Genomic DNA, 226,501 nt, shown 5'->3' on the forward strand with positions numbered 1-226,501 from the left:
GCTGTTTGAGCTGGAACAGCCCGCTAGGACCAAGGCGGCCGCGACGAACAGCACTAGGAGCGCGACTGTGGATCTGTTGGATTGAGATTGCATGATTGCCTTTCAACGTTAACGGTTGTCTTCAGTTCGGCGGAAGGTCGCCTCCGCGGCTCACAGCTTTGGACTTGTCGTCCCAGGTGAAGACGGCGAGAGCGATTTCAGCGAGTTCGGCGTTCCCGCCTTCGCCTTGCCACATGAAATCCACGCTGAGCGACTGGTCTGAGATGCGTTGAATGGGGTGGTTCGTGTTTGAGCTGAGCGCATAGGGCTTCTCCGTAGCGAGTTGGATAAAGTCCCCACGATGGAAAAGTAGGATCGGGCTCGGGGAGAAGCGCGTGCAGCAGGGGGTTTCTCGAAGCACGATCCAAGAGAGGTCTGCGCATGGATCGTAGCCACTCACATCACTGAATTCGCCAGTCAAATCCCAGTAGTCCGGGACCCCCTCGACCGGCGCTGGAACCTCGGGACCCCATTGGGCGAGTGCTTCTATACCCGTGAGCGTGGAGCAAACACGCTCGCTCGATGGGGTCGACGCCGCTGGTTTCCCGAGGCCAGGGTTCGCTGCAACGAGGCCCGCGATGGCTGACTCTGGGTATCCCCAATCCCGTTGACCCGCATAGTCGAAAATGACCACCCACGCATCACCGAGGAAAATGTGTGTGACCTTAGTGACGCTCGCCCTCTCATTTTCAGCTGGAAGCTCGTCGTGAAAGATGCGTGCTTCGCCGTCGATGTCGAAGGGAATCCCACTGGCGCGCAGCTCCTCCACGAGTGGCGCCCTGTCGGCCTCAGTCACTTCAGCAACATACTGCGTCACCGTCCCCTGCGAGTGGACAGGCCACCTGCAACCGGCGCGAGCCTGAGCTAAAGCCATTGTGTCCTTCGCGATGGGGCCAGCGAGCTGGTCGAAGGTGGCGAAATCAGCCTCTCCGGCTGGCTCGGCGAACATCTCAGGTCCGAAGTCCAGATACTCCTGCTGCGCAACCGCATTCATCGATGCGCAATCGGGAAGGACAACGGGCTGCGCTTCAGGTGCTTTCGCTTCCGTCGATGTCGGTGTCGGCGCCGATGTTGAAGGCGGTGTGTCAGGCGTCGTTTCATTCGCAGTGGTGCATCCGGACAGAGCGAGCATTCCGAACGGTACGAGCGCCAGGGCAGTCCAGCGGAGCATCCTTTTTCTTGATCCCACGAATCCTCGTTCCAGTCACCACGCGGTTATGAAGGCGATCGCCTCTGATGTCACGCTATGGGGGAATGGCCGCTGAACCCCGTCGTTACGGGGTTTTTGTACAACTTCGAACAGCTCGCATGTATCGTGGATCCAACTACATGCAGGTGTATGCCGCAGGGGCTATACGAGCGAGGGGGAGGGCAATGGGCAGCTCAGGGTCGACTCCCCAAGAGCATCTTGAATCTCTCGATCGGATAGTCCATGACCTGCGCACTCTTCGCGAAGAAGCGGGCCCCGTATCCTACGCCGAGCTCGTTCGACGCATCACCGATCTTCGGCTGAACCGAGGTGTATCCCAGGCTGCTGCCATCCCTGCGCGCTCCACCGTCTACTACGCATTCAAGACCGGGCGGAACCGGATGGATGCTTCGCTCCTCCGTGACATCGTGCTTGCTCTCGGGGAGACCGAGGAATCAGCCGCCCGGTGGGTTGAGCGGTGCAGCAATGCGCAAAAGAGTCGGTCGGTCGCCTCCGCTCCAACTCCAACCCCAGCCTCAGTGATCATAGAGGCTATCGCACCGCTTCGGCCTTCTGCGCTGAAGCTCACACTTCTTCTGTTCTGCCTTGTTGTGCTGAACCATGCTTGTCACTGGTCGCTCGCCGCATCGCTCGACCTCCCCATCTACCTGGACATGGTCGGAACGGCGGTAGCTGCTATCGCCTTCGGCCCCTGGTATGGAGTCGCCGTCGCCATTGGCACTGGCCTGACGGGGCCGATCTTCGAGGACGGCATCCTTGCCTTCACTCTGGTCAACATTGCTGGAGCGCTCGTTTGGGGCTATGGCGTCCATCGTTTCAATCTCGGTCGGAGCATCCTGACTTTCTTCTTCCTCAATCTCCTCGTCGCCACAACGTGCAGCCTCGTCGCCACCCCGATTCTCGTAGTTCTTCGAGGAGGTGCCTACGGCACAGTTGGTCGCATCGCTGACGCTCTCCAAGAAGCTGGTGCGCCGTTCATGGTGGCTACCTTTACCTCGAACATCTCAACGTCAATGCTCGACAAGCTACTGACAGGTTTCATAGCCCTCGCGATCTTCGCCGCGCTCCACGGCAAGATGAAGCTCTCGGCCAAGCACATGCCGCTGGTTGAGGTTCTCGGCGAGCTCCGAGAGCCTTCACCTGGTTCACAGGCGAAGGCCCTCACACCAGCGCTGGCCTAATCTGCGTGCATGTGACGTGGAGCCGCGCTCAGACGGCGTATCCCTCGACGGGCCCCTCCGTGTTTGGCTTCCATCCGAGCGCCGGCGCGACGTGTTCGGCGAAGGCCTGCAGCACGTGCAGGTTGTATTCGGGGCCGAGCTGGTTCGGAATGGTTAGCATGAGCGTGTCCGCTGACATCACGGCCTCGTCGGCCTTGAGCTGCTCGATCAACCGGTCGGGTTCGTCCGCGTAAGTCTTCCCGAAGGTGGAGCGGAAGCCGTCGATGACGCCGACCTGGTCCATGTTCTCGCGAGAGCGGAGGCCAAAGTAGGCCTCGTCTTCGGCGGTCACGATCGGGAAGACGCTGCGGCTCACCGAGACGCGCGGTGCGCCCGTGTGGCCGGCCTCCCGGTACGCCTCGCGGTAGCGGTCGATCTGTTCGCGCTGCAAGACGTGGAAGGGTTGGCCGGTGGCCTCGGTGAGCAGTGTGGAGCTCATGAGGTTCACGCCCTGGCGGCCGACCTGCTCGGCGGACTCGCGCGATCCGGCGCCCCACCAAATGCGGTCCCGAAGCCCCGGCGAGCGCGGCTCGATAGCGAGCCTGCCGGGGGGAGCCATCTGCGGATCGCTGTCGACCACCGGCTCACCGTCGATCGCGCGCAAGAACGTGTCGAACTTGTCGCGCGCGAGGTCGGCGCCGCGGGGGTCGCCCGATCCGCCGTACCCGAATGCCTCGTACCCGCGCAGGGCGGTCTCGGGTGATCCCCGGCTGATACCGATCGCGATGCGCTGGTCCGCGAGTAAGTCGAGTGCCGCGAGTTCCTCAGCCAAATACAGCGGGTTTTCGTAGCGCATGTCGATGACCCCGGTGCCGACCTCGAGGCGCTTCGTGCGCGCGGCCATCGCGGTGAGTAGGGGGATCGGCGAAGCCGCCTGGCGCGCGAAGTGGTGCACGCGCACGTACGCGCCGTTCACACCGACCTCGTCGGCGCCCTCGGCGAGTTCGACCGTCTGGCGCAGCATGTCGCCGGCGGTGCGCACGCGCGAGCCGGGAACCGGGCCGTAGTGCCCAAATGACAGGAATCCGAATGCTCTCATGTCAGATGCAACGACGCCGGGGCGTTTATATTCCCGCGCATGTAGTTCGGGATCGCGGCACCCTGGTCTCACGAGACTCATACTTCGGCATGATCCGCCCAGCCGCTGAGGCTCGTAGCTTCGAAGCATGCAGATCTATCCGAGTGACATGGGAATGGTCGCGCTCGTCGCGAACCTCGGCAAACACTACGGCGACGGCGAGCAGCGCGTGCGTGCGCTCGACGACGTCTCGATCGGAATTCGCCAGGGTCAGTTCACGGCGATCATGGGGCCATCCGGTTCAGGCAAATCCACGCTGATGCACGTGATGGCCGGCCTCGACACGGCGTCCACCGGCCGTGTCTGGCTCGGCGACGACGAGATTACGGGGCTCGGAGACGCCGCACTCACACAACTGCGCAGGCGCAGGATCGGCTTCGTGTTTCAGTCGTTCAACCTTGTACCCACGCTCGACGTGCGCGGCAACATCATGCTGCCGTTCCAGCTCGACGGGGTGCAGCCCGGCGCAGCCGAGCTCGCCCGCATCGATGCACTCCTCGACGCGCTCGGCTTGCTGGAGCGAGCCCGCCACCGCCCCCACGAACTCTCGGGAGGCCAGCAGCAGCGGGTTGCGATCGCCCGCGCGCTCGCGACGAACCCCGACGTGATCTTCGCTGATGAACCCACCGGCGCGCTCGACTCGCGCACCGGGCGCGAGGTGCTGGGCCTGCTGCGGTCGGCCGTCGATCGCTCGGGCCAGAGCATCGCGATGGTCACGCACGACCCGATCGCTGCGAGTCACGCCGACCGCATTCTCTTTCTCGCTGACGGCCGCATCGTCGCGGACCGCGGCGCGATGACCCCGGAACAAATCTCGGAGACCATGCTGGGTCTCGAACACGCGACCTCGCCGGTCAACGACGGCCCCGCTCCGGCACCGGGTGCACCGGGAGCCCTCGCATGACGCGCTCGAAACGTGCGCAACGCGGCGGCGCCGGTTCCGTGAGCCAAGTGCGAGAGCACACCGCGACCATCGTCGTGTCAGCGCTTGCAACGCTGTTCGCAGTAACGCTGATTCTCGGCACGGGGATTCTTTCGGCAGCAATCGACCCGCAGCTCATCGAAGAGTCGGGCACGTTCCGCATCATGCTGCTCATGGTGAGCGTCATCTTCATCTTGATTGCACTGTACGTCGGCGCAATTGTCACCGCGAACACCTTCGCTACGGTGATCGCGGGGCGCACGCGCACGATCGCGCTGTTCCGGCTCGTCGGCGCAACGTCGCGCTACGTGCGCACCCGCGTCGCGCTCGAGGGGCTCGTGATGGGCGTATTCGGGGCGGTGCTCGGCTTCGTCATCGCCGAGGCCTTCGCGGCTGTGGTGACGACCTTCGGGCCGCAGTGGGGGTGGCTCCCGGCGGATCGGGTGTACCCGATCTTCGATCCGCTCGCGCTCGTCGCGGTCGTGGTGGTGGCGCTCACGACCTGGGCGGCAGCGTGGGCCGGTTCGCGTCGCGTTGCTGGCGTCTCTCCGATCGCGGCAACGGGAGCAGCCGTTGAGCTGCGTTCAGACGCGGCCCACGGGCGCACTGGGCGATCCGTCTGGGCACTCATTCTCATGGTGCTGGGCGCCGGACTGCTGGTGCTGGGCCTGCTGCTCGGGTTTGTGACGCCGCTCGGCCTCTTCGTCGCGTTCATCGGCGGACTCGTGTCGTTCACTGGCATCTCTCTAGGTGCGCACCTCATTATGCCGCCGGTACTGCGGCTCACGGGTCGGTTGCTCGGCCGCGGGCCGACCGCCGCGCTCGCCGCAGCGAACGCCGTACGCTACCCAGAGCGGAGCGCACGGTCGACCATCGGGCTCGTGATCGGTGTGACGCTCGTCACACTGTTCGCGGTCGCACTTGACAGTTACCGCTCGATGTCGCTGATCGCGTTTGAACTGGACCCGAAAATGGGCGCTGCGCTCGACGACACGCTCCAGATCACGACGGGTATCTTCACGGGTCTCGTGGGATTCTCGGCGGTCATCGCAGCCGTCGGCCTCGTCAACACGCTCTCACTGAGCGTGCTGCAGCGCACGCGCGAGCTCGGGCTACTGCGGGCGCTCGGCTTCACCGGTGCCCAGGTGCGGCGCATGGTCATTGCGGAGAGCGCGCAGATGACCCTCGCCGCGCTCGGTCTCGGTCTCGTGCTCGGTATTTTCTACGGCTGGGTGGCGGCTCAGACGCTCTTGGGATCGCAGGTCGGGCTCACTCCGCCGTCGATCCCGTGGCCGATTCTGCTCGGGGTCGCGGGCTTCGGCGGGGTGCTCGCGGTGACGGCCGCGGCCGCGCCGGCGCGCCGCGCGATCCGAATTTCACCCATGGCCGCGCTGGCAGCGGACTGACCAAATGAATGTCGGCGGTGAGGGATAGTGTTGACCCCATGAGCGTTGTGATTGACCCTGCATTCGATCCCGTCCCCTCCCTCGCCGCTGAGGCTTCAGTGCGCGTTATCGCCGGCGGTGCTGCCGACGATGCCGCGGCCGCCGCGCGATTCGTGCGCGGCGATGGCGACCTGCCCGCCGGTCTCGGCGACCTCAGTCGAGACGCGCTGGCCGCCGCCGGTTTCACCGGGAGCAAGAACCAGACGCTGGTGCTTCCGGGCGCTCAGCTGCGCGTGCTCGTGGGCACCGGTGACGGCATCAAGACCGCCGCCCACCTGCGCGACGCGGTCGCTGCGTTCACCCGCGCTGCCCGCGAGGCGAGCGAGCTTGCCGTCGATCTCAGCGATGTGTTGGCCGGGGCAGACGAGCTCGCGGCGGCCGATGCCGCCCTCGCCGTGACCGAGGGCGCGCTGCTCGCTCGGTACCGGTTTGACGCGCTGAAGGGTGACCCGCACACCGTCGCGCTCGAGGCGCTCACGATTCTCGTGCCCGAGGCCGACGTTGAGGCCGCCACCGCCGGAGTTGAGCGGGGCAAGATCCTGGCCCGTTCGGCGTCTGTCGCCCGCGACCTCGCGAACACGCCGCCGCGGCACCTCAGTGCTGAAAAGTTCGCCGAGGTGATCGAGCGGCTCGCGCCTGATTTCGGTCTCGACGTCGAGGTGTTCGATCGCGCACAGCTCATCGAGCTCGGCGCGGGCGGCCTGCTCGGTGTAAACGCCGGCAGTGTTGAAGAGCCTCGCATGATTAAGGTCTCGTACCGACCCGCTGACCCCGAGGGTCACCTCGCGCTGATCGGCAAGGGCATCATGTACGACTCGGGCGGCATCAGCCTGAAGCCCTCGAACGCCATGCACGCCGCGATGAAGTTCGACATGATGGGCGCCGGTTCGGTGTTCTCCTCCATGATCGCGCTCCGCGACCTCGGCGCGAAGACCGCGGTTACCGGCTGGCTGATGTGCACCGACAACATGCCGTCGGGCAGCGCGACCAAGCTCGGCGACGTGCTCACCATTCGCGGCGGCAAGACCGTCGAGGTGAAGAACACCGACGCCGAGGGGCGACTCGTGCTCGCCGACGGGCTCGTGCTCGCAACCGAAGATCGCACGATCGACGAGCGCCGCCCCGACGCCATCGTTGATATTGCCACGCTGACCGGGGCGGCTATGGCCGCCCTTGGAACCCGCACCGCCGCGATGCTCGCGAACAACGATGAGGTAGCGGCCCAGCTGCAGGCCGCGGCCGACGCGACCGACGAGAACATCTGGCGCTTCCCGCTCGACCACCGGTACCGCGAGCAGCTCAAGTCGAACGTTGCTGACCTGTCGAACATTGGCGGCCAGTACGCCGGCGTGATTCTCGCCGCACTCTTCCTGAACGAGTTCGTCGACGATACGCCGTGGGGTCACCTCGACATCGCCGGCACGATGCAGGCGGAGAGCGATGACCTGTGGCGCTCCGTCGGTTCGACCGGCTTCGGCGCGCGCCTGCTCGCCGAGTACGCGACGAACTTCGTCGCCTCGCCCGCTCAGACGACGGGGGAGTGAACGCCGTGGCCCGCTCGCTGTTGCAGGATCGCGATACGTACATCAGTGCGTTCGGCGATTTCGTCTCGGCATCGCCGAGCTCGTACCACGCTGCCGGCGCGCTGGCCGAGACGCTTGCCGCTGCCGGGTTTACCGCGCACGACGAGACCGCAGCGTGGAGCCCGCTGACCGCGGGCGGTCGCGGATTCGTGCGACGCGACGGCGCGGTTATTGCGTGGCGCGCTGGCGCGGATGTTGACGCGGTGAGCCCGGTGCGCGTGCTCGGCGCCCATACCGACTCGCCCGGTTTCGTGGTGAAGCCGCGCCCCGACTTCGAATCGGACGGCTGGGCGCAGGTCGGCGTCGAGATTTACGGCGGGCCGCTGCTGACCTCGTGGCTCGACCGCGATCTCGGCTTCGCGGGCCGCATCGTCACCCGCGACGGCGTCGAACACCTCGTGCGCACCGGCGCCGTTGCCCGCATTCCGCAGCTCGCGATTCATCTCGACCGCGATGCGAACAAGGCAATGACACTCGATCGACAGCGCCACACGCAGCCGATCATCGGTATCGCCGGTGAAGACCTGTCGGTGCTGTCGCTGCTCGTGCGCGAGCTCGGCGGAGGAGCCCGCAGCGGATCGGGCCGCGGCCGCGCCGCCGCCCGATCCGCTGCTCGCGCCGCCCTCACCGCCGAAGACGTCGTCGGCGTCGACGTGCGGCTCTACGACACGCAGGCCCCGCAGCGCATCGGCGCTCAGGCCGAGCTGTTTGCATCGCCGCGCCTCGATAATCTGACCTCGACGTACGCGGGCCTCGTCGCGTTGCTCGAAACCGAGCCCGACCCGGGCACGATCTCGATGGTCGCGGCGTTCGACCACGAGGAGCTCGGGTCGAATACTCGCTCGGGTGCTGCCGGCCCCTTCCTCGCCGACGTGCTCGACCGGCTGCGCGCCGGGCTCGACGCAACGGGCGAAGATTCGGCTCGCGCACTGGCCGCGTCGTGGTGCTTGTCGGCCGACGCGGGGCACTCGGTGCACCCGAACTACCCCGAAAAGCACGACCCGCGGGTGCGCCCGTTGGCCGGGCGGGGACCGATGCTGAAGATCAACGCGAACCAGCGCTACGCGAGCGATGCGCACGGCGCTGCGCTCTGGAGCCGCCTGGGCGCGGCTGCCGAGGTGGCGACCCAGGAGTTCGTGTCGAACAACACGGTGCCCTGTGGATCAACGATCGGTCCGATCACAGCCACTCGCATCGGCATTCGCACCGTCGACGTGGGTGTTCCGCTGCTGTCCATGCACTCCGCGCGCGAGCTCGGGCACATCGACGACCTGTTCGGTCTTGCGAAGCTCACGGGGGCCTTCTTCGCCGGCGCCTAGGGAGCATCGCGGCCCGGCTAGCTCGACACTTCGTATTTCGGATAGCGCTTTGCCAGCCGGTGCAGCATTCTTGTCACACAAACGTTATTAGCGTCGTGATAAGGGGACATTGTGCACCGAGAGGAGTTCAAAGCCGCTATGCGCCAGTGGCAGACCGGTGTCTGCCTGGTGACGAGCGGCGTCGGGGCCGATGAGGCCCCGGTCGGGCTCGTCTGCAATTCCTTCACGGCGCTCTCGCTTGACCCGCCGCTGATCAGCTGGGCCGTCGATCACGGCTCCTCCGCGATCGACGCCTGGCGTCGCGCTGAGTCGTTCGCGCTGCACGTCCTGCCGCATCGTGAACGCCCCCTCGACGACCCGCTCGTCGCCCAATTCGCGCGCCGCGGTGGCGACAAGTTCGATGGTCTGCAGTTCGTCTCGAACGCGCACGGCGATCCGGTGTTCCCGGAATTGACGACGCGTTTCGACTGCGTACTGTACGAGCGCATCAGTATCGGCGATCATGATCTCATGGTGGGCCGACCGACCTCTGTCATTCACCCACCACAGAATTGAGCATCATGACACGCGACATCCTCAACGGCGAAGATTTCACACTCGGTCTCTTCTCACCCAACTGCTCCGGCGGGCTCGCCGTCACCAAGATCCCGGAGCGCTGGAGCGCGAGCTGGGAAGACAATCTCGCGCTCGCCCGCGCCGCCGAGGCCGCAGGCATCGACTTCCTGCTGCCGATCGCACGCTTTATCGGCTACCAGGGCGAAACGAATTTTCACGGATCAGTGCTCGACCCCATCGTGTGGGCAGCCGGTCTACTCGCGAGCACGTCGCGCATCAACGTCTTCTCAACCGTGCACACCGCCTTCAACAATCCGATGGTGGTGGCGAAGCAATTGGCGACGCTCGATCAGATCGGTGGCGGCGGGCGGGCGGGGCTCAACGTTGTCGCCGGTTGGAACCTCCCGGAGTATGAGGCGCTCGGTGCTCCGATGCCAGAAGCCCACGATGACCGCTACGGCTTCGCGGCCGAGTGGCTCGACATTATCGACCGCGCGTGGAGCGAGCCGGGCAAGTTTCAGTACGACGGCAAATTCTATCAGTTGCGCGACAGCGAATCAGAGCCGAAGCCGCTCGGTGGTCGCGTGCCCATCTTGAATGCCGGGTCTTCGCCGCAGGGCCGTGACTTCGCCGCGCACTACTCCGACTTCGCGTTCACGATCATTCCGGACGCGCAGACCGGCGCGGGCATCGCGGCGAGCATGAAGGAGGACGCGCGAAGCCGTTACGGCCGCGATGTTGGCGTGCTCACCCTCGGGCACGTCGTGTGCCGCGAGAGCCGTGCCGAGGCAGAAGATTACCTCGCGTACTACGCCGATGAGAACGCCGACTGGGGCGCGGTTGACTACCTCATGACGCTGCAGGGCATGCACGCGCAATCGTTCACCCCCGAGATGCTGCAGACCATGCGCTCGCGCTTCGCTTCAGGGCACGGCTCGCTCCCGATCATCGGCACGCCAGAGGACGTCGCAGAGCAAATCCGTGAAATCAGCGACGCCGGAATCGACGGCATGACGCTCGCCTTCGTCGACTACACCGCCGAGGTCACCCAGTTCGGGCACGACGTCATGCCGATCCTCGAACGCATGGGAGTGCGCAAGCCGCGCGGGTAGGCATGGCTGAATCGTTCCTCTCCGATCACCCGGTGATTCACGCTGCCGACGCCGGGCGGCTGAGGGACGCCGTCGATGGGCTCACGGGCTACGATCACGCGGTTGTCGACGCCACGGGTCTGGTCGGACGACCCCGCGGCACCGTCAACGGACTCAGGATCGGCGAGCTCTCGCTCGTGTTTGTCGCCTACGCCGCTCAGGTGCGCGTGTTCGCGCCGCCGACGCGCGATCAAGTGGTGCTGGTCGTCCCGCTCGGCCCGATGCGCGTCGAAACCGCCGGTCGCGTCACGCTGCTTGACCAGCCGTTCGTGCTGTCGGGCGTAGCCGAGACGACGATGCTGCCGGACCCGTTCGCGGGTGCGCTGGTCGGCGCCATCCACGTCTCCGAGGTGACGGCGCTGCTGCGAGAGGGATTCGGTGCGGAGCGCGAGTTCGCTGTCGACCTCGCGCAGGCCCGGCCGATCCCGGTGAACGCGGGCGCCGCGCTGCGCCGGGTGTGGTCGGCGTTTGCGCGTGATCCGGGTGACGATGCTTCGCTGCTGCTCGACCGGTTGGCGATCGGGCTCGCGCCCTTCGTGAGTTACGGCTCGGGGGAGTCACTTGTTGGCGGGCCGCCCGCGTATCTCACCGAGGCGGTGAGGCTGCTGCGGCGGCGCCTGGCAGAACCCGACTCCCTCGTGGGCCTCGCGGACACCGTCGGGATCGGCACGCGGCAGTTGCAGCTCGCGTTTCAGGCCCACCTCGGCCGCACGGCGCAGGAGTATCTGCGCGATGCCAGGCTTGATCGTGCGTGGTCCCTGCTGCGCGCGGCGGGCGGTACGGCGGGCGGTACGGCGGGCGGGCAGGTGACCGTGGCGCAGGTTGCTGCCGAGGTCGGCATTCCGCACTCGGGTCGCTTCTCGCGCTATTTCGCCGAACGCTTCGGCCTCCGCCCGTCGGACCTGCTGAGCTGAGTGGGCTCTTACCTGCGCCGAGCCCCTCCCGTTTCGCCGAACCCCTTGCGATAGAGCGCATTTCGCATAGGGACTCGGCGAGGTCAGGAGGGCTCGGCGAGGTGGGAGGGGCTCGGCGCCCCGGCTCCGCGCTAGGCGGGCTGGGCTGCCAGCGAGGTCAGGGCCTTGTCGAGAGCCTTTCCGTCTTCGTCCACGAGGGCCGCCTTGGTGAGGCGCGCGAGCGTGGGAGCCGCATCTGCGCGGCCGCGCAGTGTCGGCACGGTGGCAATGAGTTTCGCGAAGCTCTCCGAACCGTGCGAGTGCGTCTCACCGTAGCCCTTGAGTACGCGGGCGCACGTGGCGATCTCGCACGCGAGCGCGTAATCCTCAGCGGCGACGTCGATGATGAGATCCAGCCACGCATCGATCGCGATCTGTTCACGTCCGTACCGCAGCGACCGGGGGCGCATGGGGCGCATCGCGGCCATGATCCAGAGCATGCTGTAGCCGGTGACCGACGTCGTGTTGATGATCATGCCGTCGCGCGTAACCGCACCGACGACGCGGGCAAACAGCTTCGAGCGTGAGAGCGCGCGACCGAGCGCGGTCGGCAGCGTGTCGGTGATCTCGTCGACCTGCGGGTGCAAGAACTCGCGCACCTGGGTGAGCTGACCGCTGTCTGCTTTCGCCTCAACGCGTACGCCGTCCATGCGACGCGTGCGCAACTTCTGCAGCGCGACGTGGATGGTGTCCTGGTAGGTCATCCAGAGGGCCGCGTGGCGGGCGACCTCGACCGAGAGCTCCGCCTCGGGATGCCCCTCCTCGAACGGGAGGACGCGCGCGGCACGATCCAAAAACAGGTCTGTGTAGTCGGGGCCCTGGTAGAGCGCCGTGCGCACGCAGCCGTGCACCACCATCGAGCGCGCCGCCTCCGGGAACCGCGGGATGCGATCCATGCGGTCTGCGATCTTCGGGCCGACGAGGCTCCGTGGGTTCGACGTCGCGAGTTCGCGGTGCCGCTTGGCCTCTGCCTCGGCGGCTTCCTCTTCAGGATCGCGCGGCCTGCGTCGGCCGATCGTGACGCGCACGGGGCCGAGCCCGGAAGGCTGCGGGTCAGCGGCGGCCAGCTCTGCCGCCTGGGCGGCCTCAGCCGCTTCAACCGCCGCGCGCTGCGCTGTCTCGAACCCCAGGCCAAACGCCTTCAACGAGCGTTCAACGGCCTTGCCCGACCGGATGAGCGCCGCCTCGAACTGCTCGCGCCCGATCGGCAACGCATTCGACCCCGCCAGCGCGCCGAACAGTGACGACGAGATAACGCTTCCCGCCTGCGCGGCGAGCGCGTTGAAGTCGGCGGCGATGAGCTGCTTCGAACCGGCACGGGCTGAGCTCACGAGGCTCTCGTCATCAACGCGCCCATCGCCGAGCGCGATCTTCTCGGTGATCGAGTACACGCGGTTCGTTGACGCGATGAGCGTCGTGCGGTCGGGTGTGCTGAAGCCGCGCTGCACCGCTCGCCCGGCCTCCATCAGCTCGGAGGCGATCACCACGTCAACCTGGCCCGGTGTCGGGAAGAGGCTGAGGATCGGTTCGCTGCGGGGGCTGCCGGGTGTCGAGGTGTCGTCTCGCGGAAAGAGCTCGACGTAGTACACGGTCGCGCCGGTGCGCTGGGCGACGCCGGCGACTGAGGTGCTCTGGGTGACGTACCCGGAATCCTCACCGAGTGACACGATCCAATCGGCGAGCACGCCGCCGCCCTCGCCGCCCATCGCCAGAATTGCGATGGTGATGGGCCTGCGTCCGGTGTGCCAGGTGCTCATGCGGCCACCTCGTACTGGCTCGCGCGGCGCTCGACCGGAGACGACAGCATGGAGATCCAACCCGAGCGGATACGGCCGAGCGTGCGGTCGCGCCAGGTCGGGTTAATGACGACGTCGGTGCGATAGAACGACGGACAGAGCGAGGCTGCGTGCGCGTTTGCTCCGCAGACGCCGCAGCCGACGCAGCTGTCGATCACCGTTGCGACCGGGTCGGTGCGCATCGGATCGGGGTTCTCTTTCAAGGTGAGCGAGGGGCACCCCGAAATGCGAATGCACGCGTGATCGCCCGTGCAGGTGTCGGCATCGACCCCGAAGCGCTGCCGCACAACGCGCTTCCCCGCTTTGATGTCCTGTTGCCGTTTCGGCTTCTCTCGCCGCTGCAGGTTGAGCTGACACTCGCTCTGAGCGATGACGACCTTCGGCCCCTCGGTCTGAGTGGTGAATGCCTCGACGAAGATACGCTTCAACTTCGCGACGTCGTAGGTGTGCGTCATGGTCTTGGCCCACTTCACGCCGACACCGCGCACCGCGCGTTCGATGGGGTTGCGCGAAGACCGGCCCGAGGTTTCGGCCTGACCGTACGACGACAGCACGTCTTGGCCGCCGGTCGCGGCCGCGTACGAGTTGTCGACGACGACGAGTACCTGGTCGTTCTTGTTGAACACCGCGTTGCCGACGCCGCTCGTGAGACCGTTGTGCCAGAAGCCGCCGTCACCCATCACACCAATGGTGGTGCGATCGGCGTCGCGAGGATTCAGGGCGGCAGCACCCGCGGAACCGAGCCCGTACCCCATCGTCGTGCCGCCGAGATTGAAGGGTTCGTTGATGCCGAATAGGTGGCAGCCAATGTCCATACTGACGTGGTGCTCCTGCCCGACCTCCTTCTCGGCCAGCTTCATCGCCGAGAAGATGGGGCGTTCGGGGCAGCCGGTGCAGAGTCCTGGCGGGCGCGCCTGCACCTGCTTCGCGTCGACGCGGGGCGCAAACGGACTGGCCTCGTTCTCGGGTGGCAGCAGCAGCGACGGTTGCGCCTCGATGAGCTGTGGAGCGTAGCTGGCGAGAAACTGCGACAGCCCCGTCGTGACAACCTGGGTCGTGTACTCGCCACCCATCGGGAGAAGGTCTTTGCCGTGCAGTTTCGTATCGACGCCGGCCTTGCGCAGAATCGAATGCAGGTTCTGCTCGATGTAGTCGGGCTGGCCCTCCTCGAGTAGCAGCACCGCACGCTTGTCGGCGCAGAACTCGAGAATCTCGGTCTCGATGACGGGGTATGTCACGTTCATCACGTACATTGGCACCTTCGTGTTTCCGAAGGCGTCCGAGCAGCCGAGCAGCTCAAGTCCGCGATTCAGCGTGTTGTACAGGCCACCCTGCACGATGATGCCAATGTCGTCGGTCTCTCCCGGGAAGAACTCGTTCAAGCCGTTGGCGCGAATGTACTCGACGGCGGCGGGCCAGCGAGCGCTGATCTTCTCGTGCTCGTGCAGAAAACTCGCGGGCGGCAGCACTATGCGGCTGAGGTCGCGCTGCGGATTCTCGACGGCGTCGGTCACTGTCATCGGCGGGCGCACATTGTCTTCGGCGACAAACGAACCCTGCAGGTGGCACGACCGCAGGCGCAGATCGAGCATGACGGGCGTATTGCTCGCCTCCGAGAGCGCGAACCCGTGCTTGACGGAGTCGACGATGGCGCCGATGTTGGGGCGCGGATCGAGCAACCACATCTGAGATTTCATGGCGAAGGCGTGCGAGCGCTCCTGCATGATGCTGGACCCCTCGCCATAGTCCTCGCCCAAAATGACGAGAGCGCCGCCCTGCACGCCGCCGCTCGCGAGGTTCGCGAGCGCGTCGGAGGCGACGTTGAGACCCACCGTCGACTTAAACGTAACGGCACCGCGCAGCGGGTAGTGCACCGAGGCCGCGAGCATCGCGGCGGCGGTCGCCTCCGAAGCGGAGTTCTCGAAGTACACGTCGAGTTCCTCGAGAATGTCGTGTGCGTCCCCGAGCACGTCCATCAGGTGCGAGATGGGTGCGCCCTGATACCCGCCAACGTATGCGACCCCGGATTCGAGCAGCGCCTTGGTGACCGCGAGGATCCCCTCGACGTGCAGCGGAGTGCCGGCGCCTGAGCGCAGCAGCTTGACCTCATTAACAAATGACCGTTCAGCCATGTTCGTGCCTTTCCATGTCGCCATCGACCGGGCCGGGACCCATCCACAAATATATCAAACAATCGCCGAGCGTCACGTAAATGAAACAAACTTCGTGTGAAACTGCCTGTGAGTTCGCCCCAATGGTCGAGCGTACGCGCTCACAGCGCCCGCGGCGAGGGGCGGAGCCCGCGGTTAACTCCCAGTGATGCGCGCGCGGAACGGCCAGTGCGCCTCGCGCCCGGCCGTGATGCCGGAGGGGCGGAAAATCAGCACGATCACCATGATCGCGCCGAGCACGATGAGTCGGCTCCCGGAGGGGAGCGAGACGAGCACATCGCCGAACTGCAGCCCCTTCTCGAGCAGGCCGAGCACGAAGCTGAGCGCCGAGATCGCGAGCGCGCCGACAACCGCCCCCCACAGCGAGAGCATGCCGCCGACGACGAGCATCGCGATCGTCGTGAATGTGAAGTCGAGTGAGAACTGCGACGACTGCGCGACACCGTTCAGCTGCACCCAGACCGCGCCGCCAACACCCGCGAGCGCTCCCGAAACGGTGAACGCGATCAGGCGGTGCAGCGTGATGCGAATGCCAGAGGCTGGAGCAGCCTGCACACTGTCGCGCGACGCGCGGAGCATACGAGCGCTCGCACTCTGGCTGTAGAGCCACGCCAGCACAATCACCGCGAGTGCAATGACGAGTACCGCCTGCAGGTCGAAGCTGCGCGGCAGACCCGTCATCGATTGTCCAGCCTTGGGTCCGATCTTCGTCCAGTAGGTCAGTATTTGGACGACGAGCATGAGCAGCGCGAACGTGGCGATACCCGCCTCAAGCCCGTTCAGTCGCATGAGTGCGAGGCCGCTCAGTAGCGCGACGAGCGCCGAGACAACCGCGGCGATCAGCAGCGCCACGAACGGGTTCGCCTGCACCTGGGCGAGAAACGGGAACAGGTCAGGCATGATCGCCGATTTGATGTTCGGCGGGATCGTCAACAGCGAGAGCGTCCACGCGCCCACCGCGACGAACGCGATGTGCCCGAACGAGAGCACGCCGCTGTTGCCGATAAACGTCCACATCGCCACCACGATGATGAGGTTCGCGAGGGCGTAACCGAGGTCGATTGACGCCGCCTGCGAAATGCCGCTCGCGCCGAGCGAGACGAGCCACACGGTGAGCAGCGGCGCCGCGAGGGTCCACAGCTTCGCGATCGGCTCTGGCACGGCAATGCGACGCCCGAACAACGACGAGCGAGCGGTTGCGCGGTCGGTCTTGCCGGTCGCCGGTGAAGAACTGGTGGAGGTCATGTGCGCTCCTTGAACTGGCGGCGGGCAAACAGGCCGTTCGGTGCGACGACGAGCACGACGGCGACGAGCAGATAGACGAACGCGATGCGGAAGTCGTTGATCCAGTCGGGCAGCCACGTCGTGAACATCGATACGGCGAACCCGACGAAGAAGCCGCCGGCGACACTGCCGCCGAGTCGGCCGAGACCGCCGATTGTGGAACCAATCAGTGCGAAGAGCGTGACCTGCACGCCGAAGGTGGGGCCGACCGCGCCGGTTTGCGCGGTGAGCACGAATGCGATTGCGGCCGCGAGGACTCCGCTGATCGCGAAGGTCAACGCGATCACGCTGCCGGCTCGAATGCCCAGAATGCGCGCCGCCTTGAAGTCCTCTGACGCGGCGCGCACCTGCAAGCCCATGCGCGTGCGGGTGAGGAAGGCGTGGGTCGCAAGTAGTAGCACCGCCCCGAGCACGATCGACACGATTGAAATGAGATTCACCCGGAGTCCGCCGAGCGTGACTGACGCAGCGAGCCCCGGGGCCACCGCCGCAGACAGTACGTTCGTGCCGAACACCCCGTCGTAGACGCGCTGCAGCAGGATGCTGAGACCGAAGCTCGCGATGAGCAGCGTCGCCGGGGGCTGCGTGCGGATCCACCGAAACACCGCGAAATCCATGCACAGCGACAGTGCGACAGCGACCACGATCGACGCGATGATCGCGAGCGGCCACGAGATCGGCCAGAGCAGGATGAGCGCGTAGCCCGCGGCGGTGATGAGTTCACCGTTCGCGAAGTTCGCGAGGCGCATGACGCCGAAGACGAGGCCGATACCGAGCGCGGCGAGCGCATACACGGCCCCGGCCGACGTGGCGTCGATGAGTGCTTGAAGAAAATTCACGAGCCGAGATACGCTTTCATGAGAAGGGCGGAATCCTGCGCATCCGATGGGCTGAGCGTCATGGTGATGCGCCCCTCGCTGAGGACGTGCGTGCGATCGGCGGCCGCTACGGCTTGCTGGGCGCGCTGCTCGACGAGCAGCACGGCCGTGCCGCGCTCGCGGATGCGTGCGATCGAATCGAATACGGTGTCGACCGCGGTCGGCGACAGCCCGAGGGACGGTTCGTCGAGGGCGAGCAGCCGGGGCGATGCGAGCAACGCGCGCCCAATGGCGAGCTGCTGCTGCTGGCCGCCGGAGAGCAGCCCGGCCGGCCGATCCGCGAATTCGAGCAGGATCGGAAACAGCTCGTGGACCCAGGCGAGATCGTCGGTGGGTTGCGATCCGCGCGGCCTGGCCGTGGCGCCCAACCGCAGGTTCTCGCGCACCGTCAGCCGCGAGAACACATTGTGCCCCTCGGGAACGAGCGAAATGCCGGATCGCGCAATGCGCTCGGTCGAGACGCCGGCGATTGACGCGCCGTCGAACGTGAGAGACCGGGCGTTCGAGCGCACGGCATCGACGAGCGCCTGCATCATTGACGACTTGCCAGCACCGTTCGGGCCGATGACGCCGACGAGTTCTCCCGCCCCGACGGTGAGGCTGACGCCCTTCACCGCGGCAATACCGCGGTAGGAGACCGTGAGGTCTTCCACCTCGAGCAGTGGGCGCTGCGTCGCGGTCATGCGGCTGTCCCTTCTGCGAGTTGTTTCGCTGCGCTGCCGAGGTAACTCGACGCGAGTCGCTCGTCGGTTCGCACCGCATCGGGCGCGCCGTCCATGACGTTCTTGCCGGCTCCGAGCACGAAGATGTGGTCACAGCTGGCAAAAATGAGCGGCATGTTGTGGTCGATGAGCAGCACGCCGACCCCGCGGGCGGCGACCGCTCGCATGGTGTCGCGCAGGTGCTCAGCCTCGCCGTCGTTCAAACCGGCGGCGGGCTCGTCGAGGAGTACGTACCGGGGGCGCAGTGCGAGCGCGCGAGCGACGCCGAGACGCCGCTCGACGCCGTGCGGCAAGCGGTCGGCGTCGTGCGAGATCCAGTCCGTGAGATTCAGCTCTTCGAGCAGCTCTCTCGCCAGTGCGCGCGCCGCGCGTCGGCCGGCACCGCACGCAAGCGCCGGTACTTCGACGTTTTCAAGCACCGTGCTGCGCTGAAACAGATGTCCGTGCTGAAACGTGCGGGCGACGCCGAAGCGAGCGCGGCGCTCGGGGCGCACGCGCGTGATGTCCGATCCGTCAGCGATGACGGACCCGGAATCAGGGAGGTCGTATCCCGTCAGAATATTGACGAGCGTCGACTTGCCCGCGCCGTTCGCGCCAATGAGACCCGTCACGCGGCCGGTCGGAATGTCGATGGTGACGTCTGAGAGCGCTTGCACTCCCGCATACGCGCGGGAGAGGGAGACCCCCTGCAGGACGCCGCCTGCAGGGGGAGTCGCGGCCATGGTCATGCCCGGCCGCGCCTACTCGGCGACTTTTTCGGGCGCGCGGGTCTCGAGCCAGGCGAGAGCCCCGTCGCGCACCTCGAGCACGCGCTGCGGCCGGTTGACGTTCACGTGCAGTTTCGACGTGAACGTCGTGGGGCCGACGAGTAGCGGCACGTCGGCGAAGTTTGTGAACTCCTTGGCAAGCTTGTCGCCATCCCAGCTCCCGGCCTTGTCGTAGGCGATCTGCACTGCCTCGATGGCGGCGTCACCGGTCGTCATGCTGCCGTTTTCCGGGCGCTGACCGTATACCTTCTCGTACTTCTCGGAGGCCTTGTTGACAGCGTCATCGCTGTCGTCGCCCCAGACCGACGGGTAGGTCACGATGTAGTAATCCTTGAGATTCGGGATCGCGTCGAGCCAGAACGTGCCGTCCATGCCGAAGCCCGAGACGACCGGGGTAGCAATGCCGCCGTCGCGCAGTTCTTTCGCGGCCTTGCCGCCGCCCTCGCCGTAACTGCAGTTGAAGATGACGTCGGGTGCGGTGCCGCCGCTGATTTTCGAGACGGTCTCCTTGATGCTGTCACCCTGCTTGAAGGTGTACGTCGCGAGCTCCGTGCCACCGAGTTCGGTGAAGCGCTTCGCCGCGGTCTCGCACTGGTTCTGGGTGTACTTGATCGAGTCGTCCTTCAAGAAGACCGCGTTCTTCCAGCCCTTATCGGAGGCGAACTCCGCCATGACGCTGGCCTCACCCGGAACCGCGTTGCCGAGCGAGAATCCGATGTTCAGCCCGCCGTCCGGCCCGTAGATCGTGTCGCCCACGCACGGCGCAATGTTGAGCACGTTGTTCTGCTCGGCGACCTGAGCTGCGGGAACCGCGGTGTCGTAGTCGCAGGTCACCATGAGTACCTTGGCGCCGTCATCGATCAGACCCTGCGCTGCCGGAGCGTACTTTTCAAAGTCGGAGCCCGTGTCGACGACGCTGAGCTCGACCGGGGTGCCGTCGATGCCACCCGCATCGTTGAGCTCGTCGACGGCGATCTTCATCGCGTTGAGGGCGGGCGTATCGAACGGCGACATGAACCCGGTTTCGGCCATGACCGCACCGATCAGGATCTTGTCGTCTGCGCCGCCCGAAGTGGATGTGGAATCGGAGGAGCCGGCGTCTGGCGCCGATGACACGCACCCCGAAAGGGCGAGTGCGGCCGCGGCGAGCGCGGCGATGGTGAGCAGTGGTGATTTCCGCATGGACTGCAGCCTCTCTGTGGCGACGCTTCGGCTCGACGATGAGTACGATGCGTCCGGTGAAGTGGTCTGTCGTGCCAGTGACGATCGTGAGAGCGAAGGAGCCAGCTTCGGGTTTCCGAGAGCGGCAGATCATTCCGTGTGTCGACAGTGACAAGACAGTTTCTATCTCGTATGCATGACGTTCGTCAAGAGAATGTTGCAAGTTGGTGCGCGTTCGTCACCAAGTTGTCGCTTTCGAGCGCGATTCAGCGCCTCTGGCCCCGCCAGTTTGCGGGAACGGAGCCTCGGTCGGATCGGGGGCGTTAGTGCCCGAGCGCCTGCTCGACGAACGCAAACGCGGCGCGGTCGAGCTGGGTGACGATGTCCTCGATGAGTCGGGTCGCCGGATCGCCTGGCCAATCGCTGCGCAGCAGTTCGCGAGGGAGCCCGGGGTCGCGCATCGGAAGCACGCGCCAGTCGTCAAGTGCGCGCAGGTAGTGCACGAACCCCTCGCGGGCGGGAATCTCGGTGCCGTACGAGCGCACGAGGCCCTGAAAGTCGGCTTGATGACGGGCGATAAAGTCGCGGTAGCCGGCCTCGATCGCGTCGAGGTCCCAACACTCGCGGGCCATTCGCGTCAGGTCTTGACCGCCGGCGTGGCGACCGACGATGAGGTTCGTGTTGTTCGTGAGTTCGAGACCATCAATGAGCTCGAGCGCGTCGGCCGCCATGCGGGCAGGGGCGATCCACACTCCCTGACCTACGTTGCCGAACCCGAGAGCCGCGAGTCGTGACCGGAGTAGGTGTCGCTTCGCTCGCTGTTCCTCCGGGATTGAGAATGTTGCGACACACCAGCCGTCGGCGAGCTGCGCGGGCTGCCGCGCGTGCCAGATCACCTGGTCGCCCGAGGCGAGCAGCGACTTGGCGAGTGGCGTCAAATGATAGCCGCTAGCGCCGTCTCGCTTCTCGGGCTCGAGCCAGCCGCGCTTCTTGAGGCGAGATACCCCTGTGCGCGTGCTCGACTCGTCGACGCCGAGTTCCTCGAGGAGCGAAACGATTCCCTTGATGGGCATCCAATCACCCGTGCGCCTTGCGAACGCGCCAAGGAGTGTGACCAGCAGCGTGCGGGAGGTGTTCGGGATCATGGGGCCCTGTTCTTCGAGCGGATTCGTCATCAATGGGACGTTTCTGTTGCGATCATCATCGATTCGTGACAGTTTAAGGCCGTGCACACCGGAGTGCGCTGACCTCAGGAGGAGCCATGACTCACAGCCCCACGTTCTCCCACGTCGGTATCACGGTACCGAATCTCACCGAAGCCGTCGATTGGTACCGCGACGTGTTCGGGTATTACTTGCTCGCCGGTCCGCTCGAGGTGCGTGAAGACGAGAGCGCGCTGGGCCGCGCGGCGGCCGGCATCTACGGAACCGGGTTCACGCGATTCCAGTTCGCGCACATGGCGTCGGCCGACGGTAGCGGCCTCGAGATTTTTCAGTTCGACGCACCGGCCTACGAGCGCCCGGCCGAAGTCTTCGAGTTCTGGCGCAGCGGCGTGAATCACTTTGCGGTGACGGCCGCCGACGTCGCGGGGTTCGCCGGCGAGATCGCTGCCGCGGGCGGGCGGCAGCGATCCGAGGTCGTGTCGATCGACGAGGGGCGCGGCTTCAGCATCGTGTACTGCGAGGATCCGTGGGGCAACGTGTTCGAGGTGTGCTCGCATCCGTATCCGTACATGTGGAGTGCGTAGCCGCGCCCTCGCACATCGGCGTCTTGCGCAGGCGTCGCCTACTCCGCGTCGCCGATGTAGGCGACGCCCTGAATCTCAATGAGCGCCTCGGGCTGCCACAGGCTCGTCACGCCGATACCCGCCATTGCGGGGTATTCGCTGCCGGCCATCTCGCGCCACTTCGCACCGATTTCGCGGCCGTGCCGCTGGTAGTCGGCTACGTCGGTCAAATAGATGGTGACGTCGATGAGGTCGGATGGCTTCCCGCCCGCGTGTTTGAGGGTGATGAGCACGTTCGAGAAGGCTCGTTCGAACTGTTCAACAATGCCGCCGGGAACAATGCGCATGTCGGCGTCGAGCGCGGTCTGGCCGCCCAGGTACACGAACGGCCCGGCCTTGACTCCGTGGGCGAACCCAATGGGCTTGCAGAGCTGCGGGGGAGTGATGATCTGCTTCGGCAACGGTGCCTCCTATGTCGTGATCGTGAATGAAAATCTAAATTCATCTCGTACTTGTGACGTTCGTGACTATTCTGACATACTGAAGTCGATTTCGCCCGAGGAAGTTCGGTCTCCCCGATGCTTCCTCACACGAACCACAGGAGCAACGATGCACTTGGGAACACTCAACCTCGGCGACGGCCGCACGCGAGCCGCTGCTCGCGCCGACGATCAGTGGCTGCTGCTCGATGCCGCCGACGTCGGTGAACTCGTGAGGCAACCGGGCTGGCGCGAGGCGGTCGAAACGGCGCTCGCAGATTTCAGCGCAGGGGCGCCCGTCGAGGCCAGTGTGGCCGAGGCCGACACAGTGCTGCTGGCACCGGTGCTGCGCCCCGCGAAAATCGTGTGCTGCGGACTGAACTACCACGACCACATCCTCGAGACCGGTCGCGATGTGCCGCAGTACCCAACGCTCTTCGCCAAATTCGCGGACACCCTCACCGAGCCGGACGCCGAGATCACCATCGCCGGCTCGGACAGGGTGGACTGGGAGGCCGAGCTCGCAGTGGTGATCGGGGCACCGGTGAGTCGTGCGTCCGCCGCGGAGGCGGCGGACGCGATCCTCGGCTACACCGTCGCCAACGACGTCTCGTGTCGTGACTGGCAGTCGCGCACACTGCAGTGGTTCCAGGGAAAGGCGTGGGATCGCACCACGCCGATCGGCCCCGTCATCGTGACCGCCGACGCCATCTCACCGCGTGCGGGCCTCGCAATCAGCGCAGACATCGATGGCGAGGTCGTGCAATCGAGCAACACCCGCGAGCTCGTCTTCGACGCCGCCGACCTCGTCGCCTACGTCTCGGAATTCACCGAGCTCGGACCGGGTGACATCATCCTCACCGGCACCCCAGGTGGCGTGGGCCTCGGCCGCACCCCGCAGCGCTGGTTGCAAGACGGCGAGGTATTGACCACGACCATCGAGGGCATCGGCTCGCTGCGCAATCGCATGCGACTGAGCCCCGCAGCGAAGCAGTAAGCGGAGACCATCGTGAACCCTGACGCAGCCGGCGGCCTCGATCGAACGCATCGCGAAGACGCATCACGCTTCTTGGCGGCGATCGCCCTCGAAGAGACCGAGGCCGAGATCTTTGATCGCGCCTTCCTTGTCACCCCGCAGCACGTGCCGTGGCCGAGAGCATACGGCGGTGATTCGGTCGCTCAGGCCGCCGCAGCAGCGCTCGCGACCATCGGTGATGACCGTGAACTGCATTCGCTCCACAGCTCGTTCTTGCGCCCGGTCGAGGTTGGGTTGCCCGTCCGCTACGAGGTTGAGCTGCTGCGGGACGGTCGCGGGTACTCGACTCGGCACGTGCGCGGCTACCAACACGGCAAGCCGGTCTTCATGACGACGGCGTCATTTCAGGTACCGGAAGACGGGCCCGAATATCAGCCTGCCGCGCCAGCCGCGCCGCTTCCCGAATCGCTCCCGAGCAGTGCCGAGGCTCTTGCAGGGCAGCGAGGGTCTGACGCGGTCGACTACTGGTCGAGCGGCCGCAGCTTCGACATGCGTCACACCGCGGGGCCGCTGTACACGGGCAGCGTGGATGCAGAAGTCGCGGGCTCACGTGCCACGGGCGACGCAGAGACCGACGGCGTCTGGGTGCGATCCTTCGCTGCTTTGCCCGATGACCGCCGCACGCACCAGCTCGCGCTCGCCTACGTGTGCGACTACACGATTCTCGAACCGTCGCTGCGCGCGCTCGGCGCCCACTGGTCTTCGCCGGGTCTCGTCACCGCAAGCCTTGATCACAGCATGTGGTTTCACCGGCCGGCGCGCGTCGACGACTGGCTGCTGTACGCGCAGGAGAGCGCGGGCGTGCAGAGCGGACGAGCACTCAATCTCGGGCGGTTTTACACGGCGACGGGTGAACTCGTCGCGACGGTGATGCAAGAAGGCATGATCCGCGGCGTATAGGCGCCGCGGCCACACACTCGGCGCAGCAGCGCCACTCAGAACATCCCATCAGAAAGGACACGCGCATGGGAAAGCAGATTGCAGTTATCGGGGGAGGCCCCGCGGGGCTGTACTTCTCCCTGCTCGCCAAGAAACTCGACCCGACCCACGACGTCACCGTGTGGGAGCGTAACGCGAGCGACGACACGTTCGGGTTTGGCGTCGTGTTCAGCGACGAGACACTCGGCGGCATCGAGAACGCCGATGGTGAGTTCTTCGCCGCAATGCAGCGGGACTTCGCGCAGTGGAGCGATATCGACGTGCACTTCAAGGGTGAGCGCATCACGATCGGTGGTCAGGGTTTCGCCGCGGGCAGCCGTAAGAAGCTGCTGATGCTGCTGCAGGAGCGGGCGACGGAGCTCGGCGTCACGATTCACTTCCAAACCGAGGCGCCCGACGTCGAAACTCTCGCCCGCGACTACGACCTCGTGATCGCAGCCGACGGCATCAACTCCCGCATTCGCCCGCACTACGCCGAGACGTTCAAGCCGACGCTCGACCCGCGGCACTCCAAGTTCATTTGGCTGGGGCTCGATCGCGCGATCGAGGCGTTCACCTTCCACGTGAAGCACACGCCGTGGGGCATCATCCAGGTGCACGCGTACCCCTACTCCGCGACCGAGAGCACCTTCCTCGTCGAGATGCACGAGGACGTCTGGCGCGCGGCCGGGTTCGACGCGAGCGAGAGCAAGAGCTTCCCGCCGGGCGTCAGCGACGACGCCTCGGTCGCGCACCTGGGTGAAATCTTCGCAGACGAGCTCGCGGGCGCCACCCTGCTCACGAACAACTCCAAGTGGATCACCTTCAACACCGTGCGCAACGAGCGCTGGCGGCACGAGAACGTCGTACTGCTCGGCGATGCTGCCCACACCGCGCACTTCTCCATCGGCTCTGGCACGAAGCTCGCCCTCGAAGACGCACTCGCGCTCGCCGCAAACCTGCACGAGCAGCCCGACGATCTCGATGCGGCGCTCGAGGCCTATGAGGCCGAGCGGAGGCCAGTGGTGCTCTCGTTGCAGCGCGCCGCCCAGGCCTCGCTCGAATGGTTTGAGAACATCGGACAGTACGCCGAGCAGGAGCCTCTGCAATTCGCGTTCAATCTCATGACGCGCTCGCGTCGCATCACGTTCGACAATCTCGGCGTGCGCGACCCGGAATTCGCGGCGGCGGTGCAGCGGGACTTCGCGGAGCGGGAGGCGGTTGCTAGTGGCGGCGGTGCTGGCGGCGCTGGTGCTGGTGGCGCTGGTGCGCATGCTCCTGATGCTCCCGCGATGTTCCAGGCGACGCGCATCGGCGAGCTCGAACTCAAGAACCGCATCATCGTCTCGGCAATGGACCAGTATTCGGCAATCGATGGACTCGTGGGCGATTATCACCTCGTGCACCTCGGAGCACGCGCCATCGGTGGCGCCGGGCTCGTGATGACCGAGATGATTGCGCCCTCGGCGGACGGCCGTATCTCGCCGGCCGACGCCGGCATCTACACGGACGAGCAGCGCGACGCTTGGGGGCGCATCGTCAACTTCGTGCACGAGAACTCCACCGCCAAGATCGGCGCCCAAATCGGTCACTCCGGCCGCAAAGGATCGACGAAGCGCATGTGGGAGGGCATCGACGAACCCGTCGAGACCGGCGGGTGGGAGGTCGTTGGGCCCTCCGCCATTCCCTACGGTCCTGGCAGTGCGACGCCGCGCGCCGCGACCCGCGCGGACCTCGATGCCATCACCGCAGACTACGTCGCGGCGACAACGCGCGCGGCCGAGGCTGGGTTCGATCTGCTCGAGGTGCACGCGGCGCACGGCTATCTGCTCTCGTCGTTCATATCGCCCATCGCTAATCAGCGCACCGACGAATACGGCGGCTCGCTTGAAAACCGGCTGCGCTACCCGCTCGAGGTGTTCGACGCAGTGCGCGCCGCCTGGCCAGCCGAGCGCCCGCTCATCGTGCGCATCTCGGCTCACGACTGGATCGATGGAGGGGTCACCGACGAAGACGCCGTCGAGATTTCGGCCGCGTTCATCGCCCACGGCGCCGCCGCGATCGACGTCTCTTCCGGCCAGGTCGCGAAGCAGGAGCAGCCGAAATACGGTCGCAGCTATCAGACGCCGTTCGCCGACAAGATTCGCAACAGGATCGCCGCGAAGTCCGGCGTTCCCGTCATCGCCGTCGGTGCGATCTCGTCGTACGACGACGTCAACTCGCTGCTGCTCGCGGGTCGCTGTGACCTCGTCGCGATCGGCCGCGGTCATCTCTACGATCCGCACTGGACACTGCACGCCGCAGCCGACCAGGATTACCGTGGGGACGCTGCTGGCTGGATCAATCAGTATCGTGCGGGGCGACGCAAGCCGCCGACGTCGCGAACGGACGCGATCCGGCCCCGGCTCGAATTGCTCATGGGGGACCAGGGATCAGAACCCGCGCACACGCGCTGGATCGACGGCAACACGATCCCGGTCGGCTGACCCTTCCCGGCCTCCCGCCCCACCCACTCACCATCACGCACCGCACACTCTCAACGAGGAGATACAGAACATGAGTACAGCACTCGATCTCGCCGCCGGTCTCGCTTCCGGATCGGTACGCATCGTCGACCTCACGAACCCGCTCTCGGCGGAGACGCCGACGCTGCGCCTGCCCGATCCGTTCGCGAACCTCATCGACTTCAGCCTGGAAGAGGTGAGTCGGTACAACGAGCCTGGCCCGTTCTGGATGCACCACAACATTCACACCGGCGAGCACATCGGCACGCACATCGACGCGCCCGTGCACTGGATCAGCGGCAAGGACGGTCGCGACGTCGCGAGCATCCCACCCGAGCGGCTCGTCGGCCCCGCGGTGGTGCTCGACTTCACTGCGCAGGTTGCCGAGAACCCCGATTACCTGGTGACCGTCGACGATATTCGTGCCTGGGAGGGTGAGCACGGCCCGCTGCCTGAGAACGGGTGGGTGCTGTTTCGCACCGGCTGGGACAGGTTCGCCGACGACCAGGAGGCGTTCTTGAACGCCGACGAGACGGGGTCGCACACGCCGGGCATGACCGGGGAAGCCGCGCAGTGGCTGGCAGAGCAGACCAAGATCTCGGGCGTCGGTGTCGAGACCGTCGGCATCGACGCGGGGCGCGGCGCCGAGCTTGATCCGCCGTTCGCGGCTCACTATCACTTGCTCGGCAACGACAAGTATGGGATCACCTCGCTGCAGAACCTCGCCGAGCTGCCCGTGACCGGGGCCGTGATCGTCGTGGCTCCGCTGCCGATCGTGGGCGGCGGCGGTAGCCCGTCGCGCGTGTTCGCACTGATCGACGGTTAAGGCTGTCGCCATGACCACGACCCGCAAGCTCATCAATCCGCCCGAGATCCACCCGGCGCCGGGGTTTAGTCATGTGACCGTAGCCCCGCCCGGCAGCGTGGTGTACATCGCGGGGCAGATCGCGCTGTCGCCAGACTTCCAGGTCATCGGGGCGGGGGATCTCGGTGCACAGACACGCGCCGCGATGCGGAACGTAGAGATCGCCCTGAAGGCCGCCGGTGCGAGCTGGAACGACGTGGTGCGCCGCACCATCTACACGCTGCACCCCACCGAATACGAGGTGATCACGGCCGCGATAGAAGAGGTGCAGGGGAGCACGGAGCACCCCTCACAAACGATCGTCGGTATTTCGGGGCTCGCAATTGACGGCTTGCTCATCGAGATCGAGGTGACGGCCGTTTGTCCGTCATGAGGGAACGACCTCAGCTGCTTTCCGTGACCCGACCCACTCGGTGACGAGGGTGGCGAGCGCGGCGAGCGCGCCTACGGGTTGCAGCAGAATGCCGATCATCAGAATGAGCCCTGCCCCGATATTGGGGTCACCACCCCATCCGGTCTTCAGTGCCAGGACCCCGACGATCAGGGCGATGCCAACGCACAGGAACATTACTGACAGTCCGACAAGCGCGCCTTTCCGGACTGCGAGCATGACGACGCCCAAGACCCCCGCGATCATACCGACGGCGGTGAAGATCACAACCGAGGCGGGAACTCCCTCGTCCCACGTCGCGAGGAGAGCGACAAAGCTGGCCGTAAATCCCGCGGCGGACGCTCCGAGAAGAGTGCGTCCGGCGGTGTGATTCTTCTTGTCAAGCATCTACTTGCCATCCCAGTTAGCAGTCTTCAGATTAACGGCCGTCCAGTATATGGACGCCTGCGCAAAGCACGCGGATCGCACGGGTGTTGACGTATACAACTTAGAGGTCGCGCAAATAGTCCCCAGACAATTGGAGGAGAAATAGATTTTTGATGCTTGATGGTTACTGCCCGGGTGACGGGCATCACGAGCCGGGGACTAAGTACGAGCGATCCTCATCGCTTCCTGCACTAAACGTCCGAGTTCTTCTGCGCCTTGAAATTGAACGCCTTCTCGATATCCCTCGTCCAAGGGAGGAAAAGCACCGCTTCGTTCCCTCGGGTCTGGGGCAGGAATGACTCGCCACGAGGAACGCTCGAGGCCGTCGAGGACTGCCTGCCCGAGAATCTCAGCGTCTTCGATGCTGGGAACAACCGCAGGAATACCGTCCAGTGTCCACGTTCCTTGCACCGGGCGGGAGTACACCTCGATGAAGACTCTGCCGTCTGGGCGAAGCATTACTGAGACGTTATGAGGGTTTACCGGGAAATCTCTAGTGACAATTACTGGCTCACTCATTCGGGGCTGCACAACGGCTAGGTTCTCGCTAATTTCATCGCGTCTTGCAGGAGTGCCCCTAGTTCTTCAACACCCACGAATGGCACCTCAACTTGGCGTTCTTCCATGATTGGCGAGAAGCCTCCGTCGCTGTCCCATTTCTCCGGGGTGATGTTAATCGTGGCCGGGGGAGCAACGGAATATCGGGAGAAAACCCCCACCGACTTCGACCCCTTCGCGTAACTCGCCCAGTTCCGCACACCAGCCCAAGTCAATAGTTTTTTCAACATTGGATTGTTGCGGGGATCCGGTGCCGAAATAACCTCGAATGTCGACCGTTCCAGCGCGTCGAGCACGGCCTGGCCTAGGGCCTTGGCATCTTCAGCACTTTGCAACACGATAGGGAGACCGTCGAGGGTCTCGGGTCCATCATGGGGCTGAGAATAGACCTCAATGAACACGCGTCCATCCGGCCTAAGAAGGACGGACACACTATGAGGAGTTAACGGGAGATTTCTAGTGTCCACGTGACGCCCATCCGGCGCATTACGCTCGCGCTACCTTCATCGCGTCCTGTACCAAACGTCCCAGCTCCTCCGCGCTGGAAAAGGAGACGTTTTCCCGATATTCGTCGTCAATCGGGGAAATCCCGCCTTTTCGGTTCCAGGCTTCTGGCGTGATGCTCACTGTTGTTGGAGGGGCGGTCGAGTATCCGGCGAATAGCCCTACGGACTTCGACCCTTTCGTGTACGACTTCCAATCTCGTGCTCCTGCCCACGCCAGAATTTCTTCAACCATGGGATTGTTACCGTGGTCCGGCGCGGGCATGGTCCGGAAGGTGGAGCGTTCGAGGCACTGCAGGATCGCTTCACCGAGTGCGGTTGCATCCTCTATCCCGGGGAGAACCGCCGGCAAGCCATCGATGGTTGCGGGTCCGTTTATGGGACGTGAGTACACCTCGATGAACACGCGCCCATCGGGCCTCAACATCACAGCCACACTGTGGGGAGTTATCGGCAGACTTCCGGGACCCACGTGACATTCTTCTGATGCATTATGCGCGCGCTACTTTCATCGCGTCCTGTACCAAACGTCCCAGCGCCTCCTCGCCAGCGAAGGGGACACTGACCTGATGTTCTTCAACGATCGGAGAAAAGGCGCCGTTGCGTTCCCGTTCTTTCGGGGTGATATCAACCGCTATGGGAGGTACGTCGGAGTATCGGGCATAGACGGATACTGATTTCGAACCCTTTGTGTAGGCCTTCCAATTTCGCACTCCCGCCCACCTGAATAGCTCTTCTATCGGGGGACGATTCCGTAGCTCTTCAGCGGAATACTGGTCAAAAGTGGACCGTTCTAACGCTTCGAGGATTGCCCCACCCAAGGAGGCGGCATCATCGATCCTCGGTAGTACGGTGGGGAAGCCGTCACTGATCCAGGCCCCGGCGTGCGGTTGGGAATACGTCTCGACGAAAACCCGCCCATCAGGCCGGAGCATTACAGAGATGCTGTGGGGGTCTACGGGGAGACTTCCAGCGTCCATTGACACCTCCTGTCGTGCTATGCGCGTGCGACCTTCATTGCTTCTTGCACCAAGCGCCCCAGCTCTTCCGCTCCTTCAAATACGACGCCTTCCTGGTGCTCCTCATCAATTGGGGAGTAAGCACCGCTATTTTCACGTTCGTAAGGCGAAATATCGACGGCTGTAGGAGGCGCCACGGAGTACCGCGAATAGACCGATACTGCTCTTGACCCCTTGGTGTAAGCCTTCCAGTTCCGCGCCCCGGCCCAGTCCAGGACCTCCTGCACCATTGGATTATCGCGCGGGTCTGGGGCAGGAATGATTCGCCACGAGGAACGCTCGAGGCCGTCGAGGACTGCCTGCCCGAGAATCTCAGCGTCTTCGATGCTGGGAACAACCGCAGGAATACCGTCCAGTGTCCACGTTCCTTGCACTGGGAGGGAATACACCTCGATGAAGACTCTGCCGTCTGGGCGGAGCATTACTGAGACGTTATGAGGGTTTACCGGGAAATTTCTAGTGTCCATGTGACGCCTTTCTGTCGCGCGTATTCAGCCATCTCGGCCAGCACCGCCTGCTGCTCGGGCGTCGCGCCACGAGGGATGATGAGCAGGAGCTCCCGTTCACTGATGTCCCCACTCAAGATATTTGTGCCGGAGAACTGCTTGCCATTGAAGCCGGCCATTTTGTCAATATAGCCGGTGATTAGGCGGCGGAGTTTGTTCGGGTCCTGGTAGGTCTTCGCCGCAAGATCTGTGCTCTTGATGCTCGTGGCGACGCCAGTGAGCTGGTCAAACTTATCGATCGTGGGGAAGGATGGAGGGAGGTTGCCGCCATACCGTGCCTCCAACTCGAACCCGCGCGTGGCAGGACCCAGCGGCCACTTCGAGTCTGCAAGTTTGTTGGCCAGCTCTTTCATCGCTTTCAGCCCCGACGCGACCGGCGCGGTCTCGGCAACCTTCGGTGTCAGCTTCAATATCCCTTTGAGGCTGTCGCTCACGCCATCGATGACGTGCACCGCGACCAGCTTGCCACCCGAGGAACTTGCCGCAGCGGACAGTGTTGCAAGGATGCCCTTGACCCGCTGCCACGCGCGGGCAGCAGCCGCTGATTCTGCTGCCTGCATTCCGCCCGCACCAATTCCGCCAGTCGCAATTCCTACGATTAAGGCACCTGCCTCAATGGCGATCGTCTCCTGAACGAATAACGAGAGTTCCTTTGTAACCTCTCCTCGGACCTTTTCGATCTGGTCGGCGTGTGACTCCACCGCGTCTCCGATGGCCCGGCATTGCTCTGCGAGAGCGCTGGCCGCTTCTCCAAGCGACCGGCACACGACTCTCGCATGCTCAAGCTCCGGCGACTGTTGCCCGTCCAGCGCGGACATCCCGTTCCCCACGGAATCCCATAAGCCATCGAGTTTCCCCGCAGCCGTCTTCCATGCCTCGGCTACCTGACGCAGCTTGTCGGGATGCCCATCGGGCCAGACCCCACCAAACGGATCAGCGGCCCACTCCCACCCGGCGGGTAGCTCGAAGATGCCCCCACCCTGGAGGGATACCATCGCGATACTTTGTGCTGTTCCTGGCTGGTATGTCCGTGTATCGACAACATCGTCACCGTCAATGTTGGAATGTGCGTCAGCACGCGCATGGTTGTAACCCGATTGCTGCAGCAGGGACGCGACCGTCATACCCGCGCCAGCAAGTTCGCTCATCGTCTGAGCCGTGGCCCGCGCCCCCTGGTCATACGAACTAGCGAACTCGATGCTCGCTGAGTCGTTTCCCGAACAACCCCCAATTTCCGCGAGCGAGCCCTGCAGCGCTGCGAGTAAAGACCCGGCTGCGTGCGTGAAATCATCACCGAACACGCGCGACGCCGACTGGTAGGCGTCAGGGTCAACCGAGATCGTCAAGCCCCACCCCACATTGACACGTTCGCCGCAGCTGCCGCCGCATAGTTCTCGTCCGCGCTGCGCAATACCTGCCGAATCTCTGCAAGTGCAGCTGACATCTGCTCCGCACGTGCACGCCACTCGCTGTGTCGATCTGCGTGTGCCGACGCCGTCTCGCCTTCCCAGGTGCCGTGCAAACGATGAGAAGCGTTGTCGGCATCTTCAATGGCGTCGACAAGTTGCGTTGTCACTTGTTCCAAAGCGACTGCGAGGAGTTCGAGTTCGCCGGGCTTGACGGTATACACGTTAGTTACCGCCCATGAGTCGGTGTAGTCCCGCGATTACTTGAGGGCGCGAAGTTTCGGGCGCTGGGAGGATGGAAAGTTCAGCCTCGAGCTGGCGGATCATTTCCATGTGACCGTCTTCGACCGCGCGCACATCGGTGGCCGTTTCCTGAATCCCTTCGACCAGACGATGCAACTCAGCGGCCCCCGCGGTGGCCGCTGACTGCCAACGCTCAAACGCGGAGCGGAACGCGGATGCAGACACCCCAGACCATCCATTTGCGAGTAGATCCTCCACGCGCCGCCCCGCATCGGCAATGCCAGCGTCGACGTTCTGCGCGACCAAGCCCAGACGGCCACCCTCAACCGCCAGCGCAACGGAATCGGCGCGGATGGTCATGACGGGAGCATACCGTATTGCAAGTTTGTTGCATTACTGGACTTGGCTAACTTGGGTTCCGACGCTGTCAAAGCCGCAGTTGCCCCTGCAAATGTCATAGTCCGTTGGCTTATCTACGAAGAATCACGCACCGCGCTTGGAACGCTCGGGAATTCGTTTTACAATGACCAGTTGACACAATGGGTTCCGTGAGGTGCGTAACCAGTTCGTAGCCGGTCTGCGATTTGAACGCAGCGCTCATACTCCTCGATGCTGGGCTGAATACCTCGATCCGGGCAACGTAGAGATGACCTACTGGTACGCCAGCTTGCCGAGCAATTTGCGTCGGACGAGAAGCAGCACGCGCTGCGTCGTTTGAGGAACTTCGGAATTCAGAGGGAAGATTGAGGTGCCCACGGAGGGACTATTTGCGCGACCTCTTAAACGCGCTGTCCGCATTGCGGCGCTGGCCTATCATGCTGGCCAAAGAGATGTTCTTCTTGCGGATGGAGTCGATTGCTAGATCGTGTCGTGCGCTCGGGCCAGCGAATGACACAGCACTCCAGGCTAGCTTTGTCTTGTACTTGAAACTGTCAGGGAACCAAGTGCAATAGTCGTGAAGAGACTTTGGTTTGCACTTCGCTGCGGTCCACCTGGTGCTCAGCCGCTGATTCCAAGACTTGATCGGAGCCGTTATGACCGTCGTTCGTCAAGATCTCGGAGTCAATTTCCCGGGGGTTGGAGAGACTCCGCTGCGCTCAGGGAAGAGCCCGGCCCAGCTCTATCTCGCGCCGGCGCTGCTAATCGCGGCCATGCTCGTGGGAATCCTGCTCTCCTTCCAGTCCCACGACCTGAGCTATCGGCTGCAGATCGTGGGCCTCAGCTTGGCTCTCGGATGTTTGGGGGCGGCGCTTCTGGCATGGGAGCTTTCGGTCTCCGTCGGAGTGGTGCGACTCGTGAACCAGTCACCGTCGCTCCGTTTCACCTACGCCCCGAGCCTTGATCTGCTCTATCCGCTTGCTGCCGCGATCATGGTGCTTCCCGCGATCCTCGCGCTAATTGCTCGGCTCCGCGGTGAAGCCGTGGCGGATATCGGGTTTGGCCGAAGAACCGTCGAAGTCCTCGGGATACTCGGCGTCGTGCTCTTAGCGCAACAGCTGTGGGCTCTGCGTGCTCCACGTGGCCTCGAGCTCACATCCGAAGGTGTGCGAGGTGTTCGCGGAGCGGGGCGTATCGTGCTCAGCTGGGACGATCTCGGTGCGGCTTCCGCGATGAGTACACGGACCGGCGCGAAACTCGGTCTGCGCGTCACAAGCGGTGAGACTTATATCCTCCCGCGGCGGCTGATCGGTTCCGACCCGGATGCCGTCGCAGCGATTATCAACTACTACCTCCGGCATCCGGCGGACCGCCACCACCTCGCCCAACCCGAGTTTGCGATTCGACTCGTGGCACAGGGCTCGTAGCTCGGCGATGCCCTACGTGCGCTAGCGGGTCTTTCCCGAGATGATGCGCTGCGCGACGAGGTGACCGGAGCCGGCACCGAGTCCTGGGCCGGGGTGGGTGGCCGCGCCGATGTGCCAGACCCCGCCTACGGTGGTGCGGTGGCCCGCGGCTCCGGGGAACGGGCGCCAGCGCAGATTCTGGTCGAGTTCGGCCGAACCCGCGTAGGGGTCGCCGTGAATGGCGTTCGGGTTCGCGGCTTCGAGGTCGGTCGGCGCGATGATGTCGGTGGCGAGCACCGTCTCGCGCGTGCCGGGGGCGAAGGTTTCGAGCCGGTCGAGTACGCGGTCGACGTAGTGTTTGCGCAGGTCGTCGTTCGCCCAGCCGCCGCTCGTGTCGATCGTGCCGGCAGCATCGCCGATGGGCGCGTACGGCACCTCTTGGAGCTGCAGCCAGAGCGTCGCCTTGCCCTCGGGGGCGCGGCTCGGATCAATGATGCTCTGCTGGCCGACCACCACCGTCGGCAGCGCCGGGAGTAGGCCCGCCTCCGCCTGTGCGCACGCGACTCCCGTGCTGCCCGAGCCGTCACTGAGGTGCACGAGCGGCACCTCCCTGAGCGCCTCGTCATCCCACTGCACCGGGCGATCAAGCGCAAAGTGCAGCTGCATCGCAGCGCGGCCGGGGCGGTAGCGTGCGGCGCTGGCGCGCTGAGCCGACACGGCGCTCGACGACTTCAGCAACGTCCCGTAGAGCGCGCCGGGCGACACGCTCGCGAGCACGGTGTCTGCGGGAATGACGCCCGACGAGGTGCGCACGCCTGTGGTCTTGCCACCGGCGACGAGAATCTCCTCGACCTCCTCGCCGGTACGAATCTCGACACCCGAGTCGCGCAGCAGTCGCTCAAACGCCGTCAGAAACTCGCCAACGCCGCCGGTGACAACCGGCAGCCCGAACTGGTGCATGGCCGCGGCAAACACCGGGATCATCATGCCGCCCGTCGCGTGGTCGGGGCCGAGCCCCGAGTGGAGGCCCCACGGGGTCCACAGCGCGTCGACCTCCCACCCGTCAAAGCCTCGACGCAGGTAGCTGCGCGCGCTCGTCAGCGAGTCGCGCACGAGCGACTCGAGCCCGGCGCCTTTGAGCGATCGCAGCGCCTGCCAGCCGAGCTTGCCCAAGACCTTCGTCGAGCCGAGCTCGGCGCCGAGCGCGCCGAAGATGAACGGTGCGCGCGGGCCGAACTCGTCGAGCATGCCGAGGTACGCGTCGCGATCCGACTGCAGCGCGAATCCCTCGGCCGTGCGCTTCGGGTCTCGGTGCGCGATCACCGTGCGCCGCTCGCCCGCGACATCGGCCGTGCTCGCGGTCACAGCGCCGTCGCTGTTGCTGTAGCTCAGGCCGCGCGCCGCCAACTCGGGTCCGAGTTCGCCGTAGGCCGCGCTCGACACAAACAGCGGGTGCCATGAGGAGTACGTGTCGTGGAGGAAGCCGGGGAGGGTGCGCTCGGCATCGGCGGCGATGAAGCCGCCGATGCGATCCGCCCGCTCGACGAGCACCGTCGAAACACCCGAGCGAGCGAGTTCGGCGGCCGCGACCATGCCATTGATGCCGCTTCCAATCACAACTGTGGTCATGCGTCCTCCGAGGTGTGGGTTGTGGTGCCATGGTAGCTGCCGCCGTGGAATACGAGCGGCTTAGCTTGCGCATGCGCGTAGCGACGAATCTGACCGACGTAGATCACGTGGTCCCCGGCCTCGTGCCGCGCCACGGTCTCGCACTCGAACGTCGCGAGAGTGCCCTCGAGTACGGGAATGCCGGCGATGCCCTCGCGCACCGCGACACCGTCGAATTTGTCGGTCGATCCGGTCGCGAACTTGCCCGAGAGACCGTGCTGGTTGCTCGCGAGCACGTTGATCGCGAAGTGCGTCGCCGTCTCGAATGCCGGGAGGCTGCGCAGATGACGGCCCGGGCACCACAGCACCAGCGGCGGATCCATCGAGAGCGACGTAAACGAGTTGGCGGTGACGCCGATGCGCTCGCCGTCGGGGGTGACCGTGGTGACGACCGTGACACCGGTCGCAAACTGGCCGAAGGCGGCGCGCAGATCGCGGGGGTCAAAGTCAGCGGTGTCGACATCGATACTCATCTGGGATCCCTCCGCGAGTGCAGTTGTGGTGGCCTGAGAGATGATGGTGCGAGACATGTTCTACTCCGTTTCCGAGGCGTCGCCGACTTACGCCGCGACGCTTTCAGATCGTGCTGAGACGGCGGCGAGGTAGCGCTCGGCGCCTTCGGGGGTGAGGAAGTAGTCGCCAAAGTCGACGGGATCGGTGAATCCGTTGGCGAAGCGGTGCGCGATCTCGGGGTGCTCGGCACCGGCCGCGAGCAGCTGCAGCACGTGCGGCGGGGGCGGCATGAGGAGCGCGTTGGTCCAGTCGGCGACCGGCTTGATGCGGGCCCAGAAGCGCTCGAACGCATTCTGCTGGAAGGCGCGATCGTAGGGCAGCTGCTCGTGGTCGAGGATCGTGTCGAGGTAGCTCTGCGCGCACTTCGAGGCGTTGTTCGAGCCCTGGCCCGTAATCGGGTCGTTCAGCACGACGACGTCAGCCATGCCGAGCACTGTGCGGCCCGAGGGCAGCGTCATGACCGGGTGGCGCACGGTCGGCGCGAAGCGGCCCTGCAGTACGCCCAGGTCGTCGGTCAGTGACACGTTGGTTGCGCGTTCCGCCTCCCAGGGCAGGTACTCGCGCAGGAAGTCGAGCGAAGCATCGAGGTGCTGCTCGGGTGTGAGCCCCTGCCAGCGATCGAGCGGGCCGCCGGGAACACCCTCGAACACGAAAATGTGGCAGTCGCCGCTGATCGTTGCGGCCGGGAAGACGAAGAACTCGCCGACACCGGGAATCAGGTTGAAGCTGACCCGAGAGAACTCGGGCGTCGGCTCGAAGCCGTGTACGTAGGTGAGCGCGAGCGCGCGCTGCGGCTCAGCGAACGTGCTGCGCTCGGCGTCGCGCTCGAAGCCGCGCGCGATCTCGCCCTTACCGGCGGCGACGATCACGAGCTCGGAGTCGAGCGTGTACCGCTCGAGCGCCGCGACATCGGCCTCCTCGTAGACGACCTCGCCGCCGTTCTGCACGAACAGCTCGATGAGGGCCGGAAACTTGATGCGCTGATCGATCGCGTAGGCGGGAGCGTCGAGGCGACCGGCCCAGCTAAAGAGCTTCTCGCCGGGCTGCTCGGGGTGGGGAACCGTGAAGCCGATGCCCTCGACCGCTGGCGCGTCCGGCCACAGGTCGACGCCGACTGAGCGCTCATACTCCAGCGCCTTGGAGAACATGCACTGGCTCGAAGCGACTCGGCCAGCCCGGATCTGCTCGGGGGTGCGGTCTGAGATGAGGCGCACGTGGAAGCCGTGCATGAGCAGCCCGAGGCCGAGCTGAATGCCCGACTGGCCCGCGCCGACGATGGTGATGTGACGTTGCGACATGGAGTGCCTTTCGTGAAGAACTTCGTGTGGAGGGGCGGCTGCACTGCCGCCCGCGAGAGTGCGATGGGTTAGGGAGCGAGCAGCGGGATGGCGGGATCGCGCTGCTCGGGGCCGAGCGCCGAATACCCGCCGTCGACGGCGTAGTCTGCGCCGGTGACGAAGCTCGCCGCGTCTGAGGCGAGGAAGGCGACGACGCGGCCGACCTCTTCTGGGCGGCCGAGGCGGCCGAGCATGTGGAAGTTCGCAGCCACGCGATCCGCGTGTGCCAGGTCGCCCTCCGACACGGCCTCGATCACATTCGACCAGGTCCAGCCGGGGCTGACCGAGTTCACGCGGATGCCGTCTGGGGCGTAGTCGAGCGCCTGCAGACGGGTGAGCTGCACGATCGCTGCCTTGCTCACCGGGTACACCCAGCGCCCGGTCTGCGCGGTTGACGACGAGATCGAGGTGAAGTTCACGACAGCGCCCCAACCGCTCGCCGCGAGGTGGGGCCTCGCTGTCGCCGTGACGCGTGCGCCGCTGACGAGGTTCACGTTGAGCCCCGTCAACCAGTCGGCACGAGACGTTTCTGCCCCGTCGTCGAGGTAGGTCGCGGCGAGGTTGACGACGATGTCGAGCTGGCCATGGCGGTCTACGATGCCGCCGATGAGGGCGGATACCGCCTCGTCGTCGGTGATGTCGCAGCGCTGCGCGTCGACCCCGTCTGGCAGTTGTGACAGGCCCTCGGCGTCGATATCGGCGACCACGACAGTGGCACCCTCTTCGCGCAAGACATCGACCACGCCGCGACCGATCTTTGTGGCGCCGCCGGTGACGAGGGCTACCCTGCCGCTCAGAGCTGGCGTGAGTGCTGGCATGTTTCGTGCTCCTGTTCTACGTTGAACGGTGAACCGTGGCTCCCGGCCGAATCGGTCGGTATGCTTACCTCAATCCAAACGGGGGCTGCAGCGCTGCACTATCCGAATCGCGCAGGTCTTATCCGTTTTACGTAGACGCCGAGGCGGGCGGGAGGCGACGATGGCATCACGCGTGCGAGGAGTGCTTCCCCGACCGTCAGAGCTGCTCATGTCGCGCCCGACGACGCGCGCTGCGTCTGTCGACGAGGCGCACGAAACGGTCGCCGGCATCTTCTGCGAACACAACCTTGCTCCCATCGAGCGGCGCGAAGTCAACATGACGCTGCGCTCGGTGCACGACGGTGGCGTCGGGATCCAGACGCTCGACTACGGCGAGGCCGTGCGCATCGGAGTCGGTGGCGGATTGCAGGGGTTCTATCTCGTGCAGATTCCGCTGCGCGGCCGCGCGACGATGGAGGTCGGCCACGCGCTCGTTGAATCGTCGCCGGACGTCGCGACCGTGCCGCCTATCGACCGCTCCTTCGCGATGCGCTGGGACGCTGGCGTGCCAACGCTCATTTGCTACGTGTCCCTCGAACGGCTGCGAGCGGTTGCCCGGGCGGTCTACGGCGTCGACGTCGAGCGTCTGCAGCTCGGTCTGCATCTCAGGCTCGATACTCCCGCCGGTGCCGATTTTCTGAGCGCGCTACTGAGTCACCACGAGGTGCTCGACCGCGCGACTGCCGACGGTGAATACGCTCGTAAACTCAGCGCCGATCTGCTGCTCGCGCGGCTGCTCGGCGCGGTCGACAACTCGGTGAGCCGGGCCCTCGATGCTTGGACCAGCGCCGAACAGGTGCGCGTCACGCCAGGCGACGCGCTCGTGCGTCGATTCGAGGAGGCAATCGAATCGGGTGCCGCCCTCGGCGAGAGCGTGCTGGAGATCGCTGAGGGGCTCGGTGTGCCGCTACGCACCCTGCAGAGCCACGTGCGGGCGGTGAACGGCAGCACGCCAACCGCGATGCTGCGGGGAGCACAATTGCGCCGCGCGCGCGAACTTCTTGAAAACGCAGACCCCCTGCGTGAGACCGTGACCTCGATTGCGCAGCAGGCGGGATTCACGCACCTCGGCAGGTTTTCTACCGAGTACCGGCGGCACTTCGCTGAGTCGCCCACCGACACGCTGCGGCGCTCGTGACAGCGACCCTGCAGTCGGTCACGAAGGCGCTCGAGGTGCTCCATCTGCTGCGCGCGCACGGCCCGCTGCGCCTGACCGAGATCGCTACAGGCGTCGGAGTCGGAGCTTCGACAGCGCACCGACTCGTTACCACGCTCGTTGAACAGCGGTTTGTGCGTCAGCAGGCGGGGGGCAAGCGCTACGAACTGGGATCCGCGATGCTGTTCACCTCTGAAGTTTCGGCCCTTGAGCACTGCGTCGCCGTGAGTCGCACGACGATGGAGCAGCTGCAACGAACAACGGGGGAGACGGTGCACCTGACCGTGCTGCGCGATCGCCGGTGCCTCTTCGCCGCGTCCGTCGAATCGCAGCGACCCGTCCGGGTGACGAGCCGGGTGGGCGAGGGTCCGCCGGCCCACACGGCGGCCGGCGGCAAGGTGCTGCTCGCGGCGCTCGATGCCGAGCGGCTGACCGACGTGTTTCTGACCGCCGGGCTCGAAGCCACGACGCCGGACGCGATCACAGACCCCGATGCGCTGCGCGCCGAGCTCGCCGACGTCGCAGAGCGTGGCTATGCGCGCAACCTCGGTGAATCCGAGGCTGATATGTACGCGCTCGCGGTGCCGGTGCACCGGCCGAACGGCGAGGTGATCTGCGGGCTCACGGTCGCGGCCCCGCTGTCGAGAATTCGGGCAGGCAGCGCGGGATCGTCGCTGAGCGGTCTCGAGCGAGAGCTCTTGGCGCAGCTTCGCGTTGCAGCGACTCATATCGAGAGCTCGCTCGCGTACTAAGCCGGAGGCACCAGCTCCGCGTTGTTCCGCCATGCGGAAAAGTTGCGCGGAGTCGCCTCTTCGGGGGTACGTTCGTGTCACTCCACCGAGGTCGCCGGGGGCGCTGCTTTCGAGCCGCGGGTCGGAGTCCACACACTCGAGATTGGACGCACCATGACTGACACCACCGACCCGCTCGGCCGCCCCTTCAAGCGCATCAGCATTCAGAAACGCGACGAACTGCCGCTCGCACCCGGGCAGACCTCGCGTGCTCGCCGATACTCGGGCGTCTCGGTCGAGAACACCGATGTGTCGGGCCTCTGGTTTGGCCGCGTGCACACCGGCGTGGGTGAGCACTCTGACCCGCACCACCACGGTGAGGCCGAGACCGGGGGGTTCGTGTTTCAGGGCCGGGGCTACATTCGATTCGGTGAGCGCTACAGCGAGATCATGTACTTCGAAGAGGGCGATTTCGTCTACGTTCCGCCGTTCGTGCCGCACATCGAGGGGAACGCGAGCCGCACGCAGGAGCTGATTTGGTTGACGACGCGTAACCCCGACAACATCGTCGTGAACCTCACCGATCAAGACGTCTCAGACCTCGAACTCGAATACACCGATTAATCGGCGCATGAACGGCCGTTTTCGCTGCCACCGACTCGCCACATTCGCTAGGATCGTGCTATGAGTGAGATGGAGCAGGCGGATACCGGCAGCGTCGCCCTGTCGAAGAACAAGCTGATGCCCGACGTGCAGCGCATCGGCACGCGCAATATCGAAATCACTTACCTCGGCAAGAACGCCGACGGCCTTCCCACATGGATCATGTGGAATGCGGCCGAGCCGCACCTCATCGGCATGCTTCGCCAGGGCAAGATGGGGTACCACTTTGAGCAGCGCACCAGCTCGGGCGTCATGCTGCACGAGAACATCTCGCTGAGCCGCGTCCAGCGCGCCCTCGGCGGCTATTGAGCGGTAGGGCGAGCTGCGCCCGCCCTACCGCTGCACGCCGGGCCCCTCGTAAGACGTCGAGCCCCTCCCGAAAACACGCATTCTCGGGAGGGGCTCGGCGTTTGCGTAGGGGCTCGGCGCTCTAGTGCTCGCAGGTGCAAGTGCCGTCCGCGCAGCACGAGTCGCCCTTGGGTTTCGAGCGCGGGGCGTCGAGTGACGGGTTGCGGTCAAAGAACCCGAACGGCTTCAGTGTGAACGACACCTTGTCGACCGGCATGATCGGCCAGTCCTCGGCGCGCGTGATGTGATGAATGCCAAACACGTACCAGAGCACCACATCGGTATCGACGAGATTCTCGTCGTCTGCGATCCAGGCGGTCATGCCGTTGTCGAGGTCGTTCGCGGACTGCGTCGGGTAATCGCCCGCCGGCCACATTTCGGTGTCGTGGTGCTGAGTGACCCACAGCGTGTTGCCGATCACCGGATTGCGGCGCAGGATCGGCGAGGCCTCGTCGAACATCGCCGGGAACGACCCGGTAGGCACGAGCTTGTACGCCGTCGGGGCGCCCCACGCGTTGAGCCGATTCGGGTTCTGCACTTTCCAGGCGCGCTGTCGTTCCCAGCTAAAGAGACGCCCAGCGTCCTTCTCCGAGGAGATCACGGTGCCGCGGGTATTCAGATCGAGGCCGTAGGGGTTCGCGTCGCTGATGGGCGCCGGCAGCGAATCTGACTCGACTACCGTGTTTCGCTCGCCGTCGACATCGAGGTCGAGGCGCGCGACCAAGAAGTGCTGGTGGTGCGGGGCGTAGGTACGCCGGTCGATGACCGTTCCGGTGGGGTGGGTCGCCGTTTCGTCTTCCATCGGGGTCGACACCATGATCCCGGTCGCGCGAATTTCGCACTCAATATTGCCGTCCGGATAGAACCGCCAGTAGACGAGGTACTCGTAGTTCGCGACGGTCGCGTGCACTGAGACTACGAAGCGGCGCATGCGGCGCACCTCGGTGCCGGCGTCGGGGTCAACGTGCTTCCAGAGCACCGCGTCGTCTTCCTCGTGCAGGCAGATCACGTTCTTTGTGACGACGGGCTCGCCCGCGGTGTTCGGGAGGACGCCGTCGAGGTAGGTGATCTCACCCAGGCAGTCGCAGCCCAGCTCCAGCGACGTGCACATGTAGCCGAACCCCCACTCACCAATATCGAAGGCGGTGCGGCGGTAATGATCGAAGCTTGAATCGCGATACGGCACGATCATCTCGGCGAGTGACATGCGGTACGCGACGTCGCGGTACTCGTCGCCGTCCTTGAACTTCACCTGGTAGATGACGGGGCCCTCGCGGTAGTTAAACCCGAGCCGAAATTCCCAGTCCTGCCACCGCAGTCGCGATCCTTCGATGTCGAATGACACCCCATCGGGCTGCACGATGTCGAGCGGCTTGAGGTCTTGGCGCTCGGGCTCGCCGCGCAGCTCGGGAACGTACTCGGCATCGACCTCGGGGAACCCGCGATCGTGCCCGTCGTCGATCTGCAGTACCTCCATTGAGTTCACGTCGACGATGATTTTGAGGCCGCTCACCGGGTGGGCGTAGGGGTTGCCGTTGGGTGTCGCCCGGCTCCAGATGTCGACCCAGCCGAGGCGGCGATCGCGCCACTGCGGGGGCATGACCTCGTTGCCGTAGGTCCACAGATCGAAGAGGACCAGCTCGGGGTCAATGCCGCGGGCGTCGAGCACGGAGCGCACCGCGGGGTTCTGTCGCAGTGCGACATCGCAGTCGTGGTACTCGTCGACCGTGAAGTTCGGGGTGACGCCGGGCCGGTGGGTCCAGTCTTCGATCGCGCCTTCCGTGAGATTCACGACAGCTTCGTAGACGGCGTTCGACTGCTTGTTCCATAACACGGCGAAGGATCGGCGAACGATCTCGTCGCCATCGTTCCAGGCCTGCACCTCGGTCTTGAGGGGCTCCTGCAAAATGATTGACGCATAGCGCCAGCCGCCGTCGATCTGCTTGTCTCGCGCCAGCAGCGCGGCAGTCGCCGAAATTTCTGCAGCTGAAAGGGAATCAAGCGGGTGGGAAACCATGATCACTCCAGTCTCTGGGCGACGTCGCTGTCAGCCCGCTCTTACTGTGCCACGCCGGGGGAGCGTTGGGAAGTTCTCAGATGCGACACGCCAGAGAAACCCCGATCGTGAACTCGATTTGCGCAGCGATAGAAACTCCCCGTAAGATTTCATCTCGGTAGCAAGCGCGAAATCGCTTCGGCCCCATCGTTTAGCGGCCTAGGACACCGCCCTTTCACGGCGGCAGCACGGGTTCGAATCCCGTTGGGGTCACTCTTACCGAAACACAATTGAATAGCAACATCTATGGCCCTGTAGCGCAGTTGGTTAGCGCGCCGCCCTGTCACGGCGGAGGTCGCGGGTTCAAGTCCCGTCAGGGTCGCTAGATGAAGAACCCTTCTTCGGAAGGGTTTCTTCGTCTCTGGTGACTACGTCAAGTTGTTGCCTGGCTCTGTAGCTCAGTTGGTAGAGCGTTCGACTGAAAATCGAGAGGTCACGGGATCGACGCCCGTCGGAGCCACGTAGCGGAGATTACACCGCTACTGAACCCTCGCAAGGCTTCTACTTGCGGGGGTTCTTTTTTCGTTTAAGGGGCCGGTGTGGCGTTCGTCAAACCCTTGCAGCGGGTCACCGAGCTACAGTTTCCCCATGAACGAATACGTCACGACGGCTACCTTCCTGTTTTCGCTCGCGCTTGTGAACGCGGGTCTGGCTGAGCAGAAGAATCGTGGACGGTGGAACTGGTTTCTATTGAGCCTGTTGCTCGGGCCGATCGCTACCGCAATCATTGTCATCGGGGATCCGCTGGCTCCAAAAACTGGAACGTTCAGTGAAAGCGTCACGCGCTATCGCTCCGCGAAGCGCGCCGCAGCAGAGCGGACACCGTAAGGCGTTCCTGAGCGCCTATCCCTGACCGTGCCACCGCGATCTCGCCCTGGCCTCAGGCGCCAGCAACCCGCACATTCTTCGCGAGAGACTTGAATCGCTCGCCGTCGACTTGCACAACTGTGATGGTGACCGCGCCTGTTTTGCTCGTCTTCATGTCGGCGACGGTGCCTGACTTGCCCGCGTGCGTTCCAGCGACCACTTCGCATCGGGCGCCGCTTGCGACCGTGTGAGATTCCGTCATGCGTGTATTTTCTCACGGGGCACCCGCCCCGTACCCGACAATGCAGCGGCCGGAAAAACGCCGTGCGACAGACCGGGGAGACAGTGAAGTTGGCGAAATGCGACTCGTCACGCTTTACTCATATGCATTCGGCAGCATCGGCGTGGGCACACCCGCGTTCCAGCTGTAATTTTTAGAGAGTGGGGCTGGCATGGGGTCAATTCGGTACGACGGATTGGTGACGCACTTTGAGGATCGGTTGCTGGCGCACCTGCAGATCGTTCTCGTGCAGAAAATAATGCGGGGTGAATCGTTCCTGATGTCTTGGAAAGATAGCAATCTCGCCGGCGACGGTCGGACGGCGATCTGGATCTCGCCGCAGATTCCGATCACGTTCAAGTTTGTGGGAAGCCGAGTGCCGGAGATCAGTACGGAGTGGCTATTAACGCTCGGCAAGTCCGCCGAATCGACCACGGGTCTCATTGTCACGAAAGAGGATGGGTCTCTTGCAGAGGCCGACGCGACGGGTACCAAATACCCGGGAAATCTTCGCCCAGCAAAGTAGTTGTAGCGGTAAAAGCCCGCGCCGTCAACCACTGCCGCCGCGCTGGGTATCTGACACTCTGAACGAATGGGGTATTTGGTACACGGTGGAAATGAATATCAATTTGAGGATCGGTTGCTCGCGCACCTGAAAACTGTCATCGGCCAAAAGCTGGTGAAGCAGGAGTCCTTCTTTTTAAGCTGGACGAAGTCGGCAGACGAGGGGAGCGGGCGACTATCGCTGTGGCTCTCTCCGTACGTGCACATCGCCTTTAGGTTCTCGGGAAGCCGAGCGGCTGAGCTGAATGTGAAGTGGCTCAAGGTCTTGTCGGCGCTGTCTCACACGCCGCGCGGGCTTGTCGCGATCACCGAGGAAGACGCTGAAAAGTATGCCAGGAAGAACCCTGACATCGCGTAGTGCGGAACGAATGAAAATGTAAGGGCATCGCCCCTCCCGATTCAATCTGGGGAGGGGCGATGTGTCGGTTTCCGCGAGTGTATTGGGGTACACGGTCCCGCGAATTGCGACGTGAACGAGTTTTCCAAGCCCGAGCAAGTTTGCGAAGGCCCTTGCGCTTTGACCGAAACAGCCGAACACGCTTTAACATCCGATCGTGCCGCGCCAGCTCGCCACGCACCCCTACGAGGGGGAACCCTACGATGGGGGCATGACGGCACTAATTTGGTTTCGAGATGACCTGCGATTGGCCGACCACGCCGCGCTCAGCGCTGGCGCGCTCGACACCGACGGCATAGTGGCGCTCTACGTGCTCGACGAGGAATCGCCCGAAACCCGACCGCTCGGCGGAGCCGCGAAGTGGTGGCTGCACGAGTCCCTGATGAAACTCCGCGCCGCCCTCGCTGAGAGAGGGGTGCCTCTGGTGCTTCGCCGAGGCAAAGCAGAAGAGATTGTTCCGCGGGTCGCCCACGAGACACACGCAGATCACGTGTACTGGAATCGACGCTACGGGGCCGAGCGTGAGATCGATGCTCGCATCAAACTGCAGCTGCGCGAGAACGATATCGACGCGCACTCGTTTCACGGCGGCCTCCTGTTCGAACCGTGGAAAATCGAGACCCAGACCGGCGGGCACTATCGGGTCTACTCGCCATTCTGGCGGGCGTGCCTCGCTATGCCGGCTCCCGCGCACCCGATCCCGGATCCCGAACTGCTTCGCGGCGTGCCATCGCCCCCGGCATCGGACGATCTTGCCTCGTGGCGACTCCAGCCGACGCGGCCAGACTGGGCCGGCGGTCTCGCCGAGCACTGGCAGCCGGGCGAGCAGGCGGCGCTGCAGCAACTCGAGCAGTTCTTGCGGGGGCCCACGAATGAATACGCGAATCGCCGTGACTTCCCATCAGAGGATGTGTGCTCGGGGCTCTCTCCGTACCTGCGATGGGGCGAAATCAGCCCGCGCACGGTGTGGCACCGCGCGCTCGACTCGGGTGCCGATGTCGGCACGTTTCTCTCTGAACTCGGCTGGCGTGAGTTCGCCTGGCACACCGCGTTCCATAATCCGCCGCTGCACCTGCAGGGTCTCAACCCGCAGTTCGAGCACTTCCCCTGGAAAGATCCAGACGCTGAACAGATGATCGCGTGGCAGCAGGGCAAAACCGGCTATGGACTCGTCGACGCCGGTATGCGCGAACTCTGGCACACGGGTTTCATGCACAACCGGGTGCGGATGGTGACGGCGTCGTTTCTCACGAAGAACCTATTGACCGACTGGCGGATCGGCGAAGCGTGGTTCTGGGATACCCTCGTCGACGCTGACACGGCGAGCAACCCGTTCAATTGGCAGTGGGTCGCGGGGTGCGGTGCCGATGCTGCACCGTATTTTCGGATCTTCAATCCGGCGACGCAGCAGAAAAAGTTCGACCCAGACGGCTGGTACGTAAACCGGTGGGCGAACGACAGTGTGTTGTTTCCGGAAATCGTCGATTTACGAGCGACTCGGACCCGTGCGCTCGCGGCCTACGACCGGGTGCGACACGGAACTGATTGACGCGTCCCCTCACCTCACGATGCGCACGCAAAATGCACAGAAAAAAATCTGCATTCGTGCGTCACGATTCCGATACTTTTACGTTCTCTCTTCGGAACGCGCGCACAACTCAAGTAATTGGGCGCGCTGCGCTTCCTCTCCGTCGGCCGCTATGTACCCCCACCCCCCCCATAGCGGCCGGCGGAACCCCTTACTGCATCTTGGCCCGCGCTGCGGGCCATTTTTCGTTGCGGCGCATAGGATCGAAGCACACCGCCTGATGAAGTGGAGCGAGCATGTCAGCGAAAGTTCCGGCTATGCGGCCCACTGATGTGCCCCTCGCGGAAGTACTCGATCGGGCTTCAGGGCCACGTCGGGCTGAGGTCGACGAGCTGCTCGAACTTCACGCCGCGGTGAGTGGCGAGTCACCGGTCGTGTGGGCAAACCGGATTGTCGGGTTCGGCGAACACCACTATCAGTACGAGAGTGGCCACTCGGGTGTCTCGCCGCTGCTCGCGTTCGCGCCCGGCGCGTCGAAACACACCATTTACTTGGTGAATGACTTTTCTGATCGGTGGCCTGACCTGGTTGAGCGGCTCGGTCCGCATCGCGCGAGCAAGGCGTGCCTGTATCTCCCGCGCCTCACCCACATCGACCGGGCGGCGCTGCGCAGTCTGCTTGAACTCAGCCGCGACGATTCCCTCGGGCGCGAAGCGACTCGGGACTGACGCGTATTTGCTGACACGGAGCGACACAACCGTTCGTGTCAACCCGGTCGCATGGCCGCGAAGCTGGGTGACCACTGTACGAGGCGGAGCCTATGCAGCAGATCGTATGGTCGACCCGCTACGTTGAAGACAGCGATCGGCGAACCGCCTGTGGCTTATCAAGAGCCATCGCTTGCGTGGCTCGGAACGGAACCGGTGCCGATCATGACGACAGCGCATACCCGTACCCTCGAAGGTCTTGGGCCCATCCAACCGACTCGACATCGCGCCAGCGATTTCCCGCCGATTGCGAAGGCGTACACACGCGTGTCTCAGGTCGTTCGTGAGTCAGGGTTGCTGCGCCGGGCACCGTGGTTTTACGCCTCGGTCGGTCTGGGCATCGCGGTCGCCCTCGGCGGTGCAATCACCGGCTTTATACTGCTCGGTGACAGCTGGTTCCAGCTCCTGATTGCCGGTGCGCTCGCCATCATCTTCACGCAGATCGCCTTCCTCTCGCACGAGGCCGCGCACCGTCAGATCCTCTCGACCGGCCCTGCAAACGACCGCCTGGCTCGCTGGCTCGCTGGCTCGATCGGCATGAGCTACTCATGGTGGGATTCAAAGCACACGCGACACCACGCGAACCCGAACCGGGTGGGCAAAGACCCCGACATCGAGGTCGACACGATCTCGTTCGTCGAAGAGGACGCGGCGCAGGCGCGCGGGTTCGTTCGCGCGATCACCAAGCGTCAGGGCTGGTTCTTCTTCCCGCTACTGACGCTCGAGGGTCTGAACCTACACCTGCACAGCCTCAAGTACCTGTTCAGCAAGGAGCCGATCACCGGCCGCTGGACAGAACTCGCAATCATCTTCGGGCGCTTCGTCGTGATTCTCGTGCCCGTCTTCTTGATGCTGCCGCTCGGTATGGCGTTCGCCTTCATGGGCGTGCAGTTCGCCGTATTTGGTGTGTACATGGGAGCCTCGTTCGCCCCAAACCACAAGGGCATGCCGGTCATTGCGCACGACGCGAAGCTCGACTTCTTCTCGAAGCAGGTTCGCACCTCACGCAACATTCGCGGCGGCTGGTGGGCGACCTCGCTGATGGGCGGCCTGAACTACCAGGTTGAGCACCACCTGTTCCCGAGCATGGCACGCCCGCACCTCTCGAAGGCCCGCAACATCGTGCGCGAGCACTGCCGCACCCTCGGCGTGCCCTACACCGAGACGTCACTTATTCACTCGTACGCCATTGTGATCGAGTATCTCAACCGTGTGGGTCTCGCAGCGCGAGACCCCTTCGACTGCCCGATCACGGCGCAGTACCGCAAGGCTTAGCGCGGACAGACGCGGTCTCAGGCGGGCAAAGCCGAGCAGCTACTTGCTTGCCTGCTCCGCGTCGTAATCGGTGTCGCGCCGCTTACGACGCGGTGATGTTGTCGACTTCACAAACAGGCGCACGAGAGACTGCTTCTTCTCGAAGTAGGCGTACCGACTCAGCTGGCCGGCCTCGTACTGCGCCTCGAGCTCTTGCAGCGTCTCCTCAGCGGTAGACGCGTCAAAGCGCGAGTACCCATTGGCGAGCGTGTGCTCTTCACGAATTCCCACGGTGCCCCCTCTATTCACAAGGATGCTACGCGACGGCGCCGACATTGCTACCGAGCGCGCGCCGAGCGGTCGGGTCACACCGGTTCCGGCGGTTCATCCGCGTACGCCGCGTGGAGCAGATTCGGGAGCGCGGAGTCCTGGTTGAGGGGCGTGCCACCGATGTGCGAAACAGGAATGCCCGGGGACCATGAGTTCATCACGACCGCTGCGAGGTGGTCTCCCAGGTCCGAGAGTCGGATCTCCCTCGTCTCTTGAGGGACAGCGAGGATTTCGAGGCGGCGCTTCAAGATCTGCATCGTGATACCGGGAAGAACATCGGCCCGCGGCCAAATCACCGATGTGCCATCCCAGAAGGCAAGGTTCCAGATCGTCGCTTCGCTCAGTCGCCCGAGTCGGTCAGTGAACGCTGCGTCGTCGAACCCCTGCGCATTGGCGCGTCTCAGCAGGAGAGTCTTGGAGACCTCGCCGACGTGCTTGATGTGAGGCAGATGCCGCTCGTGTTCGACCACGTCAAGAGTGAGCGGGCCGGTTGGAGCCTCAGCCGGGCCGTTAACCCTCACGAGGACGTCAAGTGCGGTCGCGTCGCCCGCCGCCGCGAACTCACCGGGTCGCGAAGAGACGAAGCAGGTCAGAGACACATCCGGGGGAGTGGTTACTAGGGCGATGTGCAGGTACTCTCGCACCGCCTCATCGCTCAAATGCCTGCCGAAGAGCTCATCGCTCGCGGCGCGGAGCCTGGCCAGGTGCAGGTCCAGGCCGCGCGCACCGCGGTCTCTGATCTGTAGCGCGGTGAAGTGGGCGAATCCCGCGAATGCGAGAGGGGCGAGCTCCGAGGCGTCGGCGGTTCTACCATTGAACTGTGTGATCGAAACGGTCATGGAAGCGACCCTAGGAGTTGACACCAGTGGCAGAGGCAAGTCGAGAGCGCATCGAGCGACCGTTGCGGGTGGGCGATCTCGCCGCCCTGACCTCGACCACGCCGCGGATGCTGCGGCACTATGAGAACGAGGGGCTGATCGAGGCAGAACGCTCGTCGACCGGTCAGCGTCTCTTCGGTTCTTCGGCCATCGAGCAGGTCCGGTCGATTCGTCGTCTCCTGGGAGCGGGTCTGCCCGTCGACGCCATCCGGGAGTTGCTCGACTGCATCAATGGTGCTGATCGGATCGAGCCCTGCGCCGTTCCAGTGCTCGTTGAGCACCTGCACGCCTACGACGGACGTATTGCCGAGCTCACGACCACGAGGGAAGCGCTGCAAGGGCTGATCGACTCTTCGAGCCGGTGACGGCAGGCCCTGATCCCCGCGGCGCTTCGCTTCGCCGCGCTGCACCCCGCGTACCACGAATGCGCACCGCGGCGCATCGGGGTACCGCGGGTCACCCGGTGCGGCTAGCGTGTGACCAACACGGGAAGGAGCTACTCATGAACGAATCTCACAACCACCCGCACCCCGCGAACGAGCACGAGGCCTCGAACGGCGCAGGCACCGTCAGCACTCCGCGCGACGGCGCGACCCTCGATCACCCGGTACTTGACGGGTCGACTGAAGACTACGGCCAGGAGGGGCAGGAAAAAAACCCTCGCTTTGGTCAAGAGAACCCCGAACTGATCCGGCGCCCCGAAACCGGCGAGGAGACGCCGACCCCCGACGAAGAATCCTAACTTCTTCGGGAGCGGCAATCCGGGCTCAGCGGTCCAGCCGCTTGCTCGGGTGCACGCCGTATTCGGCCCGATACGCGGACGAAAATCTTGATACGTTCGTGAATCCCCAGCGTCGCGCGATGGCCGCGACCGTTTCGCCGGGTGCCGCATCAACCAGCTGGTGATGCGCACCGGCGAGACGGGCGCGGCGGAGGTAGTCGCTCGGCGTGAAATCGAGCGAGCGCCGAAACGCGTACTGCAGGCCGCGAGTGGAGATGTGCGCGGCAGCGGCGACGTCGTCGATCGTGATGGGTTCGTGTGCGTGAGCGTCAATGTAGGCAAGCGCACGCCGCACAGTGCTGGGTGCCGCCGTCCGCTGTGGCGATCCTCCCCAGGTGTCGGCGAAGGTCGTCGAAAATGTCGACAGGATCGTCCAGAGCGCGTGCCGTTGGAGCCCCGCGCCGACTACGGTTTCGGGATCAAGCGTTGCGCTGCCCGACAGCACCGATGAGGCGAGGTAATTGAACGTGCGTTCCCACTGCGCGGCCTCGGCGTCGCCGACCGCCTCCGGGCGACGCAGCTGGACGGTGAGCGAGTCATCACCCGAGATGTCTCGTGCGAGCCGCTGCGCGTGAGTGCGGTCGAAGACCATGGCGCGGACGATGGCAGTGTCATCCCAGTGCGCTGTTACGGGCTGCCCGTGCGATGCCCACGGTCTGCCGAGTGGCAGCGTTCGCCGCTCCGACTCTGATCCGCCACGCGGCGACTGGACGCTGCACGTGAAGAGCTGATCCTCGGGCGCGATTGAGGCTTCGACCGTTGCTGTCAGCTGGTAGCGAATCAGCGAGAAGCCCGATGCGGCCGCCGAAAACCACTCCAATTTGCAGCGCTCGTCATCGACGTTCAACAGTCGTGACGATGGTGCATATTCCTGCCAGGTGCCAGCGACTGTTTCGGAATCCGTCGTGCGAAAGCGCCGAATCTGCATTGCTGACACGGGCCTCGTCTTTCGGTTTTTGGCGCGCGGAACTGCGCTCATTCCGAGCGTAGGCAACCCGCTCGACGATGCACTAGGCCTGGCCTTTGCGCAAAGAATATGCAAGTAGCTCGTTGACGCGGCGGCGCCGACGTCTCTCGACGCCTGAGCGCGCGCGAAGATTTATTGCGCTTGATGTAACTTTTGCCGTGGCTCGACCCCGTATTGCCGCTCATCGCCCGGCGCAGCTGCCACTATTACAACATGGGGTATTTGGTGCACGGGGGTAACGAGTACGAGTTCGAGGATCGCCTGCTGGCGCACCTCAAAACAGTGATCGGCCAGAAGCTGAAGAAGCAGGAGAGCTTCTTCTTGAGCTGGACGAAATCGCCGGGGGAGGGCAGCGGACGCATCTCAGTGTGGTTGTCGCCGTACACGACGATTGCGTTTCGGTTTGCGGGGAGTCGTCCACCTGAGCTGAGCGTCGCGTGGGTGAAGGTGCTCGCCGCGATGTCGCATACACCCCGCGGTCTTGTGGTGCTTTCCGAAGAGGATGCGGCCGCGTACGCGAAGAAGAATCCCGACCTGCTGTAGCGGCGTTTTCCCCTGTGCGCGTGGGGTCTTGCCAGTGACTCAGGGGTCGGGTTGTGCCATGATGCAGCTATGGGGTTCTTGTTCCACGGACGTACTCAGTACGAATTCGACGATCGCACGCTCGCGCACTTGAAGATCGCAATCGCTCAGAAACTGCGAAATCAGGAGTCCTTCTTCTTGAACTGGAGCATTCCCACCGAGGAGGGCAGCGGTCGGATGTCGATCTGGCTATCGCCGTCGTCGGAACTCGCGTTTCATTTTCAGGCCGCAAGAGCTCCCGAACTGAACGTGGTGTGGGTGAAGGTGCTCGCCTCGCTCGCGTATTCTCCGCGGGGGCTCGTGGTAATGAGCGAGGCCGAGGCGGAGCAGTACGCAGCGAAGAACCCGGATCTGCTGTAGTTCTTGAGGCTTTCGCTCGAGCGGTTAGTGAGCGTTTGCTGCGCTGAGGATCGCCTCGAGTAGCCCCGGGAACCGCGCGTCGAGATCGTCGGCACGCAGCGAAAGCCGACGGCCGCGACCATTCGCCTCGTTGCGGATTACCCCGGACTCGCGCAGCACCTTCATCAGGTGCGACTTCGTCGATTTCGGCATGCTCGGATCGGTTGGTTCGCACGACGCCATGTCGAGCGGGCCGTGCACCAGCTGTCGAGCAATCGTGAGGCGCTCGGGATCGCTGAGCGCGAAGAGCACGTCGTGGAGCGAGATCTCGCCGCGCTCCGGGTGCGGCAGCTGTGTCGCGGTTGGCATGGTTCGAGAATAGTTGAACCAATCTGAGAATGCCAGTAGGCTCGCTCCGTTCGAAGTTTGTCGAACCGAATGGAGGAATCGTGGTCGCAGGAGCTGCAGGAGCGGTCGAAGCCGTGCGCGGCCGACGATTCGGGTTCGCACTCGCCATCGTGAGCATCACGGCGATGATGGCGGGCGCCAGCGCGCCGTCGCCGTTCTATCCGGTGCTCGCGGAGACTATCGGTTTCACGCCGCTCGTAACCACCTCCATCTTCGCGGTCTACGCCCTCGCGCTTCTGCTTACGCTATTGATCGCTGGATCCCTGTCAGACCATGTCGGGCGCCGGCCGGTTGCCAGCATCGGTCTGGTGCTACTTGCCGTGAGCATCTTCATGTTCTGGCACGCGGAATCGGTCGGTCTACTGGTTGGCGCTCGAGTCGTGCAGGGCGTAGCGAGTGGGCTGCTGCTGTCAGCGGTGTCCGCCGCCATCGCTGACCTCGAGCCAGCATCGCGACCGGGCTCCGCGGCGGTCTGGAACGCGGTCGCGCCCATGCTCGGGCTCGGCATCGGAGCTCTCGTGGCGGGGCTTGCCCTTGACGGTTCGGCCGACGCCATGACACTGATCTTTGCGCCGCTCGCGGTGCTCTACGTGGTGTTGGCGATCCTCTTTTGGTTCATTCCCGAAACCGCGCCGAGAACACCGGGTGCCCTACGCTCCCTACGTTTGCAGCTCACGGTACCGCGTGAAATGCGCGCCGACTTCCTGCGTGGTGCGCCCGCGATCTTCGCGGGTTGGGCGACCGGTGGGCTGTTCCTGTCACTCGGGGCGAGCATTGTGCACGTCGAGCTCGGCGGAGTAGAGCACGTCTGGCAGGGGCTCGCCGTCGGCGTGCTCGCAGGCTCTGGCGCGATCGCCGCCTTCTTGCTGCGACGGCGGTCTGCGCGCACGATCGCGATTTACGGCACGGCCGCGCTCGCGGTCGGTACGGCGGGCTCCCTGGTGGCGCTCGGAATCGGATCGCTGCCCGCGTACCTGGTCGCCGTCGCGGTAACCGGATCGGGATTCGGCACCGCGTTCTTCGGCGTTGTCAGCTCGTTGTCTCCGCACATTCCCGCGACGCAGCGAGCCGACGTGTTCGCGGTGATCTTCCTCGTCTCGTATGTGGCGTTCGGAGTTCCCACCGTGATTGCCGGTCTGCTGGTGCAGTTCTTCGGGCTGACTCCCGTGAGTTTCGGGTACGGCGCGGTGGTCGTGGTGCTCGCGGGCGTCGCCTGCGTGACGCGGCTACGGCGCGGATAGGTCAGCTCGGGCCATCGGGGTAGCGCATCTCGCTTCAGGCGGGGTAGTCTCTTGCGCATGGATATCGAGGTCGACAGAAAGTAGCGCCCACGTGCGTGGCGCCTCTGTGCGCGTGCATCACGTGAACGTTCTGTCAATCGCCTGGGCTTGATCCATTCTGGGTCGCCGGGCCGACCCGAAACGAGCTTTTTGATGTCCCAATTTTCTGCTTCTGCAGCCGCGTCCGCGATCGTGCTGCGAGATCTTACTTACGACTGGCCCGACGGCTCAGTCGCGCTCAGTGACGTCTCGGGAACTTTTCCCGTGGGTCGCACCGGCCTCGTCGGCCGCAACGGCGCAGGCAAGTCGACATTGCTGCGGCTGATCGCGGGCGAGCTCACGCCGACCGCCGGAACCATCTCGACCTCCGGCGATGTCGCGTATCTGCCCCAATCGCTCACTCTGCGGCGTGAAACTACAATCGCTGAGCTGCTTGGTATCGCAGGGACGCTCAGCGCCCTTCGCGCAATCGAGGCGGGCGATGTCGACGTGCGGAACTTCGATGCGGTGGGCGACGACTGGGATATCGAGTCACGCGCCGACGAAGCGCTGCACCAGATCGGGTTTACGGCGCGGGAGCTCGATCGCAGTGTGGCAGAGGTCTCTGGGGGAGAGGCGATGCTCATCGCTATCACCGGATTGCGGTTGCGACGGGCGCAGATTACCTTGCTCGACGAGCCCACAAACAATCTCGATCGTCGCACGAGAGCCCGACTGGGAGCCTATATTGATGACTGGCCAGGAACGCTCGTTGTTGTGAGTCACGACCTCGAACTGCTCGAGCGAATGGAGCACACCTCCGAGCTCTATGGCGGAGATCTCACGACGTTTGGTGGCCCGTACAGTGCCTGGCAACTGCATATCGAGCAGGAACAGGCCGCGGCCGTGCAGGCTGCGCGAGCTGCGCAGCAGGCGTTGAAGGTTGAGAAGCGGCAGCGCGTCGAGGCTGAGACGAAGCTCGCGCGGCGGGCGCGCACTGGCCGCAAGACCCAGCTCGAAGGCGGCATACCCAAGATTTTGGCGGGTCGGCGAGCAAATAGTGCGCAGGTCGCTGCCGGATCGATGCGGGCATCACTTGACGGTCACGTGCAGGCCGCGCAGGCGTCCGTTGACGCGGCCGATTCCCGCGTGCGCGAGGATGACCACATCTCGCTCGATCTGCCGGACCCGGAGGTCCCCCGGGGGAGACGGCTCATCGAGTTCAACGGCGCAGATCGCGCGATCGTCGTGCAGGGTCCCGAGCGTGTCGCTCTCGTTGGACCGAACGGTGCGGGCAAGTCGACCCTGCTTGAGCGGCTCGTATCGGGCGGTGGTGAAGGAGGCCCTGACACCGGCGTGGCTCATGAGGTTGGCTCTCGTGCGCTCAGTGCGAGCCCGTCGGGGCGCCTGCTCACGGACCGCGTGGGATATCTGCCGCAGCGCTTGGACGGACTCGACGACGAAGCGAGTGCGCTCGAGAATGTTCGCGCCGTGGCGCCGAGCGTGCCGCCGGGGACGATTCGCAACGGACTCGCGCGCCTGCTGCTGCGGGGCGGGAGCGTCGATCGTCCTGTCAGAACGCTCTCGGGAGGTGAGCGGTTTCGCGTGTCTCTCGCCCGGTTGCTCCTCGCCGACCCTCCTGCACAGCTGCTCGTGCTTGACGAACCGACGAACAACCTCGATCTGACGAGCGTTGCGCAGTTGGCGGAAGCGCTGGACGCGTATCGGGGGGCGCTGCTCATCGTGAGCCACGATCAGGCCTTCTTGCAGCGCATTCGCGTGGACACCGTGATCGAAATCGGCGCGGACGGGCAGCTGCGCGAGCTCGGGGCGCTGCCGACGACGACGGTAGGCTGACGTGCGGGTCAAGGGAATCAGTGAAAGGTGACGCACATGGCGTTAATTGTGGTCGGTTTGGTGCTCGGAATCCTCGCGGCGCTGCTCCACGTGTATATCTTCTGGATGGAGTCGATCACGTGGACGAGCGCGAAGACTCGCGCGACGTTTGGCGTCGGCGAGCAGGAGGCCGCAGCGACGAAGGAGATGGCCTTTAACCAGGGCTTCTACAATCTCTTCCTCGGCCTGGTAGCGCTCATTGGAGCGGTCATCGCGTTTGTCGGAAGCGGCCCAGTCGGGTATGCGCTCGTGTTCGCGGGTGTCGGCTCGATGCTCGCTGCCGCGATCGTGCTGTTCGCGTCATCACCCGATAAGCGCGGCGCGGCGATCAAGCAGGGCACGATCCCGGCGCTCTCGCTGATCGCGCTGCTCGTGGGGCTGGCGATCGCCTAGCGCTGTCGGCTCGCAGAGCGGAGCTCCGTGAGCCGAGCCAGCAGGAGTACTATCAGCGCATGACTGAAGACTGGCGACCCACCCTCGTTGCTCGCCTCCGTGAGCTGCTTCTGCAGGCGGACGAGGGTGTGACCGAGGAAGTGAAGTGGCGCAAGGCGTCGAACCCCGACGGAGTGCCGACATTCTCGGCAGACGGACTCATCTGCACCGTTGAGACCTACACAGGCAAGGTGAAGGTGACCTTCGCGCGGGGCGCGTCGCTGAGTGATCCTGCCGGTCTCTTCAACGCGAGCCTTGACGCGGGTAAGCGTCGCGCGATCGACATCAGCGCTGATGATGACCTCGATGAAACAGCGTTTGTGTCGCTCGTGCAGACCGCGGTCGCCCTGAACCGCTCGTAACAGGCGGCGGCCGCGCCGCCACCCAGACGGGACGCGGTATTATTCCGTTGCGGCGGTGGGGTCGCGCCCGATATTCGGGCAACCAAGGAGTGACTGCGAAGAATGTACGGCGACAACGAGCGCGACGCGCATGTGCTCGCGCTACTGCGTGCCGTGCGAGGCTTCGGTGATGCACACGACCGCATGTCCGGCGGCATGAAGCACGGCATGGGCATGAACGCGAGTGACCTCGCGGCGCTGCGGCTCCTGATCATCCGTGCTGAGGAGGGGAGCCCCGTCAGCCCGAGGGACTTGTCGGCACATTTGCGCATCTCGACAGCTTCGACGACGAAGTTGCTCGATCGATTGACCGACTCGGGCCATGTTCGGCGTGCTCCGCACCCGAGCGACCGTCGCGCACGCGTGATCGAACTCACGGACGCCGCACGCCAAGACTTCTTCCGGCTCTTCGGCCCCCAGCTCGCCGCGATGCGCCAAGCGATGGCTCCGTTCTCGGAGGCAGAACTCGAGATCGCCGAGCGCGTGTTCCGCGCAATGGGCGCGGCGATCGATCCGGAGACCTCCCCGCGCCCGGCACCGGCCGCTACCTGAGTGCCGCTTCGACGGCCTCCTCGACCGTGCGATGCGTGAACTGGAAACCCGATGAGACGAGCGCATCGGGCGTGACATCGGCATCCGCGAGAAGCAGTGAGTCGGCCGCGTCGTGCCCGAGGGCGAGTCGCAGCGCCCAGGCCGGGGCGGGTACGAGAAACGGTCGGCGCAGCGTGCGCGCGAGCGCCCGACCCGTGTCGTTCGCCGTCGCCGGAGTTGGCCCCGTGAGGTTGACGGGTCCGGCGACATTACTGTCAATCAGGTGCCGGATCGCGTTGACCTCATCGGTCAGCGTGATCCAGGGCCAGACCTGCGTACCGTGCCCCAGGGGCCCGCTGACTCCGAGCTTCGTCAGTAGAATCAGCGGCTTGAGTACACCTCCGCGATCGATGAGCGGCGCAGTTCGGAGCAGTACGACTCGCGCGTCGGGGCCCGCGCTCCGAGCGACGCGCTCCCACTCGGCGCACAGTCGTGCGAGAAACGTCTCGCCAGCGGAGCTTGATTCTGACAGCCGTTCACCCGGCCTGTTGCCATAGAACCCGACCGCCGACGCGTTGAGTAGCGCGGGCGCCTCAGCGCCGAGCTCGCGAAGCGCCGCGGCAATCGTGCGCGTGGGTTCGAGGCGCGACGTGCGCAACGCCTCGCGATAGCCGCGAGTCCACGGAAGCTTGCCGATGCTGGCCCCGTTGAGGCATACGACGGCCCGGGCGCCGGCGAGCACGGCCGGGTCGAGTGGTGCCTCGCCGGGCCGCCACTCAACCTCATGCGCTGTCCGCGGCGCGCGACGGACGAGTTGGGTGACCTCGACCCCGTCGCTCGCGAGGGAGCGCGAAAGGGCGCGACCTATCAGGCCTGAACCGCCGGCCAGCACCACACGTCCCGCATCTTTCGCCATGCTCCGCTCCGATCTTCGTCTCCGACAAGTGTCTCGCGAAACCGGCCCGCTACTTGCCGATTTCGGTTCCTGCCTCGGGTGCGACGTGCGCCGGGTGCTCCTCCACCGTGTGGTCGTCGCGCCGCTGCTCAACCGCTCCTGCGTGTACGGGGGCGTGATCGCCCGCGTGCCGCTCGTCACGCCACAGCTTCGAGGGCCACCAGATTGCGCGGCCAATGTCGGTTGCGAGCGCCGGCACGAGCAGCGACCGAACGATGAACGTGTCGAGCAGGACTCCGAACGCGACGATGAAGGCGATCTGCACCAAGAACAGAATCGGAATCACCGAGAGTGCCGCAAACGTCGCCGCGAGCACGAGTCCGGCTGAGGTGATAACGCCGCCCGTGATTGTCAGGCCGCGAAGGATCCCCTCGCGGGTGCCGTGTTTGCGCGACTCCTCTCGCACTCGCGTCATGAGGAAGATGTTGTAGTCGATTCCCAGCGCCACCAAGAATACGAATCCGTAAAGCGGCACGGCGGGGTCTGCCCCCGGGAAATCGAAGACGTTATTGAACACCAGCGCGGCTACTCCGAGCGCGGTGCCGAACGACAGCACGGTGGTCAAGATGAGCAGGATCGGCGCGAGAATCGAGCGCAATAGCAGCATCAGAATGACGAGGATCACCACAAGCACGAGCGGAATGATGAGATTGCGATCGTGAATCGAGGCCTGATTGGTGTCGACCGCGGTTGCGGTGACGCCGCCGATGAGCGCGCCCGTGCTGTCAAGCTCCGTACGCAGGCTCGTGATGGTTTCTGCTGCGGCGTCAGAATCGGCTGCATCCGAGAGGGTCGCCTGCAGCAGCACCTTGCCGTCATTCACAGTTGGTTCTGGTGCGGGGGTCCCGGGAGGGCCGAAGGCCTGAATGCCGTCATCAGTCACTGGGGCAGTGCCGCTCGGCGAATCGCTCGCGGTAACCGAAACGCTGTCGACACCGTCATGCGCCAGCAGGGTGTCAGCGGTCGGCTGCAGGCGATCCTCGTCGACGAGTACGTAGGCCGGGCTGCCCGATCCGCCTGGGAAGTGCTCACCGAGCACGGCCTGACCGTCGCGCGCTTCAGACTGGCCGAGTACCAGATCCGACTGCGGAATGCCCGTCGCTTGCAATTGCGTCGCGCCCGCGGCGCCAAGCGCCAACACGAGCACGGTCACGATCCAAATTGGTCGTGGGTGGCGCCGGATCACCCCGGCGAGGCGCCGCCACAGGCCGCTGGTGGGCATCCCGTTTTCGGCCGCGACCACTTCGGGTTCAAACTTCGGGCGGCGCGGCCAATACGCGGCGCGGCCAAACGCGAACAGCAGCGCTGGCAGCAGGGTGAGCGCGGCGAGCATCGCAAAGACAATGCCGATCGCGGCGACCGGGCCGAGCGTGCTGTTCGACTTGAGGTCACTCAGCAGGAGGCAGAGCAGGCCAACGATCACGGTGCCGCCCGATGCGATGATCGGCTCGAATGAGCCCTTGATGGCGGCGATGACCGCAGTGCCGCGATCCTGCGCGATGCGCAGTTCCTCTCGGAAGCGCGCGACGAGCAGCAACGAGTAGTCGGTCGCGGCGCCGATCACGAGAATGAACAGAATGCCCTGGGTCTGGCCGCTGAGCAGCAGCACGCCTGCGTCAGCGAGGTGCCAGATCACGAACAGTGCCACGCACAGCGCGAAGAGGCTGGTGCTCAAGACAACGAGCGGCAGCAGCAGTGAGCGGTACACAATGATGAGGATTACGAACACCGCGAGCAGTGCGACGAGCAACAGGATGCCGTCAATCCCGGCGAAGCCGGCTGCCAGGTCTGCGGTGAATCCGGCCGGGCCAGTGACGTGCACGTCGACGCCGTCTGGAGCATCAGCGCGCAGGGTGTCGCCGAGTTCGGCGACCACGTCTTTGATCTCGGCGTCGGCGTCGATGGGCACGAACACCTGCACGGCCTGCCCGTCTTCCGACGGGATGGCCGGGGAGACTTCATCGGTCACGCCGGAGAGTTCCGTCGCGTCCGATGTCGCAGTGTCGATCGCGTTCAGCTGATCTTTCGTGAGCTTCGAATCATCGGTCGACGAAAAAACGACGATGGCTGGAATCGCGTCGTCGCCGAGAAAGTCGCCCTGCACTTCGCGTACCGCGGTCGCATCCGCGGAGGAGGGAAGGTAGCTCGTCTGGTCGTTCGACGATACCTGGTCTACCTTTCCGAAGAGTGGTCCGCCCGCACCCGCGCCGGCGAACCAGATCACGATGAGCACGGCCGGCAGCAGGATGCGCAGCCAGCGACGCGGGCTCCGGGTGTCGGGTTGAGACATTTTTCTACTATCTCCTCAAGAAAGTATCTAGCTTAGCTAGGGAAATAGTAGCGGGTTTTGGATCATGATGCGAAGATCCCCGTCTGCCACGTGTGTCGCCTCGTGTCGAGGGCCCCGCGCAGGCGAAGCGGCGACCGTAGACTCGCGACATGTCTGAGTTTCGCCCCAGAATCACCCCGTCCGAGGCCGCGGCCGCTGCAGCTGAGGCGACCGCCCACGGTGCTCCGCGCGATACCGTCGACGTGTTGCCTGCTGACGCCGGGGTCGTGCTCGCGCACGACTTTGCGACGCGGTTGCCAGAGCTTTCGATTCCGTGGCGCGCGGCTCGGCCCGATGAGCCTCGACTTGTCGTCTGGAACTCCGAGCTCGCGGCGTCGCTGGGGATCGAGAACAGTTTGCTCGGCGAAGCGCGCGTGCGCTTCGTGCTGGGGAACGCCCTGCCTGTCGGTAGCGAACCCGTCGCCCAGGCGTACGCCGGGCACCAGTTCGGCGGCTACTCACCGCGGCTCGGCGACGGTCGCGCGCTGTTGCTGGGGGAGCTGCGATCCGCCTCGGGTGAACTGCTCGATGTGCATCTAAAGGGGTCGGGGCGCACGCCATTTGCGCGCGCCGACGGATTCGCGGCGCTCGGCCCGATGCTGCGGGAGTATCTGATGGGGGAAGCGATGCACGCGCTCGGCGTGCCGACGACGCGTGCGCTCGGGGTGGTCGCCACGGGGCGGCGCGTGCCTCGCGATGGTGAGTTGCTCGACGGTGCGGTGCTCGCTCGCGTAGCGAGCAGCCACCTGAGGGTCGGTAGCTTTCAGTTCGCGCGAGCGCAGAACGACGACGCGCTGCTCGCTCGCGTAGCCGATTATGCGATTGAGCGGCACGCGCCGTCGCTTGGTGGTGCTGAAGCCGGCTCAGGCGATCCGCTCCGATACGTCGGTTTGCTCGATACGGTGATCGAGGCTCAGGCCAAGCTCGTGGCGCAGTGGGTGCTGGTGGGGTTCGTGCACGGCGTCATGAATACCGACAACATGACTATCTCGGGCGAGACGATCGATTATGGACCGTGTGCGTTCATTGACGCGTTCGATCCCGCCGCAGCCTTCAGCTCGATCGACCATCAGCGACGATACGCGTACGGCAACCAGCCTTCGATCGCACTCTGGAACCTGACCCGGTTTGCCGAGTCACTGCTGCCCCTGCTCGCGTCGGATATTGACGCGGCGAAAGAGGTTGCTGTGACGTCTCTCGACCGCTTCGGAGAGCTCTACAACGCCGCGTGGATGGCGGGCGTTCGCGAGAAACTGGGCCTCGCGGGTGCCTCGTCGCGCGCGGCGCTCGATGAGGGTGCGCTCGCCGAAGTGACCGCCGAGATGCTCGCGGACTTGCAGCAGCACCGCGTCGACTACACGAGCTTCTTTCGTGCGCTCGCCGACGCTGCGCGGGGCGATGGCGCGGCGCTGGGCGGCGCGTTCCCGCCGGGAACGCAACGGGAATGGCTCGCACGGTGGCGGGCCGCCGGCCCCGATGCGGATGCTATGGATCGCACGAACCCCGCGTATATTCCCCGAAACCACCTCGTGGAGGAGGCGTTGACCGCCGCGACCGAGAGCGATCTGGTGCCGTTCGAAACGCTGCTTGAAGTGCTGTCGCGGCCGTTCGATGTGCGCGCCGGGTATGAGCGATTCGAGCGTCCCGCGCCGGACGGTGGCCCCGCGCACGTGACATTCTGTGGAACGTAGGGCTTGTTGACCTGGGGTGGGAGCTCGTCCAGATCAACTGTTTCCGTTGCGATTCGTGGGTTTCGCAACGTAATCCGTTGTGTTATAGTAATTGTGCTGGCGTTATCGGCGTAGCTGCCGCGGTCTCCTGCTGTGGCACTCTGTCACGGCGCCGCAGCGTCAGCGCGAGTTGGAGTGATACCCGTGACCGCCCCAGGCCACACCGCGGAGCTTTCCGTGTCTCCTCATTCATCCGCACGCAATGCTGCTCAGCCGCGCGCGCATCAGATCTTCGCCGGTCGCACCGTGCTTCGTCGCGTCGTGTTCGTTGGCGGGTACGAAACGCTCAGCGTGGTGTTCACGGTCTTCGTGCTCGGCGCGCTGCTCGGTCACGGCGGAGCAGAATCAACGCTGACAGCGATCCTGGTATCGACGACCGCGACCGTGTGGAACTACCTCTGGAACACCGGCTTTGAGGCCATCGAGCGGCGCGTGGGCGCCACTCGCCGCGGTGTCGTGTCACGCGCTGTGCACGCGCTCGGCTACGAGGGCGGGGTGCTGGTGTTCACCATTCCGCTCGTCGCCCTGATGCTCGGCATCGGTCTCGTCGAGGCGCTCATGATCGAGGGCGGATTGCTCGTGTTTTTCCTCGTATTTACTGTCGCTTACACGTGGTTGTTTGATCGCGTCTTCGGCCTTCCGCAGACCGCGACCCCCACGCACTAACCCCGCCGAGCCCCTGGCGCGCACTCAGTGTCGCCGCCGAACCCCTGGTAACGCGCCGAGCCCCTCCCGCAATGACGTACTTGCGGGAGGGGCTCGGCGTTGTGGAAGGGGTTCGGCGACCTTGGAGGGGCTAGGCCGTCTGACCCGAGTGCTTGCCCTCGCCGATTTCTTCGACCAGCTTTGCGTTGAAGGCGGGCAGATCGTCGGGGGTGCGGCTCGTGACGAGGCCCTCGTCGACCACGACCTCTTCATCGACCCACGTCGCGCCGGCGTTCTGCAGGTCGGTGCGCAGGCTCGCGTATGAGGTGACCTTGCGGCCCTGCAGCACGTCGGCGTCGGCAAGAATCCAGCCGCCGTGACAGATGGCCCCGACGGGCTTGTGCTGCGCGAAGAAGTCCCTGGTGAACGCGACGGCGTCGGCGTCAAGCCGAATCTGATCGCCGTTCACAACTCCGCCCGGAAGCACGAGCGCATCGAAATCGTCTGCCTTCGCCTCAGCTGAAGTGAGCGAAACCTGCTGTTCGTGTCCGTTCTTGCCCGTGATGGTGCCGGATTTCGTCGACACGACCGTCACCTCGGCGCCGTGTTCGGTGACAGCCGAGAGCGGTTCAGTCAGCTCCGAGTCCTCGAAGCCGTTGGTAGCGAGAATCGCGACGCGCTTGCCGGTGAGATGTGACATCAGTAAACCTCCTGGGTTCGGGAGTTTCGGTTTCGTCTTCGTCGGCGTGCGGCGCCCGTGCGCCCCGCCGACCATTCCAGGCTCGCTGAAGGCCGCGCAGAACGGCACCCCGTTGCACCGCTCACACCCGAACGCTACGCGCGCGAGCCCGCTGCGCTCGGATCGCGCTGCCCGCGGATCGGCCCGCGCTCGGATCGCGCTGCCCGCGAACAGTCTGGTTGCGGAGCAAGCCCCCGGCGTAGTGTGGGCCACATGACACGCATCATTATTTTCGGTGGACACGGCAAGATCGCACTGCTCGCGGAGCCGCTGCTGGTGGCAGCTGGAAACGAGGTGACGGCGGTGATTCGTAATCCGGATCATGCCGACGAGGTCCGCGCGACGGGAGCGACGCCCCTCGTCGCCGACATCGAACAACTCGACGTTGATGCTCTCGCAGAGCTCATCGCCGATCACGACGCGGTGGTCTGGTCAGCGGGCGCGGGTGGGGGAGACGCGAGTCGCACGCTTGCCGTCGACCGCGACGCCGCGATTCGCACGATGGAGGCTGCCGAGCGGGCGGGCGCGAAGCGCTACGTCATGGTGTCGTACTTCGGCGCCTCGCTCGACCACGGTATTGATCCGGAGAATTCGTTCTTCACCTACGCCGAGGCGAAGGCTCACGCAGACGAGCGTCTTCGCGCGTCCGAACTCGACTGGACCGTGCTCGGCCCGAGCGGGTTGACATTGGAGGACCCCACCGGCGCGATCGACGCTGAAGCCACCACCTCGGAGACTGTGTCGCGCGCCGATGTGGCGGCCACGATTGCGGCGGTGCTCGCCGATGACTCCACTATTGGGCGCACGATTCGCTTTAACACCGGTTCGACGCCCATCGCCGAGGCCGTGCGTGGCTGACACTGTTGCGATCGTCACCGGCGGGGCCCGCGGGCTCGGCCGGGCAATTGCGCTGGAGCTCGCAGAGCACGGTGCGCGCGTAGCGGTGTTCGACCTTGATATTGCGGGTGCCTCGCAGACGGCCGAGCTGATTCGCGCTGCCGGAGGCGACGCACTCGCGTGCGAGGTCGACGTTGCCGACGAACCAGCGGTGCAGGCAGGTGTGGCGCGGGTCGTCGAACGGCTCGGGCCGCCGCTCGTGCTGGTGAACAACGCGGGCGTCTTGCGCGACGATCTGCTGTTCAAGATGTCGGTCGCGAACTGGGACACGATCATGAACGTGCACCTGCGCGGCGCCTTCTTGATGAGCCGTGAGGTGCAGTCCCACATGGTGCAGGGCGGGTGGGGCAGGATCATCAACCTGTCGAGCACCTCCGCGCTCGGCAATGTCGGTCAGGCGAACTACGCGACGGCTAAGGCCGGTTTGCAGGGCTTCACAAAGACGCTTGCCCTCGAGCTCGGTAGATTCGGGATTACCGTGAACGCGGTCGCCCCCGGGTTTACCGTCACCGACATGACGCGCGGCGTGGCGGAGCGTGTCGGCATTGAGTTCGACGAGCTGGTCGAGCGCGAGGCAGCCGCCACGGCGGTGCGCCGCGTGGGTGCGCCGGAGGACATTGCGCACGCGGTCGCGTTTTTCGCCGCACCCGAGAGCGGGTTCGTATCGGGGCAGGTGCTCTACGTCGCGGGCGGCCCCAAGAGCTGATGCAGCTTCACGCAGCGCCGATCCGGCGTCGCTTTATTTGAATTACTCAAAATAAGCAGCTAGTGTTGCGGGTATGGAGACGAACAACGAGCTGGCGCTGCGCGACGCCGGGCTGCGGGCGACCGCCGGCCGCGTTGCAGTGCTGGACGCGCTCGGCTCCATGCCGCACTCGGACGCCGATCGCGTGTTCCGAGTGGTCTTGAGCGCGCTGCCGACGACCTCGATTCAGTCGGTGCACAACATCCTCGCGGACCTGACGGCGGCGGGACTGACCCGCCGCATCGAACCAGCAGGCTCCGCGGCGCTCTACGAACGTCGTGTGAGCGACAATCACCACCACGTCGTCTGCTCCCAGTGCGGGGCAGTCGCCGATGTTGACTGTGTCGTCGGTCACGCGCCGTGCCTTGCCCCGTCTTCGACGGCGGGCTTCACCGTTCAGACAGCTGAAGTGACGTTCTGGGGCATCTGTCCCGACTGCGCCGCATCGGCCGCATAGACGAATACACACCGTCACCCCGGGGTTCGGGGCGATGATTTGTCGTGCGCACAACTCCTGAGGAGCATCATGCACACACCCGACACCACGACCCAAACCGGCACACCGGTAGCGAGCGACGAGCACTCCCTCGCCGCCGGCCGCGACGGCGCCATTGCTCTGCACGACCGGTACCTCGTCGAGAAGCTCGCCCAGTTCAACCGCGAGCGGATCCCCGAGCGCATCGTGCACGCGAAGGGCGGCGGCGCCTTCGGCGAGTTCGTCGTCACCGGCGACGTTTCGGCGTACACCCGGGCGGCGATGTTCCAGCCGGGCACCGTCACCCCGTCACTGCAGCGCTTCTCGTCGGTCGCCGGCGAGCAGGGATCACCCGACACCTGGCGCGACGTGCGCGGATTCTCGGTGAAGTTCTACACCGCCGAGGGCAACTACGACATCGTGGGCAACAACACCCCGGTGTTCTTCATTCGCGACGGCATCAAGTTCCCTGACTTCATCCACTCGCAGAAGCGGCTTCCGGGTTCGGGTCTGCGCGACGCAGACATGCAGTGGGACTTCTGGACCCTTTCGCCCGAGTCGGCGCACCAGGTGACCTATCTCATGGGCGACCGTGGCCTACCGCTGTCGTGGCGCCACATGCCCGGTTTCGGCTCTCACACCTACCAGTGGATCAACGCCGCGGGTGAGCGATTCTGGGTGAAGTACCACTTCGAGGCGCTGCAGGGGAACGCCGAAATGTCGAGCGAAGATGCCGAGGCCATCGCCGGCGCTGACGCCGACTACTACCGGCGTGATCTGTACGAGGCCATCGAGCGCGGTGAGTTCCCCGCTTGGAAGGTGTCGGTGCAGGTGATGCCGTACGAGCAGGCGAAGACCTATCGCTTTAACCCGTTCGACCTGACGAAGGTCTGGCCGCACGCGGACTTCCCGCTGATCGAGGTCGGCGTGCACACGCTCAACCGCAATCCCGAGAACTTCTTCGCGCAGATCGAGCAGGCGGCGTTCTCGCCAGCGAACACGGTGCCGGGCATCGACATCAGCCCTGATCGCATGCTGCAGGCGCGCGTGTTCTCGTACCCCGACGCACAGCGGTACCGCGTCGGCACGAACTACGCCCAGATCCCGGTGAATGCACCGGTCGCGCCGGTCGCGAACTACTCGCAGGACGGTTCGCAACGTCACGGATTCAACTCGCCGCAGACGCCGGTGTACGCACCGAACTCACACGGTGGCCCAGCGGCAAACCCGGCGGCAGCCGGCGTCGGCTCCTGGGAATCCGACGGCGAACTCGTGCGCACCGCGGCAACGCTGCACGCCGAGGACGACGACTTCGGTCAGGCCGGAACCCTCTACCGCGACGTGTTTGACGCGGCGGCGAAGGAGCGCTTCCTCGCCACGATCACGGGCGCGGTCGGTGGCGTCACCAGCCCCGAGATCCGTGAGCGCGCCATCGGATACTGGTCGCAGGTGGATGCCGAGCTCGGGGCGGCACTGCGTCGCAACCTCGAAGCCGGCGTGACCGAGGTCGCGGCTACCGCCGACGCCTGATCCGCAACTGCGCCAGCCGGGCGGGCCGTACGAGAAGCCCGCCCGGCTGGCGTGCCCTCAGCTTGATTGCGCCTATCCTCGATAGCAGGAGACGAGGCGCACTACCCGCGTCAGAAGCTCAGCTCCGCGCGGTGATCCCGCGCCCCGCAGGCAGAGAGAAAGCTGAATTCATGAGCGACCTTGCAGTGTTCGACCGGTACGAGTCAGAGGTACGCGGCTACATCCGCTCCTTCCCGGTCGTGTTCGAGCGCGCGCACGGCTCGGTGCTCGTCACCGAAGATGGGCGCGAGTTCCTCGATTTCTTCAGCGGCGCTGGCGTCGTGAACTACGGTCACAACAACCCGGTCTTCACAGCCGCGCTGATCGAGTACCTTCAGAGCGGAGGCATCATTCACGGCCTCGACATGGCCACCTCGGCGAAGCGCGACTTCATCGAAGCGTTTCAGCGCCTCGTGCTCGCCCCGCGCGGGCTGAACTACAAGATTCAGTTCACCGGTCCCACCGGTGCAAACGCGGTTGAGTCGGCATTGAAACTCGCGCGCCAGGCAACCGGCCGACAGAACGTCGTCGCGTTCACCAACGGTTTCCACGGGCTCAGCCTCGGCGCGCTCGCCGCAACGGGCAACGAAAAGTATCGCGCAGCGGGTGGCGTCTCGCTCGGTGATGTGACCCGCCTGCCCTACGACGGCTACCTCGGCGACGGCGTCGACACCCTCGACCTGTTCGAGCGCATGCTCGATGATCCGGGTTCGGGGCTCGACCTGCCCGCCGCGGTGATCGTCGAGACGATCCAGGGCGAGGGCGGCATCAACGTGGCGAGCCCCGAGTGGCTGCGCCGCCTGCGCACGCTCACCGAAAACCGCGGCATCCTGCTGATCGTCGACGATATTCAGTCGGGCGTCGGGCGTAGCGGTGAGTTCTTTAGCTTCGAGCAGTCGGGCATCGTGCCCGATCTCGTCACGGTCTCGAAGTCGATCTCAGCGTCGGGTCTGCCGATGGCGATCTTGCTGATGGACCCCGCAATTGACGTCTGGAAGCCGGGTGCTCACACCGGCACGTTCCGCGGCAACAACCTCGCGTTCGTCAGCGCTCGCGTCGCGATCGAGACCTACTGGAGCGACACCGCGTTCACCGAGGTCATCGTCGAGCGCGAGGCGCAGCTGCGCGCGGCGCTCGAATCGATCGCCGCCGAGTTCCCTGTGGCCGAATTCACGGTGCGCGGCCGCGGCCTGATGTACGGGCTCGCATCGACGGCGCACCCTGAGCTCGCGGGCACGGTCTCACAGCGCGCGTTCGAGCGCGGGGTCGTCATCGAAACCTCCGGCGCGCGCGACGAAGTGCTGAAGTTCCTGCCAGCGCTGACAATCTCTGCCGAGGAGTTGGATCGTGGCCTCGCCGTCATTCGTGAGTCGCTGACCGCGGCTCTGGCTGGCTGAGCGCGCTCAGCCAGCCGCCACGGCCCGCCCCGCCGCCCGCCCCGAGAACAGGCAGCCACCGAGAAACGTACCCTCGAGTGCGTTGTAGCCGTGTACGCCGCCGCCTCCGAACCCGGCCGCCTCGCCCGCAGCAAACAGCCCGGGCACCGGCTCACCGCTCACGCCGATCGCGCGAGATTCGAGATCGGTCTGGATGCCGCCGAGGCTCTTGCGCGTGAGCACGTGCAGCTGCACCGCGACGAGCGGACCAGCCGCCTTATCGAGCAGCCGGTGCGGGGCGGTCGTGCGAGTAAGCCGGTCGCCGAGGTAGCGGCGGGAGTTACGCACACTGTGAAGCTGCGCGTCTTTTGAAAACGGATTACGCAGCTCTGCGTCGCGCTCGCGAATAACCCGATCCACGTCGCCCGCGTCGAGCAGCGGTCGCTCGGTGAGTTCGTTCATTCGCGCGACGAGGTCGGGGACGGTGGTGGCGGAGACGAAGTCGTCGCCGCGATCGATGAAGGCCTGCACCGGCCCCGGGGCACCCGATCCGAGTCGCGTCTTGAGGAGCAATTTGCGGTCTCTGTTCGTGAGATCGGGATTCTGCTCCGAGCCAGAGAGCGCAAACTCCTTCGCCGCCATGCGGTGCGTCACGATGAACCAGGAGTGGTCATGCTCGGTGAGCGCGGGATCGCTCCGCAGCATGCGCAGCGTGCCGAGCGTGTCGTGACCCGGCAGGCCGGGCGGCGGCAGTCGCCGTCCGAGCGCGTCGAGCCAGATCGGCGACGGGCCGGGCAAGATGCGGATCGCGTGACCCGGCCACACCGGCGCCCAGTTGCGCACGCCCTCGGTGTAGTGCCACATCCGGTCGCGGTTCACGAGTCGCGCACCCGCGCCCTCAGCGATGCCGAGCATCCGGCCGTCGACATACGCCGGCACGCCGGTGACCATGTTGCGCGGCGGCGTACCGAGGCGGTCCGGCCAGAACTGCCGCACGAGGTCGTGGTTGCCGCCGATACCGCCGCTCGCGACGATCACGGCGGGCGCCCGCAGCTCAAAGTCGGCGATCACGTCGCGGTGTGATGCTGCGCCGCGGGCGGTGGTGTCGGGCGCGAGCACCGTGCCGCGAATGCCGACGACGGCACCGTTCTCAACCACAAGCTCGTCGCAGCGATGGCGGTGCTTGATCTCAGTGCGACCTGCCTCGACGGCCTCCAGCGCTGCCGTGACGAATGGCCCGACGACGCCGGTTCCGGTGCCCCACGGCACGTGAAAGCGCGGCACCGAGTTGCCGTGGCCGCCCGCGGTGAGATCCCCGCGCTCCGCCCACCCGACCACGGGGGTGAGTTCGATACCGGCCTCTTTGATCCACGACCGCTTTTCGCCGGCCGCGAACTCTACGTAGGCGCGCCCCCACTGCGCTGCCCAGGAGTCTTCGTCGCCCAAACGATCCCACTGTGCGCTGCCGCACCAGTCTTGCCACGCGAGGTCAAACGAGTCGTGTACGCCGAAGCGGCGCTGTTCGGGGGAGTCGACGAGAAACAGCCCGCCGAACGACCACCACGCCTGCCCGCCGAGGTCTTGCGGGCCCTCCTGGTCGACGATGATCGTGCGCAGGCCCGCCCGGAAACACTCGCGGGCAGCGACGAGTCCTGCGAGGCCAGCACCGACAATAATCACGTCAGCGACGTTGCTGCGATTCATGCTCCCATTGTGCCGGTTTTTCCTTCGAGCGCACCTAACCCAGGGCACGGTTCGGTCACAAGGGCTTGCGAATTCACCGGGGCACCCGGCTAGGGTTATTGATGCGCCGAACCCGGTGCGTGCACCGGGAGGGGCCGACTTGATCGAGTTCGAGCGAGTATCGAAGGTGTATCCCGGCGGCGCCACGGCGGTGCACGAGTTCTCGTGCGTCATTCCCTCGCACCGCTCAGTCGTACTGGTGGGTTCGTCGGGCTCGGGAAAAACGACGCTCATGCGCATGGTGAATCGCATGGTCGATCCAACCGAGGGCCGCGTGCTGATCGACGGTGAAGACGTGCGCTCTCGCAATCCGGTCGAGCTGCGGCGATCCATCGGATACGTCCTGCAGCAGGGCGGTCTGCTGCCGCACCGCACGGTCGCCGACAACATCGCGACCGTTCCCGTGCTCACGGGCACCTCGCGGCGGGAGGCGCGCAACGCAGCGAGTGAGCTGCTCGAACGGGTGGGGCTCGATCCGGCGATGGGCGCGCGCTATCCGGCACAGCTTTCTGGTGGTCAGCAGCAGCGCGTGGGCGTCGCCCGGGCGCTCGCCTCCGACCCGAACATTCTGCTCATGGACGAGCCGTTCGGGGCCGTCGACCCGATCGTGCGTCGCGAGCTGCAGCAAGAGCTGCTGCGGCTCCAGGCCGAGCTCGGCAAGACCATCCTGTTCGTCACGCACGATATTGACGAGGCGTTTTTGCTCGGCGACGAGGTCATCGTGCTTGAAACGGGCGGCCGGATCGCGCAGCGTGGCACCCCGGCTGAGATTCTGGGCAGCCCGGCGAACGACTTCGTGCGCGACTTCGTCGGTGCTGATCGGGGCGAGCGGCGATTGCACGTCGTCGAGACCGACGGCGAGCGTATTGCCGTCGACGCCGCAGGTCGTCTCGTGGGGGTTCTCGAGTCGTGAACTGGCCGATCGCGAACTGGGACTTCGTCCTCGAACTCGCCGTTTCACACCTGCTGCTGAGCGTGCCGGCCATCGTGATCAGTGTGATTATCGCGGTACCGATCGGGCGTCTCGCGTTTAGAAGGCCGCGCATTGGTGGTCCACTGCTGTCGATAGCGACGCTGGCGTATGCGATCCCGGCGTTGCCGCTGCTCATCATCTTGCCAGCGCTCATTGGGACCTCGCTCCGGTCGTGGCAGACGATGGTCGCCGCGCTCAGCGTCTACGGCGTCGCGCTGCTCGTGCGCACGGCGTGCGACGCATTCGCGTCGGTCGACGGTCAACTGCGCGACGCGGCGGTTGCGATCGGATTCGCACCGCGCAGCCTGTTCTGGCGCGTCGACCTGCCACTCGCGGTGCCAGTGCTGATCTCGGGTGTGCGCGTTGTCTCCGTGTCGACGATCAGCCTCGTGACGCTGGGCGCCCTCATTGGCGTGCCGAGCCTCGGTACGCTGCTCACCGATGGCTTTCAGCGGGGTATTTTCGCCGAGATCTGGACGGGTGTGATCGCAACCGTGCTGTTGGCACTGCTGCTCGACGTCATCGTGCTGGCCATCGGCCGCGCGCTGACGCCGTGGTCGAGGCGCGCCGCGGCGGTCGGACGCTCGGCTGATCCGGCGCCCGCGGCGACTCCTGCCGGGGCCGAGGCCCGGCCCGATGCGGGGGTCTCCGCATGAATCTCTTCGCAGATGCCATTGCCTGGTTGACCGACCCCGCGCACTGGAGCGGGCCGGGCAGCATCCCGATCCGTCTGCTGCAGCACATATTGCTCGCGGCGGCCGCGCTGCTCATCGCCGGTGTTATTGCGCTCCCGATTGGCTCGATTATTGGTCACACGCGGCGGGGCGCCGGTGCAGTGGGCGCCCTCGCGGGCGCGGCCAGGGCACTGCCGACGCTTGGCGTGCTGACGCTGTTCGGGCTCGCCCTCGGCATCGGCGTCGCGGCCCCGCTGCTCGCGCTCATAGTGCTGGCGATCCCGTCGTTGCTCGCCGGTGCGTACGCGGGCGTCAGCGCTATCCCGCCATCGATTCCCTCGGCGGCGAAGGCCGTGGGATTTAGCCCAGCGCAGGTGCTGCTGCGGGTGGAACTCCCGCTCTCGCTGCCCGTGATGATCGGCGGTGTTCGTGCCGCGACGCTGCAGGTTGTCTCGACAGCGACGCTCGCGGCGTACACGTCAGACATCGGGCTCGGGCGCTACCTCTTCAGCGGACTGAAATCACGCGATTACGGGCAGATGCTCGCGGGCGCGCTCCTCGTGATCGCGCTCACGCTCGTGCTCGAGATCGTGCTGGCAGCGTGCCAGCGACTCGCGACTCGCCGCATCGCTGGTGTCACGCCGAAGTCTGTGTCACTGGCACCATCACCGTCACCGAACTGAAACCCCATCGAGAGGAAATACGATCATGCATCGTCGAACCGCACTGCGCTCCGCCCGCCTGGGCGCTGCGCTCACGGCCGGAGCCCTGGCGCTCACGGCCGCGCTTACCGGCTGCTCAAGCTCCGATCCGCTCTCGAGCGGGGGCGACAGCGACGCGTCGGCCAAGGGTGACACCATTGTCGTGGGCTCCCAGGACTACTACTCGAACGAGATCATCGCCGAGATCTACGCTCAGGCGCTCGAGGCCGACGGTTTCGACGTTGACCGCCAGTTCCGTATCGGGCAGCGCGAGGTCTATCTGCCCGAGATTGAGAGCGGCAAGATCGATCTGTTCCCCGAGTACTCCGGCAACCTGCTGCAGTACTTTGTCTCCGACGCACCCGAGCGCCTCTCGGACGACGTCTACGACGCGCTGAGTGCGGCAATGCCGAAGGGCCTGCGAGTGCTCGAACAGTCTCCGGCCACCGACCAAGACACCTACGTGGTGACTCGGGCGTTCGCCGAGAAGTGGGATCTGAAGACGGTCGATGATCTCAAGAACGTCACTGATCCGCTGACCTTCGGCTCGAACTCCGAGGCCGAGTCGCGGCCCTACGGCCCCGCCGGGCTCGAAAAGACCTACGGCATCAAGGACGTGAAGTTCACCCCCATCGAAGACAGCGGTGGGCCGCTCACGGTGAAGGCGCTGCAGGACGGCTCGATCCAGTTCGCCAACATCTACTCCGCTGACCCGTCCCTGGCCGCGAACGACCTGGTCACGCTCGAAGACACGAAGGGCATCTTCCTCGCGTCGAACGTCGTGCCGATCGCGAGCGACAAGGTCGACGACAAGGCCGAGGGCGTCATCAACGACGTCAGCGCTGCAATGACGCCCGAAGATCTCGTCGAACTCAACGGTCAGAGCGTGAACGACGAGCGCTCCGCCGAAGACATTGCGAAAGAGTGGCTCGACGGGCAGTCGTTCTAAGGGACGCGGTTGCCGGGCCCGGCTACCGGGCTCTCGGCTGCCGGGCTCTCGGTTGCCGGGCCTGACTGTTGATTCAGCCGGTCAGCCGTAGGATCGCCTCATGGAGAATCCTGCGGTTGACCTGGCAATCATCGGTTCGGGATCGGGCAATTCGCTCGTCACCCCTTATTGGGACGACCGCCGCGTCGTCATCGCCGAACAGGGCGTCTTCGGCGGCACCTGCCTGAACGTCGGGTGCATCCCGACGAAGATGTTCGTGCGGCCGGCGGCGATCGCTCGCGGTCCAGAGGAGGCTGCGCGACTGAATGTCGCACAGCACACAGATGCGGTCGATTGGCCAGCGATGCGGGATCGCATCTTCGGGCGCGTCGACGCGATCTCGGCGGCAGGCGAGCGCTACCGCCGCGACGAGCTCGACAATGTTGAGCTCATCTCGCAGCGCGTGCGCCTCACCGGCACGCACGGGTTCGTCGCTGACGACGGCACCCGAGTGGAAGCCAAGCAGCTCGTCATCGCAGCTGGATCGCGGGCCGTGATCCCCGAAATTGAGGGCATCGACCTGCCGCAGGTGCACACCTCAGACACGGTGATGCGATTGCCCGAGCTGCCGAAGCGCGTCGTGGTCGTCGGCGGCGGATACATTGCGGCCGAGTTCGCAAACATCTTTTCGGCGTTCGGATCAGAGGTCGTGCACGTGCACCGCGGCGAGCAGCTGCTGAAGCGCGCGGACAGCGACATCGCGGCACGATTCACGGCGGAGGCCGCGCGCCAGTGGGACCTGCGGCTCGGCCACACGGTGACCGCCATTCGTGAGGCGGCAGACGGTGGCGTGCTCGTTGAAGTCGCGGGCTCAGGCGGGGCTTTCGGGAGTGCAGTGGGCGGTGGCGTCACCGAACAGGTTGCCGCCGACGTGGTGCTGGTCGCCGTGGGGCGCACACCGAACTCTGACCTCGTCGGTGCCGCCGAGGCGGGGCTCGACCTGCACGACGACGGCCGCATCGCGGTCGACACGTATCAGCGGGTGCTTTCGGACGGCCTGCCGGTGCCCGGACTCTACGCGCTCGGCGACATCAGTTCGGCCGCGCAGCTGAAGCACGTCGCGAATCACGAGGCGCGCGTCGTTGCGCACAACCTCGAGCACCCGGACGATCTGCGGGAGTCGCGCCAGGACGGGATCCCCGCGGCCGTATTCACTGACCCAGAGATCGCGCAGGTCGGGCTCACTGAGGCCGAAGCGAACGAGGCCATTGGGGCGGTGAACGTGACCACGAAGCTGCAGTCCTACGGTGACACGGCGTACGGCTGGGCGCTGGAAGACCAGACCGGCGTCTTCAAGGTCGTCGCAGATCGCCGAGACGGCCGCATTCTTGGCGCACACGTGATGGGATACCAGGCCTCAAACCTGATTCAGGTCGTCATCATGGCGATGAGTTTCGGCATCGACGCCCACACGGCGGCGCGCGGCCAGTACTGGATCCACCCGGCCCTCATGGAGGTCGCAGAAAACGCCCTCCTCGGCCTCGACGTTCCGACGGCCCCCCGCCCGCCGCTCTAGCCCGCGCCGCGCCGCGCCCCCGCCCGCCCGCGCCCGCCCGCAAAACCCCCGCCGAACGCGAGGGTTCCGCCTGAACACGAGGGTTCCACCTGAACACGAGGCCATTTACGGCGGTTTTACCCTCGTGTTCGGCGAGAACCCTCGTGCTCGGCGGGGGTTTGCGGGGGATGCCCGGCCGGTGCTAGCCCTGTGTGGGCGGGGCCTGGCCCGGGCGCTGGCCGCCGCCCATGCCGCCACCCGCGCCGCCGGGGCCCTGCGTTGCAGACGCCTCGCCAGCGGTCGCCGTTCCCAGCTCGTCGCCGTCGGCGGTCAGCGTGTAGGTGTCGCCCGAGACGATGTCTGCGCCAGCTACCGTGACCGCGCCGGCGGTCTTCTCGGAGGTGGCGGTCGCGACGGTCGTACCCGAATCGTCAACGATCTCGACCTTCTGACCGGCGATGATGTCGCCACTGAAGGTGACCCAGCCCAGGCTGGACGAGTCGCCCGGTGACTGTTCCATACCGCCGCCGCTGAACGCTACGACGGTGCCGCCCGACACCGTCAGATCGCCGTTCGCGTCGAGGGCGCCGTTCCCCGACTGCGTGGGACCGTACACGGTCACGTCGCCGCCCGAAATGGTGAGCGATCCGTTCGAGTCGAGTCCGTCGCCCTCCGCGTTCACCGTTACAGTGCCGCCAGTTATCTCGACGCGCTCGCCCGTGTCGCTCATGCCGCCGCCGGCGCCGCCGCTTGCGTCAGCGCTTGCATCTGCGGTCGTGGCCGCGAGACCCGAACCATTGACGCCGTCGTCGCTCGACGTGACGTTCACGGTACCGCCGCCGATTCCGATTGACGAGGCTTCAATACCCTCGTTCGAGTCGGTGATGGTGACTTTGCCGTCGCCGATGGAGACGATCGATTCAGCCTTCAGCCCATCGTCGGTCGCTGCGATGGTCAGTGTGCCTCCGGTAACGACCGCGTCGGTCTGGGCCTGGACGCCATCATCGCCCGCGGTGATGTCGACGGTGCCGCCCGACACGAACACGTAGCCCTGCGTCTCGTCGGTGTCTTGATCGCTCTTGAGGCCGTCGCCGCCGGTCGCCGTGAGATCGAGCGTGCCGCCCTCGACGAGGAGCGCATCTTTCCCACGCAGCGCGTCATCGACGGCGGTCACCGACAGTAGGCCCGACAGAATGACGAGGTCGTCGGTGCTCACGATGCCGTCATTGCCGTTGCCAGTGACATCGAGCGCCCCGTCACCCGAGACGGTGAGGTCTGAGTCAGCGTGGATTGCCGCGTTCACGGTGGCGTCGTCGGCATAGGTCTTGGTATCAGAGACGCTGTTCTTACTGCCGTCGATGAGGTAAAGCGCGACGTCGTCGGCGGTCTGCACATCAATCGCCGCCCCCGCATCGTTGGCGATAGTGACGCCATCGAGCATCAGCACCACCTGCGCGTCATCGGGTGCCGCGACCACGACGCTGCCGTCAAACGTGCCGCTCAAGCGGTAAACGCCCGCCTCCGAAATCGTAAGGACGTTCGCACCGGTGCCCCCCGCACCGGTGCCCCCTGAATCGGTGCCGCTCGACACAGTGACGGCGTCACTCTCCGACTTCGCACTGTCGCCCGAGAGCGTGACATCGATTGCGTCGGCGTCTGACCACTCGTCGTCGTTCACCGTGGTCGCGTTGGCGTTCGCCGCGATCACTTCGCTCGGGCTCAGGTCGCCGGTGAAGGCTACCGCCGTCGCGTTGGTGCCACTCTCGCTGGCCGCTGAGGATGTGGCGGCGACGGCGCTGCAGCCGGCGAGCAACCCTCCGGTGAGAACGAGTGCGGAAGCGGTGAGCAGGGTGCGTTTCATGAGTGGTTCTCCTGGGTGTCGGGGGTGAGGTGGTGAGCGGCGGGTGGGATGGTCAGCGACCGCGTGTCTGCGAAGGGGCCGCGCAAGAGGCGCGCCCACTTGTTGCTGGGAAGTTCGGGGTGCAGGGCCGCGGTTCCCGTGCCAAACTTGCTGATGCCTTGAGGTCGGTGCCCTTTCCGCCAGAGGGCGCGATCGAACTCGGTGGCCGGGCCAGCAGATTTCGACTCGATGATCACGTGGTCGGGGAGCGAAACGCACTCGCCATCGGCGTCGATCCAGTCGAGGGCGGTGTCGACCGTGGCACGGCTGCCGCCGGGCGCCAGCAGGGTCATGCGCTGATAGCGGGTGGTGAGTGTCGGAGTCATGGCGTGCACGAGTTCGCTGTCGAGTCCGATCGCGTCGAGCGCTGCGCCGACGTACTCCCGCCCAGTCGCGGTCAGACGTTCAATGTCGGCGATGTCGTATGGGATGCGATCCTTCACCGTAGCTCCGCGACCACCCCGCGTCTTCATCTCAAGGTACGCAGTTCCGCTTGAGAGGTACGCGCGGGTGCGCAATTTGAAGCGCCGCCGCCGCGGTTGCGCCGCGAGGTGGTAACTGACGCGGTCGGGAGTATCGAAGTACACAGAGGCGTATCCGAACGAGCGCTCGCCGTCGATGTCGAGCACGCGGGTGTCGGGATCAACCATTCCGACGATGTGGGCGGCGTCTGAGGCGGGCACCACGTATTTGCGGTCGACACGGGTCAGGAGCGCGGCATCCGTCACCAACTCTTCGAGCTCGACGGCGTTGAAGCCTCGCGTCACGTCCGCGAGCTGCGCGAGCGCGGCGCTCACAGCTGGGCCGCCCCGTCGAGCTCGGTAGCTCCCAACGCGCTCCGGTCGTTCGAATGCCGGCGGCTCGCTGTGGCGGGCAGTCGGTAGCGCACGTCGACGAGAGTCGTGTCGTTGACGAAGTCGAGATCTTGCACGGTGAGCGACGTCACCGCGCCGCCGAGTCGAGCCTCGATTTCATCGGTGAGTTCGCGTTCGTCAACGATTGCCCGGTCGAGGCGCACTACCTGATGACGACTGCGACTGAGCAGCGCCGGGTGATCCGCCGCCCACATCACGAGCAAAATAAGCGTGATGAACAGCGTCGGCACGAGGGGGTCAGTGGAGTTCAGGCCGCCGATGAGGCCCATGGCGAGCGCCGAAAAGTAATATGCGACCTCGCGTTGTGAGATCTCGGATGACCGCAGGCGAATGATCGAGAGCACCCCGAAGAGCCCGAGCCCGAGCCCGAGGGCAACTTCTGCCGTGCTGAGTACCGTGGCGACCGCGAGCACTCCGACGTTCACGCCGAGGAACGCGACCACGAGATCGCGCCGCCGGTGGCGTCGGTAGTAAATGCCGAACGTGAGGATCGCGGCCGCAATGAGATCGACGGCGATGAGGATGAGAGTGCTGGACGTCACTGAGTCTCCAGGATCGAAGGTGCGGGGCGTGGCCCCGGGGGATTGCTCCCATTCGATCGTTCAGAGTTCGGTGAACAATATGTGGATCATTCACGAACGATAAGACTCGCGCGCGGTGAGCGCGGTGCGCGCCGCACGCGCCTTGCGCCCTGCCGCTACTCGTTCGAGAGCAGCGCCGGAAAGACGTAGTCGGTGTTCAGTGGCGCAATGTCGTCGCGCGGCGCCAGCGGGTCGATCCATTCAAGTGCGGCGATCTCGGCCCGCGGGGTCGCGGCGGCGGCCTCTGGCACGAGCGGGTGCTCGAAGACCGTCGCCTCGACCACGTGACCCGGCTCATTCGCGGCGACCGCGCGGAAGACCCCGAGGCTGCGGAGCCGGTCACGATCGAGATCGATGCCGAGTTCTTCCTCGAACTCGCGCACAGCGGTGTCGATCGGAGCCTCGTCGAGTTCGTGCTTCCCGCCCGGAAGCATGAATGAAGTCGTGCCGCGCTTGCGCACGTTCAGCACCCGACCCGCATCGTCTCGCATCACGACGGCGCTCACCCTGATCGTACGGTCGGGGGCGGTGTGTGATTCTGGTGCGGCGCTGGTCATGGTCGTCTCGCTCACTGCGCATACCCTGGCGCGTCGGGAAGGTCGAAGAATTCTTCGAGTGTGGTCACGTTGTCTGCGCGCATGCGTTCGGCCAGGTCGACGCCGACAAACCGAAAGTGCCACGGCTCCGGCATGAATCCGGTTACCGCCTGCTTACCATCCGGGTAGCGCACGATAAAGCCGTACTCGCTCGCGTGGGCCGCGAGCCAGGTGCCTGCAGGTGTCTCACCGAAGCACGCGGCGAGATAACAATCGCCGTGGTCATCGAAATCGACGACCAGCCCCGTTTGATGCTCGGAGTGCCCCGGGCGCGCGGAGTACGTGTCTGCCGCCTGCTGCCCGTCGCGCGCGACGTAGCTGTCGTAGAGAGTCGTCTGCGTGGTGTAGTCCCGATAGGCGCTGATGATCCGCACATCGATACCGTCGGCCTGCGCGGCGCTCACGAGCGACTCGACCGCGCTCGCCGCAGGGGCGCGCAGCGGTTGCTCGAACTCGTTTTCCACTCCGGTGGGCATCACGAGGTCGGTTGGTGCGAAATCCGCCGGCTGCAACGCACGCAGCTTGTTGCTCACGACCCAGATCGACATCGGATCATCGAGGGAGTGCGCCGTGCGGTCAAAGTTCTGTTCGGTGGGAGACGATTTCGTTGCGGCAGAGTCTGCTTGCGACGATGACGATTCCGGATCCGACGTCTTCGACGTCGTGGCCGGGCTGTTCGTTTCGCCCCGCTTTGCGGCGGGCTGAGGTTCAGGAGCACACCCTGTCAGCAGGAGCATGGCGAGACCGAATGAGGCGACCGCAATTCCCACCCGGTACCGTCGCAAAGCCATGCGGCAATGCTACTGGAGGCGCCCCGACCGGCAACTAGGCTGTTCCTATGGATGACGGCAGTGGCAGCGGGCAAGACTCTTCCGGGAAGAACGTGCCCGGGGAATACACCCCGATCGCGGTGACGGGCAAGCGCCGCTTGCCGCGACGCACCCGTCGCATCATTGCCATCGCGGCCGCGGCCGTCGTGGTGCTGGGTCTCGGCGGGGCTGCCGCCGCGATCGCCTGGGGGCCGGGGGCAACGTCTGCACCGACAGCCCAGACGGCCTCGGGTGATGCCTCGGCTGACCCCGAGGGCGTCGAGGATGCCGATGGCGCCGCCGAGCCGAGCGCCGACCCGACACCGAAGCCCGAGCCCGATGCTGAAGCCGCGAGCGATACGGTGCACGTCATCGCACTCGGAGACATGCTGCCCCACGATTCCGTCAATCAGAACGCGCTGCAGCCAGACGGCGGCTACGACTACGGTCAGTTCTTCACGGGCATCGCCCCGCAGCTCAAGGCCGCGGACGTGACGTTCTGCAATCAGGAAGTGCCGAGCGCGGGTGTCGACTTCGGCATCAGCGGGTACCCGACGTTCAACGCCCCGGCAGAGTTTGCGCGCGATCTGCACGGCGTAGCCGGGTGCGATCTCGTGAACACGGCCACGAATCACAGTGCCGACCTCGGCGCGGCGGGCATCGCGGCGACGCGAGGTGTGTGGGACGGCTTGACGCCGTCGGCCGTCGACGGCGCAAATCGAAACGTCGAAGAGCAGCGCACCGTTCCCGTCTTCGAGCAGGGCGGAGTGAAGTTCGCCCTCGTGTCATTCGCGGAGTACTCGAATGCGCCGATTGACGGCGTCTCGCTCAATATGATGGGCGACGACGCGCTCGTCACGGACTTGCTGGCTGAGGCGAATAAGCAGGCAGACGTTGTGATCGTGTCGGCACACTGGGGCACCGAAGATTCGCACGACGTCAACGACCAGCAGCGCGCGTTCGCGCAGCGCGTCGCCGATCTGGGCGCCGACGTCGTTGTGGGCACCGGCCCGCACGTGCTGCAGCCGACGACCTGGCTCGATCGGGCCGATGGCGGCCGCACGCTCGTGTGGTACTCGATTGGCAACATGCTCAACACCCAGCTGGAGCTCGATCAACGCACCGGGGTGATCGCCGGGTTCGACGCGGTGCGTGACCCCGATTCGGGGGCGGTGTCAATTGACAATCCCACGGGCATTCTCACGTACATGCACTACGACTGGACGGCCGAGCAGGAGGCCGCGGGAGCCCTGGACGCGCGGTCAAACCTCTCGCTCACGCCGTTGGCTCAGGCGGGAGATCTGCTTGCAACGACGCGGTTCGGCGTCACGCCTGAGCAACAGATCGCCGCATCAACGGCCGTGCTCGGGCCTGATGTCACGATCCTGCCGGAATAACGCGTCGTCCGAGTAACGGTCTGAGTGCGCGCGGTCTGAGCGCCGGGGTCTGAGCACCCGCGAGTTCAGGCGTTTTCGCTAGAGAGCGCCCGATAATCGTCTGTGCTCAGGCGATCCCGGATCACGGGGAACTCCTCACGCACGTCGGCGACGCGCCCCGGCTCAATGTCGACCACCATCAGCTCTTCACCGTCGCCGCACTCGGCCACGATGCGGCCGGAGGGGTCGACGACTCGGCTGAACCCGCCAAGTTGCACATCTGACTGACTGCCGCACGCGTTCGTCGCGACGACCCAGAGCTGATGCTCGACCGCGCGTGCCTGCGTGAGGAGGCGCCAGTGCTCGCGCCGAGCCGCGGGCCACGCTGCTGGCACGATTGCGGTATCTGCCCCGCGCGCGCTGAGCTCCTGCCACAGGCCCGGAAACCGCAGATCGTAGCAAGTGGTGCTCGCGGTCGCACCGAGTGCCCCGGGCACCACGCTCAGCGATAATCCGGGGGTCAGCAGCTGAGACTCGAGCGATTGGTACCCGAACACGTGAATCTTGCGATAGGTCTGGGCGACCCGGCCCGTGGCATCAACGAGCACGGCGGTGTTGTGCAGCTGGCCGTCGGCGCCGCGCTCCACGATGCTCCCGAGGTGTACTTCCGCGCCGAGGTCGCGTGCCACACGCTGCGCCATTTGCACGGTCGGCCCCGCGAGCGTTTCTGCGCGCTCTTCGTAGCGGTCGAACGCGAAGTAGCCCGCGCTCCAGAGCTCGGGGAGCGTGAACAGGTCGACGCCTTCTGCCTGTCGGAGCAGTGCCTCAACCCGCTCGATGCGCGTGGCCGGGGATTCATCGTCGGGGCTCGCCACCTGAGCGATGGCGACACGTCGGGTGACCGGGGTCGCGGGATTCGAGAGCAGTTCCATGTCTCTCAGACTAGGTGAGGCGCGCCGGGCGCGACAGCTCTGCCGGGCGTGGCAGGATGGAAGGTGCCCGCTCGCGACGCGATCCGGGCCGCAACGCGACGGGACGGGTGACGGAATGACGATCGACACTGCCGAACTTCCTGACCCCGAGGGTCCAGAAGACCGCCCGGCGCCCGCGGGTAACCCGGGCTGGTTGAGCGATGACGAGCTGAGCTTCGTGCGCGGCCGGATGCCAATCATGTACGTGGAAGCTGTTCCGGTGCGCCTTGATGGTCTGGGCAAGGTCGTCGAGGTTGGTCTGCTGCTGCGCAGCACCCCCGAGGGGCTCATGACGCGATCGCTCGTCTCGGGTCGCGTGCGCTACGGCGAGACCCTGCGTGAGGCGCTCTTTCGGCACCTCGAAAACGATCTCGGGCCGATGGCGTTCCCGCAGATGCCAACCGCACTTGTACCCGTGCAGGTCGCAGAGTACTTCCCGATGCCGGGCATTTCGCCCTACGTCGATGATCGGCAGCACGCCGTTTCCCTCGTGTACGTCGTGCCCGTGACGGGTACATGCAATCCGCGTCAAGACGCGCTCGAGGTGACCTGGATGGCACCGGAAGAAGCGCTCGGGCCCGAAACGCTTGATGAGTTCGCGAACGGTCGAGGCGCGCTGCTGCGTCAGGCGCTTTCTGCAACGGGGTACTAGCGCCTGCGCCACTCGATCACGTGCTGCGGAGAAAACCGTTTCGCACATTTGCCGCACGAGTGAACTCGCGTGGGTTTGCGGAAGCGGAAGTGCTCGTGCCCGGCCGAGCAGTGACCGATCCAGGGTGCGCGTTCGTGCGCGATCTCGCCGTGGTGGGTGACCCCGCCGACGTACCCGAGCTCGTTCGCGACTGACTTCCAGCGTGGCCCGTGGCCGGCGTCGGGGCCGGCGAGCGCGTGCGCGACCTCGTGCAGCAGCACCTGATGAATTTCGTCGTCATCGAACTTTGAGGCGAGATAGCGCGAGACGGTGATGCGGCGGTCGGTGTAATTGCAGAGCCCGGCGCGGCGCTTCGCGTTGTCGAAGGCGAACGTCCACGGGCGATCACCGCGCACCTTGATATCCGAGAGATGCATCGCGATGAGCGCCTCCGCCCAAATACGCACCCGCGCGAGCTCAGCCACGGGATTACGCTCGCCCGAATAGTTCTCGCGCGGGTTCGGGGGAGTCGACGGCCGTCGCGTCCGTCACCGGCACCGAGCCGCGCACGAGGTCCTTGAATTCTCGCCCGACCAGCATGCGGGCCGGGTGCGGGCCGCCTGCGAGCAGCCGCGGCAACCAGTCGAGTGTTTCGAGATCGGTGTCAGACGCGACGAACACCACGTTGCCGAAGCGCCGCCCCTTCAGCACCTGGGGCTCCGCGATCGCGACGGTCGACGTGAACAGCCGCGCGAGCGTCGCTGCCTGTCCCCGCACGAAGGGGAGTCCGCTGCCGTCGGCAGCGTTCACGACGATGACACCGCCCGACGAGAGAAACGGCCGCAGCGACTCGTAAAACTCGATACTCGAGACGTGCGCCGGCGTACGGGCGCCGGCAAAAATATCGACGACGATCAGGTCCATGGCACCGCGCATGCCGTCGGGGAGCTTGCCGACGACCTCACGGGCGTCGCCTCGTCGGACCCGGATGCTCGCGCGCTTCGGCAGCGGTGCCGCTGCACGTACGAGGTCGACGAGCGCACCCTCGAGTTCGATCACCTGCTGACGGCTACCGGGGCGCGTCGCCTCGACGTAGCGGGGCAGGGTAAAAGCACCGCCGCCGAGGTGCAACGCTGAGATCGGCTGGCCGGCGGGCTTGAACAGGTCGATGACGTGGCCAATGCGGCGCACATATTCAAAGAACAGCTCTGATGGGTCACTCAGATTCACGTGGGACTGCGGCGTGCCGTCGACGAGTAGCTGCACCGCACCCGGCACCCACCGGTCCGCTTCTACTTCGGCTGTCAGCCCAGAGGTGAGCGTGACTGGCTCGGGGAGCGAGGTCACGCGCGGCCGAGCCCCAGCTCGGCGATCTTCCGCAGCATGTCAGCGTTTGAGGGTTCGACCTGATGGCTGGCGTCGGGGTAGAGGATGACCGGAATGTTCGTGCGCCCGCTGATGTCGCGTGCAACGTCTGCAGCTGCGGGGTCTTGGACGAGGTCGACGTAGCGGTACGGAGCGTCAGAGCGGTCGAAGATCAACTTTGCGCGGCGGCAATCGCCGCACCAGTCGGCGCCGAAGATGACCGTTTCTGCGGTGGTGTTGGCCGCGGCCGGAGGCGTGGTGTTTGCGGCGTCGGTGGTGGACTCTTCGCTCATGCCGATTAGCCTACGCGCAGGCCGAGACTTTCCTCATCGTGTGACGGCGGGGCTGCTGCCCGCCGCAAGTGCCGCCGCCTGACTGAACCAGAGTCGTCGGGCGAGAATCGCCGCCGCGAAGCCGAGCAGCGCGCCAGCCAAGGTGTCGGTGAGCCAGTGGACGTGCAGCGCAGTGCGGCTCCACATCATTGCGAGCACCCACACGACAGCGGCCGCGACGATGAGTTTCGTGAGCTGCGACCCAATGCGTTCTGAACCAATCGCGACGAGCGCCACGGAGACCGCGATCGCGGCGGCCCCCATTGAGTGACCCGACGGGTACGAGGCGCCGTGGCTTTCAAACAGTTGGCCGGTCGGGCGCGACCGCAGCACGAGTGCCTTGAACGTCTCAGACGCGGCAACCCCAATAATGGCCGCCGTCATCACCGCCGCTGCGTCGCGCGGGCGCCGCAGGGAAAAACACAGCGCAGCGATGATGGCGGTACACGCCGCTGCTCCGACGCCGTCACCGACCTGCGCGAGAAACACGGCGATCGCGTAGGGTGCGGAGCCTCGCTCGACCGAGACGACACTGTGCCACCAGACATCGATCGCGGGCGCCCCGACCGCGACGAATCGCAGGTACGCGCCAAATGCAGCAACCAGCAGAAGAGCGACGACGGCCGTCGCCAGCGCAGCGCGCGGGGGAGCGAGCGCGGGTCGGGGCGGGCGAGATGACGTGCGAAGTGAGTCGCGTCTGCCGGTCGAGTCCATTTGGTAACGCTACTTGAGACCGCTATGGAACGGGCTGGAAGGCTGAATTTCAGGATCGCCGAGCGCAATACAATAACCGCACTAGACATCGGGTAACGATGCTGTTACAGTTGACAGTTGCACTACGGACACCAGTGTGCCTGCATATATCGGTAGGCCCCGGGAGCTGGCGCGAAAGCGCAGATGAGCCTCGCGCGTGATCCTGAAGCAATTCTCGCAAGACCAGGTCAACCGGCCCGACGGGGCCCACGGAGGTAGTTTCCTTGGCTGCTGCGCGCAACGCATCGTCCACCCAGAACCCGAAGAACGGCCGCGATCACAAGCGGCTTTCCTTCGCCAAGATTTCCGACACGCTGTCGGTGCCGAACCTGCTGGCACTCCAGCTTGAGAGCTTTGATTGGCTCGTCGGTAACGACACGTGGAAGACACGCGTCGTCGAGGCACAAGCTCAGGGGCGCGATGACATCGCACTCAAGAGTGGCCTCGAGGAAATCTTCGATGAGATCTCACCGATCGAAGATAACGCTGGCACCATGCAGCTCTCGTTCGAGAACCCGATTCTCGACGAGCAGAAGTTCACCATCGATGAGTGCAAGGAGCGCGGCAAGACTTACGCCGCGCCGCTGTACGTCGAGGCGGCCTTCTACAACACCGAGACTCAGGTGCTGAAGAGCCAGACGGTCTACATGGGCGATTTCCCCATCATGACCGACAAGGGCACCTTCATCATCAACGGCACCGAGCGCGTCATCGTGTCGCAGCTCGTGCGTAGCCCCGGCGTGTACTTCGAGCGCGCTCAGGAGAAGACGAGCGATAAAGACGTCTTCACCGCCCGCGTCATCCCGAGCCGTGGTGCATGGCTCGAGTTCGAGGTCGACAAGCGCGACCAGGTTGGCGTGCGCATCGACCGCAAGCGTAAGCAGTCGGTCACCGTCTTCCTGAAGGCACTCGGCATGACGAGCGAAGAGATCCTCGAGGAGTTCGCCGGCTACGAGTCGATCGCACTCACCCTGGAGAAGGACGCAATCGTCACCCAGGAAGAAGCGCTCAAGGACATCTACCGCAAGCAGCGCCCGGGCGAGCAGGTTGCGATCGAGGCCGCGCGTGCGCTCCTCGACAACAGCTACTTCAACTCGAAGCGCTACGACCTCGCGAAGGTCGGTCGCTACAAGATCAACCGCAAGCTCGGTGTCGACGCTCCCATCACCGATTCGGTGCTGTCGCTCGAAGACATCGTCGCAACGATCAAGTACCTCGTCGGCCTGCACGCAGGCACCGAGACGCTGCCCGGCACCCGTGACGGCAAGCAGCTCGACCTGCGCCTCGAGACCGACGACATCGATCACTTCGGCAACCGTCGCATCCGCGCGGTCGGCGAGCTGATTCAGAACCAGGTGCGCACCGGACTCAGCCGTATGGAGCGCGTCGTGCGTGAGCGCATGACGACTCAGGACATTGAAGCGATCACGCCGAACACCCTGATCAACACCCGCCCAGTGCTGGCCGCGATCAAGGAGTTCTTCGGTACTTCGCAGCTGTCGCAGTTCATGGATCAGAACAACCCGCTCGCGGGCCTGACCAACAAGCGTCGCCTTTCGGCACTCGGGCCGGGCGGTCTCTCACGTGACCGCGCAGGCGTCGAGGTTCGAGACGTTCACCCGTCGCACTACGGTCGTATGTGCCCGATTGAGACCCCTGAAGGCCCGAACATTGGTCTGATCGGCGCACTCGCGACGTTCGCACGCATCAATGCGTTCGGCTTCATCGAGACCCCCTACCGCCGCGTTGTCGACGGCAAGGTCACTGACCAGGTCGATTACCTGACCGCGCACGAAGAGGACGAGTACCTCGTCGCGCAGGCTGGCGCTCCGCTGACCAAGGACGGCACGTTCGTCGAGAAGCAGGTGCTCGCGCGCCCTCGCGGCTCAGAGGTCATCATGGTCGACGCCGAGCGCGTTGGCTACATGGACGTCTCGCCGCGCCAGATGGTGTCGGTTGCGACCTCGCTGATTCCGTTCCTCGAGCACGACGATGCGAACCGCGCCCTCATGGGTGCGAACATGCAGCGTCAGGCTGTGCCGCTCGTGCGCAGCGAGTCGCCCGTCGTCGGTACTGGTATGGAGGGCTACGCAGCCATCGACGCCGGTGACGTGATTACCGCCGCGAAGGCTGGCGTTGTCGATGAGGTGTCAGCTGACTTCGTCACCATCCAAGAGGATGAGGGCGGCACGAAGAGCTACTTCATGCGCAAGTTCGACCGCTCCAACCAGGGCACGAACTACAACCACCGCGTCATCGTCAAGGCTGGCGAGCGCATCGAGGCTGGCGAGGTTATCGCCGACGGCCCCGCAACGGAGAATGGCGAGCTCGCGCTCGGCAAGAACCTGCTCGTGGCGTTCATGTCGTGGGAGGGTCACAACTTCGAGGACGCGATCATCCTGAGCCAGAACCTGGTGAAGGACGACACGCTCTCGTCGATCCACATCGAGGAGTACGACGTCGATGCTCGCGACACCAAGCTCGGCAAGGAAGAGATCACCCGTGATCTCCCGAATGCCAGCATGGAGGCGCTGAAAGATCTCGACGAGCGCGGCATCATCCGCATCGGCGCCGAGGTCACTCCCGGTGACATCCTCGTCGGTAAGGTCACCCCGAAGGGCGAGACCGAGCTGTCGGCAGAGGAGCGTCTGCTCCGCGCGATCTTCAACGAGAAGAGCCGCGAAGTTCGCGACACGTCGCTGAAGGTGCCGCACGGCGTCTCCGGCACAGTCACGTCCGTCAAGGTGTTCGACGCTGAGAACGACAACGATGATGAGCTGGGCTCCGGCGTCAACCAGCGCGTGGTCGTCTACATCGCTCAGAAGCGCAAGATCACCGAGGGCGACAAGCTCGCGGGCCGTCACGGCAACAAGGGCGTCATCTCGAAGATCCTCCCGATCGAAGACATGCCGTTCCTGGCAGACGGCACTCCGGTCGACGTGATCCTGAACCCGCTGGGTATCCCGGGTCGCATGAACTTCGGGCAGGTGCTCGAGGTGCACCTCGGCTGGATCGCGAAGCAGGGCTGGAAGGTCGAAGGCGCTCCCGAGTGGGCCGCCAAGCTCTCCCAGGACGCGCTCGAGGCTGCCCCGAACACTAAGGTGGCGACGCCCGTGTTCGATGGTGCGTCAGAGGCCGAGATCGCTGGTCTGCTTGATTCGACCCTCGTCACTCGTGACGGTGAGCGCCTCATTGGCTCCTCGGGCAAGACCCGTCTGTTCGACGGTCGCTCGGGCGAACCGTACCCGTACCCGGTTTCGGTCGGCTACATGTACATCCTGAAGCTGCACCACCTCGTCGACGACAAGATCCACGCGCGTTCGACCGGACCGTACTCGATGATCACCCAGCAGCCGCTCGGTGGTAAGGCGCAGTTCGGTGGTCAGCGCTTCGGTGAGATGGAAGTGTGGGCGCTTGAGGCGTACGGCGCGGCATACGCGCTGCAGGAGCTGCTCACGGTGAAGTCCGACGACATCCTCGGTCGCGTGAAGGTGTACGAGGCAATTGTGCGCGGCGAGAACATCCCCGAGCCCGGTGTCCCCGAGTCCTTCCGAGTACTCATGAAGGAAATGCAGTCGCTCTGCCTGAACGTTGAGGTGCTGAACTCTGACGGCGTTGCCGTCAACCTGCGCGACAACGATGATGAGGCCCACCGCACCGCGGAAGAGCTCGGCATTAACCTCTCCACCCGCTTTGAATCCTCGTCAATCGACGAGATCTAAGCCGGCGACACCTTCACTTTTACTGAAATCCCCAAGGAGAAAATTTTGCTCGAGGGTACGAGTTTTAACGAGCTGCAGATCCGTCTCGCGACGGCTGAAGACATCCGCAGCTGGTCGTTCGGCGAGGTCAAGAAGCCGGAGACCATCAACTACCGCACGCTGAAGCCTGAAAAGGATGGTCTGTTCGGCGAGCAGATCTTCGGGCCGAGCCGCGACTGGGAGTGCGCGTGCGGCAAGTACAAGCGCGTTCGTTACAAGGGCATCGTCTGCGAGCGGTGTGGCGTTGAGGTCACGAAGTCGAGTGTTCGTCGCGAGCGCATGGGCCACATTGAGCTCGCCGCGCCCGTCACGCACATCTGGTACTTCAAGGGCGTCCCGTCACGCCTGGGCTACCTGCTCGACATGGCGCCGAAGGACCTCGAAAAGGTCATCTACTTCGCCGCGTACATGATCATCGACATCGATGAAGAGGGTCGTCACGAAGATCTGGGTGAGCTGGAGTCCGAGCTGCGTCTCGAACTGAAGGCGCTCGAAGATCAGCGTGACATCTCGATCGCGCAGCGTCAGCAGCAGGCCGAGTCAGACCTCGCAGCGCTCGAAGCTGAAGGGGCGAAGGCCGATCAGCGCCGTCGCGCCGAGGCATCGGCCGAGAAGGAAATGACCGCCATCCGCAAGGGCTTCGACGACGACATCGCTCGTCTGCAGCGCGTGTGGGAGGACTTCCGCAACCTGAAGGTCGGCGACCTGAAGCCCGAAGACGCGGTCTTTGCTGACCTGCAGGATCGCTACGGCGATTACTTCGAGGCCTACATGGGCGCCGAGGCCATCAAGAAGCGCCTTGAGTCCTTCGACCTCGCTGAGGAGTCGGAGACGCTGCACCTGCAGATCGCCGAGGGCAAGGGTCAGAAGAAGATCCGTGCGATCAAGCGCCTGAAGGTCGTCAGCTCGTTCTTGAAGACCGGTGCGAGCCCGGCTGCCATGGTGCTCGACGTCGTTCCCGTGATCCCGCCCGAGCTGCGCCCGATGGTGCAGCTCGACGGTGGCCGCTTCGCGACCTCGGATCTCAACGACCTGTACCGTCGCGTGATCAACCGCAACAACCGCCTCCGTCGCCTGCTTGATCTCGGCGCACCCGAGATCATCGTGAACAACGAGAAGCGCATGCTGCAGGAAGCCGTCGACGCTCTGTTCGACAACGGTCGTCGTGGCCGCCCGGTGACGGGTACCGGCAACCGTGCCCTGAAGTCACTGAGCGACATGCTCAAGGGCAAGCAGGGTCGTTTCCGTCAGAACCTGCTCGGCAAGCGCGTCGACTACTCCGGCCGTTCGGTCATCGTGGTCGGTCCGCAGCTCAAGCTGCACCAGTGTGGTCTGCCGAAGCAGATGGCGCTCGAGCTGTTCAAGCCGTTCGTCATCAAGCGTCTGATGGATCTGTCGCACGCACAGAACGTGAAGGCCGCAAAGCGCATGGTCGAGCGCGCACGCTCCGAGGTCTGGGACGTGCTCGAGGAGATCATTCGCGAGCGCCCCGTGCTGCTCAACCGTGCACCGACGCTGCACCGTCTGGGTATCCAGGCGTTTGAGCCGCAGCTCGTTGAGGGCAAGGCAATCCAGCTGCACCCGCTCGTGTGTGCCGCGTTCAACGCGGACTTCGACGGCGACCAGATGGCTGTGCACCTGCCGCTCTCCGTCGAGGCTCAGGCCGAAGCGCGCGTGCTCATGCTCGCGTCGAACAACATCCTGAAGCCGTCTGACGGCCGCCCGGTCACCCTGCCCTCGCAGGACATGATCATCGGTCTGCACCACCTCACGACGATCAAGAAGGACTCGATCGGCACTGGCCGCGCGTTCGGCTCGATCGCCGAGGCAATCCTCGCTATGGACGAGGGCACCCTCGACCTTGGCGCGCTTGTCAAGATCCGCCTCATCGGTTACACCGATGAGAACGGCGTGACATCGGATAAGCCGGTGCTCGTCGAGACCTCACTCGGTCGCGCGATCTTCAATGAGGCACTGCCGGTCGACTACGCGTACTTCGAGCGCGTCGCCGATAAAGGTTCGCTGTCTGGCCTGGTCAACGACCTCGCTGAGCGGTACCCCAAGGTTGAGGTCGCGGCAACGCTTGACCGCATCAAGGACGCAGGCTTCCACTGGGCTTCGCGCTCGGGTGTGACGGTTGCGCTCTCCGACGTGGTCACGCCCTCCAACAAGGGCGAGATCATCGCTACGCACGAGAAGCGTGCGGCGAAGGTCGAGCGCGACTACGAGCGCGGCATGATCCAGGACAGCGAGCGTAAGAAGGCGCTGACCGAGATCTGGACCGAGGCAACTGACGAGGTCGCCGCGGCCATGCGCGAGCAGTTCCCGGAAGACAACACCATTTTCCGAATGGTGTCGTCGGGTGCTCGTGGTAACTGGCTGCAGATCCGTAACATCGCCGGTATGCGTGGCCTGGTGTCGAACCCGAAGGGCGAGATCATTCCCCGCCCGATCATCAACTCGTACCGCGAGGGCCTGTCGGTGGCGGAGTACTTCATCGCGACCCACGGTGCGCGTAAGGGCCTGGCCGATACGGCGCTTCGTACCGCCGACTCGGGCTACCTCACGCGTCGTCTGGTCGATGTGTCGCAGGACGTCATCATTCGCGAGGAAGACTGCGGCACGCGTCGTGGCCTCGACCTCCCGATCGCCGCTCCCGACGCCAACGGCGTGCTGGTCGGCGACGAGAACGTCGAGAACTCGGTCTACGCCCGCACGCTCGCCGCTGACGCGGTGAACGGCGAGGGTGTAGTCGTGGCTCAGGCCGGCGAAGACGTGGGCGACGTGCTCATCGAGAAGCTCGTCGAGAACGGCGTCACCGAGATCAAGGTGCGCTCCGTGCTGACCTGCGAATCGGCCGTCGGCGTGTGCGCAACTTGCTACGGTCGCTCGCTCGCAACCGGCCAGCGCGTTGACATCGGTGAGGCCGTTGGCATCATCGCGGCGCAGTCGATTGGTGAGCCGGGAACGCAGCTCACGATGCGTACCTTCCACACCGGTGGTTCGGCTTCGGCCGACGACATCACGCAGGGTCTGCCCCGCGTGCAGGAACTCTTCGAGGCGCGTACCCCCAAGGGTGCATCGCCGATTGCTGAGGCTGCCGGCCGCGTCATCATCGATGACTCGGAGAAGACGCGTCGCATCCTCCTCACGCCGGACGACGGCACGGAGGAGAAGGCGTACCCGGTGCTGAAGCGTTCGACGCTGCTCGTCGAAGACGGCGATCACGTCGAATTGGGCCAGCCCTTCATCGCTGGAACGCTTGATCCGAAGGACATCCTGCAGGTCGGTTCCACCGAGAACGGCAAGCACATCCCCGGTGAGCGTGCCGTGCAGAAGTACCTCGTTGAGGGCGTCCAGGGCGTATACCGCTCGCAGGGTGTGCCGATCCACGATAAGCACATCGAGGTCATCGTGCGCCAGATGCTGCGTAAGGTGACGGTTGTCGACCACGGCGAGACGGACCTGCTTCCGGGCGAGCTCGTCGACCGTGCGCGCTACCAGAGCATCAACCGCGAAGCGCTGCTCGAGACAAAGCGCGCAGCAACGGCTCGCCCCGAGGTCATGGGTATCACCAAGGCCTCGCTTGCGACCGAGTCGTGGCTGTCGGCGGCCTCCTTCCAGGAGACCACCCGCGTGCTTACTCAGGCCGCGATGGAGGGATCACGCGATCCGCTCATCGGCCTCAAGGAGAACGTCATCATCGGCAAGCTCATCCCGGCCGGCACCGGCTTGGGTGTGTACCGCGACGTCGACGTGGCCGCTACCGAGGACGCGAAGGCGGAGCGGTACCCGAACCGTCTCTTCGCAACCGAGGGCACCTTCGACGAGAACGATCTCTCGTTCGTTGATTTCGACAGCTTCACCGCTGACGAGTTCAACCCGGGCAACTACAGCTAGCCTGTAGCGCTGAAGAAACGGGCGTTCGCACCTTCGGGTGCGGGCGCCCGTTTCGTTTTTCAGGTTGGCGGGGCGCGGCGCGGGAAACTCGCGATTCTGCTCAGAGCTTGTACTGTTGCCGCACATGATCGTGTCTGGTGTCGAAAATGATGCCCGGCATTCCGATCCGCTACGAGAGGTGAAGCGATGAGCGACGAGCGCGAGGCATCCGCATCGCGGGCTGCGGAAACCCCCGAGACCGCCGCGAACCCGGGAGCTCCCGTCGAGGAGACCGAGGCGAGCCAGACTGAGGTGCTCCGTGCGGTGCGCCGTTCGCGCAGCGGCGGCGACGGGTCGGCCGACCGTGAGGTCCCTGCCGCATCCGTGACCGACGCGCCGAACGGTGACGCTGTTCCCGTCGGTGATGCTGACGCGCGAACAATCGCAGACGCAGAAACGGACGCGCGCTCCGACGCTACGTTTGATCCCGATGCCGCACAGGCCGCCGAGCGTGCGCACCGCGAAGAAGCCTCGCTGGTCGACACGCAGCTCGACATGGAGCCGCCCACGGGCCGCTCGTCGCGCGCATCCGCGGCGCGCACCGCGCCGACGCCCGAAGAGACTACGGCGTTGCCCGCCCTCGATGACCTGCCGAGCGCAGCCGCCGATGCGCAGGCCCCCGAGCGCGATGGCGAGATTCGCATCAGCTCCGACCATCCGATGGCCGGGCTGTATGTTCAAACGCCGATGCCGCCCGAGATCAAGGGCAACCGCGGTGCCGGTGTACTGATTGCGCTCGTCGCGACAATCGCGTTCGCAGCGGTGTTCTCCGGGGTGCTCGCGCTCTGGCTGGCCCCAAGCTTTCCGCAGTCGACCTTCATCACTGACGGGCTCGTGCCGTGGTTGACATCGTGGCCAATAATCGCGTCGGCTGTCGCGTTCTTCGTGGGTCTCGTGCTGCTCGTGCTGATCGTCGGTCGCGCGGGTTGGTGGGCGTATGTACTCGGCGGATTCTTCGTTGCAGCTCTCGTGTGGGTGGCCGTCACGCTCTCCCTCGCGTACTTTGGCACGCCCTTTCAGACGCCGCGCGAAATGCTCGGCGGATCGCGCGGTTGGTCGGGAGATATCGAAACGCTCGTTACGCGATTCGGCCTGACTGTTCCGGCACTTGGCGCCGCGCTCGTCGCGCGCGAGGTAACCGTGTGGTTCGGTGCGTGGATCGGCGGCCGTGGCCGCCGCATGAAGCAGCGCAATGCGCGTGAGCTCGCCGAGTATGAGGCCTCTCTCGCTGAGTCAAAGGCATCCACCCAGGCATGACCCCGGAGCCCCGTCGCGGAGTCACCCGAGGATACGTAGGGGGACTTGTCGGCGCGGCGATAATTACGGCCGCAGCGCTGCTGGTGGCAGCGTGGGGTGGGCTGGCGCTCGCGCTGAATCGCGACCCGGTCGAGAGTGGCGGTGTCGGCGCTTGGGTTGCGCCCGTGATTCTCGCGACCGGTCTAGGGATACTCGGTTTCACGCTCTGGCGTCAGGCGCTCACCCTGTTGCGCGGTCGCCGTGGGCCAGCCTGGTCGTCGATCGTGACGGTCGCGGTGGGCAGCTACCTCTGGTGGAGTCTGCTGGGTATGCTCGGTGGCATGTCGCTCGGTGAAACGTGGCTCAGTCCCTTCGCCGCAACGCTGCCGGCGATTTGGGCGATTGCCGCGCTGCTCTTCTGGGCTGTGCTTGCGCGCCGCGTCTATACCGACCGGGCGGCGCCGCAGTGGCCTTGGGAGCGCAATGAACGCGATGGACGCGATGAGGGCGGCGAATAGACATGGCGCTCTCAATTGAGAATCGCGTTGACGCGGCAGTCGACGCCTGGCTGCGCTGGGTGCCGAGTTGGCGACCCGGCACGCATCGCGGGCGTGCTCGGGTGTGCCGACGCTGCACCGGATCACCACTGCTCGCTGCAGCAGGGTTACCGGTCGACGTGCCGCACCAGGTCGTGCACGCGCTCGTATCCCGCATGCAACGGATCATCGATAAGCGGGTAGAAGAGTTCACCGAAACGCAACTGCCGACGCTCCACGCAGAGTTGCAGGGCGCTGAGATGTGGGAAGCGGGTGGCTACGATCCCGCACGGGGCCTCGAACCCGAATTTGAAGGGCTCGATCCCGATCCCGAGCCGCCCGAGGATGAGCAGCCGTTCCTGTTCACGCTCGCCGGGCTGGCCGAGGAGTCACGGCCCGAGCCGCCGCTTCCGCGGCCCCCACTCAGCGCTGACGAGAAGCAGCGCTTGCGCGGCGAGATCGAGCAGGCAGACGCGCAGGCGGAGGAAGCAGGCCGTGAGGTCTGCTTCGCGTTGATGACGCATCGCGCACGAATCGAGTCGGCGGTCCACCGATTCATCGAACCCCAGGTGCAGCTGATGCTCGACGACCTGAGTCGCAATCTCGAACCACCCAAATAATCATCGTGCGTTAGTTCGCCTCTTATCTTGCTCTTATCTCTCGCGGCTTCGCTAGGAGTATGAGCACAGACCCTCGACCAGAACCCGTTTCACCCACGGCGCCGACCGCGTCGAATTCGGCGCCGCCGCCCGAGCCGCGGAAGCGACGACGACGCCGCATTCGCATCGCCATTGCCTCCGGAATTACCGCGGTTGCGTTGGTGCTCGGTGGCGGGGCCGTGTGGGCCATCGACCGTTTTCTAATTGAAAAGGTCGAGATCTCCGACGTCGCTAGCTACGAGGCTGCACAGGCCTCCGCAGCGACGGCGGCGGGTTCGAGCGCGGACTCGTCCACGGGAACCACGACGGATGACACTTACACCAACGGTGACACCTCGGTACAGGTGAAGCAGGTGACTACTGGCAGCGGCTCGGATACTGTGACCTACTACGTCGCCGATGTGCAGCTCGGCGACGCTACAGATCTCAAATCGGCGTTCGCGCAGAACGAATTTGGCACGAACATTACTGAGAAGACGAGCGAGATCGCGGCCGACAACGACGCCGCGTTCGCGATCAACGGTGACTACTACGGCTTCCGTGATACCGGCATCGTGATTCGCAACGGGGTTGTCTATCGTGATGAAGGCGCCCGCGAAGGTATCGCTTTCTACTCTGACGGCACCGTCAAGGTGTACGACGAAACCACCACGGATGCCAAGGCGCTCCTCGCCGCCGGCGTCTGGAACACCCTGAGCTTCGGGCCCGCGATCGTCGAAGACAGCGCGACTGTTGACGGTATCGAAGACGTCGAAATCGATACGAACTTCGGAAATCACTCCATCCAGGGCGAACAACCACGCACCGCGGTCGGAGTCATCGACGACAATCATCTCGTGTTCGTCGTGGTTGATGGCCGCGACGAGGGATACAGCCGCGGTGTCACGACGACTGAGCTCGCAAGCATCATGCAGGATCTCGGAGCCGAGACCGCCTATAACCTCGACGGCGGGGGATCGTCGACGATGGTGTTCGGCGGCGAGGTCATTAATCAGCCGTCTAACGGTGGCGAGCGTGGCACGAGTGACATCCTCTACGTCGGGGGCTGAGCCGTGATTATTCTGATTCCGGCATACGAACCGAGCACACGACTCGTTTCGCTCGTGCGTGAGCTGCGATGCGCAGACACAGGTGAACCGCCCGCGGACATCTGGGTGATTGATGATGGCTCGGGGCCAGCATTCGATCGCGTGTTCGAGGACGTCGCCGAAGTGGGCGCACAGGTCACCCGATTCGATACCAACCGGGGAAAGGGGGCCACGCTCAAGGCGGGGTTCGCCGCCGCTCAGCGCGAGCAACCCGGGTCGCCAGTTGTCACGGCCGATGCCGACGGTCAGCACACCGTCGCTGACATACTGCGTGTCGTGGAGGGCACGGCGCGCTCGGTCGCCAACACTGGCGAGACGGCCCCGCTGCTGCTGGGTTGTCGTGGTTTCGATGGCGACGTGCCCGTGCGAAGCCGGTTCGGCAACGCGGTATCACGGTGGCTTTTCCGAGCCGTTGCCGGCTGGCCGCTCTCCGATACGCAAACCGGACTCCGCGGGGTGCCCGCGGCGATGCTGCCCTGGCTGGCCGAGGTGCCGGGGGAGCGATTCGAATACGAGCAGATCGTATTGCTGCGGTTACGGGGTGCGGGGTTCACGGCTCGCGAGATCCCGATCGATACGGTCTATCTTGATGACAATGGCAGCAGCCATTTTCGGCCCGTGCTCGACTCACTGCGTGTGATGCTTCCGGTGCTGCTGTTTGCACTCTCGTCGCTGTCGGCATTCGTCATCGACACAATCGCGCTAGTCATATTGCAGGCGCTCACGGGTGCGCTGGTACCGTCGATCATTGCTGCGCGCGTGTTGAGTGCGGGGATGAACTTCGCGGTGAACCGGCGACTGGTGTTCGCGCGAACCGGGGGAGCGGAGCTCCGTAGGCAAGTAGTTCAGTACGTTGGGCTGGCCGCCGTGCTGCTCGCCTCGAATATTGTCTGGATGTCGTTTCTTACTGAACACGGGGTGCCGCTGTGGCTCGCCAAGGTCGTCACCGAGGGGGTGCTCTTCATACTGAGCTACCGAGTGCAGCGGGCCGCGATATTCAGGGCGCCGAGCGCCGAAGTATCCGCCAGGAGCATTGCCAAACCCAGGCAACACGCCGTATAGTTATCTGTTGGTGTGTTCCACCGATTCAGTCGTGCCTGCACGTTGGTTCGAGGGACTGCGCCCCAGGGTCGGACGCTTCGCAAGAAGTGGGCCCCCACGGCATACCTGCACTCGGTTTCACCCCGGTGAAACAGCAGGTCCGCGGTCGCGCAAGCGATCGTACATGCTCATCCATTGAAGCATTCCTGTCACCGTGCAGGACAAATGAGGAGAACTATTGCCTACCATTCAGCAGTTGGTTCGGAAGGGCCGGACGCCGAAGGTCACTAAGACCAAGGCTCCCGCTCTGAAGGCGAACCCGCAGCAGGCTGGCGTATGCACCCGTGTGTACACCACCACCCCCAAGAAGCCGAACTCGGCGATGCGTAAGGTCGCTCGTGTGAAGCTCCGCAACGGCACCGAGGTCACCGCCTACATTCCGGGCGAGGGCCACAACCTGCAGGAGCACTCGCTGGTGCTCGTGCGCGGTGGTCGTGTGAAGGATCTCCCCGGTGTTCGTTACAAGATCGTGCGCGGCGCGCTCGACACGCAGGCGGTCAAGGATCGCCAGCAGGCTCGTAGCCGCTACGGTGCAAAGAAGGTGAAGTAATGCCCCGTAAAGGTCCCGCTCCCAAGCGCCCCGTCGTCGCTGATCCCGTCTACGGTTCGCCCGTAGTCAGCCAGCTCGTCAACAAGATTCTCCTCGACGGCAAGAAGGGTCTCGCAGAGCGCATCGTTTACGGTGCACTCGAGGCCGTTGCCGCGAAGTCCGATCAAGACGCTGTCACGGTTCTCAAGAAGGCGCTCGACAACGTGCGCCCCACGCTTGAGGTCCGTTCACGCCGCGTTGGCGGCAGCACCTACCAGGTGCCCGTTGAGGTCAAGCCTCACCGTGCGAACACGCTCGCCCTTCGCTGGCTCACCAGCTACGCGAAGGCTCGTCGTGAGAACTCGATGACCGACCGCCTCACCAACGAGATCCTCGACGCATCCAACGGCCTGGGTGCCGCTGTGAAGCGTCGTGAGGACACTCACAAGATGGCTGAGTCGAACCGCGCGTTCGCTCACTACCGCTGGTAGAACCATTGTGGTGGGTCGGTGCGCTCTGCGCGTATCGGCCCACCGCGCCCGGGGCATCGCCTCGCGACTCCGACTGAGCTTTCTGCTTTTCGAGTCAAAACTTCCGAAACTTCACCCCCACCCCGGAGGAGAACCCTGTGGCACAAGACGTGCTCACCGACCTGAGTAAGGTCCGCAACATCGGCATCATGGCCCACATTGATGCCGGCAAGACCACCACCACCGAGCGCATCCTGTTCTACACGGGTGTCAACCACAAGCTGGGTGAGACGCACGACGGTGCATCGACCACTGACTGGATGGAGCAGGAGAAGGAGCGCGGTATCACCATTACCAGCGCCGCCGTCACTTGCTTCTGGAATAAGCACCAGGTCAACATCATCGATACGCCCGGCCACGTTGACTTCACCGTTGAGGTGGAGCGTTCGCTCCGCGTGCTCGACGGCGCAGTCGCTGTGTTCGACGGCAAGGAGGGCGTTGAGCCCCAGTCGGAGACCGTGTGGCGTCAGGCAGACAAGTACGGCGTGCCGCGCATCTGCTTCGTCAACAAGATGGACAAGATGGGCGCCGACTTCTACTTCACGGTCGACACCATCGTCAGCCGCTTGGGCGCGAAGCCGCTCGTTATGCAGCTGCCCATCGGCTCTGAGTCTGACTTCATCGGCGTTGTCGATCTGCTCTCGATGAAGGCATTCGTCTGGGAAGGCGACTCCAAGGGTGACGTTTCCCTGGGTGCCGCTTACGAAACGCAGGAGATTCCCGCTGACCTCCAGGCCAAGGCCGAGGAGTACCGCGCGAAGCTCGTCGAGACCGTCGCCGAAACCGATGATGCGCTGCTCGAGAAGTACTTCGCGGGCGAGGAGCTCTCGATTGAAGAGCTCAAGGGCGGCATCCGTAAGCTCGTTGTGAACAACGAGATCTACCCGGTCTACTGCGGCTCGGCCTTCAAGAACCGCGGCATCCAGCCGATGCTCGACGCGGTCGTCGACTTCCTCCCGAACCCGCTCGACGTGGGCTCGATCGAGGCTCACGACCCCCGCGATGAGTCGATCGTCATCGAGCGCAAGCCGTCAGCTGACGACCCGTTCTCGGCGCTCGCGTTCAAGATTGCCGTGCACCCGTTCTTCGGGCGTCTCACCTACGTGCGCGTCTACTCCGGCAGCATCCCCTCCGGCACCCAGGTCGTCAACTCGACCAAGGGTAAGAAGGAGCGCATCGGCAAGATCTTCCAGATGCACGCCAACAAGGAGATCCCGGTCGATGAGCTCAACGCTGGCAACATCTACGCCGTTATCGGCCTGAAGGACACCACCACCGGTGACACCCTCTCCGATTCGGCGAAGCAGGTTGTGCTTGAGTCGATGACCTTCCCGGAGCCCGTGATCGAGGTGGCCATCGAGCCGAAGACCAAGAGCGACCAGGAAAAGCTGGGCGTCGCGATCCAGAAGCTCGCCGAAGAGGATCCCACGTTCCGCGTGAGCCTCAACGCCGAGACGGGTCAGACCGTTATCGCCGGCATGGGCGAGCTGCACCTCGACATCCTTGTCGATCGCATGAAGCGCGAGTTCAACGTCGAGGCAAACGTGGGCAAGCCCCAGGTTGCGTACCGCGAGACGATTCGTCGCGAGGTGCCGAAGTACGACTACACCCACAAGAAGCAGACCGGTGGTTCGGGTCAGTTCGCGAAGGTGCAGATCGCAATCGCTCCGCTCGAGACCGACGACGACAAGGTGTACCTGTTCGAGGACAAGGTCACCGGTGGTCGCGTTCCGCGCGAGTACATCCCGTCGGTTGACGCTGGCATCCAGGACGCCATGCAGTACGGCATCCTGGCTGGCTTCCCCGTGGTCAACGTTCGTGCCCAGCTGCTCGACGGCCAGTACCACGACGTCGACTCCTCGGAGATGGCGTTCAAGATCGCCGGCTCCATGGCGTTCAAGGAAGCCGCCCGTCTGGCGCAGCCCGTGCTGCTCGAACCGCTTATGGCGGTCGAGGTGCGTACTCCTGAGGAGTACATGGGCGACGTCATCGGCGATCTGAACTCGCGTCGCGGTCAGATCCAGTCGATGGAAGATGCAAGTGGTGTGAAGGTCATTCGTGCCCTCGTGCCGCTGTCTGAAATGTTCGGGTACATCGGCGACCTCCGGTCGAAGACCAGTGGTCGTGCCGTGTTCTCGATGACCTTCGATTCCTACGCCGAGGTTCCCAAGGCCGTGGCTGAAGAGATCATTCAGAAGGCCAAGGGCGAGTAATATCGTCCGCCGGTCGGCGGTGGTGCGTTGCATCGCCGCCGACCGAACAGCTCAGGTCGCGATCACAGCGCTGAGCTTGTAACATAGTGACACCAACCCCGTATTCGTGTCCTCCGAAACCGTCGGAGGAAAACGGTACTCGACGTCCTGAGGAGGACCATAGTGGCGAAGGCCAAGTTCGAGCGGACCAAGCCGCACGTAAACATCGGAACGATCGGTCACGTTGACCACGGCAAGACGACTCTTACCGCGGCAATCTCGAAGACCCTCGCCGACAAGTTCCCGTCAGACGTGAACGTGCAGCGCGACTTCGACACGATCGACTCCGCTCCTGAGGAGCGCCAGCGCGGCATCACCATCAACATCTCGCACGTTGAGTACGAGACTGACAAGCGTCACTACGCTCACGTTGATGCCCCCGGTCACGCTGACTACATCAAGAACATGATCACCGGTGCTGCTCAGATGGACGGCGCGATCCTCGTGGTTGCGGCGACCGACGGCATGATGGCGCAGACCAAGGAGCACATCCTGCTCGCCAAGCAGGTCGGCGTGCCGTACCTGATGGTTGCGCTGAACAAGAGCGACATGGTCGACGACGAGGAAATCCTCGAGCTCGTCGAGATGGAGGTCCGCGAGGAACTCTCCAAGCAGGGTTACCCGGGAGACGACGTCCCCGTGATCCGCGTGTCGGGCTACGAGGCGCTCCAGGGCACCGAGAAGTGGGTCGACTCGATCGTTGAGCTCATGGAGGCCGTGGATTCCAGCATCCCCGATCCCGTGCGCGACAAGGACAAGCCGTTCCTGATGCCCGTTGAGGACGTCTTCACGATCACCGGTCGTGGCACCGTCGTCACCGGTCGCGCCGAGCGCGGCACGCTGAAGATCAACTCTGAGGTCGAGATCGTGGGTCTGCGTCCGACGCAGAAGACCACCGTCACCGGCATCGAGATGTTCCACAAGCAGCTCGACGAGGCATGGGCCGGCGAGAACTGTGGCCTGCTGCTCCGCGGCACCAAGCGTGAGGACGTCGAGCGCGGTCAGGTCGTTGTGGCCCCCGGTTCGATCACCCCGCACACCAAGTTCGAGGGCACCGCCTACATCTTGAAGAAGGATGAGGGTGGCCGTCACAACCCGTTCGAGACGAACTACCGTCCGCAGTTCTACTTCCGTACGACTGACGTGACCGGTGTTATCACTCTCCCCGAGGACAAGCCGATGGTTATGCCCGGCGACACCACGGACATGGTCGTTGAGCTGATCCAGCCCATCGCTATGGAAGAGGGCCTCGGCTTCGCGATCCGTGAGGGTGGCCGCACCGTCGGCGCCGGCACGGTGACCAAGGTCGTCGAGTAAGTCTCGAAGTAACACTCGTACTCACTGGCTTCACGGCCGAGTACAGGAACCCCCGGGGATTCATCCCCGGGGGTTCTCCCGTTTCCGGCCCGCATGCGCGCGGCCTCCGCTCACGCGCAGGGTCGTGGCGGTATTCTCGAAGCTGATTCACGCTCGATGTCACCAGACTCAGGCGAACCGGAGGGAGTCCACGTGCCGCAGACCGTCGCGGGCCGCATCGCCCATTTCATGCGACAGTATGGCGTGCTCTTCATCGCTGATGTGGCGGCTTGGGGTGTCGGCATTCTCGCGGCCCTCGTGTTGCGGTTCGACTTCAACCTGACGCGAATCCACTGGGGATGGACGCTCACCGTTATCGGCATGACCGCTCTGTTGCAGCTCATTGTCGGCTGGCTGTTTTGGCTGTACCGTAATCGATTCCAGGTCGGCAGCTTTGACGAGGTGCGTGTGCTCGTCATGGTTGTCACCGTGGTGATGATGGTCGCCTGGCTTCTCGCGTATTTGGTCGGCTACGGCAACGGCATCCCGCGAAGCACGCTGATCATTGCTGCGCCGATTACCTTCAGCTTGATGGGCGTCGCGAGATACGTCGTGCGCCTCTACAACGAACGACAGATGATGCCGGGCGCCGAGGCGGAGCGCACTCTGCTCTACGGAGCGGGCTACCTCGGTCTGCAGACGGCGAAACGGCTGCTCACGGACGCCAAGGGTGCCGTGCTGCCTGTCGGTTTCATCGACGACGACCCGACGAAGAGCCACCAGGAGGTGCGCGGTGTGCGCGTGCTCGGCGGCTTCGACGATCTCGCGGAGGTCGCGAGGCAGACTCGGGCTACGAAGCTCATTGTCTGCATCGGCGACGCTGACGCAGGTCTGATGCGCCGAGTCGACGAGGCTGCAAACCTCGCGGGGATGACAGCAATGGTGCTGCCGCCCCTCGACCAGATCTTGCGCAACGACTCAGTGATCTCCGACGTGCGTCAGCTCTCGATCGAGGATCTCATTGGACGCCATCCTGTGCGTCTCGAGACCGAGTCCATCGCGTCCTACCTGCAGGATCGTCGGGTGCTGGTGACGGGGGCCGGCGGATCGATCGGCTCCGAGCTCTGCCGTCAGCTTGCCCGCTTCGCCCCGCGCGAACTCATCATGCTCGACCGCGACGAGACCGCGCTCCAAGAGACGCAGATCTCGATCAGTGGACACGGTCTGCTCGACACGAACGACGTGGTGCTCGCCGACATTCGTGACGCCGGCACGCTCGAACGCCTGTTCCGTGAGCGTCGCCCCGAGGTTGTGTTCCACGCTGCCGCCCTGAAGCACCTGCCCATGCTCGAGCAGTATCCCGACGAGGCGTGGAAGACGAACGTGCTCGGGACGCTCAACGTGCTTCGCGCCGCTCAGGCCGCGGAAGTCAGTACCTTCGTCAACATCTCAACCGATAAGGCGGCGAATCCTACGAGCGTGCTCGGGCACTCCAAACGAGTCGCCGAGAAGCTCACGGCCTGGATGGCTGAGCGAACCGGGCAGCGATACCTCTCCGTGCGCTTCGGCAACGTCATCGGCAGCCGCGGATCAATGCTGCCGACCTTCCGAGCGCTCATCGAATCCGGTGGGCCGGTAACGGTCACGCACCCAAAGGTGACGCGATTCTTCATGACGATCCCAGAAGCCTGCCAGCTCGTGGTGCAGGCGGGCGGCATTGGGCGGCCCGGCGAAGTGCTGATCCTCGATATGGGAGAGCCCGTCAGCATTCTGGACGTGGCGAAGCGCATGATTGCGCAGTCGGGTCGCGATATCGACATCGTCTTCACCGGTCTGCGTCACGGTGAGAAGCTCCACGAAGAACTCGTCGGTGAGGGTGAGGGGGACGAGCGGCCGTTCCACCCCAAGATTTCGCACGCCCACGTCGACACCATTTCGCCGTCCGTGCTCGACCATGAGGGATGGGTTGCTCGCATGGACCTGACCGCCGAGGCAGAGGAGCGGGTGCAGTGAGCGCGATCGCCGCTGCTTGGCTTTCTGGCGGGATCGCGCTCGTCGCGAGCGTGGTACTGCCGTTCGCGGTGCGGCCCTTGCTCGTGAAGCTCGGCATCATGGATGTGCCAAATGAGCGCTCGTCGCACGAACGGCCGGTGCTGCGCGGGCTCGGGCTTGCCGTGCTCATCGCGATGGTGGTCGCGGGTGTCACGGCGGTGCTGCTCTTCGTGCTTACCCCGTTTGTGTTGCCCGGATGGCAGGTATTGCTCGTTGTTGTCGTCGGCTCGTTTTGCGCCGGGCTGCTCGGTCTCGCCGAAGACCTGCGCGGGCTGAGCGTCGGGGTGCGCAGCGCGCTCCTGCTGGCGATCGCACTCGGCGCAGCTGTGGCGTTGCTGCTGACCGTGCAGACCGGGGTGAACTATGTGCCGGCCGCGGGGACTGCGTCATTCGGTTGGCCGCAGGCGACGGCGCTGCCGCTCTGGGGCGCGATACTGCTTGCCGTCTACGCCGTGCTCTTCATTTCGAGCTACATCAACGTCGCGAATTTCATGGACGGGCTCAATGGCATCAGCGGCTTTCACGGTGTGATTGCCGGTCTGACGTTTGCGGCGGCGGGGGCGGCGTTGGGGATGCCCTGGTTGCTCGCAGCCGGGTTGATCCTAGCCGCGGGATTCGCGGGATTCTTGCCGTGGAACCTTACGAAGCCGGGCGCCTTCCTTGGCGACGTGGGTAGCTACCTGCTCGGCGGGGCCGTCGCCATCACAAGCTTCGCTGCGCTCGTCGCTGGAGTGCCACTGCTCGCAACGATCGGCCCAATGGTGATTTACTTCGGCGATGTCGCAGTGACGCTGGTGAAGCGCGTTCGCGCCGGGCACCGGTGGGACGAGCCGCACAAGGAGCACACCTACCAGCGCATCCAGCAACTCGGTTACTCGCACGTGCAGGCCTCCGGGCTCGCCGCGACGGCGACGTTGCTGACGTCAGCGCTGGGCTTGGGGTCACTCTTTACCGGGCTCGGCGGCACGATCGCGCTGTTCGCGGCGGGGCTCGTGGTGCTCGTCGGGTACCTGGCGCTGCCGAAGCTGCTGCCGCGCCGGTAGTGCGTGGTGGGCTCGGTGCTCGGTGCTCGCTGTGGGTTGCCCGGCGTTCTGCAAGTGATCCGCGTTCGGCAAGCCCGATTCGGTCAGCACGTACTTGCCCATCGCAGATAGCTTGCTGAACGCAGATCCCCAGCCCGCCGAAACCGGACTTTTTGTCGCCTCCAGATGACGTTTTCGTCGCCGTTGATGGGAGTTTTTGTCGCCTCCGGGAGGGGCGACGGGTGCACGCGCCGGGCGCGACACGCCCGGGTTGCATGGACGCAGCCCCCGTGCGAGAATAGACAGGTTCAGTACTCCGCGTTTGCGCGCGGATCACTGCCAGGCAGTGCATAATCGTCCCGTTCAGGGTTGCGGTTAGGCCGCGGGTAGCGAACAACTCCCGCACACATTTGGGCGGCCAGACTCAGTCCGGCCGCTTTCGTGCGCGCGGGGCCGCCTTGCCCGTCCATACGGAGCGAGCCGGTTTTGACAGGTGAACAGAGACCCAGCACGAAGCGTGAATAACGCTGAAGCCAGGGCGCTGGTACGTAAGACGTCCAATGCCGCGACCCGCAGGGGGAGCGGTACGACGCAAGTAGAAAGTAGAGAGTCACATGGCGGGACAGAAAATCCGCATCCGACTGAAGTCGTATGACCACGAGGTCATCGATAGCTCCGCACGCAAGATCGTCGACACGGTGACCCGCGCGGGTGCAACCGTGATCGGCCCCGTGCCGCTTCCGACGGAAAAGAATGTGATCGCAGTGATCCGTTCGCCCCACAAGTACAAGGACAGCCGCGAGCACTTCGAGAAGCGCACGCACAAGCGCCTGATCGACATCGTCGATCCCACCCCGAAGGCTGTCGATTCGCTCATGCGTCTCGACCTGCCTGCCGACGTCAATATCGAGATCAAGCTCTAAGGGGGGTCCGGACATGTCAGTAACACGTAACGTGAAGGGTCTTCTGGGCACCAAGCTCGGTATGACGCAGGTATGGGACGAGAACGGCAATGTCGTTCCCGTTACCGTTATCGAGGTGGCGCCGAACGTTGTCACCCAGATCCGCACCGCAGAGGTCGACGGCTACAGCGCCGTGCAGATCGCCGCAGGTCAGATCGATCCCCGCAAGGTCAACAAGCCGACCGCGGGTCACTTTGAGAAGGCCGGCGTTACGCCGCGCCGCCACCTCACCGAGGTTCGCACCTCCGATGCGTCGGAGTATGCACTCGGCCAGGAGCTCACCGTGGACGCCACCTTCGAGGCCGGTCAGCTGATCGACGTCGTTGGTACCTCCAAGGGCAAGGGCTTCGCCGGTGCAATGAAGCGTCACAACTTCTCCGGTGTTGGTGCATCTCACGGTGCACACCGTAACCACCGTAAGCCCGGCTCGATCGGCGGCGCCGCGACTCCCGGTCGCGTCTTCAAGGGTCAGCGTATGCCGGGTCGCATGGGTGGCGAGCGCGTCACCGTGCAGAACCTCACCGTGCAGGCTGTTGACGCCGAGAAGGGCCTCATCCTCGTTAAGGGTGCAGTTCCCGGTGCGCGCGGTCGTCTCGTATTCGTTCGCAACGCAGTGAAGGGGGCGTAGTTCATGGCTACCGCTACCAAGCTCGAGGTGTTCGACGCTCAGGGCAAGAAGGCCGGGTCGGTTGACCTTCCCGAGACCATCTTCGGTGTCGACCCCAACATCCCGCTGATCCACCAGGTGGTCACCGCTCAGCTCGCAGCTGCGCGTCAGGGCACGCACAAGACCAAGAACCGCGGAGAAGTTTCCGGTTCGGGTGTCAAGCCGTTCAAGCAGAAGGGCACCGGCCGCGCTCGTCAGGGTTCGGTTCGTGCTCCTGAGCACCGCGGCGGCGGCGTCGTCCACGGCCCCGTGCCGCGCGACTACTCGCAGCGCACCCCCAAGAAGATGATCGCTGCTGCGCTTCGCGGCCTGCTTTCGGATCGCGCCCGCGCGAACCGCCTGCATGTTGTCGAGACGTTCGGCATCGCCGATAAGCCCAGCACCAAGGCCGCACGCGATTTCCTCGTGTCGGTTGCTCCGGGCAAGCGCGTGCTCGTGGTCATCACCCGTGAGGACGAGCTGACGGCGCTTAGCGTCCGCAACCTGGCACACGTTCACGTGCTGTTCCAGGATCAGCTCAACGCCTACGACGTGGTCGTCAGCGACGATCTCGTCTTCACCAAGGCCGCCTTCGACGCGTTCGTCGATGGCCGTGCCGCTCAGGAGGACACGAAGTGAGCTTGAACAAGTCCGCACACGACGTCATCATCCGCCCGATCGTCTCGGAGAAGAGCTACGGTCTCATCGACGCCAACGGCCAGTACACCTTCGAGGTGGCGCCGGAGTCGAACAAGACCGAGATCAAGCTCGCTGTCGAAGAGGTCTTCAATGTGAAGGTCGCTAAGGTCCGCACGCTGACCCGCAAGGGGAAGTCCCGCCGCACGAAGTTCGGCTTGGGCAAGCGCAAGGACACCAAGCGTGCCATTGTCACCCTGAAGTCGGGCTCCATCGACATCTTCACGGCTGCGCTGTAGAAGGGGCGAAGAGGAACACATCATGGCAATTCGCAAGTACAAGCCGACGACCCCGGGTCGTCGCGGCTCAAGCGTTGCTGATTTCGCTGAAATCACCCGCTCGACGCCTGAGAAGTCGCTGCTCCGCCCGCTCCCCAAGACCGGCGGCCGCAACAACCAGGGCCGGATCACCACCCGTCACATCGGTGGTGGCCACAAGCGCCAGTACCGCGTCATCGACTTCCGTCGTCATGACAAGGACGGCGTGGATGCCAAGGTCGCGCACATCGAGTACGACCCCAACCGCACCGCGCGCATTGCGCTGCTGCACTTTGTGGACGGCACGAAGCGCTACATCATCGCGCCGAACAAGTTGAAGCAGGGCGATGTCGTCGAGTCGGGTTCCGGCGCAGACATCAAGCCAGGCAACAACCTGCCGCTGAAGAACATCCCGACCGGTACGGTCATCCACGCGATCGAGCTGAAGCCGGGTGGGGGAGCGAAGCTCGCTCGTTCCGCTGGCGCTTCCGTTCGCCTCGTGGCAAAGGATGGCCCCTACGCGCAGCTGCGTCTCCCCTCGGGTGAGATCCGCAACGTCGACGCGCGCTGCCGCGCGACGATCGGCGAGGTCGGCAACGCCGAGCAGTCGAACATCAACTGGGGTAAGGCCGGCCGTATGCGCTGGAAGGGCGTCCGCCCGACCGTGCGTGGTGTCGTCATGAACCCGGTGGATCACCCCCACGGTGGTGGCGAAGGCCGCACCTCGGGTGGTCGTCACCCGGTTAGCCCCTGGGGCCAGAAGGAAGGCCGTACGCGCCATCCGAACAAGGAAAGCGACAAGCTCATCGTGCGTCGCCGCAACGCTGGCAAGAAGCGTTAGTCGACAGGTAGGAGAGAGTAGAAGATGCCTCGTAGTCTTAAGAAAGGCCCCTTCGTCGATAACCACCTGTTGAACAAGGTGGTTGTCCAGAACGAAGCTGGCTCCAAGAACGTGATCAAGACCTGGTCGCGCCGCTCGATGATCATCCCCGCAATGCTGGGACACACCATCGCGGTGCACGACGGTCGGAAGCACATCCCCGTGTTCGTCACGGAGACCATGGTCGGTCACAAGCTGGGCGAGTTTGCGCCCACTCGTACCTTCCGTGGACACGTGAAGGACGACAAGAAGGGCCGTCGCCGCTAAGCGGTGACGTGAAGGAGGAAGAGAAATGGTGGAGTCGATCGCACGCGTGCGTCATATCCGCATCACCCCCCAGAAGGCCCGTCGTGTCATTGACCTGGTCCGTGGGAAGAACGCTCAGGAGGCACTCGCCATCCTGAAGTTCGCCCCGCAGGCCGCAGCGGAGCCGATTTTCAAGCTCGTCGCCTCGGCGATCGCGAATGCGCGCGTCAAGGCCGACAAGGAGAACCTGCGTCTCAACGAGGACGAGCTCGTCGTTGCTCGTGCGTTCGTGGACGAGGGCGCAACGCTGAAGCGTTTCCGCCCCCGTGCTCAGGGCCGCGCATTCCGTATCAACAAGCGCACCAGCCACATCACTATCGTGCTGCAGACGGCTGATGAGCTCGCCGCCGTGAAGAAGGGAGCCTAGGTATGGGCCAGAAGATTCATCCCTATGGCTTCCGCCTCGGGATCACCACCGATCACGTATCGCGTTGGTTCTCGGACTCGACCAAGGTCGGCCAGCGTTACGCTGACTACCTTGCCGAGGACATCAAGATCCGTCAGCACCTGACGAAGCAGCTCGACCGCGCGGGCGTGTCCCGCGTCGAGATCGAGCGCACCCGTGACCGTGTTCGCGTGGACATCCACTCGGCACGTCCCGGTATCGTCATCGGTCGCCGTGGCGCAGAGGCTGAGCGCATCCGCGCTGACCTCGAGAAGCTCACCGGCAAGCAGATCCAGCTGAACATCCTCGAGGTCAAGAACCCCGAGGCTGACGCTCAGCTCGTTGCACAGGGCATTGCCGAGCAGCTCGCTGCTCGCGTGGCGTTCCGTCGTGCGATGCGCAAGGGTCTGCAGGGCGCTCAGCGCGCCGGCGCCAAGGGCATCCGTATCCAGGTCTCCGGCCGCCTTGGCGGCGCCGAGATGAGCCGTTCGGAGTTCTACCGCGAAGGCCGCGTGCCGCTGCACACGCTCCGCGCGAACATCGACTACGGCTTCTACGAGGCGAAGACCACCTTCGGCCGTATCGGCGTGAAGGTCTGGATTTACAAGGGTGACCTCACCAACAAGGAACTCGCTCGCGAGCAGGCGGCCCAGAAGCCGTCGCGCGACCGCGGCGACCGCCGTCGTGCGCCCCGTGGCGCACAGGCTGAGGCTGCACCCGCTGCAGCAGGAGCGGAGAAGTAAGCATGCTGATTCCCCGTCGAGTCAAGTACCGCAAGCAGCACCACCCGAGCCGTACCGGCATGTCCAAGGGTGGCAACGAGATCGCGTTCGGTGATTTCGGTATCCAGGCACTGACCCCCGCTTACGTGACGAACCGTCAGATCGAGTCCGCTCGTATCGCGATGACCCGTCACATCAAGCGCGGTGGCAAGGTGTGGATCAACATCTACCCCGATCGTCCCCTCACCAAGAAGCCTGCGGAAACCCGCATGGGTTCCGGTAAGGGCTCGCCCGAGTGGTGGGTTGCCAATGTCAAGCCGGGCCGCGTCCTCTTTGAGGTCGCCGGTGTCGATGAGGAGCTCGCACGCGAGGCGCTCACCCGCGCCATCCACAAGCTGCCCCTCAAGGCCCGCATTATCAAGCGCGAGGAGGGCGACGCGTAATGGCGATCGGTACCAAAGAACTAGCCATCACCGAACTCGATACGTTCGAGAACGAGCGACTGGCTGAGGAACTGAAGAAGGCAAAGGGCGAGCTCTTTAACCTTCGTTTCCAGTCGGCCACCGGCCAGCTGGAAAGCCACGGCCGCGTCCGTCAGGTGAAGCGCGACATCGCTCGCATTTACACCGTGCTGCGTGAGCGCGAGCTCGGCATTCGTGCCACCCCCGCTGCCGCTGCGCCCGCAAAGGCGAAGAAGAGCAGCAAGAAGACCGAGCAGGCGGATGCCGCCGCTGAGACGAAGGAGGCCTAACTATGGCTGAGGTCGAGAAGGAACAGCGCGGCTACCGTAAGGCTCGCCGCGGCTATGTCGTCAGCGACAAGATGGAAAAGACCATCGTCGTTGAGGTCGAGGATCGCGTGAAGCACCCGCTCTACGGCAAGGTGCTGCGTCGTTCGTCGAAGGTGAAGGCCCACGACGAGCAGAACACGGCTGGCATCGGCGATCTCGTGCTCATCCACGAGACCCGGCCGCTGAGCGCTACCAAGCGCTGGCGTCTGGTCGAGGTCCTCGAGAAGGCGAAGTAAGCCCTCGGGCTTACTCAGTGAAGGAGTATTAAGTGATTCAGCAGGAATCCCGACTGAAGGTTGCCGATAACAGCGGCGCCAAGCAGTTGCTCACGATCCGTGTCCTCGGTGGCTCGAAGCGTCGTTACGCCGGTCTCGGTGACACGATCGTCGCGACCGTCAAGGACGCGATCCCCGGTGGCAACGTCAAGAAGGGCGATGTGGTCAAGGCCGTTATCGTTCGTACGCGCAAGTCGACCCGTCGTGCTGACGGTTCGTACATTGCGTTTGACGAGAATGCCGCCGTTATCCTCAAGGCCGACGGGGAGCCCCGCGGCACCCGCATCTTCGGGCCGGTCGGACGTGAACTCCGCGACAAGCGGTTCATGAAGATCGTCTCGCTCGCACCGGAGGTGATCTAGTCCTATGGGCGCAAAGATCAAGAAGGGTGACCTCGTCGAGGTCATCTCTGGCCCGTCGCAGGAACGTGGCGGCTACAAGGGCAAGCAGGGTCGAGTAATCGAGGTCCTGTCTGACAGCGATCGCATCGTGGTTGAGGGCGTTAACTTCGTCACCAAGCACGTGCGCGTCGGCCAGTCAGACCGTGGCACCCGCGAGGGTGGCATCGAGACCGTCGAGGCCCCGATCCATGTTTCGAACGTCGCTGTTGTCGATCCCGAGACGAAGAAGCCGACTCGCATCGGTTTCCGCGTCGAGGAAGTCGAGAAGAACGGCAAGAAGAAGACTGTTCGCGTGCGTTACGCGAAGAAGTCCGGGAAGGATCTCGCATGACCGAGACTGCAGCGACCACCGCTCAGCCCCGCCTGAAGCAGAAGTACCGCTCTGAGATCGTTCCGCAGCTGCGCGAAGAGTTCAGCTACGCCAACATCATGCAGGTTCCCGGCGTCGTAAAGGTCGTCGTGAACACCGGTGTCGGCGAGGCGGCTCGTGACAGCAAGGTGATTGAGGGCGCAATTGCTGACCTCATCAAGATCACCGGCCAGAAGCCGATGGTCACCAAGGCCCGCAAGTCCATCGCGCAGTTCAAGCTGCGCGAGGGCCAGGCCATTGGTGCTCACGTCACGCTTCGTGGCGACCGTGCGTGGGAATTCCTCGACCGGTTGGTCAACCTGGCGCTGCCCCGTATTCGCGATTTCCGCGGCCTTTCGCCGCGTCAGTTCGACGGAAACGGCAACTACACCTTCGGTTTGACCGAGCAGAGTGTGTTCCACGAGATCGATCAGGATAAGATTGATCGCGTGCGTGGGTTCGACATCACTGTCGTGACCACCGCAAAGAACGATGACGAGGGTCGTGCGCTGCTTCGCGCGCTCGGTTTCCCCTTCAAGTCGGAATAACTGAATAGTCCAAACGGCACGGGTGCCCGGGATTTCCCGGGCACCCAATCCGTGTGTCACCCAGGTCGTCCGCCGGTGTACCGGCGTATGAAACCAGGCGAAAACGAAAGAGTCACTTATGACGATGACTGACCCGGTAGCAGACATGCTCACCCGGCTGCGCAACGCAAACTCTGCGCATCATGACGACGTTTCGCTCCCCGGCTCAAAGCTGAAGGAGCGGATCGCTGAGATCCTCAAGCGTGAAGGCTACATCCAGGACTGGAAGGTCGAACCGGCTCGCGTCGGCACGACCATCACCATGTCGCTGAAGTACGGCCCGAACCGTGAGCGTTCCATTGAGGGCATCAAGCGGGTTTCCAAGCCCGGCCTTCGCGTGTACGCGGGCTCGACCGAGATCCCGAGCGTGCTCGGCGGACTCGGCATTGCGATCCTGTCCACCTCCTCGGGTCTGTTGACCGACCGCGAGGCTGAGCAGAAGGGCGTTGGCGGGGAAGTCCTCGCTTACGTGTGGTAACCCGTCATGTCACGTATTGGTAAGCTTCCCATCACCGTTCCCGGTGGTGTAGATGTCAAGATCGACGGCCAGAAGGTCACGGTCAAGGGCTCGAAGGGCGAGCTGACGCTCGTCGTCGCAGAGCCCATCCGCGTAGCTCTCGAAGACGGACAGGTGCTCGTCACCCGTCCGAACGACGAGCGCGACTCGCGAGCGCTGCACGGCCTGAGCCGCACGCTCATCAACAACAACATCATCGGTGTCACCGAGGGCTACACGAAGCAGCTCGAGGTCGTCGGCACCGGTTACCGTGTGCAGCAGAAGGGTACCGGCCTTGAGCTGGCGCTCGGCTTCTCGCACCCGGTCAACGTGGACGCTCCGGCGGGCATCACGCTCGCAGTCGAGGGCAACACGAAGATCACCGTCAGCGGGATCTCGAAGCAGGCTGTCGGCGAAGCCGCAGCCAATATCCGCAAGCTGAAGAAGCCGGAGCCCTACAAGGGCAAGGGCATTCGCTACGCGGGCGAGGTCGTCCGTCGCAAGGCAGGAAAGGCTGGTAAGTAACCCATGGCCGCTTCAATTACTCGGGCTAAGGGTCGGACGGCTGCACGCGTCCGCCGCCACACCCGCCTGCGCAAGAAGATCGTCGGCACGGAGGTTCGCCCCCGTCTCGTCGTCAACCGCTCGTCACGCCACGTCTTCGTACAGGTCGTTGACGACTCGAAGGGTGTCACCCTCGCGTCGGCTTCAACCATGGAAGCCGATTTGCGTTCGTTCGACGGTGACAAGACCGCCAAGGCTCGTAAGGTCGGCGAACTCGTCGCCGAGCGTGCGAAGAGTGCCGGCATCGACGCGGTCGTGTTCGACCGTGGCGGTAGCAAGTACGCCGGTCGTGTCGCTGCGATCGCCGATGGCGCTCGCGAAGGGGGGCTGACCCTGTGAGCAACGAAACGAAGGAGCAGCAAGTGTCTGCAGAGGCCCAGTCTGAGACGACGGCCACGCAGGCCGCTCCGGCTCAGGATCACCGTAACGAGCCGCGCGAACAGCGTCGCGGGAGCCGCGATCGCGGTACCCGTAACGAGCGTGGCGGTCGCGACCGCAACGAGAGCCAGTTCCTCGAGCGCGTCGTTACTATCAACCGCGTATCGAAGGTCGTCAAGGGCGGCCGTCGCTTCAGCTTCACCGCGCTCGTCGTGGTGGGTGACGGCAACGGCACCGTTGGCGTCGGCTACGGCAAGGCGAAGGAGGTGCCTCTCGCCATCGCAAAGGGTGTCGAAGAGGCCAAGAAGAACTTCTTCCGCGTTCCCCGCGTCGGCAGCACCATCCCGCACCCCGTGCAGGGCGAGGCCGCAGCCGGCGTCGTGCTCTTGCGTCCGGCAGCAGCTGGTACCGGTGTTATCGCCGGTGGCCCGGTGCGCGCCGTCCTCGAGTGCGCTGGCATCCACGACGTGCTGAGCAAGTCGCTCGGCTCGTCGAACACCCTGAACATCGTGCATGCGACCGTTGAGGCGCTGCAGCAGCTCGAGGAGCCCCGCTCCGTCGCAGCTCGCCGCGGTCTCGACTTCGACCGCGTCGCTCCTGCTCGCATTGTGCGCGCAGAAGCGAAGGCCGCGGCCGACGCTGCCGCGAAGGCAAAGGCAGGTGCGTAATGGCTAAGAGCTTGAAGGTTACGCAGACGAAGTCCGTCATCAGTGAGAAGCAGAACCAGCGCGATACGCTGCGCAGCTTGGGCCTCAAGAAGATTGGCCAGTCGGTCATTCGTGAGGACACCCAGGCTAACCGCGGTTACATTCGTGCGGTTGCTCACCTGGTAGTGGTTGAGGAGATCGACGCATGAGCGAGAACAACGAGGAGCGTGAGTCGGTGCTGAAGGCGCACCACCTCCGTCCGGCTCCCGGTGCCAAGAAGGCCAAGACCCGCGTGGGTCGTGGCGAGGCATCGAAGGGCAAGACCGCTGGCCGCGGTACCAAGGGCACCAAGGCTCGGTACCAGGTCAAGGTCGGCTTTGAGGGTGGGCAGATGCCGCTGCACATGCGCACCCCGAAGCTCCGCGGGTTCAAGAACCCGTTCCGCACCGAGTACCAGGTGGTGAACGTCGCGAAGCTCGCAGAGCTCTACCCCAAGGGTGGCGACGTCACCGTCGAGGATCTCGTGGCCAAGGGTGCCGTCCGCAAGAACCAGCCCGTCAAGGTGCTGGGCGACGGCGACCTCCAGGTCAAGCTCTCCGTGCAGGTCGACAAGGTCTCCAGCTCAGCTGAGCAGAAGATCGTCGCCGCTGGTGGAGCAGTGAAGTAACGGTCCACTCGGGCCAGTAGTATCTCGGGTTCTCCCGAGCGGCGGGGGATCGGCGGGAGCGACACACGTGTCGTTCCCGCCCACCCTCGCTCTTGTGTTTTCACCGTCATTCATGACGATGGCTCAGTCTTACGGCACCGCCGTGTAGGCTGGAGCAATTGGTTCTCGTCGGTAGGCGAAGCCCCTTACGACGTTCCAGGAGGCAGATTTTGTTCAGCGCCATCGGACGGATCTTCCGGACACCCGATTTGCGGCGGAAGATTGTCTTCACGCTCGCAATCGTGTCGTTGTTCCGGCTCGGGTCATTCATCCCCGCACCGTTTGTTGACTTCAACAACGTGCAAGCGTGCCTCGTGGCGAATCAGAACCAGGGCAGCTCGGGTCTGTACGACATGATCAACCTGTTCAGCGGCGGCGCCCTGCTGCAGCTCTCGATCTTCGCGCTCGGCATCATGCCCTACATCACGGCGTCGATCATCACGCAGCTGTTGCGCGTCGTGATCCCGCACTTCGAGATGCTCCACAAGGAGGGCCAGGCGGGCCAGGCCAAGCTCACGCAGTACACGCGTTACCTGACCATCGCGCTTGCGATCCTGCAGTCGACGACGCTGATCACGGTCGCGCGCTCGGGTCAGCTCTTCGGTGCCGCTGCGAACCAGGCGTGCCAGAACCTCGTATCGCAGGAATGGTGGGCCGTGCTCATCATGATCATCACGATGACCGCCGGCACCGGCCTCATCATGTGGTTCGGTGAGCTCATCACCGAGCGCGGCATCGGGAACGGTATGTCGCTGCTGATCTTTACCTCGATTGCTGCGACGTTCCCCGGCGCAATGTGGATCATCAAGGAGTCGCGCGGCTGGGAAGTCTTCTTCATAGTGTTGGGCGTCGGCCTGCTCGTCGTCGCCGCGGTCGTGTTCGTCGAGCAATCGCAACGACGCATCCCCGTGCAGTACGCGAAACGCGTTGTCGGGCGGCGCACCTACGGCGGAAGCAGCACCTACATCCCGATCAAGGTCAACATGGCCGGCGTGATCCCCGTGATTTTCGCATCGGCGATCCTCTACCTGCCGATGCTGATCACGCAGTTCAACCAGCCTCAGATCGGTGAAGATCCGAAGCCCTGGGTGGTCTGGATTCAGAACAACCTGGTGTACGGCGATCAGCCGTTCTACATGCTCGTATTCTTCTTGCTCGTTATCGGTTTCACGTTCTTCTACGTGCAGATCACCTTCAACCCTGAAGAGGTCTCCGACAACATGAAGCAGTACGGCGGCTTCATCCCCGGCATTCGTGCCGGTCGGCCGACGGCTGAGTACCTCAACTATGTGCTGACGCGCATCACCAGCGCAGGTTCCCTGTATCTCGGCGTCATCGCGCTGTTGCCGCTCGTTGCCCTCTCGTTCTTCGGAGCGAATCAGAACTTCCCGTTCGGCGGTGCTTCGATCCTCATCATCGTGGGCGTAGGCCTCGAAACCGTGAAGCAGATCGACGCGCAGTTGCAGCAGCGCCACTACGAAGGACTTCTCAAGTGACAGAACCCACGACGGCGCGACTGCTCATCATTGGCCCTCCCGGAGCTGGAAAAGGTACGCAGGCCGGTCTGATCGCTGAGCGATATGGCGTCCCGGCTATCTCGACCGGGGATATTTTCCGCGCGAACATCAAAGGTGGCACCGAGCTGGGTAAGCAGGTGCAGACGATCATTGAGCAGGGGGAACTGGTTCCCGACGAGCTCACGAATGAAATCGTTGCCGACCGTCTCTCGCAGGCGGATGCTGCAGCGGGATTCTTGCTCGATGGCTACCCTCGCACCGTCGACCAGGTGCACGCGCTCGATGCGATGCTGGGCGGTTCGTCGCTCGACGCCGTTGTGCTGCTCGAGGCAGACGCAGACGAGGTCGTTAACCGGCTTCTGAAGCGCGCAGCGCTCGAGGGTCGCGCCGATGACACAGAAGAAGTGATCCGTCACCGTCAAGACGTGTACTCGGCACAGACGGCGCCACTCATCGATCTCTTCTCGAAGCGTGGCATTCTCGTCTCTGTTGACGGGCTCGGCACCGTGGACGAGGTTGCAGATCGTATCGCGTCCGGTCTTTCGGCGCAGCTGGGCGCCAAAGTCGGTCAGTAGCTGATGGCGCGCAGAGGGTTGTTGCGGCGCTCGATCTACAAGTCGCCAGCGCAGCTGCGGCTGATGCTCGAACCGGGTCTCGCGACCGGCGCGGCGCTCGACGCGATGCGCGCTGTCGTGGGCGCGGGAGTTACGACGCTCGAACTCGACGCCATCGCGGAGCAAGCGATCCGCGCACTGGGCGGCGCCCCCAACTTCATGCTGGAGCCGGGCTACCGCCACACGATCTGCGCGAACGTAAATGAGCACGTCGTGCACGCAATTCCGACCGATCGCGCACTCGTCCCGGGCGATATCGTCGCTCTCGATGCGGGGGCCGTCGTCAATGGATGGCACGGTGACGCCGCGTTCACCGCCGTCATTCCGGACCACGCATACGTCGAACGCACCGCCGCGAATCAGCGTCTCAGCGAAGTGACGGAGCAAGCGATGTGGCGCGGTATCGCGCGGCTTGCCACCGCGTCTCATCTGAACGAGGTGGGCGAGGCCGTTTCGGCCTACGTGCGCGCGAACAGCGACTATGGCGTGCTTGAGGATTACATCGGCCACGGCATCGGTCGCAGTATGCATGAGGATCCGCCGGTGTTTAACGTGCCGACGCGAAAGCGCGGTCCAGAGGTGAAGCCCGGTCTGGTCGTCGCCATTGAACCGATTATCTCGGCTGGTGGGATCGACACGGTCGTTGAGGACGACGATTGGACCGTTACGATCGCCGACGGTTCGATGAGCGCGCAGTGGGAGCACACCGTTGCGGTGCACGACCGTGGTATCTGGGTGCTCACTGCCGCTGACGGGGGAGCCAGCGGACTCGAGCCCCTCGGCATCCGTCCGGTCCCGTTCAGCTAATTGAGACCCGATACCGCAGTACTCAGTGGCGCGACACTCGGCGAGCTTTACAAAAGCCGACACGCCGAGTACTCTTGATCTTTGGTGCTTTGCGCCTGTTTTTGCGTTCGTTCCGGCAGCTGTCGGCAGGCGTTCGGAGACGCAGATGCGAGGCATTCGCATGACCAGTACACCTACGCAAGCGATAGTGAGGCTATGGCGAAGAAAGACGGCGTCATCGAGATCGAGGGACACATTGTCGAGGCTCTGCCTAACGCCATGTTCCGCGTCGAGTTGACCAATGGACACAAAGTGCTCGCTCACATCTCAGGAAAGATGCGCCAGCACTACATCCGCATTCTCCCCGAGGACCGCGTGATTGTGGAGCTGACGCCCTACGATCTGACCCGCGGCCGCATCGTCTACCGCTACAAGTAGGTCGCTGGGAAGTAACGACTCGCGGCATTCCGCGAGTACGAGGACAGCGAAATACACGAAGGAAGCATCATGAAGGTCAAGCCCAGCGTCAAGCCGATCTGCGATCACTGCAAGGTCATCCGCCGCCACGGCCGCGTCATGGTGATCTGCAAGAGCAACCCGCGCCACAAGCAGCGCCAGGGCTAAGCCCCTGTCGCCGCTGCTCGTTCCGGCTTCGCCGAGACGAGCAGGCAACGGCTCGTGCAGAACACACAATTCAATATCTGATCCAGCGCATCGAAGAACCCGGCAAACTTTTTGGCGGGGGACACCTCGGGCCGGAGGCCCGAACCCCCGATGCGCACCACACCTCCACTATCCGCAAGGAGAGCCAACAATGGCACGTCTCGCAGGAGTAGATATCCCACGCGATAAGCGCGTTGAGATTGCACTCACTTACATCTATGGCGTCGGTCGCACCAGCGCACTGAAGACCCTCGCCGACACCAGCATCGACGGCAACATCCGCGTCAAGGATCTTTCCGATGAGCAGCTGGTCGCGCTTCGCGATTACATTGAAGGCAACTTCAAGGTTGAGGGCGATCTCCGCCGCGAGGTTGCAGCCGACATCCGCCGCAAGGTGGAGACCGGCAGCTACCAGGGCATTCGCCACCGTAAGGGCCTGCCTGTGCACGGTCAGCGCACCAAGACGAACGCTCGTACCCGCAAGGGCCCGAAGCGCACCGTCGCCGGCAAGAAGAAGTAACGCCGGTCCGTTAGACCTACACACAGAGCTTTTCAGGAGAATACTCAATGGCTGCACCAAAGACCGCGGCTCGCAAGCCGCGTCGCAAGGATAAGAAGAACGTCGCTGTGGGCCAGGCCCACATCAAGTCGACGTTCAACAACACGATCGTCTCGATCACTGACACCACCGGTGCTGTGATCAGCTGGGCTTCTTCAGGTGGCGTCGGCTTCAAGGGTTCGCGTAAGTCGACCCCGTTCGCCGCGCAGCTCGCCGCAGAGTCGGCAGCTCGCAAGGCGCAGGAGCACGGCATGAAGAAGGTCGACATCTTCGTCAAGGGACCGGGCTCGGGCCGCGAAACCGCGATCCGCTCGCTGCAGGCCGCTGGCCTCGAGGTGGGTTCGATCAACGACGTTACGCCGCAGACGCACAACGGTTGCCGTCCGCCGAAGCGTCGTCGCGTCTGAACCTATGGCTTCGCCGGCTCCGGTCGGCGAAGCTGGCAGCCTTCGGCTGCTGTTAGGCATTCAACGCATAGTTCTAGACCTTCAACATCCCGATACCGCATGAGTCATATAGCGGACTCCAGCGAAAGGATCACACACCGTGCTGATTGCACAGCGACCCACTCTGACTGAAGAATCGATCTCCGAGTTCCGTTCGCGTTTCGCCATCGAGCCGCTTGAGCCCGGCTTCGGCTACACGCTCGGCAACTCGCTGCGTCGTACCCTGCTCTCCTCGATCCCCGGCGCCGCTGTTACTAGCGTTCGCTTCGAGGGCGTCGCTCACGAGTTCACGACCATTCAGGGCGTGACCGAGGACGTCACCGAGATCATTCTCAACATCAAGGACCTCGTCGTCTCAAGCGAGCACGACGAGCCCATCACCGCCTACCTGCGCAAGACTGGCGCTGGCGAGGTTACAGCAGCCGACATCTCCGCTCCGGCGGGCGTCGAGGTGCACAACCCCGAGCTCGTGATTGCAACGCTCGGCGATTCGGCTCAGTTCGAACTCGAGCTGACCATCGAGCGTGGCCGCGGCTACGTTTCCGCAGCGCAGAACCGTAACGAGGACGCAGAGGTTGGCCGTATTCCGGTCGACTCGATCTACTCGCCGGTGCTCAAGGTCACCTACCGCGTCGAAGCGACGCGTGCCGGTGAGCGCACTGACTTCGACCGCCTCGTGGTCGATGTCGAGTCGAAGCCCGCAATCACGCCGCGCGACGCGATCGCGTCGGCTGGTTCGACGCTGGTCGAGCTCTTCGGGCTCGCTCGCGAGTTGAACACTGCCGCTGAAGGCGTCGAGATCGGCCCCGCGCCGGTCGAGGTTGTCGCTGAAGGCGAACTGTCGATCCCGATCGAAGATCTGGATCTCTCGGTGCGCAGCTACAACTGCCTCAAGCGCGAGGGCATTAACACGGTGAGCGAGCTCGTAGCGCTCTCCGAGGCGCAGCTGATGAACATCCGCAACTTCGGTCAGAAGTCCGTATTCGAGGTGCGCGACAAGCTCACCGAGATGGGCCTCTCGCTCAAGGATGCAGTGCCCGGATTCGACGGCGCACAGTTCTACAGCTACGAAGACGACAACAACTAACGGCCTGGCATCGTTCGCCCGACCGCACACCTTCTGGAGTAAATAATGCCCAAGCCCAACAAGGGCCCCCGCCTTGGAGGCGGCCCCGCACACGAGCGTCTGATGCTGAACCAGATGGCTTCGCAGCTGTTCGAGCACAAGCGCATCCAGACCACGGAGACCAAGGCTAAGCGCCTGCAGCCCGTGGCCGAGCGCCTTGTGACCTTCGCAAAGCGTGGCGATCTGCACTCGCGTCGTCGCGTCATGCGCCAGGTCCTCGACAAGTCAGTGGTTCACGAGCTCTTCACTGAGATCGCACCCCTGGTTGAGAACCGCGATGGCGGCTACACCCGCATCGTCAAGACCGGTTTCCGTAAGGGCGACCGTGCTCCTCTCGCAGTGATCGAGCTCGTGCTCGAGCCCGTGTCGCCGAAGGTCAAGGCTGCAAAGCCGAAGGCTGAAGAGACTGCTGCTCCCGTCGAAGAGGCACCCGAGGCTCCGGCCGAGGAGACCACCGAGGCAGCTGCTGAGACCACCGAGGCACCCGCCGAGGAAAAGGCCGAGTAACACTCGCCAGGTTCTGCCAAAAGCCCCCGCCGCGCATTCCGCGGCGGGGGCTTTTGCGTTGTCGCGGGCCGGCGTAGGCGGGTGAGCTGTGAGCTGGTTGCTTCGTTAGCGGCGTGGGACTGTGAAGCCGATTCCCTCGCCGGGCTTCTTCAGGGCGTCGAGCGCGTGCTGAACGCTGTCCGCATAGAGTTCGCCGCCGCTCGGGTTGGGATGGATACCATCGCCAGCGAGCGCGGAGTCCGGGGCAGCAGAAATTGATCCGTTCCAATCTGCGACGACGACACCACGGTGCGCATCGGCGTACGCCGTGAGCGTGTCGTTCACGCCGGGAATCCAATCGCGATCGGCGTGTGCGTTCACGAGCACGAGCGGACGGCCGTCGGCAGCGGTGCGCAGTTCGTCAAGCTCTTCGTGCTGCACGGGGCCGTTTGTGCCGAGCCCCACGACGAGCACGGGCCGGAGTTTGTTGCTGCCCTTCAGCTCAGCAGTGAGGTCGATTCCGACACCTAGTCCGCGCGACACCTCGGCGTCGATGGTGATGCCGGGGAACCGCTCTTCCAGTTCGGGAAGGCTCGCCAGCATGACGGAATCACCGATTGCTGTGACCTCGTCGCCCTGGAAGGTGAGTTGCTTCGTGTCGCGTTCGGTGCTCTGGCGCTCAGGCTGCTTGGCGTCCTCTGTGGTCTGTGATGCGCCACTGTCACGCGCAGCCTCACCGCGAGCCACGGCCTCAGCTCCCGTGCTGAGAACCGGCGCGGTCACTACTGCGAAAACGGTGGCCGGGAGGGTGATCACGAGCGTCGCTCCGAGCGCAATGACGGTGATGCTGAGGCGCGGCGTCCACCGTGCTGGCCGAGTCACCTGGCGCAGTGCGCGACGAAGTCCCAAGCGTCGCACCGGCGTCTCGATGTACCGATACGACAGTGCGGCGACCCCGAGCGTCACGAGCAGAGTGATAACGCCGCCCGCCACGGTCGCGACACCGGCGGTCTTGCCGAGGACGGCCGAGACGATGAGCAGCAGCGGCCAGTGCCACAGGTAGATGCCGTACGAGCGTTCGCCCAGCCATCGCAGCGGGGCCACGTCGAGGGCTGTTCCGATCCATGCTCCGGGCCGGGTGACCGACCAAATCAGGGCGAGCGCGGCCACCGTGGCCAACTGGAAACCCCACGCGAAGCTCGCGGGGCTCGCTTCCGGGAGGGTTGCAGCCAGCCAGCCGAGCACTCCGAGTCCGGTAGTGGCAACCGCCGCGAGCCCGAGCTGTGCGGCGAGGCTCGGGTGCGAGCGTGGTGAGCCATCCGTGGCGCGCGGCGTCACGAGCATGGCTAGAGCCGCCCCGAAACTCAGCCCAAAGGTGTGCGTGTCAGAACCAAAATAGACGCGCGTTGCGTCGGTGCCAGACGCCGCCAATACGGCCATGAGGATAGCGGATGTCGCGCCGAGCGCGATGAATGGCAACGCCCGCGGCAGCCGACCGCGCAAACGGAAAATTACGAGTAGCAGTAGCGGCAGCACGATGTAGAACTGCTCTTCGATGGCGAGCGACCACGTATTTCGAAACAGCTCGGGTGTATCAAATGCGAAGTAGTCTGCGCCGCCCGCGATAGAGGTCCAGTTGCTCACGAACAGCGCGGCTCCCGCGAGCTGCCTACCGATACCGACGAGCAGATCACGATCGACCAAAAGTGCGAGCGATGTCGACACGGTCAGCACGAGCACGAGAGCCGGGAGCAAGCGCCGCGCGCGTCGGCGCCAAAACGCACCCAGCGCAAGGTGTCCCGTGTGACGATGCTCGTGTAAGAGCAGTGTGGTGATGAGAAAACCGCTGATCGCGAAGAACACGTCAACGCCGAGGTATCCGCCGGGAAGTGAGCCGGGGAAGAGGTGGTAACACAGCACCATCCCGACTGCGATCGCCCGGAGCCCGTCGAGCCCCCCGAGGCGTTCTGCGCGAGGGAGCGGGCTGGGTGCGGGAGGCTGAGTCATAGGAAGTAGTGGCGTGAGGCCGTCGAAGCCCCGGCTATCCAGTGTACGTGCCGGTCTACGCTTTGTCGGGTGTGCTCGAGTCTGAGCGGTCTGGCAAGATCGAATCATGGATCCAACCCCGCCGTCCACGCGCTTGCGCTTCGATCTTGCCTATGACGGCACGGATTTCTCGGGGTGGGCGGCGCAGCCGGGATTGCGGACGGTTCAGGGTGAGCTGGAAGCTGCAATCGGCACGCTGCTTCGGATTGGGGCGGAGGACACCGTTCGCCTGACAGTCGGCGGACGCACTGACGCGGGGGTACACGCGCGTGGCCAGGTCGCGCATCTCGACGTGACCGAGCAGCAGCTCGCCCAGTGGGCTTCTCAACGGCGTCCGGGCGACCCGCCCCCAGCGGAATGCGAACTCGCTCGCGTTCGCGCGAGAAAGTTGACCGGCCTCGTGGCTCGGACGGCTCCGGACATCGTCGTGCGTTCCGTTCGGCGGGCGTCCCCGGAATTCGATGCCCGGTTCGCAGCGCTTCGCCGACGCTATGAATACCGTCTGATCGGTGAAGGGATGCGCAAGGACCCCCTGACGGCGCGGTTCACTGCCGAGGTACCGCGCGCCCTTGATTTTGATGCTATGCAGCGCGCGGCCGACGAACTGCTCGGACTGAACGACTTCACGACATTCTGCAAAGCGCGAGAGGGGGCGACCGCGGTTCGCAATCTGCTGCGCTTCGAGTGGCGCCGCACAGATGACGGCGCGTACGCAGCGCGCGTCGAGGCCGATGCCTTCTGTCACTCGATGGTGCGGGCGATGATCGGTGCGGTGGTGGCCGTCGGTAGTGGGCGGATCGCGCACGATGAGCTGGTGGCGCTGCGCGATGCGCGATCCCGAACCAGCAAGTTCACCGTCATGCCCGCGCACGGGCTCTCACTTGAAGAAATTGCGTATCCCGATGACAGCGAGTTGGCTGCGCGAGCCGAAGCGACTCGGGCACGACGCACGCCACTGGCGTAGAGAGGGCGGGCCAGATCCGCGCGAGGTACCGAGCTTGGCTGTGCTAGAGTTGATCTTTGGTGCGAAAGCATCCGATTTGTTGAGCCCTCCAGCCGCGCGCGCACCCCTTGCGGGACCACGCACCGGAGCGGGATTCACGAACTCCTCCAATTCGACAGAAAGCAGCACTCTAGTGACTCGCACGTATTCACCGAAGGCAGCCGAGCAGAAGCACGACTGGCTCATTATCGACGCCACCGACGTGGTGCTCGGCCGTCTGGCTTCGCACGCGGCAGCTCTGCTCCGCGGCAAGCACAAGGCGACGTTCGCCCCGCACATGGACATGGGCGACTACGTCATCATCATCAACTCCGACAAGGTAGTGCTGACCGGTAATAAGGCCGACAAGAAGCGCGCCTACCGTCACTCGGGCTACCCGGGCGGCCTGCGTTCGGTCAACTACACCGAGCTGCTCGGCAAGAACTCCGATCGCGCAGTTGAGAAGGCCATCCGTGGCATGCTCCCGAAGAACTCGCTCGGTGCAGATCTGTTCCGCAAGCTGAAGGTGTACAAGGGTGCCGAGCACCCGCACGCTGCTCAGCAGCCCACCCCCTACACCTTCGGCCAGGTCGCGCAGTAATCGCGCCCCGAGACCTCAGAGAGAGAATTCACAGTGACTGAAGAGCAGACCGTGGCCACCGAGAGCTACACCACCGAGACGCCGGCCGGCCAGGCCACCGTCGCAGCCCCGCGCCCCGCGCTCACCGTTCCCGGTGGCGCAGTGGGTCGCCGCAAGCAGGCAATTGCCCGCGTGCGCCTCGTTCCCGGTTCGGGCAAGTTCACGGTAAACGGACGCGAGTTCGCCGAGTACTTCCCGAACAAGCTGCACCAGCAGCTCATCACCGATCCGTTCACCGTGCTCGAGCTCGGTGGCTCGTACGACATCGTTGCCCGCATTGTCGGCGGCGGCCCCTCGGGCCAGGCCGGCGCACTGCGTCTCGCGATCGCTCGTACGCTCAACGAGATTGACGAAGAGCACAACCGTGCAACCCTGAAGAAGGCCGGCTTCCTGAGCCGCGACGCTCGTATCAAGGAGCGCAAGAAGGCCGGTCTCAAGAAGGCCCGCAAGGCGCCGCAGTACTCGAAGCGCTAAATCGGGGCTTCCTGCACATGGGACGCCTGTTTGGCACCGATGGGGTTCGAGGGCTGGCTGGCGTCGATGTGACTGCCGAGCTGGCCCTCAGCCTTGCGCGCGCTGCGGCTCTCGTTCTCGGGCGTTCTGCCCGAGGCGAGAGCCGTCGTGCTGTAGCCGTGGTTGCGCGGGATCCGCGCGTCTCTGGCGAATTCATATCAGCCGCCGTCTCCGCTGGCCTGGCATCGGCCGGGGTTGACGTGCTCGACGCTGGAGTGATTCCGACCCCGGCTGCTGCCTATCTCGTCGCAGACACCGGCGCCGATTTTGGGGTCATGGTTTCGGCCTCGCACAACCCTGCGCCCGACAACGGCATCAAGTTCTTTGCCGAGGGCGGCCGCAAGCTCGCTGACGACGTCGAAGACGAAATCGAAGCGGCAATGGACGGCAGCATAGTCGCCGTTACGGGTCGCCAGGTCGGCCGCATCCGCCGGTTCGCGGACGCTGAGGATCGCTACCTCGTTCACCTACTCGGCACGCTCGAGGGCATGAACCTCGATGGCCTGCACGTCGTGCTTGACTGCGCCCACGGCGCTGCCGCGGGCATTTCGCCGGACGTCTTCACCGATGCCGGCGCTCGCGTGACCGTCATCGGAAACGACCCTGACGGGTTTAACATCAACGACGGCGTTGGGTCAACGCACCTCGGCCCGCTCGCTGCTGCCGTGATCGAACACGGGGCCGACCTTGGCATTGCGCACGACGGCGACGCAGATCGCTGCCTCGCGGTCGACGCCACGGGCGCCTTTGTCGACGGCGACAAGATCATGGCGATTCTCGCGCTGTCGCTGGCAAGCCGGGGCAAGCTTGTTCGAAACACGCTCGTCGCGACTGTGATGTCGAATCTGGGTCTCAAATTGGCGATGGCCGACAACGGAATCGACGTCGTCGAGACCGGAGTGGGCGATCGCTACGTGCTCGAAGCAATCAACGCAGAAGGCTACTCGCTCGGCGGGGAGCAGTCGGGTCACGTCATTATGAGCGACCACGCGACCACCGGCGACGGAATCTTGACCGGGTTGCACATTGCCGCCGAGATGGTGCGCAGCGGCAAGACGCTCGCGGAACTCGCCTCGTGCATGACGGTGTACCCGCAGGTGCTTGTGAACGTGCGCGGTGTCGATCGCACGGGAGTGCACGGCGATGAAGTGCTGCAGCAGGCAGTGCATCAGGCCGAACTCGCACTCGCTGGCAATGGCCGGGTGCTGCTTCGCCCCTCTGGCACCGAGCCACTCGTGCGTGTCATGGTCGAGGCGAAGCACGTCGACCAGGCTCAGCAGCTCGCCGACGACCTTGCTCAGGTCGTGCGTGAACGCCTCGCTGTCTAGCTGGGGGCTCTCGCTTCGGTGAGATATTCGACTTCGGTGGGTCGGTTCGAGCTAAACTCATCTCACCGAAGCCGAATGTCTCACCGAAGCGGGTCAGTACCAGTGCGGGTTGCGGGACTGCCAGGTGCCCCAGGCGTTGCACGGGCTGCCGTAGACAGACTGAATATATGCGAGGCCCCAGTCGACCTGAGTGTTGCCGTTGGTGAGCCAGTCGGGGCCCGCCGTGGCCATCTTCTCTGCGGGCAGCGCCTGCGGGATGCCATAGGCGCCGCTATACGGGTTTAGCGCGTCGGCGCGCCAGTCTGACTCGCCAGTCCAGAGCGAGACCAGGCAGGAGAACTGGTCGTCGCCCCAGCCATAGGCGCCGAGCACCGCGCGCGCGTGCGCCTGCGCGCCCGCTGGGTCGACGCTGACGCCGCCGGTTCCGCCGGTGCCACCTGATCCGCCGCCCGAGCCATCATTGCCACCCCCGCCGCCACCGCCAGAGCCATCACTCCCTGCATTCTGCTCGAGCTGGCGCTCCTGTTCCTGCCGAGCCGCCTCCTCGCGCTGACGTTCCTGCTCCGCAGCCTGCGCGGCTACCTGCACGCCGATTTGGTACTGCCGCTCCGTCTCGGCCGACGTGCCACGCAGGCTCGCGAGTTGCTTGTACACCGTGTCGCTGCGGTCTCCGGCGAGCGCCACGGCGGCGTCGGCGTTCTGCTGTGCTTGGTCGGCCGCCGCGGCCGCAGCGTCGGCCTCGTCGGAGAGGCGCTTCCGTTCGGCCTCGGCTGCTTCAGCCTGCTCACGAAGTGTGGCTGCACTGTTCACCTCGGCCTGCGCGTGCTCGGCAATGCCGTTCCACGTGCCAGACACCTGCGAGGACATGCTGAACTTCGACATGAACTCTTCTGGGTTGTCGGAGGTCGCGAGCGCACCGGCGCTCGCGAGGCCACTGCCATTCGTGTACATCCACGACACCATGCGGCCTACCGCCTCATCGTTTGTGTCGAACTGTTGCTCCGCCTGTTTCGCCCGCTCCTGCAGCGCATCCTGGCGTGCCGTGGCGTCAGCGAGGGCGGTCGCGGCCTCGCGAGCTGCGCCGTGAGCGTCAGCCGCGGCCGACGAGGCGGCGGACGCATCTGACTGAGTCTGCTTCAACGCGCCCTGCAGTCGGGTGTACTCAGCCTTCTTCGCAGACTCTGAACCCTTCGCGGCCTGAACTTCTTCCCAGGTGGGGTACGAGCTCGGGTCGTCACTGGTCGCACCATCGAAGGCGATCGCCGGGAGCGTGCCCGCGAGCACCAGGGAAGCGGCGAGCGCCGCGACTGCGGTGCTCCTGGTGAGACGTTGACGACGCATATGAATCAGCGTAGACGATGCCTTCGACACGAGGGTCCGCATGACGTGCAGGTGCCTCACAGCTTGCGCAGCAGCACCTTTTGGACGCGATGATCCGACTCCTTGCGGAGCACGAGACTGGCCCGGGCGCGCGTGGGGCGAATGTTCTCCACAAGATTTGGCTCGTTGATGTTCGTCCAGAACTCATCCGCGATCGCGAGTGCGGCGTCATCGTCGATGGTTGCGAAGCGTCGGAAGTGCGAGGAGGGGTCGGCGAATGCGCTCTCCCGCAGTTTCAGGAATCGGTGCCGGTACCAACGCTGAATGTCCGATGAGCGGGCATCGACGTAGACGGAAAAGTCGAACAGGTCGCTGACCGCGAGCGGGTGATCCATGGACGCCGGCTGCAGCACATTCAAGCCCTCGACGATCAGGATGTCGGGACGCCGCACCACGGTGTATTCACCCGGCACGATGTCGTAGACGATGTGACTGTAGTGCGGCGCTCGCACCTCGGCGACGCCGGCTTTCACCTGCGACACAAACCGGAGCAGACCGCGTCGATCGTATGACTCCGGGAAGCCTTTGCGGTGCGCAATACCCCGGCGCTCAAGCTCGGCGGCCGGGTAGAGGAAACCGTCGGTGGTGATGAGTTCGACCTGCGGCGTTTCGGGCCAGCGCGCGAGCAGATCGCGCAGGATCCTTGCCACCGTTGATTTGCCGACCGCGACCGACCCGGCAATCCCGATTACAAACGGGCTCTGTTGTTCATCTCCGCGCTGCAGGAATCCGCGGGTGCGCTGGTGCATCTCGCGGGCCGCGATGGCGTACTGGTTGATGAGTCGGCTGAGCGGGCGATACACCTGCGACACCTCAGCGAGGTCGAGCGGTTCACCGAGCCCGCGGAACGCAGCGATCTCACCCTCGGTCAGCGGCATTGGCGTTTCGCCGGCGAGACGGGCCCACTCGTCACGACCGATTTCCGTGAACGGCGAGGTGAACTCAGGGCGAATGAGTGCGTGCGTGTCGGTTGTGACCGCGGCGCTGGCCGGGGAGGTGTTCTGGGTCATCGTGCATCAATGGTGCCACTAAACTAGGCGGCATGTGTGGAATCGTCGGATATGTTGGCCCCAACGACACTCTTGGGGTATTGCTCAATGGCCTTCGGCGTCTCGAATACCGCGGATACGACTCCGCCGGTGTCGCGGTCATTGATACAACGGGCGCTCTCTCTGTCCGCAAGCGGTCGGGCAAGCTCGCGCGTCTGGAAGAGCTGCTCGAAGCGAGCCCGCTTGAGGCCGCCGGTACCGGTATCGGTCACACCCGCTGGGCTACGCACGGCGGCCCTACGGACGCCAATGCGCACCCTCACCTGGGTGATGACGGCAAACTCGCCGTCATCCACAATGGCATCGTCGAGAACTTCGCAGAGCTGCGCACTGAGGTTGAGGCCGCCGGCATCGAGTTGCTGAGTGAGACCGACACAGAGGTCGTTGCCGCACTGCTCGGGCTCGAGTACGGTCGTCAGCAGGATCTCGAAACCGCCTTCCGCGCCGTTGTCGTCCGGTTGCACGGCACCTTCACGCTGCTCGCAATGCACCGCGACGAGCCGGGCAAGGTTGTGGCCGCCCGCCACCATTCGCCGCTCGTTATCGGACTCGGCGACGGTGAGAACTTCCTCGGCTCAGACGTGGCAGCGTTCGTGTCATCAACACGACGGGCGGTCGCTGTCAACGAGAACAGCATCGCGATCATCACGCCAAATGAGGTACGCCTCACTGACTTCGCTGGTGCTCCACTCGAGTTCGATGAATTCGAGATCGAGTGGGATGCGGATGCATCGGACAAGGGCGGCTGGTCGTCCTTCATGGCCAAGGAGATCAGCGAGCAAGCTGAAGCCGTCGGAAACACGCTGCGCGGCCGGTTGTCGAGTGCTGGCGTCGAGATTCCCGAGCTCACAGCGCTCGGCGATGATCGACTGCGCGAGATCGACCGCATCATTATTGTCGCGTGCGGCACGGCGTCGTACTCGGGTCAGGTGGGCGCGTACGCCATAGAGCAGTGGGCGCGCATTCCCGTCGACGTGCAACTCAGCCATGAGTTCCGCTACCGCGACCCGGTGATCTCGGACCGCACGCTGGTGATTTCGGTCAGCCAGTCGGGCGAGACCATGGATACGCTGATGGCCGTGAAATACGCTATCGAGCGCGGTGTGACCACCGTCTCGGTGTGCAACACCCAGAGCGCGACCATCCCTCGGGAGTCTGCCGCCGCGGTGTACACCCACGCGGGCCCCGAGGTCGCTGTGGCGTCGACCAAGGCGTTCGTCGCGCAGATTACCGCCCTGTACCTCATTGGCCTGCACCTGGGACGCGTGCGCGGCACGCTCTCGGCGGCGGACCAGGCGCAGGCGATCAATCAGTTCGAGTCGCTTCCCGCGAAGATGGCCGAGGCCATCGACTCCCGCGAACAGCTTGCGCAGCTCGCACACTGGATGGCGGACACTCGCTCGGTGCTCTTCCTGGGCCGTCACGTCGGTTTCCCGATTGCGCTCGAGGGCGCGCTCAAGCTGAAGGAGATCTCGTATATTCACGCGGAGGGCTTCGCTGCCGGTGAGCTCAAGCACGGGCCGATCGCGCTGATCGATCACGGCCAGCCGGTCTTCGTGCTGGTGCCGAGCCCGCGCACGTCGCCCGTGATGCACTCGAAGGTTGTTTCTAACATCCAGGAGATTCGAGCGCGCGGTGCGCGGATCATCGCCATCGTTGAAAAGGGCGACACCGCCGTGCTGCCGTACGCAGACGATGTCGTGCGATTGCCGCTCGCGGACGCGCTTTTCGAGCCGCTGCTGCAGGTTGTTCCGCTGCAGTGGTTCGCGCTCGAACTGTCGACGGCGAAGGGTCTTGACGTCGATCAGCCGCGCAATCTCGCGAAGTCGGTCACGGTCGAATAGGTCACGGTCGAATAGGTTCGGGGCGTCGTGTTCACGTGAACACGACGCGTGAGGAGCGGGTGATGATTCTCGGAATCGGCGTCGACACGGTCGATATCGCTCGTTTCGAGCGTACGCTCGCGCGCACCCCGAAGTTGCGAGGTCGGCTATTCACTGAAGCCGAGCGAGATCGCCCGCTGCATTCGCTCGCGGCGCGGTTCGCGGCGAAAGAAGCGCTGATCAAGGCGCTCGGCGGATCCGACGGCCTGCGCTGGCACGACATGGAGATCACTCGAGCGGTCGACGAGGCGCCCCGGTTTGTTCTCACCGATCGTCTCACGCACGCTCTCGCCCGGGTCGGGGCGGCGTGGCCTCACGTTTCGATGACGCACGATGGTGGCATTGCGACCGCGTTCGTCGTCGTGGAAGCACGCGCTGGAGAAACGAAAGCTACGGGGTCGACGCTGTGACCGACGAACTTGGCGTCGTGGAGGCGCACGAGGCGTCCGATCCTGAAGCCATGCACGAGCTCGGTGTGATGCTCGGGCGGGTGCTTCGTGCGGGCGACCTCGTGATCTTGACCGGGCCGCTGGGCGCGGGTAAGACGACGCTGACACGTGGCATCGGTGAGGGGCTCGGCGTGCGCGGCCCCGTTCAGAGCCCGACGTTCGTGCTCGCCCGCACTCATCCGTCGCTGGTCGGTGGTGCGCCCCTCGTGCATGTGGACGCGTATCGGCTCTCGGGGCCAGACGAACTCGACGACCTCGATCTCGACTTCGACGGATCAGTGGTCGTTGCAGAGTGGGGCGCCGGCATTGTCGACACTCGCGCTGATTGGTTGGAGCTCGTCATTGAGCGCCCGAATGGAACCGAGGGGAGCGGCGACGAAGCCGACCAGCCGGACGGCACCGACAGTGTCGACTGGTCAGAGGCCTTCGTTGAACCCCGACACATCACTATTACCGGATACGGGCCCCGCTGGGCCGGGGGAGTACTGCGATGATCGTCACCGCGCCAGAACTCGGGGGGCACGTGCTGCTCGCCATCGACACGGCGATCGGAACCACCGTCGCGCTGGGCGTCGACGGCGAAGTGCACGTGGTTGCAAGCGATGACCCCAGGGGACACGCCGAGGCAATCGGTAGCCTGCTCGATGAGGTGTTTCGGGTATCTGGGGCGGCACCCGCGAGGGTGACCGGAGTTGTCGCGGGCATCGGCCCGGGCCCGTTCACCGGTCTCAGGGTCGGTATCGCTGCGGCGCACGCGTTCGCCGTTGGCCGCGGCGTGCCGTTGCTTCCGGTGCAGGGGCACGAGGCTGTCGCTCTCAATGTGCTTGAGCATGGTGCAGCAGCGAGCGTGCGAGTGGTGCAAGACGCGCGAAGACGTGAGCTGTTCGTAACTGAATTCAGGGGTCTCGATTGGGCCGGAATTCCCGAGCGGGCGGCTGGGCCGGGTCTGGTGACTCGAGCCGACTACGTCGAGTTGCCAGGCGATGTGTGGCCCGAGCGCATCCCCGCCGCATCACTCGTGCGGCTTGCAGCGCGACGACTCGCATCGGGCCGAGACTTCGACGACGATCGAGCGCTGTACCTGAGGGCCCCAGACGTTGCCCAGCCCTCGGCTCCGAAACGGGTGTCGACGTGACCGAATCTGTGCCCGCGCTCGATCTGCGAGTCGCGACGCTCGCCGACCTCGAAGCCGTCTGGGAGATAGAGACCTCCGTGTTTGGGGCTGACGCGTGGAGCCGCGAGATGATGCGCGAAGAGCTCGCGGCGGATCACCGGACGTATCTCGTACTCATCGCGAACGGTGGTGAGATCGTCGGCTACGGTGGCCTGCTTGCCGTCGGCACCGAGGCAGACATTCAGACGATCGCGGTTGATCCGAGTTTTCGGGGGACCGGCCAGGGTCGGCGCCTCATGACCGCACTGATTGATGACGCAATGGAGCGCGGGGTGCGCGAGGTGTTTCTCGAAGTGCGCGCGGACAATCCCGTTGCGCAACGGCTCTACGCGTCACTCGGCTTCGCCGACATCGGCGTGCGACCGCGTTATTACCAGCCCGACAACGTCGATGCCGTCATCATGCGCCTCGATACACGATCCCGCGCTGCGCTCGCGCCAGGAACCGAGGGAGAGAGATGACCATCACCGAACCGCTCGTGCTCGGTATCGAAACGAGCTGTGATGAGACCGGCGTCGGCATCGTGCGCGGTCGCACACTGCTCGCGAACGCGATTGCCTCGTCGATGGACGAGCACGCGCGCTACGGCGGCGTCGTGCCCGAGGTAGCGGCCCGCGCCCACCTCGAAGCGATGACCCCGACAATTCAGCGGGCACTCGCCGACGCGGGTGTTGCGCTTGACGAACTCGACGCGATTGCTGTGACCTCAGGTCCCGGCTTGGCCGGCGCGCTCATGGTCGGCGTCGCAGCGGCCAAAGCTCTGGCTATCGCGCTCGGCAAACCCCTCTACGCGGTGAACCACCTCGTCGGGCACGTGGGCGCCGACCTGTTGCGCGGCGAGGGTCTGAGGGGTGCAGTCGGCGAGCCGGGGGAGCTTGAACTGCCCACGGTCGCACTTCTCGTCTCCGGGGGACACACGTCGCTGCTTCTCGTGCGCGATCTAGTCGACGACGTCGAACTGCTCGGCGAGACGATCGATGACGCTGCGGGGGAGGCATTCGACAAGGTGGCGCGCGTGCTAAGCCTGCCCTACCCCGGTGGCCCGCAGATCGATCGGGTTGCGGCTGACGGCAACCCGAACGCGATACGTTTTCCGCGCGGTCTCACACTGCCGAAAGACCTGGAGCGGCACCGCTATGACTTCTCGTTCTCAGGTCTCAAGACCTCGGTCGCCCGATGGGTTGAGAAGTGTGTCGCCGCCGGCGACGAGGTGCCGGTCGCGGATGTCGCCGCCAGCTTCAGGGAGGCTGTCGCAGATGTGCTTCTTACAAAAGCCATCGCAGCCTGCCGCGATTTAGGCGTGCCTCGTCTTCTGCTGGGCGGCGGCGTCGTGGCAAACGCGCGCGTGCGAGAACTTGCGGCGGAGCGGGCTGAAGCGGCAGGCGTTGAGCTGCGAGTGCCGCCACTGTCGCTGTGCACAGACAACGGTGCCATGATCGCTTCGCTTGGTGCGCAGCTGGTCGCGGCGGGCCACGCGCCGTCCGGACTGGGCTTCGGCGCAGATTCCACCTTGCCCGTGCAGCAGGTGCACATGCGCTAAATCCATGGCGCAGCCAAGTCAAGGGCTCACCACGCGCGAGCGAAATATAGGCAAACAGCGAACCTGAACGTTATCTTTGAAGAGCGAATTGGGGAAACGCCTTATTTATCACCAACCGAAGGAGACTCATGTCTGACAACCTGCCCGGAAACGAGCACGAATCGAACCCGGTGCCGCCCGCACCGTCCGCTCCTGCCGCGCCATCGGCGCCCTCGTACAGCTCTGCCCCAACGCCGCCCGCTTACGGTGGCGCGCCGACGCAGGCGAAGGGTCTCGCCCTCACCGCTCTGATCCTCGGCATCTTGAGCCTGATCTTCAGCTGGGTTCCGATCGCCGGTGCCGTCGGCGGCATCATCGCGCTGATCCTCGGCATCCTCGCGCTGCGCAAGGGACAGTCGAAGGGGTTGTCGCTCACCGGTATCATCACCGGTGCTATCGCGTTCGTCATCGGCGTGATCGTCACCATCTTCTTCTTTGTTGCTCTGAGCGTTGGCCTCAGCGCCGTCGATCAGTGTGCCAATGGCGCTGACACCGCCGAGATTGCCGGCCAGACGGTCTCGTGCTCGAGCGTTAACTACTAACCAGCGCTCACTCGTGAACGCTGGCTCGTGATCCGTCGTTCCTGATCACGAGCACCCAGATGGCGGGCTGGAAACCTTGGTTTCTGGCCCGCCATCTGTTTGTCCGAAGCTTTAGCAGCGCTCCATAAGGAGCACGATGTGCCTGCCACTCGCGTCGCGGGTCAGCACGATGGTGGCACTCTCTGGGCCGCTGAGCTTCAGCCGCTTGCGCAGCATTGCGGGGTCAACGTCAGTGCCGCGTTTTTTGATCTCGAGGGTGCCGATGCCGCGCGCCGAAAGCGCCCGGCGCAGCTCCTTTTCTTTCGCCGGAAGTTGCTCGAGTACGCGGAACGACTGTGCAAACGGCGACTCGACGTGCGTGTCTCCGGTGAGATAGGCAATCCCGTCGCTGAGCATTCCGGCGCCAAGCTCGATCGCGAGTGCACCGATCAAGCGAGCGCGGATCACCGCACCGTCTGGTTCGTAGAGGTAATCTCCGAGCGTACGAACATCCACATCCGGAGCGTCGGCCGCAGCGGTCATCTCGTGCGTGTGCCCAGCACGGTGCACGAGCGCTGCTCGCGCGACGCCTGGGCGCGCGAGGGACCCGAACCACAGTGCCGTTTCGACAACGTGTCCGTCGACGGACACCCACTGGGCTTCGGCGTGATCCGGAATGAGCGAACGGTCAAGACCCGGCCCGAGCTTGACGCCCGTTGGTAGCCGCTCAGCGACGTCGAAAGCGAAGGTGAGCGAGGGTGAGTAATCGTCGGGGGAAGCGATTCGGCGAGTATCGCGGTGCCCGGCGGTACGCCGGGCTGGGTCGAGAAATGCGCCGTCTACGTCGTCCAGTCGCACCGAAGTCGCATCGGCCGCACACACCGACGGTGCTGCGACTTCGAGCCGAGCCGCGACGGTTGCGAGGTTGTGCTGTGCCACACGCGCGGTGAACGGGTCGAGTTCGACTGGTGACGGCGTCACGCCGTGTTCAAGAAGTGCGATGGACTCTGTGCCGATGCCGCAGCCGAGGTCGGTGACTCGCTTGCACCCGGCGACTGCGAAGCGGGCGGCATGACCCCGGGCGACCGCGATCCTTGTCGCCTGTTCCAGCGCTGCTTGGGTGAACAGCAGTTCGTTGGCGAGGCCGCCGAACTTTGAAACAGCTTTCTCGCGGAGCTTCGCCTGTGTCAGCAGTGCCGCGACCTCCTCGGGAGCGCGACCAGCGGCGCGTAATCGCCGGTTCTCTGCGTCGACGGAAGTGCCGCCAGCGAGATTCGCGCTCACCTCGGTCAGGGAAGCGAGCCCTTCCGGACTCAGCAGCCAGTCCCAGCCGGGCGGCGGACCCGTAGAAACGGCAGACGGCTCCGGAACTGTGTTCCGGAGCCGCGCCGATGCGCTCAGCGCATCACTCATTTTCAGTACGAGGAGTACGAATCGAGCCCCGACATTGCGCTGCCGAGACCGGCAAATACCGTGATGAGGAGCCCAATGTAGAAGATGAAGAAGAGCAGCACGAAGACGAAGTAGGCGTAGCTAATGATCAGACCCGTCAGCGCGATACCGCGGCCGGCGTCGCCGGTGCGCTTGATCTGGCTGAGCCCCATGTGGCCGAACACGATGCCAGCGATGGGGCTGAGGAAGGCGAGGATGATTGCGAGGAACGCGAACGTGTTCGTCTTGTCAAGCGTGGTGCCAGTGGGAACGGCAGCGTACTGAGCTTCGTACGCGGGCTGCGCGGGCTGAGCTGGGTAGCTCGTCGGCTGCTGTGTGGTCGGCTGGGCCTGCTGGCCGTAAGGCTGGCTCGGCTGGCCGTAGGGCTGACCCTGGGGCTGCGCCTGGCCGAGTTGCTGAGTCTGATTCTGGGACTGGCTCAAATCAGGGAGGGGAGTGGTGGGCTGCTCGGGAAACTGCGGTGTTGACATGGCTTCTCCATCGGTAGGCGTCGAATTGCATGGTGCACGCGACGGGCCTGTCGGTGGAGCCATCGCAGGGCGTATACCCATTCTAGGCACCCGGTTTCGTTCGCTGTCGGCGATCCCGGCCCGACACGTTGGCACTCCCCTTGCACGAGTGCCAACGAGAGCCATAGACTCTGTAGGTAGACGCGCTCGCATGGGCGGGCGTGTAACCACTTCAGACATTGGAAAGAGGTCAACCGTGTCGGTCGCCATTAAGCCGCTCGAGGATCGTATCGTTATCAAGCAGGTCGAGGCAGAGCAGACCACCGCTTCCGGTCTTGTGATTCCCGATAGCGCCAAGGAAAAGCCCCAGGAGGGCGAGGTTGTTGCAGTGGGCCCCGGCCGAGTCTCTGACTCGGGCACCCGTATCCCGCTCGACGTTTCCGTCGGCGACATCGTGATCTACTCGAAGTTCGGTGGCACCGAGGTGAAGGTCGGCGGCGACGACTACCTCGTGCTTTCGGCTCGCGACATTCTCGCGGTCGTCACCCGCTAACAGCGGAGCGTTTCTCAGCGCCCCCGATGATCCGGACGGATCATCGGGGGCGCTGTCGTTTTTGCGGGCAGCCCGGCAGTAGACTATTTCGATGCAGCGAACACGTGCCGGCCTCGTATTCGGTCTCGGCGCGTACCTTTGGTGGGGCGCGTTCCCCTTCTATTTCGGCCTCATTGCGATGGTCGGCCCGCTCGAGGTTGTGCCGTGGCGAGTAGCCACAACGCTTATTTTTTGCCTGTTGCTCGTCACTGCGACGCGAGGATGGTCGCGCGTTCGTGTGATCCTGCGCGCCCCTCGGCTGCTCGGTTGGTTCGCGCTGTCAGCCCTGTTCCTCTACGCGAACTGGCAAATCTTCATCATCGGCGTGATGACCGGCCACGTGCTCGAGACCGCGCTCGGGTACTTTATCAATCCGCTGTTCACCATTCTGATCGGTGTCGTCTTCCGCAAGGAACGACTCAGCCGGTTGCAGTGGATTGCGGTGGTCATAGCGGGTGTGGGCGTCGTGATCGCTGCGGTCGCCTATGGTTCTTTCCCCTGGATCGCGATCGGCATCGCACTCTCGTTTGGTCTGTACGGTGCGGTGCATAAGCACGCTGGCGAATCCGTCGATGGCATTACCGGGCTCACGATCGAGACGTTTGCGACTCTGCCGATCGCAGCGGTGCAACTCGGGGTGATCGCGGCGACGACGGGTTTGACGGCCTTCACATTCGGCACGGGAGTGTCGACGCTGGTGCTGTTCAGCGGCATCGTGACGGCAGTACCCCTGATTCTCTTTGGAGAGGCCACCCGCCGATTGCCACTGTCGTATATCGGCTTCCTGCAGTTCTTGACCCCGATTATTGCCTTCTTCTACGGTGCACTCGTCACCCACGAAGAGATTACGACGGGACGCTGGATCGGGTTCATCGGCGTGTGGATCGCGCTCGTGATCCTGATCGTCGACATGGTGATCCAGATTCGCCGTTCGCCGACGGCGCAGATCAACACCGCCCCTATTCCCTTAGACTGAGACACGGTACGGGCGCCGCATCCCGGTCGCCCGCGAATCTCTGAGAGTCCCACCCACCACACAGATAGAGGTTCCATGGAACAGCGTGACCCCTTCGCGTTCACCGGTCTGACCTACGACGATGTGCTGCTGCTGCCCGCGCACACCGACGTCATCCCCAGTGAGGCTGACACTGCTACGCAGCTCACGCGTCGCATTCGGTTGAACATTCCGCTCATCTCAGCGGCGATGGACACGGTCACCGAAACCCGGATGGCAGTGGCGATGGCGCGCTACGGCGGCCTCGGCATCTTGCACCGTAATCTTTCAATCCAGGATCAGGCCGAAATGGTCGACCGGGTGAAGCGTAGCGAGGCCGGCATGATCACGAACCCCGTGACGACGTCGGTCGATGCCACGGTCGCTGAGGTCGATGCGCTCTGCGGCGAGTACCGCGTCTCCGGCCTGCCGGTGGTCGACTCGAACGATGTGCTGCTCGGCATCATCACCAACCGCGACATGCGCTTCATCGATCTGAAGGATCGTTCGCAGGTGCGAGTCGAAGACGCGATGACCCGAATGCCGTTGATCACGGGGCCGCGGGGCATCTCCCGCGAAGACGCCGCCGCGATCTTCCGTAAGCACAAGATTGAGAAGCTGCCGCTCGTTGATGGCGAGGGGCGCCTCACCGGCCTCATCACCGTGAAGGACTTCGACAAAGAAGAGCAGTACCCGCTCGCAACCAAGGACGAGGCCGGTCGGCTGCGCGTCGGCGCGGCGGTTGGCTTCTTCGGCGATGCCTGGAAGCGTGCTGGCGAGCTCGTCGACGCTGGTGTTGACGTGCTCGTTGTCGACACCGCTAACGGTGACAGCAAGGGTGTGCTCGACATCATCGCGAAGATCAAGTCCGACCCGGCGTTTGCAGCGGTCGACGTGATCGGCGGTAACGTCGCGACCTACGCTGGCGCAAAAGCAATCGTCGAGGCTGGTGCCGACGCGGTGAAGGTTGGTGTCGGCCCGGGTTCCATCTGCACCACGCGCGTCATTGCAGGCGTGGGTGTGCCCCAGGTCACGGCCGTGTATGAAGCAGCAAAAGCCGCAACGCCTGCAGGTGTCCCGGTCATCGCAGACGGCGGGCTGCAGTACTCGGGTGACATCGCCAAGGCGCTGGTGGCCGGTGCATCGTCGGTGATGATGGGATCGCTGCTCGCGGGCACCGATGAGAGCCCCGGCGACCTCGTGTTCGTCGGCGGCAAGCAGTTCAAGAACTACCGTGGCATGGGCTCCCTCGGCGCCCTGCAGACCCGTGGTGAGCGCACCTCGTACTCGAAGGACCGCTACTTCCAGGCCGATGTGCCGAGCGACGAAAAGCTCATCCCAGAGGGCATCGAGGGCCAGGTGCCCTATCGCGGCCCCGTCGGAGCGGTGAGCCACCAGATGATCGGCGGCCTGCGCCAGTCGATGTTCTACGTCGGTGCACGCTCCATCACTGAGCTGAAGGAGCGCGGCAACTTCGTGCGCATCACCTCGGCCGGGCTGAAAGAATCGCACCCGCACGACGTGCAGATGGTGGTCGAAGCACCGAACTACCGTCGGTAGACCGCTCGCGCAACGCTGACAGGTCCAACCGGGGCCCGGACCGATTTCGGTTCGGGCCCCGGTTGCGTCTGCGGAGGGTGAAATCAAGGATGAATGTGATCGGCGTCGGTGAGTGCTCCGCGCAGAATCACTAGGCTCGCCCCTATGCGCCTGAATCCGGTCTCTCATCTTGCCCCACGGGCGCTTCGAACAAGTTTTTTCGCTGCTGGCATGACGCTCGCTCTCGCAGCGGGTGTGCTCGTGCCTACTTTCGGGGCCACTCCAGCTTTCGCGACCGGGCAGTTGGGCACCGAGCAAACCGACACCGAGCAAACCGGCACGCCGAGCGCGGCCGTAACCTCGTCGAGTGTTTCGCCGTCGGTGATGGAGATCAGCGACGAATCCCAAACTGTGACCGTCACCGTTTCTCTCGAAGGCGAGACCACGCCGTCGGGGATGCTGCGGCACGTCACGTCGGACGCGACGGTCGCGCTATCAAACTGGCACGTCGCCGAGAGCGCTGATGCGTTTGCTGTATGGGAAGGCACGGCCGCAGTCACGGGCGCGACGCCGCCGGGCACCTGGGTCGCATGGCTCGATGATCCAGCAACGGAGCTGGGCACGGTCGAGGTGCGCCCTGAAGGGCTGAAGAACACCGTTGCACCGCAGATTTCAGGCACCCCGGTCGTCGGTGGAACGCTGCAAACTTCTGTCGGAGATTGGCGACCGCTGGGCCCGACCACCGCCGTTGAATGGTTGCGGGATGGGCAGCCAATTCCTGGCGCGACGAATGCGACGTACACGCTGACACCATCCGACGCGAAGACGCGAATATCCACACGGGTCAGTGCGACACTCGCGGGCTCCAGCCACGGGCCGACGGTTGCAACCTCCAGCGACGTATTCGTGGGTCTCGGCGCTGCGCGCGCGGGAACGGTCGTGATCACAGGGAAGCTTCAAATGGGGCAGACTGCACGCGCTGCTGTCGCTAACTGGCCATCGGGCGCCGCGCTGAGTTATCAGTGGAAGCGCGACGGTGCCGCGATCGCCGGCGCCACGCGGTCGAGCTACGCATTTATCGCCGCCGATGTTGGTGCCAGGGTCACTGTCCAGGTGACTGGTCGTTCGACAGGGTACGAGGTCGCGACGGCGACCGCAGCACTGCCGAAAGCGGTTGCGGCCGGAGCGCTTCAGAAGTCGACGCCCAAGCTGACTGGGAGTGCGGTTGTCGGGCAGAGCCTCTCTGTACAACGCGGCGCCTGGTCGGCGGGCGCGAAGCTCACGTATCAGTGGAAACGCAACGGAGCGGCCATCAAGGGCGCCACGTCGGCAACATATCGCTTGGTGGCCGCTGACGGTGGCGCCAAGATTACGGTGACGCTGACTGGCAAGTTGCCTGGCTATACGACTGCCACCGCGACATCAAGCGCGAAGCAAATACTGCGACTGCTTCGGCCGGCGACCCCGAAGGTAACCGGGACAGACCGTGTCGGATCCACGCTTTCCGCGCAGGCGGGCACCTGGGGCCCGCAAAAGCCCAAGCTCTCATATCGCTGGCTACGGGAGGGTAAGGAAATTTCTGGCGCGACGCGTGCGACCTACGCGCTGACCAAGAGTGATGCTGGGAAGCGGGTATCGGTACGCGTAACAGGGTCGAAAACCGGGTACCAGTCAGAGTCGAAGACATCTGTTGCGCGGCACGTGCCCCTCGTGATGCGGGCAGCGAAGCCGAAGATTTCAGGCAGTTCAGTAGTGGGGTCGCGCCTCACCGCGGTATCGGGATCGTGGACATCCGGCACGAAACTGAAGTACCAGTGGTATCGCGGTGGTTCCGCGATTTCGGGTGCGACTTCGCCGTCGTACGGGGTGCGAGCTGCCGACGTCGGCAGCTCCTTAAGCGTGCGCGTCTCCGGCTCCAAGAGCGGCTACGCCTCTGAATCACGCACGTCGAAGGGGTCAGCCAGAGTGAAGTACCCGTCTCGCACGCCGGGCCAAGGATGGAACTGCCCGGCCTGGGCGCCGATCAAGGGGAACGCGAGCTCGCACATTTACCACGTTCCTGGCGGAGCCTATTACAACCGCACGAAGCCCGAGGAGTGCTTCTCTACGACGTGGGCGGCCGAAGCTGCTGGCTACCGTGCGTCACTGCGATAGGTGGGCCGAAGCCTTGAAGTAAATGCGGCCCTGCCGCAGACCTCCGCAGGGCCGGCGCTCGGTGCACCCAGCCGCTGATGGATAGACTGGACACGTGAGCAACGAGATCGAGATCGGCCGCGGCAAGCGGGCACGTCGCGTGTACACCTTCGACGAGATTGGTATCGTGCCGACGCGTCGCACACGAGACCCCGAGCTCGTCTCGACCGCTTGGTCGATCGATGCGTTCCACTTCGACATCCCCGTGCTGGGCGCACCCATGGACTCGGTGATGTCACCCGCCGCCGCAATCGCCCTCGGCGAGCTCGGCGGCCTCGGCGTGCTGAACCTTGAAGGACTGTGGACGCGGCACGAGAATCCCGAGCCGCTGCTCGAAGAACTGGCCGGTATCACCGATGAGATCGCCGCGGTCGCGCGCATGCGCGAGCTGTACGCTGCGCCCATTCAGCCCGAGCTCATCACCGCGCGACTCGGTGAGATTCGTGAGGCTGGCGTGACGGTTGCTGGGGCACTGTCACCGCACCGCACCGCCGAGTTCACCGAGACCGTCGTTCGCGCGGGTGTCGATCTGTTCGTGATTCGCGGCAACACGGTCTCCGCCGAACACGTGGCGAAGGAGGGACGCGAGCCCCTGAACCTCAAGCAGTTCATCTACGAGCTCGACGTTCCCGTCGTTGTTGGGGGAGCTGCCACGTACCAGTCGGCGCTGCACCTGATGCGCACGGGCGCCGCAGGTGTGCTCGTCGGTTTTGGCGGGGGCGCTTCATCGACGACGCGCGCCACTCTCGGTATTCGCGCACCAATGGCGAGCGCGATCGCCGACGTCGCCGGCGCCCGCTCTGACTACCTCGATGAGTCGGGCGGCCGCTACGTGCACGTGATCGCTGATGGCGGGCTCGGTACCTCAGGTGACCTGATCAAGGCCATCGCCTGTGGCGCAGACGCCGTCATGCTCGGTTCCACGCTCGCGAAAGCGGATGAGGCGCCCGGTCGCGGCTGGCACTGGGGTCAGGAGGCGCATCACGAAGATCTGCCGCGCGGTAAGCGCGTGCAGGTCGGCGCGGTCGCACCGCTCGCCGAGATCGTAAACGGCCCGGCGCACGTCGCCGACGGCAGCGCGAACCTCATGGGTGCTCTCCGCCGTGCGATGGCGACCACAGGCTATTCGGAGCTCAAGGAGTTCCAGCGCGTGGGCGTCGTCTACGCCGAGCGCTGAGCCGCAGGTGGCACGACGCAAGCTTGAATACCTGGGTGAGCCAACACTCGCGCAGGTCATGCGGCGACCGCGCTGGATTCTGGCGCTGCTGCTCGCACTCGGCATCGCCGTGCTGTTCTCTGCGCTCGCGCAGTGGCAGGCGGGCGTCGCCGTGCAATCACAGCAGCAAGCGGAGATCGACACCGAAGCCGTGCGACCGCTCGCGGATGTCGCGGCGATTGACAAAGGGGTCACCGATGCGGGCGCCGGCGTCGTCGTCACACTGAACGGTGCATTCGTCGCCGACGACTTCGACGTCGTCTCGCCGCGTGACAATGCTGGCGTTACGGGGGCCTGGGTTGTTGGGCGACTCGCGACCGAGGGGCCGCATGCCGCGCCCGGCGCGAACCTATCCGTTGCGGTGGGTTGGGCGCCGACCGTCGCGGACGCCGAACGCGCGGCAAAGGTGCTCGCCGCCGATCCCGAACTGCTTGGATCCCTCGAAATCACCGGGCGCTACATGCCGCCCGAGGCTCCGCAAGCGCCGGATTCAGACGAAGATCCATTCACCATGCACGCCATGACGCCCGCCGCGCTCGCGAACCTGTGGAGCGAGGTCTCGGGCCCCGTCTACTCGGGGTATCTCGTGCTGCACGATGACGCAGGTTCGCGCGCCGTTATTGCGGCGGCCGATCTTGACCCTGTTGATTCAGTCGCCCCGCTGCCCGTCGACGCAGTGAACTGGCTGAACGTGTTTTACGCGCTCGAGTGGCTCGTGTTTGGCGGCTTTGCGATCTTCTTCTGGTACCGCCTCGCTCGAGATGCGTGGGAGAAAGAGCACGAAATGATGCTGCTCGAAGCAGAAGCAGAACGGGACGCCGAATCGAATCCCGAAACGAATCCCACAGCAGACTCCGAAGCCTGATCGCTTGCCCTGACGCCCGTTCTGCGGCGTCGAATGCCAGCCGTAGAATGGAACTCATGCAGTTGCAACCCAAGCCCGCCGACTACCCGCGCATTCGTAAGGCGCTGAGTTTCTACAAGGTGACTTCGGTGATTACCGGCGTCATGCTGTTGCTGCTCTGCGCAGTGATGGTGATGAAGTACGTGTTCAACGTGCAGCTCTACTTGTTCACAGAGGACGGCTTCGCCCACTTCTATGAGCTCGCTCCTGAGGGGCTCGAATCGGACTTCCAGGCGACCGGGTTTGATCTGTTCAAGGCGATCTTGATCGCACACGGCTGGTTCTACGTCGTGTATCTGATGTCGGACTTCCTGCTGTGGAGCCCGATGCGTTGGGGCTTCGGCAAGTTCATCCTGATCGCGCTGGGCGGCGTGATCCCCTTCATGTCGTTCATTCTTGAGGCTCGCATCGTGCGCCAGGTGAACGGCTATCTTGATTCTCGTGAGGGCGCGCTCGCGTCCGACGCATCAACCCCACCCGCCGCGGCCTCGTCCGCGACCACTTCGAAAGGCTCACTGGAGCGATAATGGCGACTCAGTCAGAACAGCCGGAGACGGACCACCGACCCGTTCTCGTAGTTGATTTCGGTGCGCAGTACGCGCAGCTCATTGCGCGCCGCGTGCGCGAGGCGGGCGTCTATTCCGAGCTCGTGGCTCACACGATCACGGCCGAAGAAGTTCGGGATCGTAACCCGCTCGGCATCGTGCTTTCGGGTGGCCCGTCGTCCGTGTACGAAGAGGGCGCGCCGACGTTCGACGCGAGCGTCTTCGACCTCGGCATTCCCGTGCTCGGCATTTGCTACGGCTTCCAGGTTATGGCGCGCGCCCTCGGCGGCGTTGTCGGGAACACCGGCGACCGCGAATACGGCGCGACCGACGCGGAGCTCGTGGGCGACGGCGGTGCAATCATGGGCGGCCAGCCGGCCGCGCAGAACGTCTGGATGAGCCACGGCGACGCCGTGCAGCAGGCTCCGGCCGGCTTCGAGGTGCTCGCGAAGACCGCGGTCACCCCGGTGGCGGCGTTTGGATCAGCCGAGCGCAAGCTCTACGGCGTGCAGTGGCACCCGGAGGTGAAGCACTCCGATCACGGGCAGCTGATCCTTGAGAACTTCCTGCACCACGTCGCGGGCATCGCCCCCGACTGGAACGCAGGCAGCGTCATTGCCGAGCAGATCGCGCGCATTCGCGAGCAGGTCGGCAACGCGCGCGTTATCTCGGCACTCTCCGGCGGCGTCGACTCGGCCGTTTCGACCGCGCTCGTGCACGAGGCAATCGGCGACCAACTCACTGCAGTGTTCGTTGACCACGGACTGCTGCGCAAGGGTGAGCGCGAGCAGGTTGAGCAGGACTACGTCGAATCGACCGGCGTGCGCCTCATCACCGTCGAGGCGGCTGACACGTTCCTTGGTCACCTCGCGGACGTTACCGACCCAGAAGAGAAGCGCAAGATCATCGGCCGCGAGTTCATTCGCTCGTTCGAACAGGTGCAGCGCGATCTCGTCGCCGAAGCGAAGGCCGAGGGGGAGCCGATCAAGTTCCTGGTTCAGGGCACCCTGTACCCCGACGTTGTCGAGTCCGGTGGTGGCGCCGGTACGGCCAACATCAAGTCGCACCACAACGTTGGTGGCCTGCCCGAGGACCTCGACTTCGAACTGATCGAGCCGTTGCGCGCGCTGTTCAAGGACGAGGTGCGGGCGATCGGTCGCGAGCTCGGCATTCCCGAGGCAATCGTCGGCCGCCAGCCCTTCCCCGGCCCCGGCCTCGGCATTCGTATTGTCGGCGAGGTTACTCGCGAGCGCCTTGAGGTACTCCGCGAGGCGGACGCCATCGCGCGCGCTGAGCTCACAACGGCCGGCCTCGACGGCGAGATCTGGCAGTGCCCCGTCGTGCTGCTGGCCGACGTGCGCTCCGTGGGCGTGCAGGGCGACGGACGTACCTACGGTCATCCCATCGTGCTGCGCCCGGTGTCATCTGAAGACGCAATGACGGCCGACTGGACGCGCGTGCCCTACGAGGTGCTCGCCCGCATCTCCAACCGCATCACGAACCAGGTCCCGGAGGTCAACCGGGTGGTACTCGACGTCACGTCGAAGCCGCCGGGGACTATTGAGTGGGAGTAGGCGTATAGCGAACGATGATTTCTCATCGTTCGTAGCCTACTCCGAGGCCGTCCTGGCCTCGGTTCCCTGACAATGGGATACTGAAAAGCCCGGCCTCGGCCGGGCTTTTCAGTTACTGTCGTGAGTTGCGACTACGCCCGCAGCGCCTTCACGAGTGCGTCGATGTCGCGGTCTGCCGAGTAGGCGTGCAGCGAGAGACGCAGGCGTTCGCCTCGTGGCGAGCCCCCGATCCGGTGCGTGGCGAGTTTCGCTGAGAGCGCGTCCGGATCCTCGACCCGAATGGCCACCTGCGGGCCGCGGTGTGCTGCGTCCTCGGGGTAGTCGAGGTCGAAGCCGAGGCTGCCCAGTTCTTCGGCCAGGCGCTCACGTAGGCCGACGACGTGATTCCACACGGTGTCGGGGTCGACCTGCGATACTGTCTCGAATCCGGCTACGCCCGCGTACGCTGAGGGGATCGGGTGCGTGCCCATCTCGAAGCGTCGCGCGTTGTCGGGGTAGTCCACCCCTGCCGCGTCGAACGCGAACGGGTTCACGCGCCCGAACCAACCGGTGAGCCCAGCGGGGTGCTCGACACCGACGCAGTCCTTGACGTAGAGCATCGCAATACCCGGCAGGCCGAGCAGGTACTTCAGGTTGCCGGTCACCAGGAAGTCGCAGTCGAGTTCGGTCGCCGAGAACGGGAGTACACCTGCGGCCTGATATGCGTCGACGAAGACCAGCGCGCCAACCGAGTGGGCGTGCGCGATAACGCGCTCGATCTCGGGGCGCGTGCCGTTGATGTAGCTCACCAGCGGAATCGATACGAGCTTCGTGCGCTCGTCGATCAGGGCGATCCAGTTCTCGGCGTGCAGTGCTGCCTCGATGCCTTCGACGTTCACGACGTCGATACCGGATCGCTGCGCGCGCCACACGTTACCGACCGACGGGAATTCAAGGTCGGACGTGACGAGGCGATTACGCTCACCACTCCAGTCAAGCGATGAGACGGTCTGGAACGCGCCCTCAGACGCGCACGACAGCACCGCAACGTGTTCGCTGTCGACGTCGAGGAAGGCGCCGGCGAGCGATCGGTACTGCTCGACTTTGCCGACCCATTCGCCCCACGGCGCCTGGGAGTCGATGAGGCCGGCCGTCATGCGTTGCATAGTGTGGGCCAGGCGATCAGAAAGTGCGCCCTGGCTGCAGCTCGCGAAGTGCGGGGCATCGTCGAGGGCGGGGAACTGCAGCCGGAACTGCTCGGGGGTGAGCGGTGAAACCGTGGTCATTGTGTATCTCCTTCGTGAGGCTGTGGGGCTGAGAAGCTCGCGGGAGCCGATGCTCGCGGGCTACGTGGCTACGTGGCTGCGGGCTATGGGGCTCGGTGCGCGGGTGCCGGATCGGCGGCAGCGCCGGCCGTGGCGGGGGCCGTGGCGCCGGTCGCGTGAGCGACCTGATCCTCGTCGGCGGTGTTCGGGCCGTCGAGAATGATCTGGGCCTTGGCGGCGCTGCGTTCGACGGCACCGTTGATGCCCTCAAATCGTCTGCCCCAGCCGGTGATTACCGCGACGAGTATCACGCAGGTGAGTACCAGGGGATAGAACGCGCCCGTGAAGATGGCCATGGGCCCCAGTGCGGGTGCGTCGCCCTGGTCGACCGTCAGAAGGCTCGCGATAAACAGGAACGAGCTGACGACGGGCACCACACTGCCGATGCCGAGCGCCGTGCAGTCCATGACGTTCGCGCGACGATAGGGATGGAGCCCGACCTGGGCGCCGATGCGGTCTGCAATCGGGCCAAAGACGAGCATGGACGGGCCGTTCACGCCGGCGAACAGGGTGGTGGTCGCGAGGGTTCCCGCGCTGATCGCGAGTTCGGCACGACGTGGCGTTGTGACCCAGCCGCTCGATACGACGGCGTCGACGAGGCGATCGAGCACGCCAGCGCTCTCGAGCACACCCAGCATGGCGAAGATCACCACGTTGAGCCCGATAATCGGCAGAATGTTCGCCACGCCGCCCACCAGGAAGCCGGTGATCGCGTCACCCTCGACGCCGATGATGCCGGACGGTGCGAGCGCACCGCTGAGCAGGCCGACGATGATGCCGACGATAAGCCCGGCGGTCACCGCCTTGAAGATGTTGCGAGTCACGATTGCGGTGCCGAGCAGTGCGACGACTGCGATGAGCATCCACAGGCCCTTCGCGGAGAAGTCGCCCGCCTGCACGCCGCTGACAGCGTCGCTGCCGGGGGAGACGGCGCTGCCGATCACGAGGAACAGCACGAACGCGAGGGCCGCCGCAGTGAGTGAGTAGCGCAACCGGCTGCCCACGACACCCGGAACCTCCGCCGTGCCCTCACGCGTGCGATAGCGCTGCGTGGTCGACGAGATAACCGTAGAGTCAGAAATTGGGGCGAGATTATCGCCAAAGAGCGCGCCCGACAAAATGGCGCCCGCGAGCAGCACTGGATCGGCGCCGAGCACGACGCCGGCCGGGTAGAAGATTGGAAATGCTGTGAACATTGTGCCGAGCGACGAGGCAGTGGCCATCGCGATTGCGCACACCGCGGCGAAGGTGATCGCAATGAAGAGACCACCGTGTACCCCGATCGAGAGCGAGATCCAGATGAAGCCTTCGGAGATACCCGAGGACTTGATCATCGACGACGTCAGGCCTATCGAGAACAGCAGCAGGAACAGTGTGACCGAGGTCTTCGAGGAGATGCCGCGCGCCGCGGCCTCCCAGAACGTGGGGTAATTGCGGGCGAACGGCGCGGCGATAAAGAGGCCGGCCAGGGCTGCCGCGGTCAGGGCGTTCATGTCGAACGCGCGGAATACGACGAAGAAAATGATGGTCGAAGCGATGAACACGATCGGCGCGATGAACGCGCCGAAAAGTCCGATACGAAACGTGAGTGCGGGTTTCACTCGTTCGTTACTCATAGGGCACCTGTGATCTGTGAGTGTGTGCGGCTTTCCACGACGGTGTGGGCAGCAGGGCGCGATTGGTTCGCGCTGCACGCAAGTTTACTCAAAATGAAGCAAACTTCAATCACATAAAATTACGAGGTGGTTGGTGGACGGGTTTGGGTGCGTATTGCGTACCGTCTGCTCTAGTAGCTGGGCGGCGAAACTGAGAGTGTAAACCTCACGACATCGCTTGTGTGATTCACGAACCTGTGAGGGTGAGCAGAAGCGAAGTAGGCGCTGTCGCCCGGCTCGAGCGTGAACACCGCGCCGTCGACCTCGAGCGTCAGCGTGCCCGCCGTTACCAGCACGCACTCTTCGCTCGGCGGGTGAGACCACGGCTCGTCGCTGGAGGTGGAGCCGGCGGCGAGTTCGCCCGCGAGTACTTCGAGACGGCCGCTGCCAGGCGAGACTCGCGAATACGAGATTCCGCCGCGCGGGGAACGCACAATCATACGATCGGATTCTCGGACGACGCGCACGGGCAGATCCTCGCGATCCGCAAAGAGATCGAACAGTGGTGTGCCGAGCGCACGGGCGATCCGGCGGAGCGCATCGAGGCTCGGATCGCTGTTGCCGCGCTCAATCTGACTCATCTGCCCAGCGGAGAGCTCTGCATCGCGCGCGAGCTGCTGGGCAGTCATTCCAATTTCCTGACGCCGAAGGCGAATGCGGTCACCGATCACCTCACGATCTTCGCACACGCGGCGCTGCCGCCGTGACGGAGTAGCGCTGCGCGCTCGGTTGTGGTGGGTGTGGTGGGGCCGAGCCCCTTGCCCGTGGCCGAGCCCCTATCCGAAATGCGCTCTATCGAGAGGGACTCGGTGAAGAAAAAGGGGCTCGGCGGGAGGCAGGAGTGCGGAGCGCCCCCACACGCAAAAGTGGGCCCGGTGCAGAAGCACCGGGCCCACGTGAAGCGCGAGAACTAGTTGTTGCCGCGAAGGATTGCGAGGATGCGCAGGATCTCGACGTAGAGCCAGATCAGCGTCACCATCAGGCCGAAGGCAGCGGACCATGCCCACTTTTCGGGGACGCGGTTCTTCACGCCGTTCTGGATGAGTTCGAAGTCCATCACCAGCGAGTACGCAGCGAGCAGCACGGCCAGGCCGCCGATGAGCAGGCCGAGCGGGATGCCGAAGATGGTCGCGCCGAGCATGCCCCACGGATCCTGGTTCACGCCGGTGACCATGAGCACGACGTTCACGAGCGAGAAGCCCAGGTAACCGACGATGGCGACCATGAAGATCTTGTTCATCTTCGGGCTGGTGCGCACCTTGCCGCTACGGAAGAGCAGCAGCGTCGCACCGAACACGACGAGGGTGCCGATGATCGCCTGCGAGACGATGCCGGACCACTGACCCTCGAAAATGCCTGAGATGCCACCGAGGAAGATGCCCTGGAACACCGCGTACAGCACGATCAGCGGCACGCTCGGCTGCTTCTTGAACGAGTTCACGAGGCCGAGTACGAGGCCGATGATCGCTGCGGGCAGCGATAGCGCCGGCAAGAACCAGCCGATCGCACCGAACGCGAGCACGATCACGAACAGCAGGATGGTCTTCGAGATTGTGTTCTCGTAGGTCATCGGCTTGTCAGATGGCGCGACCACGGGAGGCTGAATGCCGCCGTAGTTCGCATCGGCCGCCGGCGGCGACAGCGGGGTGTCGAGGCCAGGGCGCTGCGTCTGCGCGGCCGGCTGTTCGTAGATGCGGCGCAGCTCATCGGCGGTAAGTGTCTTACCGTTGAGTGCCGGGTTGTTGCTGAGAGCCGGATTGCTCATGCGTCGGGATCCTTTCCAGGCGTATGGTTAATTCAGTGTATCGAGGGAGCGCTTCGGATCGGCTGTGACTTTGGGGTCTCGTTCACTCTGGGCGCAACCAGCCTGTCTCACCTGCGCTGCCCTAGTCTGGATGACATGGTCAGCCCCCACCGCCGCCCGCTCGTCATCGGTCACCGTGGAGCCCCCGGCTACCGCCCAGAGCACTCGGCAGCTTCGTATCGTCTGGCGTGCGAACTCGGCGCAGACCTCGTCGAACCGGACATCGTTGCTACCAGCGATGGCGTGCTCGTCGTTCGGCACGAGAACGAGATTTCGGGTACGACCGACGTGGCGGATCACCCTGAGTTCGCGGATCGACGAACCACGAAGGTGGTTGACGGTGACCGGCTGACGGGCTGGTTCACGGAGGACTTCACCTGGGACGAACTCGCAACGCTCGGCAGTCGCGAACGACTGCCCCGCCTCCGCCCTGATAACACGGAGTACGACGGAGCCGAGGGGATCCTGCGCCTGCGTGACGTATTCGCGATCATCGATGAGCAGAGTGCGAAGCAGGGACGCGAGATTGGCGTCGTAGTCGAAATCAAGCACGCACGCTTCTACGAGGATCGTGGGATCGATCTCGCCGCTCTGCTCCTCGCCGAGCTGGCGTCGACGAGGTGGGACGACCGCCGCGACCGGCTCGTGATCGAGTGCTTTGAACTCGGCGTGCTCGAGCGTGTGCGTGCCGCAGGGGTGCTGGCCGAGATCGTGTTTCTCACTGAGTACGTTGGCGCTCCCGCCGATGAACCTGTCGGCGACGCTCCTGCGCGATCGTACTCGTGGTACCGCAGCGACGCGGGGCTAGATTTTCTCGCCGATCGGGTCGATGGAGTCAGCGTTGCGAAGGCGAATCTGATGCGCTTGAGTGTTCTCGGAAAGGCACTCGGACCGACAAATCTGGTCGCCCGCGCTCACGCGCGCGGGCTGCGGGTTTACACGTGGACGCTGCGCCCCGAGAACAAGTTCTTGAACGCGCGGTTCCATGCCGCCGGTGGCGGCGCAGCGTGGGGTGACTGGCAGGCGGAGTTTGCGATGATCGCGAGTTCGGGGGTCGACGGGATCTTCGTTGACCACCCGGATCTGGGCGTCGCGATGCGCGAGACCCTCGGCGACTGAACGCCACGGGTGAGACTTACGTCGGCGACTCCGAGCGTTCACCCACGAGATTGTGCTGCATGATGGACCGCAGCTCTGCGCCGCGGTGGCCGCGATCGAGAAGAAAACCGAGCTTTCCCATCGCCGCTTCAAGCGTGAGGTCTCCGCCGTCGATGACGCCGGCCGCTGCGAGTTCACGCCCAACGGCGTAGCGGCTCAGATCGACACCGCCAGTGACGCACTGCGTGACCGCCACGACCGGCAGCTCGCTGCACAGCTCTCGCAGCGTGCCGAGCATGCCCGGTCGCGCCATCGGCCCGTTGCCACTGCCGTAGCACTCGAGCACGAGTCCGTGCGGGCGCCCGCCAACAGCCGCGCGTAGATCGTCTGCGGAGACGGCCGGCACAAAGCGAAAACTCAAGATGCGTGCCGGGGCGGCAGCACCTGACGCAGCAGCCTCGTCGTCGAGGGGCGGGGCCGCGGGCACACCGGTTGCACCTCCAGCGAGCTGCAGTTCTGCCCTGAACGCCGTAAACGAGACGCTGTCGTGTTTGGTTGCACGGACCGCGGGCAGCAGCTTTCCGCCGAACGCGATGGCTGCGGGCGACCCTGGGGCGGCTTTCACCGCAGCGCGAATTGCGAGCGTGAGGTTCCCGATGGCGTCGGAACCCGACTCACCGTGGGCGAGCTGGCTGCCCGTGATGACCACCGGCACCCCGAGATCGCCGAGTTCAAAGGCGAGGCGCGCCGAAGTGTAGGCGAGCGTGTCGGTGCCGTGCGTGATGACGACGCCGGTGGGGCGCTGCGTGCGCACGCGTGCGCGCACCGCGCGGGCGATCTTCGGGGCGGTCGCGGCGTCTGCATTGGCGCTGTCGATCGCGGGGGAGAGATGGTTGACGCGCGCTTCGACGCCGAGTGACACGCAGATTCGGGCGACGAGGTCTTCGAGGATCTCGGGAAAATCTGGATCGGGAGCGAGACCGCTTTCTGTGCGGCGCATGCCGATCGTGCCGCCGGTAGCGAAGACGAGCACAGACGGGCGCCGGGAGGCGGAAGAGGACATAGCTTCTATTCTGCAAGATTTGCGCGCCGACACTTGACGCCGTGCCAGCGGGCATGAATGTCGGGGCCGCCTCGTAGACTAATGGACACAATGAGCGACTTCGAACTTCTCGACCCGTCAGGGCTCCCGATCGGTGGCGGCGCGGGCGTACACAGCCCGGGCGCCGACCCGCTTGTGGATGGTCTGAACCCGGCTCAGGCGCAAGCCGTGACGACGCGCGGGCCCGCGCTGTTGATCGTGGCTGGTGCGGGTTCTGGCAAGACGCGTGTGCTGACGCACCGTATCGCTCACCTGATTCGCGAGCGCGAAGCTTGGCCCAGCCAGATTCTCGCGATCACGTTCACGAACAAGGCTGCCGCCGAAATGCGCGAGCGAATCGACGGGTTGCTCGGCGATGCATCGCAGGGCATGTGGGTGTCGACGTTCCACTCGGCGTGCGTGCGCATTCTGCGGCGCGAGGCCGAGCGGTTCGGGTACGTCGCAGGCTTCACGATCTACGATTCCGCCGATTCGCGCGCGCTGCTGAAACGCATCATTAAGGAGCTCGACGCCGACACATACGGGTTCACGCCCGCCAACTCCGGCGCGAAGATCTCGAAGTTGAAGAATGAGCTCGTCGACGCAGACGCGCACGCGGCGACGATGAACGAGAGCGATCCGCGCGAGCGATTGTTCGTCGAGATCTTCAAGATGTACGAGCAAGAGCTCAGGCGTGCGAACGCGTTCGACTTTGACGACCTGATCGGTCAGACCGTTCACCTGTTCCGCGCGCACCCCGACGTCGCGGCGATCTACCAGCGCCGGTTCCGCCACGTGCTGGTCGACGAGTACCAAGACACGAACCACGCCCAGTACTCGCTGATTCGTGAGCTCACTAGGCCCGTCGAGGTGGCTGAGGTTGAACGGCTCGTGCCGCCAGCGCGCCCACGAGAGCTTGATGAGTCGGGCCGCATTCCGGGCGCAAGTCTCACCGTCGTCGGTGACTCTGACCAGTCGATCTACGCATTCCGCGGCGCCGACATTCGTAACATCGTCGAGTTTGAGCGCGACTTTGCGCGCGCTGAGGTCGTGAAGCTCGAGCAAAACTACCGCTCAACGCAGAACATTCTTTCCGCGGCGAATGCCGTGATCGGCAACAACTTCGACCGCCAAGAGAAGCGTCTCTGGACATCGGAGGGTGATGGCGAGCGTATCGTCGGCTTTACCGGCTACTCTCAGCACGACGAGGCCCGGTTCGTCGCAGAAGAGATCGAAGACCTGCACCGCGCTGGTGTGGCGTACAGCGATGTCGCCGTGTTCTATCGCACGAACTCGCAGACGCGTGCGCTTGAAGAGCTGCTGATTCGCTCGGCGATTCCCTACCGCGTGCTGGGTGGCACGAAGTTCTACGAGCGCGCCGAAGTGAAAGACGCGATGGCGTACTTGACGAGCATCGCGAACCCCTACGACCCGATCGCCTGGTCGCGGCTGCTCGGGGCACCGAAGCGGGGCGTGGGCGCAATGGCCGAGGCGCACCTCGCGAACTTCCAGGAGGCCAACGGCTTGTCGTTCCACGGTGCAATGCTGCGGGCCGAAGAGGTCACTGCGATTGGGCCGAAGATTCGCAGTACGGTGCGGGCACTGGGTGAGCTTCTTGCTCGCGCTTCGCGCATGGCCGTGGGCGGCGGCTCGACCGATGTGGCGGGCGAAGAGGCCGTTCCCGCTCCCGTCGGCGACGTGCTGAAGCTGATTCTCGATGAGACCGAGATGATTGAAAAGCTGCGGGCGAAGCGCGATCCGCAAGACGATGCGCGTGCTGAGAACCTCGAGGAATTGCTCGCCGTGGCGCGCGAGTTCGACGTGAAGCAGCCGGGCACCGGCCTGCTCGCGTTCCTCACCGAGGTGAGCCTGGTCGCCGCAGCCGACGATCTCGACGATTCAAGCGGCACGGTATCGCTCATGACGATGCACACGGCGAAGGGACTCGAGTTCAAAGCCGTGTTCATCACGGGCGTTGAAGAGGGTCTACTACCGCACCAGATGTCGGTCGACGAGGTCGGTGGCATCAGCGAGGAACGCAGGTTGATGTACGTCGGCATCACGCGTGCCCGGGAACGCCTATACCTGACCCTCGCGTCGACGCGGGCGACCTTCGGCGATGTCTCCGTCGCGATGCCGTCGCGGTTCCTGCAAGAGATTCCCGAAGGGCTCATCGACTGGCGGCAGTCGCCCGGCGAGGTGACGGGGCGCGGCGGCACGGCGTCTCGTGCGCTGAACGCGCCGCGCACATCGGCGGGCAGCGGATCCTGGTCGCGATCGCGCACCGATTCGTCGGTGTCGTTCGCCGGGGGGAGCGCGTCTGGCTCGGCTGCGGTGAGCGAGCCGGCGAGCGGAAACATGCAGTCTGCGCTCGACAAGTGGCGGGAACGCAAGCGTCTCGCGAAGGAGGCGCAGGCGGCGGGCGGTGGCTTCCCCAATCTCGTGGGCGGCTCGGTGCGCGACAACGGCGATCTCGAACTCGCGACCGGCGACCGCATTCGCCACGACGAGTACGGCGACGGCCGCGTCACCGGCATCTCGGGCGCCGGCTCGAAACGCATCGCACACGTCGTGTTCGACACCGTCGGCGAACGCAAACTACTCGTCAAACTCGCACCGATCGAAAAGGTCGAGTAGCGGTCAGCGCGTGAACCTTTCCTCATTGAATTCCGCGCGCGCTCAGCGAGAAACGTAAGCTCAAGACATGAGCGTTGCAGCATCGAGTCCGTGGCCCGCCCTCGTCGAAGACGCTAGGCGGTACCCGAGCCCGCACAACTCGCAGCCCATCAAGCTCCGGCCTCGCGACGACCGCACCGCCACGCTTTACTACGACCTCGACCTCGGGCTACCCGCGGAATCATTCGGCATCCCGTTCGCGCACGTCTGCGCCGGGGTGTTTCTTGAGACGTTTCGAGTCGTTGCGCGCGCGGCCGGTTTTGACGTGCGCGAGACGCTGGATCACGCGGAGATGGACTTCGACGGCGCAGACCGTCTGCACCGCTTTGCCGACGTCGAGCTGCGGCCCATCGAACTCACCGACGCACAGCGCGTGGAGGCGGGCGCCGCGCTCGACCGACTGCGCTCCCGCCGCACATCGCGGCGCCCCTACCTGAGCCGCTCGGTGCCCGGCGAAGTTATCGGCGGCGTCGAGCGCATCTGTGAAGCAGCCGGACACACGTTCCGGCACACCAATGACCGCGACCTCGTGCGCAAAATCGTGCGCGTGAACCAGGCGACACTCTTCGACGATCTCGAGAACGACGCCGTCTACGCCGAAATTATGGAGTGGCTGCGGTTTTCGAAGCGTGAGGCGCTTGAGCGGTCAGACGGGCTGTCGGCCGAGGCGATGTTGATGCCCGGCCGGATCCTGCGCTACGCAATGGCGCACCGCGGGCTCTGGCGGGCACCGGTCGTGGGATCCGCGATCCGCGCCATCTATCTGCGCACGATGCGCGGAGTGCACGAACTCGCCTGGATCGAGGGTCCATTTGACGGGCCAGCGGACTACATCGAGGCCGGGCGTACGTTCATGCGAACCTGGCTGGAACTGCACCGGCAGGGCGTCGTGCTGCACCCGTTCGGCACGGTCATCACTAACCCCCGCTCGCACGCTCTTTTCGCGGAGGCGGCCGGAGCGAGAGAGGGCGACGGGCGCATGGCCTGGATGCTGTTCCGGATCGGCTACAGCGCGTACCCGCCGCTCGCTCATCGCCGGTCAGCAGCGTCGATGCTGCTGCCGACCCCATCAGTATCAGCCGAAGGAGACCCCCGATGAGACGTGCAATTGTGTTCGGAGTGCTCGCGCTCGTTGAGGCCGTCGTGCGGGTGCTCATGCCGCGGGTTGGTACCCACCGCATTCTGCTGGCGCCCGGTATCGAACCGCTGCGCTGGCGGCTCGGCCGGCTGCGTGCCTGGCGCACATTCGAGCAGACCGCTAAGAAGGTGCCTGCGTATCGTGCGTTCTTGAAGGAGCGCAGCTTCCCGCGCCGGCTCGACGTTTCGGGCGGACTGTCGGCCGCGCTCGCCACAATCCCCGAAATGGACAAAGAGAGCTATATCAAGCGCTGGACGATTCCCGAGCGCAGCCGCGGGGGTCGTCTGCCGCGTCGCGGCGTGATCGTCGACGAATCAAGCGGCAGTTCCGGTACGCCGACCAGTTGGGTGCGCGGACCGCGCGAGCGCATGGCGACGCGCCAGATTCTGCAGCTCGGGTACACCAACACGGCAAAAGCGATGCAGCACCCGCCGTTCGTGCTCAATGCGTTTTCGCTCGGTGCGTGGGCGACCGGCATGAACGTGACGACATCGCTCACCGATGTGAGCATGATCAAGTCGATCGGACCCGACAAGAACAAGATCATTCAGACGATTCGCGAATTCGGGCCGAACTACACCTACGTCATACTGAGCTACCCACCATTTCTGAAGGCGCTGTTCGACGATGAACGGCTCGACTGGTCGAAGTACGACATCGTTGCCGCGTTCGGTGGCGAGGGCATCAGTGAGAGCATGCGCGATCACATCCTGCGCGTTGCGCATTCCGCCTACGGCAGCTATGGCGCGAGCGACCTCGAAATCAACCTCGCACTCGAAACCGACCTCACGGTCGAGTTGCGTCGTGCGATTGCCGCAAACCCGCAGCTCGCCGACCGCATCAGCAAGCGTTCCGAGTACGGGGTGCTGCCGATGATCTTCCAGTTCAACCCCTTCAACTATCTGATCGAGACGAACCGCGCGGGGGAGTTGCTCGTCACCATCGCCCGCGCCGAGAACCTCAATCCCCGCGTGCGCTACAACATTCACGACCGCGGTCACGTCATGCGACTCCGCGATCTCGAACCGGTGCTGCGCGAGTTCGGCCTCGAACGTATGCTCCACACGAAGCAGCTCGACCTGCCGCTGCTCTTCCACTACGGTCGCAGTGACCTGTCCGTCGACTTCAATGGCGCTGTGATCGGGCCCGATTCTCTGCGCGACGTCATCAATGCACACGAGACGCTGCTGGCCGTTGTCGAGAATCACCGCCTGATCTCGTACGAAGACGCCCACGGCGATCGTCAACTGCACCTCGCCATCCAGCTCATTGACGGCGCGGACGCGACTGCGGTCGCTGCTGCCGAGATCCCCGCGTACATCTTCGCCGAGCTGCGACGGGCCAACGGCGATTTTCACAACGCGATCCTCACCTCTGCCGACGCGTCACTGCCGACGCTCGCCTTCTATCCGTTCCGCACGGGCCCGTTCAAGGGTGACGGCGCAAAGCTGAAAAACGAATACGTCGCGAACCTGAGCCCCACGGAGGCAGAAGCCGCGCAGCTCGATCTCGGGATCGTGGCGGACAAGGGGTAAGGGTGGCTGGCGAGCCAGGCAGGGAAAGCGAGCTAGCCCAGCAGTTTGCGGAAGTCTGCGGCGACGCGGACGAAGTCTGATTCGTCGGCGCTGACATCGCCGCTGGCCTGGTTCCAGATCGCCATCTGAGCGGTCATCGCACCGTGCACGAGCGAAAGCGCGAGCATGGATTCACGCTCGGGCGATTCGAGTTTCGCGTGCTCGGGGTGGGCGGTCAGCCAAGCGACAGCAACGGCACCGAGCTGGTAGCCGGATTCCAAGATGGAGATCATCATGAGCCGGCCGGCCTCTGGTTGCTCTGCGACAAGACGCGAGCGATCGCGCGCGACCTCGGCGTTCACATTGCGATGCCCGATCGCCGCGAAAAGCAATCGAAAGAGACCGAGGGGAAGATCGTCGGGGCAGCTGTCGAGCACCGAAAAGGCAGCCTCACCGTCGGGAATCTCGATCGCGCGCCCGACGATTGCGTCGTCGCGTGACGGGAAGTAATTGAAGAACGTGCTGCGCGAGATATCTGCCCGTTCGCAGATCGCGTCGACCGTCACGTGTTCGACGCCGACCTCGAGGGCAAGGCTGACGGCAGACGATTCAATCGCGATTTCGGTGCGCCTGCGCTTGCGCGCGCGCAAGCCTTCAGGTGGGGAACCGGCGGGAGTGCTCACGTACATTCTTTCTTGCTGCGTCGACATGACTCACCAGTTCCGGGGCGGATAGGCGGCTGGCGCAGTGCCATCGAGTGTAATCTTCATCGCTGTGAAACTTGGATGAGGGCGGAAGTATTTTGTCTTCGGTCCGGTGCGGGGGAGACGGCGGTGCCTGCTCTTCCATGCTGGGTGACCGTCGGGGCGCGCCCATTGCGCGGTGATAGGCTTACCGATGGTCGACTTACCTCGACATCGAGACATTTTCTGCCTCCGATCACCCGACTCCCAAGCAAAGGACAGTACGTGGATCTGTACGAGTACCAGGCACGAGATCTATTCGAACGATACGAGGTGCCGGTACTGGCCGGCATCGTCGCGGACACCCCCGAGGAAGTTCGCGCGGCAGCCGAAAAGCTCGGTGGCGTCGTTGTCGTGAAGGCGCAGGTCAAGGTCGGAGGCCGCGGCAAGGCCGGCGGCGTCAAGGTCGCCAAGACACCCGACGAGGCATTCGAGGCGGCACAGTCGATCCTCGGTCTCGATATCAAGGGCCACACCGTTGAACGGGTCATGGTCGCCGCTGGCGCCGACATCGCCCAGGAGTTCTACTTCTCCGTGCTGCTCGACCGCGCGAACCGCTCTTACCTCTCGTTGGCCTCTGTCGAGGGCGGCATGGAGATCGAGGTTCTCGCCGTCGAAAAGCCCGAGGCGCTCGCACGTATCGCCGTCGATCCCATCGTGGGCATTGACGCTGCAAAGGCTGAAGAGATCGCCCGTGCTGCGAAGTTCCCCGAGGAGCTCATTGCGAAGGTCGTACCTGTCTTCCAGAAGCTCTACGAGGTGTACGTCGGCGAAGACGCAACGCTCGTCGAGGTCAACCCCCTCGTGCTGACCGGTGCCGGCGACATCGTCGCACTCGACGGCAAGGTCTCGCTCGACGAAAACGCTGATTTCCGTCAGCCGCAGCACGCCGAGCTCGAAGACAAAGCCGCTGAAGATCCGCTCGAGGCGAAGGCCAAGGCACAGGATCTGAACTACGTGAAGCTCGACGGCGAGGTCGGTGTCATCGGCAACGGTGCGGGCCTCGTGATGTCGACGCTCGACGTCGTCGCGTACGCCGGCGAAAACCACGGTGGCGTGAAGCCCGCCAACTTCCTCGACATCGGTGGTGGCGCCTCGGCTGAGGTCATGGCCGCTGGTCTCGACGTGATCCTTGGCGACCCGCAGGTGAAGTCGGTCTTCGTGAACGTGTTCGGCGGCATCACCGCGTGTGACGCGGTTGCCAACGGCATCGTCGGCGCACTGAACAAGCTCGGAGACGCTGCGAACAAGCCGCTCGTCGTGCGCCTCGACGGCAACAACGTCGAAGAGGGCCGCGCGATCCTGAACGAGGCTGCGCACCCGCTGGTCACGCAGGCCGCCACCATGGACGAGGGCGCCGACAAGGCCGCCGAACTCGCGAACGCCCGCTGAGCCGAAAGACTGTAGGAGAACCACTATGTCGATCTTCCTGAACAAGGATTCCAAGGTCATCGTCCAGGGCATCACCGGCGGCGAAGGCACTAAGCACACCGCACGCATGCTCGCGGCTGGCACCAACGTTGTCGGCGGCGTGAACGCCCGCAAGGCCGGCACCACGGTGTCGCACACCGACCAGAACGGCGCGACCGTCGAGCTGCCCGTCTTCGCTTCCGTGGCCGAGGCCATTGAAGCGACCGGAGCGAACGTTTCCGTCGCATTCGTGCCGCCGGCATTCACGAAGGACGCCGCTATCGAGGCAATCGATGCGCGCATCGGCCTGCTCGTGATCATCACCGAGGGTGTGCCGGTCAAGGATTCGGCCGAGCTCTGGGCCCACGCTCAGGCCACCGGCAACGAGACCCGCATCATCGGCCCGAACTGCCCCGGCATCATCACGCCGGGTGAGGCACTCGCTGGCATCACGCCCGCGACGATCACCGGCAAGGGACCGATCGGTCTCGTGTCGAAGTCGGGCACGCTCACCTACCAGATGATGTACGAGCTGCGCGATCTCGGCTTCTCGACCGCTATCGGCATCGGCGGCGACCCGGTCATCGGCACGACACACATCGACGCTCTCGCGGCGTTTGAGGCTGACCCCGAGACCAAGGCCATCGTCATGATTGGTGAAATTGGCGGCGACGCTGAGGAGCGCGCTGCGGAGTTCATCAAGGCGAACGTGACGAAGCCGGTCGTCGGCTATGTTGCTGGCTTCACGGCTCCGGAGGGCAAGACCATGGGCCACGCTGGCGCCATCGTCTCGGGTTCTGCCGGAACCGCTCAGGCGAAGAAGGAGGCCCTCGAGGCCGCCGGCGTGAAGGTCGGCAAGACGCCGACCGAAACCGCTGAGCTGCTGCGCGAGGCATTCGCCGCACTGTAACCGCGCAGGCGTTTCGCTGAAAACGGGCCGGCTTCCCTCGGGGAGGCCGGCCCGTTTTTGTGCCGCAGAGTGGGCCGCAGAGCGTGCCGCCGCTACCCGATGATCGGCAGATCGAGCTGCAACTGCTGCGAGGCCGTGCGCGCGATCAGCACGCCGAGGATGCAAAACAACCACGATGAGGTCTCGAGCCCAGTGCGCTGCATCCACGCGGCAAATCGCGCCAGCGGCTCCTCGACCGCTCGGGCTGCTCCGGCCCGAGCGAGGAGTAACAATAGCGCCGGAACGATCATGACGACGCAGTATCCGGCGAGACTGACGAGTCGCGAGCCCATACTCATTGGCGCATCGGCGAGCATCGTCATGCCCACGAGGTAGGGCAGCATCGTTGCGACCTCCGACAACCCAGCGGCAAGTGCGACGGCAATGACCGCGACATTGCCGCGCCCCGATTCGTCGGAGAGCAGTCGCTCCCGCCAGACGAGCAGCCGACCACCTCCGGGGATCCCGCGCTTGCGGTTTTGCACGTCGAGGTACCAGAGCCACAGGCCCACGAGGAACAGTGCGGCCCCGGCTGCCAGCATGGCCCAACCGCCCGCGGGCGATGCAAGGAATCGTTGGCCCGCGTCGATGACGTTCACGAGCCCGAGCAGGCACGCGACGCCGACGACGAAGTAGAACGCCGTGATGACGCCGAGGTAGAGCAGGATGCGCCCGGCCCGCAAGCGGCCGGGCGCAAGGAGGAGGAACACAGGTATGAGCAGTGTGCCCGTGCTCAAGCCGTCGAGCAGCGCAAGGATCGCGAGGGCGAGTGGCAGCGGCAGTGTTGTGAGCATGTCCATGTCGTTTACTCTGCCGTCGCTCCGCTCTGCGCACATCGGCGAATGGACTGAGCCGGGGTCATCCTTTGGTCTGAGCCGAGACGCGGGCGCACCTGGTTTGATGGAGGCATGAGTGATCCCGCCGCGGTAAGCGAGCGAAGCGCAGTGCGCCGAGTATTCGAGCGGCTGTGGGTGCAGGCGCTCGTCTATGCGGTTCTCGCGATCGTGCTCGCGGCGAGCAACCTGACTGCCTTCTGGGAGGTCTACTCGGTACTGCCCCAGCAACCCTCGCCGTGGTGGTCGCTCGTCACGGCGCTGCCGGCCTCCGCGCTCATCCTGATCAAGCGGCGCTGGCCACTCGTCGGCATGTTCTGCGTGGCCGTGCTGTTCTGCGTCGACCTCGTCACTTTCGGTGGCGTCGTGGTGCCCATCGTGCTGCTCGAGTATGTGCACGTCACGGTGGTGCGCGCGACGCCCGCGCAGCGCCGCCGCATCCTCGTCGCACTCATGGTGACGGTGGCGGTGCTCGCGCTGATTGCGCTGCAGCGGTCAGGCTCAACTCGGGTTGCGATCTTGATGGCACTGCAACTGGGGGCGCTTTTCGGGTTTACCTACTGGTACGCGCACTCGACGGCGCAGTCGGAAGAACTCGTCGCACTGTATCGCCAACGAGCCGCCGACGCTCATCATCTGCGCGAGCTTGACCGCGAGGCAGCGTTGCGGGGGGAGCGCGCGCGCATGGCGGGCGAGTTGCACGACGTTGTAGCCGGGCACGTTGCCGCTGTGGCGATCAGAAGCGAGGCCGCGCTCGCTGCGCCGGTGGCTTCAGGCGACGACCGAGCCGCGCTCGCCGCATCAGTGCGGGCGGATCGCGCGGCACTGCAGGCCGTCCGAGACGCGAGCCTTGACGCGCACGCGGTGCTTCGCTCGATGATCTCTGTGCTGCGCCGTGGTGCAGCGGACGGGGCAGTGACCGTGAGCTTAGAGCAGATTCCAGACCTCGTTGCGGCAGGGCGGGAGTCGGGGCTCGACATTGAGTTGCGCGACGAGATTCCCAACGGTGCACAGGTGAACGAGCTTGCCGGCGGCACCGTTGCGCGTGTCGTGCAGGAGTCGCTGACGAACTGCCTGAAGCACGCCGCTGGCGCGCGCGTGTCGATCACGCTGCAGCGGGAGTCTACTGGCGCGATCGCCGTTGAGGTGACTTCGACTGGCGGGCGACCGCTCGCCGGGTTCGCGGGAGCGAGCCCCGGTACGGGGTTGGCGCTGCTCGGCGAGCGCGTGCGGGCGCTGGGCGGGGAGTTTTTTGCTGGAGAGGGTGGCGGGGGCTCTGCCGACGCGGCTGCCGGTGTTGCTGCCGGTGCCGAACCAGCCGCTGCCGCGCCAGCTGCCGCCAAGCCAACTGCCGCCTCGCCGACTTGGCAAGTACGGGCGGAGATTCCGCAGGAGGTAGCGACGTGAGCGCACCACGCGTACTGATTGCAGACGACCACGGCATGATTCGTGAGGGGTTGCGGATCATGCTCGAGCGGGCCGGCATCGACGTGGTCGGGGAGGCCGCCGATGGGCTCGCAGCCGTGCAGAACGCGGCGGCACTCACACCCGATGTCGTACTCATGGATCTCCGCATGCCGCGTCTCGACGGAATCGGGGCGACCCGTGAAATCGTTGCCGCTGGTACGGGCGCCGTCTTGGTGCTCACGAGTTTCGACGAAGACGAACTCGTGCTCGGGGCGATTCGCGCGGGAGCGGCGGGGTTCCTGCTGAAAACAACCGAGGCCGGGCCGCTGGTCGATGCGGTGCGGCGGGTTGCGGCGGGTGAGGGCGTGCTTGATCCGAGAGTGACGCGCAGGGCGCTCGCGGCGGTGGCGGCGGCCGAGCCGGGAGAAAGCGCTGGTGGCCGAACGAATGGCCGATCTACTGGCCCAGTGGAGGCGCGACCCGTCGGCGCCGAAACACTCACGGCTCGTGAGCTGGACGTGCTGCGCACGCTGCAGCTCGGGCGCTCGAACGCGGAGATCGCCCGCGCGCTCAACATTTCGGTGCCAACCGTAAAGACGCACGTCTCGAGCATCCTGGTGAAGCTCGGGGCGGAAAGCCGCGCGCAAGTCCTGGCCCTCACCCGCGACTGGCCCCCGCCCGCTGCCCCGCCCCCGTCCGCTGCCCCGTCCCCGCCCCTCCCGTCCTCCCCTCGCGGGTGAGTAATTTCTGACGCTTCGCGAGGCGAAAGCGTCAGAAATTACTCACCCAAGGGGGCAGGGGATAGGGGAGGAGGGGAGAGAGGGAGAGGGTGCGGGGGTGCGGGGGTCGTCGCGTAAACTGGGGTGGTTGCGCGCGGAGTCGCGCCAGCACGCGCGAAGCCGCGCCACCTCGAAAGGATCGCCGTGACCCGCCTTACACGCACGCTCACTCTGACCGCAGCAGCGACCGCCGCGCTCGCGCTCGCACTGACCGGTTGTTCGTCACAATCAAGCGGTTCCGGCGGCGACGCCGGTGCTTCGGGCGACGCCCTGCGAATGGGCACGCAACCGTGGCTCGGGTACGGCCAGTGGTACGTCGCAGAAGACCAGGGATTCTTCAAGGATCGCGGTGTCAACGTGCAGCTGTCGAGCTTCAACGCCGACTCAGATGTCAACGCCGCGCTCGCCGCAAACCGACTCGACATGGCGAACGTCGGCGCGCAGGCCGCACTGCAGTTCATCGACGAGGGGGTCGACGTCTCAATCGTGCTGATGCTTGACTCGTCGACGGCTGCGGACGCGATCCTGAGCACCTCGGACGTCAAGAGTGCAGCCGACCTCAAGGGCAAGTCGGTCGCGTTCGAAAAGGGTGCGACGAGTGAAATTTTGCTTGCCGAGGCGCTCGACGAGGCTGGGCTCTCGTTCGACGACATTGACGTGGTCGAGTCGTCCGCCGACAAAGTCACCCCCATGCTGCTCGCGGGCCGCGTCGACGCGGGGGTTACCTATGAGCCGTACATTAGCGAAGCGCTCGGATCTGACGCAGACGTCAATGCGGTCACGACCGCCGGCGAGTTCCCCGGCCTCATTACCGACGTGCTCGTCGTGCGCAACGACGTGCTCGACGAACGCCCCGACGAGGTGCGAAAGGTGCTCGCCGCCTGGGATGACTCGGTCGCCTACTACGAGAGCGATCCTGATTCCGCACGCGGCATCATCGCGGCCGGTGTCGGATCGGACGCCGCAGATCTCGACACAGCGTTCGATGGCGTGCACTACTACTCGCTCGCCGAGAACAGTGAGCAGCTCACGGGCGAGTACGCAACGAAAACGCTGCCCGCGCTGGTGTCGGTGGCGCAGCGCATCGGCCTTATCTCGGGCGACGTGGACGCACAGACCGCGATCCGCGCAGAGTTCCTCACTGAATAGCCAGCATGTCTGACGTCACATCCTCAGCACCAGTGCGCCGCAGGCGCGCGCGGATCGGGCGACCGATTGGCCGCCCCGCCTACCTCGTCACCGCGATCACGACGTTTGTTGTGCTGATCGCCGTGTGGTGGGCCGTGGGCGCGACGGGTCTCGCTGACCCCATGTTCCTGCCGGGGCCGGGAGCGGTACTCGGCGCGCTGAGTGACCAGATTGCGAACGGCGAGCTGTGGGCTGACATCGGGGTGAGCGCCTTCCGCATCTTGATGGGGTTCGCGATCGCGACCGTGATGGCAATCCCGATCGGCACCCTCATGGGCGTGAACTCCCGCGTGGAGGCGGCACTTGAACCGCTGATGGACTTCATTCGGTATATGCCGGTCGTGGCATTCGTGCCGCTCACCATCGTGTGGGTGGGCATCGACGAGAACCAGAAGTTCTTGATCATCTGGATGGGCACGTTCTTCCAGCAGGTACTGATGGTCGCAGACGCAGTGCGTCGCACGCCCCGCACGCTTGTGAGTCTCGGCGAGACGCTCGGACTGACGTGGTCGCAGCAGCTCGTCAGGATCGTCGTCCCGTCAGCGATGCCCCGCATCTGGGATGCGCTGCGCATCACGCTCGGGTGGGCATGGACCTGGCTCGTTGTCGCCGAGTTGGTCGCCGCCTCGAGCGGCATGGGGTATCGCATCACGGTCGCGCAGCGCTTCTTCGAGACGGACCTCATCATCGGCTACGTACTGGTGCTGGGTGTGCTCGGCCTGATTCTCGACCAGGCCATGCGCGCCGCCGGTCGTCGCATGTTCGCCTACCAGGAGGGCCGCTCATGAGCGCGCAAGACGCACCCGCTCCCGCTTCAGAGCTTGCACCCAAGCTTCGCGCGACCGGTATTTCCAAGCGCTTCGGCGAGGTCATTGCGCTTGAGGGCGTGAACCTCGAGGTCGGCGTGAACGAGTTCGTGTCAATTGTCGGGGCGTCGGGGTGCGGTAAGTCGACGCTCCTGTCTCTGATTGCAGGCCTCGACGAGCCCACCGTTGGCAGTCTCGAGGTCGACGGTGCTCCGATCACGGGGCCGGGTCGGGATCGCGGCGTGGTGTTTCAGCAGGCAACTCTGATGCCGTGGCTCACTGTGCAGCAGAACGTTGAGTTCGCGCTGCGAGGCGAGGCGGGGCTGTCGCGAGCCGCGCGAGCGGCTCGCGCGAGCGAGTTTCTGGGTCTCGTCGGACTCGAAGGGTTCGAGCGTGCGCGCCCCGCGCAGCTCTCGGGCGGCATGCAGCAGCGCGTCGCGTTGGCCCGTTCGCTGAGCTACGGCCCCGATATCCTGCTGATGGACGAACCGTTCGGCGCCCTCGATGCGCTCACCCGGCGCACCATGCAAGAGCTCCTGCTCGAAATCTGGGAACGACATCGTTTGACGGCGCTGCTCGTGACGCACGACATTGGCGAGGCTGTTGTCACGAGCGATCGCGTGGTCGTGATGAGCCCGCGCCCGGGGCGAGTGCAGCAGATCGTCGACGTGCCGATCCCGCGACCCCGCACGCTGGCATCCGAGCGCACCGTTGAGTTCCAAGACCTACAAGACGAGATCCTCGGTCTCATTCACGGCGCTGAATAACTCTGGGTAGCGCTGCATCGCGCCGATTCGGCCCGTTCGCGCCGCAAAGTTACTTCGCGTACGCGTCGCGGAGCGCGGGGTCGAGCTCGGGGTATTCGTACGTGAATCCAGCCTGTTCGAGGCGCTCGGGCAGCACCCACCGACTCTTGAGCACCAGCTCTGTTTCCGTGCGGATCGCCACAGCTCCGATCTCTTGCACCCACCTGGGCAGCGGCGGCCCGAACGGAGTGCCGAGCACGCGCCGAAGCGTTCGCATGAACCCGCGAGTGTTGGTGGGGTTCGGCGAGCTGAGGTTCACGGCGCCGTCGAGCTCCGGGTGCTCTTCAATAAAGTCGATGGCGCGGGCCGCGTCTTCGATGTGGATCCAGCTGAACCGCTGTGTACCGCGCCGCGCGGCGAACCGGTGTCCCGTGCCCGCGCGCACGCGCGCTCGACTGACCGGCCAACGGCCGTCGTACTGCGCCCCGCCGAGGCCAAGTTTGGCGAGCATCCGCAGTGTCGCGAGCACGCCGCCGTCACCGAGCACGATTGCCGTTCGCATTGCCACGCGTCGGGTGTTGGGTAGCTCGTCACGAAACAGCGCCTCCTCCCAGGCGCGGGCCACGTCGACAGAGAATCCGGTGCCGATATCGCCTTCGGATTCGGTCATCGGGCGGTCTTCGGCGTGGCGATAGATCGTTGCCGTCGAAGCGTTGGCCCAGAGTGGCGGGGGAGCGTCAGCCGCCGCGATCGCACGCGAAAGGAGTTCGGTTGTGCTCGTCCGTGAACTCATGATCTCGGCGCGATTCGCGGGAGTGTATCGGCAGTTCACACTCTTGCCTGAAAGCCCAATGACGAGCGCTGCACCGTCGATGGCAGCGTGCAGCGCCGCGGCGTCGCCCCACCCCACGTCTGCGCCTGACCTGCCCACCGTGGTGACCTCGCGCCCGGCCTCGCGGTACCGCCGAACGAGATAGCGGCCCATGAATCCGCCAGCGCCGGCGACGACCACCCGCCCGGTCGATGCTGCGCTCGCGTGGGGTTCCGCTGGTGAGGTCATCGACGCCCGCCCTTTCCATACCGTGTGGCCACAACACCCTTCACCCTACGGCAGCGTGGCCAGGGGTTTCGGGGGCGTCGGCCGAGTAAGATTTTGGCAATGAGATCCTTGGTGACCGCGATTATCGCCGCAATCGAGGCGGTCGCTGTGGCGCTCGCTGGCCTTGCCATCGTCGCCATCCCCGCGACTCTGGTGTGGGTCATTACTTGCGGGCTCGCGGCCGAGCCCGCATCGGTTGCGGCTGACATCACGGGTGTCTGGCTGCTCGCGCACTTCAGCCCGCTGCATTTCTCGGTGTCGGCAGAGGCAGCGCTCGGCTTGGGGCTTGCTCCACAGGCGCTCAGCTTCACGCTGTCACTCGCGCCGCTCGGCATCACCCTGTTCTCGGTGTTGCTCGCACTGCGTGCCGGGTGGCGGTTTGCCGGCAGGGGCGGAGTCGGTGCGATGGGCGTAATCGGCGGTGCTATTGGCTTTGGCGGCGTAGCCCTTGCCGCGGCGGCGCTCACCGGCCCGCTCCTCGCGTGGCCGGTGTCGCGCGCGGCGCTCGTCGCTGCCGCGGTGTACGGTGCCGCGTCGGCGCTGGCATTCTTGGTGCGAGCTGGCCGCGATGCGCATCCGTGGTGGCAACTGAGCGTGCGGCGCGTGCTGCAGGGGTTCGAGTATGTCGGGGTGGGGTCGGCATCAGCGCTGCCCACGCGTGCCGCCGAAACGCTGCGTCTCGCCGCCGCCGCGCTTGCCCTGATGTTCGGCCTCGCCGCACTCGGCTTCACCGTCGCTGTGGCAACCGGTTACGCCGACGTGACCGCGCTTACCCAGGGCTTACAACTCGACCCCATCGGATCACTCACCCTGTTTCTCGTGCAGCTGGCGTTCGTGCCGGTCGCCGTTGTCTGGAGTCTGGCGTGGTTTGCCGGCACCGGCTTCGCGATTGGCTCTGGAAGCTCGGTGACGCCCTTCGAGACGCTGCTCGGCCCCGTGCCCGCGCTGCCGATGTTCGGGCTGATCCCGGACGGCTGGGCTGATCGCGGCGCACTCGCGCCCGCGATCCTCGTATTTGCAGCACTCGTGCTGGGCGTCTTCTTTGCGCGACGGCCAGCGTTCCGACGCATGTCGTGGGGTGCCGCGCTCGTGATTCCTCTGCTCGCTGCGGCGCTCACGGGGCTCGCAGTGGCGGGCCTGAGCAGGCTCGCGGCGGGATCGATGGGTCCGGATCGCCTCGCGGAGAACGGCCCTGACGCCTGGCTCACCGGTGGCGTGCTCGCGCTTGAAGTCGGCGGCGGCCTACTCGTCGGCGTCATCGCCGGTCGCTTTGACGCGGCCAAGGTGCGAGCCTCGCTGCCCGAAGCTGTGCCGGGGCTCGACGCCGTGCGGCGGCTGCGCGACGGCGTCGCTGCGGCAGCGACGTCGAACGCTGCGGCCACGCCCGGTGCGCCCGCCTCAGCGAACGATCGCGTAACCGTCGCGGATGACGACGACGAGGCCCGCTCCCGCGTCGCCGCCGATTCCGAGGTCACCGCAGACTTTACGACGGCGGTCGACGAGGCGCTGGAACTGGCGGAACGTCCCGCGACCGAGGACGCGATCGCCGCCGAAGAGACTGAAATGGTCGCTATGGTCGACGAAAACGACCATTTGAGTGATCTCGACGAAAGTGATGCGGTCGAGGAGGGTGACGCGGCCGAGGAGGGTGATGCGGTCGAGGAGAAGGATGCGGTCGCGATCGAGGAGGGGAGCGACGAAGCTACGCTGCTGCGGGCGTACGCGTGGGATGCCGAAGTGGCTAGTGATCCGGAGCCTGAGCGGGAGCCAGATGCTGGCCGCCGAAGCGGTTGGCGCTGGCCGGGGCGCGGGCGCTAGGGTAAGAGGGCAATCCACGGGAGTCCCGACGCGCGGGGCTGAGAGGGAGCACGCGAGCTCCGACCGTTCAACCTGATCTGGTTCATGCCAGCGGAGGAAGGACGCCTCAATGACGCCTACACCCAATATTCATCGCGCGAGACGATTCGCGCTCACCTCGGTGGCCGTGGCAGCCGCTCTCGGTCTCACGCTTTCGGGATGCGCGACCGGTTCGGCCGACGACACCGATTCTGGCTCCGCAGACGGCGGTGACGCGAAGAAGGTGACGCTCGTCGTGCACGACTCGTTCCCCAACGACGACTTTGCGAAGGCCGCGAGCGCGGCGACTGGCTACGACGTGCAGGTCGTGTCGGCGGGCGACGGCGGCGAACTTACGAACAAGCTCGTGCTCACGAAGGGCGCGCCGATTGCTGACGCATTCTTCGGCGTCGACAACATCTTCGCCTCTCGGCTGCTCGACAACGACGTGGTGACGGCGTACACGCCCGACGATCTGCCTGACAGTGCCGGCGAATTCGCCGTCGACGGCGATACGAACGCCGGGCTTGTGCCGGTCGACCGCGGCGCGACCTGCATCAACGTCGATACCGCCTGGTTTGCGGAGCACGATCTTGCGGTGCCCGAAACGTACGAGGATCTCACGAAGTCGGAGTACAAGGACCTGACGGTGTTGCTCGATCCGACGGCATCGTCGACGGGGGCCTCCTTCCTCGTGGGGACCGTTGCCGAATTCGGCAAAGACGGTTTCACTGACTACTGGCAGAGACTCGTCGACAACGGAGCCCGCATCGAACAGGGGTGGAGCGACGCCTACTACGGTCAGTTCACGCAGGGCGGCGAAGACGGCACGAAGCCGATTGTCGTGTCGTATGCATCGTCCCCGGCATTCACCGTCGACGAAGCGGGCACCGCTTCGAGCACCTCGGCGCTGCTCGACACCTGCACCACTCAGGTCGAATACGCGGGTGTGCTGCAGGGGGCCGAGAACGAGGTCGGAGCTGAGGCGGTCGTCGACTACCTGGTATCGCACGAGTTCCAGCAGACGATTCCCGACGCAATGTACATGAACCCCATCGACGAGACCGTCAAGATGCCAGCAGCCTGGACGAAGTTCGCCCCCGAGCCCGCTTCGGGGCAGACGCACGACCTGTCATCGCGGGAGATCGAGGCCGGCCGAGAGGGCTGGCTGAAGACGCTGAGCGAGCAGATCGGGCTCTAACCTGGTGCGCCGCGGGGGTCTGGCCACCCGACGAGCCGGACTCGGCCCGTGGGGTGTCGCGACGTGGACCCTCGCGACGGCCGTGCCGCTCGCGTTTCTCGCGCTGTTCTTCGTGTGGCCGGTGCTGTCGCTCGTCGCGACGGGCTTCGTTACCGACGGCGTGCTCGACCTGAGCGGGGTGCCCGAGGTCTTCGGGGCGGCACGCACGTGGCGCGTCATCGGGCAGACGTTCGCACAGGCGGGGATGGCGACGATCCTGTCAATCGGACTCGGTGTGCCGGCGGCGTATGTGCTGTACCGGCTCGACTTCCGAGGCCGAGCAGTGCTGCAGGGGCTATTAACGGTGCCCTTCGTGCTGCCCACGGTCGTGGTCGGCGTAGCATTCTCTGCGCTGCTGGGCCCCGGCGGGCCGCTTGAATCGTGGGGGCTGGATCGCAGCTTCGTCGCCGTGGTGCTCGCGCTCACGTTCCCCAATGTCGGCGTGGTCGCGCGCACGGTTGGCGGTTTCTGGGCGCGTCTCGACGACACGTCGGAGCAGGCTGCGCGGGTGCTCGGAGCGTCCCGGGCCCGAGCCTGGCTCACGGTCACCCTGCCAGCTCTCGGACCGGCGCTCGCCTCGGCCGCCGCTCTCGTTTTTCTGTTCTGTTCGACCTCCTTTGGCATCGTGCTCATCTTGGGTGGCACCGCGTTCGCGAACGTCGAAACTGAGATCTTCCGGCTGACCGTGCAGTTTCTCGACTTGCGCGGCGCGGCGGTGCTGTCGATCGCGCAGTTCGCGATCGTCGGTCTTGCGCTCGTCGTCTCGACGCAACTGCGCCGCGCGGGGGAGCGGGCGGTGCAGTTGCGCGAGGAGCGGGGACCCGGTGCGCGGCCGAAGCGGGCCGATGCGCCGGTGCTGGTGCTCTTCGGGGTGACCGTCGCCGCTCTGCACGTGCTGCCCCTCGGCACGCTGCTCGTCCGTTCGCTTCGGGATCGCGCAGGCGACTGGACACTGGCAAACTTCGTCGCGCTTGTGCACCCGCCCGACGATCTTCCCATCGAGGGCACCGTGTGGCAGGCAATCGTGTCGTCCGTGCAGATCGCGCTCGCCGCCGCGATCATTGCCATGGTGCTCGGCATGCTGCTCGCGCTGGTGCTCTCACGCAGGCCGCGCTCGCGCACGCTGCGTCGCGGCATCGACCTGTTCGATGCGCTGGTGATGCTGCCGCTCGGGGTTTCGGCCGTGACCCTCGGCTTCGGGCTCCTGCTCACGATGCACCGCCCGCTCGGCATTGGCTTCGACCTGCGCACGTCGACCGTACTCATTCCGATTGCGCAGGCGCTCGTAGCGCTCCCGCTCGTGGTGCGCACGCTCCTACCGGTGCTGCGCGGGATCGCGCCGCAGCTGCGGGACGCAGCGGCTTCGCTCGGGGCCGGCCCATTCGCCATGCTCCGTACCATTGACCTGCCGCTGCTCGGCCGATCCGCTGGGCTCGCGCTTGGATTCGCGTTCGCGGCATCTCTCGGGGAATTCGGGGCGACCTCGTTTCTTGTGCGGCCCGGGGAGCAGACCTTGCCTGTCGCGGTCGCTGCCCTGATTGGGCATCAAGCGCCCGGCAGTTACGGCGCCGGCCTCGCGGGGGCCGTGGTGCTCGGTGTGCTCACCGCCGCGGTAATGCTGCTGGCTGAGCGTTGGCGCACAGACTCGCGAGGGGAATTTTGATGGGGGACACGATGGATCTCGACGTTGTGCTGATCGACGGTCGCTCCGGGTCAGGGAAGACGCAGCTCGCGAGCCGGATCGCCGAGCAGTTCGTTGCGATGGGCAGGCCGCCCCAGGTATTGCACGTCGAGGATCTGTACCCGGGGTGGGATGGACTAGCCGCGGGGTCGGCCGCGGTGGCCCCCGCGCTGCACGCGGGTGGCTATCGGGCTTACGACTGGGTCGCCGAAGCGTTTGGTGAGTGGCTGCCACTCGAGCGCCGCCCGCCGCTCATCATCGAGGGGTGCGGCGCCATCACCAGGGCGACGCTGGCAGCGGCGCAAGCGTGGGCCACGAACGCACGAGTGCACAGTGTGTGGCTCGAGTGCGCCGCAGCGATCCGTAAGCAGCGGGCTCTCGCGCGCGACGGGGACACGTATGCCCCGCACTGGGAACGCTGGGCGGCGCAAGAGGACGCGCAGTACGCTGAGCACCGGCCGTGGGATATCGCCGACGACATTGTGCACGCCGGGTAGTTTCGGTCAGGCCAGAACGCGGGCTGACGCGTTCGGAATCCCGGCCCACCCTCCGCTACTTGAACGCGATCGGCACGTCCTTCTCGGTGAGTACCTTGCGCACCTCATCGCTGTGGAAGGCCTTCGCGAGCGCCTGCACCTCGGGGGAGTCGGCGTTGTCTTCGCGGGAGACGAGTGACACTGCGAACTGCGGATCCTGCTCGGTTGCAATTGCATCGCCTTCGGGGGTGAGCCCCAGCTGCCGCGCGAACGTGCCGTGCAAGAAGACCGCGTCAGCCTCGGGGTAGGCGGCTGAGAGCTGCATGATGTCCACCTGCTGGAACTCGAGCTTCTTCGGATTCTTGGTGATGTCATCGACGCTGACCGACCAGGTGTCGACATCGGGGTCGAGCTCGATCAGACCGGCCTCCGCGAACATCTGCAGCGACCGGGCCGCGTTCGACGTGTCTTGCGGAATCACCACGCGCCCGCCCTCGGGCAGCTCGTCCATGCTCGCGTGCTTGCTTGAGTAGATGCCGACAACCGTCAAGTACACCGGCTCGATCGCGACGAGCGAAGCGTCGTTGCCAGCATTGAACTCTTCCATGAACGGCGGGTGCTGCACAAAGTTCGCGTCAAGCTCGCCGTTCTGCAACATCGAATTGGGCTGCACGTAGTCGGCGACCTCGACGAGCTCGATCTTGTACGGCGCTTCGATGGAGTCGGCGGCGGCGCGCACCACATCGGTCATGGGCGTCGTCGTCGCGGCGACCTTCAGGGTCTGGGTCGCCTCGCCGCCTGTGGAATCGGCGCTGTCTGACGCCGAGCTGCACCCCGCGAGGGTGAGCAGGGCGAGAGCGGTGGCACCGACGATCAGCTTGCGGCGCAGAGTGAGATGAGTCATGGTCTTCTTTCGTTCGTGAAAATCGGGTCGGGATCGTCGGCTAGCGATGATCAATGGCTCGTGAGATGCGGGTTCCCACGCCCTGCAGCACCATCACGCAGATCACAATGAGCGCGATGGTCACGTACATCAGGGTGAAGTCGTACTGGTGATAGCCGTAGCGCATGGCGAAGTCGCCCACACCGCCGCCACCGACGACCCCCAGCACCGTCGAATACGACACGAAGCTGATGGTTGCGGATGTGAGCGCGTAGACGAGTCCAGAGCGGCCCTCGACGAGCAGAAACCGGAACACGGTCTGCGGAATGGAGGCGCCCATCGATTCGGCCGCGTGCAGTAGGCCGCTCGGCAGCTCGAGCAGAATCTGCTCCGTGAGTCGCGCATAGATCGCGACCGCGACAAAGCCGAGCGGGAACGTAGCGGCGACCGTGCCGAAGCTGGTGTCGAATACGAGCCGCGTGAGGGGGATCATGAACACAACAAACAGCAGGAACGGGAACGAGCGAACCACGGTGACGTAGGCGTTCGCGATCGTCCAGATGGCGCGGCGGGGCATGACGCCGCCCGGGCGCGTGAGATAGATGAGCGTGCCGAGCGGCGTACCGAGCAGTACGGCGACCACGACGGAGGCGAGCACCATGTAGCCGGTCTCGCCCATGGCTTTGGCGATCTCGTCTCCATACTCGGAGAACGCGCGTCCGATTTCGTCGAAGATATTCATCGGCCGAGCACCGCCCGCACGTGATCGAGATAGCGCGGCTCGCGATCCTGACTCGCCTGCGGCACCGTGACCGTGTCGAGCAACCGGCCGCGCTCAAACACGGCGGCGGTGTCGCAGACCGCGCGAACGGCGTCGAGCTCGTGCGTGACGAGCGCGATCGTCGTGCCGAACTCGGCCCGGGTCGCCTGCAGCAGGTCTAAGATTTCGGCGGTTGTGTGCGTATCGAGCGCGGAGGTGGGCTCGTCGCAGAGCAGGAGGGTCGGGTCGCTGACAAGCGCCCGCGCGATGGCCACGCGCTGCTGCTGCCCGCCGGAGAGTTGTGCGGGGAAGCGGTCGAGCAGTCCGCTGAGCCCGACGAAATCGGCGATTGCGGCTACCCGGCCTGGGTCTCGACGCCCCTGAATGCGCAGCGGCATCGCGATGTTGGCGCGTGCGGTGAGGTTGCCGACGAGGTTGAAGTGCTGAAACACCACGCCGATCCGGTGCCGCATTTCGCGCATGCGCCGCGATCCCAGCGTTGCGAGATCAACGCCGTCGACGAGCACTCGGCCGTTGGTGGGGCGGTCGAGGCCGTTCATGAGCCGGAGCAGCGTCGACTTACCGGCGCCACTCTCGCCGAGAATGCCGAAGATTGCCCCGCGTGGAATGGTGAGGTTCACGGCGTGCAGCGCATCGACCGCGCTGGCGCCCTCGCCGAACCGCCTGGACACCTCTGTGAACACGACCGCCGGGCCTTCGCTGTCACCATTCATTGCCGGATCACCGATCGCCGTCCCTGTCATCGTCTGTAAAATAGACTCGGTCTAACATAGAAGTTTCTGCGTGAAGACGCAACTCGAAGGGAATCTAATGTCTCGAGAACACCCGCGGACGGAGTCGGGGGTCACCCCACTGCTCCCGCCGCTGTTCACCGCAGTGGCACACAACTCCGACGGCATAACGGGGGAGAGCCGGGTCGACGGCGGTCGTACGGTGACCGTCGCGTCGCCCACTGCGGCTGATCGCGGCACCGCGACCAACCCCGAAGAACTGCTCGCACTGTCCTGGGTCACATGCCTGAACGCTGCGGCCCGCGTGGTCGCGGGTCCCGGCATCGAGGTCGAAGCGAGCGCCGAGATTTCACTGCATCCACGCGCCGACGTCGGATTCGAGTTTTCTGGCAAGGCGGAGCTGAGATTCGTGGGCGTTCCGCTCGCGGAAGCGACGGCGTTGGCCGAGGCCGCGCACGAACGCTGCCCTGTCTCACGCATGCTGACCGGGCGCTCGAGCGTGAGGGTCTCGGCCGTCGCGTAAACTGATCCGGTGCTGAAAATCGCGGTTCTCATTTCTGGTGGCGGCAGCAACCTGAAAGCGCTGCTCGATGCGGCCGCGGAGCCTGATTTTCCGGCCCAGATCGTGTGCGTCGGGTCTGACACCGACGCTGACGGTCTGGAACACGCTCGCGCAGCCGGCATTCCCGCCTTCGTCGTGCGTCCCCGCGACTTCGGCTCGCGTGAAGACTGGGGTGCGGCACTCGCCGACGAGATTCGCGCGCACGACGCCGGTCTTGTGGTGAGCGCGGGCCTCATGCGTATTCTTCCGGCGGGCTTCGTGCGCGAGTTCAGCCCGCGCCTGATCAACACGCACCCGGCACTGCTCCCCGCATTCCCGGGAGCCCACGCGGTGCGTGACGCGCTCGCCGCCGGAGCCGCACGCACCGGTGTCACGGTGCACGTCATCGACGAGGGCGTCGACACCGGGCCCGTGCTGCGCCAGGCCGCCGTCGACGTGCGGCCGGGTGAAACCGAAGCGGAGCTGCACGAACGCATCAAACAGCTCGAACGACCGCTGCTGGTGCAGACCGTGCGTGATATCGCACTCGGTACGCTTCGGCTGCCCGGCGTCGGGTGATCCGGCACCGCACTCGACCCTCTCACTCTCAGCACAGCACCCAACGAATCTCGCATCCCACCCCGATCCAAGGAGTCCAGCCGCATGGCAGTTCAGAGCCACGATCCCAGCCTCTACGAGCACCGCGACGTCGTGCCGGTGCGTCGCGCACTCATCTCGGTGAGCGACAAGACGCGTCTGCTCGAGCTCGCTGCGGCGCTCGCGGAAGCCGAAGTTGAAATCGTTTCGACGGGCTCGACCGCCGCGACTATTCGCGACGCGGGCCATGCCGTCACCGATGTCGCCGAGGTGACCGGGTTTGCCGAGGCACTCGATGGGCGCGTGAAGACGCTGCACCCCGCCGTGCACTCGGGTCTGCTCGCCGATCTGCGTCTCGCGGACCACCGGAGTCAGCTCGAAGCGCTCGGCTTCGCGCCGTTCGAGCTGGTCGTCGTGAATCTCTACCCGTTTGAAGAGACAGTCGCCTCGGGCAAGCCCGCTGCCGATGTCATCGAGAACGTGGACATCGGCGGCCCCGCCATGGTTCGCGCGAGCGCGAAGAACCACGCGAACGCGGCAATCGTTGTCTCCCCGGCGCGCTATGACGAGATCATCGCGGCCGTGCAGTCGGGCGGCACGACGCTTGCGCAGCGCCGCTCGCTCGCCACCGAGGCGTTCGTGCAAACCGCACAGTACGACGCTGCCGTCGCGAACTGGTTCCTTGAGCAGGAGGACATCGCCTGGGGCGAGGCTGCCCCCGCCGAGCTCGACTCAGAGGAGGCGTCGATCGACAGCATCTTCGAGACCACTGAAGGGTACGTGGGGTACGAGGTATTCGGGCTGCGCGAGTCTGTGCTGCGCTACGGTGAGAACAGCCACCAGCGCGCGGCGCTCTTCACCGAGAACGAGGGCTCCGGCATCGCGCAGGCCACTCAGCTGCACGGTAAAGAAATGTCGTACAACAACTACGTGGACGCCGATGCGGCACTCCGCGCGGCATTCGATCACGAGCGCCCGGCGGTTGCCATCATCAAGCACGCCAACCCATGCGGCATTGCTGTCGCCCCCGAGGGCGCGGCCGACGAAATCGCTGCGGCCCACGAACTCGCTCACGCCTGCGATCCGGTCTCGGCCTACGGTGGTGTCATTGCGACGAACCGCACCGTGACCGCCGCGATGGCTGAGACGGTCGCCGGAATCTTCACCGAGGTGATCGTCGCCCCGAGCTTCGAGCCCGACGCACTCGCGATCCTCACCCAGAAGAAGAATCTGCGCCTGCTGGTGCTGCCGGCCGATTTTGCCCCGAACCCGGTTGAACTGCGCCAGGTGTCTGGTGGCTTCCTGCTGCAAGATTCGGATCGCTCCTTCGCGCCGGCCGCGGAGTGGACACTCGCCACGGGCGAGCCTGCCGACGCTGAGACTCTCGCTGACCTTGAGTTCGCGTGGCGCGCGAGCCGAGCCGTGAAGTCGAACGCGATCCTGCTCGCCTCGGGCGGCGCCTCGGTCGGCGTTGGCATGGGCCAGGTCAACCGAGTCGACTCGTGCCGACTGGCGGTCGAGCGTGCGGGTGACCGCGCACGAGGGTCGGTCGCTGCCTCTGACGCGTTCTTCCCGTTCGCCGACGGTCTGCAGGTGCTGCTCGACGCGGGTGTGCGCGCGGTGGTGCAGCCGGGCGGCTCGGTGCGCGACCCCGAAGTGATTGAAGCCGCGCGAGCCGCGGGCGTGACCATGTACTTCACGGGTGAGCGTCACTTCTTCCACTAAGGCTCTGACCAGCGGTTTTCACGCCCATTCATCAGGTGTGAGCAAGCCTCGCCTTCATTGCGAACGCGTGCTCATGCCGGGAGAATGAAGGCGTGGAAATCGTTAAGGGAATACTCATCGTCTTGCACCTCGTTGGCTTCGGCGCGGTGTTCGGCAGCACGCTCGCTCAGCTGTCGGCGGTGAAGGAAGCCCGCGCCCGCATCACCCCGGGCATCATGCACGGCGCCTGGCTGCTGCTCGCGACCGGATTGTTGCTCGTGGGCACCATCTACATGGGTGGCGGGCAGCCGAACAACGCGAAGATCGGCGTTAAGCTCGTCGTGCTGCTGGTGCTCATCGCGATTGTGCTCGTGGGTCGCAAGAAGCAGCCGGTTCCGGCCGGGTTCCTCGGAGCGATCGCGGGGCTTTCAGTGGTCAACGTAGCCCTCGCGGTGCTCTGGCACTGAGCGGAATCGCCGCCGGGCCTGTTCGGCTGGGCGGCTCAGTAGGTGACGTCGGCCCGTGAGGATTCGATGAACCGCTGCATGCCGTCGCCCTGCTCCGCGAACTCGCCGCCGCCGCACATACCCACGGCGAGCAGCGCGAAATCCCCGTCGCGGTGAGCGTAGGCGACGCCCTCAATACTTGGGTCTTCGGGCGCCGTGAAGTGCACGTTCGCGAAATCGAGCGCCGCGGTCATGGCGCCCGCATTGATGTCGGCGTCGAGTTTGACCGGCTTGCTCGGCTCGATCGAGAGTGTGACACGGGCCGCCTTCTCGCCCATCTCAGCGGCGACATCGTTCGCGATGGTCGCCGATGTCGGCTCCTTTTCCGTTCCCATGCCAGCGGGCTGACGGAAGTCGATGATGCACTTCGCCGACACCTGCATCTGCACGACGCCCTTTTCGTCGGTGATCGGGAGCGGCTTCCAGCCGTTCGGCAACTCATCGGGGAATGACCACAGGAGATCTTTTGGTGGTGCGCCCGTGGTGATCTTCGCAAGGAGATCGGTTTCGTCCGAGGTGAGCGCGTCGTCTGCCTGCTCGTCCGCCGGGCTTTCGGACTGATCGGTCGTCGGCTTGGTTTTCGCTGTCGGCTCGGGCGCAGCAGTACCGCTGCACCCGCTGAGGGCCGCGATCATTGTTGCAGCGGCGAGCCAGGGCAGCATCTGATGTGACTTCATGCCCATAGGGTAACCGGTGACGAAGTGGGCGGCGGGTTTTCCGCCGCCCACTTCGTGGTCGCGAGCTGGTGGGCTGGCGAGCTGGTAGGCGGGTTAGCGCCAGCGTGCGCCCCAGTTCTGTGACTCGCCTGCCGGAGCGATGTGCTGCGGGATGCCGAGGGGGTTGGTGGTGCGGAGCGCTTCGGGGAGGAGCGCCTCAGGTGCGTTCTGGAAGGCGACGGGGCGCAAGAATCGGGTGATTGCTGCGGTGCCGACCGAGGTTGATGCGTCGTTCGTGGTTGCGGGCCAGGGGCCGCCATGCTGCTGGGCCGGGGTAACGGCGACGCCCGTGGACCAGCCATTGAACAAGACGCGGCCGACCTGGTTCGCGAGCGCGGCGATGAGCGCGCGGAGCGCGTCTGCGTTGTCGGTCGTGCCGGTCGCTTCTGCTTCGCTGAGGTGGAGGGTGCCGGAGAGGTTGCCCTCGTAGAACTCGGGCATCAGGGCTGCGAGGTCGGTGCCGGCTGGGGTCTCAACGAGGATCGACAGCGGCCCGAACGATTCCTCGAGGAGGGATTCACGGCCCGCGCGGAAGTCGTCGAGGCCGATGACCGCGATCGTGGGGGTCGCCCAGCCCTGACCGTCTTCGTCGAATCGGATGCCGCCCTCGATCACTGGGCGCGCGCCGGGAGTATTGAGCACCGCGGTGCGGCGTTCATCGTAGCTCTGCGCGATGCGGGGGTCGAGGAGGCGGTGCTCGGGGAACTCTGTGGCGCTCGCGGTGATCGCTGCGGTGAGTTCGCCGCCTTCGGGGATGAACGCGAAGCCGGGCTTGGTGCAGAGCTGCCCGGCGGAGCCGGCGACGCTGGTGAGGTAGCCGGACGCGATTTCTGTGGCGCGTTCCTCAATGGCGGCTGCGGTGATGAAGACGGGGTTCACGCTGCCGAGTTCACCGAAGAACGGGATGGGTGCTGGCCGGTTCGCGGCGATGTCTGCGAGGAGACGACCGACGCGGATGGAGCCGGTGAACGAGCCTGCTTTGATCCGCGGGTCTTTGAGGACGGCGACTCCAGCTTCACGGCCGTGGATGAGTTGGAACGAGCCCTCGGGCAGGCCAGCGGCGGTGAGGGCTTCGGCGGCGACGGCGGCGGTCGCGTCGGAGAGCTCTGCGTGGCTGGAGTGAGCCTTCACGATCAGGGGGCAGCCGGCTGCGAGGATCGCGGCGGAGTCGCCGCCCATGACGGAGAACGCGAACGGGAAGTTCGAGGCGGAGAAGTTAATGACCGGGCCGACGGGGATGTGGGTGCGTCGGATGTCGGGGCGTGCGCCGAGGGCGAAGCCCGGGTCGGCGTGGTCGATGCGTGCATCGAGGTAGCCGCCGTCAACGATGGTGTCAGCGAACAGGCGCAGCTGCACGGCGGTGCGGGTGACTTCTCCGGTGAGGCGGGCTTCGGTGAGGCCGGTTTCGCGGGCTGCGATCTCGACGAGGTCTGCTTTGGCTGCTTCGAGTGCATCGGCGGCCGCGACGAGTGCGTGGGCGCGTTGGGTTGCTGTTGTTGCGGCGAGCAGCGGTGCGGCTGCGGTGGCGCGTGCAACGACGGCTTCAAGATCGGGGGAGAGGGCTTCGTTGGTCATGCATCGATCCTTCGTTGTCGGGGCAGCAGTGCCTGCGGGAACCGCTGCAATTCTTCCAGGCTGGGCCGTGCTGTGGGCTTTCTGGGTTGCACAGTCGTGAGTGATTTGACCGTGCGCGGAGGCTGCTTCGGGCTCGTGCCCGGACTCCGCTGGCGATCGTATTCGAAACGTGACCTGAACGCCGCGCGCGTCGACTATACAATGTAAAATTGTACAGGGCGTCGCTGGTGACGCCGACTGCACTCTTCCAGAGATTCAACGAAGTATCCAGGAAAGGAAGTCTCAATGTCTTCTCGACGTTCTCTGACTACCCGGCTCGCAGCAACCGGTGCGCTCGCACTCTCGTTCGGGCTCGCACTCTCCGCCTGCTCAGGCGGCCTCGCCAGCGGTGGCGACTCGGGCGACAGCGGAGAGGGCGCCATTAAGATCGGCATGCTCGCTCCGTTCTCGGGCCAGGAAGCCGCATTTGGCGACTACATGAAGTTCGGCGCTCAGCTCGCTATCAACGAGATCAATGACGACGGTGGCATTGACGGCCGCGATCTGGAACTCGTCACGGAGGACGACGGCTGCGACCCGACCGCCGCCGTTGCCGCAGCGAACAAGCTCGTCACCGCGGGCGTCAAGGGCTCGGTCGGCGGATACTGCTCCGGCGCCACGCTCCCGACCCTCCCCGTCTTCGCTGACGCGGAGGTGCCGATGGTGATTCCCGCCGCGAACTCTAATCAGTTGGTCGGACAGGGCGCGTTCATGATCAATGGCACGGGCGCTCAGCAGGCCTCCGCCGCTGTCGCCTATATGAAGAAGGTCGGCGCGAAGAACGTCGCGATCATCGACGACAACACCGACTACTCGGTTGATCTCGCCGATTCGGTCGCGGACCAGGCAGACGGCTTCAAGGTGGCCAAGCGCGAATCTGTGAACCCCGATGAGAAGGACTTCTCGGCCAACGTCAACAGCGTGCTCGGATCAAACCCCGACTTCGTCGTCTGGACCGGCTACTACCAGGCAGGCGGACTGCTGGTGAATCAGCTGCGCGGCGCGGGCTACGACGGCCCGATCCTCGTGGGCGACGGCTCGGTAGATGCGCAGCTGGCAGCAATCGCCGGCCCCGACAGCATCAAGGATGTCGTGGGCACGTTCACCAAGACCCCCGACATGCTCGAGGGTGGCGAGGCCTGGATCGCGGACTACGAGAAGGTCTCGGACGGAGCAGCTCCCGGTCCGTACTCGATCCAGAGCTACGAAGCGGTCAAGACCATCGCCGAGGCATTTACTGAAGCAGGCGGCACCGACTACGACGCCGTGGTCAAGGCACTCAAGGGCCTCGATGGCTTCCCGCTGCTCACCGGCGACCTGACGTTCGCCGATGACGGGTCGCGTGAGGGTGGCGGCTTCGTCATCGTCGAACCCACCGGTGACGACGGCGCGTTCGTGCTGAAGGACGCACTGGAGGACTAACCCTGAGTAGCTGGGCGGGCGGGAATCCCGCCCGCCCAGCTGATCCCGCATTCGTTCCCCCAGGGAAGGCACTCATGTTCCAACTCATTTGGAACGGGCTCTTCGTCGGCTCGTTCTACGCGCTAGTCGCGCTCGGCTACAGCATGGTCTACGGCATCATCAAGCTACTGAACTTCGCGCACGGCGACCTCTACATGCTGGGGTCGTTTCTCGCATTCGTCGTACTCGGCGGCTTTACGGGCCTGTTTGGGCTCGGTTCGATCCCGATCCTGCTGCTCGTGCTGCTCATCACCATGCTGCTCACGGGCGGCATCGGAGTGCTCATTGAGCGCATCGCGTACCGCCCGCTCCGCTCGAGTCCCAGGCTCGCAGCGCTCATCACCGCGGTCGGAGTCTCATTCACGCTGGAGTACACCGTGCGCCAGATCTTCGGCGCGAGTCCGCTCGTCTTCCCGATTCGGTTGCAGGGGGAACCGGTCGAGGTGTTGGGGGCGCGGATCACGATGCCGCAGCTGATACTCATGCTGGTTGCGGCGGTACTCATGTTCTTGCTGCAGCGATACGTCATGCACTCGCGCGAGGGGCGCGCGATGCGCGCGATCGCGCTCGACCAGAAGGCGTCGCTGCTCATGGGCGTCAACGTGAACCGCGTTATTTCGCGCACGTTCTTCATCGGCTCGGCCCTCGCGGGCGCCGCCGGTGTGATGGCGGCGGCCTACTACGGCACGATCGACTTCTTGATGGGCTTCGTCATCGGATTGAAGGCGTTTACCGCCGCCGTGATCGGCGGCATCGGCAACCTGTACGGCGCCATGCTCGGCGGCGTGGTGCTCGGGATGCTCGAGTCGTTCGGCACACACTTCCTCGGCGGCCAGTGGCGCGACGTGTTCGCGTTTGGCTTCCTCATTCTGTTCCTGGTCTTTAAACCGACCGGCATACTCGGCGAACGCGTCGTGGAGAGGGTGTGATCATGGCCAAGTCGACCACTCCGCGCCTGCAGGCGCCGAAACCAACCATCGAACGGCCGCCGGCCATTCGCGGGCTGCTCGCCCCCGATCGATTCATGAAGCTGCTCGGCCTCGTGCTCTTCATCGTCGCGGCGGTGCTGCCGTTCGTGACAGCAACGCCGTACATCATCTCCATCTTGACGTCGGCATTCATCTACATCGTGCTTGCGATGGGTCTGAACGTCGTGGTCGGTTACGCTGGCCTGCTCGATCTCGGATACATCGCGTTCATGGCGGTGGGGGCATATACGAGCGGGATCCTGACCACTCAGTTCGGGCTCTCAATGCTCGAGACCCTGCCCTTCGTGGTGATCGCGTGCATCGTCGCCGGTGTCATTATCGGTGGCCCGACACTTCGCCTGCGCAGCGACTATCTCGCGATCGTGACCCTTGGGTTCGGCGAGATCATTCGTATCACCGCGAACAACTTGAAGATCACGGGCGGTCCGAGCGGCATCCACGGCATTCCGACCTGGTCGTTCTTCGGCTGGTCGTTCGCGGATGGTCTCGACGTATTCGGGATCCACTTCAATGCGAAGATTCTATTCTACTATTTCGTGCTCTTCATCGGCATCGGCGTCGCCGTTGTCGCTGTCTCTCGCCTCGGCCGCGGCAAACTTGGCCGAGCGTGGAAGTCGGTGCGTGACGACGAGGACGTCAGCGAAGCGATGGGCATCAACGGCTACGCGACGAAATTGCTCGCGTACATCATCGGTGCTGTGTGGGGTGGGTTCGCAGGCACGCTGATGGCTGGACACCTGACGGCCATCGCGCCGAACAGCTTCGAGTTTCTCTACTCGGCACTCGTGCTCATGGCGGTGGTGCTCGGTGGAATGGGATCCACGCCCGGTGTCATTATTGGCGCGCTGTTCGTCTCCCTTGCCCCCGAGTTCTTGCGCGAATTTAGCGAGTGGCGCTTTCTACTCTTCGGCGTGCTGCTCGTCGTTGCCATGATCTTCCGTCCGCGCGGTATCTGGCCGGCGAACGCCGTGCTGCCGTTCCTGAAAAAGCGGCAGATTCCAGAGGTGCCAGCGACGGAAGTCGTTGGAGTGATCGGCACGGTGGACGATACGGCCGTGAGTGATCGGGCGTTCGGAGAGGCCGCAGTGGGTGATGCGCCTGCCGGTGGTACCGCCTCCGACAGCACCGCGACGACACCGAATGAAGAGGAGGGGAAGCGATGACCGACACGACACTGGCTGCCGGGCAACCGGCAGGCGCCACCGCCGCGCCGCGAGCGCTACTCGAGGTTCGCGATCTCGCAGTTTCGTTCGGCGGTATCAAGGCCGTCGATGGACTCTCGTTTTCGGTGAACGAGGGCGAGATCATCTCGGTTATCGGACCAAACGGCGCGGGCAAGACGAGCGCGTTCAACTGCATCTCGGGCTTTTACCGGCCGGGGCGCGGCAGCGTGGTCTTCGACGGACAGTCGATCATTCGACGCAAGCCGTCGGACATCACACGTCGGGGCATGGCGCGCACGTTCCAGAACGTGCGGCTCTTCGGGGAAATGAGCGTGCTCGACAACGTGAAAACCGCGATGCACGCGAATCTGCAACAGAACGTGTTCGACGCGATGCTGCACACGCCGCGCTTCAAGCGCAGCGAAGCGCAGTGCGCCGAGGATGCTCGGGGCTGGCTCGACTTTGTGGGTTTCCGCGCCGACGATGAGCTGCTCGTGACGCAGCTGCCCTACGGTGAGCAACGGCGAGTCGAGATAGCGCGAGCGCTCGCGACGCAACCGAAGCTGTTGCTGCTCGACGAGCCGGGGGCTGGCCTGAATCACAGCGAGAAGATCGAGCTCATGAGCCTGATCCGCAAGATTCGTGATCTGGGTGTCGGCATCGTGCTCATCGAGCACGATATGGGGCTCGTGATGCAGGTTTCCGAACGCATCGTCGTGCTGAACTACGGCAAGGAAATCGCCGACGGGACTCCGCAGGAGATCAAGCAGGACCCCGCCGTCATCGCCGCATATCTGGGTGAGGAAGAAGCATGAGCGACCTGGTACTCAACAACATCGACCTCTACTACAACCGCGTGCATGCGCTGCGCGAGATGAGTCTGACCGTGCACGAGGGAGAGATCGTCTCGCTGCTCGGTAACAACGGCGCTGGCAAGACCTCGACGCTGTCGCTCATCTCGGGGCTCGTGCGCGCGAAAAGCGGCACGGCGACGTGGGGTGATCGCGACCTCTCGCGGATGCAGCCGTGGGACGCGGTCGGAGCGGGGCTACTGCACATTCCCGAGGGCCGGCGCATTTTCTCGACGATGACGGTGCACGAGAATCTGTTGCTCGGCGGGTATCTCGTGAAGGATCAGAAACTCATTGCGCGCCGCGCCGACGAAGCGTACGAGCTGATGCCTCGACTCGCCGAGCGGCGCACGCAGCAGGGTGGCACGCTCTCCGGGGGTGAGCAGCAGATGCTGGCACTCGGGCGAGCGCTCGTCGGCGGCCCGAAGCTGCTGCTGCTCGATGAGCCCTCGATGGGGCTCGCCCCGCTGATCGCGAAGCAGGTGATGGAGATCGTGCAGCAGGTGAATGCGCAGGGCACCACCGTGCTGCTGGTCGAGCAAAATGCGCGCGCCGCGCTCAAGATCGCGCACCGCGCGTACGTGCTCGAATCAGGGCGCGTCACGATGCAGGGCTCGGCCGCCGAACTGGCCGCTGATCCACGCGTGATTGAGGCGTACCTGGGGGCGTAGTCGAGGCGGTGCTCACGGTGTGACAGTTTGAGTTCGGTGGGCGCGGTGGGTGTTGAGTCTGGTTTGTTCAGCTGAGTTCGGTTGGTTCAGCCGGACTCAGCGCCCGCCGCTCTCTGCGTGCCCGCCGCGTATGCCGCGTGCTGACGCGGCCGCGCTGCTCAGCACAATAAGAGCGACACCGCCCCACTCGTGCAGTGTCAGTTGCTGTCCCAGCAGCAACCATCCGACCAGTGCGGCACACACGGGGCTCAGGCTCGTGAGCACACCGTAGAGCGGGGCTGGAACGCGCCGCAGCGCGAGCAGGTCGACCGCGTAGGGGAGCGCCGATGCGAGTACCCCGCACGCGACGGCGAGCACGAGCACGCGCGGCGTGAGCGGGTGAGCGGCGAACCATGCGATGGCGATAGGGAGCCACAGCAGGCTCGCGAGACCGCTGGCAGCCGCGGCACCCTCGATGCCGGGGAGCACGCGCCCGAGCCTTCGGTTGAGCAGGATGTACATGGCCCACGCGCAGGCTGCGACGAGCCCGAACGCGATGCCGAGCACGTCGGTCGTGGGCCCTGGATGCGTCAGGAGCACGACGCCAGCACCGGCGCCCAGTGCGCAGACGACGTCGGGGGCTCGGCGCGATCCGAGGAGCGCAACGGTGAGTGGGCCGAGAAATTCGAGTGTGACCGCGAGGCCGAGGCCCACGCGTTCGATTGAGCTGTACAGCGCCAGATTCATCACCGAGAACACGATGGCGAGCCCGATCACGGGCAGCCACTCGGCTCGGCGGTACCGCGTGATGCGCGGCCGGGCAACGGGAATGAGCAGCGCTGCAGTGACGAGCTGGCGAATGGCGACCACGCCTGTCGGACCGATCGCCGGGAACGCGAGAGCGCCGAGTGCAGCACCGAACTGGTTCGAGACGGCGCCCGTCAGCACGAGGGCTGCGCCCGCTGCTCGGCTCCGTCGATGCTCAACGGGCGCCGGATCACCCGCGGCTTCTGCGGCTGCCGATATCTGCGAGTCTGTGGTCACGTGCTCACCGTATCTGCTCGTCGGCACCAATGCTCGTGCAGAAAAGCGCGATGCCATACGATGTGGTTATGGAGTGGTCGCTGCGGGAGGTTCGCGTCTTTGTCATTGCTGCCGATGCGGGTTCGTTCACGGACGCCGCTGCTCGACTGTTTATTTCGCAGGCCGCCGTATCGCGCACGATTGCGAATCTTGAGCGCGGGCTCGGCGTGCAGCTGCTGCGCCGCATTCCGACGGGGTGCGTGCCGACGGTGGCGGGCCAGCAGCTCCTCCCGGCTGCGCGTCGCATGATTGCTGAGGCCGACCGATTCACCGAGTTCGCGCGGTCGCGCCGACCGGTGCTGCGGCTTGGCTACGCGTGGGCGGCGCTCGGAGTGCACACGGCGAGGCTGCAGCGGGAGTGGGCCCGCGCCTTCCCCGAGATCGATCTCGAACTGCTGCGGCTCGCAGAACTCGACGAGGGGCTCGCGAGCGGGGAGTGCGACGCGGTCATTTCGCGGCGCTCACTCGACGTACGTCGATTCACGACGACGGTGATCGGCCGCGAAGAGCGACGAGTCGCGATCGCCGCAGATGACGAGGAATGGGGGAGGCGTCGCGCCCTCAAGCTTGACGAGATCGCTTCCCGAGTTGTTGCGATCGATGAGCGCTACGGCACCACTGACGCTGGGCTGTTCGACGGCCACGGGACGCCCGCGCTGGCACCCACCCGCAACGTGGATGAGTGGCTCGATCTGATCGCTGCGGGCCGCGCGGTCGGCATCACCGCAGATGCGACGTCGCACCACCATCAGCGAGACGGCGTGCGCTTCCTGCGCATCGCAGATGCCGTCGGCGTGTCAGTGTTGATCGGATGGCGGCAGGGCGACCCGCCCGCCGGGCTCGACCACCTAATAGACCTAGCCCGCCGCCTCTACGCCCCCTGAGTGCCCCGTCGACGCCCGTCGAGCGCACACAAATGGTCGTTATTGGCGGCGATTAAGACCATTTGCGTGCTCTCGACGTCCCGCGAGGGGCAGGGGCAGGAGCAGGGGCAGGGGCAGGGGCAGGGGTGGGATCGGGGGCGAGGTCTAGGAGGGCTGCTAGGGGGATGGGTTGGGCGATCGGGCGTTTCGTTGACTGGTCGAGCGACGACTTTGTGTCCTCCCTGGTCTCCCCGGAGGCGATACAGCTCACCGCGTAGCCGCACACCCGGCCCTGACACCAGCCCATTCCCGCGCGGGTGACACCTTTTTGCGTGCGGGAATCCTCGCCAGCGAGTTGTTCGCGCGCGTGCGCTAGCGCGCCGTAGCGCACCTCCTCGCAGCGACAGACAACGGTGTCGTCGTGCAGGCGATGCTCCCAGCCTGCTGGCACGGGGTGGGCGAGGTGCATGGCTTCCGCGAACGCGCGCTGACGGGCCATCGCCCGTCGCTCGGCCGGGGATGCCGGCGAGATAGAAGCGCCAGACACCCCGGCCGCCTCACTCGCCGCAACCCGCCCCGCGACGCCGCCCTCCAGTACCGCGAGCGCGGCGCCGCCAACGCCGGTCAGTTCACCAGCGAGAAGGAGACCCGGGACGCTGGATCGCTGATCCTCGTCGACCACAGCGGTCAGTGAGCCGTCAACGTCTACCCTCGTCTCGACCCCCAATTGCACTGGCAGTTCGAGCTGCGGCGTGAAGCCCCAGCCCAGTCCGACCGCGTCGATGCCCTCGATGATGCGCTGGCTGCCGGGCCGAAGCGAACCGTCACGCGCGACGCGCGCGATGCGCACCGCCTCGACGCCGCCGTCGCCGAGAATCTCGGTGATGATGGTGCGCGGGCGGTAGGGAATGCGGTTGCGCAGGAACGTCGCTACGTACTCCGCGCCCTCGACTCCCTTCGCCGGGACTCCGAGCGCGCGATGTGCGCGGGGTAGCCACCCGGCGAGCGATGACGATTCGAGCACGGCGGCAACCGAACCTCCGGAGTGCACGATGTTCGACGCGACAGGCAGCAAAAACGGTCCGGTTCCGGCGATGATGAAGCGCGATCCGGGAAGCGAGCCGTTCTGCTTCGCAAACGCCTGAATGCCGCCGGCCGCCATCACGCCTGGGAGCTGCCAGCCGGGCACAGGAATCTGGCGATCGTAGCCGCCCGTCGCGAGCACAAGCGTGCGCGCGTGCACCGTCGGTACGGGGCTTGTGCCGGGGCCATAGGCGGGCGCGAGCCGAAGCGTGAAGCCTGTGCTGACGCTGGTGGCGGATCCGGACCCAGAGCCTGCGGCGACAGTGGCATTGGGAAGGGCCTGCGGTGCTCGACGATGCACCATCCAGACGCTCGTGGCGGGGAGGTGCCGGATCGTGCCAGACGCAATACCCGCGTCAAAGCGTTGGCGCAGCGCGAGGTACTCGTGCCAGCCGTGGTGCAGGGCGCCGTCATCGGGGCCCGATGTTTCGCTGCGGTGACGCCAGTACTGGCCACCCGGCTGCTCGGCGCTGTCGATCACGAGCACCGAAGCGCCAGCCTCCGCGGCCGATGCCGCCGCCGCGAGCCCGGCGGGACCGGCGCCAACGATCGCTACGTCAGTGGTGACCGCGCTGTTGCCCGTCTCTCTCACGATTCGTCCTCGGCGGTCTGGCGCGACGGCCCCGCGGCCGAGCGCACGTCCATGCCCGGCTGCAGTGGAATCATGCAGGCGCGCTGCCCCGATTCGCCGTCAATTTCGACGAGGCAATCGAAACACACGCCGATGCCGCAGAACAGGCCGCGGCGCTCGCCGTCGCGCGTCGTGCGCCACGCGTTTCGGCCGTCGCCGATGAGCGCCGCCGCGACGCTCGCGCCAGCGGGCGCAGAGACGGGGGCGCCGTCGAACGTCGCCTCGATCGGGCCGGGCGCTGCGGCCCGCGCAGCGCTGGCGCCCGCGCCCACCGATCCGGCGCTGCGTGCAGTTTCGTGAGCCGTCATGCGGTGACCTCCTCGTCGAATCGCTCCGGGCGGAACGGGTGCAGCGACAGTTCCGGGGTCTCGCCCGCCAGCGCCTGCGCGAGTAGTTTGCCCGTGCCAGCCGCGAGGCCGATGCCTGCACCCTCGTGGCCCGCGGCGTGCCACAGCCCCGGCGCGCGCGGATCGTGCCCGATCACCGGCAGATGGTCTGGGCAGTACGGACGGAAGCCGTGATAGTGCCGCAGCATGCGCGTGCGCGCGAGAAACGGGAACAGCTCGATCGCGTTCTGCGCAATGGCTCGCAGGGCATCGGTGCTGACGGTGGTGTCGAAACCGACACGCTCGCGGCTCGAGCCGATCAGGATCGTGCCAGACGGCGTCCCCTCGACGACCGGCGAGGCCTGGAGACCGGCGTCGGCGCTGCCCACGTTGTCGACGTACTCGGCAGCGTAGACCTTGTGGTGCACTCGCGGCGGGAGCGGTTCGGTGACCAGCACGAATCCGCGGCGCGGCAACACGGGTACGGAGACGTCGGCGAGATCGCCGATGGCGCCCGCCCAGGCACCCGCGGTGTTCACGACGTGGGCCGCGTGGAAGTCGCCCTGCGGGGTGCGGGCGCCGATAATGCGGTCGCTGGTGCTGCTGCCGGTGCCTGCGGTGCCGCTGCCGCCTTCGGTGCCGCGCAATAGTGTGGTGACCGGGGCGTGCGTGACGAGCTTGGCGCCGAGATCCCGAGCGAGTCGCAGAAATGTCGACGCGGCGAGAATCGGCTGCACCTGGCAGTCATCGGGATAGAAGGCCGCGCCCTGTGCGCGGTCGGTGACGAGCGGCTCGAGCTCGCGAAGCGCGTCGGGGTCGAGACGCTCAGACTGAATACCGTATTCGCGCTGACGTGACGAGAATCGTTCGAGCGAGGCGAGGCTCGATTCCCGCGATGCGACGATGATGCCGCCCTTCGATTCGAATTCCCACAGGTGCCCAAACTCCGCGAGTTCGCCCCGCCAGATGTCGAGCGAGTAGTTCGTGAGTTCGAGTTCTGGGCCGAGCTCCTTGTCGCTGACCAGGATGTTGCCCTCGCACCGCGACGTTGATCCGCTCACCGGCAGGTCGCGCTCAAGCACCGTCACGCTGAGACCGGCGCGCGCGGCGAAGTACGCCGTGGCGCACCCGATGATGCCCGCTCCGATGATGAGCACATCGGAGGTGCGCTGAGTCACGCCCGGTGCCCCGCGGTCGCGGCGGCGTCGAGCACGGCCGCCGCGCAGACGAGATCCTCCCACGCCATACCCACGCCGGTAAACACGGCCGGGCGCCCGGAAGTGCGGGTGACTCGACCCGCGACGAGATCTTGCAGGTTGGCAGGGGCGCCGGATCCGCTCCAGTCCGCGTCGCTCAGCGCCGTGGCGAGATTGCCGTTCTCGCGCTGAGCGGAGGCCCGGCCCTCGACGACGAGGTCAGCGCGCGTAATCAGCGCATCGTCGAGTTCGCGCTTGTCGCGCCCGTGCGTGCCGTTCGCCGCAACAATCGCGTGGTCGGCGACGAGCGCACCGTCGAAGAGCGGTGAACTCGCAGAGGTCGTGCAGAGAATGATGTCGGCCTCTGGCACAGCGGCCGCGGCGTCGCCGGTGCGATCGCGAATTTCAGTGTTGGTACTCAGTCCGGTGCTGGCATGGAGTCCGGTGCTGGCCCCGAATTCGGTGCCCGACGTCTCCGCCGTGCGGGCGAGTTCGTCGAGCATCGCGGTCACGCGCTCTGGGCGCCGCCCGATCACGTCGAAGCGTGCTCCCGGAAACGCGACAGCCGCGGCGCGCACGTGGGCGGAAGCCTGCACGCCGGCCCCGAAGACCAGGATGCGCGGTCGCTCGGGAAGTGCGGCGCCGGCTGGCGCGATCCTCGCGAGTGCCCGCACAGCCGCGAGGGCAATCGCGGGGGTGCGAATCGCGGTGAGCGAGGCCCCCTCGAGGATCGCGAGCGGCGCGGCCGTGTCGGATGAATAGACGATGTACAGGCCCTGAATCTTCTCGAGCCCACGGGCTGGATTCTCGGGGGCGACGGTAAGCGCCTTGAGCCCGCTGTACCGGCCGCCCTGCGCGGGCATGAGCAGGAACTCGCCGCCCGGGAAGTCGCTGAACAGCCGAGGGCCGTCGTGTTCGGGGTTCACATCGGTGACGAGAGCCTGTTCAACGGCCGCCATCGCGCGGTCGAACGGAAGTAAGCGGGCGACGTCGTCGGCCGTGAAATACGGCAGTGCGCCTGAAGCTTCGGTCACAGCAGGAACCCCCTCGGGAATGGATCACTCGGGTCGAGAAAATACTGCGCGGTGCCGGTCAGCCAGGCACGGCCGCGAATCGTCGGAATCACCGCTCGGCGGCCCGCCACTTCCGTCTCGGCAATGAGCGTGCCGTGGAAGCGTGACCCGATGTAGGAGTCGTTGATGAAATCGGTGTCGAGCGGCAGCTCGCCGCGGGCGTGGAGCTGGGCCATGCGCGCACTGGTGCCGGTGCCGCAGGGGGAGCGGTCGAACCAGCCGGGGGCAATCGCCATGGCGTGACGAGAGTGCCTGGACGTCGACCCGGGGGCCTGCAGGTACACGTGGTGCACGCCACGAATGTCGTCGCGCTCGGGGTGCACTGGTTCATCGGCGGCATTGATGGCGGTCATGATGGAGAGGCCTGCGGCGAGCAGCTCGTTCTGGTTGCTGCGATCCTCACGCCACTCGACGCCGAGTCGCTCAAGTTCGACGATCGCGTAGAAATTGCCGCCGAACGCGAGATCGTAGGTCACTGAGCCCAGGCCGGGCACGTCGACGCTCGCGCCGAGTCGCTCTGAGAACGACGGCACATTGGTGATCGTGACATGCTCGGCATGGCCATCGGAAACGGCGACTTCGGCGATGACGAGCCCAGCGGGAGTGTCGAGCCTGATCGTCGTGACCGGCTCGACGACCTCGACCATGCCGGTCTCGACCAGCACAGTGGCGACGCCGATCGTGCCGTGCCCGCACATCGGCAGGCAACCCGACACTTCGATGTAGAGCACGCCCCAGTCGGCGTCCGTGCGCGTCGGGGGCTGCAGGATCGCCCCGCTCATTGATGCGTGACCGCGCGGCTCGAACATGAGCAGCTGACGCAGATCGTCGCGATTCGCCATGAACCACGTGCGACGTTCGGCCATGGTTTCGCCAGGAAACACGCCGACCCCGCCGGTGATGACGCGGGTCGGCATGCCCTCGGTGTGCGAATCGACGGCGTGGTACACGTGGCTGGTGCGCATGTGCGGCCTTTCAATGAGCGGGGCGGCGGTGCCCGATACTGCTTGCGTGGTGTTACTTGCCGGAGTTACTTGCCGGGGCTACACGCCGGAGTTACTTGCCGTAGCCCTTGGCGACGGCGGCGTGCGTGTCGGCGATGATGCGGTCGGCAACGTCCTGGGGCAGTGCGAGGCGCGGGGGTCGGCTGACGCCGCCCTTACGCCCGAGCACGTCCATCGACAGCTTAATGGCCTCAACGAACTGGGTCTTCGAGTCCCAGCGCAGCAGCGAGTGGAGGTCGCGGTAGATTTCCTGGCCGCGCTCAAGATCGGCGAGGTTGCCCGAGGTGCACAGGTTGAACAGCTCGATGCACGACTGCGGGATCGCGTTCGGGTACCCGGACACCCAGCCAACGGCGCCGGCGAGGCCGACCTCGAGTACGGTGTCATCGGTGCCGATCAAGATGTCGATGTCGGGAGCGAGTTCTTTGATTTCGTAGATGCGGCGCGGGTCGCCCGAGAACTCCTTGATACCGACCATGTTGCCCGCGGCGTGAATCTCGGCGATGAGTTCAGGAACGAGGTCGACCTTGGTGTCGATTGGGTTGTTGTAGCCGACGATGGGCAGGCCGACCTTGCCGACGGTGGCGTAGTGGTGCTTCACCTGCTCGTGGTTGGCGCGGTACGTGTTCGGGGGGAGCAACATGACGCACTGAGCGCCGGCTTCGGCGGCCTGCTCTGCCCAGTGTGCAGACTGGAGTGCGCCGTACGCGCCGACGCCCGCCATGATGGTGAAGCCTTCGGGGGAGGCGTCGACCGCGGTCGTGATGACCTGCGCGCGCTCCGCCTCGCTGAGGTTCTGATACTCGCCAAGCGAGCCGTTCGGGGCGACGCCGTCGCAGCCGTTCTCGGCGAGCCAGGCGACGTGCTCGCCGTACGCGTCGAAGTCGACGGAGAGGTCGTCGTTGAAGGGGAGCGCGGTGGCGACAATAACTCCGTGCCAGGGCTTCTTCTCAGTCATGGTGGTCCTTTCGCGGTGCTCCGAGCGGCTCATTCCGCGCGGAAAGTCTATATAACGTGTGACATTGCACAAGTTACCATGAGTGGCTCGTACGCGAAAGTGGCTGAGCGCAACCCGCGCCGTGCGGCTTGGCTGCGCCGGCCTGCGGCCTGCGTGGTGCCCGCCCGCGCCCGCGTCCGCCCGCGTCCGCCCGCGCCCGCGTCCGCCCGCGTCCGCCCGCGCCCGCGTCCGCCCGCGTCCGCCCGCGTCCGCCCGCGTCCGCCCGCGTCCGCTTGCGACCCGCGAGCGGCCCGCTTGCGAGCGGGGCAACTTGTGACGCGTGTTGCGGGCGCGACACCCCCTCAAAGTTACCCCGCTCGGGAGTGGAGCGGCGGAGGTAGGGAGGTGGGTGAGGTGGGGCGTCTTCGTGTTGTGTGCCGTGCGCCTTTGTCAGAGTCGAGCCCCTCGCCCATTGCCGAGTCCCTCTCTGAAACGCGTGGTTTTGGGAGGGGCTCGGCGGGTTTAGAGGGGCTCGGTGCCGCGAGAGGGGCTCGGGGCGGGCGAGGAGGTTCGGCGCGGGGCGCGGGGGTTCGGCGTCGCGAGAGGGGCTCGGCGCCGCAAGAGCGGCGGCTATCGCAGCACGAAGCCCGCGCCGAGGGCGTCGTCGAAGTCCAGGTAGAAGCGGTGCTCTCCCGTGCGGTAGGCCGTGCCCGCGACGTGCGGTACGACGACGCCCTCGCGGTTCGTCGCCTCCCAGCGCGCCTCGAACACCGTATCGACGATGGATCGGTGCTCGAAGATCTGGTCGGCACCGAGCGTCCCGTCGTCTGCCAAGAGGGCAACGCGCGCACCGGTACCCGAACCGCACGGCGAGCGATCGACCTCGCCGTCGGCAAAAACCGTCACGTTCCGCTGACGTGGGCCCGTTGCGGTGCTGACCCCGCTCACACCAGCCCCGTTCACGCCAGACCCGCTCCCGCCCAATTCCTCCCACAGAATCGTCCCGTACACCCCGGACAGCCTGGGGTCGGCATCGTGCTGCGCCTCTGGCGCATCGTTCAACGCCCACTTCACTTCGCGCCCGATCGCGATCAGCTCGGGGTAGTGCTCGGGCGACACTGCCAGCCCCACGTCGGCCGCCCGCACCGATGCGTAGATCGCGCCGCTGAAGCTCAGATCGGCTCGCGCGATCCCGCGCGAGGTCGACACCTCGACGCCGCGCGCGATCACGTGTGAGGGCACGTTACGAAACGTCGCGCGTACGAGGCGGCCCTCGGCGCGCTCGACGAACGCCGACACGTGGCCAGAGGGCACATCGATGCGCACCTCGGTGACGCCATCGGGGTCGCTCTCGACAAGCCCGGTGTCGGTCGCCCACACGCCGAGCGCGATGGTGCCGTGCCCGCACGCGGTCGAGAAGCCGTCTTTGTGCCAGAACAGCACGCCGAAGTGTGCGGGCGTTTCGCCGTCACCGACGGGATTCGGCGGCACAATGAATCCGCCGTACATGTCGGCGTGACCTCGCGGCTCCTGGCAGAGCAGAGCACGTACGCTGTCGGCACCGTCGTCATTGGCGATCGCGGAGACGCGACGCTCGGCCACCGTCGCGCCGGCCGGCACCGGAGCGTCACCGTGCACGATGCGGAACGGCTCGCCGGCGGTGTGATAGTCGGTCGTTGCGATCGCGCCTGGCACTAGATGATTCCTTCGCTCAAACGGTTGGGCGTGCCGAAGCGGTGGGCCGTGATTGACACGGCCTGTTCACGCACGTGCGGCAGCATTTCGACGCGACCGGCGGTCACGACGGGTCCACCGTACAAGGCGATATCGGGCTTGCCGTTCGCCGCGGCCGCGACCTCGCGCACCACGTCGGGCCGCGACGCCCCCGCGACGACCCTAATGCGCGCGCCAGCGTGCGGACCCTGCCGTGCCGCGAGTGATGCGATGCGCGCCCCCCAGGCGGCCTCGTCCTCGTACGCAATCGGCACGCTCGCACCCTCGAGCGCCGCGACGATCGGCGCGGGCAACGCGACCGGGGTGCTGAGCTGCGGGTTCGCCCCGGCGCCGAGCCCTGCGGCCACCGCCCGCAGCACGGCGACTGGCGTGGCATCGGCAGCGGCGCGAATCACCACCGGAGTGGGGAGGTAGCGCAGCACGTTGCGCTCGATCCCGACGCCCGAAACGTCGCGGCGCGCCCCGAATTCTGACTCCCACGCGTCGGCGTCGGAGCCGAGGGCGCTGCGAAGCCACTCAAGCTCCGCGCCATCGATGCCCGACTGCTGGGCTGCGGTGATGAGTGGCACTGCGGCCGGAAGTGCTGCGCGAAGCGGAGCGGCGCTCGGGGCGTCGGCCCAGTCGCCGAGTCCGAACAGGTAGCTCGGGCCGCCGGCCTTGGTGCCAGCGCCGATCGCCGACTTTTTCCAGCCACCGAACGGCTGGCGTCGCACGATGGCGCCGGTGATGCCGCGGTTGACGTAGAGGTTGCCAGCCTCGATGCGGTCGAGCCAGCGTGCCAGCTCGTCGCGGTCGAGCGAGTGCAGGCCGCTCGTCAACCCGTAGTCGATGTCGTTCACGATGTCGATGGCCTCGTCGAGCGTCTCCGCGGTCATGATGCCGAGAATCGGGCCGAAGTACTCGGTCAGGTGGTATTCGCTGCCGCGCTGCACGCCGTCGCGCACCCCAGGCGACCACAGCTTCGCGTCGCCGTCGCGGTCGACGGCGAGTGGGTGCTCGTCGGCGATTGGTCGCGGCTGCACCGCCCACGATTGACCCGGCTCAAGCTCGGTGAGGCCGCGCAGCAACTTACCCGTGGGCGCCGCGATCATCGGCCCCATTTGGCTCGTGAGGCGGTCGGGGGTGCCGACGTCGAGCGACCGCACGGCGTCGAGTAGCTGGCCGCGGAATCGCTTCGAGCGCGCGACAGACCCGACGAGTACGACGAGAGACGCCGCCGAGCACTTCTGGCCAGCGTGCCCGAACGCCGACTGTGCCACGTCGCGCGCGGCGAGGTCGAGATCCGCGTTTGGCGTCACGATGATCGCGTTCTTGCCGCTGGTCTCAGCGAGAATCGGGAGATCCTGGCGGAGGCCGCGGAACGTCTCGGCCGTCTCATACGCGCCGGTCAGGATCAGCCGGTCGACGCGGGGGTCGGCGACGAGGCTTGATCCGAGCTCGCGATCGGCGAACTGCACCAGCTGCAGCACGTCGCGCGGCACGCCAGCTTCCCACAGCGCCTCGACCATCACCGCGCCGGAGCGCGCCGCCTGTGTCGCGGGCTTCATGATGACGCTCGCACCGGAGGCAAGGGCCGCGAGGGTGCCACCAGCCGGGATCGCAACCGGGAAGTTCCACGGCGGAATAACGGCGACGAGCTGCCGCGGCTGGAACTGCGCGCCGTCAACCTCGCCGAGCTGCTGACCCTGCGCCGCGTAGTAATGAGCGAAGTCGATCGCCTCGGAGACTTCGGGGTCACCCTGGTCGAGCGTCTTGCCGCACTCGGCACCCATTACCTCGAGCAGGTCGGCGCGGTGTGCCTCGAGCGCCTCACCCGCGCGGTGCAGGATGCGGGCGCGTTCGTCTGCCCCGAGTGCCTGCCAGCCAGCGGACGCCGAACGGCCGCGCTCGATGATGCCTTCGAGCTCAGCGGCGTCGGTGACGCGCGCCGCTGTCACGGCGGCGACGCCCAGCTCGGAACCCACCATGCGGTCGGCGATGGCGCGACCCCAGACGCGGTTTCCGGGGAGATCGGGATCGGTGTCCGGAGTGTTCGCGAAGCCCGAGGCACCCGCCGCAACGCGCTGCTCGACGCGCGTCTCGGCGTCGCCCGAGGCGACCGCTTCGCTCGCAGTGACGCGTCGCTGATCGCGGTTCGGGCCCGGCACCCTGTAGTGCGCCGGATCGCCGTCCGCGGTGATCCCCTCAAGATCGGCGAGGGAGACGAGGAAGCGCTCGCGCTCCCGATCAAACAGCTCTGTGCGGTCGTGCAGCTCGAAGACCGCCGACATGAAGTTCTCGGTGCTCGCGCCTTCTTCGAGGCGACGAATGAGGTAGGCGATGGCGACGTCGAACTCCTCGGGGTGCACGACAGGCACGTACAGCAGTAACTGCCCGACCTCGCGTCGTACCGCTTCGGCCTGGCCCGTTGCCATGCCGAGCAGCATCTCGAACTCGACACCGCTCTCGGCCCCGCGTGCCTGTGCGAGCAGCCAGGCGAGAGCGACGTCGAAGAGGTTGTGCCCCGCGACGCCGATGCGCACATTGCGCACGCGCTCTGGGTGCAGCGCGTAGTCGAGCACCGCCTTGTAGCCAGTGTCGGAGGCCTGCTTGGACGACCACGTTGCTGACGGCCAACCGTGAATTGCAGCGTCGACGAGTTCCATCGGCAGGTTTGCGCCCTTCACGACGCGCACCTTGATGGCCGCGCCGCCGCGCGCCACGCGCGCCGCCGACCACTCCTGCAGCCGCATCATCGCACCGAGCGCATCGGGCAGGTAGGCCTGCAATACGATGCCGGCTTCGAGATCCAGGAACTCGGGCCGGTCGAGCATCCGCATGAACACGGCGAGCGTCAGATCGAGATCTTTGTACTCCTCCATGTCGAGGTTGATGAACTTGTGTGGGCGCGCGGCAGCGGCGCGCTCGAAGAGCGGCAGCAGCTGCTGTTCAATGTGATTTACTGCTTCGTCGAAGGCCCAGTGGTTGTGCGGTGCAACCGTCGCCGACACCTTGATCGAGACATAGTCGATGTCGTCGCGGGCGAGCAGCCGGTGCGTGCCCGCGAGGCGGCGTTCAGCCTCGCTCTGGCCGAGAATGGCCTCGCCGAGCAGATTCATGTTGAGTCGCACGCCCTCGCGCTTGATCTTCGCGATTGCCGGGCCGAGCTTTGCATCGCTGGCGTCGATGATGAGGTGGCTCACGAGTTGTCGCAGCACGCGGCGAGCGATGGGAACCACGACACCCGGCAGCGGCTTGGCGAGGGCGCCGCCGACGCCGATTGCACCGCGCATCGGCGCGGGCAGGAACGCGGGGGTGAGCGGCACGAGTTCGTTCAGGCGCTTTGCGGCAACCGCGAGGTCTTCAGGGCGCACGACTCCGTCGACGAACCCGACCGTGAAGTCGAGTCCGCGCGGGTCGCGCAGCACACCGGCGAGACGAGCCGCCGACGCGTCAGCGGGAACAGCCGCGGCCTCCGCGAGCCACCGGCGAACAAGCGCGATGGTTTCGTCGGCCAGATCTTGGGGGCGAATGTTCTGTGCGGGAGTCATGGAAGGCCTCTCGGTGCTGCGGCGCGGTGCTGCGGGCGCGGTGTCGGACGGAGCGTCGCGACGGGCATCGCGGGCTCAATAGTGATCAGTGTCCCGCGCACAAAGCATGAAGTACAGCGCGTGTTTCTGTGGAATAGTGTGAAGTAAACATGCAGAATCGAGGCGCAGTGACATGCTGGAGATGAAGCGGCTGCGGCTGCTCTGGGAATTGGATGCTCGGGGCACCGTTGCGGCCGTTGCGGAGGCGCTGAAATACAGCCCCTCCGCCATTTCGCAGCAGCTCGCACTCCTCGAACGGGAGGCTGGCGTGCCGCTGCTGCGCCGCGTCGGGCGCACGCTCGAACTCACCCCGGCGGCCCACGCACTCGTGGCTGAAACGCAAGAGTTGCTCGCCGGTCTTGAGCGTGCGGAGTCTGCACTGCACCGAGCTCACGCCGAAGTTGGCGGCACCGTGCGGCTCGCGGTGTTCCAGACGGCGCTGCTGGCGCTCATGCCGCAGGTGCTCGGGCGGCTGCGCGAATCCCACCCGAGCCTGCGCGTCGAGATGGTGCAGCACGAGCCAGAGGCCGGCCTCGAAGAAACGTGGACCCGCGGCTTCGACCTCGTCGTTGCCGAGCAGTACCCGGGGCACGCCGCGCCGCATTTTCCGGGTCTCGATCGACAGCCGCTCATCGCCGATCGGATTCGCATGGGGCTGCCGGAGCGGGGTATCGGCGACGCGGCCTTCGACGCCGTGACGACGCTCGCCGATGCCGCCGAGTTGCCGTGGGTACTTGAACCCGCAGGTGCGGCCTCGCGGCACTGGACGCTGCAGGCGTGCCGCAGCGCCGGGTTCGAGCCCGACGTGCGCTACGAGACCGCTGACCTCCAGGCGCACGTGCGCCTGATCGAGACCGGCAACGCCGTGGCACTCTTACCGGGGCTGCTGCACGCGGGCACCGCGCGCGGCATGCGGCTGCTCGACCTTGCAGGCGATCCGGAACGCGCCGTGTTTACCGCAGCTCGCGCCTCGTCGCGTGGTCACCCGGCTGTCGCAGCGGTGCGCGAGGCCCTGCGCACCGAGGCCGAACTGCTCGCGGCGAGTGAATCGGGCGATAGCGCGTGAGATACAGTGCTGCCGGTGGGCACCGTCGCCCGCGCACGGCAAGCCGAGGGGAACGATCATGGACGATCTGTCTGAGTACACCGCGCTGAGTTTCGACGTCTACGGGACGCTCATCGACTGGGAGCGGGGGATCGCGACCGTGCTCGCCGAGTGGTCGGCGCGGCGGGGCGAAACGCTCGAAGACGAGGCGCTGCTGCTCGCGTACGCCGATAATGAGGCGGCGGTCGAGCGCGAATTTCCCACGCTCGCCTACGCAGAGGTGCTGCAGGCCGCCTTTCGGCGAACGGCGCTGACACTCGGCATCGAGGCGAGCGACAGCGACGTGCAGGAGCTCGGGCGCTCCGTGCCCGACTGGCCGGCTTTCCCAGACACGCACGACGCGCTCGTGCGGCTGCAGCGACACTACCGGCTCATCATCCTGTCGAACGTGCACCGCGAAGGGATCGCGGGCAGCATTGCTCGCATGGGTGTGGAGTTTGACGGCGTGCTCACCGCGCAAGACATCGGCTCATACAAACCGCACTCGCGCAACTTCACGGTGCTGCTCGACAGCTTGCGTCCGCTTGGTGTCGAGCAGCGGCGACTGCTGCACGTCGCGCAGTCGCTCTTTCACGATCACGTGCCGGCGCAGCAGGCCGGAATTGACTCAGTCTGGATCAATCGTCGTCATGACCGGCCGGGCTGGGGTGCGACCCCAGACCCCGGCGTCGAGGTCACACCGGGCCTGGAGTTCGCCTCGCTCGCTGCGTTCGCCGACGCCGTCGATGCTGCGTTCGGCGAGTAGCCGCGACCGACTACACCCGCGGCTGCTGCTGCGTGATGCAGTGGATGCCGCCGCCGCGCTCGAAGAGCGGGCGTGCGTCGATGCCGATGACCTCGCGGCCGGGGTAAGCCTCACGCAAGATCGCGAGCGCGCGGTCGTCCGCAGGATCGTCGAAGGCGCAGGCAAGCACCGCACCGTTGATAACGACGTGGTTGATGTAGCTGTAGTCAACGAAGCCGTCGTCGTCGCGGAGCGTCGAGGGCGCGGGAAGATCCAGGATCTCGAACGTGCCGGCAGTGTCGTCGCGGTAGCGGTCGGCGAAATCGCGGTTCGTGCGGGCGATCACGTGATCGGGGTGCGACTCGGCGTCTTGCCGATGCATGAGGAGCAGATCGGGGCTCGTGAAGGCGGCGAGGATGTCGGAGTGGCCGCGCGTGCCGAAGGTGTCGTGATCACGCGTGAGGCCGCGGGGGAGCCAGAGAGCGCTCGTGGCGCCAATGGTGCGTTCGAGTTCTGCCTCAACCTGTGCTTCTGTCCAGCCGGGGTTACGGCCCGGATCGAGCTGCACGGTCTTCGTGATGACGACGCGACCAGTGCCGTCGACCTGAATGCCGCCGCCCTCGTTGGTCATATCGGAGTTCACGAGCTCGGCGCCCGCGGCCTCAGCAACGATGCGGCCGATGTGCTGATCGTGATCCCACTGAGCCCAGTCCTGATTGCCCCAGCCGTTGAAGACGAAGTTCACGGCACCGAGTCGGCCGTCGTCGCCGATGACGAAGCTTGGGCCGATGTCGCGCATCCACGCGTCATTCAGTGGAGCGACGAGTTGGTCGATCTGCGCAGAGAGGTACCGCGATGCGACGGCCTCGTCGCCCGGGTTCACCACAACTGTCACGGCTTCGTGCTCACTCGCCACGTTTGCGACGGCCGCCCAGGTGGTGCGAGCCTCTTCGGCTTCGGCCTCGGTGTCACCGAGCGTATAGCCGCTCGTGGGCCAGGCGAGCCAGAGGCGCTCCTGCTCGTGTGCTTCGATCGGCATGCGCCACGTGGTCATCGGTACTCCCTTGTCTGCGAACTTGTCTACGAACGACGTTGCCACAGTCTACTGGGTGTGTGACCAATAGTGGGGCAATGTGATCGAAATTGCCGCGCTGGTGCTGGTGTTAGTGCTGGTGCTGGTGCGGTCACACAACGGCGGTGGATCAGGCCTCGTCGTCGCCCGTGGCCCAGAGCGTGCGCGCGTGCGAGATGTGGCGGCACAGCACCGCCTCAGCGCCCGCGCCGTCCCCGGCTGAGAGGAGATCGATGAGCTCGAGATGTTCGCGCGCCGAGTCGGCCAGTCGACCCTCCCGCGAGAGCGATCCGATGCCGTACAGGCGGGTGCGCCGTCGCAGTGACGTCGCGAGCTCCACCAACTGCGCGTTGCCCGTGTAGGTCAGTACGAGCGCGTGAAATTCGCGGTCGTTGCGCAGGTACTCCTCGAGGTCACCGCGCTCTGCCGCGTCGAGGCACGCGTCCGCGAGCAGGCGGAGGGCCGGGAGCTCGTGCTCAGGGATTCGGCCCGCGACAACGCGCATTACCGGAGGCTCGAGGAGTAGCCGAATCTGCGCGAGATCGTCGAGGTCGCTCTCGCTCATCGCGGTGACGCGGAACCCCTTGTTTTTCAGCGTCTCAACGAGGCCCTCGCGTGCGAGGTCCATCATCGCCTCGCGCACGGGCGTCGCAGAGACTCCGAGGGTGAGGCCGAGCGCCGGTGCCGAAACTACCTCTCCCTCGGCCAGTCGGCCCGTGATGATCGCGGTGCGCAGTTGCTCGAGCACCGTCTCACGCAGGCTCAGCGGCCGAGTGAGCGGCGTAAAAGAAGCGTCGAGGTCGCGCTCGCGATCGAAAGTGGGCATGCGGGCTCCTTCGGAGTCCAGAGCGGTGCGCGTCTCGGCGCCGCTCGCGATTATCTGTCCCTCATCTTCCCACGGGACGTATTGGAAATTCAGGGGAGTGGGGTGTGGAATCGAGCGTTCCCTGGCGCGATTCGTGTTTTGCGCGCGTGAATATTTCATTTATGGATGTATGAAATATCGACAACACGTGACCCACACACGAAAAGATCGTTCTGATACTTGATGAATAAAACATCTAAGGGTAGGTTCTAAGCCACGCCACCTCGCAGAGACGTGGCGCGACCGTTGTCGATGTACGAAGGAGTACCAGCGACCATGTCAGAGCACCATTCCGTCGTAGCTGACGATGCAGACGCAGCCCACCTGGCGTCACTCGGCTACACCTACGACACAACGTTTAAGCGGGAGATGAGCTTCTGGGGCAATGTGTCCCTGGGGTTCACTTACCTGTCACCGATCGCGGGCGTCTACTCGATGTTCGCAATCTCCCTCAGCCAGGCCGGGCCGCCGATGGTCTGGGCGCTCGTGATCGCGCTGATCGGCCAGTTCTTCGTCGCGCTCATCTTCGGCGAGGTGGTGTCCAACTATCCCGTCGCGGGCGGTGTGTATCCGTGGTCGCGCCGGCTGTGGGGCCGCAAGTGGGCGTGGATGAACGGTTGGATCTACGTGGTCGCGCTCATCGGCACAATCGCAGCGGTAGCGTACGGCGCTGCCCCGTTCGTCGCTTCGGTGTTCGGCGGCACGCTCGACGCCGGAGGCACCGTGCTCGTCGCGCTCGGCACGCTCGTCGTGGCAACGTTCCTCAACTTCTCGGGCACGAAGGTGTTGAGTTACGCGGCGACGGTCGGCCTGGTCGCCGAGATGCTCGGCGCCGTCGTCATCGGTGGCTATCTGCTGCTGTTCGGTCGTCAGCACGACTGGACCGTACTGTTCGATAACCAGGGGATCGGCGATGCGGCACCGGGCGGGTACTTTGGTGCGTTCGCGGCCGCCGCGCTCATTGGCATGTTCGCGTACTACGGGTTCGAGGCCAACGGCGACGTCGCCGAAGAAATCAAGAACCCGAGCGAGCGCGTACCGAAGGCGATGCGACTGACGCTGTACATCGGCGGCTTCGCGGCAAACCTGCTCGTATTCTCACTCGTGCTCGCTGTGCCAGACTTCGCTGCCGTCGCTTCTGGCGAGGTCGCCGACCCCATCGGCGTGCTGCTCACCGAGGCGTTCGGGCCTATCTTCCCGCTCGTGATGCTGGTCATTGCGGTTGCGTTCATCTCGTGCATCACGAGCTTGCAGGCCGCCGCGAGCCGCCTCATCTACTCAATGGCGCGCGATCGCTTTCTCCCCGCCTCGAAGGTGCTCTCAGCATTCAACGAGCGTCGCCACGTGCCGAACAACGCCCTGGTCGCCGCGGCGCTGCTGCCGGGCATCGTGATCGTGCTGTCGCTGCTGCTCGAGGATGCGCTCACCGCGATGGTTGGCTTTGGCACGGTCGGCATCTACGTCGGCTTCCAGATGGTCGTGCTCGCGGCGCTGCGCGCTCGCATTCTCGGTTGGAAACCGGCGGGCAAATTCCGGCTACGGGGGTGGGCCTACCCGGTCAACATCATCGCTCTGATCTGGGGCGTTGCGGCCGTCGTGAACATTCTGTGGCCGCGCCCGACGGGCGGCGGCTGGGGTGAAGATTACCTGCTGATTCTCACGACCGTCGGTGTCATTGGTGCTGGCTGGATCTACATGCTCGTGTCGCGCGCCTACCTGCGCGGCGACGCACCCTCGGGCGACGCGAGCGGTCCGATCCGCATCACCGTCGACGCCTGAAGCGTCGCCATCCACAACGATCCAGGTCCGGGTGACCGCGTTAGCGGTCGCCCGGACCTGACGCGAGTCGAAGGAGTTCCCGTGAGTGATCTGCGCGTCGATGCTGCACAATTTGCCGATGCCGATGCCGATGCCGATGCCGATGCCGATGCCGTTGCCGGTGCCAGAGCCGTGCCGGTGATCAAAATGGTGGTTTCGCTCACCTTCCCCGGCATGGATCAGGGGGCGCATGATCTGCAGGAGTCGTTCACGCAGATCGCGTTTGACGCGGTGCGCGCGGCGGGCGGCGACCCGCAGCTCGTGGACTCGGCGGCGACATCGTTGGCCGATCCGCGTGGGGTGCTCGACGGTGCCGACGGGATCGTCTTTCTGGGCGGTGGCGACGTTGATGTGCGCTGTTACGGGTATGCGGGCGAGCCGCCCGCGAATGAGTACGGCGTCGACGTGCGCGCTGACCGCTACTGCATCGAATTGATCAGAGAATCAGTGCGACAGGACCTGCCGGTGCTGGCGATCTGCCGCGGATCACAGCTCTTCAATGTTGCTTTCGGCGGCACCTTGATCCCAGATATCGCCGAGTTTGCGCTGCACCACGGCGGCGCTGGTGAGCCGCTGTTCGTCGACGAACCCGTGCGGCTGGAGCCCGGCTCGAAGATCGCGGAGATATTGGGCCGCACGGACGTGACGGTGCGCAACGGTCATCATCAAGCGGTCGACGCGGTCGGATCACCTCTGCGCGTGAGCGCCCGCGCCCGCGACGGGTTAGTCGAAGGGACCGAGCACCGCGCCGCGACCTGGGCGATCGGGGTGCAGTGGCACCCCGAGGAGCCGGCGGCAGACCCCGCCGATCGGCGCGCGATCTTCGGGGAACTCCTCGCCCGCGCCCGCGGGTGAGGCATTGACTTAGGCGTTCGCGTCGGCGGTTGCAGCGGCGAGCACCTCGGGAAGCCACTCAAGCGCGGTGTCGCTCGGAACGTCCCACGAGGAGGCATCGTGTCGACCGTACGGCCCGATGCGCTCCGCACCCTGTGCCGCGAATCGGCGGTCGATGTGCTCGCTGCCCTGCGAGTAGGTCTCCTCATAGAAGCGGTCACCCAGCCCGAACATCGCGTAGCGCACGCCGGTGAGCTCCGGGGGATCGGCATCGAAGGCGCGAGCGAAGGGCTCCGCTGAGTTCGGCAGATCGCCAGCGCCGTGCGTGGAACACACCACGAGAACCAAACGATCGGCCGTGATCTCGGCCGGATTGGTGTGCTGCAGGTCCTGCACGATCACGTCGTCGTGTTCGGTACGCAGGTGGTCGCCGAGATCTTCAGCGATGAGCTCGGAGTTGCCGGATTCGGTGCCGTAGAGAATGGTGAATTTCACGGTGTTCCTTTCGGATCAGGGCCAGGGGCCGGAGGAGTCTCGGCCGATGCTGTTGGTGCGCTCGCGCCCGGGGCAGCGTGTGCGCCGCCTCGTGCGATGTCGATCATTGCCGTGTGCGAGATCACCTTTTGGCGCACGCGACCGGTCGGGGCAGTCGCACGCTCGTGCGCATCGAGCGTGAGCCACTGCGAGAAGTCGATGGCGCGCGTGCGCAACTCCGCGTCGAGCCCGGCAAAGCCGACGGCCAGACTGGGCTGCGCGCGTGCCCCCAGATCCGCGACGATTTCGTCGGCGACCAGTTTTGCCGAAGCGCGGTTCTCGGGGATGGCCCCGCGGGGCCCGCGCTGCGCCCAACCGACGCGATAGAGCCCGCGCTCGATGCGGCCGGTGGTGAGATTCGCCGGCAGCGACGCGATGACACCCGCGGCCGTCTGGGCGGTTGTCGCCTCGGCTCCAACTGCCGGACGGAATCCGATGGCCGTGATGACCGCCGTGGCCGGTACCGTCACCGTTTCGGTGCCGCAGGCGAGTTCGATGCCGGTGACGTGCTCGGTTCCCAGAATGCGCGTCGGCAGTGCGCCGAAGCGCAGCGACACCGTGGGTCCGGGTAGCGTGCCCCGGGCGGGGTCAGCGAGCGCAGCGATCGCGGCGAGACGTGCGGTGATCGTGCGATCGTCGTGCGACTCAGTGGTGTCGTTTCGCCCGGCATGAGTGACCGCGTAGCTCGCCCGCGGCAGCGTCGCGAGCTCGCTCAGCATTTGCGGGTCGCCCTTGGATTCCGCCGCCGAAGATCGACTCACGACGGTGACGCGCTGGGCGGGTGCCGCTACATACTGCTCGAGCGCGGCGTCGTGCACGTCACTGCCGATGTACCCCGACCTGTCTTTCACGAGAAAACGCACCAGGTCGAGAGCGACATTGCCGGCGCCAATCACGACGACATCGGTGCCGAGCTGCGGCAATTGCGCGCTCGCCGCCTCCGGGTGCGCGTTTAACGCGCGAACAATCTCACCGGCCGCGTACACGCCCGCGAGCTCGGCGCCGGGAACCGTGATCGCGCGGTCCAGGGGGAGTCCAGTTGCGAGCACCACGACATCGAAGATTTCGCGCAAACTTGCGAGCGTCACGTCCGTGTCGATGTCGATGCCACCAACAAAGCGCACTTCAGGGGACTGGAAGAGGCGATCGAACTGACGGGTGATGGCCTTGGTGTGCTGGTGATCAGGTGCGACGCCGTAGCGAATGAGCCCGTACGGTGCTGCGGCGCGATCCAAGACGGTTAACTCTGCGTCTGGCAGGGAACGTCGCAGTGACTGCGCGAGGTAGCAGCCCGCCGGTCCACTGCCCACGATCGCGATCTTCGGGTGCGGCGTCATCGCGGCTCCTTCTCACAGTCTTAGATGCGACGCGCGACTATGCGCGTCAGGGGACGTGCGGTCAGTGTATCTCAATACACGCCATCTAAGAATGTTTTATGGTGGCTAGTTCGATATTGGTCAGCAAAATTACCTCACTACTTGCGTTTTAAAACATGTATGAGTAACTTATTTATATCCGGAGGCGTAGCACGTCGCCGGAGCGAATTCGACGAAGGAGTACGAATGACCGCACAGCCGAACCCCGACACGGCGCCCTACCTCGACATTGCGTCGCCCGACTTCGCGATGAACTCGGAGGCCGTGCGCGATGCGCGTGAGCGCAGCTGGTATGCCCGCACCAATTACGGCTACGGCGTGCTGCGCTACCAGGAGGTCACTGAGCTGCTCAAGCACCCGAGCCTCAATCAGGGCAGTGCTCAATGGCCTGATCACCACGGCGTGCACTCCGGCATCTTCTACGACTGGTGGGCGAAGAACCTGCTCGTGCTCGAGGGCACGGAGCACGACCGCATTCGCCGACTCCTGAACCCTGCGTTCTCACCCGGGGTCGCCCGCCGGCTGGAACCGGCGTTCGTCGCGATCGCGGAAGAACTGATCGCAGACATGACCGCACAGCACGAGCGCGGTGAACAGGTCGAATTCGTAGCCGACTTCTCCGAACCGTTTGCGACGCGCGCGCTCTGCGCGATGATGGGCCTGCCGCACGAGCACTGGCCGTTCATTGCTTCGCGCGCGAACACGGTCGGATACGCGCTGAGCGTCACTATCAAGGCAGACATCGAGCGGGTCGACGTCGCCGTGCGTGAGCTGTACGACTTCGTCGACCAGCTAATTGATGAGCGGCGGCGCGAACCGGGTGACGATATGGTGTCGCAGCTGCTGCAGGTCAGTCAGAGCGACGGCGACAGCCTGAGCGACGCCGAGCTGCGCAACGCGCTCGTGCTCATGCTGTTCGGCGGCATGGATACGACGCGCAATCAGCTCGGCCTGATCCTGCAGACGTTCATGCGCAACCCAGCGCAGTGGGAGTTGCTCGCCGCGCGCCCGAAGGAGCTGACGCGACCAGCCCTTGAGGAGGCACTTCGCGTGAATCCGACGACTCGTTGGGTGACCCGCGAAGCCAATGAAGACTTCGAGTTCAAGGGCCTACACATCGCGAAGGGCACGACGGTGCACCTGTTCACAATGGCGAGTGGCACCGATCCCGAGGCGTTCCCCGACCCAGATATCGACATCGAGGTCAGCGGACGCAAGCAGCACCACACCTTCGGTGGTGGCGTGCACAAGTGCATCGGTCACTTCATCGCCCGCGCCGATATGAGCGTAGCGCTGCCGATGCTCGCGCAGGCGTTCACGAACATCAGCTGCCCAGGTGGCGACAGGTGGCTGCCCGATTCAGGCAACCACGGCCCGATCGCGCTGCCGATTACCTTCACCGTGCGGTGACCCAGCGCTCTCCCCGTTTTTCCCTTCCAATGTTGAAAGGACCACCATGTCTGAATTCTCCTCGGGCGGCCGCTTCGGCGCCGCGTTGCGAGCCCTGCTCGACGACACGACGGCGTTCGAGCGCCACCAGCAGGCAAACCTCCAACCTGAGGTTCTCGATGCGCTCGCTGAGCGCATCAGGGCAACGGGGGTGAAGTACATCTACTACATGATCCCGACCCTCGGCAGTCGCACGGTAGCGAAGGTCGTGCCGGCCGAACACTACGAGCGGATGCTGCGCAAGGGAATCGCGTTTCACCGCACGGCGCTCACCGATCTGCAGACGAGTCGCGAGGGCGAGTTGATTGGCGGTGGCGTCGCCGCGCACGAGTTCTGGGGGCTGCCTGAACCCGAAACGTTCCAGGTGTTGCCGTGGGACCCCGAGGTGGGGCGCATGTTTTGCACCGCGTATGATCCGCCGCACCTGGGTGACGCGGGCGGTCGCCTGATCCCGCTCGACACGCGCGCGCTGTTTACCGCGGCACACCGCGGTTTCACCGAGCGCACCGGCCTCGAACTGCGAAGCGGTCTCGAGCCCGAGATGACGTGGACAGGGCCGGGGCTCGAGGTGGTCACGAAGGAGGACCAGAGCCCCGCCTACCAGGTCGAGAACCTCGAAAAGATGCGGCCGGTGTACAAGCGGATCATCTCGTACGCGCAGTCACTCGGGTTCACGATGATCCAGGGCGACTACGAGGATGCGGGCCAGATCGAACTCAACTGGGAGTACGACCGCGCGGAGCTCACCGCCGAGCGCATGACCACCTACCGTCAGGTGTGCAAGCAGGTGGCGCGCGAGCTCGGGCTGCAGGCGAGCTTCATGGCGAAACCCTACAACGGCAAAATGGGCAACGGGTGCCACCACAACCTCAGCCTGTGGCGCACGGGAGCAGACGGCGAAGAGAACGTCGTCGAAGACGGCCGAGTCGAACTACACGCCACCGACATCGCGCGCAATTCAATCGGCGGGATGCTGCTGCACACCCCGGGTTCGATGCTCGTCATGGCGTCGACCGTGAACTCGTACAAGCGATTCTGGGACGCTGGCCAGTTCGCACCCTCGGGAGCCGACTGGGGTCTCGATACCCGCGGCGTCGCGATCCGAATCTCGGCGAACGGCCGCATGGAATACCGGCTGCCCGACGCGAGCGTGAACCCGTACCTGTCCCACCTGTACCTGCTCGCCGCCATCGAGCACGGTATTGAGGCCGCGCTCGAGCCAGGGGAGCCCGGGGTGCCGAGCGCGCTGCTCGACGATGTCGTCGTGCCCAACACCCTGGGCAGCGCGATCGAAGCGTTCGAGGCCGATGACTACCTCATGGGCGCGATGCCCGAGGAGCTCACCCGTATCTTCCTGCAGCTCAAGCGAGACGAGTGGGCGCGCTACTGCGGGCAGATTACGCAGTGGGAGTTCGACCAGTACTGGGAGGCGATCCCGTGAGCGCGCGGGAGCAGCGGGTTCTGCGACTCGCCTGCATTGACTCGGAGGCGCTGCCACTTTTCGCGAAAAGCCCGAACGGAATTGACCGCTCAGGATACGAGCCTGACGCGGCAGCGGCTATCGCGGCGCGCATCGGTGCTCGCGTCGAGTGGGTGATGCTGCCCTGGGAAGAGATGATCCCGGCCGTACGCCGCGGTGACGCCGACGCGGTGTGGTGCGGCCAGGGCGAGACGGCGGAGCGCGCCGCGCTCGTCGACTTTACTCGGCCGTATGCGGTGTTCAACGAGTCGCTGGTGGTGCGCGCGGACGACCCCGTGCGCTCCGCCGCTGAGCTGGCGGGGTACCGCATCGGCGCTATCGCGCACTCCACGAATATGAAACTGGCCGAGACGTTTCCGGGCGTTGAACTCGTGAGCTTCGGCGCGAGCGACGATGTCTTCGGAGACATGATTGAGGCGACGCGCAGTGGCAGCATCGACGGCTTCGTCGACGACGATGTGGTGATGGTGCCGCTGGCTGCGGAGGACCCCGACTTCGTTGAGGCGTTCACGGTGCAGACCGGCAATCGCTGGGGCGTCGGCGTAGCGCCGGGGAACGAGGCGCTACGCGCGGAGCTGAACGCGGCTCTTGAGGCGGCGGTCGCCGACGGTGAACTGGAACGGATCTGGCAGCGCTGGATGCCGCTGCTGCCGTTTCCGCTCGTGAGTGAGCCCGGCCAGTGAACGCGCCGCGGATCGGGGTCACCGGCATGTGGTCGAACCGCGTGCACGGGCTGCGGTTCGACGGCAGCGCCGTTTCGGCCGCGGTTTTGCGCGCGGTGGTGCGTGCCGGGGGAGAACCGATTACGCTCTTCGCCGAGAGCGCGCTGGCGCCCGTGGAGCGGCTTGCCGGGCTCGATGGTCTGCTTGTGCCGGGCGGCGCAGACATTGATCCCGCGCGATACGGCAGTCGGGCAGACGCGGCGACGGTGCCAGCCGACTTCCCGGCGCAGGATCAGTTCGAGGCCGACATGATGGCTGCCGCTCTGAAGATCGGCGTGCCGGTGCTCGCGATTTGCCGGGGCTTCCAGTTGTTGAACGTCGAACACGGGGGAACACTCGTGCAAGACCTCCCGCCCGGCAGCCCGCATCGAAACGACGTGCACCCCGTTGAACTCGATCCCGATTCGGCGCTCGCCGGAGTATTGGGCGCCAGCACAATGACGGTGTCGTCGTATCACCATCAGGCCATTGCTCGACTCGGCGAGGGCGTGCGAGAGGTTGGTCGGGCGCCCGACGGTATCGTCGAGGCCATCGAGGTGCCGGGCCGTGAGCTCATCGCAGTGCAGTGGCACCCCGAAGACACCGCGGCGAGCGACCCGCAGCACCAGGCGCTTTTCGACTGGCTGGTGCATCGGGCGGCGGCCTACGCTGAACGGCCGATACAGCCGCGCATGCTTGTTATCGAGCACCAGGCGAACGCGGGCCTCGGCGCCATCGCCGAGCGACTCGCGTCGCACGGTGCGCGCGTGGAGGTGTGCAGCGCCGATCGGGCGACCTCGATTCCCGAGTCGCTCACCGGCTACGACGGCCTGGTCGTGCTCGGCGGATCGATGGGCCCGGAAGACGATTCGGTTGCGCCGTGGCTCCCTCGGGTGCGCGGTCTCCTGAGTGAGGGGGTCGCTAACGGCGTACCGACGTTGGGTATTTGCCTCGGGGCGCAGCTGTTGGCGGTCGCTCGCGGCGGGCGGGTTAGCGAGATGTCTCAGGGCCCCGAGATCGGCCTGGGCGCGGTGACATTTTCGGATCACGGGTCAGCGGGCGGTGAGAGCGATCCGCTGTTTGGTGTGCTCGCGGGCACGACGGTTCCCGTCGTCCAGTGGCACTATCTCGAGGTGGCGATGCTGCCGCCCGCTGCGCGAGTGCTGGCATCGAGTGGGGAATGCCCAAACCAGGTCTTTTCGCTCGGAACAGCAGCGTGGGGCCTGCAGTTTCACCCGGAGGCGACGGCAGCGACGGCGGCCGAGTGGGTGCTCGAAGACGCCGAGAATTTGCGCCGCCTCGACCGCGATCCGGCCGACATCGTTGCAGGGGTAGCGGCGGCTGAGACAGAACTGACTCGGGTGTGGGGCGATGTCGCCGAGCGCTTTGCGCGGGTTGTCGACGAGCGAGCGCGGGTTCAGGCCACGGCGTAGACGATGCGCAACCCGGCGCCGTCGGGCCCGACGGCCACACTCTCATAGCCGTCGACCTCGGGAGGTACAAAGTCACCCGAGATGAACTTCGAGGAGGTGCCGAAGAGTACGGTGCCCCGCGCGCCCACCAGCGCGATCTCGGTGGTTGAGCGCAGCAGCTCAGGCAGCAGCGCGGCCTCCATATCGGCGACCTGCAGGTCATTGCCGACGGCGCCGATGCGCACATCGTCAATCTCGGCGGGCACCGTGATGGTCACAACGTAGGCCTCGATGCCGAGGTAGTCGATATACGGCCCGACGATCGCGGTTTCACCGTCGATAAACGCGCGCGTGAACCATTCGTGGTGAGAGTAATCGTAGTAGCGGTCGCCACCCGGGACGACGCCGAACGAATACCGAGCGAAGCGAGATTCCTCTTCGCGCACCCACCACTCGAGTTGACCGTTGTCGGTGCCGAGCGCCGACTGCGCGAAGATCAGCCCGCAGCCGTCGATCACTTCGTCACCGGCGAGAAACCGAACGGCGACCGACTTGAGCCGCTTACGTGATGCCTCCGTGAGTTCGATGTGGCCGCGCCCGTCGAGCGACGTCACCTGAATCAGTTCGGTCGCGAGACGGGTGAGGCGTGTGAAGCGCTCAGAGAACCACGCATCGACGCGTTCGATGACATCGTGAACCACGGCGGTCTTGGTCATCACTCAGCGCTCGCCTTCGTTGGTGCTGTCGCCTGCGCTGTCGCCAGCTCGGCCGGCGACAGCGCGGCGATTGAGGGCGATCTTCCCATCGATGATCAGGCGCATGTTGCCCCGCACGTGCGCCACCGCGAGATCTTGAGCGCGGCGCGCATCGCGCTGCTCGATCGCCATCACGATGTCGAGGTGCTCGCTGAAAGCGCGCTGCACTGACGCGCGACAGATAGCGTCGCTCCAGAGAAACGGTGACAGTTCGGACTGCAGGCGCTGCTCGGCGGTCAGTAGACGCTGCGACTGGCTGAGTACAGCGACTTCGAAGTGGAACCGGCTGTCGGCGAGCGACCGGTCTCGTACGGTGCGCGCCTCGCGGGCGAGGAAGGCGAACTCCGCGAGTCGTGTGCGCGCCTCGGGCGGCGTCCGCTCTGCGGCGAGCTGCGCGGCCATGCCAGAGACCGCAGCGTGCTCGTCAAAAAAGTCGCGCAGGGCGGTGGTGCTCGTGCGCATCAGCGACGCGCTCAGGGTGTCACCGGACGGGAACGGAGCTTGCACCACAAACGTGCCACCGTTGCGCCCGCGCCGCGTCTCGACAATGCCCTCGGCACGTAGTTCAGCCAGGGCTTTCCGCAGCGTCGCCACCGCGATACCGAACTGACCGGCGAGATCGGCCTCTGGTGGAAGCCGTTCGCCGACGCTGAGCATGCCGACCGAAATTGCGGTGGCAATCTTCTGCGCAATACCGCTGATGTGGGGGCCCGCCGAAACAGCGGGTGTGTTCGGCGAGTCCCCGATCAACGATTGATGCACATCAGCTCCTAGGCGTCGCCGTCAAACCGCAGTGCGCGGGAGATCAGTTCCTCCTGCTCAACCGCGTGCACCTTCGCCGAACCCGTTGAGGGGGCAGCGGAGGCCGCGCGCGACACGACGCTGATGCGATCGTTCGCGAGCTGCTTCGAGAGCTCGAGCGAGATGAAGGGCCATGCGCCCTGGTTCTCTGGCTCGTCTTGCACCCACACCAGCTCGGCGCCCTTGTACTGCGCGAGCACGCGACCCATCTGCACGGCGGGGATCGGGTAGAACTGCTCGACACGCACCACAGCAACGCGGGGGTCAGGGTTCTTCTCGAGTGCGCTGCGGAGATCGTAGTAGACCTTGCCAGCAACGAGCAGCACGCGCTCGACGCGTGCTGGCTCGGTCACCACCGGGTCATCGATCACCGGCAGGAACCCGCCCTGAATGAAGTCTTCCACCGCCGACGTTGCGCCGCGCAGGCGCAGCATCGACTTCGGCGTGAACACAATGAGCGGCTTGCGCGGCCGGGCGTATGCCTGGCGACGCAGCAAATGGAAGTAGTTCGCGGGCGTCGAAGGACGCGCCACGATCATGTTGTCTTCGGCACAGAGCTGCAGGTAGCGCTCGATACGCGCCGAGGAGTGGTCGGGGCCCTGACCCTCGTAGCCGTGGGGGAGCAGCATGACGACCGAGGACTGCTGGCCCCACTTCTGCTCGGCGGCGGCGATGTACTCGTCGACGACGGCCTGCGCCGTGTTCGCGAAGTCACCGAACTGGGCTTCCCACAGCACGAGTGCGTCTTCGCGCTGCAGCGAGTAGCCGTACTCGTAGGCGAGCGCAGCGTACTCCGAGAGCAGCGAGTCGTAGATCCAGAATCGCGCCTGCTCCTCAGAGAGGTTGAGCAGCGGGATCCACTCCTGGCCGTTTGCCCGGTCGTGGAACACTGCGTGCCGCTGGGCGAAGGTGCCGCGGCGGGCATCCTGACCCGCGAAGCGCACCGCGGTGCCCTCCATCAGCAGCGAGCCGAGTGCCAGCAGTTCGCCAAAGCCCCAGTCGATGCCGCCTTCGCGGCTCATCTCGAGGCGCTTGTTCAGCAGTTGCTGCAGCTTCTGGTGCACGGTGAAGCCCTCGGGCTTGTTCGCGTGCGCGTCGCCGATGCGCTCGATCACGGTGCGATCGACGGCGGTTTCGAACACCTGGTCCGAGCGGCCGGCCGCTCCGGCGTTCTCGCCGATGCCGCTGTTGTCGATCACGGGGATCGAACCGGTCTGCGCCGCGTGCGTCTCCTGGAAGGCGCGCTCCAGGCGATCCTGGAAGTCCTGCTTCGCCCGGTCGTACTCTTCCTCGGTGATGTCGCCGCGACCGACGAGCGCGCTCGTGTAGAGGCGGCGCGTCGAACGCTTAGCCTCGATCAGGTCGGTCATCAGCGGCTGGGTCATCGAGGGATCGTCTCCCTCGTTGTGCCCGCGCCGGCGGTAGCAAACGAGATCGACGATGACGTCGATGTGGAAGCGCTGGCGGAACTCGTACGCGAGCTTCGCGACGCGCACGACCGACTCGGGGTCATCACCGTTCACGTGGAAAATCGGAGCCTGAACGACCTTGCCGATGTCCGACGAGTACGCCGTGGAACGCGAATCGAGCGGCAGCGTCGTGAAGCCGACCTGGTTGTTGATGATGATGTGAATGGTGCCGCCGGTGCGGTACCCGCGCAGTTGCGACATCTGCATCGTCTCGTACACGATGCCCTGACCGGCCATCGCGGCGTCGCCGTGAATCAGAATCGGCAGCGTGGTGAACGAGCCAATCGGCTTCAGATCTTGCTTTGCGCGCACGATGCCCTCGAGTACGCCGTCGACGGTTTCGAGATGCGAGGGGTTCGCCGCGAGGTGGATCGGCACCTGGGTACCGTTCGGCGCGGTGAAGACGCCGGAGGTGCCGAGGTGGTACTTGACGTCACCCGATCCGGCCTTCTTCGCCTGGGCACCCTCGAACTCACGGAAGATTTGTCCGTAGGTCTTGCCGGCGATGTTCGACAGCACGTTCAGGCGGCCACGGTGGGCCATGCCGACGTCGACGCTGTCGACGCCGTCTTCTGCCGCGTCAATGAGCATTGCGTCGAGCAGCGGAATCACGGTCTCGCCGCCCTCGAGGCTGAATCGTTTCTGGCCGACGTACTTCGTCTGCAGGAAGGTCTCGAAGGCCTCGGCCTCGTTGAGCTTCTCGAGGATGCGCATCTGCTCGTCGTGGCTCGGCTTGGCGTAGGGCACCTCGAGCTGGTCGCGGAGCCACAGGCGCTGCGCCGGATCTTGAATGTGCATGTACTCAATGCCGATCTTGCGGCAGTAGGAGTCACGCAGCACGCCGAGAATGTCGCGGAGAGGCATGGTGCGCTTGCCGCCGATGCCGCCGGTCGCAAATTCACGATCGAGGTCCCAGAACGTGAGCCCGTGCGATTCAATCTCGAGATCGGGGTGCGTGCGCTGCACGTACTCAAGCGGGTCGACATCGGCCATGAGGTGGCCGCGCACGCGGAATGAGTTGATGAGCTCCTGCACGCGTGCGGTCTTGTCGACGGCGCCGAACACATCGACGTGAATGTCGGAGGCCCACTGCACTGGCTTGTACGGGATGCGCAGCGCGGCGAAGATCTCTTCGTAGAAATCGTGCTTGCCGATCAGCCGCTCGTGCACGAGCTTCAAGAACTCGCCCGACCCGGCGCCCTGAATGACCCGGTGGTCGTACGTGCTGGTCAGCGTAATCGTCTTCGAGATGCCGAGGCGGTTCAGCATCTCCTGCGAAGCGCCCTGGAACTCTGCGGGGTACTCGAGCGCACCGGCGCCGATGATGCTGCCCTGGCCGGGCATCAGTCGCGGCACGGAGTGCACCGTACCGATGCCGCCCGGGTTGGTGAGCGAAATGGTGGTGCCCTGGAAGTCGTCTGCCGTGAGCTTGTTGTCACGGGCGCGCTTGACGATGTCTTCGTAGGCGGCGAGGAACTCGTTGAAGTCGAGCGCCTCGGCGCGCTTCACCGATGGCACGAGGAGCGAGCGCGTGCCGTCAGGCTTCGGCACGTCGATCGCGATGCCAAGCCCGATGTGGGCCGGGGCGACGAGTGACGGCTTGCCGTCGACCTCGGCGTAGCTGACGTTCTGGCTCGGGAAATCCTTCAGCGTCTGGATCAGCGCCCAGCCGATGAGGTGCGTGAACGACACCTTGCCACCGCGGCTGCGACGCAGATGGTTGTTGATGACGATGCGGTTGTCGATGAGCAGCTTCGCCGGGATCGTGCGAACGCTTGTGGCGGTCGGCACCGAGATGCTCTGATCCATGTTCTTGGAGAGCGTGCGGGCCATACCCTTGAGCGGCGTGACGCGGTCTGCCTCCGGCGCGGTCTGCTCGACCTTTGCTCCGCGGGCGCTGGGGGCGTCTGCCGGAATCGGGGCGACGCGTGGCGCCGCCTTCGTGGTGCGGGCGGGTTGCGTCGGTGTTGTGATCGGGCTGGTCGCCGGAGCGCCGCCGGTCACAGGCGCCGTCGGCGTCGCTGCCGCTGACTGATCTGCGCCGTACTTCTCAAGAACCGGCCACCACGACCGATCCACCGCGTTCTTGTCGACTTGGAATTGCTTCCAGAGCTCGTCCACTAGCCACGCATTCGCGCCGAAATCTCCTGCGGGACCAGCTTGATTGGTGGTCTCCGTGCGCTCCGCCAAAGCGACTTCCTCTCGTTCGTGCACCAGTTGCAAGATTGATGTAGTCGGAGGTACTGGCTTCTGAGCCGTACCGCCGACAAGCCTACGCCTTTCCGTGGCCGAATGCGCTGATACTCCCAGCGCGATCACCCCGTTCTGGTGGTAATCTCGTAGGGCTATGGATGTTGATTCTCGAAGACCCTCTGACCCTCCGAGTACCTGCCGCGCTGTGGCGCGGCACTTCGTCCATTTCTGGGGCCGTGGATGAGCGACTGGCTCCTCCTCCTTATTGGAGTGGTACTCACACTCGGCACGGGCATCTTTGTTGCCTCCGAGTTCTCACTCGTCGCGCTCGATCGCCAAGATCTTGAGCGGCGGCGCGGCGCGGGGGAGCGCGGGCTTGACCGCGTGATCCGCGGCCTGTCACGCACCTCGACCCATCTGTCGAGCGCGCAGCTGGGCATCACACTCACGACGCTGCTGGCCGGGTACACGCTCGAACCGGCGCTCAGCAATTTCCTTGACGCACCGCTCGGTGCGCTGGGAATCCCCGAAGACTTGCGGCGCGCGATCAGCGCGCCGATCGCGGTCGCCGTTGCGACGGTGTTCTCAATGATCGTGGGCGAGCTCGTGCCAAAGAACTTCGCGATCTCACGGCCGCTTGCGACAGCGCGATTGGTGATGCCGGCTCAGGCTGCATTCACGACGACGCTGAAGCCCGCCGTCGTGGTACTGAACGGCAGCGCGAACGGCATCCTGCGCTCGCTCGGCATTGAACCGCAGGAGGAGCTGTCGGGTGCTCGCTCGGCCGAAGAGCTCTCCTCGCTCGTGCGGCACTCGGCGAGCGCCGGGCTACTCGAAGCTGACACAGCGACGCTGCTCGATCGCACGCTACGGTTTGCCGAACTCTCGGCGGGCGATGTGATGACCCCCAGGCTCAAGGTCGAGAGCCTGCAGCGGCTCGAACCTGCCCAGGCAATCCTCGAGCTTTCGGGTCGCACCGGGTTCTCCCGCTTCCCGGTCATTGACGAGGATCGCGACGACATCGTTGGTGTGGTGCACGTGAAGCAGGCGGTCGCCCTGCCGCGCGCGAAGCGCGGTGACGTGCCGGTGGCGGCACTGATGGAAGACGCAGTGCGCGTGCCAGAGACGATGCACCTGGATCAGCTGCTCGAAGAGCTGCGCGCGAGCGGTTTCCAGCTCGCGATCGTGGCCGACGAGTATGGCGGTACGGCCGGAATCGTGACGCTCGAAGACCTGGTCGAAGAGATCGTCGGCGAGGTCGCTGACGAGCACGACCGAGCCGCGGCCGGCGTCGTCGGTACAGCGGAGCAAATGAGTTTTCCCGCTGATCTGCGCCCAGACGAGGTGCGCGAGCAGACCGGAGTCGAGATTCCAGAAGACGACGCGTACGACACGGCCGCGGGTTACGTGCTCCACGAACTCGGTCGTATTCCTGTGGCCGGTGATGAAGCCGAGCTGCCAGACGGTGGCACCCTGCGCGTGATGCGCATGGAGGGCCGCCGCATTGCTCGGCTGCAGTACACGAGCCCGCCCACCGCTGTGGCTCCGAGCGAGGGGGATCGCGCATGAGTGACTGGGCGGGAATCGTCTGGCTGGTCGTGCTGCTCGCGGCCAATGCCTTCTTCGTTGGCGCGGAGTTCGCCGTCATCTCTGCGCGGCGCTCGCAGATTGAGCCGAAGGCTGAGGCCGGGTCGAAGCGTGCACAGACGGCGCTCTATGCGATGGAACACGCGACGCTGATGCTTGCGACAAGCCAGCTCGGCATCACCGTGTGCTCGCTGCTCATTCTGAACGTCTCTGAGCCAGCGATCCACCATCTCCTCGAGGGTCCGCTGCACTGGACGGGTATCTCCGACCAGGCAGTTATGATCGTCGCCTTCGTGCTGACCCTGCTTGGCGTCTCGTATTTGCACGTTGTATTTGGCGAAATGGTGCCGAAGAACGCCGCATTCTCGATGCCGGATCGCGCGGTGCTCTTGCTCGCACCGCCTCTGGTGGCGATTTCACGCATTTTCCGGCACATCATTGCGGCGTTGAACGCGATCGCGAACGGCGTGCTGCGGCTTTTCGGGGTCGAGCCGAAGTCGGAGACGAACAGCACCTTCACGCTGGAAGAGGTGGCGAGTATCGTCAGCCACTCCACCAGGGAGGGCGTGCTCGAAGACCGCAGCGGCGCGCTGACCGCGGCGTTCGAGTTCACCACGAAGCGCGCGCAAGACTTGCTGGTGCCCTCGGATCGACTCGTGGTGCTGCCCGCCGGGTCGACCCCAGAAGACGTTGAGGCGGCGGTGGCGCGTCACGGATTCTCGCGGTACCCGATCGCCGATGCGAATGGTGAGCTTGTCGGCTACGTCCACATCAAAGACCTCGTGCGGCTCGGCGAAGACCGCATCACGCAACCGATCCCGGGTAAACGCATTCGCGAAATGGAATCCGTGCACGCGGGTACCGAACTCGAAGACGTGCTCGCGCGCCTGCAGGGGAGAGGCATTCACCTCGCCCGCATTCACGATGACGCGGGCACCGTGCTCGGCGTCGTCTTCCTGGAAGACGTCATCGAGGAGCTCGTCGGCGAAATTCACGACGCGACGCGGCGCCAGCGCTTCGCCTGAGCGCCGCGCTATCGCGCTGCTCATGCGATGCGCGCGAGGTGAGTCGCGCTACTGCGCGGTGAGCACGAGGTGCGCCGAGACCTCGTCGAACGGCAGGCCAGCCGTCGACACCATCAGATTGTCTGGAATGGTGAACGTGACGTCGAACTGCGCCTGATCTTCGCCGAGTTCCGTCGGTTTGAGTTCAACGCTCGTGTTTGGCTGCGCAACGCCCCCGACGGAGAGCGTGCCAACGGAGGTGACGGTCGCCGCAACGTCGTCGCGCACGAGCATCGTCGGCTTCGTCTGCACGTACGAGGCATTCGGAAAGTCAGCGATGCTCACCTGTAGTTCGGCCGACGTAATCATCCCGTCGCGCACAACCATGGTGCCCGTGGACGAGATGCGGTCACCGAGTGCCTTGCTGAGCGCGTCAGACCCGAGCGGGGCGATCAGGTGAATCTCCGACACATCGTACGTGCGGTCGACCGGCACGCTCAGCAGATTTGAGTCTGGCGCGGCGCGCAGCTCGGCGGCGTGTGCGTCGACATCGACCGCCGGGGCGCAGCCAGCGAGGCAGAGCGGGATGGCGGTCGACACAGTGGCGACCAAACCCCAAGCGCGCCACGAGGAGCGCGCGTGCACGATAGCCAAGCGAATGCTCCTCTGTCGGTGACGCTGAGACCCGGCTGTCACGCCGGTGGTACGTGAAGAGCGTACGACTGAAAGGTGGGAGGCTTCCGTGTACCCCCTGCAAGGGCGTTCAGGGTCGGTGTCGCGGGCTGGCGTCGCGGGTCGAGGCCATGGCCGGTCAGACCGCGAGCAGGCGGCGCAGTTGCGTACCGACGCGCTCGAACTCAATGAGAAAGGCGTCGTGACCGAACGGGGAATCAATACGGGTCGCCAATGCGCCATCGAGGCTACCCGGAGTGTTGCGGGCGATTTCGTCTTGCCCCGCCAGGGTGAACAGGCGATCGCTGGAAATGCCAAGCACGAGCGTGGGGAGCTCGAGGGTAGCGAGAGCGGCGCGCACGCCACCCCGCCCGCGCCCCACGTCGTGCGAGTTCATGGCCTGCACGAGGGTGACGTAGCTGTTGGCGTCAAAGCGTCGCGTGAACTTGTTGCCGTGAAAATCGAGGTACGACTCGACGGCGAACCGCCCGCCGTTGCCGAGCGGGCTCACCGCCGACTGCCAGGCGCGGCCGAAGCGCTCGTCGAGCTCGGTGCTGCTGCGATAGTTGAGCAGGGCGAGTCGTCGCGCCGTCGCGAGGCCGTGGTGTGGGCCGACACCGTCGGGGGCGTCATAGTAATTGCCGCCGCGGTAGAACGGGTCGGAGCGGATGGCCTCGAGCTGCACGAGGTTCAGGCCGATCTGGTCGGCGGTGGTCACCGGCGGGGCGGCGATGACCGCGAGACGAGCAGCGCGATCCTGGTGGGAAATGCCCCACTCGAGCGCGTGCATACCGCCCATTGACCCGCCGATCACCGCCTCGAACCGGTCGATACCGAGTGCGTCTGCGAAGCGCGCGGTGGCTGCGACCTGATCGCGGATCGTGAGATACAGAAAGCGGCCACCCCACTCTCGGCCAGCCGTGTCGAGTGAGCCCGGGCCGGTCGAGCCCTGGCAGCCGCCGAGCACGTTCGGAGCGATGATGCAGAAGCGATCGGTATCGAGGGGTCTTCCTGGCCCGACGATCTCCGTCCACCAGCCGTCCGTTGGATGGCCCGCCGCAGCGGGGCCGACGAGGTGACTATCGCCCGTGAGCGCGTGGAAGACGAGGATTGCGTTGTCGCGCTGCGCGTTGAGCTCACCGAAGGTCTCGTAGGCGATGCGCACATTGGGCAATACTCTGCCGGACTCAGTAGCAAGGTCGCCGATAGCGACGAACGAGCGCTCGCCAACAGGGTCACCGTCTCGCCAGCCGCCCGAGATCGGCGGCCGCCCCATCAGCGCGCGCAGCTGCGCGTCGGTGATGAAGTCGGTCGGAAACGAATCCTCGGGAGTCTGCCAGTCCATGAGCACCCATTCTGTCGTGGTGCGCGGGGGCGGGGGCGAATGTTACGCGCCGTCTCCGCCCCCGCGACGAGCGGAGTCAGGCGTTGGCTGCCGCCTCAGCGACGACCTTCCGCGCGGCCGCGAAGCCCGCCTCGAGATCGGCCTTAATGTCGTCGATGTGCTCGAGTCCCACTGAGAGGCGAACGAGACCCGGCGTGACGCCAGCGGTCAGCTGCTGCTCGGGCGTGAGCTGCGAGTGCGTCGTCGATGCCGGGTGAATGATGAGACTGCGGACATCGCCGATGTTCGCGACGTGGCTAAAGAGCTCAACATTTTCGACGACCGCGCGACCCGCATCCACCCCGCCCTTGAGCTCGAACGAGAGCACCGCGCCAACGCCCTTCGGCGCGTAGCGGTTGGCCGCGGCGTACCAGGGGCTCGACGGCAGGCCCGAGTAGTACACGGTCGCGACGTCGTCATGGGCGTCGAGCCACTCGGCAACCTCCTGCGCGTTCTGCACGTGGCGCTCGACGCGCAGCGACAGCGTCTCGATGCCCTGCAATAGCAGCCAGGCACTGATCGGCGCGATCGAGGCACCGAGGTCGCGCAGCAGCTGCACGCGTGCCTTGATGATGTAGGCGATCGCGTCGCCGACGGCACCCGTGTAGCTCACCCCGTTGTAGGAGGGGTCGGGTTCGGTCAGGCCGGGGAACTTGTCGACGTGCTTCGACCACTCGAACGTGCCGCCGTCGACGATCACGCCGCCGAGCGTCGTGCCGTGACCGCCCAAGAACTTCGTGGCTGAGTGCAGAACAATGTCGGCGCCGTGTTCGAACGGACGCACGAGGTAGGGGCTCGCGACGGTGTTGTCGATGATGAGCGGCACGCTGTTCTCGTGAGCAACGTCGGCGACGGCGCGAATGTCGAGTACGTTCGAGCGCGGGTTCGCGATCGACTCTGCGAAGAACAGCTTTGTGTTCGGGCGCACCGCGCGCTGCCACGCGGCGACATCGTCCTGATCCTCGATGAAGGTCACCTCGATGCCGAGCTTCGCGAGCGAGTACTTGAACAGGTTGTAGGTGCCGCCGTAGATCGACGCCGACGACACGATGTGGTCGCCGGAGTTGGCAATGTTGAGCACGGCGAACGTCGATGCTGCCTGGCCGCTCGCCAGCAACAGCGCTGCGGTGCCGCCCTCGAGCGCGGCGATGCGATCTTCGACAACCCCCTGAGTCGGGTTGCCGATGCGCGAGTAGATGGGCCCGAACTCGGCGAGCGCGAAACGATTGCCCGCCTGCGCCGTGTCGTCAAACACGAACGAGGTGGTCTGGTGGATCGGAACAGCGCGGGCGCCGTTCT

The 226,501-nt window shown here is 65.2% G+C and carries 224 protein-coding genes, 3 tRNA genes and 1 riboswitch (2 of these 228 only partly in view); of the genes, 147 read left to right on the forward strand and 80 right to left on the reverse strand.

The annotated features are described in order from the left end of the window. Together ACFWHR_RS04600 and ACFWHR_RS04605 are read right to left on the reverse strand one after the other, a co-directional pair. Positions 1-93, reverse strand: the start of a protein-coding gene (locus tag ACFWHR_RS04600; protein WP_382447091.1) for a hypothetical protein. The gene continues 513 nt to the left of window position 1, outside the view; 93 of the gene's 606 nt are visible here — the first part of the coding sequence; it begins with the start codon at positions 91-93; the stop codon falls past the left edge of the window. 28 nt (positions 94-121) lie between these two features. Continuing rightward, on the reverse strand, positions 122-1,228 hold the full coding sequence (locus ACFWHR_RS04605; RefSeq protein WP_382447092.1) for an LppP/LprE family lipoprotein: 1,107 nt from the start codon (positions 1,226-1,228) through the stop codon (positions 122-124). 140 nt (positions 1,229-1,368) lie between these two features. Between ACFWHR_RS04605 and ACFWHR_RS04610 the strand changes: the two genes are divergently transcribed. After that, positions 1,369-2,430, forward strand: coding sequence for a hypothetical protein (locus ACFWHR_RS04610; protein ID WP_382447093.1), 1,062 nt, complete (start codon positions 1,369-1,371; stop codon positions 2,428-2,430). Between the two features lie 28 nt (positions 2,431-2,458). Here the strand turns inward: ACFWHR_RS04610 and ACFWHR_RS04615 are convergent, their stop codons facing one another. Beyond that, on the reverse strand, positions 2,459-3,508 hold the full coding sequence (locus tag ACFWHR_RS04615; RefSeq protein WP_382447094.1) for an LLM class flavin-dependent oxidoreductase: 1,050 nt from the start codon (positions 3,506-3,508) through the stop codon (positions 2,459-2,461). Positions 3,509-3,635: 127 nt separating this feature from the next. Between ACFWHR_RS04615 and ACFWHR_RS04620 the strand changes: the two genes are divergently transcribed. The 7 genes from ACFWHR_RS04620 (at position 3,636) to ACFWHR_RS04650 (ending at position 11,436) form a co-directional block, all read left to right on the forward strand. After that, positions 3,636-4,451, forward strand: a complete 816-nt coding sequence (locus tag ACFWHR_RS04620; protein ID WP_382447095.1) for an ABC transporter ATP-binding protein — start codon at positions 3,636-3,638, stop codon at positions 4,449-4,451. Continuing rightward, positions 4,448-5,875 (forward strand): FtsX-like permease family protein, encoded by a 1,428-nt coding sequence (locus ACFWHR_RS04625; RefSeq protein WP_382447096.1) that lies wholly within the window; start codon positions 4,448-4,450, stop codon positions 5,873-5,875. The genes ACFWHR_RS04620 and ACFWHR_RS04625 overlap by 4 nt, the downstream gene beginning before the upstream one ends. Positions 5,876-5,913: 38 nt before the next feature. Further along, positions 5,914-7,458 carry a leucyl aminopeptidase family protein gene (locus ACFWHR_RS04630; protein WP_382447097.1) on the forward strand — a complete coding sequence of 515 codons (1,545 nt, stop codon included), beginning with the start codon at positions 5,914-5,916 and terminating at the stop codon, positions 7,456-7,458. Between the two features lie 5 nt (positions 7,459-7,463). After that, positions 7,464-8,816 (forward strand): M18 family aminopeptidase, encoded by a 1,353-nt coding sequence (locus ACFWHR_RS04635; protein WP_382447098.1) that lies wholly within the window; start codon positions 7,464-7,466, stop codon positions 8,814-8,816. A 138-nt stretch (positions 8,817-8,954) separates the two neighbouring features. Next, positions 8,955-9,371 (forward strand): flavin reductase family protein, encoded by a 417-nt coding sequence (locus ACFWHR_RS04640; RefSeq protein ID WP_382447099.1) that lies wholly within the window; start codon positions 8,955-8,957, stop codon positions 9,369-9,371. Positions 9,372-9,376: 5 nt separating this feature from the next. Beyond that, positions 9,377-10,483 (forward strand): LLM class flavin-dependent oxidoreductase, encoded by a 1,107-nt coding sequence (locus tag ACFWHR_RS04645; protein WP_382447100.1) that lies wholly within the window; start codon positions 9,377-9,379, stop codon positions 10,481-10,483. Positions 10,484-10,485: 2 nt separating this feature from the next. Further along, positions 10,486-11,436, forward strand: coding sequence for an AraC family transcriptional regulator (locus tag ACFWHR_RS04650; protein WP_382447101.1), 951 nt, complete (start codon positions 10,486-10,488; stop codon positions 11,434-11,436). A 131-nt stretch (positions 11,437-11,567) separates the two neighbouring features. Here the strand turns inward: ACFWHR_RS04650 and ACFWHR_RS04655 are convergent, their stop codons facing one another. The 8 genes from ACFWHR_RS04655 to ACFWHR_RS04690 form a co-directional block, all read right to left on the reverse strand. Beyond that, positions 11,568-13,232, reverse strand: coding sequence for an indolepyruvate oxidoreductase subunit beta family protein (locus ACFWHR_RS04655; protein ID WP_382447102.1), 1,665 nt, complete (start codon positions 13,230-13,232; stop codon positions 11,568-11,570). Next, the gene (locus ACFWHR_RS04660) at positions 13,229-15,403 is read right to left on the reverse strand and encodes a thiamine pyrophosphate-dependent enzyme (RefSeq protein WP_382447103.1); all 2,175 of its coding nucleotides are present in this window, start codon (positions 15,401-15,403) and stop codon (positions 13,229-13,231) included. Before ACFWHR_RS04660 ends, ACFWHR_RS04655 begins: the two co-directional genes overlap by 4 nt. Before the next feature lie 174 nt (positions 15,404-15,577). Further along, complete coding sequence (locus ACFWHR_RS04665) at positions 15,578-16,687, reverse strand: branched-chain amino acid ABC transporter permease (RefSeq protein ID WP_382447104.1); 1,110 nt, start codon at positions 16,685-16,687, stop codon at positions 15,578-15,580. Then, positions 16,684-17,565 carry a branched-chain amino acid ABC transporter permease gene (locus tag ACFWHR_RS04670; protein WP_382447105.1) on the reverse strand — a complete coding sequence of 294 codons (882 nt, stop codon included), beginning with the start codon at positions 17,563-17,565 and terminating at the stop codon, positions 16,684-16,686. Before ACFWHR_RS04670 ends, ACFWHR_RS04665 begins: the two co-directional genes overlap by 4 nt. Next, the gene (locus ACFWHR_RS04675) at positions 17,562-18,287 is read right to left on the reverse strand and encodes an ABC transporter ATP-binding protein (protein WP_382447106.1); all 726 of its coding nucleotides are present in this window, start codon (positions 18,285-18,287) and stop codon (positions 17,562-17,564) included. Before ACFWHR_RS04675 ends, ACFWHR_RS04670 begins: the two co-directional genes overlap by 4 nt. After that, positions 18,284-19,054: an ABC transporter ATP-binding protein gene (locus ACFWHR_RS04680; RefSeq protein ID WP_382447107.1), complete on the reverse strand. Its 771-nt coding sequence runs from the start codon at positions 19,052-19,054 to the stop codon at positions 18,284-18,286. Before ACFWHR_RS04680 ends, ACFWHR_RS04675 begins: the two co-directional genes overlap by 4 nt. Positions 19,055-19,066: 12 nt before the next feature. Then, positions 19,067-20,275: an ABC transporter substrate-binding protein gene (locus ACFWHR_RS04685; RefSeq protein ID WP_382447108.1), complete on the reverse strand. Its 1,209-nt coding sequence runs from the start codon at positions 20,273-20,275 to the stop codon at positions 19,067-19,069. 302 nt (positions 20,276-20,577) lie between these two features. Next, entirely contained in the window at positions 20,578-21,429 is an 852-nt protein-coding gene (locus tag ACFWHR_RS04690) for a PaaX family transcriptional regulator C-terminal domain-containing protein (protein WP_382447109.1), read from the reverse strand. Positions 21,430-21,515: 86 nt separating this feature from the next. On the opposite strand from ACFWHR_RS04690, the gene ACFWHR_RS04695 reads away from it, so the two are divergent. Next, entirely contained in the window at positions 21,516-22,001 is a 486-nt protein-coding gene (locus tag ACFWHR_RS04695; protein WP_382447110.1) for a VOC family protein, read from the forward strand. A gap of 38 nt (positions 22,002-22,039) precedes the next feature. On the opposite strand, the gene ACFWHR_RS04700 is transcribed toward ACFWHR_RS04695, so the two are convergent. After that, positions 22,040-22,441, reverse strand: coding sequence for a RidA family protein (locus tag ACFWHR_RS04700; protein ID WP_382447111.1), 402 nt, complete (start codon positions 22,439-22,441; stop codon positions 22,040-22,042). A 148-nt stretch (positions 22,442-22,589) separates the two neighbouring features. Between ACFWHR_RS04700 and ACFWHR_RS04705 the strand changes: the two genes are divergently transcribed. From ACFWHR_RS04705 to ACFWHR_RS04725, 5 genes are all read left to right on the forward strand, one after another. Beyond that, positions 22,590-23,456 (forward strand): fumarylacetoacetate hydrolase family protein, encoded by an 867-nt coding sequence (locus ACFWHR_RS04705; protein ID WP_382447112.1) that lies wholly within the window; start codon positions 22,590-22,592, stop codon positions 23,454-23,456. Positions 23,457-23,468: 12 nt separating this feature from the next. Next, positions 23,469-24,395, forward strand: coding sequence for an acyl-CoA thioesterase (locus ACFWHR_RS04710; RefSeq protein ID WP_382447113.1), 927 nt, complete (start codon positions 23,469-23,471; stop codon positions 24,393-24,395). Between the two features lie 65 nt (positions 24,396-24,460). Further along, complete coding sequence (locus ACFWHR_RS04715) at positions 24,461-26,899, forward strand: bifunctional salicylyl-CoA 5-hydroxylase/oxidoreductase (protein WP_382447114.1); 2,439 nt, start codon at positions 24,461-24,463, stop codon at positions 26,897-26,899. Positions 26,900-26,969: 70 nt separating this feature from the next. Continuing rightward, a complete protein-coding gene (locus tag ACFWHR_RS04720; RefSeq protein ID WP_382447115.1) occupies positions 26,970-27,743 on the forward strand; it encodes a cyclase family protein in 774 nt (257 codons plus the stop codon). A 10-nt stretch (positions 27,744-27,753) separates the two neighbouring features. Further along, complete coding sequence (locus ACFWHR_RS04725; protein ID WP_382447116.1) at positions 27,754-28,155, forward strand: RidA family protein; 402 nt, start codon at positions 27,754-27,756, stop codon at positions 28,153-28,155. On the opposite strand, the gene ACFWHR_RS04730 is transcribed toward ACFWHR_RS04725, so the two are convergent. The 7 genes from ACFWHR_RS04730 to ACFWHR_RS04760 form a co-directional block, all read right to left on the reverse strand. After that, on the reverse strand, positions 28,150-28,560 hold the full coding sequence (locus ACFWHR_RS04730; RefSeq protein ID WP_382447117.1) for a hypothetical protein: 411 nt from the start codon (positions 28,558-28,560) through the stop codon (positions 28,150-28,152). The genes ACFWHR_RS04725 and ACFWHR_RS04730 overlap by 6 nt on opposite strands. A gap of 575 nt (positions 28,561-29,135) precedes the next feature. Beyond that, positions 29,136-29,558, reverse strand: a complete 423-nt coding sequence (locus tag ACFWHR_RS04735) for a hypothetical protein (protein WP_382447118.1) — start codon at positions 29,556-29,558, stop codon at positions 29,136-29,138. Positions 29,559-29,643: 85 nt separating this feature from the next. Continuing rightward, positions 29,644-30,066: a hypothetical protein gene (locus tag ACFWHR_RS04740; RefSeq protein ID WP_382447119.1), complete on the reverse strand. Its 423-nt coding sequence runs from the start codon at positions 30,064-30,066 to the stop codon at positions 29,644-29,646. Between the two features lie 591 nt (positions 30,067-30,657). Further along, the gene (locus ACFWHR_RS04745) at positions 30,658-31,101 is read right to left on the reverse strand and encodes a hypothetical protein (RefSeq protein WP_382447120.1); all 444 of its coding nucleotides are present in this window, start codon (positions 31,099-31,101) and stop codon (positions 30,658-30,660) included. A gap of 20 nt (positions 31,102-31,121) precedes the next feature. Then, positions 31,122-32,333 (reverse strand): hypothetical protein, encoded by a 1,212-nt coding sequence (locus ACFWHR_RS04750; protein ID WP_382447121.1) that lies wholly within the window; start codon positions 32,331-32,333, stop codon positions 31,122-31,124. Positions 32,334-32,527: 194 nt separating this feature from the next. Further along, entirely contained in the window at positions 32,528-32,815 is a 288-nt protein-coding gene (locus ACFWHR_RS04755) for a WXG100 family type VII secretion target (RefSeq protein ID WP_382447122.1), read from the reverse strand. 1 nt (position 32,816) lies between these two features. Further along, complete coding sequence (locus tag ACFWHR_RS04760) at positions 32,817-33,194, reverse strand: WXG100 family type VII secretion target (protein WP_382447123.1); 378 nt, start codon at positions 33,192-33,194, stop codon at positions 32,817-32,819. 674 nt (positions 33,195-33,868) lie between these two features. Here ACFWHR_RS04760 and ACFWHR_RS04765 point away from each other — a divergent pair. Then, complete coding sequence (locus ACFWHR_RS04765) at positions 33,869-34,639, forward strand: hypothetical protein (protein WP_382447124.1); 771 nt, start codon at positions 33,869-33,871, stop codon at positions 34,637-34,639. Positions 34,640-34,660: 21 nt separating this feature from the next. Here ACFWHR_RS04765 and ACFWHR_RS04770 read toward each other — a convergent pair whose 3' ends face one another. The 4 genes from ACFWHR_RS04770 to ACFWHR_RS04785 all read right to left on the reverse strand — a co-directional run bounded on the left by ACFWHR_RS04770 (position 34,661) and on the right by ACFWHR_RS04785 (position 38,954). Next, on the reverse strand, positions 34,661-36,247 hold the full coding sequence (locus ACFWHR_RS04770; protein WP_382447125.1) for a phytoene desaturase family protein: 1,587 nt from the start codon (positions 36,245-36,247) through the stop codon (positions 34,661-34,663). Next, the gene (locus ACFWHR_RS04775) at positions 36,244-36,816 is read right to left on the reverse strand and encodes a flavin reductase family protein (protein ID WP_382447126.1); all 573 of its coding nucleotides are present in this window, start codon (positions 36,814-36,816) and stop codon (positions 36,244-36,246) included. Before ACFWHR_RS04775 ends, ACFWHR_RS04770 begins: the two co-directional genes overlap by 4 nt. Before the next feature lie 30 nt (positions 36,817-36,846). Then, the gene (locus ACFWHR_RS04780) at positions 36,847-38,097 is read right to left on the reverse strand and encodes a styrene monooxygenase/indole monooxygenase family protein (RefSeq protein WP_382447127.1); all 1,251 of its coding nucleotides are present in this window, start codon (positions 38,095-38,097) and stop codon (positions 36,847-36,849) included. 68 nt (positions 38,098-38,165) lie between these two features. After that, on the reverse strand, positions 38,166-38,954 hold the full coding sequence (locus ACFWHR_RS04785) for an SDR family oxidoreductase (protein ID WP_382447128.1): 789 nt from the start codon (positions 38,952-38,954) through the stop codon (positions 38,166-38,168). 160 nt (positions 38,955-39,114) lie between these two features. Between ACFWHR_RS04785 and ACFWHR_RS04790 the strand changes: the two genes are divergently transcribed. From ACFWHR_RS04790 to ACFWHR_RS04805, 4 genes are all read left to right on the forward strand, one after another. Then, complete coding sequence (locus ACFWHR_RS04790) at positions 39,115-40,131, forward strand: AraC family transcriptional regulator (RefSeq protein ID WP_382447129.1); 1,017 nt, start codon at positions 39,115-39,117, stop codon at positions 40,129-40,131. Further along, positions 40,128-40,901, forward strand: a complete 774-nt coding sequence (locus ACFWHR_RS04795) for an IclR family transcriptional regulator (RefSeq protein WP_382447130.1) — start codon at positions 40,128-40,130, stop codon at positions 40,899-40,901. The genes ACFWHR_RS04790 and ACFWHR_RS04795 overlap by 4 nt, the downstream gene beginning before the upstream one ends. Positions 40,902-41,054: 153 nt before the next feature. Further along, entirely contained in the window at positions 41,055-41,504 is a 450-nt protein-coding gene (locus ACFWHR_RS04800) for a cupin domain-containing protein (protein WP_382447131.1), read from the forward strand. Positions 41,505-41,564: 60 nt separating this feature from the next. Then, entirely contained in the window at positions 41,565-41,852 is a 288-nt protein-coding gene (locus tag ACFWHR_RS04805; RefSeq protein ID WP_382447132.1) for a hypothetical protein, read from the forward strand. A 121-nt stretch (positions 41,853-41,973) separates the two neighbouring features. On the opposite strand, the gene ACFWHR_RS04810 is transcribed toward ACFWHR_RS04805, so the two are convergent. Beyond that, positions 41,974-43,908, reverse strand: coding sequence for a primary-amine oxidase (locus ACFWHR_RS04810; protein ID WP_382447133.1), 1,935 nt, complete (start codon positions 43,906-43,908; stop codon positions 41,974-41,976). Positions 43,909-44,087: 179 nt separating this feature from the next. Between ACFWHR_RS04810 and ACFWHR_RS04815 the strand changes: the two genes are divergently transcribed. From ACFWHR_RS04815 to ACFWHR_RS04830, 4 genes are all read left to right on the forward strand, one after another. After that, a tRNA-Glu gene (locus ACFWHR_RS04815) sits at positions 44,088-44,160 on the forward strand. A 35-nt stretch (positions 44,161-44,195) separates the two neighbouring features. Continuing rightward, a tRNA-Asp gene (locus ACFWHR_RS04820) sits at positions 44,196-44,269 on the forward strand. A 65-nt stretch (positions 44,270-44,334) separates the two neighbouring features. Beyond that, positions 44,335-44,407 (forward strand) — tRNA-Phe (locus ACFWHR_RS04825). A 128-nt stretch (positions 44,408-44,535) separates the two neighbouring features. Continuing rightward, positions 44,536-44,775 (forward strand): hypothetical protein, encoded by a 240-nt coding sequence (locus ACFWHR_RS04830; protein ID WP_382447134.1) that lies wholly within the window; start codon positions 44,536-44,538, stop codon positions 44,773-44,775. Positions 44,776-44,827: 52 nt separating this feature from the next. On the opposite strand, the gene ACFWHR_RS04835 is transcribed toward ACFWHR_RS04830, so the two are convergent. After that, entirely contained in the window at positions 44,828-45,016 is a 189-nt protein-coding gene (locus ACFWHR_RS04835; RefSeq protein ID WP_382447135.1) for a hypothetical protein, read from the reverse strand. A 190-nt stretch (positions 45,017-45,206) separates the two neighbouring features. Here ACFWHR_RS04835 and ACFWHR_RS04840 point away from each other — a divergent pair, with 190 nt between their 5' ends. From ACFWHR_RS04840 to ACFWHR_RS04860, 5 genes are all read left to right on the forward strand, one after another. Then, positions 45,207-45,560, forward strand: a complete 354-nt coding sequence (locus tag ACFWHR_RS04840; RefSeq protein WP_382447136.1) for an ATP-dependent DNA ligase — start codon at positions 45,207-45,209, stop codon at positions 45,558-45,560. A gap of 66 nt (positions 45,561-45,626) precedes the next feature. Beyond that, positions 45,627-45,956 (forward strand): hypothetical protein, encoded by a 330-nt coding sequence (locus tag ACFWHR_RS04845; protein WP_382447137.1) that lies wholly within the window; start codon positions 45,627-45,629, stop codon positions 45,954-45,956. 250 nt (positions 45,957-46,206) lie between these two features. After that, entirely contained in the window at positions 46,207-47,544 is a 1,338-nt protein-coding gene (locus tag ACFWHR_RS04850; RefSeq protein ID WP_382447138.1) for a cryptochrome/photolyase family protein, read from the forward strand. 275 nt (positions 47,545-47,819) lie between these two features. Further along, entirely contained in the window at positions 47,820-48,251 is a 432-nt protein-coding gene (locus ACFWHR_RS04855) for a DUF1801 domain-containing protein (protein WP_382447139.1), read from the forward strand. A 204-nt stretch (positions 48,252-48,455) separates the two neighbouring features. After that, positions 48,456-49,565, forward strand: a complete 1,110-nt coding sequence (locus ACFWHR_RS04860; RefSeq protein ID WP_382447140.1) for a fatty acid desaturase family protein — start codon at positions 48,456-48,458, stop codon at positions 49,563-49,565. A 39-nt stretch (positions 49,566-49,604) separates the two neighbouring features. Here ACFWHR_RS04860 and ACFWHR_RS04865 read toward each other — a convergent pair whose 3' ends face one another. After that, positions 49,605-49,835 carry a hypothetical protein gene (locus ACFWHR_RS04865; RefSeq protein WP_382447141.1) on the reverse strand — a complete coding sequence of 77 codons (231 nt, stop codon included), beginning with the start codon at positions 49,833-49,835 and terminating at the stop codon, positions 49,605-49,607. A gap of 74 nt (positions 49,836-49,909) precedes the next feature. After that, positions 49,910-50,713 (reverse strand): aminotransferase class IV family protein, encoded by an 804-nt coding sequence (locus tag ACFWHR_RS04870; RefSeq protein WP_382447142.1) that lies wholly within the window; start codon positions 50,711-50,713, stop codon positions 49,910-49,912. A 26-nt stretch (positions 50,714-50,739) separates the two neighbouring features. Between ACFWHR_RS04870 and ACFWHR_RS04875 the strand changes: the two genes are divergently transcribed. Together ACFWHR_RS04875 and ACFWHR_RS04880 are read left to right on the forward strand one after the other, a co-directional pair. Next, positions 50,740-51,117: a MerR family transcriptional regulator gene (locus ACFWHR_RS04875; RefSeq protein ID WP_382447143.1), complete on the forward strand. Its 378-nt coding sequence runs from the start codon at positions 50,740-50,742 to the stop codon at positions 51,115-51,117. 137 nt (positions 51,118-51,254) lie between these two features. Continuing rightward, positions 51,255-51,494, forward strand: a complete 240-nt coding sequence (locus tag ACFWHR_RS04880) for a hypothetical protein (RefSeq protein ID WP_382447144.1) — start codon at positions 51,255-51,257, stop codon at positions 51,492-51,494. A 25-nt stretch (positions 51,495-51,519) separates the two neighbouring features. Here ACFWHR_RS04880 and ACFWHR_RS04885 read toward each other — a convergent pair whose 3' ends face one another. After that, positions 51,520-52,461, reverse strand: coding sequence for a helix-turn-helix domain-containing protein (locus ACFWHR_RS04885; protein ID WP_382447754.1), 942 nt, complete (start codon positions 52,459-52,461; stop codon positions 51,520-51,522). A gap of 252 nt (positions 52,462-52,713) precedes the next feature. On the opposite strand from ACFWHR_RS04885, the gene ACFWHR_RS04890 reads away from it, so the two are divergent. Together ACFWHR_RS04890 and ACFWHR_RS04895 are read left to right on the forward strand one after the other, a co-directional pair. Continuing rightward, positions 52,714-53,043, forward strand: coding sequence for a hypothetical protein (locus ACFWHR_RS04890; RefSeq protein WP_382447145.1), 330 nt, complete (start codon positions 52,714-52,716; stop codon positions 53,041-53,043). Between the two features lie 69 nt (positions 53,044-53,112). Then, positions 53,113-53,442 carry a hypothetical protein gene (locus ACFWHR_RS04895; RefSeq protein ID WP_382447146.1) on the forward strand — a complete coding sequence of 110 codons (330 nt, stop codon included), beginning with the start codon at positions 53,113-53,115 and terminating at the stop codon, positions 53,440-53,442. A 24-nt stretch (positions 53,443-53,466) separates the two neighbouring features. Here ACFWHR_RS04895 and ACFWHR_RS04900 read toward each other — a convergent pair whose 3' ends face one another. Then, a complete protein-coding gene (locus ACFWHR_RS04900; protein ID WP_382447147.1) occupies positions 53,467-53,790 on the reverse strand; it encodes an ArsR/SmtB family transcription factor in 324 nt (107 codons plus the stop codon). An 80-nt stretch (positions 53,791-53,870) separates the two neighbouring features. Between ACFWHR_RS04900 and ACFWHR_RS04905 the strand changes: the two genes are divergently transcribed. The 5 genes from ACFWHR_RS04905 to ACFWHR_RS04925 all read left to right on the forward strand — a co-directional run bounded on the left by ACFWHR_RS04905 (position 53,871) and on the right by ACFWHR_RS04925 (position 58,369). Then, positions 53,871-55,070, forward strand: coding sequence for an MFS transporter (locus ACFWHR_RS04905; protein ID WP_382447148.1), 1,200 nt, complete (start codon positions 53,871-53,873; stop codon positions 55,068-55,070). Positions 55,071-55,262: 192 nt separating this feature from the next. After that, a complete protein-coding gene (locus tag ACFWHR_RS04910; protein WP_382447149.1) occupies positions 55,263-56,945 on the forward strand; it encodes an ABC-F family ATP-binding cassette domain-containing protein in 1,683 nt (560 codons plus the stop codon). A gap of 36 nt (positions 56,946-56,981) precedes the next feature. Beyond that, positions 56,982-57,377: a DUF1304 domain-containing protein gene (locus ACFWHR_RS04915; protein WP_382447150.1), complete on the forward strand. Its 396-nt coding sequence runs from the start codon at positions 56,982-56,984 to the stop codon at positions 57,375-57,377. A 59-nt stretch (positions 57,378-57,436) separates the two neighbouring features. After that, positions 57,437-57,778: a DUF1801 domain-containing protein gene (locus tag ACFWHR_RS04920; RefSeq protein WP_382447151.1), complete on the forward strand. Its 342-nt coding sequence runs from the start codon at positions 57,437-57,439 to the stop codon at positions 57,776-57,778. A 102-nt stretch (positions 57,779-57,880) separates the two neighbouring features. Then, positions 57,881-58,369, forward strand: a complete 489-nt coding sequence (locus ACFWHR_RS04925; RefSeq protein ID WP_382447152.1) for a MarR family winged helix-turn-helix transcriptional regulator — start codon at positions 57,881-57,883, stop codon at positions 58,367-58,369. On the opposite strand, the gene ACFWHR_RS04930 is transcribed toward ACFWHR_RS04925, so the two are convergent. Together ACFWHR_RS04930 and ACFWHR_RS04935 are read right to left on the reverse strand one after the other, a co-directional pair. Then, entirely contained in the window at positions 58,362-59,264 is a 903-nt protein-coding gene (locus ACFWHR_RS04930) for a TIGR01777 family oxidoreductase (RefSeq protein ID WP_382447153.1), read from the reverse strand. The genes ACFWHR_RS04925 and ACFWHR_RS04930 overlap by 8 nt on opposite strands. Positions 59,265-59,313: 49 nt before the next feature. Continuing rightward, a complete protein-coding gene (locus ACFWHR_RS04935; protein ID WP_382447154.1) occupies positions 59,314-61,593 on the reverse strand; it encodes an MMPL family transporter in 2,280 nt (759 codons plus the stop codon). A gap of 149 nt (positions 61,594-61,742) precedes the next feature. Here ACFWHR_RS04935 and ACFWHR_RS04940 point away from each other — a divergent pair, with 149 nt between their 5' ends. Both ACFWHR_RS04940 and ACFWHR_RS04945 read left to right on the forward strand, forming a co-directional pair. Continuing rightward, positions 61,743-63,323 carry a YdiU family protein gene (locus ACFWHR_RS04940; protein WP_382447155.1) on the forward strand — a complete coding sequence of 527 codons (1,581 nt, stop codon included), beginning with the start codon at positions 61,743-61,745 and terminating at the stop codon, positions 63,321-63,323. Positions 63,324-63,539: 216 nt separating this feature from the next. Next, on the forward strand, positions 63,540-64,028 hold the full coding sequence (locus tag ACFWHR_RS04945) for a PACE efflux transporter (RefSeq protein ID WP_382447156.1): 489 nt from the start codon (positions 63,540-63,542) through the stop codon (positions 64,026-64,028). Positions 64,029-64,158: 130 nt separating this feature from the next. Here ACFWHR_RS04945 and ACFWHR_RS04950 read toward each other — a convergent pair whose 3' ends face one another. Further along, positions 64,159-64,707 (reverse strand): type 1 glutamine amidotransferase domain-containing protein, encoded by a 549-nt coding sequence (locus tag ACFWHR_RS04950; RefSeq protein ID WP_382447157.1) that lies wholly within the window; start codon positions 64,705-64,707, stop codon positions 64,159-64,161. 252 nt (positions 64,708-64,959) lie between these two features. Between ACFWHR_RS04950 and ACFWHR_RS04955 the strand changes: the two genes are divergently transcribed. The 5 genes from ACFWHR_RS04955 (at position 64,960) to ectB (ending at position 69,829) form a co-directional block, all read left to right on the forward strand. Then, positions 64,960-65,604 (forward strand): SDR family oxidoreductase, encoded by a 645-nt coding sequence (locus ACFWHR_RS04955; protein WP_382447158.1) that lies wholly within the window; start codon positions 64,960-64,962, stop codon positions 65,602-65,604. Next, positions 65,597-66,349, forward strand: a complete 753-nt coding sequence (locus ACFWHR_RS04960; RefSeq protein ID WP_382447159.1) for an SDR family oxidoreductase — start codon at positions 65,597-65,599, stop codon at positions 66,347-66,349. The genes ACFWHR_RS04955 and ACFWHR_RS04960 overlap by 8 nt, the downstream gene beginning before the upstream one ends. Positions 66,350-66,422: 73 nt before the next feature. Continuing rightward, positions 66,423-66,845, forward strand: a complete 423-nt coding sequence (locus ACFWHR_RS04965; RefSeq protein WP_382447160.1) for a Fur family transcriptional regulator — start codon at positions 66,423-66,425, stop codon at positions 66,843-66,845. 69 nt (positions 66,846-66,914) lie between these two features. Further along, positions 66,915-68,393, forward strand: a complete 1,479-nt coding sequence (locus tag ACFWHR_RS04970; protein ID WP_382447161.1) for a catalase — start codon at positions 66,915-66,917, stop codon at positions 68,391-68,393. Between the two features lie 170 nt (positions 68,394-68,563). After that, positions 68,564-69,829: a diaminobutyrate--2-oxoglutarate transaminase gene (gene ectB, locus ACFWHR_RS04975; protein ID WP_382447162.1), complete on the forward strand. Its 1,266-nt coding sequence runs from the start codon at positions 68,564-68,566 to the stop codon at positions 69,827-69,829. Between the two features lie 6 nt (positions 69,830-69,835). Here the strand turns inward: ectB and ACFWHR_RS04980 are convergent, their stop codons facing one another. Next, complete coding sequence (locus ACFWHR_RS04980; protein WP_382447163.1) at positions 69,836-71,512, reverse strand: FAD-binding dehydrogenase; 1,677 nt, start codon at positions 71,510-71,512, stop codon at positions 69,836-69,838. 139 nt (positions 71,513-71,651) lie between these two features. On the opposite strand from ACFWHR_RS04980, the gene ACFWHR_RS04985 reads away from it, so the two are divergent. From ACFWHR_RS04985 to ACFWHR_RS05005, 5 genes are all read left to right on the forward strand, one after another. Next, positions 71,652-72,464, forward strand: coding sequence for an ABC transporter ATP-binding protein (locus tag ACFWHR_RS04985; RefSeq protein WP_382447164.1), 813 nt, complete (start codon positions 71,652-71,654; stop codon positions 72,462-72,464). Then, entirely contained in the window at positions 72,461-73,180 is a 720-nt protein-coding gene (locus tag ACFWHR_RS04990) for an ABC transporter permease (protein WP_382447165.1), read from the forward strand. The genes ACFWHR_RS04985 and ACFWHR_RS04990 overlap by 4 nt, the downstream gene beginning before the upstream one ends. After that, the gene (locus ACFWHR_RS04995; RefSeq protein ID WP_382447166.1) at positions 73,177-73,881 is read left to right on the forward strand and encodes an ABC transporter permease; all 705 of its coding nucleotides are present in this window, start codon (positions 73,177-73,179) and stop codon (positions 73,879-73,881) included. The genes ACFWHR_RS04990 and ACFWHR_RS04995 overlap by 4 nt, the downstream gene beginning before the upstream one ends. A gap of 25 nt (positions 73,882-73,906) precedes the next feature. Then, positions 73,907-74,848: an ABC transporter substrate-binding protein gene (locus ACFWHR_RS05000; RefSeq protein WP_382447167.1), complete on the forward strand. Its 942-nt coding sequence runs from the start codon at positions 73,907-73,909 to the stop codon at positions 74,846-74,848. A gap of 100 nt (positions 74,849-74,948) precedes the next feature. After that, positions 74,949-76,403: a mycothione reductase gene (locus tag ACFWHR_RS05005; RefSeq protein ID WP_382447168.1), complete on the forward strand. Its 1,455-nt coding sequence runs from the start codon at positions 74,949-74,951 to the stop codon at positions 76,401-76,403. A gap of 181 nt (positions 76,404-76,584) precedes the next feature. On the opposite strand, the gene ACFWHR_RS05010 is transcribed toward ACFWHR_RS05005, so the two are convergent. From ACFWHR_RS05010 to ACFWHR_RS05030, 5 genes are all read right to left on the reverse strand, one after another. Beyond that, entirely contained in the window at positions 76,585-78,243 is a 1,659-nt protein-coding gene (locus ACFWHR_RS05010; protein ID WP_382447169.1) for a carbohydrate-binding domain-containing protein, read from the reverse strand. Next, on the reverse strand, positions 78,240-79,079 hold the full coding sequence (locus ACFWHR_RS05015) for a polyphosphate polymerase domain-containing protein (RefSeq protein WP_382447170.1): 840 nt from the start codon (positions 79,077-79,079) through the stop codon (positions 78,240-78,242). The genes ACFWHR_RS05010 and ACFWHR_RS05015 overlap by 4 nt, the downstream gene beginning before the upstream one ends. Continuing rightward, complete coding sequence (locus tag ACFWHR_RS05020; RefSeq protein WP_382447171.1) at positions 79,076-79,699, reverse strand: DUF4956 domain-containing protein; 624 nt, start codon at positions 79,697-79,699, stop codon at positions 79,076-79,078. Before ACFWHR_RS05020 ends, ACFWHR_RS05015 begins: the two co-directional genes overlap by 4 nt. Before the next feature lie 155 nt (positions 79,700-79,854). Further along, a complete protein-coding gene (locus ACFWHR_RS05025; RefSeq protein WP_382447172.1) occupies positions 79,855-80,310 on the reverse strand; it encodes an NUDIX domain-containing protein in 456 nt (151 codons plus the stop codon). After that, positions 80,307-81,125 (reverse strand): M15 family metallopeptidase, encoded by an 819-nt coding sequence (locus tag ACFWHR_RS05030; RefSeq protein ID WP_382447173.1) that lies wholly within the window; start codon positions 81,123-81,125, stop codon positions 80,307-80,309. Before ACFWHR_RS05030 ends, ACFWHR_RS05025 begins: the two co-directional genes overlap by 4 nt. A 47-nt stretch (positions 81,126-81,172) precedes the next feature. Between ACFWHR_RS05030 and ACFWHR_RS05035 the strand changes: the two genes are divergently transcribed. Next, positions 81,173-82,540 (forward strand): CapA family protein, encoded by a 1,368-nt coding sequence (locus tag ACFWHR_RS05035; protein WP_382447174.1) that lies wholly within the window; start codon positions 81,173-81,175, stop codon positions 82,538-82,540. Positions 82,541-82,605: 65 nt separating this feature from the next. Here the strand turns inward: ACFWHR_RS05035 and ACFWHR_RS05040 are convergent, their stop codons facing one another. Further along, complete coding sequence (locus tag ACFWHR_RS05040) at positions 82,606-83,451, reverse strand: nitrilase-related carbon-nitrogen hydrolase (protein WP_382447175.1); 846 nt, start codon at positions 83,449-83,451, stop codon at positions 82,606-82,608. Positions 83,452-83,566: 115 nt separating this feature from the next. Between ACFWHR_RS05040 and ACFWHR_RS05045 the strand changes: the two genes are divergently transcribed. Beyond that, on the forward strand, positions 83,567-84,142 hold the full coding sequence (locus ACFWHR_RS05045; RefSeq protein WP_382447176.1) for an NUDIX hydrolase family protein: 576 nt from the start codon (positions 83,567-83,569) through the stop codon (positions 84,140-84,142). Here the strand turns inward: ACFWHR_RS05045 and ACFWHR_RS05050 are convergent. From ACFWHR_RS05050 to ACFWHR_RS05065, 4 genes are read right to left on the reverse strand one after another with little or no spacing between them, the layout of a single operon-like run. Next, positions 84,139-84,606: a SprT-like domain-containing protein gene (locus tag ACFWHR_RS05050; RefSeq protein ID WP_382447177.1), complete on the reverse strand. Its 468-nt coding sequence runs from the start codon at positions 84,604-84,606 to the stop codon at positions 84,139-84,141. The genes ACFWHR_RS05045 and ACFWHR_RS05050 overlap by 4 nt on opposite strands. A gap of 4 nt (positions 84,607-84,610) precedes the next feature. Further along, positions 84,611-85,468, reverse strand: a complete 858-nt coding sequence (locus tag ACFWHR_RS05055) for a spermidine synthase (RefSeq protein WP_382447178.1) — start codon at positions 85,466-85,468, stop codon at positions 84,611-84,613. Beyond that, positions 85,465-85,779: a glutaredoxin domain-containing protein gene (locus tag ACFWHR_RS05060; RefSeq protein ID WP_382447179.1), complete on the reverse strand. Its 315-nt coding sequence runs from the start codon at positions 85,777-85,779 to the stop codon at positions 85,465-85,467. The genes ACFWHR_RS05055 and ACFWHR_RS05060 overlap by 4 nt, the downstream gene beginning before the upstream one ends. 33 nt (positions 85,780-85,812) lie before the next feature. Next, on the reverse strand, positions 85,813-86,532 hold the full coding sequence (locus ACFWHR_RS05065; RefSeq protein WP_382447180.1) for a phosphatase PAP2 family protein: 720 nt from the start codon (positions 86,530-86,532) through the stop codon (positions 85,813-85,815). Positions 86,533-86,795: 263 nt separating this feature from the next. Between ACFWHR_RS05065 and ACFWHR_RS05070 the strand changes: the two genes are divergently transcribed. The 42 genes from ACFWHR_RS05070 (at position 86,796) to rplQ (ending at position 122,837) form a co-directional block, all read left to right on the forward strand. Then, complete coding sequence (locus tag ACFWHR_RS05070) at positions 86,796-90,293, forward strand: DNA-directed RNA polymerase subunit beta (protein ID WP_382447181.1); 3,498 nt, start codon at positions 86,796-86,798, stop codon at positions 90,291-90,293. A gap of 45 nt (positions 90,294-90,338) precedes the next feature. Beyond that, positions 90,339-94,232 (forward strand): DNA-directed RNA polymerase subunit beta', encoded by a 3,894-nt coding sequence (locus ACFWHR_RS05075; RefSeq protein WP_382447182.1) that lies wholly within the window; start codon positions 90,339-90,341, stop codon positions 94,230-94,232. 186 nt (positions 94,233-94,418) lie between these two features. Then, positions 94,419-95,528 (forward strand): hypothetical protein, encoded by a 1,110-nt coding sequence (locus ACFWHR_RS05080; protein ID WP_382447183.1) that lies wholly within the window; start codon positions 94,419-94,421, stop codon positions 95,526-95,528. Further along, entirely contained in the window at positions 95,525-96,025 is a 501-nt protein-coding gene (locus ACFWHR_RS05085; protein ID WP_382447184.1) for a hypothetical protein, read from the forward strand. The genes ACFWHR_RS05080 and ACFWHR_RS05085 overlap by 4 nt, the downstream gene beginning before the upstream one ends. A gap of 2 nt (positions 96,026-96,027) precedes the next feature. Then, positions 96,028-96,663 carry a spermidine/putrescine ABC transporter substrate-binding protein gene (locus ACFWHR_RS05090; protein WP_382447185.1) on the forward strand — a complete coding sequence of 212 codons (636 nt, stop codon included), beginning with the start codon at positions 96,028-96,030 and terminating at the stop codon, positions 96,661-96,663. 59 nt (positions 96,664-96,722) lie between these two features. Next, positions 96,723-97,751: a phosphodiester glycosidase family protein gene (locus ACFWHR_RS05095; RefSeq protein WP_382447186.1), complete on the forward strand. Its 1,029-nt coding sequence runs from the start codon at positions 96,723-96,725 to the stop codon at positions 97,749-97,751. 3 nt (positions 97,752-97,754) lie between these two features. Further along, positions 97,755-98,852, forward strand: coding sequence for a GtrA family protein (locus ACFWHR_RS05100; RefSeq protein ID WP_382447187.1), 1,098 nt, complete (start codon positions 97,755-97,757; stop codon positions 98,850-98,852). A 217-nt stretch (positions 98,853-99,069) separates the two neighbouring features. Further along, positions 99,070-99,441, forward strand: a complete 372-nt coding sequence (gene rpsL / locus ACFWHR_RS05105; RefSeq protein ID WP_382447188.1) for a 30S ribosomal protein S12 — start codon at positions 99,070-99,072, stop codon at positions 99,439-99,441. Continuing rightward, entirely contained in the window at positions 99,441-99,911 is a 471-nt protein-coding gene (rpsG, locus tag ACFWHR_RS05110; RefSeq protein ID WP_053352784.1) for a 30S ribosomal protein S7, read from the forward strand. Before rpsL ends, rpsG begins: the two co-directional genes overlap by 1 nt. A 137-nt stretch (positions 99,912-100,048) precedes the next feature. Next, entirely contained in the window at positions 100,049-102,163 is a 2,115-nt protein-coding gene (gene fusA / locus ACFWHR_RS05115; protein ID WP_382447189.1) for an elongation factor G, read from the forward strand. 162 nt (positions 102,164-102,325) lie between these two features. Then, positions 102,326-103,519, forward strand: coding sequence for an elongation factor Tu (tuf, locus tag ACFWHR_RS05120; RefSeq protein ID WP_382447190.1), 1,194 nt, complete (start codon positions 102,326-102,328; stop codon positions 103,517-103,519). 192 nt (positions 103,520-103,711) lie between these two features. After that, entirely contained in the window at positions 103,712-105,511 is a 1,800-nt protein-coding gene (locus ACFWHR_RS05125; protein WP_382447191.1) for a polysaccharide biosynthesis protein, read from the forward strand. Continuing rightward, positions 105,508-106,593, forward strand: a complete 1,086-nt coding sequence (locus ACFWHR_RS05130) for a UDP-phosphate alpha-N-acetyl-D-fucosaminephosphotransferase (protein WP_382447192.1) — start codon at positions 105,508-105,510, stop codon at positions 106,591-106,593. Before ACFWHR_RS05125 ends, ACFWHR_RS05130 begins: the two co-directional genes overlap by 4 nt. 593 nt (positions 106,594-107,186) lie before the next feature. Beyond that, positions 107,187-107,495, forward strand: a complete 309-nt coding sequence (gene rpsJ, locus ACFWHR_RS05135; protein ID WP_010156393.1) for a 30S ribosomal protein S10 — start codon at positions 107,187-107,189, stop codon at positions 107,493-107,495. Between the two features lie 13 nt (positions 107,496-107,508). Then, a complete protein-coding gene (gene rplC, locus ACFWHR_RS05140) occupies positions 107,509-108,162 on the forward strand; it encodes a 50S ribosomal protein L3 (RefSeq protein WP_382447193.1) in 654 nt (217 codons plus the stop codon). Positions 108,163-108,165: 3 nt separating this feature from the next. Beyond that, positions 108,166-108,819 (forward strand): 50S ribosomal protein L4, encoded by a 654-nt coding sequence (gene rplD / locus ACFWHR_RS05145; protein WP_382447194.1) that lies wholly within the window; start codon positions 108,166-108,168, stop codon positions 108,817-108,819. After that, on the forward strand, positions 108,816-109,115 hold the full coding sequence (rplW, locus tag ACFWHR_RS05150; protein ID WP_382447195.1) for a 50S ribosomal protein L23: 300 nt from the start codon (positions 108,816-108,818) through the stop codon (positions 109,113-109,115). Before rplD ends, rplW begins: the two co-directional genes overlap by 4 nt. Positions 109,116-109,137: 22 nt before the next feature. Further along, complete coding sequence (gene rplB / locus ACFWHR_RS05155) at positions 109,138-109,974, forward strand: 50S ribosomal protein L2 (protein ID WP_382447196.1); 837 nt, start codon at positions 109,138-109,140, stop codon at positions 109,972-109,974. Between the two features lie 24 nt (positions 109,975-109,998). Further along, complete coding sequence (gene rpsS, locus ACFWHR_RS05160) at positions 109,999-110,280, forward strand: 30S ribosomal protein S19 (RefSeq protein WP_382447197.1); 282 nt, start codon at positions 109,999-110,001, stop codon at positions 110,278-110,280. Positions 110,281-110,305: 25 nt separating this feature from the next. After that, positions 110,306-110,686: a 50S ribosomal protein L22 gene (gene rplV, locus ACFWHR_RS05165; protein ID WP_010156400.1), complete on the forward strand. Its 381-nt coding sequence runs from the start codon at positions 110,306-110,308 to the stop codon at positions 110,684-110,686. Between the two features lie 2 nt (positions 110,687-110,688). Then, a complete protein-coding gene (gene rpsC / locus ACFWHR_RS05170) occupies positions 110,689-111,447 on the forward strand; it encodes a 30S ribosomal protein S3 (protein WP_382447198.1) in 759 nt (252 codons plus the stop codon). 2 nt (positions 111,448-111,449) lie between these two features. Continuing rightward, positions 111,450-111,869 carry a 50S ribosomal protein L16 gene (gene rplP, locus ACFWHR_RS05175; protein WP_382447199.1) on the forward strand — a complete coding sequence of 140 codons (420 nt, stop codon included), beginning with the start codon at positions 111,450-111,452 and terminating at the stop codon, positions 111,867-111,869. Next, the gene (gene rpmC / locus ACFWHR_RS05180; RefSeq protein ID WP_382447200.1) at positions 111,869-112,177 is read left to right on the forward strand and encodes a 50S ribosomal protein L29; all 309 of its coding nucleotides are present in this window, start codon (positions 111,869-111,871) and stop codon (positions 112,175-112,177) included. The genes rplP and rpmC overlap by 1 nt, the downstream gene beginning before the upstream one ends. 2 nt (positions 112,178-112,179) lie before the next feature. After that, positions 112,180-112,452, forward strand: coding sequence for a 30S ribosomal protein S17 (rpsQ, locus tag ACFWHR_RS05185; protein ID WP_382447201.1), 273 nt, complete (start codon positions 112,180-112,182; stop codon positions 112,450-112,452). Between the two features lie 32 nt (positions 112,453-112,484). Continuing rightward, positions 112,485-112,853 (forward strand): 50S ribosomal protein L14, encoded by a 369-nt coding sequence (rplN, locus tag ACFWHR_RS05190; protein ID WP_382447202.1) that lies wholly within the window; start codon positions 112,485-112,487, stop codon positions 112,851-112,853. A gap of 4 nt (positions 112,854-112,857) precedes the next feature. Further along, on the forward strand, positions 112,858-113,223 hold the full coding sequence (gene rplX / locus ACFWHR_RS05195) for a 50S ribosomal protein L24 (RefSeq protein WP_382447203.1): 366 nt from the start codon (positions 112,858-112,860) through the stop codon (positions 113,221-113,223). Further along, the gene (gene rplE / locus ACFWHR_RS05200) at positions 113,220-113,789 is read left to right on the forward strand and encodes a 50S ribosomal protein L5 (protein ID WP_382447204.1); all 570 of its coding nucleotides are present in this window, start codon (positions 113,220-113,222) and stop codon (positions 113,787-113,789) included. Before rplX ends, rplE begins: the two co-directional genes overlap by 4 nt. Before the next feature lie 118 nt (positions 113,790-113,907). After that, positions 113,908-114,306, forward strand: coding sequence for a 30S ribosomal protein S8 (gene rpsH / locus ACFWHR_RS05205; RefSeq protein ID WP_336658874.1), 399 nt, complete (start codon positions 113,908-113,910; stop codon positions 114,304-114,306). A gap of 6 nt (positions 114,307-114,312) precedes the next feature. After that, positions 114,313-114,849, forward strand: a complete 537-nt coding sequence (rplF, locus tag ACFWHR_RS05210) for a 50S ribosomal protein L6 (protein WP_382447205.1) — start codon at positions 114,313-114,315, stop codon at positions 114,847-114,849. Positions 114,850-114,852: 3 nt separating this feature from the next. Continuing rightward, complete coding sequence (gene rplR / locus ACFWHR_RS05215; protein WP_382447206.1) at positions 114,853-115,227, forward strand: 50S ribosomal protein L18; 375 nt, start codon at positions 114,853-114,855, stop codon at positions 115,225-115,227. Continuing rightward, complete coding sequence (gene rpsE, locus ACFWHR_RS05220) at positions 115,224-115,934, forward strand: 30S ribosomal protein S5 (protein ID WP_382447207.1); 711 nt, start codon at positions 115,224-115,226, stop codon at positions 115,932-115,934. The genes rplR and rpsE overlap by 4 nt, the downstream gene beginning before the upstream one ends. Next, positions 115,934-116,122 (forward strand): 50S ribosomal protein L30, encoded by a 189-nt coding sequence (gene rpmD / locus ACFWHR_RS05225; protein WP_382447208.1) that lies wholly within the window; start codon positions 115,934-115,936, stop codon positions 116,120-116,122. The genes rpsE and rpmD overlap by 1 nt, the downstream gene beginning before the upstream one ends. Continuing rightward, on the forward strand, positions 116,119-116,580 hold the full coding sequence (gene rplO, locus ACFWHR_RS05230; RefSeq protein ID WP_382447209.1) for a 50S ribosomal protein L15: 462 nt from the start codon (positions 116,119-116,121) through the stop codon (positions 116,578-116,580). The genes rpmD and rplO overlap by 4 nt, the downstream gene beginning before the upstream one ends. A 209-nt stretch (positions 116,581-116,789) precedes the next feature. Further along, entirely contained in the window at positions 116,790-118,115 is a 1,326-nt protein-coding gene (secY, locus tag ACFWHR_RS05235) for a preprotein translocase subunit SecY (RefSeq protein ID WP_382447210.1), read from the forward strand. Beyond that, complete coding sequence (locus ACFWHR_RS05240; protein ID WP_382447211.1) at positions 118,112-118,711, forward strand: adenylate kinase; 600 nt, start codon at positions 118,112-118,114, stop codon at positions 118,709-118,711. Before secY ends, ACFWHR_RS05240 begins: the two co-directional genes overlap by 4 nt. Before the next feature lie 3 nt (positions 118,712-118,714). Next, the gene (gene map / locus ACFWHR_RS05245; RefSeq protein WP_382447212.1) at positions 118,715-119,557 is read left to right on the forward strand and encodes a type I methionyl aminopeptidase; all 843 of its coding nucleotides are present in this window, start codon (positions 118,715-118,717) and stop codon (positions 119,555-119,557) included. Between the two features lie 195 nt (positions 119,558-119,752). Continuing rightward, on the forward strand, positions 119,753-119,974 hold the full coding sequence (infA, locus tag ACFWHR_RS05250; protein WP_010156420.1) for a translation initiation factor IF-1: 222 nt from the start codon (positions 119,753-119,755) through the stop codon (positions 119,972-119,974). A gap of 69 nt (positions 119,975-120,043) precedes the next feature. Next, complete coding sequence (gene rpmJ, locus ACFWHR_RS05255) at positions 120,044-120,160, forward strand: 50S ribosomal protein L36 (protein WP_017885303.1); 117 nt, start codon at positions 120,044-120,046, stop codon at positions 120,158-120,160. 190 nt (positions 120,161-120,350) lie between these two features. Beyond that, positions 120,351-120,719, forward strand: coding sequence for a 30S ribosomal protein S13 (rpsM, locus tag ACFWHR_RS05260; RefSeq protein ID WP_382447213.1), 369 nt, complete (start codon positions 120,351-120,353; stop codon positions 120,717-120,719). A gap of 47 nt (positions 120,720-120,766) precedes the next feature. Continuing rightward, positions 120,767-121,165 (forward strand): 30S ribosomal protein S11, encoded by a 399-nt coding sequence (rpsK, locus tag ACFWHR_RS05265; protein WP_010156423.1) that lies wholly within the window; start codon positions 120,767-120,769, stop codon positions 121,163-121,165. Between the two features lie 139 nt (positions 121,166-121,304). After that, on the forward strand, positions 121,305-122,291 hold the full coding sequence (locus tag ACFWHR_RS05270) for a DNA-directed RNA polymerase subunit alpha (protein ID WP_382447214.1): 987 nt from the start codon (positions 121,305-121,307) through the stop codon (positions 122,289-122,291). 45 nt (positions 122,292-122,336) lie between these two features. Next, entirely contained in the window at positions 122,337-122,837 is a 501-nt protein-coding gene (gene rplQ / locus ACFWHR_RS05275; protein ID WP_382447215.1) for a 50S ribosomal protein L17, read from the forward strand. Positions 122,838-122,942: 105 nt separating this feature from the next. Here the strand turns inward: rplQ and ACFWHR_RS05280 are convergent, their stop codons facing one another. Next, positions 122,943-124,823, reverse strand: a complete 1,881-nt coding sequence (locus tag ACFWHR_RS05280; protein ID WP_382447216.1) for an acyltransferase family protein — start codon at positions 124,821-124,823, stop codon at positions 122,943-122,945. A gap of 106 nt (positions 124,824-124,929) precedes the next feature. Here ACFWHR_RS05280 and truA point away from each other — a divergent pair, with 106 nt between their 5' ends. The 4 genes from truA (at position 124,930) to glmM (ending at position 128,325) form a co-directional block, all read left to right on the forward strand. Continuing rightward, on the forward strand, positions 124,930-125,826 hold the full coding sequence (gene truA, locus ACFWHR_RS05285) for a tRNA pseudouridine(38-40) synthase TruA (RefSeq protein WP_382447217.1): 897 nt from the start codon (positions 124,930-124,932) through the stop codon (positions 125,824-125,826). A gap of 172 nt (positions 125,827-125,998) precedes the next feature. Beyond that, on the forward strand, positions 125,999-126,445 hold the full coding sequence (gene rplM, locus ACFWHR_RS05290; protein WP_382447218.1) for a 50S ribosomal protein L13: 447 nt from the start codon (positions 125,999-126,001) through the stop codon (positions 126,443-126,445). Between the two features lie 33 nt (positions 126,446-126,478). After that, a complete protein-coding gene (gene rpsI / locus ACFWHR_RS05295; RefSeq protein ID WP_382447219.1) occupies positions 126,479-126,958 on the forward strand; it encodes a 30S ribosomal protein S9 in 480 nt (159 codons plus the stop codon). Positions 126,959-126,975: 17 nt separating this feature from the next. Next, positions 126,976-128,325 (forward strand): phosphoglucosamine mutase, encoded by a 1,350-nt coding sequence (gene glmM / locus ACFWHR_RS05300; RefSeq protein WP_382447220.1) that lies wholly within the window; start codon positions 126,976-126,978, stop codon positions 128,323-128,325. A gap of 93 nt (positions 128,326-128,418) precedes the next feature. Here glmM and ACFWHR_RS05305 read toward each other — a convergent pair whose 3' ends face one another. Next, entirely contained in the window at positions 128,419-129,666 is a 1,248-nt protein-coding gene (locus tag ACFWHR_RS05305; protein WP_382447221.1) for a coiled-coil domain-containing protein, read from the reverse strand. A 56-nt stretch (positions 129,667-129,722) separates the two neighbouring features. Continuing rightward, on the reverse strand, positions 129,723-130,715 hold the full coding sequence (gene coaA, locus ACFWHR_RS05310; protein ID WP_382447222.1) for a type I pantothenate kinase: 993 nt from the start codon (positions 130,713-130,715) through the stop codon (positions 129,723-129,725). A 32-nt stretch (positions 130,716-130,747) separates the two neighbouring features. On the opposite strand from coaA, the gene glmS reads away from it, so the two are divergent. From glmS to ACFWHR_RS05345, 7 genes are all read left to right on the forward strand, one after another. Further along, positions 130,748-132,598, forward strand: a complete 1,851-nt coding sequence (gene glmS / locus ACFWHR_RS05315; RefSeq protein WP_382447223.1) for a glutamine--fructose-6-phosphate transaminase (isomerizing) — start codon at positions 130,748-130,750, stop codon at positions 132,596-132,598. A gap of 62 nt (positions 132,599-132,660) precedes the next feature. Then, positions 132,661-133,047: a holo-ACP synthase gene (locus ACFWHR_RS05320; RefSeq protein WP_382447224.1), complete on the forward strand. Its 387-nt coding sequence runs from the start codon at positions 132,661-132,663 to the stop codon at positions 133,045-133,047. A 50-nt stretch (positions 133,048-133,097) separates the two neighbouring features. After that, a complete protein-coding gene (gene tsaE / locus ACFWHR_RS05325; protein ID WP_382447755.1) occupies positions 133,098-133,580 on the forward strand; it encodes a tRNA (adenosine(37)-N6)-threonylcarbamoyltransferase complex ATPase subunit type 1 TsaE in 483 nt (160 codons plus the stop codon). Next, positions 133,577-134,221, forward strand: a complete 645-nt coding sequence (gene tsaB, locus ACFWHR_RS05330) for a tRNA (adenosine(37)-N6)-threonylcarbamoyltransferase complex dimerization subunit type 1 TsaB (protein ID WP_382447225.1) — start codon at positions 133,577-133,579, stop codon at positions 134,219-134,221. Before tsaE ends, tsaB begins: the two co-directional genes overlap by 4 nt. Continuing rightward, positions 134,218-134,721 (forward strand): ribosomal protein S18-alanine N-acetyltransferase, encoded by a 504-nt coding sequence (gene rimI / locus ACFWHR_RS05335; protein WP_382447226.1) that lies wholly within the window; start codon positions 134,218-134,220, stop codon positions 134,719-134,721. Before tsaB ends, rimI begins: the two co-directional genes overlap by 4 nt. Then, positions 134,718-135,800 (forward strand): tRNA (adenosine(37)-N6)-threonylcarbamoyltransferase complex transferase subunit TsaD, encoded by a 1,083-nt coding sequence (gene tsaD / locus ACFWHR_RS05340; RefSeq protein ID WP_382447227.1) that lies wholly within the window; start codon positions 134,718-134,720, stop codon positions 135,798-135,800. The genes rimI and tsaD overlap by 4 nt, the downstream gene beginning before the upstream one ends. Before the next feature lie 128 nt (positions 135,801-135,928). Then, positions 135,929-136,381, forward strand: coding sequence for a DUF4190 domain-containing protein (locus ACFWHR_RS05345; protein WP_382447228.1), 453 nt, complete (start codon positions 135,929-135,931; stop codon positions 136,379-136,381). A gap of 111 nt (positions 136,382-136,492) precedes the next feature. On the opposite strand, the gene ACFWHR_RS05350 is transcribed toward ACFWHR_RS05345, so the two are convergent. Both ACFWHR_RS05350 and ACFWHR_RS05355 read right to left on the reverse strand, forming a co-directional pair. Further along, positions 136,493-137,653: an SAM-dependent methyltransferase gene (locus tag ACFWHR_RS05350; protein ID WP_382447756.1), complete on the reverse strand. Its 1,161-nt coding sequence runs from the start codon at positions 137,651-137,653 to the stop codon at positions 136,493-136,495. Between the two features lie 122 nt (positions 137,654-137,775). Beyond that, positions 137,776-138,282 (reverse strand): DUF4190 domain-containing protein, encoded by a 507-nt coding sequence (locus tag ACFWHR_RS05355; RefSeq protein ID WP_382447229.1) that lies wholly within the window; start codon positions 138,280-138,282, stop codon positions 137,776-137,778. A gap of 235 nt (positions 138,283-138,517) precedes the next feature. On the opposite strand from ACFWHR_RS05355, the gene groES reads away from it, so the two are divergent. The 8 genes from groES to guaA all read left to right on the forward strand — a co-directional run bounded on the left by groES (position 138,518) and on the right by guaA (position 147,818). Further along, positions 138,518-138,814, forward strand: a complete 297-nt coding sequence (gene groES, locus ACFWHR_RS05360; protein ID WP_130453663.1) for a co-chaperone GroES — start codon at positions 138,518-138,520, stop codon at positions 138,812-138,814. Positions 138,815-138,905: 91 nt separating this feature from the next. Next, positions 138,906-139,829, forward strand: coding sequence for an EamA family transporter RarD (gene rarD / locus ACFWHR_RS05365; RefSeq protein WP_382447230.1), 924 nt, complete (start codon positions 138,906-138,908; stop codon positions 139,827-139,829). A gap of 75 nt (positions 139,830-139,904) precedes the next feature. Continuing rightward, positions 139,905-141,407, forward strand: a complete 1,503-nt coding sequence (guaB, locus tag ACFWHR_RS05370; RefSeq protein WP_382447231.1) for an IMP dehydrogenase — start codon at positions 139,905-139,907, stop codon at positions 141,405-141,407. A gap of 210 nt (positions 141,408-141,617) precedes the next feature. Continuing rightward, positions 141,618-143,540 (forward strand): hypothetical protein, encoded by a 1,923-nt coding sequence (locus tag ACFWHR_RS05375; protein ID WP_382447232.1) that lies wholly within the window; start codon positions 141,618-141,620, stop codon positions 143,538-143,540. A gap of 94 nt (positions 143,541-143,634) precedes the next feature. After that, positions 143,635-144,756 (forward strand): GuaB3 family IMP dehydrogenase-related protein, encoded by a 1,122-nt coding sequence (locus tag ACFWHR_RS05380; protein WP_382447233.1) that lies wholly within the window; start codon positions 143,635-143,637, stop codon positions 144,754-144,756. A gap of 7 nt (positions 144,757-144,763) precedes the next feature. After that, the gene (locus tag ACFWHR_RS05385; RefSeq protein WP_382447234.1) at positions 144,764-145,660 is read left to right on the forward strand and encodes an SURF1 family cytochrome oxidase biogenesis protein; all 897 of its coding nucleotides are present in this window, start codon (positions 144,764-144,766) and stop codon (positions 145,658-145,660) included. Positions 145,661-145,716: 56 nt separating this feature from the next. After that, positions 145,717-146,226, forward strand: a complete 510-nt coding sequence (locus ACFWHR_RS05390; RefSeq protein ID WP_382447235.1) for a DUF3817 domain-containing protein — start codon at positions 145,717-145,719, stop codon at positions 146,224-146,226. Then, the gene (gene guaA, locus ACFWHR_RS05395) at positions 146,226-147,818 is read left to right on the forward strand and encodes a glutamine-hydrolyzing GMP synthase (RefSeq protein ID WP_382447236.1); all 1,593 of its coding nucleotides are present in this window, start codon (positions 146,226-146,228) and stop codon (positions 147,816-147,818) included. The genes ACFWHR_RS05390 and guaA overlap by 1 nt, the downstream gene beginning before the upstream one ends. A 131-nt stretch (positions 147,819-147,949) precedes the next feature. Here guaA and ACFWHR_RS05400 read toward each other — a convergent pair whose 3' ends face one another. The 4 genes from ACFWHR_RS05400 to ACFWHR_RS05415 form a co-directional block, all read right to left on the reverse strand. Further along, the gene (locus tag ACFWHR_RS05400) at positions 147,950-149,083 is read right to left on the reverse strand and encodes an aminotransferase class V-fold PLP-dependent enzyme (protein WP_382447237.1); all 1,134 of its coding nucleotides are present in this window, start codon (positions 149,081-149,083) and stop codon (positions 147,950-147,952) included. 83 nt (positions 149,084-149,166) lie between these two features. Beyond that, entirely contained in the window at positions 149,167-150,738 is a 1,572-nt protein-coding gene (locus tag ACFWHR_RS05405; protein WP_382447238.1) for a Na+/H+ antiporter NhaC family protein, read from the reverse strand. Positions 150,739-150,908: 170 nt separating this feature from the next. Next, on the reverse strand, positions 150,909-151,466 hold the full coding sequence (locus ACFWHR_RS05410) for a helix-turn-helix domain-containing protein (RefSeq protein ID WP_382447239.1): 558 nt from the start codon (positions 151,464-151,466) through the stop codon (positions 150,909-150,911). Between the two features lie 221 nt (positions 151,467-151,687). Then, complete coding sequence (locus ACFWHR_RS05415) at positions 151,688-152,542, reverse strand: Bax inhibitor-1/YccA family protein (protein WP_382447240.1); 855 nt, start codon at positions 152,540-152,542, stop codon at positions 151,688-151,690. 135 nt (positions 152,543-152,677) lie between these two features. Between ACFWHR_RS05415 and ACFWHR_RS05420 the strand changes: the two genes are divergently transcribed. After that, positions 152,678-153,700 (forward strand): glycerophosphodiester phosphodiesterase family protein, encoded by a 1,023-nt coding sequence (locus ACFWHR_RS05420; RefSeq protein ID WP_382447241.1) that lies wholly within the window; start codon positions 152,678-152,680, stop codon positions 153,698-153,700. Between the two features lie 16 nt (positions 153,701-153,716). On the opposite strand, the gene ACFWHR_RS05425 is transcribed toward ACFWHR_RS05420, so the two are convergent. Then, positions 153,717-154,742, reverse strand: coding sequence for an asparaginase domain-containing protein (locus ACFWHR_RS05425; RefSeq protein ID WP_382447242.1), 1,026 nt, complete (start codon positions 154,740-154,742; stop codon positions 153,717-153,719). A gap of 90 nt (positions 154,743-154,832) precedes the next feature. Here ACFWHR_RS05425 and ACFWHR_RS05430 point away from each other — a divergent pair, with 90 nt between their 5' ends. From ACFWHR_RS05430 to ACFWHR_RS05440, 3 genes are all read left to right on the forward strand, one after another. Beyond that, the gene (locus ACFWHR_RS05430; RefSeq protein WP_382447243.1) at positions 154,833-157,397 is read left to right on the forward strand and encodes an ATP-dependent helicase; all 2,565 of its coding nucleotides are present in this window, start codon (positions 154,833-154,835) and stop codon (positions 157,395-157,397) included. Positions 157,398-157,464: 67 nt separating this feature from the next. Continuing rightward, the gene (locus ACFWHR_RS05435) at positions 157,465-158,535 is read left to right on the forward strand and encodes a hypothetical protein (protein ID WP_382447244.1); all 1,071 of its coding nucleotides are present in this window, start codon (positions 157,465-157,467) and stop codon (positions 158,533-158,535) included. Further along, a complete protein-coding gene (locus ACFWHR_RS05440; protein ID WP_382447245.1) occupies positions 158,532-160,109 on the forward strand; it encodes a CoF synthetase in 1,578 nt (525 codons plus the stop codon). Before ACFWHR_RS05435 ends, ACFWHR_RS05440 begins: the two co-directional genes overlap by 4 nt. A gap of 32 nt (positions 160,110-160,141) precedes the next feature. Here ACFWHR_RS05440 and ACFWHR_RS05445 read toward each other — a convergent pair whose 3' ends face one another. Further along, complete coding sequence (locus tag ACFWHR_RS05445) at positions 160,142-160,771, reverse strand: TetR family transcriptional regulator (protein WP_382447246.1); 630 nt, start codon at positions 160,769-160,771, stop codon at positions 160,142-160,144. A gap of 285 nt (positions 160,772-161,056) precedes the next feature. On the opposite strand from ACFWHR_RS05445, the gene sucC reads away from it, so the two are divergent. Both sucC and sucD read left to right on the forward strand, forming a co-directional pair. Then, positions 161,057-162,223, forward strand: a complete 1,167-nt coding sequence (gene sucC / locus ACFWHR_RS05450) for an ADP-forming succinate--CoA ligase subunit beta (protein WP_382447247.1) — start codon at positions 161,057-161,059, stop codon at positions 162,221-162,223. 25 nt (positions 162,224-162,248) lie between these two features. After that, positions 162,249-163,151 (forward strand): succinate--CoA ligase subunit alpha, encoded by a 903-nt coding sequence (sucD, locus tag ACFWHR_RS05455; protein WP_382447248.1) that lies wholly within the window; start codon positions 162,249-162,251, stop codon positions 163,149-163,151. A gap of 92 nt (positions 163,152-163,243) precedes the next feature. Here the strand turns inward: sucD and ACFWHR_RS05460 are convergent, their stop codons facing one another. Beyond that, on the reverse strand, positions 163,244-163,990 hold the full coding sequence (locus ACFWHR_RS05460; protein ID WP_382447249.1) for a GAP family protein: 747 nt from the start codon (positions 163,988-163,990) through the stop codon (positions 163,244-163,246). Between the two features lie 108 nt (positions 163,991-164,098). On the opposite strand from ACFWHR_RS05460, the gene ACFWHR_RS05465 reads away from it, so the two are divergent. From ACFWHR_RS05465 to ACFWHR_RS05485, 5 genes are all read left to right on the forward strand, one after another. Continuing rightward, a complete protein-coding gene (locus tag ACFWHR_RS05465; RefSeq protein WP_382447250.1) occupies positions 164,099-165,430 on the forward strand; it encodes a sensor histidine kinase in 1,332 nt (443 codons plus the stop codon). Next, a complete protein-coding gene (locus tag ACFWHR_RS05470) occupies positions 165,427-166,170 on the forward strand; it encodes a response regulator (protein ID WP_382447251.1) in 744 nt (247 codons plus the stop codon). Before ACFWHR_RS05465 ends, ACFWHR_RS05470 begins: the two co-directional genes overlap by 4 nt. Positions 166,171-166,353: 183 nt before the next feature. Next, entirely contained in the window at positions 166,354-167,358 is a 1,005-nt protein-coding gene (locus ACFWHR_RS05475; RefSeq protein ID WP_382447252.1) for an aliphatic sulfonate ABC transporter substrate-binding protein, read from the forward strand. Positions 167,359-167,363: 5 nt separating this feature from the next. Beyond that, on the forward strand, positions 167,364-168,185 hold the full coding sequence (locus ACFWHR_RS05480; protein WP_382447253.1) for an ABC transporter permease: 822 nt from the start codon (positions 167,364-167,366) through the stop codon (positions 168,183-168,185). Continuing rightward, complete coding sequence (locus ACFWHR_RS05485; protein WP_382447254.1) at positions 168,182-168,970, forward strand: ABC transporter ATP-binding protein; 789 nt, start codon at positions 168,182-168,184, stop codon at positions 168,968-168,970. Before ACFWHR_RS05480 ends, ACFWHR_RS05485 begins: the two co-directional genes overlap by 4 nt. 49 nt (positions 168,971-169,019) lie before the next feature. On the opposite strand, the gene ACFWHR_RS05490 is transcribed toward ACFWHR_RS05485, so the two are convergent. Next, positions 169,020-170,009, reverse strand: coding sequence for an epimerase (locus ACFWHR_RS05490; protein WP_382447255.1), 990 nt, complete (start codon positions 170,007-170,009; stop codon positions 169,020-169,022). A gap of 99 nt (positions 170,010-170,108) precedes the next feature. Here ACFWHR_RS05490 and ACFWHR_RS05495 point away from each other — a divergent pair, with 99 nt between their 5' ends. The 4 genes from ACFWHR_RS05495 (at position 170,109) to ACFWHR_RS05510 (ending at position 175,302) form a co-directional block, all read left to right on the forward strand. Continuing rightward, positions 170,109-171,866 (forward strand): DUF6350 family protein, encoded by a 1,758-nt coding sequence (locus ACFWHR_RS05495; protein WP_382447256.1) that lies wholly within the window; start codon positions 170,109-170,111, stop codon positions 171,864-171,866. A gap of 6 nt (positions 171,867-171,872) precedes the next feature. Then, positions 171,873-171,982: riboswitch (TPP riboswitch) on the forward strand. Beyond that, positions 171,976-173,085 (forward strand): thiamine ABC transporter substrate binding subunit, encoded by a 1,110-nt coding sequence (locus ACFWHR_RS05500; protein WP_382447257.1) that lies wholly within the window; start codon positions 171,976-171,978, stop codon positions 173,083-173,085. It overlaps the preceding riboswitch by 7 nt. 4 nt (positions 173,086-173,089) lie before the next feature. Next, the gene (locus ACFWHR_RS05505; RefSeq protein WP_382447258.1) at positions 173,090-174,787 is read left to right on the forward strand and encodes an ABC transporter permease; all 1,698 of its coding nucleotides are present in this window, start codon (positions 173,090-173,092) and stop codon (positions 174,785-174,787) included. Further along, the gene (locus ACFWHR_RS05510) at positions 174,787-175,302 is read left to right on the forward strand and encodes a hypothetical protein (RefSeq protein ID WP_382447259.1); all 516 of its coding nucleotides are present in this window, start codon (positions 174,787-174,789) and stop codon (positions 175,300-175,302) included. The genes ACFWHR_RS05505 and ACFWHR_RS05510 overlap by 1 nt, the downstream gene beginning before the upstream one ends. A 55-nt stretch (positions 175,303-175,357) precedes the next feature. Here ACFWHR_RS05510 and ACFWHR_RS05515 read toward each other — a convergent pair whose 3' ends face one another. The 3 genes from ACFWHR_RS05515 to ACFWHR_RS05525 are packed head-to-tail and all read right to left on the reverse strand — an operon-like array spanning position 175,358 to position 177,688. Continuing rightward, the gene (locus tag ACFWHR_RS05515; RefSeq protein WP_382447260.1) at positions 175,358-176,185 is read right to left on the reverse strand and encodes a MetQ/NlpA family ABC transporter substrate-binding protein; all 828 of its coding nucleotides are present in this window, start codon (positions 176,183-176,185) and stop codon (positions 175,358-175,360) included. A gap of 40 nt (positions 176,186-176,225) precedes the next feature. Beyond that, entirely contained in the window at positions 176,226-176,906 is a 681-nt protein-coding gene (locus ACFWHR_RS05520) for a methionine ABC transporter permease (RefSeq protein ID WP_382447261.1), read from the reverse strand. Next, the gene (locus ACFWHR_RS05525) at positions 176,903-177,688 is read right to left on the reverse strand and encodes a methionine ABC transporter ATP-binding protein (protein ID WP_382447262.1); all 786 of its coding nucleotides are present in this window, start codon (positions 177,686-177,688) and stop codon (positions 176,903-176,905) included. Before ACFWHR_RS05525 ends, ACFWHR_RS05520 begins: the two co-directional genes overlap by 4 nt. A 67-nt stretch (positions 177,689-177,755) precedes the next feature. Here ACFWHR_RS05525 and ACFWHR_RS05530 point away from each other — a divergent pair, with 67 nt between their 5' ends. From ACFWHR_RS05530 to ACFWHR_RS05545, 4 genes are all read left to right on the forward strand, one after another. Next, on the forward strand, positions 177,756-178,199 hold the full coding sequence (locus ACFWHR_RS05530; protein ID WP_382447263.1) for an OsmC family protein: 444 nt from the start codon (positions 177,756-177,758) through the stop codon (positions 178,197-178,199). A gap of 9 nt (positions 178,200-178,208) precedes the next feature. Next, positions 178,209-178,796: a phosphoribosylglycinamide formyltransferase gene (gene purN / locus ACFWHR_RS05535; protein ID WP_382447264.1), complete on the forward strand. Its 588-nt coding sequence runs from the start codon at positions 178,209-178,211 to the stop codon at positions 178,794-178,796. An 84-nt stretch (positions 178,797-178,880) separates the two neighbouring features. Then, a complete protein-coding gene (gene purH, locus ACFWHR_RS05540) occupies positions 178,881-180,539 on the forward strand; it encodes a bifunctional phosphoribosylaminoimidazolecarboxamide formyltransferase/IMP cyclohydrolase (RefSeq protein ID WP_382447265.1) in 1,659 nt (552 codons plus the stop codon). 92 nt (positions 180,540-180,631) lie between these two features. Then, the gene (locus ACFWHR_RS05545; protein WP_382447266.1) at positions 180,632-180,985 is read left to right on the forward strand and encodes a hypothetical protein; all 354 of its coding nucleotides are present in this window, start codon (positions 180,632-180,634) and stop codon (positions 180,983-180,985) included. Positions 180,986-181,020: 35 nt separating this feature from the next. Here ACFWHR_RS05545 and ACFWHR_RS05550 read toward each other — a convergent pair whose 3' ends face one another. Then, the gene (locus ACFWHR_RS05550; protein WP_382447267.1) at positions 181,021-181,701 is read right to left on the reverse strand and encodes a hypothetical protein; all 681 of its coding nucleotides are present in this window, start codon (positions 181,699-181,701) and stop codon (positions 181,021-181,023) included. A gap of 93 nt (positions 181,702-181,794) precedes the next feature. Continuing rightward, complete coding sequence (locus tag ACFWHR_RS05555) at positions 181,795-183,315, reverse strand: aldehyde dehydrogenase family protein (RefSeq protein WP_382447268.1); 1,521 nt, start codon at positions 183,313-183,315, stop codon at positions 181,795-181,797. A gap of 285 nt (positions 183,316-183,600) precedes the next feature. Between ACFWHR_RS05555 and ACFWHR_RS05560 the strand changes: the two genes are divergently transcribed. The 5 genes from ACFWHR_RS05560 to ACFWHR_RS05580 all read left to right on the forward strand — a co-directional run bounded on the left by ACFWHR_RS05560 (position 183,601) and on the right by ACFWHR_RS05580 (position 188,489). After that, positions 183,601-184,776: a branched-chain amino acid ABC transporter substrate-binding protein gene (locus tag ACFWHR_RS05560; RefSeq protein WP_382447269.1), complete on the forward strand. Its 1,176-nt coding sequence runs from the start codon at positions 183,601-183,603 to the stop codon at positions 184,774-184,776. 74 nt (positions 184,777-184,850) lie between these two features. Then, a complete protein-coding gene (locus ACFWHR_RS05565) occupies positions 184,851-185,744 on the forward strand; it encodes a branched-chain amino acid ABC transporter permease (RefSeq protein WP_382447270.1) in 894 nt (297 codons plus the stop codon). A gap of 2 nt (positions 185,745-185,746) precedes the next feature. Continuing rightward, a complete protein-coding gene (locus ACFWHR_RS05570) occupies positions 185,747-186,967 on the forward strand; it encodes a branched-chain amino acid ABC transporter permease (protein ID WP_382447271.1) in 1,221 nt (406 codons plus the stop codon). Then, positions 186,964-187,782 (forward strand): ABC transporter ATP-binding protein, encoded by an 819-nt coding sequence (locus tag ACFWHR_RS05575; protein ID WP_382447272.1) that lies wholly within the window; start codon positions 186,964-186,966, stop codon positions 187,780-187,782. The genes ACFWHR_RS05570 and ACFWHR_RS05575 overlap by 4 nt, the downstream gene beginning before the upstream one ends. Then, entirely contained in the window at positions 187,779-188,489 is a 711-nt protein-coding gene (locus tag ACFWHR_RS05580; protein WP_382447273.1) for an ABC transporter ATP-binding protein, read from the forward strand. Before ACFWHR_RS05575 ends, ACFWHR_RS05580 begins: the two co-directional genes overlap by 4 nt. A gap of 96 nt (positions 188,490-188,585) precedes the next feature. On the opposite strand, the gene ACFWHR_RS05585 is transcribed toward ACFWHR_RS05580, so the two are convergent. Further along, complete coding sequence (locus ACFWHR_RS05585) at positions 188,586-189,512, reverse strand: DMT family transporter (protein WP_382447274.1); 927 nt, start codon at positions 189,510-189,512, stop codon at positions 188,586-188,588. 68 nt (positions 189,513-189,580) lie between these two features. Between ACFWHR_RS05585 and ACFWHR_RS05590 the strand changes: the two genes are divergently transcribed. After that, entirely contained in the window at positions 189,581-190,435 is an 855-nt protein-coding gene (locus tag ACFWHR_RS05590; protein WP_382447275.1) for a LysR family transcriptional regulator, read from the forward strand. 52 nt (positions 190,436-190,487) lie between these two features. On the opposite strand, the gene ACFWHR_RS05595 is transcribed toward ACFWHR_RS05590, so the two are convergent. From ACFWHR_RS05595 to ACFWHR_RS05630, 8 genes are all read right to left on the reverse strand, one after another. Next, a complete protein-coding gene (locus ACFWHR_RS05595; protein ID WP_382447276.1) occupies positions 190,488-192,089 on the reverse strand; it encodes an FAD-dependent oxidoreductase in 1,602 nt (533 codons plus the stop codon). Next, positions 192,086-192,436 (reverse strand): (2Fe-2S)-binding protein, encoded by a 351-nt coding sequence (locus ACFWHR_RS05600; RefSeq protein WP_382447277.1) that lies wholly within the window; start codon positions 192,434-192,436, stop codon positions 192,086-192,088. The genes ACFWHR_RS05595 and ACFWHR_RS05600 overlap by 4 nt, the downstream gene beginning before the upstream one ends. Beyond that, positions 192,433-193,632, reverse strand: coding sequence for an NAD(P)/FAD-dependent oxidoreductase (locus ACFWHR_RS05605; protein ID WP_382447278.1), 1,200 nt, complete (start codon positions 193,630-193,632; stop codon positions 192,433-192,435). The genes ACFWHR_RS05600 and ACFWHR_RS05605 overlap by 4 nt, the downstream gene beginning before the upstream one ends. After that, on the reverse strand, positions 193,629-194,684 hold the full coding sequence (locus tag ACFWHR_RS05610) for an ornithine cyclodeaminase family protein (RefSeq protein WP_382447279.1): 1,056 nt from the start codon (positions 194,682-194,684) through the stop codon (positions 193,629-193,631). The genes ACFWHR_RS05605 and ACFWHR_RS05610 overlap by 4 nt, the downstream gene beginning before the upstream one ends. Beyond that, positions 194,681-195,688 carry a proline racemase family protein gene (locus ACFWHR_RS05615; RefSeq protein ID WP_382447280.1) on the reverse strand — a complete coding sequence of 336 codons (1,008 nt, stop codon included), beginning with the start codon at positions 195,686-195,688 and terminating at the stop codon, positions 194,681-194,683. Before ACFWHR_RS05615 ends, ACFWHR_RS05610 begins: the two co-directional genes overlap by 4 nt. A gap of 91 nt (positions 195,689-195,779) precedes the next feature. Then, entirely contained in the window at positions 195,780-196,685 is a 906-nt protein-coding gene (locus ACFWHR_RS05620; protein WP_382447281.1) for a dihydrodipicolinate synthase family protein, read from the reverse strand. Between the two features lie 609 nt (positions 196,686-197,294). Next, positions 197,295-198,359: a proline racemase family protein gene (locus tag ACFWHR_RS05625; RefSeq protein WP_382447282.1), complete on the reverse strand. Its 1,065-nt coding sequence runs from the start codon at positions 198,357-198,359 to the stop codon at positions 197,295-197,297. Next, on the reverse strand, positions 198,359-201,928 hold the full coding sequence (locus ACFWHR_RS05630) for a proline dehydrogenase family protein (protein WP_382447283.1): 3,570 nt from the start codon (positions 201,926-201,928) through the stop codon (positions 198,359-198,361). The genes ACFWHR_RS05625 and ACFWHR_RS05630 overlap by 1 nt, the downstream gene beginning before the upstream one ends. A 172-nt stretch (positions 201,929-202,100) precedes the next feature. Here ACFWHR_RS05630 and ACFWHR_RS05635 point away from each other — a divergent pair, with 172 nt between their 5' ends. Together ACFWHR_RS05635 and ACFWHR_RS05640 are read left to right on the forward strand one after the other, a co-directional pair. Further along, the gene (locus ACFWHR_RS05635; protein WP_382447284.1) at positions 202,101-203,033 is read left to right on the forward strand and encodes a LysR family transcriptional regulator; all 933 of its coding nucleotides are present in this window, start codon (positions 202,101-202,103) and stop codon (positions 203,031-203,033) included. 58 nt (positions 203,034-203,091) lie between these two features. Next, on the forward strand, positions 203,092-203,817 hold the full coding sequence (locus ACFWHR_RS05640; protein WP_382447285.1) for a haloacid dehalogenase type II: 726 nt from the start codon (positions 203,092-203,094) through the stop codon (positions 203,815-203,817). A 10-nt stretch (positions 203,818-203,827) separates the two neighbouring features. Here ACFWHR_RS05640 and ACFWHR_RS05645 read toward each other — a convergent pair whose 3' ends face one another. After that, positions 203,828-204,850 (reverse strand): agmatine/peptidylarginine deiminase, encoded by a 1,023-nt coding sequence (locus ACFWHR_RS05645; protein WP_382447286.1) that lies wholly within the window; start codon positions 204,848-204,850, stop codon positions 203,828-203,830. A gap of 148 nt (positions 204,851-204,998) precedes the next feature. Next, positions 204,999-205,694, reverse strand: coding sequence for a GntR family transcriptional regulator (locus tag ACFWHR_RS05650; RefSeq protein ID WP_382447287.1), 696 nt, complete (start codon positions 205,692-205,694; stop codon positions 204,999-205,001). A gap of 315 nt (positions 205,695-206,009) precedes the next feature. Here ACFWHR_RS05650 and ACFWHR_RS05655 point away from each other — a divergent pair, with 315 nt between their 5' ends. Both ACFWHR_RS05655 and ACFWHR_RS05660 read left to right on the forward strand, forming a co-directional pair. After that, the gene (locus ACFWHR_RS05655) at positions 206,010-207,512 is read left to right on the forward strand and encodes an APC family permease (RefSeq protein WP_382447288.1); all 1,503 of its coding nucleotides are present in this window, start codon (positions 206,010-206,012) and stop codon (positions 207,510-207,512) included. Between the two features lie 81 nt (positions 207,513-207,593). Further along, entirely contained in the window at positions 207,594-208,406 is an 813-nt protein-coding gene (locus tag ACFWHR_RS05660) for a gamma-glutamyl-gamma-aminobutyrate hydrolase family protein (RefSeq protein WP_382447289.1), read from the forward strand. A 9-nt stretch (positions 208,407-208,415) separates the two neighbouring features. On the opposite strand, the gene ACFWHR_RS05665 is transcribed toward ACFWHR_RS05660, so the two are convergent. Both ACFWHR_RS05665 and ACFWHR_RS05670 read right to left on the reverse strand, forming a co-directional pair. Next, positions 208,416-208,880, reverse strand: a complete 465-nt coding sequence (locus tag ACFWHR_RS05665) for a flavodoxin domain-containing protein (protein WP_382447290.1) — start codon at positions 208,878-208,880, stop codon at positions 208,416-208,418. Then, on the reverse strand, positions 208,877-210,256 hold the full coding sequence (locus ACFWHR_RS05670; RefSeq protein WP_382447291.1) for an FAD-dependent oxidoreductase: 1,380 nt from the start codon (positions 210,254-210,256) through the stop codon (positions 208,877-208,879). Before ACFWHR_RS05670 ends, ACFWHR_RS05665 begins: the two co-directional genes overlap by 4 nt. A gap of 225 nt (positions 210,257-210,481) precedes the next feature. Between ACFWHR_RS05670 and ACFWHR_RS05675 the strand changes: the two genes are divergently transcribed. The 4 genes from ACFWHR_RS05675 to ACFWHR_RS05690 are packed head-to-tail and all read left to right on the forward strand — an operon-like array spanning position 210,482 to position 215,358. Then, a complete protein-coding gene (locus ACFWHR_RS05675) occupies positions 210,482-211,705 on the forward strand; it encodes a cytochrome P450 (RefSeq protein WP_382447292.1) in 1,224 nt (407 codons plus the stop codon). Positions 211,706-211,751: 46 nt separating this feature from the next. After that, complete coding sequence (locus tag ACFWHR_RS05680) at positions 211,752-213,185, forward strand: glutamine synthetase family protein (protein ID WP_382447293.1); 1,434 nt, start codon at positions 211,752-211,754, stop codon at positions 213,183-213,185. Next, positions 213,182-213,907 carry a substrate-binding periplasmic protein gene (locus ACFWHR_RS05685; protein ID WP_382447294.1) on the forward strand — a complete coding sequence of 242 codons (726 nt, stop codon included), beginning with the start codon at positions 213,182-213,184 and terminating at the stop codon, positions 213,905-213,907. Before ACFWHR_RS05680 ends, ACFWHR_RS05685 begins: the two co-directional genes overlap by 4 nt. Then, positions 213,904-215,358 carry a gamma-glutamyl-gamma-aminobutyrate hydrolase family protein gene (locus ACFWHR_RS05690; RefSeq protein ID WP_382447295.1) on the forward strand — a complete coding sequence of 485 codons (1,455 nt, stop codon included), beginning with the start codon at positions 213,904-213,906 and terminating at the stop codon, positions 215,356-215,358. Before ACFWHR_RS05685 ends, ACFWHR_RS05690 begins: the two co-directional genes overlap by 4 nt. On the opposite strand, the gene ACFWHR_RS05695 is transcribed toward ACFWHR_RS05690, so the two are convergent. The 3 genes from ACFWHR_RS05695 to ACFWHR_RS05705 are packed head-to-tail and all read right to left on the reverse strand — an operon-like array spanning position 215,343 to position 220,552. Next, complete coding sequence (locus tag ACFWHR_RS05695) at positions 215,343-216,053, reverse strand: cache domain-containing protein (RefSeq protein WP_382447296.1); 711 nt, start codon at positions 216,051-216,053, stop codon at positions 215,343-215,345. The genes ACFWHR_RS05690 and ACFWHR_RS05695 overlap by 16 nt on opposite strands. 3 nt (positions 216,054-216,056) lie before the next feature. Then, positions 216,057-216,854, reverse strand: a complete 798-nt coding sequence (locus ACFWHR_RS05700) for a FadR/GntR family transcriptional regulator (RefSeq protein WP_382447297.1) — start codon at positions 216,852-216,854, stop codon at positions 216,057-216,059. 8 nt (positions 216,855-216,862) lie between these two features. Continuing rightward, on the reverse strand, positions 216,863-220,552 hold the full coding sequence (locus ACFWHR_RS05705) for a multifunctional oxoglutarate decarboxylase/oxoglutarate dehydrogenase thiamine pyrophosphate-binding subunit/dihydrolipoyllysine-residue succinyltransferase subunit (RefSeq protein WP_382447298.1): 3,690 nt from the start codon (positions 220,550-220,552) through the stop codon (positions 216,863-216,865). Between the two features lie 243 nt (positions 220,553-220,795). On the opposite strand from ACFWHR_RS05705, the gene ACFWHR_RS05710 reads away from it, so the two are divergent. Next, a complete protein-coding gene (locus ACFWHR_RS05710) occupies positions 220,796-222,124 on the forward strand; it encodes a hemolysin family protein (RefSeq protein WP_382447299.1) in 1,329 nt (442 codons plus the stop codon). Further along, positions 222,121-223,167, forward strand: coding sequence for a hemolysin family protein (locus ACFWHR_RS05715; protein WP_382447300.1), 1,047 nt, complete (start codon positions 222,121-222,123; stop codon positions 223,165-223,167). The genes ACFWHR_RS05710 and ACFWHR_RS05715 overlap by 4 nt, the downstream gene beginning before the upstream one ends. A gap of 48 nt (positions 223,168-223,215) precedes the next feature. On the opposite strand, the gene ACFWHR_RS05720 is transcribed toward ACFWHR_RS05715, so the two are convergent. The 3 genes from ACFWHR_RS05720 to ACFWHR_RS05730 form a co-directional block, all read right to left on the reverse strand. Beyond that, entirely contained in the window at positions 223,216-223,800 is a 585-nt protein-coding gene (locus ACFWHR_RS05720; protein WP_382447301.1) for a hypothetical protein, read from the reverse strand. A gap of 157 nt (positions 223,801-223,957) precedes the next feature. After that, a complete protein-coding gene (locus ACFWHR_RS05725; RefSeq protein ID WP_382447302.1) occupies positions 223,958-225,163 on the reverse strand; it encodes a homoserine O-acetyltransferase in 1,206 nt (401 codons plus the stop codon). Positions 225,164-225,239: 76 nt separating this feature from the next. After that, positions 225,240-226,501: the 3' portion of a bifunctional o-acetylhomoserine/o-acetylserine sulfhydrylase gene (locus tag ACFWHR_RS05730; RefSeq protein WP_382447303.1), read on the reverse strand. 64 nt of this gene lie beyond the right edge of the window; 1,262 of the gene's 1,326 nt are visible here — the last part of the coding sequence; its start codon lies beyond the right edge, outside the window — the gene reads right to left on this strand; its stop codon occupies positions 225,240-225,242.

Origin of the sequence: Leucobacter sp. NPDC058333 (genome assembly GCF_042726155.1) — a bacterium.
GTDB lineage: Bacteria > Actinomycetota > Actinomycetes > Actinomycetales > Microbacteriaceae > Leucobacter.

Coding starts and splice junctions, on each gene's coding strand:
- ACFWHR_RS04980 (WP_382447163.1), bottom strand. CDS start 71,512: ATGAATCGCAGCAACGTCGCTGACGTGATTATTGTCGGTGCTGGCCTC.
- rpsK (WP_010156423.1), top strand. CDS start 120,767: ATGGCTGCACCAAAGACCGCGGCTCGCAAGCCGCGTCGCAAGGATAAG.
- ACFWHR_RS05005 (WP_382447168.1), top strand. CDS start 74,949: ATGGAGAATCCTGCGGTTGACCTGGCAATCATCGGTTCGGGATCGGGC.
- ACFWHR_RS05615 (WP_382447280.1), bottom strand. CDS start 195,688: ATGCGCACCAGCCACGTGTACCACGCCGTCGATTCGCACACCGAGGGC.
- ACFWHR_RS04745 (WP_382447120.1), bottom strand. CDS start 31,101: ATGCTCCGCCCAGACGGCAGAGTCTTCATCGAGGTGTATTCCCTCCCA.
- ACFWHR_RS05650 (WP_382447287.1), bottom strand. CDS start 205,694: ATGCCCACTTTCGATCGCGAGCGCGACCTCGACGCTTCTTTTACGCCG.
- ACFWHR_RS05435 (WP_382447244.1), top strand. CDS start 157,465: ATGAGCGTTGCAGCATCGAGTCCGTGGCCCGCCCTCGTCGAAGACGCT.
- rpsQ (WP_382447201.1), top strand. CDS start 112,180: ATGGCTGAGGTCGAGAAGGAACAGCGCGGCTACCGTAAGGCTCGCCGC.
- rplV (WP_010156400.1), top strand. CDS start 110,306: ATGGTGGAGTCGATCGCACGCGTGCGTCATATCCGCATCACCCCCCAG.
- rplB (WP_382447196.1), top strand. CDS start 109,138: ATGGCAATTCGCAAGTACAAGCCGACGACCCCGGGTCGTCGCGGCTCA.
- rplD (WP_382447194.1), top strand. CDS start 108,166: ATGGCTACCGCTACCAAGCTCGAGGTGTTCGACGCTCAGGGCAAGAAG.
- ACFWHR_RS04685 (WP_382447108.1), bottom strand. CDS start 20,275: ATGCGGAAATCACCACTGCTCACCATCGCCGCGCTCGCCGCGGCCGCA.
- ACFWHR_RS04775 (WP_382447126.1), bottom strand. CDS start 36,816: ATGTCTCGCACCATCATCTCTCAGGCCACCACAACTGCACTCGCGGAG.
- ACFWHR_RS05045 (WP_382447176.1), top strand. CDS start 83,567: ATGACGATCGACACTGCCGAACTTCCTGACCCCGAGGGTCCAGAAGAC.
- ACFWHR_RS04810 (WP_382447133.1), bottom strand. CDS start 43,908: ATGGTTTCCCACCCGCTTGATTCCCTTTCAGCTGCAGAAATTTCGGCG.
- ACFWHR_RS04660 (WP_382447103.1), bottom strand. CDS start 15,403: ATGGCTGAACGGTCATTTGTTAATGAGGTCAAGCTGCTGCGCTCAGGC.
- ACFWHR_RS04765 (WP_382447124.1), top strand. CDS start 33,869: ATGACCGTCGTTCGTCAAGATCTCGGAGTCAATTTCCCGGGGGTTGGA.
- ACFWHR_RS04950 (WP_382447157.1), bottom strand. CDS start 64,707: ATGTCACATCTCACCGGCAAGCGCGTCGCGATTCTCGCTACCAACGGC.
- ACFWHR_RS04610 (WP_382447093.1), top strand. CDS start 1,369: ATGCAGGTGTATGCCGCAGGGGCTATACGAGCGAGGGGGAGGGCAATG.
- ACFWHR_RS04630 (WP_382447097.1), top strand. CDS start 5,914: ATGAGCGTTGTGATTGACCCTGCATTCGATCCCGTCCCCTCCCTCGCC.
- ACFWHR_RS05080 (WP_382447183.1), top strand. CDS start 94,419: ATGAGCGACGAGCGCGAGGCATCCGCATCGCGGGCTGCGGAAACCCCC.
- ACFWHR_RS04920 (WP_382447151.1), top strand. CDS start 57,437: ATGACTGAAGACTGGCGACCCACCCTCGTTGCTCGCCTCCGTGAGCTG.
- ACFWHR_RS04645 (WP_382447100.1), top strand. CDS start 9,377: ATGACACGCGACATCCTCAACGGCGAAGATTTCACACTCGGTCTCTTC.
- ACFWHR_RS05710 (WP_382447299.1), top strand. CDS start 220,796: ATGAGCGACTGGCTCCTCCTCCTTATTGGAGTGGTACTCACACTCGGC.
- ACFWHR_RS05375 (WP_382447232.1), top strand. CDS start 141,618: ATGACGCTCGCTCTCGCAGCGGGTGTGCTCGTGCCTACTTTCGGGGCC.
- ACFWHR_RS04955 (WP_382447158.1), top strand. CDS start 64,960: ATGACACGCATCATTATTTTCGGTGGACACGGCAAGATCGCACTGCTC.
- ACFWHR_RS05655 (WP_382447288.1), top strand. CDS start 206,010: ATGTCAGAGCACCATTCCGTCGTAGCTGACGATGCAGACGCAGCCCAC.
- ACFWHR_RS05355 (WP_382447229.1), bottom strand. CDS start 138,282: ATGTCAACACCGCAGTTTCCCGAGCAGCCCACCACTCCCCTCCCTGAT.
- ACFWHR_RS04830 (WP_382447134.1), top strand. CDS start 44,536: ATGAACGAATACGTCACGACGGCTACCTTCCTGTTTTCGCTCGCGCTT.
- ACFWHR_RS05555 (WP_382447268.1), bottom strand. CDS start 183,315: ATGACCAACGAAGCCCTCTCCCCCGATCTTGAAGCCGTCGTTGCACGC.
- ACFWHR_RS05520 (WP_382447261.1), bottom strand. CDS start 176,906: ATGAATATCTTCGACGAAATCGGACGCGCGTTCTCCGAGTATGGAGAC.
- rarD (WP_382447230.1), top strand. CDS start 138,906: ATGCAGCGAACACGTGCCGGCCTCGTATTCGGTCTCGGCGCGTACCTT.
- ACFWHR_RS05305 (WP_382447221.1), bottom strand. CDS start 129,666: ATGCGTCGTCAACGTCTCACCAGGAGCACCGCAGTCGCGGCGCTCGCC.
- ACFWHR_RS04650 (WP_382447101.1), top strand. CDS start 10,486: ATGGCTGAATCGTTCCTCTCCGATCACCCGGTGATTCACGCTGCCGAC.
- rplE (WP_382447204.1), top strand. CDS start 113,220: ATGACCGAGACTGCAGCGACCACCGCTCAGCCCCGCCTGAAGCAGAAG.
- ACFWHR_RS05590 (WP_382447275.1), top strand. CDS start 189,581: ATGGAGTGGTCGCTGCGGGAGGTTCGCGTCTTTGTCATTGCTGCCGAT.
- ACFWHR_RS05565 (WP_382447270.1), top strand. CDS start 184,851: ATGTTCCAACTCATTTGGAACGGGCTCTTCGTCGGCTCGTTCTACGCG.
- ACFWHR_RS05510 (WP_382447259.1), top strand. CDS start 174,787: ATGGGGGACACGATGGATCTCGACGTTGTGCTGATCGACGGTCGCTCC.
- ACFWHR_RS05630 (WP_382447283.1), bottom strand. CDS start 201,928: ATGACTCCCGCACAGAACATTCGCCCCCAAGATCTGGCCGACGAAACC.
- ACFWHR_RS05400 (WP_382447237.1), bottom strand. CDS start 149,083: ATGACCACGGTTTCACCGCTCACCCCCGAGCAGTTCCGGCTGCAGTTC.
- ACFWHR_RS04915 (WP_382447150.1), top strand. CDS start 56,982: ATGGCGTTAATTGTGGTCGGTTTGGTGCTCGGAATCCTCGCGGCGCTG.
- rpmC (WP_382447200.1), top strand. CDS start 111,869: ATGGCGATCGGTACCAAAGAACTAGCCATCACCGAACTCGATACGTTC.
- ACFWHR_RS04625 (WP_382447096.1), top strand. CDS start 4,448: ATGACGCGCTCGAAACGTGCGCAACGCGGCGGCGCCGGTTCCGTGAGC.
- ACFWHR_RS04890 (WP_382447145.1), top strand. CDS start 52,714: ATGGGGTATTTGGTGCACGGGGGTAACGAGTACGAGTTCGAGGATCGC.
- ACFWHR_RS05030 (WP_382447173.1), bottom strand. CDS start 81,125: ATGGCTTTGCGACGGTACCGGGTGGGAATTGCGGTCGCCTCATTCGGT.
- ACFWHR_RS04750 (WP_382447121.1), bottom strand. CDS start 32,333: ATGAGCGAACTTGCTGGCGCGGGTATGACGGTCGCGTCCCTGCTGCAG.
- ACFWHR_RS05640 (WP_382447285.1), top strand. CDS start 203,092: ATGGACGATCTGTCTGAGTACACCGCGCTGAGTTTCGACGTCTACGGG.
- ACFWHR_RS05495 (WP_382447256.1), top strand. CDS start 170,109: ATGAGATCCTTGGTGACCGCGATTATCGCCGCAATCGAGGCGGTCGCT.
- ACFWHR_RS04695 (WP_382447110.1), top strand. CDS start 21,516: ATGACTCACAGCCCCACGTTCTCCCACGTCGGTATCACGGTACCGAAT.
- rplC (WP_382447193.1), top strand. CDS start 107,509: ATGTCAGTAACACGTAACGTGAAGGGTCTTCTGGGCACCAAGCTCGGT.
- ACFWHR_RS05670 (WP_382447291.1), bottom strand. CDS start 210,256: ATGACGCCGCACCCGAAGATCGCGATCGTGGGCAGTGGACCGGCGGGC.
- ACFWHR_RS05420 (WP_382447241.1), top strand. CDS start 152,678: ATGGTCAGCCCCCACCGCCGCCCGCTCGTCATCGGTCACCGTGGAGCC.
- ACFWHR_RS04620 (WP_382447095.1), top strand. CDS start 3,636: ATGCAGATCTATCCGAGTGACATGGGAATGGTCGCGCTCGTCGCGAAC.
- glmS (WP_382447223.1), top strand. CDS start 130,748: ATGTGTGGAATCGTCGGATATGTTGGCCCCAACGACACTCTTGGGGTA.
- ACFWHR_RS04800 (WP_382447131.1), top strand. CDS start 41,055: ATGACTGACACCACCGACCCGCTCGGCCGCCCCTTCAAGCGCATCAGC.
- ACFWHR_RS04835 (WP_382447135.1), bottom strand. CDS start 45,016: ATGACGGAATCTCACACGGTCGCAAGCGGCGCCCGATGCGAAGTGGTC.
- ACFWHR_RS05680 (WP_382447293.1), top strand. CDS start 211,752: ATGTCTGAATTCTCCTCGGGCGGCCGCTTCGGCGCCGCGTTGCGAGCC.
- ACFWHR_RS05040 (WP_382447175.1), bottom strand. CDS start 83,451: ATGGAACTGCTCTCGAATCCCGCGACCCCGGTCACCCGACGTGTCGCC.
- ACFWHR_RS04770 (WP_382447125.1), bottom strand. CDS start 36,247: ATGACCACAGTTGTGATTGGAAGCGGCATCAATGGCATGGTCGCGGCC.
- rplP (WP_382447199.1), top strand. CDS start 111,450: ATGCTGATTCCCCGTCGAGTCAAGTACCGCAAGCAGCACCACCCGAGC.
- rplR (WP_382447206.1), top strand. CDS start 114,853: ATGGCCGCTTCAATTACTCGGGCTAAGGGTCGGACGGCTGCACGCGTC.
- ACFWHR_RS05725 (WP_382447302.1), bottom strand. CDS start 225,163: ATGGACTGGCAGACTCCCGAGGATTCGTTTCCGACCGACTTCATCACC.
- ACFWHR_RS05525 (WP_382447262.1), bottom strand. CDS start 177,688: ATGACAGGGACGGCGATCGGTGATCCGGCAATGAATGGTGACAGCGAA.
- ACFWHR_RS04675 (WP_382447106.1), bottom strand. CDS start 18,287: ATGACCGCGACGCAGCGCCCACTGCTCGAGGTGGAAGACCTCACGGTC.
- ACFWHR_RS04805 (WP_382447132.1), top strand. CDS start 41,565: ATGAGTGAGATGGAGCAGGCGGATACCGGCAGCGTCGCCCTGTCGAAG.
- ACFWHR_RS05320 (WP_382447224.1), top strand. CDS start 132,661: ATGATTCTCGGAATCGGCGTCGACACGGTCGATATCGCTCGTTTCGAG.
- ACFWHR_RS05645 (WP_382447286.1), bottom strand. CDS start 204,850: ATGACCACGTGGCGCATGCCGATCGAAGCACACGAGCAGGAGCGCCTC.
- rplQ (WP_382447215.1), top strand. CDS start 122,337: ATGCCCAAGCCCAACAAGGGCCCCCGCCTTGGAGGCGGCCCCGCACAC.
- ACFWHR_RS04895 (WP_382447146.1), top strand. CDS start 53,113: ATGGGGTTCTTGTTCCACGGACGTACTCAGTACGAATTCGACGATCGC.
- ACFWHR_RS05715 (WP_382447300.1), top strand. CDS start 222,121: ATGAGTGACTGGGCGGGAATCGTCTGGCTGGTCGTGCTGCTCGCGGCC.
- ACFWHR_RS04690 (WP_382447109.1), bottom strand. CDS start 21,429: ATGACGAATCCGCTCGAAGAACAGGGCCCCATGATCCCGAACACCTCC.
- ACFWHR_RS04940 (WP_382447155.1), top strand. CDS start 61,743: ATGTCTGAGTTTCGCCCCAGAATCACCCCGTCCGAGGCCGCGGCCGCT.
- ACFWHR_RS04930 (WP_382447153.1), bottom strand. CDS start 59,264: ATGGCGAAAGATGCGGGACGTGTGGTGCTGGCCGGCGGTTCAGGCCTG.
- ACFWHR_RS05675 (WP_382447292.1), top strand. CDS start 210,482: ATGACCGCACAGCCGAACCCCGACACGGCGCCCTACCTCGACATTGCG.
- rpsC (WP_382447198.1), top strand. CDS start 110,689: ATGGGCCAGAAGATTCATCCCTATGGCTTCCGCCTCGGGATCACCACC.
- ACFWHR_RS04935 (WP_382447154.1), bottom strand. CDS start 61,593: ATGTCTCAACCCGACACCCGGAGCCCGCGTCGCTGGCTGCGCATCCTG.
- ACFWHR_RS04615 (WP_382447094.1), bottom strand. CDS start 3,508: ATGAGAGCATTCGGATTCCTGTCATTTGGGCACTACGGCCCGGTTCCC.
- ACFWHR_RS04715 (WP_382447114.1), top strand. CDS start 24,461: ATGGGAAAGCAGATTGCAGTTATCGGGGGAGGCCCCGCGGGGCTGTAC.
- ACFWHR_RS05405 (WP_382447238.1), bottom strand. CDS start 150,738: ATGAGTAACGAACGAGTGAAACCCGCACTCACGTTTCGTATCGGACTT.
- ACFWHR_RS05485 (WP_382447254.1), top strand. CDS start 168,182: ATGAGCGCGCAAGACGCACCCGCTCCCGCTTCAGAGCTTGCACCCAAG.
- ACFWHR_RS05695 (WP_382447296.1), bottom strand. CDS start 216,053: ATGACCAAGACCGCCGTGGTTCACGATGTCATCGAACGCGTCGATGCG.
- infA (WP_010156420.1), top strand. CDS start 119,753: ATGGCGAAGAAAGACGGCGTCATCGAGATCGAGGGACACATTGTCGAG.
- ACFWHR_RS05440 (WP_382447245.1), top strand. CDS start 158,532: ATGAGACGTGCAATTGTGTTCGGAGTGCTCGCGCTCGTTGAGGCCGTC.
- ACFWHR_RS05600 (WP_382447277.1), bottom strand. CDS start 192,436: ATGACGGCTCACGAAACTGCACGCAGCGCCGGATCGGTGGGCGCGGGC.
- guaA (WP_382447236.1), top strand. CDS start 146,226: ATGGCGACTCAGTCAGAACAGCCGGAGACGGACCACCGACCCGTTCTC.
- ACFWHR_RS04995 (WP_382447166.1), top strand. CDS start 73,177: ATGAATCTCTTCGCAGATGCCATTGCCTGGTTGACCGACCCCGCGCAC.
- ACFWHR_RS05065 (WP_382447180.1), bottom strand. CDS start 86,532: ATGGACTCGACCGGCAGACGCGACTCACTTCGCACGTCATCTCGCCCG.
- ACFWHR_RS04970 (WP_382447161.1), top strand. CDS start 66,915: ATGCACACACCCGACACCACGACCCAAACCGGCACACCGGTAGCGAGC.
- ACFWHR_RS04720 (WP_382447115.1), top strand. CDS start 26,970: ATGAGTACAGCACTCGATCTCGCCGCCGGTCTCGCTTCCGGATCGGTA.
- rpsM (WP_382447213.1), top strand. CDS start 120,351: ATGGCACGTCTCGCAGGAGTAGATATCCCACGCGATAAGCGCGTTGAG.
- ACFWHR_RS05500 (WP_382447257.1), top strand. CDS start 171,976: ATGACGCCTACACCCAATATTCATCGCGCGAGACGATTCGCGCTCACC.
- ACFWHR_RS04725 (WP_382447116.1), top strand. CDS start 27,754: ATGACCACGACCCGCAAGCTCATCAATCCGCCCGAGATCCACCCGGCG.
- ACFWHR_RS04705 (WP_382447112.1), top strand. CDS start 22,590: ATGCACTTGGGAACACTCAACCTCGGCGACGGCCGCACGCGAGCCGCT.
- ACFWHR_RS04680 (WP_382447107.1), bottom strand. CDS start 19,054: ATGACCATGGCCGCGACTCCCCCTGCAGGCGGCGTCCTGCAGGGGGTC.
- ACFWHR_RS05430 (WP_382447243.1), top strand. CDS start 154,833: ATGAGCGACTTCGAACTTCTCGACCCGTCAGGGCTCCCGATCGGTGGC.
- rplF (WP_382447205.1), top strand. CDS start 114,313: ATGTCACGTATTGGTAAGCTTCCCATCACCGTTCCCGGTGGTGTAGAT.
- ACFWHR_RS04860 (WP_382447140.1), top strand. CDS start 48,456: ATGACGACAGCGCATACCCGTACCCTCGAAGGTCTTGGGCCCATCCAA.
- rpsJ (WP_010156393.1), top strand. CDS start 107,187: ATGGCGGGACAGAAAATCCGCATCCGACTGAAGTCGTATGACCACGAG.
- ACFWHR_RS05010 (WP_382447169.1), bottom strand. CDS start 78,243: ATGAAACGCACCCTGCTCACCGCTTCCGCACTCGTTCTCACCGGAGGG.
- ACFWHR_RS04790 (WP_382447129.1), top strand. CDS start 39,115: ATGGCATCACGCGTGCGAGGAGTGCTTCCCCGACCGTCAGAGCTGCTC.
- ACFWHR_RS05425 (WP_382447242.1), bottom strand. CDS start 154,742: ATGTCCTCTTCCGCCTCCCGGCGCCCGTCTGTGCTCGTCTTCGCTACC.
- ACFWHR_RS04965 (WP_382447160.1), top strand. CDS start 66,423: ATGGAGACGAACAACGAGCTGGCGCTGCGCGACGCCGGGCTGCGGGCG.
- tsaB (WP_382447225.1), top strand. CDS start 133,577: ATGATCGTCACCGCGCCAGAACTCGGGGGGCACGTGCTGCTCGCCATC.
- truA (WP_382447217.1), top strand. CDS start 124,930: ATGGATCCAACCCCGCCGTCCACGCGCTTGCGCTTCGATCTTGCCTAT.
- ACFWHR_RS05530 (WP_382447263.1), top strand. CDS start 177,756: ATGTCTCGAGAACACCCGCGGACGGAGTCGGGGGTCACCCCACTGCTC.
- guaB (WP_382447231.1), top strand. CDS start 139,905: ATGGAACAGCGTGACCCCTTCGCGTTCACCGGTCTGACCTACGACGAT.
- ACFWHR_RS05490 (WP_382447255.1), bottom strand. CDS start 170,009: ATGACCTCACCAGCGGAACCCCACGCGAGCGCAGCATCGACCGGGCGG.
- ACFWHR_RS04885 (WP_382447754.1), bottom strand. CDS start 52,461: ATGCAGATTCGGCGCTTTCGCACGACGGATTCCGAAACAGTCGCTGGC.
- ACFWHR_RS04730 (WP_382447117.1), bottom strand. CDS start 28,560: ATGCTTGACAAGAAGAATCACACCGCCGGACGCACTCTTCTCGGAGCG.
- rpsG (WP_053352784.1), top strand. CDS start 99,441: ATGCCCCGTAAAGGTCCCGCTCCCAAGCGCCCCGTCGTCGCTGATCCC.
- ACFWHR_RS04640 (WP_382447099.1), top strand. CDS start 8,955: ATGCGCCAGTGGCAGACCGGTGTCTGCCTGGTGACGAGCGGCGTCGGG.
- ACFWHR_RS05480 (WP_382447253.1), top strand. CDS start 167,364: ATGTCTGACGTCACATCCTCAGCACCAGTGCGCCGCAGGCGCGCGCGG.
- glmM (WP_382447220.1), top strand. CDS start 126,976: ATGGGACGCCTGTTTGGCACCGATGGGGTTCGAGGGCTGGCTGGCGTC.
- ACFWHR_RS04655 (WP_382447102.1), bottom strand. CDS start 13,232: ATGAGCACCTGGCACACCGGACGCAGGCCCATCACCATCGCAATTCTG.
- purH (WP_382447265.1), top strand. CDS start 178,881: ATGGCAGTTCAGAGCCACGATCCCAGCCTCTACGAGCACCGCGACGTC.
- ACFWHR_RS05085 (WP_382447184.1), top strand. CDS start 95,525: ATGACCCCGGAGCCCCGTCGCGGAGTCACCCGAGGATACGTAGGGGGA.
- rpmD (WP_382447208.1), top strand. CDS start 115,934: ATGGCTAAGAGCTTGAAGGTTACGCAGACGAAGTCCGTCATCAGTGAG.
- ACFWHR_RS04880 (WP_382447144.1), top strand. CDS start 51,255: ATGAACGAATCTCACAACCACCCGCACCCCGCGAACGAGCACGAGGCC.
- ACFWHR_RS04855 (WP_382447139.1), top strand. CDS start 47,820: ATGTCAGCGAAAGTTCCGGCTATGCGGCCCACTGATGTGCCCCTCGCG.
- map (WP_382447212.1), top strand. CDS start 118,715: ATGGCGCGCAGAGGGTTGTTGCGGCGCTCGATCTACAAGTCGCCAGCG.
- ACFWHR_RS05390 (WP_382447235.1), top strand. CDS start 145,717: ATGCAGTTGCAACCCAAGCCCGCCGACTACCCGCGCATTCGTAAGGCG.
- ACFWHR_RS05460 (WP_382447249.1), bottom strand. CDS start 163,990: ATGGACATGCTCACAACACTGCCGCTGCCACTCGCCCTCGCGATCCTT.
- ACFWHR_RS05465 (WP_382447250.1), top strand. CDS start 164,099: ATGAGTGATCCCGCCGCGGTAAGCGAGCGAAGCGCAGTGCGCCGAGTA.
- ACFWHR_RS05550 (WP_382447267.1), bottom strand. CDS start 181,701: ATGAAGTCACATCAGATGCTGCCCTGGCTCGCCGCTGCAACAATGATC.
- ACFWHR_RS05095 (WP_382447186.1), top strand. CDS start 96,723: ATGAGCACAGACCCTCGACCAGAACCCGTTTCACCCACGGCGCCGACC.
- ACFWHR_RS05060 (WP_382447179.1), bottom strand. CDS start 85,779: ATGAGCGAAGAGTCCACCACCGACGCCGCAAACACCACGCCTCCGGCC.
- ACFWHR_RS05570 (WP_382447271.1), top strand. CDS start 185,747: ATGGCCAAGTCGACCACTCCGCGCCTGCAGGCGCCGAAACCAACCATC.
- ACFWHR_RS05575 (WP_382447272.1), top strand. CDS start 186,964: ATGACCGACACGACACTGGCTGCCGGGCAACCGGCAGGCGCCACCGCC.
- ACFWHR_RS04925 (WP_382447152.1), top strand. CDS start 57,881: ATGTACGGCGACAACGAGCGCGACGCGCATGTGCTCGCGCTACTGCGT.
- tsaD (WP_382447227.1), top strand. CDS start 134,718: ATGACCATCACCGAACCGCTCGTGCTCGGTATCGAAACGAGCTGTGAT.
- ACFWHR_RS04760 (WP_382447123.1), bottom strand. CDS start 33,194: ATGACCATCCGCGCCGATTCCGTTGCGCTGGCGGTTGAGGGTGGCCGT.
- ectB (WP_382447162.1), top strand. CDS start 68,564: ATGAGCGACCTTGCAGTGTTCGACCGGTACGAGTCAGAGGTACGCGGC.
- ACFWHR_RS04850 (WP_382447138.1), top strand. CDS start 46,207: ATGACGGCACTAATTTGGTTTCGAGATGACCTGCGATTGGCCGACCAC.
- tsaE (WP_382447755.1), top strand. CDS start 133,098: ATGCACGAGCTCGGTGTGATGCTCGGGCGGGTGCTTCGTGCGGGCGAC.
- coaA (WP_382447222.1), bottom strand. CDS start 130,715: ATGACCCAGAACACCTCCCCGGCCAGCGCCGCGGTCACAACCGACACG.
- ACFWHR_RS04665 (WP_382447104.1), bottom strand. CDS start 16,687: ATGACCTCCACCAGTTCTTCACCGGCGACCGGCAAGACCGACCGCGCA.
- rplO (WP_382447209.1), top strand. CDS start 116,119: ATGAGCGAGAACAACGAGGAGCGTGAGTCGGTGCTGAAGGCGCACCAC.
- rpsH (WP_336658874.1), top strand. CDS start 113,908: ATGACGATGACTGACCCGGTAGCAGACATGCTCACCCGGCTGCGCAAC.
- ACFWHR_RS04900 (WP_382447147.1), bottom strand. CDS start 53,790: ATGCCAACCGCGACACAGCTGCCGCACCCGGAGCGCGGCGAGATCTCG.
- ACFWHR_RS05560 (WP_382447269.1), top strand. CDS start 183,601: ATGTCTTCTCGACGTTCTCTGACTACCCGGCTCGCAGCAACCGGTGCG.
- ACFWHR_RS05620 (WP_382447281.1), bottom strand. CDS start 196,685: ATGACTGAGAAGAAGCCCTGGCACGGAGTTATTGTCGCCACCGCGCTC.
- ACFWHR_RS04780 (WP_382447127.1), bottom strand. CDS start 38,097: ATGTCGCAACGTCACATCACCATCGTCGGCGCGGGCCAGTCGGGCATT.
- ACFWHR_RS05035 (WP_382447174.1), top strand. CDS start 81,173: ATGGATGACGGCAGTGGCAGCGGGCAAGACTCTTCCGGGAAGAACGTG.
- ACFWHR_RS05000 (WP_382447167.1), top strand. CDS start 73,907: ATGCATCGTCGAACCGCACTGCGCTCCGCCCGCCTGGGCGCTGCGCTC.
- rplX (WP_382447203.1), top strand. CDS start 112,858: ATGGGCGCAAAGATCAAGAAGGGTGACCTCGTCGAGGTCATCTCTGGC.
- ACFWHR_RS04845 (WP_382447137.1), top strand. CDS start 45,627: ATGGGGTATTTGGTACACGGTGGAAATGAATATCAATTTGAGGATCGG.
- rpmJ (WP_017885303.1), top strand. CDS start 120,044: ATGAAGGTCAAGCCCAGCGTCAAGCCGATCTGCGATCACTGCAAGGTC.
- ACFWHR_RS05515 (WP_382447260.1), bottom strand. CDS start 176,185: ATGACTCATCTCACTCTGCGCCGCAAGCTGATCGTCGGTGCCACCGCT.
- ACFWHR_RS05280 (WP_382447216.1), bottom strand. CDS start 124,823: ATGACTCAGCCTCCCGCACCCAGCCCGCTCCCTCGCGCAGAACGCCTC.
- rpsS (WP_382447197.1), top strand. CDS start 109,999: ATGCCTCGTAGTCTTAAGAAAGGCCCCTTCGTCGATAACCACCTGTTG.
- ACFWHR_RS04785 (WP_382447128.1), bottom strand. CDS start 38,954: ATGCCAGCACTCACGCCAGCTCTGAGCGGCAGGGTAGCCCTCGTCACC.
- ACFWHR_RS04910 (WP_382447149.1), top strand. CDS start 55,263: ATGTCCCAATTTTCTGCTTCTGCAGCCGCGTCCGCGATCGTGCTGCGA.
- ACFWHR_RS05345 (WP_382447228.1), top strand. CDS start 135,929: ATGTCTGACAACCTGCCCGGAAACGAGCACGAATCGAACCCGGTGCCG.
- ACFWHR_RS04840 (WP_382447136.1), top strand. CDS start 45,207: ATGGGGTCAATTCGGTACGACGGATTGGTGACGCACTTTGAGGATCGG.
- sucD (WP_382447248.1), top strand. CDS start 162,249: ATGTCGATCTTCCTGAACAAGGATTCCAAGGTCATCGTCCAGGGCATC.
- ACFWHR_RS05635 (WP_382447284.1), top strand. CDS start 202,101: ATGCTGGAGATGAAGCGGCTGCGGCTGCTCTGGGAATTGGATGCTCGG.
- ACFWHR_RS05415 (WP_382447240.1), bottom strand. CDS start 152,542: ATGAGCAATCCGGCTCTCAGCAACAACCCGGCACTCAACGGTAAGACA.
- ACFWHR_RS05580 (WP_382447273.1), top strand. CDS start 187,779: ATGAGCGACCTGGTACTCAACAACATCGACCTCTACTACAACCGCGTG.
- ACFWHR_RS04870 (WP_382447142.1), bottom strand. CDS start 50,713: ATGACCGTTTCGATCACACAGTTCAATGGTAGAACCGCCGACGCCTCG.
- ACFWHR_RS05090 (WP_382447185.1), top strand. CDS start 96,028: ATGGCGCTCTCAATTGAGAATCGCGTTGACGCGGCAGTCGACGCCTGG.